Raw genomic sequence first — 230,686 nt, 5'->3', positions numbered from 1 at the left:
TTACAAGTAGTTCCGGCTTTTGGAATCCAGGTGGCTCCAGTAGTATTAATACCGGTGTAGGCAGCAAAGCCGCCTGGACCACTTTCCAGTGAACTTACTAGTGGAAGTGAAAGTTCTCCCGCTGCATCCGAAGTGGAAATCAACGCTCCAGTGTGATAGCTATAATACTGTAGATTTGGGCGCAGAACCCAGTTGGTAGTTAGATTACGTCCTCCAGCCTCATCCATAATCAAGGCTTTATAATCTGAGGCCGATCCTACCGGAGCAGGGGTAAAAACCGAATAAGAAGCCTGGCAAATAGCATCTGCTCCTGTGATCCCACCCATTGCCCCAGACGTCGGACTTGAATAGTAAATATAGCACCCGCCAGTCGTTGAACAATTTGCCGTCGGGGTACTAGTCGGAATACCGGGAGTAGGACTGCTAGGATTTCCTGTGGCCAACAGACCGACTATCAACGAGTTCTCATTCGAATTCTTTTCTTGGGTTTCCAACAAGGCACTTGCAACAGGCCATTGCACGCAGGATACATAAAGTAAGGAAATCATCAGGAATAAAAATCCTGTCTTCAAACGATAAAGGATCAGGGAAAATCCGCTTTTCACCTGATACGTGTAATCCGATTGTCCCATCGCAAAATCACTGTTCATTGTTCGGTAGCCTTTAACTAAGAATTTATACCTCCGTAAAGACTGTTTACGGTCAGAAAATTTCCATATCATTCGATTTCTTTACGAAAACCAACCCTACCTAAACTGCCGATTTGCAAAGACAAGCCTTTAGTTACGTCGTTTAAACTGCGAGGTTCAGCGAATTCATTTAACAAAAAAAATTAGAAATTAAATTTTCTACGCAAAAAGAATTCTGTCCTTTGTTACTGGGTATTTCTCTTAACTGATTGCCGTTTATCTAATGCACGCCAGGCGCGCAAGGGAGTTATTCAAATATTTTATTAACTTCGGTTAACAACGGATTTGTGGGAGCTCCTACTGGAATTCCGGGACAAATCGCGCTTGCGTAAAAATCACTTCTGTGAAAAGAGTGGCCGTACTTCCACCGCGCCGGCCCCCGCCCAGGAAGGGTGGGGACTCTCCAAGTACACCCCGAACGCGAATTATAGTACAGTTTCTGATTCGCCGAGTTCGCGATATGCCGTCAGCAAAGCCTGTTAAAAAGTCTGCGGCCTAGTCTGAGTTAGCTGTCGAATGACAAAAAATGGATCTACACCCGATTAAGGTTCTTTATTAAAAAATTGGCAACCACCGTGAAGTGAGTTGCCAATTTTCTATTGTTGTAAGTTCCCCTTAATAACCTTTGGAAATCAGGCTAGTACGCTTTTACTCAGATGAATGCAGTTTTAGCTCCATCTGCTCGTTATGGAACATCAACAAAGGCTCACCAAATCCTATGCAATTCTTAACACTGAGCATGAGCTTGTTACTCGACTCAGTGAATTGAACTGCTTACTTTTTTTTACCCGCTACATTTGTTAAAAAATAGGCAGGATCGACATAGTATAGGCCATCCTTCGTTTTTGAATAATAGTCAGAACTAAACGAAGGTTTCTCTTTCGTATAAACACCGAAATGCCCATGTATACCAGTTGAAATACCAGTGGTGCCTGTTTTACCAATTTCATCACCTGCCTTAATTTTTGTATCTTTTTGAAATTTTGGATCAATAGCTTCTAAATGGTGGAATACCATAAAATATTCCTTCCCGGCCTGTTTCGTTAAAACTGTTACAGTGTTTCCTGTAACTGGTCCTTTATAATCAAAATCGTCGTACGTAATTGTTGCTCCATTTGGAACATTGCCGGGTATTATTACTTTACCGCCTTCTTTATAGATTCCCGAGTCATGACCATTTATATTAGCTTTCATACCTCCATCTTTAGGAGGATCCACGATTACACCATCTACTGGAAGATACATTGCGGACGCGGAAGCATTATCCATACCATAGTGGAAAGGACTGATCTTTAAGTCTCGTTTTCCGAAAGGGCTATTCGACATTAAAGTTTGGTTATTACGATCGAAAGGATTTACTACTCCCTCAGGTAATTGATAACGAGCTGTAACTGAACGCTCACCATTCTCATTGTAGATCATGTTTATTACACCATTTGTATTTTGATCAATGATGACTGTTTGGCGTTTGGAAAATAGTTCTACATCATCGCCTTTTCTTTTAGGGTCATAACCGAAAGAAGTGGAAATTACTTTTCCATTACTTTCAATTGACTGAGTCATTCCAGTATTTGTTAACCAAATTTTTTCATTACCATCAATGCAACCCTCGACACACTGAAATTCCATTTCACCCGTCTTTTTGTATTTTTTCCCATTTCTTTCAAAAACTTCACTTTTATTCCACTCGTGAATCGTATAACGCCAGCCGAGATATTTGTCATTTTCTATTTTATAACTATCATTATGCACCCACACTCCGGCTTCTCCAACGAAGTAAGTATGGTGCTCGTCTACTTCAAAATTGTAAACGGTTGCCGGCCTTTTCTCCGCATTGATCGAAGTTATCTCGATCGTATCTCCACTTGCAATAAACGTAATATCTCCTACCTTTAAATCTTTAGCCTGCGACCATTCCGAGTTTTCCATTTCGAATTCCTCCGATCTACTTTCAGGCTTGAGACGTCTGAACGGGTGGTTCCAGGTAGTTTTCAAAACAGTCCCATCGGAAAATTCTAATGTATAAATAAGATCTGCTTGCCTATCAAATGTCTGGATGATTGGTCTATAGGAAACCTGACCTGTTCGATCGCTTTTAGAGAGAACCCAATCTCCCTCTTGAATCTCCTCGATCGCTTTCAGTCCGTCTTTCGTATGCACCAAGGTTCCTGCCACAAAGCAAGTTCTCTGATGGAAAACACCTTTTTCATCCACAAACCCTGAACCGAAAGCTACACTGGAACCCATAAAAGAAGATGCCAGGTCTCCAATGAATCCCCCTACTTTCCGGTACCAGAAATCCCTGGAAGCACCAGTATCAATAGCAGCATCGTTTCCGGATGGGTGAGTTAGTTCTCCTTTTTCATCCAATTCTTTGATTTTAGCCTGAAACTTGTCTGGGTCATTTGCATACTCGGCAAGCTTTGGATTCAGAACTATCATAGATTTCTTATATTCTTCGAAAGAGTCAGCAATGATTCTTGCCTTTGCTTCCTTGATCTCGGCATCGTTCAAGCCTTGTAGCTCTTCTAAGTTGTTTATAAATAAGTCTTCCGAACCGGCTCGTACATTCTGCTTTTGGTTAAAGCCTAACTTTCCACCTTTTCCAATACTGAGATTGGAATCAGTTCCTTCAATTGACGTAGATAGCCCCGCTGAGAATCCGTCTTTCGAACTATAATTCAGAGAGCCTTTTACACCGCCGATCTGTCCGCTAAAAGAGGCGCTTGCTCCGCCCTTTCTGGTCACTGATAGATTCAGTTCACCAAAACCTGTATCCTGGGAAAACTTGGCACCGAAGCCGTCTTTATCGCTGTAGGTGACTCGAAGATTGTCGGAACCATAAGAAGCTTGGGCTCCTTTCTCTTTATTCCATCCGATCTCTGCGCTTGTAATTCCACCTAGAGGTCCGTCTCCCAGTGTTTTTCCTGCATACACTCCCAAGCCGTCCTTGCTCGTATAATTAATGCCAGCTTTTCCTATACCGTCTTTAGCCATTCCGATTTTTGCAGTCACTTCGCCCTTGCTTCCTACAACAAGAGACCCTTGGAATCCGTTTGCCTTGTTTCCATTTTTATAATCTATGGATCCAGAAAATCCCTGGCCTTCCATATAATTCAAGCTAAACCCAGCCCCGCTAGCCGTACTGAGAGCAACGTTTGCGCCGAATCCTCCGGCTTCTGTGTAGCTCACTCCTGCGCTGAAATTCCCTACCTTAATTCCTGCGTTCGCACCAAAACCATCTTTATCCGAATAGTTGAGTCCAACTGACCCGATTTCGCCTACGCTGAGTCCGACTCCAGCGCTAAAACCATCCTTATACGAATAACTCATCGTCACACCCGTATAAGTTGCGTAAGCTGATACTGCTCCAGCTGCTGCTCCAAGGATACCACCATCATAGGCTCCCTGCACCGCATTGTAGGCGGCCAGTGCAATCAGTGAAGCTCCTGCCGTAAACGGTGCGGCGACCACGGCCGCGACCGTCGCAACTGTGTTGATTACATCCTTGTTCTCGTGCATGAACTTAGATACTTGCTTGCTGTTTAACGTGCCCAAGGTGGCAACTTCTACAGCACTTCCGACAGCGTTTGCAAAACCATCCCCCTTTAGATCTTCACCTTGTTGTTTTAACTCATCGTACTTTTGTTTAAGTTTGAGAATCGTGTAGAACTGCGCAAAGTGATGGTCTCCAAAGGCACCACCTTCTGTTGGTCCGACTAAATAACCTGAGTTTTTAGCCGCCTCTTCCATTCCACGTTTGCCGCGTTCATCCGCAGCGTTGTACTTCAGTATAGACTCTTGGTCTGTAAAAAGCCTTTGTAGTGCTGCCTGCGCGGATTGCGTGACTCTAGCTGTTGCTTTTGAATCTAATAAGCTAACAGCGATTTCACGATTTGCAGGATTATCCGGATCGTAGACCTTCTTAAAGTCCAAATCCATTTCTTCTTTAGCTAGTTTCACCATGGTCTGCAATTCAAAGGATTGCGGCCCACCTATAGCGGATAGACTGCTGTAGTCGCTCAGATCCCATTCTTTGCCATTGCTGTCCTTTACCTTCGGCAAAGAGGTAGGCGCATTGTATTGAAAAGACATGTAGTTAGGAAGGATTTGAGACTGAGGTTCTCCTGTAGGTCCGACGGTTTGTCTGACCAAAGTGTCCCCCATTGGAATGAATCCATCTTGCATCAATTGTTGAGTAAGTTGTTTTCTTAAGTCTTCGTTTGCGGTCTTAATTGTCTCTGCATAAGTGTTGGGTATCGAGTAAAGGCTATCTAGAGTTTGCAGTACGACCATTTTTTGGGATCTCTGGTCCATCTCCACCCTCATCTGATCAAATTCTTTAACATTAGAATTATCTAATTTATTGGAATGAAGTTGATCTATGAAAAACTGCACATTCTGGTAAGCTCCCTGATTTAGAATTTTCTCATCCAGTTTAGCAGGGGATTCAGAAAGGACAGAGTTCAATATTGAATTCGTGTTTAGATTAATAGCTACACCAATCGGCATGGACGAAGAATAACTATCCACGACACTTTGGATTTGATCATAAGCATCACGAATTATACTTGAATTATCCTGGTTTTTCATTTGTGAGAGGAAGTCTGCCTCCCATCTGGCCTTGTCTCTCAAGGCCTTTTCAATGTTTCGTAAATGTTCTTCCTCCCCAGCCTTTGCACTCTTCTGGAATTCTGTCCTCCAGCTGTCCCAATTTTTGAGAATCACACTGGTCATGTCATTGAATCTTAAGTTACCAGTATCTTGCAGAAACTGTATGTTCTGAACCCACTCTTGCTTTCTATCGTAAAATTCCTTTTCCTTTGATTCCCAGGCCGCTAATTGTGTTTTTCTCTGCTGCTCCTGGTTTAACTCAAAGATTTGGTCTAGTATTTTCCCCTCTCCCATATAGTCAGAAGCAACTGTCCGATACATTTCATATTCTATATTTTGTCCGGAGTTATTGCTAATTTTCTGTATTAAATTTGCGTAAAATTGTTCCCTATCATCCAGAATGTCTCTCTTGTCGGCCTTCTGCCCTCCAGTTCCGACAAACGCTTCCCCAGCAGCATAATATTCATCTCTTTCTACATCATATTGAGAGCGAGCCAGTACTGCCATTGCAGACGCGAATTCGTCTCCCGAAACCATGTATGCTGTCTTGACTCCATCAGAACCGGTTTTTGTAGCCTTTGTAGCAGCCGCTGATGTTCCACCTGGAACATAGCCAGTATTGTTTCTAACGAGTAGTCCGTAGGCGTCGTGAATGAACCGGTCTTGAGCAATCGAATCTCCGTTTTTTCCGGCTATATTATCTAGATTTAGCGGTTCCTTTCCGCCTTTCCACTGTAAGCTGCTCGGTGCCAAGGCGCCGGAACCAGTAATATAATTTACATCTTCTGCTCGAAGGCCAGTGTTTAATCTAAATTGCCCACTGGAGTTTCCGGATCCGAGCATGACTGATCTTAATTGTTCTGCCGAGGAGATATCGGTGTAGTAATTCAATTCCGCCTGAAGATTTTTTAGATTATTTGCCTGTGCTGCGGCGGTAGCTATGGAATTATTTAGTGTATTCTTAACATCCACCCACCTGTCTCTCCTTGCAATCGCCTCGAACCCTATGGCTGGATTTCCCCAGGAAAGCAGTGCGATTACAATGGAAGTGGCAGCCATGGCATCGCGAGTTCTTTGCTCCATCTTGTCGCTATATTCTGCATATGAGTCTGATGTAATTCGGTTCACGGCGTTTTGGATAGCTCGATTGTCATCTTGCCAAATCCAAACTCCGTCGAGCGCGTCCATAGTAGTTTTCATTTGTGATGCTAGCTCACCTCCTCCTCGATGAGCATTCACAAAACTTAATATATCGTGTTCCGGGTATTTGATGGATAAACCTTTTCCATAAGTAGGAGGTGGGCCGCTGGATCCGCGACCGCCATTTATAATATCCCAGGCACCTATCCTACCGTTTACGATTCCCTCAACGATTCCATATTCCTCTCGGAGCAATTTCTCTGAGGATTTATAATCTGATTTATATACATCGATCAGCCCATTTAAGGAGTTTGCATTGATGGAAATTGCAGTTGGTACTAAAAAGGAATTTAATGATCCCTGAAGACTTGCCCTTTGTGCAGCTATTTCCGACTTTAAAGTAGAAATTCGGTCCTTGATGGTTGCTTCGGCCTTGCTGTATCTGAGCGCTCGTTCTGCCCATTCTTCCGTTTGCTGCTTGTTCAATGCAACCTGAGGGTCCGAGCTAAGAGAGGCGAGTGTCGTACGCTTATCCACTCGATTTTGTATTTCTTCGATTTCCTTTATTTTGGCGATTACTTCATTATTCGCGGAATCCAATCGCTCCTTTGCAAGTTCCGTTGGTTTTTTTATCTCGGTAACTGGATCACCTTCACCGGTTTGGTGTTTTGAATAGCTGACCAGAGTCGCAAAATCATATACTGCACTTAAGTTATTCAATGATTGTGTAGAATTTTGTAATGTAGAGTAAGACGCTGTGACTTCTGCCTGCTTACTAGAATAGGAATCTTGGATTCCAGCTACGATATTCTTTTGGTCATTAAAGTTCTTTTGAGCAACTTCAAAATCCTTTAAAGCTTGATTATAGTTATCTTTATAAGTTTGAAGGTCCGTAATTAAAGCGCTTTCTAGAGAGGCTCCCGTTTTTCCTTGGTAAGTCTGGAATATTTGAGTTAGTATTCCGATACTTTTTCCCGCGGTAATAATACTATCTGCAGAAGAATCCATGCTTCCTTTTGCAGATACGATCTCCGCATATGGGTCGTTAAGTGCAGAGCGACCGGGTAAATTATTATCAACGTAGTTTTCAATAATCCCGTACAGGTTGTCCAAGCCCCCCTTAAACGAATAATCCCCTTGGGAATTTTTTGAATAGACCGTGTCCGAAATCTCGTAACCGGAATCCTTAAACTCTTGGAGCGCCTTCCTGATAGAAGGATTTCCTTCTTCTTTAGAAGGATCAAATGACGCGCTATTGTAATTCTCTACGAGACTGAGAAAGTTTCCGAGCCTCTGCTCTGCCTGAAATTCAAGTTCTCTTAGTCTATCCTGTACTTTTTTCTCTTGTGAAGGTTCTAGCTGTCCAGTCGGAGATATGTTTAAATAGCTCAAGTACGATTCTACGATCTGATTCTTTTTGACTACATTGTACGTGAATTCTCGGTTTTTTTCATCTCTGTTAACCTCCACTAAACTTTTCGTAAAATTCAAATCTTCTGAATCTAGTTTTGCCGTTAGAGATTGAAAACCTGACTTGTATTTAAAATTCCGTAAGAACTGGTCGGATTGAAGTCCACTGATTAGATTTTCTGATCCGAAAGGATTGTACAATCCTGCCTTCTGAAGTATCAGTCCTTCTTTTTCCGAATTAGTGATTCCACCCGCAAGTTTGGAACCAACGTAAGAAAAATATTCTTCCTCTGATCCTCCCAAATATCCTGACAAAATCGTTTCCATTCGAACGGCTGAATTTAAAGAACTTACTAAGTTAGATTCGTACTTCTTATTTTTTAGCCAGTTTGTTAATTCTACTAAATCATCTGCTTTTAGATGAATATAGTTTCCACTTTCATAATATGATGAGAGTACATCTCTGGATTTCAATTCTTCCGTTTTTAAGTAATAGGAAGAATTTCTTTCGGAATAATGGTTTAGAAAATCCGAAAGTATTGCAGATTCACCATTTTCAGACCCCACCTTAAGTAGGTATTCATTGAGAACAGTATTTCTATCTATCGGATTCGATTCTAACCGGCTTTCAGAGGATCCTAAAAATGCGAGATAGTTGGAAACAATCGCATATTCCTTGATTTCGGGGGGCAATCCTCCCACGGAAACTAAGTTTCCCTGTGAAATCGTATCCTTAATTTGATCATAAGCATTTGCTAAAGCCTTGGATTTTAGTTCTACTCGGATCTCCGGATCGACTACTGTTAAAATTGCGTCAATACCGGTGCGAATATCCGCATTCTTAATTTTCACTTCATCTGAATATACATTCAAATAATTGCGTACTTCTTCTACTTGAGCATCCGTGAGATTTTTGCCCAAGAAACTGGAGTTCTTTTCTAACTTGGCTCCATTTTGCCCTGGTAATAGATATTTACCTGTTTTGATTTCCTCTACAAAGGAGTCTAGGGAAGTGTTTTCCTGAATTCTGGTTACGAAAGCTTGGGCAAGATTCGATTTGTGTGCTTCCCAGGCATAAGCTTTCAAATTTTCCATCCCTGAGACTATTTCACTGTCCAGAGCAAAACTTTTTCCAGACAGCTTAGTCTTCAGGTCATCGTACTTGAGCAACGAGAACTCTATTTTGTCCATGAGAGTGTAGAGAGGCTGCCCAGATTCTTCTATGTTCTTTAATGTTGTACTAAGTTCTTTGAATATTCCTTGTGCTTCTTTTAGCGATGCTGTATTACTTTTAGCCTCAGTCCACTTAGCCTGAGTCGCTGCTTCCGTACGTTCCTCAATTGGAATTCCTTGAAAGAATTTCAATTGGCCTATTTCATCCGTAAAGGCTCCCGCATTTTCCAAAGCTTCTAATACTGCAGCATTTACCTTCTCTCCTTTGCTCTGCTTTTCCAAAAAGAAGTTGCGCAATTGATTCACGTAGCTGACCAAATTTTCCTGAGAGATTTGATTCTTTTCTCCACCTCCTAGGAAAACCTGAATTCTATCCTCCAATCCGGATCGAAATTCAGAAATTTCTGTGCCTATTTCTTGCTTTGCAATTTGCGCTTTCGATAACGATTCGAATCCAAGTTTCGTAGTATCAAAGATTTTTGCCTGAGTCGAAAGGCCTAAGAATTGATTTTGGAATTCAACTGCTTGGACGGTATTACGAGTAAAAATCGCGTCCGACATGATTAGATTGTCAATCTGCTCTCCTTGAGGCGCAGAATAGTACTGAAAGGAATACACTCCTCTATTGTTAAGATAATCATCTCTGATTCCTTGAGGAAGTATCGGCAGCGAATCATCATTGATCAGAAACTTGTTAGGCAGCCCCAACGAGGATTTCATTTTCGAAAGTACTATTTTTGCATCCTGATAAGCCTGAATCGATTTGGTGGAAATGTCTTCAAAATATACTTTCGTTTCTGAATACTTTTGCTCTAAGTCGGCAAATTTAGTCTGCACATCTTTTAGTTTTGCTAAATATTCAGGAGTGCCGAGCACCAAGCTGCTTAGAGAATTTTGCTGATCTATAAATGCCTGGTTAGCTGCGAGTAGAGATTCTTTTCTCGACTTCCACTCTGAGTGAGCGGATTCAAAGTTTCCGATATAGGATTCTAGTACAGAAAAATCTACTCCAGGGTAGGCTGCCAACGTAAAGTCATTCGGATCTTTTGCATCCTTCAACGCATATAGGTCTTTTATTTCCCCGAAACGAAGCGAGTAAAAGTCCTCCAGGGAACTGGACATCATGCCTCCTAGCGAATCGGAAGCGGAAGGCACTGAGGCCAAGAATTGTTTTAGATTCGTTGCACTATTCAGAATCTGCAATGATCCTTCTTCCCATTCTTCCTTAAGGTTAGAGGCTTCGGAATATACCTTAATAGCGTCCTTCGCGCTAAAGATATTTCCCAATTTATTAAAATCTTCTAAGGACTGCAGAAATTCTGTCTCGGTAATTTTCCCCGCGAGTAATTCATTCAGCAAGTTTTTCCGAAGGGACTCTGCATTTACGTCGTGATCGGTGCTAGTTCCGAGTTGGAATGAATCCTGCAAAAAATCAGAAGCATTCAATCCTGACAGATTACTTACTTTTGTATGAATTTCGTTTAGCAATCCGGTCGCCTTGTTTTCTTGAGTACTAAAATAACGGTCAGTTAGAGCACTAAGCACACCTCCCTGCCTTACCTGATCGGCAAAACCATCTACTCTATTTACTACAGCATCTAATGCTGCTACCTTTGTTGTAGCCTGCTGAAAAAAGAAACTCGCTCCAAAAGAATAATATTCACTTAATTTACGTTTTTCGGATGAACTTTCACTAGTTAGAATCTGATTTCTTTCTACTTCTGTAAACTCATCACCGTCTTCATAAAAAGATCGGATCTCTGCAGCATTGGATTTTTGAGTGTGCAAACTATCTATGAATTGCTCATAGTCGGGAGAAGATAAAGACCTTCCTAAAGAACTGCGATTGGCCCTTACAAAATCTAAGACTAGCTCCATCGCTTGTCTTTCCCGCATAGCCGACTCGCCGATATCTAAAGTCTTGAATCTATCGTCCGAATCTTTCAAAATTTGCAAATAGATAGAATCAATGTTTCTTTTCTCCGCCGGGAGATCTTCTAAATAATCCGTAAGTAGTTCCAGAGCTTTTTCGTTCAGTCTTGCTCCTTCTAAATTTCTGCGGAGCACTGCATTCTTTTGCAGTTCCGCCAAGGATTCAGAACTACCATTCGGGTCTAGCAGGAACTCTAACTCTGACTTTCTGCCTTCATATTCAACCCTAAATCCGTCATACATGGAGATGAGCTCCGAGGAGACTTGCTTTCCTATATCGCTTCTATTTTCTAAGCTAGTCCGAAAAGCTTGGACTGATTGACCGAAATTCGTGAGATTCGTGTTTAGATCGCCAAAAGGTTCTGAAATCCCGGCAAGAATTGGATGCCATTGTTTGAATCCAGAATCGTAAGATAATCGTAAATCTGATATAGATTTTTTCGCGGAAGTTCTTTCGATTCCTGTCAGAGTTGAATCTACCGTTGCGTCACTAATTTGAAAACTATCCAAGAATACTGTATTTAAGTATTCTGTTGTAGTATGAATTTCTTTTATAAAGTCTTGAAACTGTCCGATCGAAATTGCAGATTCTTGCAACTTGGAGGTAAGCGAAAGCATTCTATTAGAATATTCTAATGTTCCTTTTTGGGATTGATTTGAGTTTGCATAATCTATAAACGCAATTCCCGATTTATCGATTTCTTCCAAGCCGGATTGCATACCTGAAATGCTCGAGTCCCAATTAGAGAGTAGATGGTCCAGATACGCAATTCCTTGGTCTAACTTATTGAAATCGATATAAGATGTATCAAAGCTGCCACTTCCATTTAACGAATCCCTAACGGAAACCATCTGATCCAAATACTTTTCCAAATCGGATTTTCTTGCGTCCATCTCGTCGAGTGGAAAAGAACTTGCAGTGGATTTAAGCGCGGAAAATTGGGATGCGAAGCTATTCGTTGAGTCTAATACTGGTTTATCCAGATCTACTAAATTCTTTTGTAATTTTGTTAGGTTGGAGCGAATTTGCACAGACAGATCATTTCCATAAAGAGTAACAAGGTTATTGCCGGACAATAGAGAATCGATTTTTTCGGATAATCCTGCTCCACCGTTTAAGATAGATTCAAGGAGTACTTTATTTTCCTTTAATTTTTCAAATTCTAATATTTTCTTTAGAGTTTCGTTATAAAAGGACTGGGTTCTGAGTGCGTTTTCCCTTTCGTAGGATAATTTGTAGACCTCGGATTCTTGCTGTCTTAAAACTTCTCTTTTCTTATCTAATTCTTCACTCGCCTGAAAAATTTCATATCTTAGTCCGCTATCAGACTTGTTAGATCCTGGATCCGTCCGCAACTCCCCTACTTTACCCAAAAGCTGAGGGTTATTGACTAAAACCTGCATTTTTGTGACGGATTCATAAGCAGCCCTTCTTTCCTCCATGAGAGCCTTGCTTTCTTCTAATTTCTTTCTTCTTTCTTCTAATACCTTATTCGCGTTCTCTAACTGGGATAATATACTTGTGCCAGAAGTGGAGACAGCATTGCTAGTGGTGCTTGATTCCGGAGCCAATCCTGGTGAGGAAGATCCTACATCCCCTCCTCCATTTAGCTCAGCCAGTAATTTTAGATAAGCCGTTTCCTGGGTTTTGAATGCAGTTCTTGCGTTTTCCAGTTCAACTGCTATGCTTTCTATGGTTTTATTTCCTACATTCTGAACCGCGTAATCATAAACCTGCTGAGCTCTGTCCTTCTTTTGCTGCAACAGCTTCAATTCTTCTTTAGAGATTTTAAGCTCTAATTCGGCAGCCGTGTACACGTAGGGATCTGAACCACCGGCGTTTACCAATAAACCTTCGCCGCTGCCGGTCCCGCGCATATCTTGGTCATGCAGTTGATTTTGTGAATTGCTTACTAAGTTGCGAATTCTAGTCTCCAGGCCCGACCAGTATGTTAACTGATTCTGATATTCCGAAATAATGCTAGATCCGTAACCGCTCCCTGGGGCATTCGCTCGATCTAATGCTTCCTTAAAAAATTGCTTGTTGCTAGCAATGGTGGCCAAAGTATCCGCACCACCTACTACAACATTTTCGATCCCACGGACATGCGCTTGCCACTGCCTATTGTTAGTCGAAATTGTTCTGTCTAGTTCCGCCAACGCCTTTTGTTTGTTCTTCTGCAAATCGGACGATGATTTGTCCCAGGCTTCTAAACCTTTCTGAATTTGAGCCTGAACTGTACTAGTCCAGCTTTCCTTTGCTGCAAGAACCTGATTGTATGCGTCAGTCCAACTTTCCTCTCCCGTCTTCCATTCGCGATTTACAGCATCATCATATTTTAATTTTCCCAGAACCAAATCATCAATTGCCTTTTGCCACTGGGCCTGTCCGTCTTGGAGCGCTTTTAAGAACTTAGATTGATAATCATCTCCTTGCACGGAAGTGACGGGAGGAGCTAGGATCGATCCGTCCGGTGGTAGCATTCCGCCATTACTTTCATCAATTTTTCGCTTTGCTCGGTTGATTAGTAATAATGCCAGCTGGGACGGATCCGTTTCTTGCGCGATTCGATTTTCCAAATCTTCGTTTTCGTTCTGTTTTGCAATAAACTGAGCTCTGTAAGAACTTACTAAGGAAGATTCTTCGTAGGAATATTCGGCTTGATAAAATCTCTTGATTTGCAGTAGAGAGGATTCGAAGGATTTTTTTTCCTCCAAACTAGAGAATGCGATCGAGGAGTTTAACGAAGAGACTTTCTGTTCTAAGCTCGTTTCCCAATCGGAACGAAACGCGCCTAAAGCACTGGATGTTCCACTATCAAAGCGTTGCAGCTTCTCTGTTGCATTTTGACCACTTTGAGCGGCTTGTTCTGAAGCTGTAACCGCTTGCAGAATTGCCTCTTTATCAATTCCAAGAATAAGTTCTTCTAAACTCTTCCCGGAGACTTTTGCCTTCCATTCTCCTTTTTTAGTATCGATTTCTCTTTGCAGATCCGTTTCCCATTCTGCAAAGACTACAGATTTTTCCTTTTCTAATGTAAGTTTTAATTCCTCTTTGTTTCCGTCAGCGTTGAGCAACTCCTTTTCGATTTCTCGCTCTGCCTCCGATTCCCAGTCCGCGCGGAGTAACTGTTTTCCTTGGTCAACTGTCTGATTCCAATCAGATTCTGTATTGGAGGAGTCCGCCTTTTTATATTGTCTTTCTAATTTTCCGTCAGATCCATTTTTCCAGATATCACGAAAGAGATTCGGGTCCGCTGCAAGTGGCGATGCCACGATGTCAAACACCATAATAGCGACTAACGCAGTCCTCATGGTTGTATGAATGAAAAACCGAATCGCTTTAAAGGACTTCCTTCTTCTGCGACGCGCCTGGGGGCTTTGGGTTGGTGCCAAAATAGGAATTGTATGAAAGGAGGAAAAGAAGTTCGAAAAAATTGTTAAGGAAGGAAGTTTCATATTGTTTAGCCTCTTAAGTCCGGATCGCTATGAGTTAAGCGAGAATAATAACGTGTTAGTTTTCGATTGGGAGTAATCTCGTTTTGGTGCGAGAAGAAGAATGCAATTCGATCAGTAGACTTTCTGTTGGGTGTAAAACCTACGGTACTAAATAAACCTTTACTCTTAACAGAAACTTCTGTCAGAGTTGGAGAATACCCGGCGAATAGAATTAAAGAGAAAGATAGAGGATCGGAATGCTTCGCATGACCTAGTTCCAAAGGATTTACTTCGAAACCGTAATAGAATCTGAGGTTAGACGATACAATATCCAATCTAATTGCTAAGACTATCGGATCTTCCCAGTCTAGTTCCCAAGAATAAGACTCGGTCCGGTAGACAGCGTCCGCAATGATATCGTTTTGAATTAAATTCCCATTTTTCTTATTTTGATCGAGTTCCAGAACGGGAAAGTATTCAAGAAAAGTCCCAGATTCAAGATTATCCTCAAACTGCTCCCAGGTTGATGTTACTACGGATAGGTCGTTTGTAATTGAATTACGACTAGTATCAGTTTTGAAAGTTTCAAAAAAAGTACAACTTAGATTAACTAAAACAAAACCCGCGAGAATCGAAACAGTTGCGTTCGATACGAGACCAAACAGCAAGGATCTCGCTGTAAAATTGAAGATAGCAGACGCTTTTTTTTCGGATCGACCTTTCACAGAGATATCTCGCAGCTCGCTATGAGCAAAACTGTAAAGAACCTACCATGAATTCAAAGTACAGTCGTCCAAACGGACAACATTGGACGTCGAAGGATTCAATTCTGAATGGTTCGTAAAAAATTATCGATTCGTTTGAAAAACCAAGCAGTCTGCCGAAAGCGATTAGACCGATTGGCTAGGGATTTATCGTACTCGGCTTAACGATAAGATAAAATCTCTCCGCGAGCTTCCACCTCCTCTCTGTGCATTCTCCAGAGGCTTATTCCAGAATAAACCAAGACAAATAAAACCCAGGCTGGAACGGTTTCGAAATAGGGCGAAAAGTTGGGGAGCTCCTACAGAATCCCGGGACAAATCGCGCTTGCGCAAAAATCAGTTCTGTGAAAAGAGTGGCCGTACTTCCACCGCACCGGCCCCCGCCCAGGAAGGGCGGGGACTCTCCGAGTACACCCAAAAACCCGAAACGCGAGCTATACTACAATTTTAGATTCACCCATCTCGCGATAGGCAGTAGGAGTAATCCCAGTCACTTTTCGAAACACTAAGTTAAAAGCGGACTTAGAGTTGAACCCAACAGCAAAGGCAATCGATAAAATGGAACGATCTGGCTCCGAAAGGAGGAGTACCTTAGCTTCTTCGATTCTAAATTTATTTATGTACGACTTAAAATCAGTTCCGATCACTCGATTCAAAAGTTCGGAAAGCTGGTGGCGCTGCAAGTCCATAAGATCGGCAAGTCTGTTAAGCGAAAGGTCTTCGTCAGCAAAGCAGCGGTCTTGAGTCATCAGACTTTCTAGCCTCAATAAAATCTGAGGAATGTCCAAATTGTTTAAGCGGGACTCTTCTCGATCTGGACGAGCAGGCAGTTTCAACCAAACTTGCCACTTGCTATCTCGTTGCATTAGTAGGTAAAAAGTAATTAGGTGAATTTCTAAAAGGATACCGCCGATGTGTTGGATCCAAAGCTTACCGAACCAAAGACCGAAAGATAGTAGTACTACTGTAGGAATTCCGGTAAGCAAAAGGATGAATTGTCTCCGATTATCGAGACCGCCTTGGTACAACCGGCGCAAACTAAAAAAGTAGTAAGCACAAACGGACAAAATGCCGGCTCTAACAATATGGAAATGGATTCCAAAATCGGCATTTTCCCAATTCCAATTCAGCATAATCCGAATCTTCTCCTCAGTAGAGAGCAAATAGATCGGCATAAACGCAGCAATGCAAAGTACTGCCGGAATTAAATGCAGGAAGTCCTTTTTCGATAAGTCCGGCCCTGTACTTATAACTCTAGAATAAAGGTAAAAGGCAGGTCCAAGAAGAAAGAGAGAAGGGGCGTTTACCCAAAGCAAATGAGGTAAATACAGTATAAGTCCGGAATCCGCCAACCCCAGAAACAAATCTTGAACTCCCACCAATAGTAAAACGAAAGAGAACAAAACTTTTGAGGCAGACCTCCCTGGTACAAACAGTATTGAAATTGCCCACAGCCAAAAAGACAGTGAAAGGGAGAGATGTAAAAAGTTTAAGAAATACATTGCTTGGTACTCTTTTAGGGTCGTATCTGCTAGTATCAGATGTCAAGAGCATTCAGCCATACTTCCGATCGAAAATCAGTTGGTTCCTAAAACAAAAAAAGCCCCGAGAAAACTCCCGGGGCTTGTGATCATCCACTCTAGTGTGGGTTTTTCTTTTTTATTTATTTCTTCTTCTTCGGTTTAGCCTTGGTCGTGCCAGGCTTCTTTGCAGGACCCTTTGTAGTTTTTGGTGCTGCCTTCTTCGGCTTTTTCTCGACCTTTGCTTTTGCAGGCTTAGCTTTCGCTTCTTTTTTAGGAGCAGCTTCTTTCTTAGCTGCTGCTTCCTTTCCGCCGGCTTTTTTCTGTTTTTTTGCGTCGATCCACTCTTCTCTCTTATCTCTGATCTCTTTGATAAGAGTAGGTCTATCTTTGCGTTGAGTTAACTCAAGAATTCCTACTTCTGAATTATCGGAAGGACGGTTTACCAGTTTCAAAATCCGAGTATAACCACCGTTAATTTGAGAATAACGTGCAGCGATATCTTCAAAAAGTTTGGTAACGATATTACGATCTTTTACCCTTTTCATGACCTCACGTTTGTTGTGAAGTTTCACTTCAGGTGCGATATCTCCCAAATTTCTCTTTGCACGAGTAATGATTTTTTCTGCATGAGAACGAACTACCTTCAGCTTTGCTTGGGTAGATTCAATTCTCTCATATTTAAAGAGGCTAGTGATCATATTATTGATCAACGCGTCTCTGTGACCTTTCTCGCGATTGAGATGTTTTACTTTATTTCTTTTGTTCATCTTAGAAATCCCTCATTCCAAAGGACAGGCCAAGACCCGCAAGTTTGGATTTGAGTTCAGCAAGACCTTGCTCGCTGTAGTGTTTTGATTTGGACATTTCTTCTTCTGTCCGTTTTACCAAGTCGCCTACGAAGTCGATTTCCAAACTGCGGAGAACGTTGAGTGAGCGAACTGATAATTCCAGTTCTTCCACGTGTTTTCCGAGAGCAGCCTTCAGCTTTTCGTCCGCTTCGTCTAACTCGTCCTCTTCTTCTTCCATTTCTTCTTCGAAATTGATGAATACAGTGAGGTGTTCCTTCAGAATTTTAGCAGCCTGAGCCACTGCATCTTCCGGAGAAATAGAACCGTCGGTCCAAACTTCGAGAGTGAGTTTCTCGTAATCCGAACGCTGAGCAACCCGAGTTTCAGAAACTTCGAAGATCACTTTTTGCACCGGTGAAAAGACTGAATCGATCGGGATAGTTCCCAATACTTCGATATCTTTTTTCTTTTCTTCTGCAGGAACGTATCCTCTTCCCCTCTGGATTTCCAAATCTAAGATTAGATTTGCATCCTCGTTCAGAGTCGCGATATGCAGATCCGGATTCATGATTTCAATAGAAGAATCTACCGCCAAATCTCCAGCGCGGAAATATCCTGCGCCTTTGAGTTCCAGGTGGATGACTTTGCTTTGATCCTTATCTTCCGGTTCGTATTTAATACGTACTTGCTTTAGGTTGAGAATGATACGAGTCACATCCTCAGCCACTCCCTCGATATAGGAGAATTCGTGGTTTACACCTTCGATACGGATGGCGGAAATTCCGGCACCTTCGATCGAAGACATAAGAGTTCTACGTAGAGAATTTCCAATCGTGGTTCCGAATCCACGCTCGAACGGCTCCGCAACGAACTTTCCATAATTCGGAGTGTTCGTTTCAGTAGTGAATTCGATTTTCTTGGGACGTTTGAATCCTTTGAGTAAACTTTTAAGAGACAATTTGAAACCCTTCTTGCGTAAATTTTACTTGGAGTAGAGCTCCACGATCACTTGTTCCTTGACCGGGATATCCACGTGGTGACGTTCCGGAAGTGAAAGAACTTCTCCGGAAAATTTCGTGTAATCAGCAGAAACCCAAGATGGAACAGTCTGCATAGATTGCGCCATTTGGATGTTTTGCGTGATAAACCCAGAAGAATGGAACTTAGGACGGATCTCTATCTTATCGCCGATACTCAAACGGTAAGATGGAATATCCACCCTCTCCCCGTTGACTAGAATATGACGGTGAGCGATAAAGTTCCTAGCTTGGCGTCTGGTCACTGCAAAGCCCAAGCGATAGACCACATTGTCCAATCTTCTTTCCAGAAGTTGGAGTAGAATCTCGCCGGTAACTCCGTGCAGGTGAGTCGCTTCTTCATAATAACGTCTGAACTGTTTTTCAAGAACTCCGTAGGCTCTTTTCAGCTTTTGCTTCTCGCGTAGCTGAGCTCCATACTCGGAAACTTTCGCTTTCCTTTTTGGAGGCATGCCCGGAGGCCCTTTTTTATGGAACTTATCTTTATTAAAAGAATAGCTGGATTTGAGGTAAAGGTTGATACCTTCCCTCCTCATGAGTTTTACAACTGGTCCTCTGTATCTTGCCATTGCGCTTACACCCTTCTTCTTTTGCGAGGACGACAACCGTTATGAGGCAGAGGAGTTACGTCCTTGATCATCTTAATTGAAAGACCGCGAGCAACAAGAGAACGAATTGCTGATTCACGACCAATCCCAGGTCCTGCTACCAGAACATCCACCTCGGTTAATCCTGCCGCATCGATTGCCTTTTCAGCCGCATTTCCCGCAGCAATCTGAGCTGCATAAGGAGTAGATTTTTTGGATCCGCGAAAACCCATAGCTCCGGCGGTAGACCATGCCAAAGTGTTTCCGGCTAGGTCGGTAATCGTCACAATCGTGTTATTGAAGGAAGCGGTGATATATACTTTACCGCGAGGAACAACCTTCTTTTCCTTCTTCTTAACTTTCTTATCTTTTGGTTTTTTCTTTTCCTCAGCCATGATTACTTAGTCACCTTTTTCTTATTGGCCACGGTCTTTTTCACACCTTTACGAGTACGCGCATTTGTGCGAGTTCTCTGGCCGCGAACCGGCAGACCTCTTCTGTGACGAAGTCCACGATAACATCCGATATCCATTAACCTTTTTATGTTCAGCTGGTTTTCGGAGCGAAGATCACCTTCGACCTTGATGCTTTCTTCGATCACTTTTCTGATCGCAGCTTCTTGAGAGTCCGAAAGATCTTTTACTCTGACGGACTGGTCAACACCAGCTTTGGCCAATACTTTCCGAGAAGTAGATGGACCGATCCCAAAAATATAGGTCAGCCCTACTACGATTCTTTTATCCCTTGGTAAATCTATCCCTGCGATACGAGCCATTGTTATGCTTGCCTTTGCTTATGTTTCGGGTTAGTGCAGATTACTCTGATCACTCCCTTTCTACGGATAATCTTGCAGCTTGTGCAGATTTTTTTTACGGATGTTCTTACTTTCATAATTCAGTCCTACTACTTCTTACGGTATGTAATTCTACCTTTTGTTAAATCATAAGGGGAAAGTTCCACAGTGACCTTATCCCCAGGTAGAATTCTAATATAGTGCATTCTCATCTTTCCGGAAATATGAGCGAGCACCTTGTGCCCGTTCTCAAGCTCAACGCGGAACATAGCGTTCGGCAACGGCTCTAAAACCGTACCATCCACGGTGATTGCTTCTTCCTTAGCCAAAGTTAGCTAGCTCCTTCTCAATGAGTTTCGTGACTTGCTCCAAGTTCCCTACTCCGTTCACCCGAGAGAGCTTTCCCTTTGCTGAATAATAATCCAGAAGAGGGAGGGTTTTCTTATTATAGGTTTCTAAGCGGCTCTTGATCGTAGCTTCGTTATCATCGGAACGACCTTCGATTTCTGCCCTTTTCAATAACCTTTGTAGCAATTCATTGTCCGGTACTTCTAAGTTAATCGCTTTCTTAATCTCTTTTCCAGTAGATTTCAAAAGGTCATCCAAAGCTTCCGCTTGCTGTACTGTTCTAGGGAATCCATCCAGCAAGAAGCCGCTTTTGCAATCCGGCTCAGCAATTCTGTCCTTAATAATTCCAATTACCACGGAATCCGGTACTAAATCACCGGCATCCATATATCTCTTAGCTTCTAGGCCCATCTGAGTGCCATTTTTTACCGCTTCGCGTAGGATATCCCCTGTGGAAACTTGAGGAATCTGAAGAGAATCGCAAAGAATCTTAGCTTGGGTGCCTTTTCCAGCCCCCGGGGGTCCCATGAAAATAATCGTTTTCATAAGATTAAGCCCTACCCTTAATCTTTGATTTTTTCAAGAAACCGTCATAGTTTCTCATTAACAATTGAGATTCTAGTTGTTTCAGAGTTTCTAATGCAACCCCTACCATGATCAAGAGAGAGGTTCCACCAAAAGTATAAACTAAAGAACCGCCACCTGAATTGGTTCCCAGATCCAGAAAACGAATAATTACATACGGAGCCAATGCAAGTCCCGCTAAGAAAATGGCCCCAGGCAAAGTAATTCTGTTTAATACTTTCTCGATATATTCTTTGGTATGAGAACCAGGGCGAATTCCCGGCACAAATCCATTATACTTTCTTAAATTCTCAGCCAGCTCGGCTGGGTTGAACTGAATCGCAGTATAGAAATATGCAAAGAATACGATCAACCCGACATAGATGAAGAAGTAGACACTAGCGTGATACCAAATTTGGGAGAAAGGATTGAGATAATCCAAAAGAACTGCCCAACCTGCCCACTCAGGAATCTCAACGATTTGACTAATAATCGTTTGAGGAAAAAGTAATAAAGAAGAAGCGAATATGATCGGCATTACGCTCGCACCATTCACTTTGAACGGAATGCTCTGGCTCTTTGCCTGAACCATTCTGCGACCTACCATTTGCTTTCCATATTGCAAAGGTACTTTTCTCACTCCTTGGGTCAAAAGAACAGTAAGAGAGATAAGCAGAATGAAGAGTAATAAAAGTATGATAATGTTCAAACCGTCTACGAAACTTTCGGTAAACAGTTGATATACGGAACTAGGTAGACGACCCACGATTCCGGCAAAAATCAAAAGAGAAATTCCGTTTCCAATTCCTCTCTCGGTGATTTGCTCACCTAACCAAATCAGCAACACTGTTCCAGTTGTGATAGAAAGCATTGCGATTAAAAAGAACCAGGACTCTACCGAAGAATGAATTAATCCTGGGTGAAGCGCAGCTTTTTGGTCCGCACCATAAGACCATTGTTGAGCAAGACGAATCACCGCTAACGATTGGATGCCACAAAGAATAATCGTTCCATACTTTGTGTATTGTCCGATTTTCTTACGGCCTTCTTCTCCTTCTTTTTGCAACTTCTGCAAGGAAGGCACGAGCACCATTACCAACTGCATGATAATGGAAGAAGAAATATAAGGCATGATTCCAAGAGCGAAAATAGAGAAGTTGAGAAGTGCTCCTCCTGCGAACATGTCGAACATTCCGACAAGTCCTTCCGATGCATTCGCATCCGCAGCAATTGCAGAAACAACTTTTGGATCGATTCCCGGAATCGTAATGTGAGTACCCAAACGGAACAATAAGAGCATACTGAGGGTAAAGAACACTTTATTCCTCAGTTCCGGGATCTTAAAGATATTTGCAATCGATGTTAGCATAGATGCTCTTTTATAATTCCTTTCCCATTTTTTGAAGGAATTCCTTCCTTCTGGAACACGACGGGACTCTATCTTCTAGAGTCCCACCCTTGCCGAACGGATATTCACCGGTAATGAAGGCAATCTCAACAATTACGCTTCCTTAGAAGCCAATTCTGAGCGAAGCTTTACCGAACCACCGGCCTTTTCTATTTTTTCCCGAGCGGTTTTAGAAACGCGATCGGCTACAATATGAATTGCTTTTTTGATTTCGCCGGTACCGAGAATCTTGAAAGGAGTGCCTTCCTTGTCCAAAATCTTCGATTGAACCATAATTTTGGCATCTATGTTCCCGGTCAAACCGCTTTTCTCAAGGTCTCTCAGGTTCACAGGGAAGAAATCCTTGTGAAAAATTGAAGTAAATCCTCGTTTCGGAAGTCTACGGTGAATCGGCATTTGACCACCTTCGAATCCTCTACGAACCGTATTTCTTGCGTACTGACCTTTGGATCCTCTACCACCGGTTTTTCCGGTTTTCGAACCGATACCACGACCAAGGCGTTTTTTGGCCTTTGTCGATCCCGCCGGAACCGGAATCGTATTTTCAGCGGCTTTGTTCTCTCCGCTTTTGCGAAGCTTTCCAAATGCCTGGGCAGTTTTAATTCTTTCCTTGCTCATCTTAAACTTTCCTGATTAGGCCTTTTCTACCTTCACTAGGTGCTGCACATCGTTGATCATCCCCTGAATTTGAGGGGTTAACTTATGCTTGCGCTGCTGACCAGTTTTGCGAAGTCCAAGCGCTTCCAACGTAAGCTTTTGGCCTTTCTTAACTCCGATGCTGCTCTTTACTTGAGTTACGATTACATTTTCCACTGTAGTTTTCCTCAGTCTTTACCAAAGAGTTTCGCAAGCGAAATTCCGCGTTTGCGAGCTGCAATCACCGGAGTTTCCAACTGTTGGATTGCATCCAAAGTAGCTTTTACAATATTCACTGGATTAGAAGATCCCCAAGACTTAGTTAGTACGTCTTGGATTCCTGCTTTTTCCACTACGGAACGCACGGAACCTCCTGCGATAATTCCAGTTCCAGCAGTAGCAGGCTTCAGAATCACGCGAGCAGATTTAAACTGCCCAGTAACTTCATGCGGAATCGTGTGACCACGAAACTGAATTTTCACCAGGTTTTTCTTTGCAGATTCGATAGATTTGCGAATTGCATCTGGAACCTCGTTTGCTTTTCCGAATCCGATTCCCACTTTTCCTTTTAGATCTCCGACTACAGTCAGTGCGTTAAAGGAGAAACGGCGTCCGCCCTTTACTACCTTTGCAACACGATCGATCTTTACGACCTTTTCGGAAAATTCCTTCGCTTCTTGTTCTTGCTCGTATGCCATAAATTAGAACTCCAGACCGGCTTCTCTTGCCGCTTCCGCAAAAGCTGCAATTCTTCCGTGATAGATCATGCCGGAACGATCCAGCATTACTTGTTTGATTCCTTTTTGGGTTCCTCTCTGTCCGATCGCCTTGCCCAAAGCCTTTGCTGCTTCGACGTCTTTGCGGCTTTTGCTCACACCAGGAAAATCTTTCTCCAAAGTGGTTGCCGAAGCGACAGTGATTCCTTTGGAATCGTCAATGATTTGGCACGATAAATACCGATTGGATTTCGTAAAAACCAAACGAGGACGATCTCCAAATTGGCGTAGCTTGAACCGAGAGCGCTCCGCTCTTCTATGCCTGGCTGCGACTTTTTTCAGTTTGTTAATCATGGCCTTTTACTTCTTACCGGTTTTTCCGGCCTTTCTCTTGATGAATTCTTCAGTGTACTTGATCCCTTTTCCTTTGTAAGGTTCAGGGGGTTTTTTAGAACGAATGTCTGCTGCGACCTGTCCGACGAGCTGCTTATCGATGCCGAAGATTTTGATTTTTACTTGTTCGTTCACATCGATCTTGATCCCTTTCGGAGATTTATAAACAACTTCGTGTGAAAAACCAAGGTTCATTACCAGATCTTCACCGCGCTTTTGTGCACGATAACCGACTCCGTTAATCTCTAAATTCTTCTCCCAGCCTTGGGTGACTCCTCTTACGCAATTCAACAATAGCGCGCGAGTCAATCCGTGAAGAGCGATCGTATCTTTCTCTTCGCTGGATCTCTCTAATTTTACGACTCCGTTTTCGGATTTCAGCGCGATTCCCTGGAAAATAGGGGTCTGCAGTTCTCCTAGAGGACCTTTTACGCGAATCTTATCGTTCTCAAGTTTCACTTCCACTTTGTCGGGAAGTTTGATTTCTGCTTTTCCAATCCTGGACATAGCTGTTCGGTTCTTACAATCTCTGCCAAATTAGGAGAGTTTGCAAATCACCTCGCCTCCTACCCTAAGTTTCCGAGCTTTTTTGCCGGTCATGATTCCTCTGGAAGTAGAGAGGATCATAGTTCCGATATTATTCTTATACGGACGGATTTCTTCGCTCTTAAGATAGACGCGGCGGCCAGGTTTAGATACCCGGACGAGTTCGCGAATCACAGGACGTTTTGTTCCGTCATATTTTAGAGATACCTTATAGTCTTCAAAGCTTCCGTTTTGAACTGGCTCGTATCCTTGAATGTATCCTTCTTCTTTCATCAATTCCAAGATAGAGCGTTTGATTTTGCTCCCTGGAATTACGCAACTTTCGTGCTTTGCGCGTCCGGCATTCCGGATGCGAGTAAGCATATCACCGATTGGATCTGATAAACTCATTACTCTCTCCTTCTTACCAAGATGCTTTTACTACGCCAGGAACTTGAGCTTGGCTCGCGAGTTTCCGGAAGCAAATTCTGCACATATCAAATCTTCTGAGGTAACCGCGAGGGCGACCGCAAAGGGGACAACGATTGTGAACCCTTACTTTGAATTTCTTTTTTCTCTTGTGCCTTTCGATCAGCGAGGTCTTAGCCATAACTGCAGGGTTCTCCTTATCTCAGGTTCCGGAACGGCATACCGAAAGCAGCGAGGAGACTGTGCGCTTCTCCGTCGTTACCGGTATTCGTTACGAAGGTCATGTTCATTCCGTAGATCGTATTGATCTTATCCACTTTGATCTCCGGAAAGATCAGCTGTTCTTTGATGCTAAAGTTATAGTTTCCGCGGCCATCGAACCCTTTTTCGGAAACTCCTTTGAAGTCACGTACCCTTGGGAGCGCGACATTCACAAGTCTGTCCAGGAACTCATACATGTAGTTCCCACGTAGAGTCACGGTCGCACCTAAGCTCATTCCTTCGCGAATTTTGAATCCAGCGATGGACTTCTTTGCTTTTGTTTTTACAGGACGCTGACCGGTGATCAGTGCAATTTCTTCTACGGCTGCTTCAAGAGCCTTAGGGTTGGTATGAGCTTCTCCCATACCAACGTTCAGAACAATTTTTTCCAAACGCGGCACTTGCATTACGGACTTAAAATTGTACTGCTTTTGGAGATTCGGAACGATTTCCTTTGCGTATTTCTCTTTCAGTCTTGCTGCCATGACTTAAATCTCTTTCCCGTCCGGTTTTGAAACTCGGACTTTCTTGCCTTTTACTTCTTGGTATCCCAGGCGAACTCCCTTTTTCTTTTTGGAGTCGTAGAACATTACGTTAGAAATATGCATTGGTGCTTCTACTTCTACAGTACCGCCCTGAGGGTTCTCTTGGGTAGGTCTCAAAAAGCGCTTCCGCTTATTCAGTCCCTCTACCACTACGCGGTCTCTTTTTTTATCGATTACTAGAATCTTTCCGCGCTTTCCCTTTTCTTTTCCTGCGATAATTACGACTTCGTCGTCTTTCTTTAAACGAACGGTCTTGAACTTAGTATATTCGGATCCCCGATACGTAAGCTTTGACATCTTAGAGAACCTCCGGAGCAAGGGAGATAATCTTCGCGTATTTTTTGTCTCTTAGCTCACGAGCCACTGGCCCAAAAATACGAGTCCCTTTAGGATTGCCTTTATCGTCAATGATCGCTACTGCGTTATCATCAAAACGAATGTACGAACCGTCGCCACGACGGATTTCTTTTTTGGTGCGAACTACAACTGCTCTTTGCACCGCTTTGTTGTGGACCTTTTTCCCCGTGGAGTCTTTGAGTCCATAAGCCGGTTGAGCGTCTTTGACAGCGACGATGATCTCGTCACCTACAGATGCGTACCGCTTTTTGGAGCCACCCAGGACTTTGATACACATAACTTTCTTAATCCCGGAGTTATCGGCTACTTGGAGGATGGTTTCCTGCTGGATCATCTTACTTTGCCTTTTCTACTATCTTAAACAGACGATGACGTTTTTCACGAGAAAGTGGACGCGTCTCAATCGCGAGAATTCTATCTCCGACTTGGCATTCATTTTTCTCATCGTGCACTTTTACTTTTACAGTTTGGCGAACGATCTTCTTGAATTTAGGGTGAGTCTTACGAGCCTCTACGAGCATCACTAAGGTTTTATCCATAGCAGTGCTCACCACCCGACCCTCTGTTAAGAGAGATTTTTTTGCGGACTTCTGTGCAGTTTCCATAATCAGTTCCTAGCCTTCCCCGATTTCTTTGCTGCAGCGTTTACCTTTGCGAGATTCTGGCTTTTGCGAGTTTTGCGAGAAAAGCGAGCTTGCTTCTTTTCTCCAGGGTTAGCCGCGAGCTCTCTTTCCTTACGAATCGTAAGCAGCTTCGCGATTTTCTTTTTTGTAACAGTGATAATCTTAGGGTTCTCTAATGAACGAGCCACTCCATATTGAAAGCGAGCAGTACGCAATACCTTGCGAGCTTCTTCCAATTGAACTAAGATTTCAGCGTCTTTCAGTTCGTGTAGTTTTACTTTTTTCATAGTATGTCCCTCTTCACGAATTCAGTTTGGACAGGCAGTTTGTATGCTGCAAGATCCAACGCTTTCTTAGCGGTCGCTTCATCGATACCACTCATTTCGAAAAGAATACGTCCAGGGCGAATCTCAGCGATCCAGAACTCAGGGTTTCCTTTTCCTTTACCCATCCTGGTTTCAGCAGGCTTCTTAGTAATCGGAAGATGAGGGAAAATCCGAATCCATAGCTTGCCACCTCTTTTAACCTGACGGTTGATAGTGATCCTTGCTGCTTCGATCTGACGCGCAGTCAAACGCCCGGAAGTTACAGCCTTCAGGCCGAATTCTCCGAAGGACACTTTGGAGCCACGTTCATCGGTTCCTTTCAGGCGGCCCCTTTGTCTTTTCCTAAACTTTACACGTTTCGGTGATAACATCGTTCGTTTCCTTTCAACTGATCGCTAACGATTAGTTGGTCCTTCTCTTAACAGCGTATTTATCCTCTTCGGACTCTTCTTTGCTTTGGATATAATCTCCGGTGTAAGTCCAGACTTTCACTCCGATTTGGCCGTAAGTGGTCTTAGCTTCCCGGAATCCGAGATCGATTTTTGCACGCAATGTATGAAGAGGAATTCTTCCTTCTTTATAGTTCTCACGGCGAGCCATATCAGCTCCGTTCAAGCGGCCGGAGATCATGATTTTGATTCCTTCCGCTCCACCGCGCATTGCACGACGAAGCTCTTGCTTCATCACTCTCCGGAAAGGTTGACGCTCTTCGATTTGAATCGCGATAGATTCAGCAATGCACTGAGCTACAGTTTCCGGTTTTTTCACCTCGATAATATTGAGGTTGAGCGGTTTTTCGCTCATTGTTTTGATCACTTTCTTTACTGCTTCGATATTCGCGCCGTTTTTACCGATCACGATACCTGGTTTTGCAGTATGCAAGTTTACATTGATCTTCTCAGGAAAACGCTCTACGACTACTTTTACTACACCAGCTTCCTTAAAACGATTCTGCAAGAAGCGACGAATACGGATGTCTTCGTGTAGATTTTTTCTATAATCCTGTTGGGAGAACCAAATAGAGTCCCACCCGCGAGTGATTCCGATCCTAAGTCCGATTGGGTTTACTTTCTGTCCCATGATTTCCCCTATTAATCCGAGATCACCACAGTTACGTGGCTAGTTCTCTTACGGATCCTGGCGGCACGGCCGCGAGCACGAGGACGAAATCTTTTTAGAATCGGTCCTTCATCCACGAGGATCTTTTTGATATACATCTTTGCAGTATCTACAGCTTCGCTCTTTACCTGTGCATTCGCAGAGGCGGAACGGATCAACTTGTAGATAGGCTCTATCGCTCTTTTGTTTGTATATTTCAGAATATCTAATGCTTCCGCTACCTCATACCCGCGGATTTCATCCGCAACGAGTCTGAGTTTGCGAGGAGACATTCTGACGTATCTTGCTACAGCGACTGCTTCCATTACTTCTTACCGACCTTTTTGTCAGCATTTGCATGTCCCCGATATGTACGGGTCGGTGCAAATTCCCCGAGCTTGTGTCCGATCATATTGTCGTTCACATAAACAGGGATGAATTTGTTCCCATTGTGAACCATTACAGTATGCCCGATCATGTCTGGGAAAATAGTGCTTCTGCGAGACCAGGTCTTGAACGGTTTTTTCTGATTTTCGGAGTTCATCTTGGTGATCTTTTTCATCAAGTGATCATCGATGAACGGGCCTTTCTTTAATGATCTAGCCATTCGAATTTACCTACCTGCTCCTATTCCCTTTTCTTTTCTGGATGATGAACTTATCGCTAGGCTTAGCTTTGCGACGAGTTTTATAACCCTTGGTGGGAATACCCCAAGGAGTAACTGGGTGGCGACCACCGGAAGTACGACCTTCACCACCACCATGCGGGTGATCAACAGGGTTCATCACAACCCCGCGGACTTTCGGTCTGCGACCTAACCAACGAGAGCGACCTGCTTTCCCGATAGAAACAAGGTTATGATCCTTGTTACTGCAAATCCCTATGGTTGCGTAACAGTTCTGGTGAACCTTACGAACTTCGGAGCTCGGCAATTTCAGGAGAATGTATTCTCCGTCTCTACCAGCGATGGTAGCAAAAGAACCAGCAGTACGAGCGATTTGTCCGCCTCTTCCGATTTTCAATTCCACGTTATGCACGTTTGTGCCTGGAGGAATTTTTCCCAGAGGAAGTGCGTTCCCTGCTTTAATTTCAGCGATGTCTCCAGATAGAACTACATCACCTACTTTTACCCCATCCGGATTTAGAATATAAGCATATTCTCCATCCTTGTAGCAAATGAGCGATATGAATGCAGATCTGTAAGGATCGTATTCAACAGATTTCACAGTAGCTGGAATTCCGGTTTTACGACGCTTAAAGTCTATAATGCGATATTTGCGTTTTACTCTTCCGCCTTTGCGACGTACGGAAATTTTTCCGCCATCTCCACGGCCTGCTTTGTAGTTCAAAGAGATCGTTAGAGGCTTAAACGGCTCGCTTTCCGTAATCTCTGCAAAGTCCAATACAGACTTAAAACGAGTCGCGGAAGTAACGGGTTTAAATTTCTTAATTCCCATTTTCTATGCTTCCTTTCCGAAGTCGATGCTAGCACCGTCACGGAAGGTTACGATAGCTTTCTTCCAATGAGCTTTCGGTGCGGGCATATGACGGAATCTTTTGATCTTTCCGCGGTAAACTTGGATATTCACAGAAGAAGGGACCACATTGTAGATCTTTCTAAATGCTTCCTTCACCAGAGTTTTATTTGCTCTTGGGTGAATTTCTACCGAGTATTTCACGGTTCTTTTTCCGGCCTTTTCGCCGATCGTTTCTAAGTCCTGAGACTTTTCGGTGATAATTGGAGAAATAATTACTTCGTGAAGATTCATTTGCTGCTCTCTCCATAGTGCTTCAGCATCTCGCCTAAAGCGCCTTCTGTAATTACTATATTCCGATTGTATAATATATCTCTGCAGGAAATACGTTTTGAATTAATGTATTTCACAGTAGGAATATTGCGAACCGACTTCTTCAGGAACACGTTCTCGCCATCGACCAACAAGCCGATCGTTCCAGTGTTTCTGAGTCCGATATTTTTGAATAAAGTGTCGAACGCTTTGGTGCTGTATTCTTTCGGATCGAGGTTTTCGATTACCTTGATAGAAGCACCTTGTGCTTTCTTATTCAAAATAGAAAGAACTGCACGGCGCTTTACTTTCGGAGATACTTTATAAGAATAATCCCTTTTTTTCGGTCCGTGGACAGTTCCACCACCCACCCATTGCGGAGCGCGAATGGATCCTTGGCGAGCGCGGCCGGTTCCTTTTTGGGACCATGGCTTTTTACCGCCCCCAGATACTTCCGCTCTGGTTTTTGTGGAATGATTTCCTGACCGCAAGTTTGCGTTTTCCGCCTTAATTGCGTCGTAAATTGCACCGCTGCTGTATTTTGATTCGAATAATGCAGCAGGTAACTCGATTTCCGAGACCAACTTACCTTCTTTGGAGAACTTCTGTGCTTTCATGACTCTACCGGATCTTTAAATCTTCTCGATCGTGACAATCGTGTTTGCAGTGCCGGGAACCGAGCCGCTAACAAAAACCAAATTGTCCGCTTCGTGAATACGAACTACTTTCAGGTTACGAACAGAAACCACATCGTGCCCAGTTCTACCTGGGAGCTTGCGTCCCTTAAAAACACGACCTGGTGTCGTGTTGGATCCCATGGAACCCGGATGTCTGTGAAAACGAGAACCGTGAGCACCTGGACCACCGTGGTGTCCATAACGCTTGATCACGCCCTGAAACCCTTTCCCTTTGCTAACTCCAGTCACCTTAACGGTATCCGAAACAGCAAATACGTCCTGGATCTTGAGAACGGAACCAGGAGTAGGTTGGTCTCCAAAATTGCGGAATTCCTTCAACACTCTCTTCGCACCCAGCTTGGCTCTTTCCAAATGTACTTTTTGGGCCTTGGACAAATGTTTCTCTTTTTCGTCCTGAAAGGCTAATTGAACCGCTTCGTATCCGTCGTTTTCGACGGACTTTAGCTGGGAAACTGCGCAGGGGCCAATTTCCAAGACGGTTACAGGTATAATATTTCCCTGTTCGTCGAAAATTTGGGACATCCCTATTTTTTTACCGATTAATCCCTTTGCCATTGGCTTTTTCCTTAGGATTTGATATCCACAGACACACCTGCCGGCAATTGCAACTTCATCAGTGCTTCGACTGTGTCTTCGTTAGTGTCGAGGATATCGATTAGCCGTTTGTGAGTTTTCATCTCAAACTGCTCTCTTGATTTTTTATTTACGTGAGGCGAACGGAGCACTGTATAGATTTCCTTCTTCGTAGGAAGAGGGATTGGACCGGAGACGGTAGCTCCGGTCCTCTTGGCAGTGGCTACGATCTCGTAAGTTGATTGGTCGATCAATTTATGGTCGAACGCCTTTAGCTTTACTCTGATCTTTTGGCCAGCCATTTTCCTACTCTTACTCGACGATCTCTGCCACGACGCCGGAACCAATGGTCTTTCCGCCTTCGCGAATTGCGAATTTGAGACCTTTGTCCATTGCGATCGGGTGGATCAATTCGATAGACATTGTCACGTTATCACCAGGCATCACCATTTCCATACCGCTAGGAAGGTTACAAACGCCGGTAATATCGGTAGTTCTAAAATAGAACTGTGGACGGTAGTTGTTAAAGAACGGAGTGTGACGTCCGCCTTCGTCTTTGGTAAGAACGTAAACTTCCGCGCTAAACTTTTTGTGAGGAGTGATTGAACCCGGTTTCGCGAGAACTTGTCCGCGCTCAATATCTTCCTTCTTGGTTCCACGGAGTAGAGCACCAATGTTGTCTCCAGCTTCTGCTGCATCGAGTAGCTTGCGGAACATTTCAATTCCAGTAACAACAGTTTTGGTGGTAGGACGGATTCCCACGATTTCCACTTCGTCGTTGATTTTGAGAGTTCCTTGTTCCACACGACCAGTAGCAACAGTTCCACGACCAGTGATCGAGAACACGTCTTCTACAGGCATTAGGAAAGGCTTATCAATGATACGTTTTGGAGTTGGAACATAGGTGTCCAAAGCTTCCATCAATTTGATGATTGCTTTAGTTCCGAGTTCAGACTCGTCGCCTTCGAGAGCTTTCAGAGCTGATCCGTAAACGATTGGAGTATCGTCTCCAGGGAAGTTGTACTTGTTTAACAAGTCACGAACGTCCATTTCAACCATTTGAATCATTTCTTCACGCTCATCGTTTGCAAGCATGTCCGCTTTGTTGATGAATACGATAATGTATGGAACGCCAACCTGACGAGCGAGCAAGATGTGCTCTTTCGTTTGAGGCATTGGTCCGTCAGTCGCTGATACAACCAGAATCGCAGCATCCATCTGAGCTGCTCCGGTGATCATGTTTTTAACATAGTCAGCGTGACCTGGACAATCCACGTGCGCATAGTGACGGTTAGCTGTCTCATACTCTTGGTGAGACGTAGCAATCGTGATTCCACGTGCTTTTTCCTCAGGCGCGTTATCGATCTGATCGTATGCAACTGCTTTGTTTTTACCGCCTACTACTTTTGCGAGAGTTGTGGTAATAGCTGCAGTTAGGGTAGTCTTCCCGTGGTCTACGTGTCCGATCGTACCGACGTTTAAGTGAGGTTTGGACCTGTCGAATTTCTCCTTAGCCATAGTGCTTTTAAACTCCTTACTTTGTTAACGAACCCTCACGGGACTCATTTAATGTAATACAGAATGGTGATCAAAGTCGAAAAGGGTGTCCAAAGATAGGACGCCCCTTCCCTGTGCCATATTTCTAAGCACGCCGCTAAAGCCAAGCAAGTTTCGAGAGGCCGCGCTTGCCTGGATCAAGGACCTTCCTTCCGACACGGTAACTACTTTACGAATCTTTGATTCCCTTTTTGCCAAGCTAGCTAATACATCACCGAGATAAATCTCTGGTAAAAGAATCTCCAGCATGGTAAGAGGACCGATCAGTTCGGTGTGACCCGGAATTATGTCCTTTAAGCCTTTGATAACCGCTACCTTAATCAAAGCAGAGAGCTCGAAAGCAGATTCAGAAACTCCTAATGGAGATTTGTAATCTTCAACGACAAGATTGAGACCGAGGATTTCATCCCCTTCTCTTCCTCTTGCGGTCACTTCAAAAAAAGCCGAAGTGATCGCCTCCTCTACTGACTCAGGTAGTTTAATTTTAAACCGCACTCCCTTGGAGAAGCTGTTGGAGCTTTCCAAGGACGCGAGCACCTGACCGCTCGAGATCTTTTGATCGAACGCGGTATGCTGAAATGCGACCTGTTCGACCAATTTTTTCCAAAGCTCGAAGCTTGCAACCTTGATTCCACTAGTTTGAAAGTTTTTTGTAAAAAACTGTTTTAGCCTGCTCAAAGCCACTTCTAAGTGTAGCTCACCCATCCCTGAGAGACGAAATTGACCGGTTTCTGGCAGGATTACGGTCTCTATTCCTTCATCCACCCATTTGAGCTGCTGCAAAGCTTCCCATAAGGAATCCCGATCTTCTGATCTTTCTGGTTCGAGTACGATCTGGAATTGCTTTCGCACAGGGAGGAGAAGGTTCCCGAGCCCCTTCGCAGATTCTGATTTAGGGTCTTTCCAGAGAATTTGCCCAGGGGGAGCAAGTTCTAGAGAAGTGGTGCCGAGGAGCTCCCCTTCTTCTCCCGAACTGACTTCTTCGTAATCTCTTGCGGAAACTTTATACAGGGTGGCCAGCTTTGCTTTTTGGCCTAAATAGCATACTTCCTGTCCCTTTTTGAGGTGAGTTCTGGCTTGAAAATGAATCAGTTTGCCTAGTTCAGGATGGATCTCGTGCTTAAATACTACCGCGAGTGCTTCTTTAGGCAGTACGCTTAATTTCGGTTTTCCCGGAGCCAAGAGGTGAAGGATTTGCAGGAGCTCCTTCACGCCGGTTCCTTTTAGAGCAGAGCCGCCGAGCACAGGAAAGATCTTCCCTTGCCAAAAACCTGTGATCAAACCTTCCAGAGCAATAGCATGCAATTTGCGCGGATCCACTAAGTATTTTTCCGAGAGAACAGGATCCCATTCCAAAAATCGAATTAACTCGGATTCGGTTGCAAGATTGGAGAGAATCGGATAAGTTCCATCTTCTTTAAACAAGAGTTCCGGTTCCGCACCGAGGGCGGTTTCCAAATCAACAAGCGGAGATAGAACTTCCGAGTCTGCCTTGTCTAGTTTATTCAAAAAAAATAATATTGGTTTTTCGGCCTTTCGGAGAGCTTCTACGTTTTGAAACGTCTGGGACTTTAAACCTTCGTATGCGTCGATCAGCACGAGCCCAAAATCGACAACTAATAGAGAAGCATTTGACTGCGTTTGAAAATCCAAATGCCCGGGGTTATCCACGAATTGCAAATGCAGGACTGGTTTGTCTTCGTTGGGCCAAGGAATCCGTGCGACAGTGGATTGAATGGAAATCCCTCTTTCAATTTCTTCGGGAAGGTAATCGGATTCAGTAGTTCCTTCTTCGATCGTGCCTGGTGCAGAGATTCTATTTGTTTCGAATAGAATCCTTTCGAGCAGAGTCGTTTTGCCCGCATCGATATGGGCAAAGATCCCTGGGTTTAAAGTTGGCAAAGACTTTTTCTGCATTGGACTTCAAGTGATTCTGCTTTTGAGGATAGCAAGTAAAGAAGGTTCGCTTGCGAAAGCGGGCTTAACAATGGATTCCTGGAACTCCCCCATAGTCAATTTGTTTATTTAGGTAAAATGAATTCTCAGGTTGTTTCATTCTCCGATTTAAGGAAGGTTTTCCAGCTTAGGAATATTTGCTTGATGATTTTAGTGAAAGGACCAACGTCCTCACGATTTTTACAGGATAACTGAATGGAGAATATATTACCTCGATCCTTCTACACAGTTGAGATTTTTATCGGACCTGGATCAGCCAGGATGAGCTATCTTTTTGTATTGGATAAGAAAGCAGACGTGATTCATTCGATTCATTCCTTCCTGAGTAATCCAGTACTGGGCGCGAATTATCTTTTACTATTTTACGGTTGTGACATTATTGTACAAACGTATCAAAACGGAATCCGTACTCAGAAAATTGATGCGCGCCCTTATATTCGAATGAAGATCGAGGACTTCGACGAAATAGGATTTACAGAGGAGGAACTATGCCCTTCCGTAAATTGCAACTTCCACAAAAAATGGGAAGAAGATCTAAAGCTTCGCAGAACAGACGCGCAGGGAAATGTCGAATGGATTCTAGTCGACGAGCTACCGGACTCAGAACACTGGAAAGTTCAATATTCTACTGATTTTGAGAAAATCCCGATCGAATCGTTGACTGGGACTATCGCTCGAGAAAGCGAATTTGTGTTAGTCGACGATCACTATGCACAATTTGAAATTCCATATAAACTAGGATCTTATGAAAATGAATGGCGCATCTGGAACCCGCACTTTCATAGGGAAGATCCGTTCGATTTCGAGCACGTTCCCGATGACCAACTAGAAGTACTTCAAAATGAGGCTTACAAGAAATCGTACAGTATTTATCTTAAGGATGAAATCGACGATATGGATGATCCTTTGCAACTTAACAACAAAGCATTCCGTATGATTAGAACAAACCTGGAAGTGGCTTTGTACGCAATCCAGAAAGCACTATCCATTGATGAAAACAATGAACTTGCTTATCACACGAAAGCAGAAATCCTAGTCGCGATGGAGTTGTTTAACGAGTCACTGGAAAGCATTGAACGCTCGATTGAGTTAAAGCCCAGTGAAGTCAAGTTGGAGTACAAAAAAACGATACTCTCCTTAATGCAAAGTTCCTAACCGTCAGAGAGATTTCGCTGTGTTACTGCGCCTATGGAAGTTTTTGAAGAACTTCCTCATTGAAAATAGAGATCCTTCAGCGAATTCTCTATTCTTCTCCTTTCTGGACTCTCTTTTCCCGAGAATCGTGCTGAATTCTTCTCTTGGACACTTCGAATTCCACAACCTTCCTGAATTCAGGAAATTGATCCAGAGCTTTCAAGAAATCGGCCTTGAACAATGTGTAAGTCTCGCACGTGGTTCTTGTTCGAATGGTGGCGGACCTTGGCTCTTCGGTCACTAGGGCAAGTTCGCCAAAAAATTGACCCTCGTGCAAAGAAACAAGCACAGACTCTTCGTTTTCAGAAAGTACATCTACGCTGCCTTGACTTAATATGTAGAGATGGTGAGCTACGTCTCCTTTGTGAAATATGATATCCCCTGGAAGAAACATGACTGGCTTCAATGCGAATACTAGATTTGTAACTAATTGAGGATTCGCTCCTCTTAAAAAAGGAACTCTTTCTAACAATTCTTTATGGAGATGGATCTTGATTTCTCTCTGCACCGAATTAGGGAGATCGCTAAGTAGTTTGTTCTCATCTTCCACCCAACCCCGTTCAATTCGATACATGTAAAAATCTCTGACCTTCCTTCGCAAATCAAAAGGAATTCCATGCGATCTCAGAAAGGAATCGACTTGGGCCATTCTCTTTTGCTGCTCCGCTTTAACCATATCCAAATTACTTAATATAGTAGCGATATTACCGATAACGGTAGCATAAACACCGACTCCCAAAATCATTACAATCATCGCGTAAATTCTCTGTGTAGTATTCGAAGCGGTGATATCTCCATATCCTACAGTTGCCAAAGTGGTCACTGTCCAATAAAGAGCTTTTATATAATCGTCAAAGCCCGTCTTGGTCGGTTCAAGTTGATCCAAATATAGCCAGCCGACAGCGCACCAGTGTGCGACTACTCCGACCCAAAATCCGAAAAGCACAAGTCGAAGGATGCCGGGCGCGGGCTTTAGGGCTATATTCAATCTATGTAATATTCCTGCAATACGAAGCGCTTTAACGATTCTCGTAATTCCTAAGACCAAATACAGATGAGGATGTTCGGATTGTTGGAGTCCAAATGCCAGTTGAGTAACAAACTCAAAGGGGAAAGCCGCGGTAAGGTCCAACGCGAACCATGTACGAAAATACTTAATAATTGCGGATTTTTTTTCCCACTTCCAAGATTGATGTTTTTCGCTGTAAGTGAAAAAGTTCCAGAAAATATCGCAGAAGAAAATAAAATCTACGATAAAGTAAAGCGAAGCAATTACCAGGCCTTGCTCATAAGAAATCACAATCCGCAGCGGTGCTTCTACGGATGCATAAAGAATACAAACAAAAACAAGTATATCCCAAAAAATCCGCGCTTTCGTAACATTTCCAAACATGACTATATCCGAATTTCGCTATAGTCTAAGGATGGAATTTCACTTGGATAGCGAAAATTAAATGGCTCCGTTAGGGAACAAAGATATTAAATAAGGAGATGATTCATTATTCCTAAGGAGAAGCTATTGTAGGACCTCCTACAATTCTTAAAAGAAAAACAGACTTGCTAGAAAGGTGAATTTGTGAAAAGAGGTGCGGTACTTCCACCGAACCGGCCCCCGCCCAGGAAGGGCGGGGCTCTTCCTGGAAAATCAACAACAAGCTTCCCAAGGGACCATAAAATTCAAATTACACTCTCGATTGTCCGAAAAAGAGAGCTGTGAGCTCGCAGATTATCTCCTGCGACGCGAAAGTAAATCCAAGTCTCAGTTCGAATTATTCGTCAATCCGATAGGTATATCGAACTCCATCAAAAGTTATCGTGTATTTCTGGCCTGCAAAGAAAGGAAACGGAACTGAACAAGTAGCGTCAATATCATCATGAAACTTGTAATTCGTGATATCAGTAGACGGATTCACGACATCTTCCGGCGCCGCCGCCGGAAAGCATTCGTATTCGCTCAGTTCATTTGTCTTTAACAAATAATTGGGCTTTAAAGCCGTTGCGCAAGAAGCATCAGTTGACGCGTGCAGTGTAAATCGAACTCCTTCCTGCTCTGTGTTCAAGATCCGAATCGCAGCCTGACCAGGGCAAGGAGTTCCTACGAGCGCCGTACCTACCGCTAGCGCTACCTGAGTATTGGTAAAATCCTCCGGTTCTTTTTTATCAAATAAATATGTACATTGGCTCGTAAAGGCCAGTAAGATAAGTAAGAGTGCTTTCTTTCCCATATCTTTTCTATCGGGAAAAAGCCAAAATCTTGTAAGTATTTCTCCGAATTTCCCAGTAGGCCCTTTTGGAAAGGCCCCACCCTTTTTTGGGTGGGGGCCGGCGCGGTGGAAGTACGGCCACCCTTTTCACAGAACTGATTTTTGCACAAGCCGAATTAGTCCCGTGATTCCTGTAGGAGCTCCTACAAGAAAGGCCAGAAGTTATCCAAACTCTAGTAAAAAGCAGACACTTAAAAGAGTTGTTTAAATGAAAAAATTGCATTCAAAAAATGTGGATTAAAAAATGCGATGGAAAGAAATTTCCTGCACCTAGTTCTAACAGAGTTGTGCGTTGAATTTTTCAGAAAAGAAGTTCAGGGCCGACAGGAGAAAGTATGTTTCGGATCATTTCAATACTAGTTTTGGTGGCCCTCGTAGGATTTAACTCCTGCTCCAAAAAAGATGAATCAAAAGACAACGCAGACAAGCAAATTCAAGGCTTTGCTTCCGAGCTTGATCAGGATAAGGCAAGTGCCGCTGCTCCAATGGAAGAAAAGGAAAGATCTAAGAAGCAAATCTCCGACGAAATGAATGCAAAGTCCGGAGGAAAAACTGCTGACGCAGAGGATGGTAACTTTGTGACGGACGCTTTTAAAGAAGGAAGCTCATCGGAGAAACCATTTTTCCATCCTCAGTTTAGTGCTCTCAAGAATGCAAGATTACTCGAGTATACTTTATCTCTTTCCTTGGAAACAAAAAACTTTTCGATTTCCCGAGCCGCCTTACTGGACATTACGGCAAAGCGAGGATTTATAAAGTCGTCTTCTGGCAGTTATGCGGATGCCCGGCCCTACATGAATGCTGAACTTTATGTTCGATCATCTGAGCTTTATGATACATTAAAAGAACTTGATAGAATTGGGATTTTACTTTCTGAATCCGTCCAGGCAATCGATCATACCGAAGATTTTGCCCAACAGGAAATCCAAATTAAGAGGGAAGCGATCCGAATTGCTAGGAGAGAGCGCTTAGTTTCTCATTCTTCGTCAAGGAGCGTTGCTGAATTAGAATCTATGTTAGGAGAAAGCGAGGACAGTTCCGATCAAGCAGCTTTCGAAAAATGGAAAATACTAGATAGAATTAAATGGGCAAAAGTAACGGTCTATTTAACTGGACCAGCATTGCCAGCAACAGTGCATGTTCCAAAGTTTGGAGATGCATTCACCGATCTGTTCAATGGTGCACTGTACTTAGTTTATATTTCTATTTACTTACTTCCATTCGCTGCAATTGGCGGGGTCGCAGCCTACCTTTTCTTAAGATGGAGACGTAAAGCATAACGCCAATTTATTTATCGGGCACTGAGATAACTTAAACACGCAAAGACGATTGCATCGCTAATCCCACATATGCCGATGCAATCGCATCCCATGAATCGTCGTGTCCGGTAAGCTCTTCTAAGCCTAATAACAATTTTAGAGCCGATTTTACATCTTTCTTATCTGCAGCTCCACTTCCGGTTGTGCCCTTTTTGATTTGCGAGGCAGTAGGTTCCAAAATTGGAACAGAGTGTTCACCTAAAGTAAGCAGTATTACGCCTCTAGACTCATAAACTCTTGCGGCAGTAGTTCGATTCTTCGCAAAGAAAAGCTCTTCAACCGAGGCAATTTTTGGACAAAATTCATCGAGTATTGCATCCAGCTGTCGCCTAATCTGGATTAGGTTGATTGGACTTTTGGTCTTCGGAGGAACCTCTATAGTTCCGTACGTAAGCACACTGATTATAGAATTCTTTTTTTCTAATACAGCGTATCCGATCCGATGAGATCCAGGGTCTATTCCAATTACCCTCATTTATTTACCTAAAACCGCAGGAACTCCTCAAGATCGAAATTCTCTGACCAGTGAAAATCAGCCGTATTCTTTTTCTAAAGTTTCGGAAAGCTCGAAGTTAGAATTGACACTTTGTACGTCTTCGTGTCCTTCCAAGTTATCGATCAGCTTCATTACTTTATCGGCTGTGTCTTTATCACCGACTTCAGTGGTCACCAAAGCCACATACCGAACTTCTGATTCGTCGGCCTTTATTCCTTTATCATTCAGCGCGGTTTGAACTGCTTCATAATCTTCGGTGGCAGTCGTCACTCTAAACACGTCGCCTTCATTCAGTACATCTTCTGCTCCGGCACTTACAGCGATGTCTATCAGCTCCTCTTCAGAAATTTGATCTGCTGGAATTACGATGACACCTTTTCTTTCAAAAAGGCGACTTACACTTCCGGTGGTTGCCAAAGAACCGCCTAACTTCGTTAATATGCTCTTAATTTCTGGAGTTGTTCTGGATTTCTTATCGGTGAGAGCGTCGACCATGATCGCGATGCCGCCAGGTGCAAAGCACTCATACAGGCACTCTTCATAGATAACTCCTTCCAGTTCTCCTGTCCCCTTCTTAATTGCCCTCTCTATATTATCCTTAGGCATGTTGACAGACTTGGCTTTTAGTACTGCAAATCGAAGTCTAGGGTTTCCTTCCAGATCTCCTCCGCCCATTCTAGCCGCGACGGTAATTTCCTTAACCACCTTCGTGAAAATTGCCCCCCGCTTAGAATCTATAGCGTCTTTTTTTCTTTTTATTGTAGCCCACTTACTATGTCCGGACATAGAATGCTTCCCCTCTCATCAAATCTGGCAGTTATTCTTATTTTTGGAATTTAGAGATCGATAAACGGGAACGATCCCGTTTTTTCAAAAAAACCGCATTTTGTGAGGATGTCTATCCTTTTATAGTTTAGCGCAAAACCCCAATTTAAGCAGGAATTTTTATTAGAATGGAAACTCTTGCAAAAATTGGATTCGTATGGTTTTGTAATTATTGTGAAAGAATCTTCTATCGACTCAGATTCCAAAGAACCATCAGAGGCATCGACTGGTTCATATAAACTTTCTTTTTTTCAAAAGATAATCTTAAGGGGAATCACCATCATTCTGCTCGTGCAATTCTTCGCGGTTTGTGACGATGAATCCAGGCAGGAAAAAAAGGAAATCATCCTAGATCTTTTCGATCAGCTGCAGTCTGAATTGTTATCCGAATTGCAAGACTCGATCCGCAAAAACGGACCAGCTGCCTCCATAAACATATGCAAAACTCTTTCTCCCAAAAAAGAGAAGGAGCTATCTGCAAAGTATCCAGGCTTGAGCATCCGTAGGATATCCGACAAAAACAGAAATCCTTCTCATGCACCGAACGAGTGGGAGGCGAAAACTTTGGAGGAATGGAAATCTTGGATTCGGACTGGTAAACCACCTTTTACTGTCTTTGAATCAAATTCTTCTGAGATGCGAGCGATGAAGCCTATCATAATTGCGAGTGAAACTTGTCTTAAATGCCACGGTCCCAAGGACAAGATGGACGCTAACGTCCGTCGAGAGCTCGAGAAGAATTACCCGAATGACAAGGCCTTTGGTTATTCTGTCGGGGAGTTGAGAGGCGCGTTTTCCGCTACTTGGAAGAGATTCTAACGTGGAAAACAATAACCCCGGGATTTCTCCCGGGGGGTGGTGAAATGATGAGATGAATGTTTAATTTGATTGCAGTGCCTAACTACTAATCTTTCGCCAAAATTATAAAGTACACCTATATACAGGTCAAAGAATCTGGGACTAACGGTAAGTTTTGAGTGTTAGCTAACAAAAAAATCGATTAATTTGAAGCAAAACATTTTTAATAACGCCTGATTTATATAAAACAATCGTTCGTCCCGATTTACATGCATTTTGTCCCTGAAGGATTGACTATTCCGTAAGTATTGAATATTGTCTCCGCTATATGCGAATCTTAATTGTTGAGGACGACCCACTAACAGCGCACTGTTTGGAAATTTTGTCCAAGGAATCGCTAGGAGGTAAAATTCAATCTATTAAAAGTTTAGGAACTCTTTTAGCGGCCGAATGCTATTTAGAGGAAAATCCTGTAGATTTAGTTTTTCTTGATATTAACTTGCAAGGAAAGACTGGATTCAGGCTTCTAGAGAGTTCGGTTCGAAATTCCTTCCAAACGGTAGTCGTTTCTTCAGAAAGAGATAATGCGGTCAGGGCCTTTGATTATTCTGCGCTCGACTTCTTACCAAAACCGATTACTAGAGATAGATTTCAAACAGCGATCGACAAATTTTTATCAGTTCCTCAAGCGGCGTTTGTTCCCAGGGCAATTCCATTAAAAAAAGATGAGGGAATAGATTTGATTGAACCAGATAAAATATTGTATGCGCGTTCCGAACGAAACTATGCGCAGCTTTTTACGAAAGACGGCAAGGTAGAAAGAATTCGGAAAACTCTCGATCAATTACACAGAGAACTAGAAAGCCACGGATTTTATAGACCACACAGAAGTTATCTTGTTAGACTCAACGAAGTAAAGAAGATACTGTTTAAAGGACCTTCCTCCTATAAACTCTTACTTCCCGGTGATCATAGTGTCCCTGTTAGTCGTTCTCAAGCATCAAAACTATTATCAATATTTAAAAACCAGGATGGAAAAGTTTTGGGTCCTCCATGAATTCTTTTCTACCTACTCTGCGCAACAGAGTTCGTAAGTTTGTAAAACTTCTAAACAGACACCTCCAGTTAAAAAAGGAACTTAGAGGGAATGCCGAATTTATTCTTTCGGCATATTACGAAGTTAATGAAATTCTAATATTTATTTTTCCGTTTCTTGCTATTGCGATGGTACCATTTACTATCATCGATATACTTAGTTACTACAGTCATCATGATAATTCTGCAATCATACTGTTCGACGCGTGCTTCATTGCGGGCTGTATTCTATTTACATTTCTGTTAAACTTTCCTTCCATTAGGCCGAGCGATTTGAATCGAAGAAAAGTACTGGTAACTTCTGCTACGATTTTCCTTACTTTTTGTGCGACCACAATCAATGTTCTGCTTTTAAAATTCGGTTCGGATGTCTCTATCTTTGCATTTACACAGTTAGGCGTTGCGGTTTTATTTAGGTATCCTGACAAAACTAAAACTTTCATCTATATACTTAATTACGGTTTTTTTATATACTTTCTGCATTCCCTAGATCCAAAACCATGGTTCTTGCTTCAAAATATCACTTTTATTTTTGTGGTGACTCTACTTTTCGATCAGATAAGTTTTCTGACTAAAGTAAGTTCCTTCCACAAGCAGCAATCGATTCGCGAACTAAATCGAAGACTGGTTTTAGAGTCCGTAAAAAAATCAGAAATACTTCGGATTGCTATACACGATCTAAAAAGTCCGGTTACTGGAATCTTAAGTCTTGTCGGTCTATATACGAAGGAGCCGCCCGGGGCAGATGAAAAATCTTCAACCAATAACAAAAGCGAGCCGCCAGAAGTATTGGATCATATCGAGCAAACAGCTCGAAGAATATTAGATTCCATTGAAGAAGTGCTCTATCTGTCAACCTCGGAAGAAACTGTTCCAAGAAAAAGACAGCTTCAGCAAATTCAACCGGTCGAGTTACTTCGGACAGTCACCGCAAATTTAGGCTTCTCCATTCAAACAAAAAATATAGAAATCGTAGATGAGCTGCCCCGTTCGCAATTCAGCTTTTCCACTCACCCGCAAATCTTATACCGCGTTTTCGATAATTTACTTACGAACGCCGTAAAATTCTCCCCCCATGGATCGACGATTTTGCTCCATGGGGAAATATTAGAAAATCATAAAGGAAAAATACTTAAAATAAATATAGAAGATTCCGGTCCGGGTTTTCGACCAGAAGACCAAGAAGGTATATTTAGAGAGTTCTCCGTACTCTCTGCAAAACCGACCGGAATCGAATCATCCACTGGTGTAGGCTTATCCTTAGCGAAAAAGCTTTTAGATAGAATGTGCGTAAAAATTCAGTTGGGCAATTCAACTCGCCTAGGAGGGGCAAATGTCAGCCTAGAATTCGAGCAATATTAAGCGAAAAGTTAAGTGATGATTACGGAGGAAATAAAATGAATCAAGTGAAGAGAACCGTAATCTTGCTCGCAATTGCAGCCCTAGGAATAGGAGGTGCGAACTGTGCGCAAGAAAACGAAGGAAATGAGAAGGATTTGGCTCTACTACAGGGGATAGTGACTTCTCCTGGAGCAGAAAAAGAGATCCCAACTAATGCTGATTTGAAAACTGCCAAAAACCAGAACGTTCTGGATGATATTACGTCAGTGGTCTACGGATCGTACGACGTGATTTACATTCCAGGTGCGGTTTGTGGCAACGGAACTCCCTACAAGATTTTCGTGGATCGTGCGGACGGGTTCTTCGAGTGGTTAGCAGGCTATTCTAGTCGACTACTGGTTTATCTAGAGCCAGGTGGAGCTTGCTGGGATTACGATAGTTGCACGGGAAAAACCGGCATTCGTGGTGCTGCGAACCCGAATGGTGTCCCAGACAACCATATGAACTTCGGAGATTTTATCGATCCGAATAAACCTGGTGGAAGTCCGAACGCGCTAATCTCGCCGATCATACTTCGCAACAATCCTTCTGGCTGGAATGTCCGCACATCTAACTGGAATAAGGTATTTGTTCCTTATTGCACAGGTGACGTTTACGCCGGAAACAAAGTTAGTGTTTACAATGACCCAACTGGTCAAAATCCTCCGATCACCTACCGCCACGTAGGTGCTAAAAACATGGAGTTAGTGATCGATTGGCTAAAAGCAAACTTTAACAATCCTAAAGAGATGCTAGTATCCGGATGTAGTGCTGGGGGAACAGGGTCATTGGTGAATTACCACTTCATCAGAAAAGCCTTAAATCCAACAAAAAGCTATTTGTTAAACGACTCGGGTCCGATTTTCCCTGCGCCTGGTTCAGGAAATCATTGGCCTTTACACCAAAAAATCAAAGAAGCTTGGAACACTGATTATTTGGTAAATAAGGCACAGCCCGATGTTCCTAGCTTTGACTTACACGCGGATTTTGGAAAGATCAATGAAGCTTTAGCTAGCAAATATCCTAATGATAAGTTGGCAATCACTCTATTCAGAAGAGATGCTAACTATTCAATCTATTCTTATGCTCGATTCTTTGGATTGGATGAAAATAATCCCGCAGACAAAGAATATATAATTTCTACATTGTGGGCGCAAGATATAGAAAAGTTAAAAGCTCAGTATGATAAGTATCCAAACTTACAGTACTTCATTCCATACTACAGAAGTATCAATGAAAGCCACTGTACGTCGATCGTCGAATTCACTGGAACAGAGATCGGACATACCGGAATCACTCTCGGAAACTTTATCAACGATATGCTCCTTGGAAATTCTACATTCAGTAGCTATTTCGAAGGAATTAATCCTGATGATGCAAACGTAACAGATTTCTGGTTTGCCTTGGTAAACCTGCTCTTAAAATAATTGGGCAAAGGGGCGGTTTGCAGCCGCCCCTTTTTAGAATATTATATCTTTGCGAATTACCTTTTGATCATTTCTAAAACTGACCCGCATCTCTCGAGTCTTAATATTATCTAATTCGAATTATCAGTTTGGGATTTCAGGCGGATTCTTCATTCGGTAAAGGAAGATACCTAGACCAAATAACAGCCATCACCGTTCCAGCGAAATACATCCAGAGACTGAATACTGCAGCCGGTAATGCAACTCTGTCTCCAAAGAAATCGACTGCTAATGTCATTCCAAGAGTTGTATTTTGGATCGCGACTTCAATGGAAATAGTCCTGCTTTGACGTTCTGGAATGCGCATCAACTTTGGAATAAAGTAACCCAGCACAAAACCAAGAATGTTGTGAAGAATCACCGCACCGCCGACTAACAAAAGCATATTGAGAAATTCTGATCTGTTTTTGAAAATGATGAATCCTACTACGAAAACTAGGAAAGATACTGAAAATATTTTATAAGGTTTTTCTATCGCGCGGGCGATATCGGGATACCGGTGGTTTACAGTCATACCAATTCCGATAGGCACAGCTATAACTGCGACCACTAGTTTAAGCATTTCTAAAAAGGAAACTTCAAGAGGCTTGCCAGAACCTCCTGTCGAAGCGTCCAGCAAAGAACCAAAAGAAGTAACAATCATAGGAGTAAGCAGTGGACAAAGCAAAGTGGAGAGTGAGGTAATTACAACAGCAAGCGCAACGTCACCTTTTGCCCAATAGTTTATCAAATTGGAAGTAGTTCCACTCGGGCAGGATCCGACGATAATAACGCCTAAAGCCAATTCATAATCTAGACCCAGAATCAGTATTACTATATAAGCCGCAATTGGCATAATGACAAAGTGCCCTATGCTACCGACCAGAACTTGCACCGGCGTAACCACTATCCGTTTAAAATCGGAAACGGCTAGGCTTAATCCCATACCGAGCATAACAATCGCGAGCAACGCGGGAAGAAGCGTCTTTTCAACTACGCCAAATTGCATTAATAACTCTCCAAAACATTTCAAATGTTCTATTAAAACAAGCACTGGCTTTGGTTCCAAAGCCAAACTGAAAGCCACACAGGGATAGAGTATGCATCAGATTCGAAAAGCTTTTTTTACACCTAGTCCGGCTAGACTTTAAGCCGAAATGTGACCTCGGGAACCCGCGGATCATAAACGAGTCCGATTTACTTCCGATTCCAAAGTATCCCATATTGTTTGACATAAAACTATAGTTTTTTGCAGGGTGGACTGAGATGGCGGACTTAACGCGCAAAAAAGGAATCAACAATGACTCTAACTAGAAATATCCCCTTACTCAAATTTATTAAAAAATGGGATGTATTTTCTCTCAATCGTTCCGTTAAAAAAAATTGGCCCGTCTACTGGGCGTTAGGTGCTAGAATAAAAAACACTTCAAACGATAGGCGAAAATTCGAGGTTTTACTGCCTTTTAATTCAAAAACAAGAGGGTATTTCGGAACACATTTTGGTGGTGCTCTGTTCGCCTTTGTGGATCCCATCCATGTATTTGCGATTTCTCTAAACCTGGGCAGTGACTATATGGTATGGGACACTTCCTCCGAGATAAAATTTCTGAAGGCAGCTTCTGAAGACGTAGTTGCAGAAATAAAAATAAATCAAAAAGAAATCAACACCATTAAGGAACAATGTAGATTAAACAAGAAAAGTACAAGAGATTACAGGATTGATATCAAAACTGTCTCCGGAAAGTTAGTCGCCACAGTTTTCAAATCAGTGTACATTCGAATTAAGAATCCAAACTTAGAAAGAAAAATGCGGAGTACATAAAATACTCCGCACCGATTTCGATCAGTTCGCCAAGAGCTCTGAGTATGAACCTATGCCTTCACCAGTTTGAACGCTCAGAAAATCAACTGCTTCCTTTATTACAGCTGAATCTCGAAGAATGAAAAGATGGCCGAGACCTTGTGTAGAAATCATCTTGGCTCCTTCCCAATTCATAGCAATTCTATTCCCAAATTCCCAAGGAATCTCCAAATCGTCGAGATCGTGGACAACGAGAAGTTTGGAGTGTAGTGACTTTCCAATTTCGGCTATATCAAGAGTATCCATATTTCTTTTGATGCTCTTCTCAATTTTATTACGCATATCGTCTCGAGCCTTAGCAGACAGCCCCAGCTGAGTGCAGAAAAAGCTGCGAAGTTCCTCGATAGTAGCCGGAGGCGCGATGTAAACGGCCCTTTCTACCCTTACCCCCATCTCCTGCGCAATAGTAGCGACCGCACCACCGAAAGAGTGGGTGATTATTCCATACGGATTTCCTAATATTTCAGAAAGCTTATATAAGGCATCGGCAGAGCGGATCGCATTGCAATACTTCCCTTCTGAGTACCCATGACCAGGCATGTCATATGAAGCTACTGAAAAACCACTCTCGAGAAGAGGATTTACAAATCTAGTAAGACTGCCGCTGTGGGAATTCCAACCATGAACTAAGTAGACCAGAGGCCCCGAATTCTTCCAATACCAAGCCTTTAGATGTAACGGGCCTTGTCCGAAAGAAATTTCTTTTGCTTTTGATAGAACCTCCTGCTCCTTTCGAGAAGGAAGCGACCTTTTCGGCGTAAAGAAAAGATTGGTTGCGACACTGCCCGCGTGCTCCGGTCTTCTCAACATAAACTCAAACTTGCTTTCTGCAGAATAAATTTTAGCACGATCGTTCGTGCTTTTTTCTGATGCCATTTTGTTCTCCTGTTTCATTCTTCGTACTCGTGTACCTTAATTAATGATGATGGGTGGTTTTGCCCTTCTCTCTTGCTCTATCCATCAAAGAGCCAAAGGCTAAACTGGAACGCTTTTTCGATTTAGAATCCTTTAGGAATCTGTAATATAACTGAAAAGATAAAATAATTCCGTATAACTCTTGGATAAAATTATCCGCTTGTATATCTTCGCGCAAGTCTCCGGCTTTTATCGCTTCCGAAACGAATTTGCTCAGAGTTCTGATCCAGTCTTCCTGGATTTTTAGCAAAGTTTCTCGAACGATTCCGGGTTTATCATCGTATTCCGCAAAGCTTGGCAAAAAAATACAGCCACCGGGCAACGGACCGGAAGCGATCCAATCCATCCAATGTTCAAACATTACTACAATTCTTTCCGCCCCCGGTTTTACCTTAAGTGCGGGATAAATTACATGCCTCCGGAACAGTTCGGAGCCCGCCTGAAGCACATTTATTTGCAAAGATTCCTTGGATTGAAATCTGCCAAAAAGTCCGCTTTTGGACATACCTAGTTCATCTGCGAGACTGCCGATGGTCAGACCTTCCAATCCGATGGTCGAGGCAACCCGAAGTGCCCTGCCTAAAATCAAAGTCTTTGTATCGTCCCCCTTGCTCATAGATAAATAATACGAACGATCGTGCTTTTTGTCAAGAGGCAATAGGAAAAAAAATGAAGCGGCAAATTAAGTTCAGTAAAAGTGTATAAGAACTGAGTTAAAAGCCGGGGAAGACTGTAGGAGCTCCTACAAAGATTTCACTGCCATATTTACTTGATTTTTATAACTAATTATGCGAAGCGTGTGATCGCTCGGCGCAAAGGCGGGTACCACCCACCGGCCCCCACCCTAAAAAGGGCGGGGCCCTGAAAAAAACCCCTCTCCAACTGCTTTAACTAGGCTCCAAGCGCCCAGCGAGTTCTTTCAGATTGTGATGAATTGTTGCGGAGTGTCCGAAAAAAAACTTAGAAAGAAACCGGAAAATCGGATTCTTCACCCTTCCCTTTTCTTTCAGTCTTATCCGTGTTTTGCGAGGTCCTAGCTTTTGAAGTTCATACTCCCATTCTCCCTGGTATGGAAGTCCTTCTGTTAAGATTCGAATTACGATGCGATTTGGTCTGGATTCTTCCGCAATCATATAGCGAACATGATTCCCATGAGAATCTTTTTCTAACCATACTGTGTCGCTCTCTTTCAGAACGGAACGAACTCCAGATTTCCAGCGAGGATACTCTTCCGGGTTTCGGAGTTCTGCATAAACTTGTTCTATGCTTGCTTCGACTTCTTTTTCTGCTTCTGCTTCGTGACTCTCCGGTAATACCATTCCGATTACTAGCATGACTAGCATTGCGCCTAAAAAAGTAATGGATGTAACCAATAACCAGAACATAGGAAATGGAATCTAAGAGGCTAACTATGAATTGAAGTTGCTCAGCTACAACGATTTTTAGCGGTAACGCAAAAAATTGAATGATTCATCGCTAGATATTTCACGAATCACGTAACGTTCAATCGTCTACTTTTGCCTTCCAAAGATATATCGAATAGGTCGCACTTACAGATGCGATCGCTAGATACAATGCAGCGAGCCAGAATTCTTTCCGAAAGAGATATCCGGTTCCGAATAAAAGCGCATATAAAGAGAGACTGGAGATAAGCCAAATTCGAACGCGAATATAAAAGTCCCTTCTAAAAGTCTCACCTCCCCATTTTCCCCAAAAACCATAAGGCTTCGCCCTTTTTACGAAGGACTCTAAAATAGGATCTGAAACAGGTGAAGTAAGGTAGGTAACGATAAGACTGACTATGACACTTCCAATCGCTGTCCAAAAAAGTAAGTATTCAGATCTTACCTCCGGAAAGCTAGGATAGAGAATGAGAGAAAGCAATAAGGCTGTCCCCATTCCAGATAATTCAGTCCAAGCGTTTGCTCTCCACCAAATCCATCGAAGTATTTGAGGCAGACCCATTCCGGATGCTAATGCAAGAAAAAATTTCCAAGCGGATTCGATCGAATTCATTTGAGTTGCAACTAACACGGATATAATGGCCATTAATATTACAGCAATTCGACTAGCCCGAACCATTTGTTTGTCGTTTGCATTTGGCTTTAAAAAACGAAGATACAAATCATTTACTAGATAACTAGCGCCCCAGTTTATATGTGTATCCGCAGTCGACATGAAGGCGGCCATTAAACTTGCAAACACCAAACCGAGAAGGCCAGAAGGAAGTATTACTTTCATCAAGACTGGATAAGCCATCTCTCGATCCGTCTGAACAAGTTTTCCTTCGGGAAAAAATAAATCAGCTTGAGCCAACGGAAACACGACTAAACAAACCAGTCCGGTAAAAACCCAGGGCCAGGTTCTTAGTACAAAATTTGCGAAGTTAAACCAAAGAGATCCTAACTCCGCCTGTCTTGGATTTGATGCAGTATGTAATCTTTGAGCTAGGTATCCAGTGCCATCGGAATAATATTGGATCCACCATTGGATTCCTATGAAAACCAAAAATACTTTTAAAGGAAGTTGGTGAGCCCCTTCTCCAAAAGAAGGCCAAAAGGATAGGATCTCCTCGGATCTACCAGGATATATATTTGCTAATTTGGAGAACAACCCATCCAATCCACCTACATGGAGAACAGCATAGATCGCGAATACAATCGCGCCGCCCATCCCTAAAGCGAACTGGAATAGATCAGTAAGAATCACACCTTGGATTCCACCCAAACTACTGTAGCCGACTACTACTGTTAGGAGCACCAACACTGTGATGGTATTATTCAGATTATCGAATACTAGAAAAGAAGGCCAAATCGTCTCGACTGCACCGTACAGACCACTCCCTAATAGAACCTTCCAATCCAAAAATGGTTGAGTGATCTTGGACATTGCTTTAAACACCCAACCTAGAATGATCGAATTAAAAAGAAGGCTTAGAAAGAAAGCCTTAGCCGCACGCAGTATGACTGCACTATTTCCGGAATAACGTAGCTCGGTTAATTCTACATCCGTAAGTACTTCTACCCTTCTCCAGAGAGAGGCAAAGAATACGGTCATGGTCATGTATCCGAGTGCCCAGCTCCACCACAACCAATTGCCACTGACTCCATCGTTCGCGACAACTCCCGTGATCACTAAAGGAGTGTCCGCAGCAAAAGTGGTCGCTACCATAGAGGTTCCGAGCCACCACCAAGGCAGCTTTCTGTCGGCTACAAAATAGGAACTCAGGCTTTTTCCGGCTTTGGACGAAAGCGCAACACCGGTCGCAAATGCAAATACTAAATAGATTATGATGAGTATCCAATCGAGAGTCGAGAAAATGGCCGCCCCCTTTTCTCCAGCACTGAGGAGAGTTACAGGTGATTTTCAATAGATCAAATATAAGTTCTGGAAAACAAGGATTCTTTGGTTTCTAAAAATCGATTTCTCTTGATCCTCTCCCTCGCCGCGAAAAACTGGCACCGAGACTATGGCAAATATCATCGTTCAAAAGTTTGGAGGCACCTCTGTTGGAACTCCCGAACGAATCATGAATGTTGCAAAGCGAATCAAACGCTATCACGACCAAGGAGACCGTGTTGTGGTCGTGGTTTCTGCAATGGGTCATTCCACAGATGAACTGATCGAGCTCGCCGAACAAATAACAAAGAATCCTCCCAAAAGAGAAATGGATATGCTCCTTTCTACTGGAGAACAAGTATCGGTATCCTTACTCGCAATGGCTTTATGGGAAATCGGAACTCCTGCGCAATCATTCACAGGCTCCCAAGTAAAGATGATTACAGACGGCAATTTTTCGAACGCGAAAATTGAAACCGTAGACCGCTCTAAAATCGATGGAGCCTTGGACCAAGGAAAAGTTGTGATTGTCGCAGGCTTTCAGGGAATCGATAAGGAAGGAAATATCACTACTTTAGGTAGAGGTGGCTCAGACACTTCTGCTGTAGCGCTAGCCGCGGTCTTGGGTGCGAAGGAATGCGAAATCTATACCGACGTCGACGGTGTTTATACAGCGGATCCAAGAGTCGTAAAACAAGCTCAGAAACATACACAAATTACTTATGAAGAAATGCTGGAACTTGCTAGCCTAGGCGCCGGAGTTCTACATTCAAGAAGCGTAGAACTTGGAATGAACTATGACGTGGTCATCCATGTTCGCTCCAGTTTTAACGACAATCCAGGAACCCTGGTCGTGAGCGAGGATAAGATTATGGAAAAATTAAAAGTAAGCGGTGTAACTGCTAAGAATGATCAGGCTCGAATCACAATCGCGAATGTTCCAGATAAACCTGGTTTGGCGGCTCATCTATTTGGAGAATTGAGTTCAAGAGACATTATGGTGGATGTAATCGTTCAATCTTCACCATACAACGGAAGAAATACCATATCCTTTACAATTGCAAAGAAAGATCTTGGTGCAGCGATCCCGATTTTGGAATCTTTTGCTAAATCAGAAAGCGCGGAAAAACCCGAAATCAACGAAAGCATTTCCATCGTATCCGCAGTGGGAGTCGGGATGAAATCTCACGTCGGGGTGGCCGCAAAAATGTTTCAGTCACTCGCAGAATCCGGTATAAATATAGAAATGATATCCACTTCGGAAATTAAGATTTCTTGTGTGATTCCAAGGGAGCACGCAGAAACCGCCGTGAATCGGATCCACGAGGCTTTCCAGCTTTCGAAAAACAGTTGAAGGCCTAGTAAGAGATTAAAAGCTCTTACCGTGCTCGCATCCGTTCGGTCCATCTCCGATAAACTTTTGCCACTATCAGTGAAAGGCATTTGCATTTTCGCATTAGGCATTTCGCTTTCCACCTCGATCCAAAGCGCGGATTCACTCAACAGAATTCTTGCGACCGTTGGTAATCAGTCCATTTCGGAACAGGACTATGAAGACGCCCAAGACAAGTATCATAAACTGCAAAGATTTTTAAAGGGAGAAGATCCTCGCAAATCGATTCGTACAAGAATCATCGACTTCCTAATTGATCGAGCTATTGTCGATGCAATCGCAGAAGAAGAATCAATTCAGGTAAACGAAAAAAGAGTAGAAGGTGAAATCGAGAAAAGGATGGAGCTCCTCGGAGTTACCAACAGAAAGCAATTCGAAAAGACAATGGAGAATAATTCCGGCATGCCTTTCGATTTGTGGATCACCGAACTTCCTTATCAGATCAAAAAGGGTCAACTCTTGCAATATAAGATCGCGATTCCTCCGCCCTCTGAAAAGGAAATTCGTTCTTGGTACAATATAAATAAGGATAAGGTCGGATTCGAAATTCGATACAGAGTGATAGCAATCACTCCAAACGATGATTCAATTTCAGAAGAAAGCCGCGTACATAAAGAAGTGACCGAATTGCGAAAGACCTTAAGCGCAGATCCGAACTCTTTTGCCTTAATAGCGGGATCGGCTCGTAATGATGCCACCTTGAGAGCAAGAAAAGGAATCGTAGAATGGATCTCTTCCTTTGAACTCTACAAGTACAGCAGGGCGACGGCCACTGCAGCAGCACCGATTCCTGCCGGATCCATTTCGGAGGTATATCGGGACGAACGAAAAAGATACTGCATTCTCAAGGTAGAAGGAAAAAGGCCCACTCCGATAGAAAACGTAAGAGCCGGAATCCAGAACTTATTATCTAGGGAAAGGGAAGAAGAAAACTTCCAAAAATGGGTAAGAGAGCAAAGAGGTGTTGTGCCGATTCAAATCTTTGACGATGCTTATAAGAAGGAAAATAAGATTCCGGACGCACAGGAATCTTTTCAGATCGACTAATCGAGCATCCGACTGGAAGAAATTCTTAAGATGAAGTATCCACCGCAAGCTATCGCATACTATTTTTCTGATGCACATAAAAAGCAATTCGCAGCAATTGCGGAGAGCGAGTTACTTTTTCTATTTAAGGAAAACTTAAAGCGTTCGAGTCAAGTTGTTACTGGTGTTCCAATTTATTCCAACGATTTGTCCCTTACGGGCGATCTGATTCAGAAAATCACCTCAGCCTCAAAAGAATTCGGATACTCCTCTTTCCAGCTCGCAGAATCGGAAAGCGAATTAGATTTTTTTCGGAAAATTGCGTCCAAATTACCGCCTTCCAAGACAGGGGATACAGACTGGGACGAAGTAAGCATTGTAGTATTCGATGGCATATTCCCGTTGCTCGACATTTCCTGTACGAAATCCATTTTAGAAAGACATGACAAATTTCTTTCGCAATATTCTTATTCGGAAAATCTCCCGCCTGGAATCGTTCCGAGAATACTAACTCGAGAATTTATCGTAAGTCTGCCTTCTCAGTACGCAGGAACGACTCACGACTTTCTCTCCAAAAATATCAACCACTATGATACGGAAATCTTCTACCAAGCTCCAGATTTGCGTCAATGGAGATTAGATTTCAGCCTATCAAGCCACCGATCTTTTCGCCTATCGCAAGACTTACTGAAGGAGAAAGATTCTTTAGTATATTCTGATATTCTACCACTCTTACTAAGCAAACCATCACTTTTTCGCTCGGCACCGAGTTATCTAGAAATAGAGGTTTTCAAAGGATGCGAGTATGAATGTATTTTCTGCCCTAGGCAATTTGCTGACAGGAAAAATGACGGAACCTCACTCAAGCCTGAAACTTTAAGCCGATTGCTCGACCAAATGGATTCTGCGTTTCGATCCGAATTCTCGATTTGTTTTGGAGGATTAGGAGAACCACTGCTACATCCGAACTTAGACAAACTGATCAAGATCACACTTGATTCTCCGTTCTTAAAAGAATTTTATCTTGAGACAGCGTTGTACGGGAATATCGATACTTTAACAAAAGCTTTTGCAGGAAGATCTGAATCAGATTTTAGAAAGACGAATATTATCGTAAACCTAACCACTCGAAACCCAAAAACGTATGCAAGGCTTTACGGAAAGGACAATCTTAGCGAAATACTTACGAACCTGGAAAAGCTCTCTTCCGTTCTGCCAAAATCATCTATTCACCTGCAGTTCATCAAAATGAAAGAGATCGAAGAGGAACTCGACCAGTGGTACGAAATCGCTCAAAAAGAAGGCTATGGAATTATATTACAAAAACATAATTCTTATGCCGGAAGGATGCAGGACAAAAGAGCCGCGGATTTAACTCCTGTGGTCCGCGAATTTTGCTGGCACCTTGCTAGAGATATCTATATGACTAGCGAAGGAGAAATATCCGTATGCAAGCAGCTACCCGGCGGAAAAGATAAAAAAGAAATACTTGGAAATATAAACGCTGAATCTTTAGCATCCGTCTGGGCCAAAGGACAAAATTCGTTTTCGAATTCTGCTAACGGAAAGCACGAGGCCATACCCGCACCTTGCCTATCCTGCGATGAGTGGTACACATTTAACGCTTAAGAATCTCTATGCCTTTATACAGGCAAGGACGGGATCAACCAGACTCCCTTGGAAAGTTCTAAGGGAACTCCCGAATTCATCGGGTATCACTCTTCTAGATCATATCCATTCGCGAGTAAGTAGGGTAATCCCTTCTTCCAGAATCGTTTACTTGATTCCTGATGGAGATTCGGAACTTCAAGATTTTCTTCTTAAGAAAAAGCGAAACGTTTACCAAGGACCGTTGGAAGACGTTCGCCTTCGCTACATTCGTGCCGCTGAAAGATTCGGAGCGGACGCGATTCTTCGCCTAACAGGAGATAATCCTTTCTACGACGTCCCTCATCTTGAACTTTTAGTTCAATCTTTCGCTTTAGGAACATCGGACTTATCCTATTTCCAAGGATTACCTCTAGGAACAGGAGGAGAAATCTTTAGAACCTCGGCGCTTGTCTGGGAACCTAAAACCGGATTGGAGGAGAGACACCAAGAACATGTAAGCCTTCATATCAAAGAGTCACCGGATCAATTCAAGATCCTCTCTCTTCCGAATCTGATCCCACAACAATATAATTCGAAGTCGATATCGGAACTTCGCCTTACGATAGATACGGAGCAGGACTTTGATACGATTTCAAAGATTTTGACTGGTCCAGCGGTCAGAGCTCCGAGAGATAAAAACGGGATACCTTTATTCGATATTAATGATTTGTTAAATTGGCTGCAATCTTCTCCCAGGGTTTTCGAAGGAAACCGAGAAATAGAGCAAATTCGATTCAAGTGGAATCCTACTAAGATTCGTCCAAAAGGAACCGCAGGAATACTGGCTGCACCCGCAAAAGATTTCGGTAGCGGTCATGAATCTAGAATGAAATTACTCTACTCACTTCTACCCGATCGAAACTGGAAACCCATCTGGTTAGAAAGTTTTCCTGAGGATGGTGAAGTCGATCTACTGATCGTGGATTACCGTGATATTTCGATAAAAAATCAGTATTTAGAAACAAAGGTCTTAGTATTAGATCATTTCGGATCGGAGAGAAATCTTTATCAATACCATGATTTGCTCCCGCACCCTAAAAATGAAGCCAACTTTGATTGGGACAATGTTCTGCTCCCTCCGATTGTCACGAGTAAAGCTCTTCAAGCACTGGAGGAGACTCCAGAAAATTATTCTATTTTTTGTTATGCCGGGAATATAGAACAGAAGATGTGTCGAGAACTTGATCAAGCCCTTTTGTCAACTTCTCCGACAGGAAAAATTCTTCGTATCGGAGGAGCAGATCCTATCCCTGAGACCGTAGGTACGATTGTTCACTATAAAAGAATTTCAAATTTAGAATTTTATGAATCTTTAAAGCATTCGAATCATTTTTTCGGATACTTCGGACAATCTCTTTTAGAAGCAATGTATTTAAAAAAGTCTGTCGCGACATTTTCCATTTCATCTGCACATCACGTGCTTTCAGATTGGATGCAAAAAACTGTCGGAGTTCCCTATTTCACTCACCAAGGCAAAATCCAATTCTCGACCGGAACCAAAAAACCAGGCCCCGAGGGTTATCGAATTCTTTTAGAGCGAATCGATCGTTTTAGCAGTCTCTGAATTTTTGGAATTTCGTCTGACTTACGTTCTCAGGACGCCAAAGTTTCATTTCAGAACTAGTTGAGAGTTTTCACAAAGTTGCAGTTTTTTTTGAGCACCAAAATTATTTTTTCGGAATTCGAAAAATGGGGAGGATTCATCTGTAATATAATTCACATAGATGAAAATTCGTTTTCTAAAAACTGACACTCGGATGGATGAGATGACCTGTTACCTTGAGGACGGCTCTCTAGTATCTTATCCTCTTCCTAGACAAGGAATCTTACCTCACGACCTTATCTACTTGCTTGTGGAAACTCTTCTGGGATGGGAGGATGGATTCTTCGGAAGTCTTGCCCGAAAGGAAGACATGATATACCAAATCGGCCAAAAAGGTGGGGTTGTTTCAGAGCAAAATATTCATACTCTTCAAATCGAAGCTCTTGTAGAGTCATTCAAGGCAGAATTGTGGATGGGCGGACATGAAAGCCCATATTTTGCGGAGTCGCTGGTGATGGCGTGCAATGCACGAGGAGTTCCTACACCGATGATTGCAAAATCCGAACTGGAAAAAATGAGACTTAAATTTGCAGAAACCGGAATTCTCTGGGACAGACTGAGTGCGAGTGAATATATCGATTTCGAATATTCTCCATACGTCTCGATCCCAGACTGAAGCCAAAAGTAGGATCTTTTACATCCCTACCCCGCTACAGAGAAATTTTCTTATAAAAAATTCTAAAACTCTTCTGAAATCACATTTGCTCAAACTGTCCCATTCAGTTCTTTAATCCCACTGGAGAAGGAATGAAACCTTCATTTGCTGTAAACTCGTAGGAGCTCCTACAATTTCCCAGGTAAACTAAGTCACTTGCCAAAATCCCGAATTTCTGATAGTGGCTTTTTCAGAACCCCGCTAGTTGCCATCCTCCAATCCCCCACCCAAAAGTAGGGTGGGCCCCCGCATTTTTCCCAAAAAACCTTGACTCTTAAAAATATTCACCCAAACTTGGACCGACGGTCGGTATAGACCGACGGTCGGTTTGAGTCTGGAGAAAATTATGGGAAACACAAAGATTTCAACAAAAGCCAGAATCTTAGAAGAATCCAGAAAGCTATTCTTCGCAAAAGGTTACGAAACTACCTCGATCCAAGACATTCTTAGTGCTCTTGATATTGCAAAAGGTACGTTCTATCATCATTTTCAGTCCAAAGAGGAGCTCCTCGAAGAGATCGCAGTAAAATTCGCGCAAGAAGCGAACAGCATGATGGTCGCCGAAATAAGAAACCTCGGAACTTCCGTGACTGGTTTAGAGAAAATTCGGAAAGCGTTGATCGTCGCTCACAACTGGAAAAAAGGAAAAGCCGGAGAAATCCGATTTCTACTCGAGTCACTTTTTTCTCCCGCAAATTTACAGCTCAGGGATAAAATTCGGAGGAAGTCTGTAGACCTTTGTTATCCGATATTCGTGCAATTGTTAAGCGAAGGCCAAGAAGACGGCTCGCTAAAGAGCACGATGAGAAGCGACCACTTGACTTCGATTATCTTTGATCTTTCGGACGCCTTAGGGGAAAGAATTGCCTTCTTTTTATTAGGGAAGGGAGACGATACGAAAGAGCAGATTTACGAAATGATGCTCTCTTATCATAGAACTATCGAAGGATTGTTAGGCTGTCCGAACGGTGGGCTAGATTACTTTAATGAAAGTGAATGGGCAGAACTCGTGAATCTGTTCAAAAATGTGCCTGTTGTTGAAATTATACAGCACGAAAATTTAGTAGCCGTTACAGCATAAGAAAAATAGAATAAACCCTTACTCTTTCACCCAAAGAATGCATGATTAGTTCTTGGACGAAAGAGTAGGAGGGCAATATAATGCAATTGCAAGACAGTAGTTTCACTTTGCAATTTTGGTTTGAATTTGCTAGCACTTATTCTTACTTAAGCGCGGGTAGAATCGAAGCTCTCTGCAAAAAAGAAAATATCCGAATCGAAAGAAAGCCGTTTCTACTGGGTCCAATTTTTAAGGACCAGGGATTATCGGATTCGCCTTTCAACATATTTCCAGTAAAAGGAAAATACATGTGGAGGGATCTGGAAAGAAGAACCAAAAAATACGGACTACCCTTTCAAAAACCAGATATATTTCCTCAAAACGGCCTTAAGGCTGCGCGAATCACAATCGCATATTTTGACCAACCATGGATTTCCGATTTTATATTAGAAACTTATAAAGTTCAATTTTCAAAGAAGAAGGACATCTCTGAAAGATCTGTGCTCGAAGAAATCCTACGATCTATCGGACAAGTTCCTGAGGAAGTTTTTTTGAAATCGGAATCCGACGAAAACAAAAACCTGCTTCGAAAAAATACTGAAGAAGCTGTCTCTTTAGGAATCTTCGGCGCTCCTAGTTTTATCTCCAATGGAGAGCTATTTTGGGGAGATGATCGTTTGGAAGATGCGATCGAATATCTGAAACGTCCTCAGCCAGTCCAGGCTTAAGCCCAGATCGGACAACCGATAATTCTTTCTCAATAAAAGTTACATAAGAGCATAGATTCTGGGATTGCCTGTTGTTGCAGCGGCAAGATTTTCACTGCCAAAATCTACTTTGAATTTCAACTGCTTTATTATTGTTTTGAGTTCAGTTGGAGTCAATGAACGCATACTGAAACTTTAAGACCGGCTCAAGTTTGTGCAAACCAAGCTTGACCTCCCCCTCCTTCGATAAAATCTATCCGTTACAACGGCTATGAAGAAGCAAATCAGCGATCGATACGAACCCACCAGCGTCGAACCCAAGTGGATTGCTCAATGGGAGAAGCGAAATAGCTTCGTGCCGGATCCGGCTTTCAAGGAATCTTTTTCCATTGTGCTTCCTCCACCAAATGTCACCGGAAGTTTGCACATAGGCCACGCACTGAATCATACCATTCAAGACATCATCACCCGCATCGAACGAAAAAAGGGTAAGTCCACTCTCTGGCTGCCGGGAATGGATCACGCTGGTATCGCTACTCAAGTAGTCGTAGAAAGGGAATTGGCCAAAGAAGGGAAAAAGCGGACAGACTTTACTCGTGAAGAATTCGAAGCCCAAGTCTGGAAGTGGAAAGAACTTTCAGGCGGAATGATTCTTAACCAGCAGAAACTTTTGGGGGAATCCGCGGACTGGTCCAGAGAAAGGTTCACGTTTGATGAGGGACTTTCCAAGGCGGTTGCTAAGGTATTCAAATCCCTCTATGACGAAGGACTGATTTACCGTGGAGAGCGCATCATCAACTGGTGCCCTAAAACTCTTACGGCGATCTCTGACTTAGAAGTAGAACACAGAGAAGTAAAAGGGAAATTATATCATATAAGATATCCGGTCGTTGGCAAAAAGGGAGAATACTTTGTAGTCGCCACTACTCGCCCGGAAACAATGTTTGGAGACGTTGCAGTTGCTGCAAATCCGAACGATAAGCGTTATAAAAATCTAATAGATGTAAAGTTAGAGTTACCTCTGACGAACAGAACAATTCCTCTCTTATTCGACACTTTCGTAGATCAGGAATTTGGATCCGGCTTGGTCAAGATTACTCCCGCGCATGATCCGAATGACTTCGAAGCAGGTCAAAGATTAGGATTAAAACCTTTGCTAGTCATGAATCCGGACGCTACTCTAAACGAACAAGCTGGCAAGTATGCCGGACTAGAAAGATTCGTAGCGCGTAAGAAAATCCTGGAAGATCTGGAAGCAGCAGGCCTGATAGAAAAGGTAGAAGAGCACACTCACTCGGTTGGTCACAACTCAAGAGGCGGAGCCATTATCGAACCTTACTTATCCACACAATGGTTCTGCAAAATGAAGCCTTTAGCAGAATTGGCCATGGAAGCGGTTCGATCCGGAGAAACTGAATTTGTACCAAAGCTCTGGGAAAAGACTTTCTTCGAATGGATGAATAATATCAGAGACTGGTGTGTTTCGAGGCAACTTTGGTGGGGACATAGAATTCCAGCCTATCACTGTCAGGATTGTAAACATATTACAGTTTCAGAAAGTAAAATCGAGACTTGTCCAAAATGCGGTTCGAAAAAAGTAGAACAGGACCCGGATGTTTTGGACACATGGTTCTCCTCTCAGCTCTGGCCTTTTTCCACGATGGGCTGGCCGGAAAAAACAGAGGATCTTCAGAAATATTATCCGACGAGTGTACTTGTTACCGGATTCGATATCATTTTCTTCTGGGTCGCAAGAATGATAATGATGGGAAAAAAGTTCACAGGCAAATCCCCATTTAAGAAAGTTCTAATACACGGATTGGTAAGAGACAAAGAAGGAAAAAAATTCTCGAAATCTATCGGGAATGTCATCGATCCATTGGATATGATGAATAAATACGGAACCGATTCATTTCGGTTCTTTTTGGCTGCGACGCTTCCAGAAGCAAAAGACATTTTGTTCGACGAAAGTAGACTGGACGGATATCGCTCCTTTTGTAATAAAATCTGGAACTCCAGTAGATTCATCTTAATGAACTTGGATGAATCCTTCACTCGTGTAAACATAGAGCCGGAATATAAGCATAAACTAGAGCCGATGGATCGATGGATTTTGCAGAAATTCAACGACGCCCTTCGAAAGTATGAAAAGGCTTACTCGAAGTTTCTTTTCTTCGAGATGGCTTCAGAAATCTACGAGTTTGTCTGGGGCAATTTCTGCGATTGGTACATCGAACTTGTCAAACCTAGAATCTACGGAAAACTCGGGCCTGAGTCTAAGGCAGTCGCAGAACAAGTGTTAGTTGATGTTTTGATCAAGGCAATGGGCCTACTACACCCGTTCATGCCTTTTCTCACTGAAGAAATCTTTGAAGCGTTTAGCGATGGAGACTATCTAATCAAAACACCGTTTCCTGTAGAATACTCGATAACTCCAGAGGATGACGGAGTCGCAAAAACGAACATCCTGCAGGAAGCAGTCACCCAAATCCGTGTGCAGAGAGCAGAGAATGGAGTGCCGCTCGATAAGAAATGTCAAGTCGTATTAAAATCTTCTAATGCACTTGTCGAAAACTCTGTACGCGAAAACGAAGTTTCTATTTTGCAGTTAGCGCGACTTGATTCCATAAAAGTAGATCCGAATTACCAGGTACAAAAGACTGACTCTGTTGGAGCTTTTCGATTTGGACAAGTTATACTTCCTTTGGCAGGAATGATAGACTTTGAAAAAGAGAAGGCACGCTTAGAGAAGGATTTACAGAAAGCCCTACAAGAAGAGGAAAAACTATCCGGCAAACTTTCGAATGAAAACTTTTTGGCAAAAGCCAATCCGGATGTGATCGAAAAGGAAAAGGAAAAACTCCGTATCCTCGAAGAAAAAATCAGTGTCATCAAAAAAGGCATCGAGAAGCTTTCCTAAACTATGTCTCGTATACTCTTAATCGGCTCAGGCGGTAGAGAAAGCGCTATCGCCTACAAGTTACGCCAGTCTCCCAGACTGACCTCTCTTCATGTATTTCCGGGAAACGGTGGCTTTCCGGAAAATGAGGTGCTTCCTCCGGATTCCTTCCAATTGAAAGACAAAGAGTCCGTTCAAAAGTTTGCTCTCCAGAACCAATATGATTTGGTTATCGTCGGACCTGAAGATCCTTTGGTGGACGGAGTCACCGATTGGCTCGCCGAAATTGGAATTCCTGTCTTCGGTCCCTCCGCATATTGTGCTCAGGTAGAAGGATCTAAAGACTTTGCAAAATCTCTAATGAAGGAAGCAAAGGTTCCGACTGCCAAGTACGAAACTTTCGCCGATTATCAATCCGCACTGAACTATGTGAAGGGCGAAGGAGCTCCTATCGTAGTCAAAGCTGATGGACTAGCAGCAGGAAAAGGTGTGACTGTTTGCTTTTCTGTACAAGACGCAGAGCAAGCGCTTAAGGAAATTTTTTTAGATCAAAAATTCGGAGTGAGCGGAGCCAAGGTCGTGATCGAAGAATTTATGGATGGCCAAGAAGCTTCGATCTTCGCAATCAGCGACGGAGAAAGATATATAACTCTTCCGGCTGCCCAGGACCACAAAAGAGCGTATGACGGAGACAAAGGTCCCAATACCGGAGGAATGGGTGCCTATTGCCCCGCTCCGATTGCTACAGAAAGTGTATTAGAAAAAGTGAATACATTAATCTTCGATCCTATGTTCAGATTGTTTCGAGAGAAGGGTTATCCTTATAAAGGGCTTCTTTATGCTGGGTTGATGATCTCCAAAGAAGGAGAACCTAGAGTAGTAGAGTTCAATTGCAGATTCGGAGATCCAGAAACGCAATGCGTATTAAGCATGTTAGACGGAGATTTACTGGAAATTTGTCAGGCGGCTGCAAAAGGTAACTTATCCGATGTCGAGTACGACATTCTGTCAGGAGCCTCTACAGTTGTCGTTTTAGCCGCAGAAGGATATCCTGAATCTTACGCAAAGAATATTCCTCTAGAAATTCCGGAAACTGGGACGAAAGATATTTTAGTTTTTCATGCCGGGACAACAAAAAAGGATGGAAAGCTCGTTTCATCCGGTGGAAGAATTCTAGGAATTTCTTCCCGTGGGAAAGATCTACTTGATTCGGTGAATAAGGTTTATTCTTACTTAAACAAACTTCACATCCCACAAACTTTTTACCGTAAGGACATTGCTAAGAAGGCTCTTTAATTTATGCCCTTTTTAATTTCTGGTAATATTGATTTAGTTGAAAGAAGTAGTCTTCGCAAATTAGAAATCTACTTAGGGATTATTTTATCTACGCACCAATATCCCCTCGAACAATATAACTTAATCCGTTCTGCGTTGAAGAGCCGCTTAGATTCAGAAAATCTAATTCGAAGAATGAGCAGGAGAGAACTTCTTTCCTTCATCTATATCCTCACCCAATTCGGCGATGTAGTACAGATAGAAACTCCGGACGAATATCTAGATGTAGATTCCGTTCCGATTGTTCTAGAATGGCAAAAGGGACATTTCATGATCCCTTACGAGATACTAGATTTTTTAGCTCAATCCAGAATGTTCCGGAATCAGAATTATCTATTCGCGCTCATTCCTGGACTTCCCGCAAAGGAAAAGAAAGCTTGGATCGAGTGGATAGGCTCCGGATTTGGGAGAACATTTCCGAGAGAAATCAATCATGAACTTTATTTCCAATGTAGACATCTCCAAAAGCCTTTTCAAGGAAAGAGCTTAGTCCAGGACGAGGTGATTTCCATCGAGCAGCTCTGGGCTCCGGGCAAAAACGAAATCGTAGACTGGTTTTACCGAGAAATTACTCCGTTTTATACCTCGATGAGGGAGCTCCAACGAGTAGAAAGAGATCCATTTCTGCTTCACGTTTTGGATCTGATTCGCTCCGGAAAACTTGTCCTGAAACGCACCCCGGAGGAATTTGGTAAGAAGGAGAAGTTCGAGCTGGTATCTACAGTCGAAGGTAATACTCCCCAACTCCGAGATACAGTTTTCAGTTGGGAAGTAGAACGGGAAGCCAAAGAAGATTTCCTCTTTCGATAAGATTTATTTTCCGCTCTTAACTAGTTTCACCTCCCCCTAATATCTTTTTACGATCTAAATGGAAATCAAGAACGCCAAGGAACTAAAACGTTTATCCAAAGAACTTCAGGAAAACTTTCAGAACAGATGGAAGTCGCTGAACTTAGACAAGGACCAGGACCAGTTAAAATCCTTGGTCGAAAAATCCGAAGATCCTGACCTCTGGGATAATCCAGATCAGGCACGCTCCGTAAGCCAAAAGAAAAACGAATTAGAGAAAAAGCTCCAACCTTGGTTCAATATTCGACAAGACGTTTTGGATTTTCCGGATTTAGTAGAACTAACCTTTGACGAAAAAGGAGAATCAGGTTCGGAAGAATTAAGTTCGGAATACGGTCGACTGAAAGAAGAATTTGAGCGCCTGGAACTTTTGGGCGCACTCAACGAACCTGAAGATTTAAAACCGGCATTTTTGAATATCCATCCCGGCGCGGGAGGGACCGAAAGCCAGGATTGGGCCGATATGCTACTTCGAATGTACATGAAATACTTCGATAAAAAGGGATATCAATATAGCTTAGTGGACTATCAAGAAGGGGATGGTGCCGGGATTAAGAACGCCACCTTACATGTAGTAGGTGATTTTGCTTACGGATTCTTAAAATGTGAAAACGGAGTCCATCGCTTGGTTCGAATTTCTCCCTTCGATGCAAATAAACGAAGACATACTTCTTTTGTATCTGTCCATGTAAGCCCGGAACTAGATGACGATATAGATATTAAGATAGAAGAAAAAGACATTCGAGTCGACGTGTATCGATCTTCAGGAGCCGGCGGACAGCACGTGAACACGACCGACTCGGCAGTTCGGATTACTCACATGCCTTCTGGAATCGTAGTCGCTTGCCAAAACGAGAGATCTCAGATTAAGAACCGGGATACAGCCTTTAAAATGCTTCGTGCTAGATTATACGAGCTGGAACAAGAAAGGCTAAAAGATGACTTGGAGAAGAAATCCGGAGAAAAGAAAGACATCGCTTGGGGAAATCAAATTAGGTCCTACGTCTTTCACCCGTACAATCTAGTCAAAGACCACCGCACTGATTTTGAAACCGGAAACGTGCAAGCCGTAATGGATGGAGAGATAGAACCGTTTATCATGGCCTATCTGAAAACTTTATAATTCACTTAGTTAAAAAAAACGGCTTCGTTAACCGAAGCCTTTTGAAATACTTCATAGTGATTGAGGATGGACCCTCAAATTACCCTAATTGACGACCTTCGTGGAATCGAACTTTTACCAAGATTGTCGCTCGCTCCAGATTATCACTCCCCTCTAAAAAGAAAGTACTAACCGGATTTTGCTCTCAAAGTTCATTACGTAAATCCATTTCTTTATTCCAAAATTCGGACAAATATACAAAACAACAAATAAACATAAAATACCCAGTCAGTATATTAATATTATTCAATATACAATGCATCCAAAGATCAATCATGTAAATCTGCAAGACGGACCTCTAAGGATAACAGAAATAGACGACATATTTATTTACACGAACAGCATTATTTTTGGAACAAAATGCAATTGGCTTTTTGCAAAACTAAAACTCGCTAGTAAAAAAATTGAACCTCCTTCTTTTTAAATAGAAATTCATTCCTTGTGAAAGAGGAATCATTACAGATGGGAAAGAATCAAACAGATACTGTTAATTTTTTATTGCATCTGCTCATCTTATAGACTAAATCGATCGAAGCCAAAATTCACTTAGGCTTTCGAAGAGATAAAAAGCGCAAATACAGTGATGAATCGAATATTCAAAATTCTTACTAGTCAAAAAGTTTCAAGGAGCATCCAAGATGTTACCCCGCATGATTCAGTTACAATTACTGTGTTTGGTTTTTGCACTTTTTTTTACAAGTTGTCTTTCGGATTCTCCGCAACCTACGTTACGCGTGCTTAAAGCACTCGGGATAGACATCAGCCCAGATCCTGGAACTGCGAGCTCGACACAACCACCTCCTGATCCGGGCCCTGGTCCTGGAGGTCCTCCTCCGCCGCCGCCCCCACCACCTCCACCAACTCCAGTTGTATATACAATTACGATTACTCCTTCCATCTCTTCCATCATGGCAGGAAACACTTCTCAACTGCGCGCTGATTTGTATGGGGATGGAATTTTCTTAAGGGATGTCACAGAAGAAGCAACTTGGTCTTCTACGGATACTTCTGTGCTTACTGTTTCCGATGCTACCGGTACAAAAGGATTAGTTACTGCGGTAACACAGGGTTCGGCGTCTATTGAGGCTTCTCTTCCTTCACCTGTATCGACTTCGCAAAGCATGGCATTGTCGATCGACCCGATTCCGGATACGACTGCACCTACATTAGTAACAATTAATATTGGCTCGGGACAACTGAATCCGTCGAACATATCTATTGAATTTATTTTTAGTGAACCGATGAACACGAGTTCTCTTCCAAATCTGCAATTCGAGGTGGAAGAAGGAGGCGGGTTGTACACTGCAATGAGTCGTCCCCACGGAAATTACCAATGGACCAACTCGACTACGCTTAAATACGATTCATTATCTATATTCCCCGAATTTGGTGCTTTCAAGTGGAGCATAGCAGCTGGTCAGGCTGCGGATCTCGCTGGAAACGTCACAGCAAACTCTAATGCAGGTTCGTTTGCAACCGGAGAAATGACCTTGAATCTTCTGGCATTCGAAACGTACCAAGAAGCTTGTTGGAATTCCTCCGGATCTTCTGTTGCTTGCGCCGGAACCGGTCAAGACGCGGCGTTTTTATCTTTAGCGTTGAACATGGATAATCCTGCGATATTAGGTGGTTATAGTTTAAATCCAGTAACAGTAGACCACAACACGAACCTTACATGGACGACCTGTTCTATCGGACAGGTTTGGAGTTCAGGCTCAGGAAATTGCAGGGGAACCGGCGCCTCCCCGCTTTACGGCGCAATCACCTATAACTGGAGTCAGTCAATCAATCAGTGTATTGCATTGAACTTACTCAACTCCTCGAACGGATATGCAGGCAAAAAGGGTTGGAGACTTCCTACGATCAAGGAACTGCAAAGCATCGTCGAACTGAATGGAACAGATGGGAATCAACCAGTAGACTCCGCCAAATTCCCTGACAATCTCCGGGGAGAACAATATTGGACTTCAACAACTCGAGTAACTAATTCGTTGAAAGGTTTCAAGATTCATTTCAGCGCTGGAAAAACCCAGTACAACGACAAGACAAATCTCTACTATGCAAGGTGTGTAACTTCCCAATGAAAAGATACTATAGCCTCAAAGGTTCCTTTCTCTCGATTCTTCTAGCGATTTCGATCACCATTCTTGCCAGAGGAATCCTAGCGATCGGTCCGTTCACGGTAGATTTCGACGGACCTGGATCAGGAACAGTGCTCGATGCAAGCACTGGCTTGATCTGGACACGCTGCAGCGGTGGGCAAGCAGCTGCAGACTGCTCCGGGACAAGTATTCAATTTTCTTGGAGTGGAGCATTAAATTACTGTAATACAATTACTACTGCTTCCAGATCTTGGCGACTCCCAAACATGAATGAATTGCTATCGTTAATGACTTACAAGCAAATGAGTCCTGCTACAGACTCCACAGTTTTCCTAAATATCCCTGCAGACGGACTGTTTTGGTCCTCTTCTTCGCATGTTCAATCTTCCAATAAAAATCAGGCCATGATTGTAGAGTTTATGGATGGAGGATCCGATAGCGACACAAAGACGAATAGTCATCACGTGCGCTGTGTAAGCGGACCTTAAATTCAAACACCGAATTCAATTCGAATGATGAAAGGAAACCTATGCTAGAATTACATCAGAAAGAAAATCAGAGCCCGAAAGGAAAACAACCGAGACGATTCGAAAAATACGGATCGATCAGAATGAAGATTCTGCTCATCTATTCGATCTTTTCCCTAGCGAACCTGCTTTTTTTCTCGATCATTATTGTCGAGAATCAGCTGGATCTGCTGATCGACAATTTTTCCTTAAAAAGCGGCAAGCTCGGAGAAATTCTTGGGAACGATCTTAAAAAAATAAATCTGGTTCTTCCAGAGAATTTCGAAGAATCATCCGTGGTTCCGGAGGATATTAAGAGAATTCTAAAACTAAACGGAGTAGATTCCTTTCATCTATTTGGAAAAGAAGGAATCCTAGCCTCGGTCAATTCTTCCATGGAGAGTGACGGAAAAGAAGCCAACGAAATCAATAAAAAAATTCAAGAGATCGAAGTCGCACCCACTAGTAGCTCGTACTACACCCTGCAATCAGAAAAAGGCGGAATCACTCGATTTTTAATCCCGCTCGCACTCGAATCAGGTCATTACATTTACTTCCAATTAGGTTACTTTTCTTTATTAGATTCTTTGAATAGCATTGTATTTCAGCTAGCGCTTGCATTAGGCTGGGGAGTTCTTTTCCACTTTTTATTCGGGCTTTATCTAAACAGAAAGATTTTTAAACGAATTTCTTCTTTAGAGGAGGCTAGCGGTAAAATGGCGGAAGGCGCACTCGCTACTCGCGTAACTTTTTATCAGGAGATCCCGGACGAATTACATAGAATGGGGGTTTCGTTTAACGATATGGCCGAAAAAATCGAAAACTCGGTCGCGAACTTAATGAAACTCAATAAGCAAATCCAAAGGGAACTAGAAATAGGAAAGCAAGTCCAAGAGTTACTGCTTCCAACCAAAAACGTACTTTCGGACTATTCTCCGGAAATCTATTACCGTCCGATGAGGGAAGTAAGCGGAGATATTTACAACTTCTTCGCTTTTGACAAGAAGTATAAGGGAGTCTTCTTGGCGGACGCTACCGGACATGGGATCTCTGCGGCGTTGGTCACTTCCATCATACAAATGTCTCTGAATACGATCACAAAGGACACCGCAAACCCGGGCAAAATCGTAAATCACATCAGTAACAATTTGTTTTCCATCCTACGAGCCTCCTTTTTTGCTTCAGGAATTTTTGTTCTATTTGATTGTAATGATAAATTATATTTCTGTAATGCAGGTCATAATCCTCCGATTTTGCTCCGTAAAGATTCTAAAAAAATAATACTGATGGAATCTACTGCTGCTTTACTCGGAATCGGCTCAGAAGCCGCATCTTCTGTCCGAAGCATTAAGGTAAATCCGGGTGACAGAATCCTATTGTATACCGACGGGATAGTGGAAGGAAAGGATTCTGCGGGAAATATGTTCAGCTTGGAAAGATTAGAAAGCCTACTTTCCCAGGGCGATTCCCTTTCCTTGTATGAACTTCGGGAAAACATCCAGAAAGATTTCGACTCTTTTTGCAAAGAAATAAAGGACGACTGCACTTTCATTTTACTGGAAGTACCCAATGGCAATTAAGTTTAAGATACTAATTCCTTCTCTATTCATTTTGCTTGGCTTTTTACTGACTGCAATTTATGAGCAAAAAATCGCACAGTTAAATTGGAGTGTAGGAAAAAATCAACTCTTCAAGTACGAATTCTCTTCCGAATTGTTGAAAAAAAGAATCATCGCGCAATCTAATGAAAACTCAGATTTATCTTCTGAAATTAGAGTAAATTTAGAAGAGGCGAATTTATTTTCGAATAACGGAATCATTCCGACCTATCGACCAACTTATATTCAAGTGATAGGAACTACTTTAGTAAATGGAGTAAGGTTTCTCACTCTAAAACGACCGTTGGAGGAAAATATTCACAACGGCTTTCTCCAAAAAATTCAAAACGCATTCTATTACGAAAGAACAATGAGATGTGACAAAGCAAAGGATTACTACGAATCCATACTCTCAGAGCATTCCGATTTTGTTAGAGAGGCGAACGATATTGCCTTTGTTAGACTTCATTACGGTTACTGCCTTTTTGTTACCGGTGACTTAGAAAAAGCACTGGAGAATTTCCGGATCGTAAAAGAAGTCAGACCCGGCTCTTCCTTCTCGGAAAGCGCTCACGCTATTGAAAAATTGATTGAAGAAGCAAAAGTCGCCAGAGCCACCCAAGAGTCGGAAACTTTTGATAAACGAAGGAAACTCGAGTTACTTTTACGTTCGGGAGATTTTGCTTCCATCATCTCCGAAACAGAAAAAACGGACACGGAAACCCCTGAAGTTCTTTTGATCCGGGCAAAGGCTTTAGAAAAAACTGGAAGATTTTCGGATGCTCTGGGTCAGTACCTATCGCTATCTGCACAAAGGGAAAAACCGAATATTGCTAAAAGTGCAAACGCAAGGTTACTACTGATCGGCCACGTTTTTCTAAAGGATGAAAGAATAATCACTATCGCAGAAAACAACGCGAAAGCATTGGGCGATCAAAAAACTGTCGAAGTAGTCCGATCTGAATCAAAATCGATTTCCGGAAATGGTTTATTAGATCCTTCTTATGCACGTGAATCAAACGACCCTAATATTTCGAAGCAGGACCAAGAAACAGAAAAAGACCAGAAGCCGGAAACTGACTTAGGCCGAAAGGATCTGATTAACAAAGAGTTGGACGCCCAGTTGGCATCTTACTCAGGGATATTGAAGAAGAAGAACTCAGATTCGAATGTTCTAGAATTAGAACTTTCTGATGGAAGACATTTGTTGGCAAAGTTTATCCAACTCGAATCAAATGTGTTTAAAATCAAGACTTCAACTTATGGCATAGATGTTCCGTTTTCCTTGCTCAAATCTATCAGAATCAAGAACGGCGCATCTGGATCAATTCTGATCACTTCCGATTCTAAGAAAGGAGTCGGAACAGAAATCCAACACGTAGGCGAAAGCCTAATCTTAAAAGGACAATCAGGAGAGATGTCTTTCGCAGATAAGTCCATTCGATCGATTCATTTACAATGAGCAAAAATGAGTAGAGTAACCGCAATTATCTCCAGAACTTTTTTCATTAGCATAACGGTTCTCTTGTTCCTATCCAAGAGTATTTACGCGGATGTCATCTATTTGAATGACGGCAGAATATTTTTAGGCAAAGTAAAAGAGTATGGAGAAGAGCATGTTGTAATAGAAAATGATGGCGAACATGAAAAAATCGCCGGCTCGAGCATTACGAATATCGTACTTGGATTCGAGGGTGACTCATTCTGTTACCAAACCCGTTCGGACGATACAGTGATTTGCGAGAAAGAACTTTATGCGTCCGATACATCCGGAAAACTATATTTATCAGAACCAAAAACTGAATCGATAGAGACTCTTAGCTTTGAGGAAATTAGAGAATTCGAAATCAAGCCAAAGGACAGTTTAAATCCATTCAAAAATCTGCAACCTGGCTGGAAGCTTTCGATAAAACTTAAAAACGGTTCTATCTCTACCGGGACGGTTACCTCAATATCAAAGAACAAGTTACTATTCAACGTCTCGAAGAAAACTTATGCAATTACTCGGAATCAGATTCAATCCATCGTGCATCGCAAGGAGGATGAGCCAAAGGTTGGGCCGGATTCGAATCAATATTCTTTCTCGGATTTTATTTTACCAGGAGCCTATCAGTACAGGCGTCGGGATCAATTTCTTGGAATCAGCTACGTTTCATTGCTTACAAGCCTTACAATTGCTGCAGGTTACGAATATTCAAGAGGAAGGCAGGAAAGGAAAAAAGATGAGGAGAGATTGGACCAGCTTCTATTATTCAATCAATCTTTGTTGATGTTGAACTATTCTAATTACGAAACTTACTCAAAGCATTATAACAACAACCATGGACTGCTCGCTGGCATCGCATTTCTATTTTTGGTAAACTCATTAGATATTCTCTTATGGAAGCCGAATCTACCGGTAAAATTATCGTTTTACGTAACCCCGGAGATAGGTAAGTTAGAGAGGCCAAACTCTTCAGGACCCAAGGTCTTCGAGAATCCGTTTGGCCTCTCCCAAATATCATTTTCGCTCAGCCATTCCTTCTGAAGGCGCCCTTCCTCCAAACCCGATCCTAAATCCAGTATAGAAAAGAAAAGATTTACCATGCAACGACATCGGAATATATCAAATTTCGTGCAAGTAGATTCGGCTAACCGGAATCTGGCTTTTTTCGTCATCTTTCAGATACGCCACATGGGATCCGCCGGAAAAGTATTCAATATGAGAAAGATATTCCATATTAATTACAAATTGCTTATGGACCCTTCTGAACCTAGAAATCGGTAGCTTGGACTCTACGTCCTTTAAGGTTCCGATTACTTCGATTTGATCATTAATAGTATGCAAGACCGAATGCTTTGCGTTCGATGAAATGTATACTATATTTGAAAAGGTCACGAAGATATTCCTTTTTACGCCTTTAAAAGTGGTCCCTAAGGTATCCAGAACTATCTGCTTATCTCCAGTCATAGATTTTGCAATCAATGCATGAGCTCGATCCAGTGATATTGCCAATCTATCAGGATTCACAGGTTTCGAAACGTAATCGATGGTGCCATAGTCAAAAGCTTCCTTCGCATAGCTGTCATAACCAGTGACCAAAATTACGTAAGGTGGATTCACTAGATTCTTCAGGATATCGAAGCCCGACATCCCGGGAAGTTCCACATCCATCAACACCAAATCCACCTTACTCCTCATCAGAACATCAAGTCCCTCGGTTCCGTCATCGATCGTAGTAATCGATTCGAACCTTCCATCCCTTTGAAGCTCTGCTTCCAAGAACCTTGATATTTCAGCGTTATCCTCGATAATCACCGCCTTATGTCCGCTCATAGTTTTCTTAACCTCCTACTTGCTTTTAGAAACGACTTCGAAAGAAACTTCAAAGCCCCTTCCATTCCCACTTGCTATACTTATATTCGCCTCAGGATTGTTTCCTTTAATCTTATCAAAAAGATTCCCTAATGTACCGGATAGGTCCGGCGTCAAAACTGAACCTTTACCATTGTCGCGGACTGCTATCTTGATTTTTCCGTTTGCGACTTGTTCTAAGGATATTTCTATCTTAAGGTCAGCGTGTTCTAAAAAGGTATTATGCTTAATGGAATTCTCCACAAGTGTCTGTACGGAAAAAGGAGGAACCTCCCATTCGTCATAACTTATAGAAGAGAGATTCGAGATTCGAATCGAAATACCTCCGCGGTATTTCGATTTTAGTAATTCAATATAATTTAAAGTAAAATCGATCTCTTCCTTCAAAGTGACAAACTTTAATGCGGAGTATCTAAAGAGAAAGCGTAGACTACCTCCCAAAGAATCCAGATAGCTTGTTGCTGCCTCAGAATTACCCTGATCGATCAAAATCCTCAGAGTCATCAGACAATTAAACAGAAAGTGAGGAGCCATTCTAAGTTGGTATCCGTCACTCTGGTTAGATAAATAAGATTCTTTCTTCCTACGAGAGCGAAAAGAGGCGAATATAGAATTTTGGAACGAAGCTTTTCGATTCGGTCCGAGGTAAATCAGAACGAACCCAAGGAGAAACAGAACAAACATCCAAAGATATATATTTATATCTCCGCGAATCACTCCTAGTGTACCGAGCACAAAAACCAAAATGAAACTCGGAATTGCAAAAAACCTACCCTTGATAACTATTACTCCTGGAACCGAAGAACCTAGTTTTCCTATATTCTCCTTTTGCATACGATCGGTCATTTCGAAGATAAAAACCCAGGGATTTCATTCTCTGGACGAGAATCATATTCCTTCCATATTTAGGATTAGAATATAACTTTTCTTTCCAAACTCTGGATTGATCCATTTTTTCATTCCTTATAATCAATTCTTTATTCCGGGTTCATCGCGATGGTTCCGTCGAAAAAAAATAGTATATTTTAAGATTGTAATATTTGTATTTTATTTTTTTAGTAATAAATACTTAACAATAAAAACATTTCATGAGAAATGATTAAAATACTTTATAAAATATTTATTATGAACGCTCGTAATGAACAAAGATTGGAATTAAAAATAAAAGTCAGATACAACTCGAAAACGAAGCGATCTTAAGCAAAAATCTTATGAGGAAAAATGAGAATTACCCATGCTAAATACGATAAGGCCAGACCCAGATGAATTCGAGTTATTGTCTATGCTCTGTGTGGAATCAATCCAATCAGAATTGAGCGAAAACCAGAGCAAAAATGTTCAAAATATTTTCCTGAGGAGACCAGACTTAATCAAGAAGTATGCGAATTATTTAGATTTCTCTAATTTATTCTCAGAATGGAAAGAAGGGTCACTCAAGATCAATTCACCGAGTAGGAGAATATTTCGATTTAATTTTTTTCAGAAATCTCTCCCCTGGACCGCCTTGTTTGCTTCATTTTTAATTACACTGACTATCTTCCTTTATGAAAAAGAAAAAAATATTTCTTTGATAGAATCGACTCGGGGTTTAAACAGAAAGGTAGAAAATCAGAAGAACCAACAATCTGAATTTGCTATTCCTGTCGTCTTGGAACTGAAGGACGGCAGATCCTTTTATGGAAAGCTTTCAAAAGAGGAAAGATCCTTAATCCTTTCGCGAGAGAATTCTACTTTAAAGTTTCGCGAAGGATCAATGCATTCTATTCAGCTTGTTCACGAAGAGCATAATGACTAATCTTTGACTTTTCCTCAAGGCCTTCCAAAAAAATGGAAATAATTGCCTCGAATGCGGATAGATTTGAATGCTTGCTGTTTGCAAGATATGTCGGATTCAGTATCCCATCGACTGTTGCCAATAGTATGTCTACTGCCAATTCAGGATCTATATCAGAACGGATTTGCTTTTTAATTTGTGCTTCCTTGAGCAACCCGGTCATACTCTTAATTCGTTCTCTTCGAAAGTTCTTCATCATTTCGTAAATATCCGGCCTAGCTTTTTCTACATCCTGCGCAAAGGATTTGGACATCTTTGATCCTAAATCGGATACAAAGAACAGTAAAGTTTTGAATCGATCGAAGGGCTCCTTGGTAGTCTCCGAAAGCACTGTATCGAATTTGGCTTTTACCTTCTCACGCATGTACGAAAAAACCGCGTCGATCAATTTTTCCTTGGTTTCGAAATATCTGTATAGGGTTCTCTTACTGATTCCGATATGGCTGGAAATATCGTCCGTATTCGTTTTTGAAAAACCGGAAGATAAAAACAGTAGAAGTGTTCTCTCCAATATTCTTTCTATCATACAATCATCCGAAAACTTTCATATCTATTCACTTTGACGCAATCTTTCCGTCCACCAAATGAACCTTTCTCTTTGTCATGTTTGCAAAATCCTCATCGTGAGTCACAAGAACGATCGTGGCGCCTTCCGTTTTGTTGATGTCTTTTAATATTTCCATAACGATTTTTGCATTGGCCGAATCTAACGCTCCTGTCGGTTCATCGGCAAAGATATACTTTGGATTCATGATCAAAGCTCGTGCAATCGAAACCCTTTGCATTTGACCTCCGGAAAGTTGTGATGGCAGTCGATCCATTCGATCGCCTAGATCAAATCGCTTCAATAATTGCATCGCCTCTTCTCGTTTGTTCTTTTCTGATCCGGCTTTAATTGCTGGCATCAAAACATTTTCCAGTGCGGTAAATTCTGGCAAAAGATAGTGAAACTGAAAGACAAAGCCCATATGTTTGTTTCTAAACGAGTGCAATTCTGATTCCTTGCATTTACTCAGGTTCTTTCCGTCTATCTCGACTGATCCGCGACTCGGATCATCTAAACTACTAGTCACATAAAGCAATGTACTCTTGCCAGAGCCGGATTTGCCCAGCAGAGAAATAAACTCTCCATCCTTGATGCTTAAGTTGATTCCCTTAATAACATCAGTGGCAGGTTTGCCGAAACTCTTCCAGACTTCATTTAGAACGATAGCCACTTCTTAATCTCCACGTATGATTTCAATCGGCGACAGTTTGCTTGCGGAACGGGCCGGAAAAATACTTGCGATAAGAGTCGCAATAAATGCCAACAAAAAGGCTTGCATATAGATGCTCGGCTCGAAGGAAATCACCATCATTCCGGACTTAGTTTGCATCAGAGGGTTTGAGAATGCGACATGCTCTAAACGCCTACAAATCAAATGTCCCAACAGCATTCCGAGCAATCCTCCTGCTACTCCAAGAATCAATCCTTGAATGAGAAAGATTACGAGTATATCTTTGGCTTCGTATCCGATCGATCTAAGTATGGCTATTTCTCTTCTCTTCTGCCCAATAACTATATTTAAAATATTATATATTCCAAATCCGGCAACTAACAGAATAGTACCGACTAAAGCGTACCGAATTGCGTCCTGCATTTTGAAAAGAGATATGAAGGTAGCGTTTACTTCCTCCCAACTCTGGACTTTTACGTCCCCTGCCTTTTCCCACTGCTTGGCTTTTATAGTTGCACTTCTGACGTTTTTGAGTCTTACTGCAATATCACTGATCTTGTTTGGTGTCTGATTCAGAGACTGGACGTCACCTAAATATGCATAGGCGGTTGTATCATCCACAGCCTTGTTTCCCATTTGAAATACTCCAGAAACCCGAAAAGGTACCGGATTCGATTTGCCTGTGCTAAGATACACTGTTTCTGAAGTTCGAGTCCCTAGTAATTGGCGCAAACCTTCACCAATGATGAGCTTGTTTCCGCTCTCATCTATGTCCGAAAAATCTCCGGAGATTATGTTTTCCTTGATTCTAGCTACTTTCGTTTGCTGTTGCGGATAGACCCCCACAATTCTTCCAGCTTCTGCAATCTTTCCCCTTCGAAAAATCACTTTTACTTGAAGCTGAGGAGAACTGGATTCTACTTCTTCGTCCTTGGAGATTTTCGATAGCCATCCTGATTGGTTTTCTATTTGAGCGCTATCTCGTCGACCGGAAGGAGGTAGTGACCAAACTGGAATTTCCTTATTTGAGAATAAAGATTGGTCGAAGTCGTGTTCACTGATGATTTGTACTTTAGAAGAAATTCTTACATGTGCGTCGTTGTTGACCAGCTGATCGACCAAGTATTCGCGCAATCCAAGCATAATTCCGGAGATCACGATATAGGCAGTGGCTCCGAGAACGATTCCGAGTAAGGTTAAAATTGTCTGCCTTTTTCTGGAAGACATTTGCCTTAATGCTATAAAGAACATCTAATTCTCCTCGGATACAAGAACCTGATCTCCTTCCTTTATATCCCCAGAGAGCAATTCCGCATATTCCCCGTTAGATGATCCTATCTGAATCTGTCTATCACTAACCTTTCCCTTTTCTAAGACTCGAATTTTCCCGGACTTTATTCCGCTAATTGGAACCAGTGTAACGTTTTCTTTTAAACTGGTCTCTATCGCTACGTCAGCGGTCATACCAGGCAGAATTTCATCCGGAAAAAAGTCGGATACTATATGGACCTGAAACTGGCCTTCTGCTGGATAAATCGATTTGACTTTTCCCTTGAACATTTTATCGCCTAACGCCTCAAAGCGGATCCTTACCGATTGACCTCTTCTAACTTTTACCGCTCCTTTTTCTTCCAGAGAAACAAGTAGATAGCGTTTTTGCAAATCGGTGACGGTCAGTATTGGCACCTGCGGAACAACAGATTCATTCAATTCAAAAGCGATATTCGTTACTACTCCGTCGATTGGAGAATTCATTCGACCAAAACTATCGAATTCCACCAACGGCGCTCCCCGAGAAACTCGGTCACCTTCTTCTACATAAATTTTTCGTAAAGTAGAAGGTATTGCCACTCTTAGATGATAGACTTGGGAGGAATTGACAGTGGCCAGTCCATAAACTGAATCTATCAAGGAGCCGTTAATCACTTCTACGACTCGTTCTTTAGGTTTTCTTAAAATACTAAATAATGCGAAAAGAAGAACTATAAATATCAGAAGCCCCAAAAGTAGAACTCTTGGTTTTTGTTGAATAAACTGGATTCTCTCTAACAGCATGCTTCTTCTTGTCCTCAAAACCAGCCTGGGCACAAAATCCCGAAGAAGTAAACTATTTTTTTGTCATTCAGTTTACCAGAGGATAAAATTACCAAAAAAATCTGCTATAGCAGATAAAACGCTCTCAATTTTTTATTTTATTAGAAATTATTCTGCAAATTGCTTACGGTATTCCTTCCAAAAATTCTCATTTGGCTCCCAAGGATCCGACTGCATGTGAAACCCGGGCTTTAATCCGAGCAAAAAGTACATCTGTGTATTTGATTTATTTTTCACGGGCAACTTTCCTCTGGATCTAAATCGAAAGAAAGGCTCAGCTAATTTAACCACGTCCTTACTTACATTCACCTTGCCTGGCTCACTTGCGGTCTCTAAGCGACTCGCTAGATTGACTGTATCACCCCATACATCATAAGAAAATTTGCGAGCGCCAATGACTCCAGCGACTAAAGGTCCGCTATGAATTCCGATGCGAACTTGCCAAGTGTGGGACTTTGCAGTCCTGGTTCGACCTGAAATCTTTTCCAAATTTCTTATGATCTTCATCGCCGCGAGGATGCTATCGACCGCGTGTGAACCCCGATAAGAAGGAACACCGCCTGCGCACATGTATGCATCGCCGATCGTTTTCAGTTTTTCTAATCCAAACTGTTCAGTAACGGAATCGAATTCGCGAAAGCAGGCATCGAGTTCCTGCACAAGTTCGTTTGGGGATAGTTTTTCGGCGATCGTTGTGAAACCATAAAAGTCTGTAAACAAAACAGTTGCAGACTTTATTAGTCTAGGGTTAGAAATCCCGTGTCGCTTTAGTTCGTCTGCCGTTTCTTTTGGCAAAATATTCAGTAATAATTGGTCCGCTTTTTCCTTTTCTTCTTTCAATCTCCTTTCGGCTTCCCATGCACTCTTGGACAATTCGTTTCCGAGAAAACTCAACCATATGATTACCAAAAGAATACTAGTAAAATAAAAATAATCTAATAGAAGCCCTTCCAAATGAAGGATTGGTTCAAAGAAATATCGCAATATTTGAGAAAGTGCCATCAAGATAGCGAGAGCGATTTCCACCAAAGCAATCGCGACCTTTCTTTCTGCTGGGAAAATGTAAAAGGGTAAGAAGAAGCTCGCTATAATATATAAATCTAGACCAGCTCCTGTCGGTAATATTCTGGAAATGAGCAGTAACTGTAACCAACCTGCTACTGCAAGTAAAACCGGAGCATAGCGATGCCTATGGGTTGCATTCAGCCAAATTACTCCCGAATAACACGCTATATTCAATCCCCAAAGTATAAACATCCAACCGGGAAACCTTAAGCCAACCGCCGTGAATAAAATATAGTAGATGACTGTGAATATGCTCGTAACGAATACCACCGCATTTGTCGCGACGATATACCTCGGTTCTTCGCCTGGAACAACTCCGATGTTCAGAAGGTTTCGCCAAACAGCTGTTGCGCGCTTGCAGAACTTAGTTATCAATCCGATCCATTTCATTGGCCTTATACTTCGGCCAACTCTAAGATTCCATATTTTTCTTTTACCTTGTTGATCCTTGACTCCATTTCCTTCCAAAGCGTTTCTTTTTGTGGATGGAATGTCGCAAATACACCTTGGCGGATTAAGTCGACAATCTCATCCAAGCTGAAGTCCAAAAATCTCCAGAGTTTAAAATATTCGTATGTTAAATTTACATTAAATATCTCTGGGTCATCTGTGTTGATACAAAGCGGGAGCCCTTGATCATAATAGTACCGAACCGGATGGTTCTGTTCTTTTCTTACATACTTCCCGGTGAACACGTTAGACGTCACACAAATCTCGATCGGTATTTTATTTTCCCGCAGATAGTTTACCAACTCGGGATCTTGGATGGCAGAAGTTCCGTGTCCGATTCTTTCTGCCTTGCAAAGTTCCACGGCTTCCCAGATTGCCCAAGGTCCGTCATCTTCGCCAGAATGCGCGACTACTCTCAAGCCCGCTTCTCTTGCTTTTCGGAAAACATCCGCGTAATCGCGGGCAGGCCCCATCAACTCTGCGCCGCCTAATCCGATTCCGATCACTTCCTTGTGTTTTAGTTTAAGTACGCGATTTAGATTGTTCATCGCATTTTCCGGACCGAAGGATCTCGATACATCGACTAGGATTCTGATTTCAATTCCATCCTTAGCTTTTTCTTCACGGATTCTCTCCACGAGATGATCCACCATCTCTTCAAAATCCAATCCATTTTGGATGAATTTGGAAGGAGCAAAGAAAACTTCTGAATATAGAATATTGTTCGTTCTCATGTATTCCGCAAGGCTTGCGACGAAATACGAAAAGTCATCTGATCCTTTTACTAGACTTTGTATGAAGAAGAATAGTTGGATAAAACCATTCAAATCTTTGAAATTGAATTTAGCTTCGAATTCCTCATCCGAAAGACTGATCCCATTTTTGACCATTAACTGTTTCATGGTCGCTTTGTTTACACAGGCCTCTAGGTGCAGGTGAATTTCCGTCTTGGGAAGTTCGCGAATGAAGCTGATCACATCTTGGTCCTGCAATTTTTGCCGACTAAGATCGGCAGGTTCTAAGAGCGCAGAACCGGTGGATTTTCCGGCCTCGTGTGCCTCGGAATCTCCCAAAAGCCAAGAAGGCGGCGATTCGATTTCTAACTCGAGCAATCGAATTCGTTCGTTTAATAGATTATTTATCTGCTTATCAAAGGAAATTTGAAGTGAAGAAGAATACGGTCTGTCAGCCGGCAGTCGGCTTTTCAACCGATTCAGTTCACTGACGTCACGATCGAGAATTCGAATTCTCTCCAAAATTTCGGTGAAAGTCAAACCCACGGGAGCAGGATAGAGAAATCCTTTCCGGATTTCAATTCCTAAAAAGAAAGTTCCGATTTTCCCCTCATCTTTTCTGAAATTCTTCCGATCCTTGAAAGAGATTCGGAGGATTTTGTCGCATGATTACCGCGAGAAAGACGTTCCTACCTTTTGCACTTCCACTGATTTCAGAAAAAGCGATTGAGGAAGTGGTCTCGGTCCTTAGATCCGGTTGGATCACCTCTGGGCCAAAGGTCAAGGAGTTCGAACAGGAATTCGCGGCCTACACAGGTGCAAAATACGCCATCGCATTAAATTCCGCGACCGCCGGTTTGCATCTAGCTCTTGAATCGATCGGGCTCTGCTCCGAGGATGCTGTCTTTGTACCCGCTGTCACTTTTACGGCGACCGCCGAGGTCGTTTGCTATTTTGGCGCAGAACCGATTCTTACTGATGTCGATCCGACCTCGAATCTAATGACCGCAGAAACATTAAGATCCGCGATCCAGAGAGAGTGCGTATACGCAAAAGGAAATCTGATTCATAAACTTACCGGAAAAACCGTCCGTGCGTTCACGCCGGTTCACCTTGCAGGCGCTATGTGCGATATGGATTCGTTAAATGAAATCGCAAAAGAATTTCATTTATACGTTATTGAAGATTCGGCTCATGCTTTCCCTGCAACCTTAAACGGAAAGAAAGTAGGAACTCACGGAGACTTTACTGTCTTCAGCTTTTATGCGACCAAGGGAATCACGACCGGTGAAGGCGGAATGGTGACGACCAAACACTCTCACTTTGCGGAAAGGATGAGACTGATGAGATTACACGGAGTCAACCGCGAAACCTATGATCGTCCTGGCTGGTATTATGAAGTAGTTTCCCCCGGCTTCAAATATAATATGACCGATATTGCTGCGGCAATTGGAATCGTACAGCTCTCCGAAGCCGAAGAACTTTGGAAAAGAAGAAAGTGGATTGCGGAGAGATATCTTGCTGAATTCTCTGACCTTCCATTTCTGCATCTCCCTTCGCCGATGAAAAATGGTGAGCACTCCTGGCATTTATTTCGAGTAGAAGTGGATAGAGTCACAGACAAGATCGACCGCGACATCCTTTGTGCTGAATTAAAAAAAAGGAATATTGGAACTAGCCTCCACTTTATTCCTCTATACGAACATCCTTTCTATCAAAGATTTGGAATGGATAAAAAGAACTTTCCAAACTCAAATGCAATGTATAGACGCACACTTTCCCTTCCACTCTTTCCCGGAATGTCCGATTCTGACGTTGACGATGTTATCGCCGCTGTCTCCGATATTTTCGAAAACCTATAAAGCGTCCTGAAAAATTACTCAAGAGGGGGTTTTGTTGATCAGGACCCAATAAAACCCTAGCTCGGCAACAGCTTTGGAAAAATGATCGAATTCGACTGGTTTGATCACGTAGCTATTTGCTCCCAGTGAATAACATTTTTGCAAATCAGAATCGTCGTTAGACGAAGTAAGCACGACCACTGAAATCGATTTAGTTCGGTCGTCCGATTTTAGCTTCTGTAACACTTCGGGACCGTTAATCCGAGGAAGATTTAGGTCCAGCAACACAACTTTCGGCAAAGAATTGACGTTTCGATCGGAGTAATTACCCTCGGCAAACAAAAAATCCAAAGCCTCTACTCCATCTTTAACGTGATGAATTTTATTCGCAGTATTATACTTTTTTAATGTTCTTATAGTGAGCTCGGCGTCCCAAGGATCATCTTCTACCAATAGTATTTCTACGTCATTCAGTTGCATCGGAAATATCCTCGTGAGCAGGAAGAGAAAAATAAAATGTGGCTCCATCGTCCACCTTGGCATCAGCCCAGACCTTCCCTCCGTGCCTCCTGACGATAGTATCCACCAAAGCCAAGCCTACCCCTGTGCCTTCAAAACGTTCGCTTCCATGCAGTCTTTGAAATACCCCAAACAGTTTGTCAGCGTATTTCATATCAAAACCCACTCCATTGTCCTTTACATAGTAAATAGGCTCGTCGTCTCCGATTCTACTTCCGACTTCAATGATCGTCTTCGGTTTCATACTCGAGTATTTGAGTGCATTTGACAGAAGATTTGTCCAGACTTGCTGTATCATTGCTCGATCTGCCTTGGCCAATGGAAGAGGTTCCATCCTTAGTTCTATCTCCCTGCCACCTTGCTGTCCGTGCAATTCATCGAATACGTTTCGAACGATTGCCGACATATCGATATCGCTTTTTGATATTGGATTTCTGCCGAGTCTAGAGAAAGTCAAAATGTCATCGATCAATCTGCTCATTTTGAAGGCGCCGCTCTTAATGATTTCGATTAAACGACCTGCCTCTGGATCCAGCTTATCTCCGTAGTCTTCGAATAGTATTTCCGAATAACCTATAATCGCCCGTAAGGGAGCCCTTAGATCATGCGAGACTGAATACGAAAATGCATCTAACCCTTTGTTGAGCGCGGCTAGTTCTTCCGTTCTTTTCTCAAGTTCCCTAGTCCATTTCTGCCTCATTTGCGAGAGTTCAATGTGTGTCTTGACCCGGGCGATCAACTCCCTTGCCGAAAAGGGCTTCAACACATAATCGTCTGCGCCGGCTTGCAGACCTTCGATCGCCGATTCTCCTCCCGCTCTCGCTGACAATAAGATAAGCGGAACATCCATCGTATGTGTATCGTTTCGTACTGCTCGTAGGAGTCCAAATCCATCCAACCTGGGCATCATCACATCGCTAATAATTAAATCAGGTTTTTTTAATAGAATCGATTCCAGAGCGGCATAACCATCAGGAACCGCATCCACTTCATAAATCTTATCTAATAAGCTCGTTATGTATTCCCGAAGATCCGCATTATCATCGGCGACTAGAATACGTAACTTTTTATCCTGTGCTTTCAAGGGCACGCTATCTATCCCGTTGACCTCATGATGCTCGCTTGTCGACGTAGACCATCTCAGAGCCTCCTCCACAAACTGGGTAATTCGTCTTCCTTTCGAATCAGAATGGCTTTTATTTCGTACATTTTCTTTTGGAAGATGTGCAAATCCTCTAGGAATAGAAATCGTAAACGTCGTTCCCTCGTTCACTTTGCTAGTTGCCTCTATAGTTCCTCCATGCAATTTTACAAGTTCATTAACTAACGCCAAGCCTATGCCTGATCCTTCGTGAGTTCTGGACTTGGCTCCGTGAATCCTGTGAAATCTTTCGAACAAATGGGGTAATTCTTCTGCAGGAATTCCCACGCCAGAATCCTTAACCTGGAGAACTGCGTGATTTCCTTTTAATGAAAGAGAAACTCCAATGGAGCCTTCGAAAGTGAATTTGAGCGCATTGGACAAAAGATTCAAGACGATCTTTTCCCACATATCATGATCTATGTAAATTTGTTCCGAAAGCTGAGGACAATCCAGCTCCAACTTGATTCCAGCTTGTTCTATAGCCGATCTAAATGCGCTGGCAAGATCACTTGTAAGCATCGCCAAATCGGTTGCTTGATAGGAAGCGTCAACCCTTCCCGCTTCGATTCTTGAGAAATCCAAAAGTGAATTCACTAGTTTCATCAATCTAAGAGCGTTTCGATAGACCATATGCAATAAATCCGAACTTAAAGTTCTATCGTGTGATCCAAGTGCATCTTCGATGGGCCCGAGCATCAGTGTGAGCGGGGTTCTGAATTCGTGACTGACATTACTAAAGAATGCGGTCTTTGCCTGATCGATCTCGGACAATTTCTCCGCTCTCAGTTTTTCCTGCGCGTAAGCATCCGCTGCAGAAAGTAAGCGGGACACATTTTGAGCGACTAACTTTAAGAAGTCGAAATAGTTATCATCTAACTCTCTTCTTGGGCTGACTCCGAGAATCAAAAACCCAAAAGGTTTTTTCTGATTCGTATTTTCAATCGGTATTACTACAGCAGTATTAGAAGGTTCGGGCCAAGGTCCACCGGGAAGAGGACCGAATTGCTGATTCAGATTTTTTATAACTAGTGAATCTTTAGAATCATAAGCCTCTCGTAAATTCCAAACCTTATCTCTATTTAGATCGATCGACTTGGGAGAAGCCGCGGTTCCGGAAGAAATTCCAGAAACTCCACATAGGTGCGCTTCCTTGGAACTTTCATCCAATAAATATAATATGGAAAATGGTGTGTCCGTCGAATGCTGGCTAAGTAAGTCGACTATAGAATTGCAAATATCGGACAACCTCTGGGAAGTATCCAGCGCACCTAATCCGCGTAAAACGACTAATCTACGCTGGGCAATAATCTGAGAAGTTACTTCGGCGACAGTTTCGAATATTCCACCGACATCCCCGCTTTCGTCGCGAACCGGAGTATACGAAAAAGTAAAATAAGCTTCTTCTAGATATCCGTTTCGTTCGACTGAAAATTGTGAATCCTCTACCCAAACTGCCTCGCCGCTTGAAAAAACGTTTACCATCATCGGGCTGATCAGGTCCCAAATTTCCGACCAGCAATCCGAGGCTTTCTGTCCCAAGGCCTTGGGATGCTTTTCACCCAAAATAATTCTATAACCGTCATTATAAACTTGTGCCCTATGCTCCCCCCAAAATATTACAGCGGGAAACTTGGAATCTAAACACAGCTCAACTAACGTGCGTAAGCTTTGTGGCCATGATTCGCGGCGTCCAAGGGGAGTTTTAGACCAGTCCATCTCCTTTACTAAGTCCCGCATCTTTTCTAAGCTAGGCAAAGGTTTAGGATCAGCCACCCGAGCTTTATCCGAGATTTTCAGTTCCTCTTTCATACGGCCACCTGCATATCCCAGAAAAGCTACACTAATAACACATAAATGACAACTTTTTCCTCGAAGAAGGCTTAAAAAACCGAATGGACTGGCACAGTTTTGGAGCCAGCCCTTTGAAAGCCAGACTTGCTCAGAGGTGCCGGAACCTTAGAAATTAATTACTTAACGACTATATCAGAGAATCTTGATTTTCTTTTTAGCTAGGTAAAGAGCACTAACGCAGAGATGGATCAGTTTTTTCGAATTTAGACCGCAGACTATTCGGAAATTTTGCACCAGGTTTTACTTGCATAATCTCCTGAGAAATATAAGATTTTAGTAGAAAGTGGGCAATTCCTTGGCGCCAAACCCGCGACCTTAAGGAGAATTTGGATAGGAATTGGGAATTTTTTTTGAGGGTTCGTTTCAGATGAAATTTTTCAATTTTATCTATAATTTATTTCGAAACCCAGACAAAGGTCCGCGGCTTAAAAATTCAAACTTTCTTACTAAACTTAATTTAGTTTCGAACATGGATGAGGGACATAGTGAATATTCTAAGTTAGAGCTTCCGTTAAAGCAACTTTTCTATATTATCGAGAAGCTTTCCTTCGGACAACCGCTCAATGAAATCCTGCTGACGATTATCACTGCAATCGAAGAATACAAGCCGGATCTACGAGCGAGCGTCCTTATACTCGACACTGATGGAAAAACTCTGAGACACGGAGCGGCGCCTCGACTGCCTGTCGAATACAACTTGATGGTAGACGGACTCCAGATCGGACCTTCAGCTGGATCTTGCGGAACAGCGGTTTATAGAAAGGAACTTGTTATCGTACAGGATATACAGACGGATCCACTTTGGAGCGACTATGTCGAAATCGCCAAACGCTTTCAACTCGGTGCTTGTTGGTCTCATCCGATCATATCTTCTACTGGGCAAGTTTTAGGCACATTCGCACTCTACTATTCTCAACCGAAGAAACCAACAGAACCAGAATTAATGTTAATCAATTCCTGCGCTTACATCGTTGGAGTTGCAATCGAAAGAAAGCGTAGCGAAGATTCTAGAAATCAGAGTGAAGCAAAATATAGAACTCTGGTGGAACAAGCATCCGATGCAATCTTTCTTATCACGGACGATAATTCTATTGCAGAAGTTAATCTGAGCGGAAGCAAGCTTCTCGGTTATAAAAAAGAGGAACTGTTAGGAAGAAAGTTCTCCGAGCTCTTCTCTTCAGAAAATGCGGAACAACCTGCGATTGAGATGAGTGCGATCTATATTGGGAAGTCCGATTTGTTTGAAAGAAGTTTGATAACAAAAGACTCTCGTATCTTTCCCGCGGAAATCAGTGTCAGTTTTATAAAATTGAACGACCAAACTTACCTGCAAGCAATGGTGCGAGATATCTCTGAACGCAAAAAAGCAGAGCTCGAAATCGTACGATTGAATCAGACTCTTGAAAAGAAAGTCGAAGAAAGAACAAAAGAATTGGAAGCTGCTAACAGAATCCTGAGTACCACCAATGAGAATTTGGTGAAAGCTCTGGAGGACTTGCAAAATCTTCAAGCTCAGATGATGCAGGCCGAGAAGATGGTAGCCCTAGGACAGCTTATATCAGGAATTGCTCATGAAGTAAATACTCCACTTGGCGCGATTCTAGCTTCTAACGAAAATATCGTTTCGCTTAAAGAAAGGAACCTCCTATCTCTACTGGAACAATTTACAAAATTCGACGAATGTGATCGAAAGCTTTGGTCCAATTTTTTTGAACATGGGGCACGAATCCCGAGCTTTGCAAACTATTCCGAGAACAAGCGAAAACGAAAAGAAATCCAAGCAATCTTTGAGCAAAAAGAGTATAAGGACAAAAAAGCCCTCGTAGAAAACCTAATAGACCTGGATCTGCCGATTCAGGATGTAAATTCAGTTTTGGAAAAGAAATCGGTCTCAGATGTGGAAAGGATTGTGCAAAATGCGATCGAATTCTCCGGGATATTTCGGTCTAGCCTGATCATCCAGGAGGCTACCCTTAAAGCAAAAAGAGTTATATCAGCGCTAAAGACATACATTCACCAAGATAGAACCAATGAACCTACTGTGGTGAACATTCCCGAGCAGATCGATACTGTATTAACACTTTATTATAATAGTTCAAAGGAACACGTAAACTTTGTCCAAAATTTCGATCCAGATTCTAAAGTTTGGGGAGTCGCAGACCAACTCTCTCAAATTTGGACAAATTTGATTTCGAACTCCTTACAAGCGATGGATTTCAAAGGAACTGTCACGATCCATACGATCCGACAAGGAGATTCTTTAGTGGTCGAAATCGGAGACAACGGCCCCGGCATCCCGAAAGAAATCCAATCTCAAATCTTTGAGCCTTTTTTTACCACGAAGGAAAGCGGTATGGGCAGCGGTTTGGGACTTAGTATATGCAAAAAGATCGCAGAGGAAAACGGGGGATCGATCAACTTCACCAGCTCTCCCAAAGAAACCAAATTTTCAGTCAAATTACCTTACGCTAACCATCGAAAGTAATTTTCTAAGGCTCCTTAATATTCGAATGAAAGCAGAGAATGTATATTCTAAATTCAGAATATACAAATTCTTAATTTGCAAAAAAAGTGTAGAACAAGAATACCTTAGAAAACAGAACTAGGATACCTGATTCCAGCTCCGATGCCTCTTCGGCTTTATCAAAATCAGTCAATGCAAGAATCCATTCCTCTGCCTCTTCGGCGATCTCAGAATCTTCGAATTTTACAAGGTCGATTTTTTTGTAGCCCGCCTTAGGAATCTCTACACCACAGGTTTCACAAAGATCTTCTAGAATTTCCAGGGATTCTTCGCGAACGATGGTCGAAAATTCCCCCATCTCCTTGGTTTCCATTAAGACGGATTCTCCAAGTTGAAGGATCTCCTCCATTACCCCTTCGCTTCCTTCTTCTTCAGCAGTATCTCTCCAGTTTCGTAAAGATTCTAATAGTGAATCTGTTAGTTCCAAAATCAATTCGGAGATATCCGTTTTTTCCTTTTCGTTTAACGGTTCCGGAAATCCGCGTAACCAAGATTCTTGGACAGCGCTGAGCGCGCCTTCTCCGCTTCCTAAAAAGCGTAAAATTAGAAAGACAAGAGCCCAAGGATTCTCAGGGTGTTTTTTTTCGTTGCAGAACTTTTGAATTGCGCGGAATTCCTTCAAAGAAAATGGCATAGACTTACAAACTAAGAATTAGGAGTCGATTCGACAAGCAGATTGCTTTAGTAAATTCCTTTCATTTTTTTCATAACTAAAAGATTCTATAATTATGGAAAAACTGAAAGTAGCCTTGGTACAATTGAGCAGTGGCCACGATTTAGAATCCAACTTAAATGAAGCGGAAGCCTGGATCAGGAAGGCCGCTTTGCAAGGCAGCCTTCTGGTCGCACTACCTGAGAACTTCTCTTTTTTCGGGCCGGAACATCAAAAAATAGAAAGCGCCGATCTAATCTGCCAATCAACGCGCAGTTTTCTATCCAGGTTATCTGGCGAATTGCGGATTCACCTATTGGGAGGAGGATATCCCACGCCGAACGGACAAGGAAAAGTATTCAATACTGCTTCCATGTATGGCCCGGACGGTTCTGAAATATTCAGATATTATAAAATTCACTTATTCGATACGAATCCTGGAGACGGCATTTCTTACCGCGAATCTTCCACTGTAATCCCCGGGGAACAACTACCTCCCTTATACAATTCTCCTTGGGGACCAATCTCTACCGTGATCTGTTATGATCTTAGGTTTCCGGAAATTTTCAGAGCTTTAGCAAAAAAAGGAGCTGATTTTATTTTTGTGCCCTCCGCATTCACAAGGCTGACTGGAAAAGCGCATTGGGAAGTATTGCTCAGAGCTAGAGCGATCGAGAACTCCTGCTTCATTTTGGCTCCCGCACAAACTGGTGAAAATATACGAGGAAGAGAAACATTCGGGCATTCAATGATCGTTTCCCCCTGGGGAGAAATAATCGCAGAAGCAGGAACTGAGAAAGGACTTATCGTTGCTGATTTAGATTTAGCAGGATTAAAAAGCGCCCGCTCCAAGCTGCCTTCACTAAAACATAGACGTTTCATCGCGGAATGGGAGACAAACTAAAACACCGGCTTAATAAGCTTAATGATTTATTAAAATTTTTGAATATTAAGGTTCGAACCAGATCTCTAAAACGTACCCGTCGGGATCGGCAACATATGCATAAGGACACCCGGGTGCAAATTCACCTTGCTCTAAAATACGTCCACCTGCCGGTTCAACTTGAGCGACCACAGGTTCAAAATCCCGAGGATCAATAAGCCTAAATCCTATGTGTTCCAATCCCCCCATTGTTCCGGATTGGGAATCTCCTTGCAAAAGATCTATGACATCCTTTGCGCCCGGAGTCCTAAATTCAATTCTGTCACTAGTGCTGTAAACTTCTTCAACTCCAAAAAGGCTATGGTAGAAGTGAAACGATTTTCTGAGGTCCTTTACGTTCATAGCCAGATGGGTTAGCCCGTACGTCTTGACCATGATTGAATATTCGCTTTTAATAATGCTTTAGTCAAGTAAATGGCATCAAATAATCCAAAATAATTTCTTGTCCTAATTCACCTCTTAGCATAAACCTTGCAATTTATGATACTGCATCCTTGGCATGAAGCCAGCACCGGGACGAATCCCCCTCACGAAGTAAACGCCCTCGTCGAAATTCCTTCGGGGAGCAAGGCAAAGTTCGAAGTAGATAAGGAGTCAGGACTAATCAAATTGGATCGGGTTCTATTCGCGTCAGCACATTACCCGGCTCATTACGGATTTATTCCACAGACCCTTGGAGATGACAAAGACCCACTCGATATTTTGGTTTTGTGCTCTGAGGATGTTCCTCCATTGTGCCTTGTACCTTCTCGAGTAATAGGCGTTATGCGTATGATCGATCGTGGAGAAGGTGATGAAAAAATCCTAGCAGTGGCCTCGGGAGACAGAAGTTTCGATGGAATCGATCACGTCTCCCAGCTCCCTACTTCTTTTAGAGCAGAACTCACACACTTTTTTTCCGTCTATAAACAATTGGAAAAGAAAGAAGTGCGAGTCGAAGAGCCGGAAGGACCGGATGTTGCAAAAAGTCTAATCCTTAGAGCAATGTCTTTCTATAAGGAAAAATTTCCTAAGTAACTCAGGCAAATCCGGTCCTAGCCAAAGCCTCTTTAGTCAATCGAATCTCTCATTTGCGTAGCAAAAGAAAGACTTTCATCGATCTCTGCTTTTTCTACTACAGGATCGTTAGAAGCGCCAAGTGATTGAGAAAAATCGGTAGTTAAACTTGGCAGAGAAATCTCGGGAAAATCTTTTTTAGATCCATATAATATTCCGCCCAATACTGAATGTAAGAAAATCATGATTTAGTCCCTCTAATTTTTATTTTCTTTTTGGATATTTATTATCTTAACTGAAAACCTTGACGCTTTGACTTTTTGTATTTGCAATTCTACTTACTATTCCAACTTAAACTTTAAGAAACTAGTCCTTCGTTTAACAACTTCTCATAATATTTTCCCCAATGCGGACGAGAACCGTCGATGTCTGTAAAATCATACTTCTCCGATAATTTCCAAGTACTCAGAGCTTGGCCGTTCAGACCCTTGACTTCCGGATCACCAGCAAGACAGGCTACGGCCCTGCCGATATACATCGGGGTCTCTGATTGTAAAAAATGCGGATCCTGTTTTGCGGCATCTCTCCAATTCGATTCCTTTACTTTGAAATAGTCCAACATCGCTTCGGAACGCAAAAAACCAGGAGTCAATGCAAGAACCGTAACCCCGTAAGGTTTTAGTTCCGATGCAAAACATTCTGCCAAATGAATGAGAGAGGACTTTACTAAACTATAATATACGTTTCCTCTAAAACGATAATCCGTTCCGTCGGTAATTTCGATTAATAAGCCGGTTCGGTTTTGGACAAAGAAAGGGAGCGCGAAACGACTTGTAACAAGATGCGAGTCGATGCAATTTCGAACCGCCTTCAGTCCATTGTGCAAATCATGTTCCCAAAACTTTTTTCCCCAGTCTATTAAATGTTCCCCTCCCCAAATGTCGTTTATTAGAACATCCAACCTTCCGGATTGTTCCCCCCGAATTTTCTCAAATAATTCTTTCACTTCGTATTCGTTGGTATGATCGACCCTGACAGGTATTCCTTTTCCTCCGGATCTGGTAACCAATTCGGCAGTTTCCTCTATAGTCTCCGGTCGGTTTAGATCGGACCGACCTTTCGCGGAACTCCTACCTGTCACATAGACCGTAGCTCCTTTCTCACCTAACGCGATCGATATGCCTCTCCCAGCACCTCTCGTCCCACCGGCTACAAGCGCAACTTTTCCCAATAGAGCACCGTCTTTCATAGCAAACATATTATTCTAAATACATGCCAAAACCTGTCATATTTATAAAATTCTTGTATAGATGATTCTTTTTTTGAAGATTTAGATTTTGTCCTCTCTGTGCTGAAATTACAAAAACTGGTTGTTGTTCCTAGTGTTAATGACTACAAAGTTTTTAGCTTTTGCATTCTCGAAAAATTCATGAGAGCTGATAGATTGATTTCCATTCTTCTTCACTTGCAAGCAAAGGGGAGAACAACTTCAAAAGAGTTATCTAAGAAACTCGGAGTCTCCATTCGGACGATTCATAGAGATATGGATGCACTGAGTGTATCTGGAGTTCCGGTATACGCCGAGAGAGGATTAACTGGAGGCTGGACACTTGCGGAGGGATACAGGACAAATCTCACCGGAATGAAAAAGGAAGAAGTCATTTCCTTGCTAGTTCTCAACTCTACTCGAATCATAGACGACCTTGGCAAAAAAAAGGATTTCGAGTCCGCATTCACCAAACTTTTAGCAGCACTTCCACCTGCTTTTCGTAAAGATGCCGAGGTTGCTCGTCAAAGAATCTTAATCGATAGCACAGGCTGGATGCAAGCTCAGGAAGATCTTCCTTCTCTCAAAATTCTACAGGATGCGATCTGGGAAGACAGAAAGTTGAAAATCATTTATGAAAAGGATGAGCAGAGGCGAGAGAGAGAAATAGAACCTCTCGGTTTGGTGGCAAAAGAATTGACTTGGTATTTGGTCGCTAGATCCGCCAAGGAGTATAGAACCTTTCGAGTCTCTAGGATCAAGTCAGCCGTCATTCTTTCTTCCAGATTTGAAAGACCAAAGAAATTCGAGCTAACCTCGTATTGGGAGAATTGGCTCAAAGACTTTCGGACAAGAATTCCGAGTTATCCGGTGACGATTTTATGCAGAGAACAAGCTTTTGCAAAAATCAAGTTTGTTCCATATATTAAAATATTAAAATCATCTGATGTGTCCGAAGGTTGGATAAAAGCAGAAGTCGATCTAGAAACCAAGGAGTGGGCATTGCGATCTTTGCTCATGTTGAGCTCGAACGCAATTATCCTGGAACCGAAAGAATTGAAGGATATCCTCATCGAGAAAGTAAACGAGATCCAAAATCTTTATTCATTGAATTTGGAATCGCTTACTAAATCTCGGGGCAACCGAGATCATAGGTAAAGACAGACCCCTTGGGATCAATTTTCTAATTCTTCTTCTCCTTCTTCTAAGCCTAAATAGAATAAAGTCCAAAGAGTATCGAAAAGTATCTGCATTAAAGAAACGAATCGGTCTTCCGGATCTTCCATTTCCTTATACTCTTCTAGTAGAAAACCCACGAGCGGTTCTAGGATATCCCTTTCTTCCTCGTTTGGAATCTTGTCCAAGGTAGCGACGCTAAAGGTTTCTTCGATCGGGATATCGTAAAGACTTAGTCTTGCATGCAAAATTCTAATGGTCACATTCAACAAATCACTGTCGTTCATTGTCTCAAGGCCCTGATCAGCGAGGCCGCCAAGAATTCCGTTAATAATTTCGTCTGTTAAAGTTTCGCATAGTTCTTCGTTCTCTTCGTTATAAGCTTCCGAAATAGAAACTAACACCGACGTGGCGAGAGAAAGGTAATGGGAAAGCGCCAGATCAAAATTGTTTTCTTCACCCTCGGTCAGTTCCCGAATGAAACCCGAATCCAAATCATCATAGAAAGATTCTGGATCATCCGCTTCGGTCGCAACTGAAGCAAATGTCCTTACGAGCAACCAAAAAGGCGATTTCTCGTGCCCGACTTTTTTGATCTCACGAACATAATCAGAGACCGCGAGTCTCCATGCTTCCGAAGAAAATTGAGCTAATTCCATATTCTACAGAAACTACTCTTTCTACAGCCAGAGTCGAGTCGGAATTCATTTTGGAGAATAGAAACTCTGAAAACTTGATCCCCTACTTTTGCAAAAACTCGTCGTCATAATTTCTCAAGTATGAGATTTATCGTCCTGGGAATGGTGGAATAGTTAGATGCAAGAGATTTACAGTTCGTTCAACGACCCTAGATTCAGGCAAAATACTGAGTCCGGACATTACGAGAGTTGGTTTATTCGCGCAAACCATCCAGCTCTACCTCAAGCATTCTGGATTCGTTATACAATTTTTTGCCCAAAGAATAGGCCAAAAGATGCGATCGGCGAGCTGTGGGCGATTTATTTTGATGGAAAGTCCGGCCAGCATACGGCTGCTAAATCCGAATTTCCAATTCAAGAATGCGAGTTTCGCTCCAGGCCTCTTTTTGCTCGGATTGGCAACTCTAGCATGACCGAATCAGAAGTGATCGGTAACTCCCAAGCAAGACCCGGATCTCCAAAATTCGAATGGAATTTAAAGATAGAGGGTGGAGGCAAACCCCTCCTACTCTTTCCAGAAAACTTGTACGAAGGAGGATTTCCAAAAGCGAAAGTCTTAGTAGGAAGTCCTTCGAGCAGATTTACAGGCAGAATTTCGGTCGATGGGACTGAAATTTCTATCCTGAACTGGCAAGGAAGTCAGAACCACAATTGGGGCCCCAAGCATACAGACCAGTACGCGTGGGGACAAGTCGCCGGATTTGATAGTGATTCGGGTGCGTTCTTGGAGCTAGCAACCGCGCAAATTAAAATCGGTCCTTTTTGGACACCACCTCTTACTCCGATCGTATTTCGATTTAAAGAAAAAGAATATCGATTAAACAAAATTATAGAGTGTTTTGGAAGAGCTGACTATCATTATTTCGAATGGAATTTCAAAGCCAGTACTCCAGATATACTCATCGAAGGAAAAATTCATGCGAATCCATCTGATTTCGTATGCTTAAAATATAATAATCCTCCTGGCGGATGGAAATATTGTTTAAACACAAAAATTGCTCGATCTGAAATTTTAGTTACTTTGAAAGGAGAAACTTCTCCTCAAAGATTGGTTTCGAAGAACTCTGCTGCGTTCGAGATACTTACTTCAGATTCAAAGCACGGATTAATTCCAGCGGTTTAGTATTTTCTGAAAAATCATTTTCGCTGGACAAAACGGGTCTTCTTGGTTTCGATTAATTCCTTATCACAAAAAACCGGGCGATCCATGGTTAACTTTTTTAGAAAATATTTCATTTATTCAATTTTCCCCTTTTTGCTACTTTGCCTTGCAAGCTGTAGACCCAGTTCTTCCGGAAAACTTACAATCGCAGTCGCTGCAAACCTGCAACATACGATCATAGAGATTGAAAAAGAATTCGAGGCAGAGACAAAAATTCCAGTAGATGTCGTTCTGGGATCATCAGGAAAGCTTACCACTCAAATTAAAGAGGGCGCTCCCTATGATGTATTTATTTCCGCGGATATGAATTATCCGGAAAATCTTTTTAAATCAGGATGGAGTGATGCCCCACCTAAACCCTATGCGAGAGGCCTACTCGTTCTGTGGAGCAGGAAAGCGGATTTAAGCAAACAGGACGATTTGAATCTCCTCCTATCTCCGAATATCAAGAAAATAGCAATTGCGAATCCGGAAACTGCTCCTTATGGGAAAGCTGCAGTAGAAGCACTTAAAGAATTAAAAATTTACGATAAAGTAAAACATAAACTTGTGTTCGGCGAAAGCATTTCGCAGACGAACCAGTTCATCATTTCCCAAGCCGCTGATCTTGGAATTACTTCCAAGTCCACTGTGATCGCAGAAGAACTTAGAGGAAAGGAAATGTGGATAGACATTGATCCTGCTTTATATAATGCGATCACTCAAGGAATGATTATCTTGAAACACGGAAAGGAATCTCACCCGGAGGAATCCAGGAAATTCTACGATTTTATTGCTTCGGAAAAATCAAAAGCTATCTTCTTAAAGTACGGCTATCTGTTGGAATAGTTATGAACCGAATCGAGGGAGAGATTATCGAAATCCAAACGGAAGGTCAACTTTCTCTCGTGAAAGTTCAATCCGTTCCTTTTCCAGATGATATCTTTGTCTCAATCGTAATCGATACTTCAGACACTTCAAAATACTTATGGAAGGGAAACCGAGTAGAGATATTGTTTAAAGAAACGGAAGTAATACTCGCACTTTCCAAACCGGATAATGTCAGCGTACAAAACCAATTTGATTGCCGTATTAAGTCCTTGGAAAAAGGAAAGTTATTAAGCAAAGTAAACTTGGACTATTACGGATTCGAACTTCAATCCATAATAACAACTGCAGCGGTAAACCGTTTACAGCTAAAAGAAGGTATGATTCTCGCTGCCTTGGTAAAAACGAACGAAGTAAGCCTAGGAATTTTGTAGAACCTATATACTATTTTACGAGAACCTTTCTCTACTCAACAGCTTCTGCATTATAAAAAGATGATTGATCTGAATCCGATATTTCTGACCCTAAAACTAGCCTTGGTCACAACGACTATTTTGTTCTTTGTCTCTATACCTCTCGCAAACTGGCTCGCTTTTCGAAAAACAAAATTAAAGACTTTCTTAGAAGTCTTAGTCAGTATGCCTTTGGTCCTTCCACCATCCGTTCTCGGATTCTATCTTCTACTGGCTTTCAGTCCCTCAAACGGGATTGGAAAGGTTCTGGAGGAATGGTTTGGGCTTAGACTTGCCTTTTCCTTTTCAGGATTGGTGGTCGCTTCCATAATATTCGGTCTGCCATTCATGGTGCATCCTATTCAATCCGGGCTTTCTGAATTGCCCTCGGTATTAAAGGATGCTTCTTATACTCTGGGAAAGTCAAAGACAGAAACATTGATTAGGGTCCTTTTACCGAATATTAAAACTTCTTTAATTACAGGAATTGCTCTCACTTACGCCCATACGATTGGAGAATTCGGAGTAGTGTTGATGATCGGAGGAAATATTCCGGATGAAACAAGAGTGGCTTCGATTGCAATTTATAATGAAGTCGAAACTTTACATTATCACAATGCTAATATCTACTCTTTGATCTTATTCGGACTTACTTTTTCGATATTGCTTCTGGTCTACTCTCTGAAGCATCGATTCAAACTGGCAAATTAATTTCGATTTACTATGATTCGAATCGACATCTCTAAGCTGCTGACAGAGCCCGGAAGAACAATTTCCATAGAATTGAATATTTCCTTTGAAACCGGAAAGTTCGTCTCTATCTTTGGGCCCTCAGGATCGGGAAAATCTACGATTTTAAAAATGTTAGCAGGACTCATTACGCCAGATCGCGGAGTCGTCGAAGTGAATCAGGAAAAATGGTTTGATAGCGAACAGCAAATTAACCTCAAGCCGCAAAAAAGAGATATTGCTATGGTCTTTCAGGAACCTGCGCATTTTCCAAATATGACGGTCTTAGAAAACCTTCGCTATGCTCTCCGATCATCTTCTGATATTCACTTGGTCGAAGAGATTCTCGGGATTATGGAGTTAGAAGCTTTACGAAATTCCAAACCAAACTCCCTCTCGGGAGGACAGAAACAAAGGCTTGCATTAGCTCGAGCTTTGGTACGAAAACCTAAATTACTTTTGCTAGATGAACCATTATCTGCGATCGATCATAAAATGAGATCCAGACTCCAAGATTATCTATTAGAAGTTCATAGCAAATCCCAATGCAGCACTTTACTAGTAAGTCATGAGTTATCAGAAATTTACAAAATGTCACAGCTTGTATTCAAATTGGAAGACGGTAAAATCGTGGGCATCGGAGATCCACGGAAAATTTTTACGGATTCAAAGATAAGCGGCAAGTTCCAATTTACAGGCGAAGTGCTGTCCATCGATAAAGAAGACATCGTTTACGTAGTTACTGTGTTAATCGGAAACTCCATCGTGAAGGTCATAGCCTTGGAGGAAGAAATTCAAGATCTTTCAATTGGAGACAAGGTATTGGCTTCTTCAAAAGCATTTAATCCGTTGTTAAAGAAAATATAAAGTATCTTGCCTGACATTTGTCAGTTGCGTGATCCGCCAGAACCTCGAATTTCTACTTGCCCCCTTATCCGCATTAAAAATACTGAGTCTTATCCTCATTTTCGCCGGATAATTCTAGGCTACACTGCAAATTCTGCATGAATTTGCCAATTTATGAGGATATTCAGCAGAGAAAATTTTTCTTGACATATATGAGAATGATTCTCATCTGCAGTATTAATTTGCATGGTCCCTTTGGGATCTTGGGAGTCATCCCCACAGTTCAATCATTTTCCTCGGAGTAAGCCTTCAAAAGCTGCTCCGAGGAACTTTTGAAATTTCATTTTTGGAGACGCGAAATGCGGAAAAAATCTAGACTATCAGCGCTTTGCCTAGGAGCAATCTCCGGCTTGGCATGTACGATATTGTCTTGCACACCTGAGAAAAAATCCGATGACAAGACTGTCATCGCTTTAGGACTTTTACCTTCTGCGACTAAAGCCGAAGTCGCCAATCGTTACGTTGCACTAGCATTCGAATCCTATAATAAAAGCTACCAAGATGCGCTTGCGCTTAAGAATGCTGCGGATACATTTGCGACCACTGCAACTCCTTCTGCTAGTGACTTAAATAACTTAAGAAATCTTTGGGTAAAAGCAAGAGCTTCGTACCTTACCACTGAAGCTTTTAGATTTTCTGGCGGCCCGATTGACAATACCACAGTCTTAGGTTGTGGTGCTGGAGTAAATTTTACAGGCTCCGATGAATGCGAAGGCTTGCTTAACGCATGGCCTTTGGATGAAACCGCGGTGGACAACTATATTGGGAACGGTGGAAATTCAACAACCGACTTTGCCCAAATCTTAAGCCTGAACGGAAACGGCACAATCGGCGCTGAGCAAAATCCTGAAAAGGCAATCTTAGTTGGTTGGCATCCGATCGAATATATGCTTTGGGGAACTGATTCCTCTTCTACTGGATCCGGAAATAGAAATGTTTCTGATTTTGCAAACGCAACTGCAAATGGAACAAGAAGGAAGGAGTTCCTACAAAGCATTATCTCAGCTTTGACCGGTCATTTAAAGTTGATTCGCGATAAATGGGAAATCGGATCTCCTACGAGAACTGCTTTTTTGGCTAATCCCGATCAATCCTTAGAAAAAGTATTTCAAGGAATTGGAAAGTTTATTGCTGGTGAATACGGTGGAGAACGCCTAACAGGAACTTTCGGAGGTAGCCAAGAAGAAGAACACTCTTGTTTTAGCGATACTACCAAAGCAGACTTCTATTATGACGCTCAATCTGTACTGAATGTATGGACTGGCAACTATGTACTGGGAAACCAAGCTCCTACTACCAGTGGTCCAGGTTTGTCTGCTCTCTTTGGGCCTATTGGATCTTCGGGAGTAACTTCTGAACTGATCCAAGCGAGAGATGGTTTTTGCATCAATCTTCCCGAACAGACAGCGGATCCAAGCTATACGGCAAGCTGTCCTGCCGGTTCTCTCACTGGGAGATTTGATCAGATCATCCAATCCGGAAACCCTGAGAATTCTATTTTATTAAATCTTCAATTGCTGATAGGCGAAAGAATCAAAAGAGATTTTGTGAACGCGGCAAACGCAATCGGAATATCTGTTACTGATTTCAGTCTTTAACCGAAACAACAAGCGCCTGACTTTTTCGGGCGCTTAAGAAAAGAGAAAATTATGAACTGTGATAAAACCCTAAAAGAAAACGAAAACAACGAGCTTTCAAACGATAATATTAGAAAAAAGGAAAGCTTTTTCCCGAAATCCTTTATTCCGCAAATTGCAATTTCTTGCCTTTTCATCTTGCTGGGATTTGCGGGATGCACCGAAAAACCCAACGATAACAAAGAACTTTATTTGGCTGCGCTTGCGATTTCCAATGCAGATCCAGGAGAAGCTTTTTCCGGAGGAAGAACCACAGTATTCGATGTAACTTCTACTGCCTTCGACTTTCCGGCATCAAACTTAAGAGAAGGCGCATCTATCCATTTTCAAGGTGGAAACGCATTTTTTAACCGAGATTGGGTTCCCGAAGGAAACAGTGCGTCAGCAGGTTTAGGCCCAACTTTCAATACGAACTCCTGTAGAGGATGTCATTCCAAAGATGGAAGAGGAGCTCCTCCGGCTTCTGGTTCTCTGGATAATTCTCCAGGAATTCTAATCAGACTTTCTAAGGTTTCGGCTACCAATCCTACGACTGGTGGGCCAGTCGGTCTGGATGATTATGGGCTGCAGCTAAACCATAAGAGCATTGCGGGAACTCCTGCAGAAGGCTCCGCCACACTTGGTACAAGCGGCACTATCGTAAGGACCTATGCCGACTCAAGCACAGTTACATTAAATATTCCCGATTATACATTTAGTTGGAATTTTACTGCTCCTGCTAGTTACGCATTCTCTCCTAGAACTGCACCGATGATTCCTGGTTTGGGACTTTTGGAAGCGATTCCAGAAGAAACAATTCTTTCTTGGGCAGATCCGAACGATTCCGATGGAGACGGTATTTCAGGAAAAACGAATCTAGTCTGGGATGCAAAGGCTTCCAAAAAAGTCCTCGGGCGCTTTGGCTGGAAAGCAAACGAACCGAGCCTTGCACAGCAAAACCAGGGCGCGTTTTTGGGAGATATCGGGATGACAAGTCCGTTGTTTCCTTTGGACAACTGCCCGGCTTCTCAAAGTGCTTGTATCACCGCATCCGGAGGTACTCATGAACCTGAAATCAATTCCGAAACTGCTGAGGCAGTTATTTTTTATACGAAGTTAGTAGCAGTTCCTGGAAGAAGGAATGTGAATGATGCGGACGTAATAAAAGGCAAAGAAATATTCGGAAATATCGGATGCGCGAATTGCCATAAGCCTTATGTTCAAACAGGATTTGTAGATGGATTTCCAGAATTATCTTTTCAGCATATAAAGCCGTACACGGATCTTTTACTTCACGATATGGGACCGAATTTGGCGGACAATCGACCTGATTTCCAGGCAAGCGGATCAGAATGGAGAACTCCTCCTTTATGGGGACTTGGGTTGATCCAAACAGTGAATGGTCATAACCGTTTAATGCACGACGGAAGGGCGAATGGACCTGAAGAAGCAATTCTTTGGCATGGAGGAGAAGCAGATACTGCAAGAACCAAGTTCCAAGCGCTAACCGCCGACGACCGGCAATCTATTTTAACTTTCCTGAATTCGTTGTGACAAAATGAAAGGCTATCAATCACCCAAATATCCTGTTTTTTCTTTGGCGCAGCTTTTTCTGTCTCTGCTTTGCGCGATTTCTCTTCTAACCTTCTCTTGCAAGACTAAAGGAGAAAACTCATCAGAGATCTTAGCCGCAATTTTTATTTCAGGAGCTTCGACTAGGGAGTTCCTGCAATATTCGGGGGAAAACCTTATATTGCCGACTTTTAGGGAGTTGGACCAAAAGTGCTCTGCTCTCAAAGATGCCGCAGCAAGCTATACCGCGACTCCGGGCGATTCTACCAAGTTTGCTTCTTTAAGACAATCTTGGGCAGAAGCTAGATCTATATTAAAAAAAGCAGAAGTGTTTTATTTCGGACCGGCCGATATTCCGTTTTCCTATTATACGAAAATGGATGCATACGAAAAAGGGGAATCAACTCGCCCAAAAAAAGCAAACATAGACGGAGTTTTAAGTGACTCAGTTACAATTAATGCATCCTATGTGAGATCGCAAGGCACCCTTAAAAGGGGTTTCGGAGCTCTAGAATATTTACTTTTTGATAACGGAAGTGGTTCCTCGAATTCCGGTGATGTTATAACCGCAAATTCAGGGAATTCAAGAAGGACAGATTATATACTAGCCTTGGCTCAAGTCATTCAGGAAGATGCACATTCACTCCGAAACAACTGGGAACCGAATGGCGGAAATTTTTTGGCGTCGTATGTGAACGGAACTGGAATGTTCTTATCTCCGAAAGAAGCTTTGGATACCTATGTGACCAAAGTAGGAAATCTGGTTTTAATGATCGAAGATACAAAGATTGGTTTTCCTGCAGGTCTGAGTATGAGCTCCAACGGAGCCACGAACCCAAATTTAACTGAGTCCATCTATTCTAGAACAGCATATCAGGATTTGTTGGATAATATCAAAGGACTTAGGTTGGCCTATTTTGGAAACCTAGGGGATCCGAATGCGAAATCCCTTGCTTCTTTGGTCCAATCCCAAAGCCCACAACTGAACGATAGCATTCAAACTACCTTAGACAATTTGGAAGCACAACTGACAACAAAGGTGAACGCTTCTGCAGATTTGTACGCGGAAATCAATTCCAACCCTAGCGGACTGATAAAACCGATTTGGGACAATACAAAGATTCTGAGAAACAGTACTGCAGTGGAATTACTCTCAGTTTTGGGAACTCCTGCATTGCCATCAAGCACGGACGGAGATTGAAGAATCCGAAAGTCCGGAACTTTAGTTCAAAATGTCGAAATCGATTTTTACGCTTGCCAATTGGGCCCGGCGAAGATTTGTTAATGACCATGTCAGGTTCTATTCAAGCATTATTAGCATTTACAACTTGGGCGATGTTTTTGGGATCCGCTGTGATCTTATACAGAGTGGCCCAAGTTCTTACCGGAAAAAAGAAATCCAACGAATTCCCAGCGTGGTTGCAACACGGAAGTGACTTTTACTGGAGAGTGAACAGGGCTCATCTGAACTGTTTAGAAAACCTCCCGATCTTTGCTACACTCGTATTCGTAGGAACATTTCTGAATATTACCGATTCACTCTTTGAAACCTTGGGCTGGGTAGTATTCGGCGCCAGGCTAGTGCAAAGTTCTGCCCATTTAAGTGGTGGAGGGGTTTGGCCCGTGAATGTTCGCTTTACTGGTTTCTTAGTACAGTATGTCTCTTTTGCAGGGATGCTATATATCATCTTTGATGGCAAATTGTAAAACTACTTGACCTTTTTGTAAAATAGGTTACGTTCTTTTTCTCCCATGGTCTCCAAGTTCGACTACCTTAGACGTAACCTATATGCAATGGCCGAACTGTGTTTGGAGCAAATCCTTAAGCTAGATGACGCGATCGAACAGGAGAACGCGGATCTAGCTAAGCAGATTATCGAAAGAGACGATCTGATCGATAACTTGGAAAAACAGAACGATAACCTTTCGCAAAATGCGATTTTAGAAGCAATTGCTAACCGAAATTCTTTGGGCATGGACCAAGTGGACGGAGAAGTTGTTTTAAAGAGAGATCCGCTTCGTTTTGCTCTTTCCGCAATCAGAATTACGAGAAGCCTTGAACGAATGGGAGATCAAATCGTAAACTGCGCCACCTGTTACAGACGCGGTTTGCTTCCGAAAGGTTTTTTCCGCCAGGAAGAGATCTTAGATAAAATGCTGTCTAGGGTAGTCACTTTGGTCGGAATGGCGGTAGAATCCTTGGTCGAAGAAAAGAATCGCTTCTACGGATCGGTTCACACTGTAGAAGAAGAACTTAATAATCTTTGTAATTCAGCATTTTTGAAATTCGTAATGGATCCAAGATTAGATAAGAACCAATTTGCGGATCTCTATCGAATTGTGCTCAGCATAGAGAGAGCAGGAGACTATGCAGTCAATATTGCAGAAGAATTGGTGAGGTTGAATACCGGAATGGATATTAGACACCTTTCCGATCCTGTTCAAGTTACAGAAAAAGCAAAATCAGCTTAATAGTATTCTAATATTATGACTAAGGTCTATCACTCTCTTCTAGATAGCTTTCCAGCTCTTCCTTTAGTCCCCCGGGCAGCTGTAGTCCAAAACTTTCAATTCGTTCGTTGTACTTACTAAAAGAAAATCTGTGCCGAGATGTACCCAAATAAGAACGAAGTGCATCGGAACCCCATTCTAAGATTTCTTTGATATACTCATCATTCTCCTCTAGTTTTTCACAATAAGGAATAAAGAGAGGCCTGTTTACGGGACGACCGATGGTTCTATAAAATAGTAGCCTCCTCAAAACTTCGTGATCCTTCAGATTTCCGGATTCCAAAGCTTTCTCGACCATTCTAAGATTGATGCAATCTAGGAATTCCACTTTCAAGTGCTCGTCTTTAAGTCTAACTCGAAGACTCGTTTTAATTTCCTCTGATTCATACAAGAAATTCGGACAATATTCCGGACATTCCTGGTCCTTGTGCAAATCACAATAATGTAATAAAATACAATCTACATCAGAAGAGGGCTCTACAATTCCAAAATTGATCGAACCCAAAATCTCAACTCCCGTTCGAAAGCCTTTGTCTTCGAGCTCTTTCAATGCGATTCGAAAAGCTTGCATTCTCTTCAGCGCTTCTTTCGTATCGTAATTTCGATATTTGCTTTTGAGAGCGATGTACTTTTCGATCAGGTAAGTCATGCTAAAATTTCTCTAAGATACCGGTTCATACCGATTAGAACAGATTCCGGGATTTCGTGTCCACCCGGAAATGCCAACAATTCCCCATCCCAACCGGCTTCCTTTAAGACTCCTTCTAATTTTTTTGCAGCAGGATATCCTAACACCGGGTCCATCCTTCCGTGACTCTGAAAGAATTTGTATCCTGGAGACAATTTTGCTAACCTGGACCACTCTTGTTCATGAATCAAAGTACCCGAAAGAATAAGTAGCCCCTTTGGTTTTTGCTTAGAGTGAAGCATAAGATCCGTCGCCAGCATGGCACCTTGGCTAAATCCACCTAAGATGATTTTTTCCATCGGAATTCCTAAATCTTGAATCATCTGCGCAGCTTTTTCTCTCGCGGATTCCAAGCCATTCGGATAGCGCTCCGAAAAATCTCTGTGACCACCTAACATCATCGCTTTTTGCAAAGCTTCCATATCGATTGGAAACCACGCCCTGCCAGTATAACCGGGCATAATAGGAATTTCTAAATCGCCGTCTGGAAAGAGGAAATTTGTTCCTTTTGGAACGTCGAGATAAGAATGCAAAGGAACTAAGTCATGTGCGTTGGCCCCGTATCCGTGAAAAAGAATAATTGTAGGAAGATCTGGATTCCCTTGAATAGAAACCGCTTTAAAAGGACCTATTTGTTTTAGATCATGATCAGAATACATATGTAAGCAAATTGCAAAAACCTACTTGTACTTGCAAATTGTTTCGCGAGAACTTCGCAAAAGAACGAACAGCGTTTGAATCGTTACTCCTCAAAAAGTATCGTTGAATTTTTCTTGTCGATTAGCGCACTCAATCAAATTCTAAAATAGTAGAGGAAACCGATGAGTAAACAATTCGAAGGCAAAGTCGCTTTAGTAACCGGAGCTGCGTCTCCAAGAGGACTCGGAAGAGCCATTGCTAACACAATCGCTAAAGATGGTGGCTCCGTCGTGGTAGTCGATTTGAACAAAGAGCAAATCGAACAGGCCGCTGCGGAAATCGCTAAAGAATATGGAGTAAAAACTCTTGGATTACCATGTAACGTAACGAAATTGGAAGATTGTGATTCTGTGATAAATTCAGTTAAGGAACAATTCGGAAAACTGGATTTCCTCGTAAATAACGCTGGAGTGTTAAAGGACAACTTGTTCATCCGGATGACAGAACAAGAATACGATTTCGTAATGGACGTAAACGCAAAAGGCGTTTTCCTCATGACCAAGGCAGCTTCGAAACTTTTATTAAAAGCTCCTTCAGGAAGAATCGTGAATATATCCTCGCTTTCAGGTTTAAGTGGTCAGCCAGGTCAGGCCAACTACTCTTCCTCCAAGGCGGCAGTTATCGCGCTTACAAAAGTGGCCGCGAGAGAGTTCTCTGGTAGAGGTGTGCTCGTAAACGCGGTTTGTCCTGGATACGTCCAAACAGACATGACATCTTCTCTCTCCGAAGAAGTTCAGAAAAAGTTAACAGACCCAATGTTCATTCCGTTAAAGCGCCCTGGTACACAGCAAGAAATTGCGAATGTAGTGGAGTTTTATTTATCTGACAAAGCGTCTTACATTACGGGAACTTTTTTGAGAGTGGATGGTGGAGCTGGAATTGGAATGTAACCTATCAGAAAAAGGTCATTTGAGATCTATTTTGTGATGATTATATTATGAAAGAAGCAAATTCGAACCCCACAATTATAGGAACAAAATGTCAAGACTGCGGTTTTCAGATTACAGAAAATGTTCCTCGATGCATCCAGTGCGGTTCAGAGAAGATTCAGAAAATTGAATATGAAGGGTCCGGCACAATCTATACTTACACTGTAGTTCATGTCGGATTCGGCCATATGGCGGCGCGGGCTCCTTACGTACTCGCGCTCGTAGAATTGAGAGAAGGCGTAAAGGCGCTCGGGATTCTTGAAGGATCTGCAAAAGAATCCAAAATCACTGAATCTGTATCTATAGGCTTGGAAGTTCGTTTGCAAAAGATCGATTCTGAAATCGGATATTTCTTTAGACCTGTATAAAATTCCGATTTCGTTTTAGACAATTGCGAAAGAAATTCTCAGACTTAGTTCGAAGACTCTGTTACGACAGAACTAGCGGCCTCATTTTCTATCCTAAAGCAAGAGAAGCAAATGATTCCACTAGCAAGTGCAAGGACAGCACTCATTAAAAAGGGCGCTCCGGGAAAATAAGGATCAGTTCCAGGTTTCGAAAAATAATGAAACAAATTGGTCATGAGTACAGGACCAATGATCGAAGTAATGCTCATAATTCCCGCCATTATCCCTTGTAATTCGCCTTGCTCGTTATGAGGAATATGATTCGAAACATAACCTTGCATTGCAGGAGTTGCGACAAAGCACAGAGCAAAGGGCACCAATAGAGCATACATCATCCAACCTTGTGTAGCTAGTGCAAAGAGGATGCTAATTACGACTCTAGTAAAAATACCTATATATGCCGAATTTTTTTGACCCAACTTTGGAATGATGATCCTAAGTAATCCGCCTTGAACAATAGCCATCGTTATTCCGACCACACCTAACGAGTAGCCGACCATCTCTGAATCCCAAAGAAATTTTTCCATAGTATAATAAGTCCAAGTAGATTCGGAGGATTGATTCGCCAGAAAAATAAGTGCAATAGACAGGAGCAGACCACTGATCGTCTTCGGATATTTACGAACTCGTAATATAACTCCGATCGGATTTGCTCTCTTCCAGTCGAATTTTCGACGACTTTCCTTTGGCAAAGATTCGGGTAGAATAAAATACCCATAGACCCAGTTGACCAAAGAAAGAAATGCAGCTACTAAAAAGGGAACTCTTGGCCCAAACTTGGAAAAAAGGCCTCCTATTACGGGACCGACAATAAAGCCGATTCCAAATACCGCCCCAACCAAACCAAAATTCTGGGATCTCTTTTCTGGAGGACTAATATCCGCAATGTAAGCACCAGCTGCGCTGTAGCTAGCGCCAGTGATTCCAGCGAGAATTCTACCGACAAACAACCACCAGATCGTAGGCGCTAAAGACAAAAATATATAATCAATTCCTAATCCGAATAAAGAGGCGAGAAGGACTGGCCTTCGTCCATACCTATCACTAATTCCTCCGATTATTGGGGCCCAAATAAATTGAGTAAAAGCATAGGCAAAAGTTAACCATCCACCGTACAAGGAAGCATCGCTTAGATCGCCTCCAATAAGTTGCTCTATTAGTTTAGGAACTACCGGGATAATAATCCCAAAACCGGTAAAATCGATTAATAATGTAATCAGAACGAACCAAAGCGCGGACTTCTTTTGGACAGTCATACTTCCTCAAAGCAACACTCAGGGTTTCTTTTTTGTAAAGGCAAAATTATGTAAAAGACTTAATGTACGATTCGCCTAACAGAATATTTCGATGCTTAATGCTCTAGCATCGAAAGAATTCTCTTTGCGTACTTATTTCCAGGATCTAGGTGTTCGACTCGAGAAAGAATCCTTTTGGACAGTATCGGTTTTTGTAGATGGATATAGCAAGTTGCGAGATTCAGCAGATTATTCAAAAAACCGGGTTCACGTAAGGATATTCTTTCAGAAAGTTCGATGGATTGTTTATATCTTTTCGACTTCATATGAATCTTCGAAGCAAAATACATGCTCTCTATATCTTCCGGAAATTCTTGAACCAAACTCTCGAAAATAGACAATGCCGAATCGTACTTTCTAGTTTTATAATACACTCGTGCTAATTCTTTTTGAAAGATTGGAGAAGGAAGTTCTTTTTGGCCCTCTTGATGCGCTTCCAGATATTCGCTCGCGGTCTGCCAATCCCTAGATTTGTTATATTTCATGTAGTTTTCGTCAGGAAAGTCCTCCGAAGAAATCTTTGATAATCTCACTGGATCTCTCAAATAGGAAACCTTTACAATAGTGAGGTCATCAGTCATTTCTCCAAACCGATCTAAGCTTGCCACGACTTCGGATAGCTCCCCTTTCGACTCTTGAATTCTTTGCAAAAATTGAGATTCGTCCTCGTTGATGATACGATAACCTTCAGCGTCCGTGCCCGTTTGAATATCATCTCTCCCATCGGAACCTATAAATAGAGCGTCGCCTTTTTCCAAATAAAAGACCTTCACTTTCATTTTGCTTTTTAACCCCGTAGTTCCGAGTTTGCGTAGAACCAGTTTATCTTCTATGAAACTAGCAATGCCATCTCGATAAAGAATCGTCCAAGGGTGTTCTGCATTCAAATAATAGAATAATCCCGCTTCTATATCCACAAGACCCATCACAACAGAAACTAACATGGAACCGTCGAAGGATTCAAAGATCATTTGTAATTCGTTAAAGCATTCTCTAAGCCATAGCTCAGGAGACAGAGACTGATACATACCAGAGGTTTTCGTCCTAGCAACCAAAGAACGGAATACAACTCCTAGGACTAGAGCTCCACCCGCACCTTGCATGGACTTGCCCATGGCATCCCCGTTGACTACAACGACGAATCTTCTTTTGCGCAATACGATTTCGTCTAACATGATAATGTCGCCGCCGATTTCTTTCTGCCATTGGCGGAACTCGAATTGCTTTTTCTGCCGCGTGTAACCTTCTACCGTAACCGAGTCGTTCCTATAATTTTGATTTGCAAGCGGATCCAAAAGTAACGAGGTCAAGAAATAGTCTCCGTCCTGCTTTACCTTTAGTTCTTGCACTTCGCTTAACGTACTTTGCAACTCCGCAGTTCTTTGTTTTACTTTCTGGTCCAAATCCTTGTTCAACTCTTCGACTTGTTTATGCACTCTTAGGAATTTGTTCGAAAGAATTAGCATGATTCCTAGCTCAAAGGTGAGAAATCCGTATCTAGCCAAACTATAATTTTCTACATACGGTATTACCTTCATCGCTCCGATGATATCTCCGATGCTGGTTGTGATTAGGATCGCAAATCCGATAGAAAGCCTGAGCGCATCTGGGTTTTTATTTCGAATCGCTTTTCCCACAATAAAAACAGTGTAGAATGCAAATACAAGAGCGACTACATGCCAAGTTTTTAATATAATGTTCGGGTATTTTCCGGAGGAAACGGCCACCAGGAAAGAAAAACTCCAGACTATAATCATGTACAACCTGGAGGCTTTACCGATGCTCCCCCGAAAAAAGGTATCCAGGAAGAGAAGAAAGAATAGAGTAGCATTGAAAACGAATATGTATTCTACTTTTCCCTGAATCAAAGGGTCTATATTCAAATCATATATCGAATTGCTTCTCAAATACATATAGACAGAGAGGGCGATAGAAAACATTGCAAACTGCAAGTTATAGCTTTCTTCGGACCTCTTCAGGAAGAGTAACAAGTGATAAATCCCCACAAACAAGTAGAGAAATAGGAGCATTAAGTCTAGCCGCTCCGAAACTATATTAAGATTTCTTGAATGAAGATCAATTGCAGGAGTCGAAGACTCCAGATTGGCAAGCACACTTAGTTCTTGACCCGGATCAGCCGCGACCACAAGCCTAAGTTCGTTGCTTCCTGATTGAATCAAATCGCGAGGAATTATCGCGATTACGTGCCTCTTGCTCCCGTTACTAAGGATATGCTTCTTATCGAAGGATCCACGCTGAGCAATCCGTTTCCCATTGAAATAAATTTCGTAAGCATTTGATAAGAGCGGAAAGTGCACTGAGGGAGAATCCACATTTAGTTGCTGGATTTCTTCAGGCGAAAATTCTATGTTTTTCCGCAAAGTAGCTACTCGATATGCCTCGCTTGAGGCTCCTTGTGGTTCAAAAAAGTTATTAGGAATCGGGAGTGAAGGCAAATCCTTCCACTTTATTCCTTGAGCCTCCTTTTCTATATTTTTTCCGAAAGAGATCTTCCATTGTTTTTCTAGTGGAATCGGAAAGGAATGTAACGCAATTGGAGCAATAAATAGGAAAACAACGATTAGCGTTAAACGAAACATCTGGATCAAGAATCTTATGAAAGATTCCGAAAGTGATTCCAGCGGAACAAACGTAGATATCATGAAAGCAAATTCGTACAAGAGCTAATGCCCTTGCTCTCCTTGAAAAAAGCAAACCTAGAAAAGCACTGAAGGATCAGCTTCGTGAGATTTCTTTTCTATAATCTAGTGTTTGACTCATAGAATGAACAGGGTACATCACTCAAAGGATCAATTTTTTCGATCTCTTCGCACTAAAGAAGCCAATCGATCCGGGTAATCGCTAATAATACCGTCCACTCCTGCCTTTAGCAGGCGCTCCATTTCCAAGGGCTCATTGACAGTCCAAGGGATGACCCGTAAATTGAACGAATGTGCATCCGAAACAAACTGATCGTTCACATATAGGTAGTGAGGTGATATGATGTCGGCCTTTACTCCTCTAGCTGATTCAATGACCTTCTTTCTCAAAGAATCGCCTAACCCCAGTTTTATTTTTGCTCCATCGACGTAACTTAACGTAAAAAGAGCGGAAGTCCTAAGATTCGGCTTCAACTTCTTCGCTAGTTCAATGGAAGGTAGATAAAAAGATTGAATCGTAGTTCGAGTTTCTACTTTAGCATTTTCGATCGCTTGTATTAGTTTGGAAACATGGCTTTCTACGATTTCCGAAGATACTTCTGATTTTTCATCGTTTGGAAATTTTGTTTCAATGTTGAACTGCAACGGAAGCCGACCCTTTCTTTTAGCTTCTTCCTTTGCAACTAAATAGAAAAATTCTTCGATCGTTAATAATTGAGTTCCTGGAACCGTTTGCTGCTCTGAAAACTTAGGATTTTGTTTTGCTCCGCAATCCAAGAGTTTCAAGTCTGCTAAATTCAATTCATACAAAGATACCGATATTATTTCTTGTCCGTCTTTCTTTCTGCATATCTCTGGATTCGTTTCTGAATCATGATGTATTACAATTTTATGATCCTTTGTTAATACTGTATCCAGCTCCAGGGTAGTCATTTCGTATTTAATTGCTTCTTCAAACGCAGGCCAAGTGTTTTCCGGCTTCAAACCTCTAGCGCCTCTGTGTCCTTGCAAATCTACCTTTCCATCAAGAGGAGCATTAACGAGAGAAGGCTTTGAATCACAGGATACAACCAAAACGAGAATCGCGATTGCGACAGGTAAGATGGAAACAAACCGATTCAAATTACCCACTATTTCATTTTGGCTTCTTACTATTTCTTGCATTTTGCACTCGCTTTTGATTTGGATAAAGGCTTCGTAGAATGAAACCATCACAAGCAGGATCGTCTCCCTGTTTTTAGGGAATGTACTCTTTTCTGAGTGAAATTTTTGAGGGCCCCGCCCTGCTTTGGGTGGGGGGCCGGTGGTGGGAAAAACCCCCCAAATTCAATCTAAGCCAAATATCAGAAGATCGCATATCCAGCAAGCCTTTTTGGAGCGTCTCTTTCCTGTAGGAGCTCCTACAAATCTTGCTGGAATTTTACCGAACATGATACTTACTAGTCTTTTCTTGACTATACTATAATTTATTTCGATACCATTTTGATTTTATCTTTTAGCAGACAACTTTTCAAGTTCGGTTTTCAACAAGCCCTCTCCTGCATTTTTCCCGGTTTTATATTTCTTACATTAGGAATTACTAAATATCTAGGTTCTCCGCTTATTCCAAGGTACGATTTCATACTTCTTGTATGCATAATTTTGCAAGTGTTAATGCTCGTCACTAAACTTGAAACAAAGGATGAGCTGAAAGTAATTACTCTTTTTCACTTAATAGGACTGGCATTAGAAATATACAAAACCAAGATGGGATCGTGGGCCTATCCAGAATTCGCCTACTCGAAAGTATTCGGAGTCCCACTTTATAGCGGATTCATGTATGCGAGCGTAGCAAGCTATATATGCCAGGCTTGGAGAAGATTCAATCTTTCCTTAAGTAATTGGCCGCCTTCTCTACTGGCATTCTTATTTTCTCTAGGAGTATATTTAAATTTCTTCTCCCATCATTTTATCCCGGATCTGAGGTGGATATTGATTGCACTCTTATTCATTCTCTTCTTTAAGACCTGGGTTTCTTTTACCGTGAACCACGAGACTTACAGGATGCCGATGACCCTTTCCTTTTTTCTCATCGCTTTCTTTATATGGATCGCAGAAAATATCTCCACATTTCTAGGCGCCTGGAATTATCCAGATCAAATGGGTGGATGGAAGCTAGTTCATCTAGGAAAACTTAGTTCTTGGTTTCTACTAGTGGTGATCAGTATCATTATTGTTGCGCAGCTAAAACATGTGAAGGAAGAGCTATATTCTGACGAGGAAGACTTCGCTGATGACGACTTCTTCCAAGCTTCCTGAGAATGCATTTACTCGGAAATTATTTTCTTAATTCCTGAAATACTTGCTTTAACCCAAGCTTATAATTTGGATAGTCCGGCTTCCATCCTGTTTTCTTAATCTTTGCGTTAGAACTTCTGGCAGACCGAGTTGCAGCTCTCACTGGATCTTTGCCCTTTAGCAAATTCGCTAAGAAGACTGGAGCATGGCCCACTTTTTTTTTGCCAATATAAGCTCCTGCCTCTTGGAAAAAATCATTCATTGTCACCGGGGTATCATCTACTACATGATAAATTTCTCCAATCGTACCCGATTTTAATAAATGGACGATCGCCGAAGAAACATCGTCCACGTGAACTACGTCCCAAAAGTTTTCTCCGTTGCCGGGAATCCGGAACAAACCGATTTTCATATCTTTCATAAGATCTGAAAACCAACCACCTGCCCCGTAGACATGGGACGGTCTTAAGATGATTACAGGAAATTTACTAGAACGAAAAGCTTCTAAAAGTACTTTTTCAGAAGCCTGTTTTGTTTTCCCGTACTCGGTTTCCACATTCAGTGAATCAGTCTCTGTTAGAACCTTGCCTTCGCTTTCTCCGACCACCACCGTGCTCGCAAAAATAAACCTTTTTAAGTTGGGAAGAGTTTTAGCAATTTCAAGCAGCCTATTAGTGCCCTCATGATTTGTTTTCCAAAGCTTTTTAGAACTTCTCTGGGTCGCTATCTCTGCGGCAAGGTGGATGATCGCCTCTATCCCTTCCGCTTTTAAGAAAGGCTGCAACTCTGAAATTGAATCCAAATCTCCAATCACCGGAGTCACGCCCATTTCCTTTAGCTTTTCCGCGGATGATTCTGAACGACAGAGTCCGTAGAGCTTATGCCCACCGACTGTAATGAATTTTCTGATTACTCTTTTGCCTAAAAAGCCGGTTGCACCTGTTACAAAGATTTTCATAAATATGTATTTTGCTAAAATAGCTTCCTTTTCATAGATTCACATGAATCGTATATTCACGTTGTTATACGACTAGGAGTAACACAATTCCAATTTCCAAAGCAAATAAAATTACTAACGATACCTTTGCCTTAAACAAAAACCGCGAAGAACTAGTTTCTAATTTCTTAAAATGCCTAAATGCAAGTATAGTCAGTAAAGCGCATATGGTTCCAGAAAGCGCTGCCATGCTATAGCTTTCAATCCTCTCTGTTTCCCTTTTCAGGATAAAAGCAAGAGAGTAAACAAAAAGCGTCAGCACTATTCCCGAAACAATCATAAAGGCGATTTCTTTAAACCTAAACTCATGTTCTTTCAAGCCTCTGGCTAGTTCTTCCTGAAAATACATTGCGATCGAAGCAAAGATTGCTAAACCCGGGACTAGCAACATCACTGCGAGAAAGATCGGAACTTCCTCCATCAATTCAAATCCTGCACTATAAGAAAGCGCAGTAAGGATGAGCCCAAGCATTCCTAGTAAAGTATTTTTAGTCGGATCCTTTTTGGTTCGAATCCATTTTACAAAAGAAGCCCCGACCAAAAGAGGGCCGAGCAGAAAAAGCAAAAGTACCAGACGGTTCATGCAAAAATGATTAAGACACTCATTAATTCTGTCTCATTTTTTTTCGGACAATACTGTGACAAAAATTCCTATACTTTACAGTGGATTCCGGAAAAATTGGGCACTATAAACAAGGAGTTATTCCATGAAAAAAAGTGCTCTTTTACTGTCCGTATCGACGGTGATCGTGTCCTTGGCTCTAGTTCTGAACTGCGGAGATAAAAACGAATCTTCTTCCGAATCTGCTGCTCCGGCACCTAGTGCTGTAAGCGCGGAATTGAGTCCGGAACTCACTAAGGGAAAAGAAATTTTTATGCAAAACTGCGCTTCCTGTCACGGTGAAAAAGGTGCCGGCGACGGAGCAGCTGCTGCTTCCCTCAATCCAAAACCTAGAAATTATAAAGCTCCGGCTTCTCAGTGGAAAAATGGTCCTACCGAGGCAGGAGTCTTGAAAACATTGAACAACGGTATTGCCGGTACTCCGATGGTAGCTTACAAATTCTTAGGCGACGAAAATCTGAAGCATCTTGCAAAGTACGTAGTTTACTTAAATCAGAATTAATCCTCATTTCGGGTGGGAAGATTCCCACCCGTTCGAAAATTCTCCACTTTTCTTCTGGCACTTTTTTCAGGTAGATTCCAATCTAGTCCTTGTGAACCAACCTACTCCCTGCGGTGAAAACTGCGGAATCCAGCGAACTTCTCCTTTTTCTAGGGAAGTAAAGTCCTACTCAAAGTCCGCTTGGTTTTTGATCCTTTTTGGAATTTCTTCCAAGCCGACTGAAGTCAGATTTCAATGCACAAAATGCGGAAAGTTTTATGACAGACTTTCTCCGGAGGAGCTAGCAAATTACGCTTAGTAATTTTTCTACTCTTGGTTTTCACTGAATCGAGGTTGACTGAGTCTGGTAGACTAGTTCTTAGTGATAAATACGATATATGTCTGATGAATTCAAAATCACAGTCGATTTAGATCCTTCTGTTCCAGTCCTACATATATCTGGTGAAATTACCTCTGAAGCCGATGAAGACATAGTCGGACATTATCATTCCATTCCGGAATCCAGAAGATCTAGAGTTATTTTGAATTTTCAGGGGACCTCCTACATCAATTCTGCAGGTTTAGCGACCTTGATCAGCTTGATTACGAAAGCCTCAGAATCTTCCGCAAAGATCGAATTCGCTGGGTTAAACGACCATTTTAAAAAAGTGATGGATATCGTTGGTTTAACCGACTTTGTATTGATACACAATACTTTACAAGAAGCGTTAGGCTAGTCCAGTAAGCGCCCTTCTAATAAATTTCATCAGCTCCGAAATCACTTCCTCATCTCGCTCAAACGCATCTGAACCGACATAAATCTTCATTCGTTCTCTGTAATATTCGGATGCGTAAGAAAATTGCAGAGTCATAAAGATATTATCCAGGCAAAAGGCGAACAATCTCTCATTTATATCTGAACTGACAACCTTCTCTTTTTTGGCTTCTGCGATTAATTGAGTGTAGAACTGAGCAGATACTGATTCCAACTCCGAAGACAGTTTGCGAATTAGCTCTGAATTCCCCTCGGATGTCATCTCATTGTAAAGTCGGATTATGTCCTGATTCTCTCTAGAATGACGCTGTATAATTCTGAGAATGCTTTCTATTTTTCCAAATAGATCATTCTCCTCGAGTAATACAAAAGCGAGTGTTTTCTCCAGCTGTCCGATCCCGTGATTCACTGCAGCAAGAAAGAATTCTTCCTTTGTTTGAAAGTATTTGTAAAGAGATCCTACGCTTATTCCGGCTTTCGTAGCAATTGTATTGGTATTTGCATTATTGAAGCCTTTGTTTGCAAATTCTGCGATGGCAACAGAAAGGATTCGATTCTGCTTTTCTTCCGAAATACGTTCGAATGGTTCCTGGTAGTATTTTTTTGACATAGGTAGAGCCAATGGATAGAATTCCCTTCTGCTTTGCCCTCCCAAGAAACCTAGGTTTCAACCAAATTCCCGGGGGGAACATTTTCTAGTTGACAGTGAGTGAGCATTCACTCACTGTCAACTAGAATTCGAAGAAAAGAGGAAACGGAACATGGCCACCGGCTTTGCGATCAGCAAATACCCAGATACAAAGAAAGTATACAGTCAGCTAAAGGAACTGATTCAACAGCCGATTCGTTCAATTCGAAAAGAAGAGATGGATCGCTATCTGAATGAATATTTTGAAAAGAAATGCAAAAAATCCAAGGAAATGATCCAAGTTGCCTCTAATTATATCCCGGGCGGGGTTCAGCACAATTTGGCTTTCAACTTTCCCTTTCCGCTCGTATTCACAAAAGCTACTGGACCCTACTTATACGATTTGGACGGAAATAAGTACGTCGACTTTCTCCAAGGTGGAGGTCCTACAGTTTTAGGAAGCAATCCCAAGTCTGTACGGGATAAGGCAAAACAACTTTTAGATTCTACCGGTCCGGTAACCGGCTTGTTCCATGAGTACGAGCTGAAATTAGCCGAAAAAATCGTAGAACATATGCCGTCCGTGCAAATGTTTCGCATGCTCGGATCCGGAACCGAAGCTTGTATGGCTTCGATCCGAGTTGCTAGGCTTGCCACAAAAAAGAAAAACGTGGTCAAAATGGGAGGAGCCTATCACGGCTGGAGCGACCAGCTCGCTTACGGACTCAGAATCCCAGGGACCAGACATTTTGAGGCAAACGGGATTCCGAAGAGCGTATTTAAATATACCCAGGAATTTTATCCCAACGATCTAAACGCATTAGAAAAAGTTTTAAAACGAAATCGTTGGAAAGGTGGAACCGCCGCAGTTCTGATCGAGCCTATAGGACCCGAAAGCGGTACTCGTCCTCTGGATCCGGACTTCAACAAAGGAGTTCGGGAACTCTGCGACAAATTCGGTGCATTACTAATTTTTGATGAAGTAGTCACTGCTTTTAGAATCGGGATGAGCGGCGCACAAGGTTACTTCGGGATCACTCCAGATCTCACAGTTTTTGGAAAAGTCGTGGCCGGAGGATATCCTTCTGCAGGTGGACTCGGAGGAAAAAAAGAATACATGAAGTATTTGGCCGCCGGAATCCAAAGCGGGACCAAAAAGGCATTAATCGGCGGAACCATGGCTGCAAATCCGCTTAGCTCCGCTGCAGGATACTACACTCTCTGCGAAATCGAAAAACAAAAGGCATGTGAAAAAGCAGGGAAAGCCGGAGATCGAATTACCGCAGGTCTAAATAAGCTGATCCAAAAATACGACTTACCTTTTGTTGCTTTCAACCAAGGCTCTATTTGCCACTTGGAAACTGTCGGAACTATGCTTTTAGAAATCGACTTCAAGAAATTTTGGAAGATTAAAAGTACGATCAAAGAAGCTCACCACAGAAAGCATGCAATGGAAGAGATGGGAGCCGCGTACATGGCAGAAGGAATTGTCACGCTCGCAGGTAGCCGTCTTTACACAAGCGCTGCAGATACGGACGCAGTCATTGACGACGCATTAAAAAGATTTGAAAGAGTCTTTCAAAAAGTGGAAGGAGTTACTTCCACCCGCAAGTAAACGGAGGAATGGATATGGATATCGACAAGTCCAAGAAATTAGTTCGAGATACCGGAATCAGACTTTTGAAGGCGGGATTGATCGCTCGCAGCTGGGGAAATATCAGCCAAAGGATAGACCAGGACAACTTCGTGATCACTCCAACAGGAAGGACTTACGAAGATCTCAGACCGGAAGAAATGGTACAAGTAAACCTTCATACTCTGGAGCATGTAGGAAGAATCAAACCTTCCTATGAAAAAGGCTTACACGCGGAAACTTACAAACTTAGATCCGATATTCTCGCGGTAATCCATACGCACCAATTGCAGGCTTCAGTAGTAGCTGCTGCCAGAAGAGATGTTCCGGTATTGAACAAGGAAATGAAAAAGATTATCGGCGGGCCTGTTCTCTGCACCGATTACTCTTTACCTGGAACAAAGAAGCTGATCAAAATGGCAGTGCACGCTCTGGACAAATCCGGAAGCAAGGCAGTTCTTCTCGCAAATCACGGAACTCTTTGCATTGGCAAAGATATGGAAGATGCTTTCCAGGTTGCCCTAGCTTTAGAGAAGGCTTGCCAAGAATTTATTGAGTTGGAATTCTCTAAGATTTCCGGAGCAAAAGATTCTAGCAGAAAATCCATTCGCGCTTGGTATCTGCAAAAATTCGGCCAGGAGGCCATTGCATGAAAAAGCTGGAAAGCCCGCTCGAATTGCAAAAGTTCCTGCCGCAGCTCGTCAAAGAAGGGATTCTCACAAAAAATGGCTGCGCAAGTCTCAGAATCGGAAATACGATTTGGATCACTCCCAAAAAGGCGGATCTGAACAGCCTAGGAAAAAAGACCAAGAACTCTTTGTTAGCACTTCCTTTAGCTCCGAATCAGGTGTTCCCATCGGATATTCCTGGAGAAGCTCACGCTCACCTTGCGTTGTATCTTTCTAGGAACGACGTCAACGTAATCCTGCACTCTACTCAGGAGAATGTACTAACTTGCTCCATGGCCGGTGAAACAGTACGTCCTTTGCTAGACGACATGGCACAAATCGTCGGACCTACTGCTGTCGTGGTAAAGTATGGAGAAGATCCGAGCAGCTTAAAAAGGCTAGTCAAAGGATTTAAGAGAAGAAATGCGGTATTAATCAAGGATGCGGGCGCTCTTTGCGGACATAGCACCTTGGACGACGTGCACGCAGTTTGCCAGGTTTTAGAAAAAGCCTGCAAGGCTTATGTAGAGGCCCGGATCCTCGGCGGTGGTAAGGCGGTTCCCTGGTTCGAAGCTGAGGCAATTCGATTCGTTTATCAAAGAAAGTATTCCAAACAGGCGGAGAAAAATCGCTGAACGGCATTTGCTGATATAAAAGAAATAAGATTATTACTTGAGCGCCATCTATATGGCTATCTTAATGTAGCTTGCTTATTTTCGAATTTGCGCTGTTAATCGATTTAGTCGCATAATATCGGAGGAAAAAAATTATTCATTTGATTTGTTCGTTAAATAAAATTGGAAAATAATTGCGAAAGTTATCATTTTACAGACGCTATTAAGCGAATAACTTAGACCGAATTGAAAACCCCTGATGGAAGATAAGAAAGAGCTACTCACTGACAAGATCGCCGCGACAGGGCCAGTTACTATCAATCGAATTCGATTGGGACTTGTTGTACTATTCCTTGGTTCTCTCGGAGCTTCCTGGGCTCAAAGTTCTCCGGTTCAGAATGCCGCTTATTTGCTCGGGACCGCTACGATGGCGGGATTCGCAATTTATAATATCATTTCTTCCCGTAAGACCGGAAAAATTCCTAGCCATATCGGAAAGATTTCTGTTTCCGCAGATATTATCATTCTCGGAATCGTAATGTTTGTCGCTTCTTGGACGGACAAAGATATGGCATCGGGGGTAATCCGTCAAATCGTACTATATGCGATAAATATGATATTCATCGTGTATTCGGGACTCTTGCTAAATCCGAATTTCGTGATCGGTACGGGGATTCTTGCCGCATTTTGTCAGGCGATCATCATTCTAAATACAATTTTTCGTGGAGTGGAATTCACCGAAGACGAATTAAAAGTCATTTCACCCGGATATGCTTCTATTTCAGAACAAGCTTTAAAATTGGTATTTCTGGTCGTTGTATCCTTTATCACCAGGAGCGTTATCGTTATCTTTCGACTAATCGGTGCCGTCGAGGAAGAATACGCAAACACTTTGGAAGAGAAGGTAAAAGACCGTACAAAAGAAGTCACCCAAAAGATGGAGGAAATCCAAGCCCTCAAAGTCCAGCAAGACGGGGACTACTATCTTACTTCTCTCTTGAGCAAGCCACTCATGACAAACTGGAATACTTCTTTGGAAGTAAGTACATCCTTTTATATCGAGCAGAAGAAAAAGTTCGTCTTTAAGAACAGAGAATCCGAGTTGGGAGGAGATATTTGCATCAGCGGAAACCTCCTTTTCGGTCCCGATAAAGAGCGATGGATCATGTTCCTGAACGGTGATGCAATGGGCAAGTCCATGCAAGGAGCCGGAGGCGCCATCGTGCTCGGGACTGCAATGAATAATATTATGACCAGGTCTGCGAGCAACGGTCGAGTGTTGGAAAAGACTCCTGTAGAATGGATGCAGCAAACATACAAGGAATTAGATAATATTTTCAAGACCTTCGATGGAGTCATGATGGCTTCTATCATATTAGGATTAGTGAATGAAGCCACGGGACAACTTTTCCTACTGAACGCAGAACATCCTTGGGCAGTGATTTACAGAGACGGAAAGTCGTCTTTCTTAACTGATGATTCGGCTTCTCGGAAATTGGGAGCCCCGATCGAAAGCGGGTTCAATATTTTGGAATCTCATCTCATGCCCCGCGATATCGTATTTGTAGGTTCTGATGGTCGGGACGATATCAACATTTCCCAAAACGGTACCGGCAACTGGACGATGAATCAGGACGAAACTCTGTTTCTCAGGATCGTAGAACAGGGAAAAGGCGAACTTGACGAAATCGTTGATAAACTTCACGGAGTAGGAGTGATCACAGACGATCTATCGCTGATCCGAATTGGGTTTAGAGAATCTGTGGATATCGACAGTCCAAAATACTCTGCTGCCCTTAAAAAGTATTCAGACGCAAAGGAACTTTTGAGAAAAAAAGATCCTGAAGCTGCGATAACCGCACTCAAAGAAGCTTGGGACATGGCACCCTCTTTCAAAGAAGCAGCTCGCTTATTGGGTCAAATCTATTACGACAAGAAGGACTACAAAGAAGCTGCAGCTTGGCTGGAAAAGTATCTTACAATTAATCCGAATTCTCATAACCTTTGGTTTTTGACTTCGGTGTGTTACAAGCATTTGAAAGACTATAAAAGATCCATCGAGGCTGCAGAACGAGTTAGAATCTCTCAACCACTGCGCTTAGCCAATTTAGTCAATCTGACGGACAGCTATCGTTTATTAGGGAAATATGATGATGCTCGTACGGTGCTTGAAGTCGCCAGAAAGTTAGACGCCGAGAACCAATCCGTTTGGAGACTGGACGAGATTCTTAAATCAAAAGGCTTTTAAGAACTGAGATTTTAAGGCTTAAAATTCCTAAAATCTTCTAGACATTCGTTCTTAAATATTACTCTAGCATTATCATCAAAAGCGTTCGTAAATGTTCCTAGCCCAGTAGATCCCTCCACAGAGTAGTACATCCCACAAGTGGAATTGGAACAGTGGTGTCCGTTTGCTACATCTTGGTGAGAACTGACCATCGGAACTCCATTGTTCACCATTCCTAGCGCATGTCCTAATTCATGTACAACAGTGATCTGCTCAGCTCTCGGTTTTTGCAATAGAGTAAACGAAGAATTTACCACATCTTTAAAAACGATGGTGACCGGAGTACCGGAAATATTTACTCCGACTACATTCGGATTGGGAGACCCGTTATTATCCAAATAGCCTTTAACAAAAGCCAAGAAAAATCGAGCGTTGGTATAATCCGAAGTTGCAGTTTGATATTTGGCGGCGAGGCTGAGTATCTCTGGGATTGTCCAAGTGGCCTGATTTTCGGGAGTGATTTCTGTCATTTCGGATAATGTAGTCGGAACAAATACCGAGACCGTATAACCTCGATTGGAAAAGGCGGCATTCAAATTATCGATCGTTATCTGCCAATTCGAAACCCCTACTAAAATAGAACTGGTTTCAGGTTCTGCTCCGGTTTCATAATAAACCGAAACGAAAACATTTCTCACAGAAGAAAAATATACACTAGGCTTATCGGGACTTAAGATCTGAAGCAGTGCCGGAAGATTATCCGCAGTGATCAGACCTGAATCATGATTTGCAACACATCCTTCGAATTGTGAAAGGAAAGTGAATAGTAAAATAAAATATTTGAATTTCGTAATGTATCTACTAAACATGAATTCTCTCTAAAATAAAACAGTAATTGGTTATATAGATCCTTTAATAAACAGAGTAAGCTTTGGGCTTACCCCTAGATTGCTACGATTTCTATTCCCTATCAAGCCCAAAAGCAAAAACCAATTGCAAAGGAAGTATATTTCTGAAGGCTTGCTTAGCGTTCGATCGAAAGGAAGGAAAGTCATGGACCAAAAAACAACCGTGCTCACAAAAGTTCATTCTCTTGAAAACGGAAAGATTTTCGAAATTATCATCAACCGACCCGAAGTGCATAACTGCGTGAACGGTGAAACCGCAGACCTACTTTTGCAAGCTTGGAATCGGTTTCGCGAAGACGATGAACTAGTAGTAGCGATCTTACGCGGTTCAGGAGATAAATCATTCTGCGCCGGAGCAGACTTGAATGCGTTAAACACTTTAGTAAACATAAACGCTAGCGACGACGAAATTAGAAGATGGGCACGAAATGGAACCGGTCCAATGGGCGGAACCAGAGTCGTTCAAAGAAAGCCGGTCATCACAATCTCTCAAGGATACACGTATGCGGGAGGCTTAGAATTATTCTGTCACGGCCATATTCGAATCGCAGAAAAACAGGCAATGTTTTCGGTAGCTTGTCGTAGATGGGGAGTTCCTCTCGCAGACGGTGGAACTGTGTATCTTCCCTGGTTGATCGGCCCAGGAGCTGCTTTGCCCTTAATCATTACAGGGCAGAGAATTAGAGCAGACAGAGCACAAGAAATCGGTTTGGTATGGGAAGTTACTCCAAAAGGAAAAGGCTACGAACGCGCCATGAAATACGCAAAGCAGATTTGTTCCATGCCAAGGGATGCGCTCATGGCGGACTTATCTTCTGCGATAGAGGGCTACGGGCGTTCACTCGAAGATGCGTTAGAGATCGAGGCAAAAGGAATTTATCCTGTCTTGAAAAGTAAGAGCATAAAAGAAGGGGTGGAAAAATTCCAAAAGGGAACTCGATTTTGGTTTAGATAAATTGAATGCAATCTTCAATCGCATCGAACTGAATTCGTATGACAAATACGATATTCAGTCAGACACAACAATCGGTGATCGAAGACGATGCAAAATATATTCAAGTGATCGCCGCAGCGGGTTCCGGCAAAACGAGCACCATGGTGGGCGTGGTCGAGCATTCCATCAGGACAGGATTGGAGCCTTCCGAAATATTAGTGCTTACCTTTACCAGGAAAGCCGCCGGAGAAATCAGAGAAAGGATTTTGCGCAGAACCAGATCACCTGAAGTAAAAGTTCATACATTTCACTCCTTCTGCTTCCAGGCTTTGGGAAAATGGCACCCCGAATTCAAAAACAGAAAACCGAATATCGTATCCCCCGAGGAAAAGAATCTTTTCTTTCAAAATTGGTTCAAAAAGGATCCGGGCTTAGTAGGAGGGATCCCCTATGAATTACTTTCCGACTTTCGAAATCTACCTACAGACTTCGACTCAGAATGGAAAGAAGAATTAGAAAAAGATTATATTCTTTATAAAAAAAGAGAAGGAAAGCTCGACTTCGAAGATCTCGTGTCGATTTTTCTAAACGATCTTGAAAATGAAGAGCCTTGGACGGAGGCTTCGAAAACCGAACTGAAGAAAATTCTCGTAGATGAATTTCAGGACACTGATTCCGAACAGCTTCGTTTTCTAAAACAGTTTCAAGATTCCTCCTCGATTCTGGTTGTCGGAGACGATTCCCAAAGCATCTATTCTTTTCGAGGGACGGAAGTAAGATTATTTTTAGATTTTCCTAGATTGTTCTCTCCTTCCAAGTTGCATTTTTTGAATACGAATTATAGATCCCTTCCTAAGATCGTGGAGGTTTCTGCGATTCCGATCTCAAAAAATAAAAGTAAAATACCCAAGGATGTTGTCGCTCATCGTGAAGGCAAGGCAACCGTAGGCAGAATTAGTGTCGAAAGAATACAAGATCTCTTCCCTTTTCTGGAGAGAGCTTATGCAAAGAGCAAAGGCGAACTCCGTATCCTATGCAGGTCCAATCACAGAATCCGAGAATATGAAAGGGCTGGAATTCCGAGTGATCTATTGCTTACTATCCATGCATCCAAAGGATTAGAATTTCATACTATCTTTGTGGATTTATCCGAAGGTTGGAATACTCGATTAAATGCAGATTCTGAATTTATAGAAGAAGAAAGAAGGATACTGTACGTTGCTTTATCTCGGGCAAAGGATCATCTATTTGTAATAGGGAATCGAGGGAAATCCTCTCGTGAAACAGTGGAAGACTTGTTTTATTCTTATTTTAAAAGCTTGGACGAAAAAAAGGCCGGCTCCCCGATTTGAGAGCCGGGGACCGGAGAGCAATTGGATTGGATGGGTGCGATTAGAGTGAGGCTAGGCCCCAAGTTGCAAGTTCGTATCCGCCGGATTGGTCTGGATGGAAATCGCGACGAAAATATCTGAGTGCTGCTTTTGCAATAGGTCCGACAGTCACTCGCATGTAATCGGACGAACCTTTCAGGTCCTCTCTCCATTTAGAAAAAGAGACTTCTTTATCCGTTAGCAAAAACCAATATTGAAGGCCGATTGCATATCCCCAAAATAATAAGGTGGCGATTACGAATCCGAAAACTCTTAGGAAGTAACTTTTGGAAACTGTTTTAAGAACGTCGAATGCCACGGACTTGTGTTCGATTTCCTCGCAAGCATGCCAGAGCAGTAAGCGACGCATGTCACCTTCAGCATATTCATGCAGCCTGTTTTCGATTCCTATCTCTCCCAAAGTGGCGGTATAGTGTTCAAGTGCAGCAGTAACGGAGAGTTTTAACTTTTTGCCAAAAAGTATTTCTGCAAGAGGAAAGAAAATCTTAAATGCAGTAAAATGATAAAAGCGAGCGACTCGATCCACGGGGCGACCTTGTTTGCGAAGTGCATCCCACACTTTCTCGTGCTCTTTTCCGTGTTGTACTTCCTGCCCGATAAAGGCTTTGATCCTTTCTTTCAAAGCAGGATCCTGCACTTGGTCGGCAAAAGCCTTTACACTTTTAATAAAGAACCTTTCTCCTTCTGGAAAAAGGATATGGTATGAATTGACTGCGTGAGTTAGAACGCTATTGCCACTTATATAGTGGGGTGATAAATCCTGGAGTCCTTCAAAGTCCATTTTCCGAACGCTAGGCATGCTCGCATCGAAAGGTTTTACCGATTTTTTCTTCTCTGTTTGTGCAGGCATTTCTCTCTCCTTTCTTATTCTCATTCTCTGTCGAATAAGATACCTTAGAAAGATTCCCTCCTCCTGCTGATCCCAAAAAAACCTAGCTGATTCTGAAATCGGCCAGGAAATCCGAAGTTTTCCAAAAGAAATTGGAGTTCCAACATTTCACAAAACAGAGTTAACTCATCAGCGCATACGATTGCCCGCATATGTGGTCGAAAAGGCTTTACGCGCAAGAAAGGTGACAAATACTGGCCTTGACCGGGGGATTAGCTCAGCTGGTTAGAGCGCTACCTTGACATGGTAGAGGTCACTGGTTCGATCCCAGTATCTCCCAGGTTTTCACCTTTTTCTCGACGCGATTTTTAGATTTTAGGTCAGTAGAACACCGATTACTATGATCGCGATCCCAATAATATTCGCTGTCACACCAATGGTTCCGAGCAAACGGCCCGCGATCGGTTTTTCCTGAAATTCGTCTTTCACAGATTGAAGCCAGTTCACCGTATCTTTCAGAGCTAAGAAAAGAGAAGAGCCCGAGAGCAAATAGGCCGCAAAGTACGCGATTCCCTCCGTCAGATTCGCATAACGAAATGCTACTACAAGTGCCAAAAGCATTGTTCCTTGCATCAAAGGTCCGATATGAGAGGCTTGCAGGTATCTAGAAGGGAACTCAGCTTTCATCCTCGCAAATGCATAAGGAAATCCAAATAGACATCCGTATGCTAAGTTGAGCACGCCGGCGATGATTAGAATTTTTTCAGGTACGAGCATTTGATGATTCTCCGCGGGACAAATAATTTCCCGCAAGAGAATATACTAGAATCCAATTTTGGTCCAATCTTTTCGAAAAGAAGTATAGAGCCTTAATCTCCCAAAAACACTGTGGTTGCCGGTAATTTGAATCCGGTCACTAGTGCCAAATCCTTGCGGATCTGCTCCCTTACCATCGGAATATGTTCTACCAATAAAGCCTGGCGCAACGACATTTCTCCAGCTTTTAGGTCTATCTCACCTAACGCCATAGAGGCGCGATAGCGAACCATAGAAGATTCATCTTTCAGAAAGTCACAAAGTTCGTAGAATCTTTTATCTGCGATTCGATTTATAGAAACGATCGCATTCAACATAGACACTTTTGCAAAAGAATTCTTTTCCTTGTCCAAGGCAGCATTCAATGCAGGAAGCGAATCTTTCTTGTTTTGATTTTTCAAACCATCCGCTGCAGACGCCCTGATATAAAAGTTAGGATGGCCTAATGCGTTTGAGATCGTATCTGCACTGGTTTTATCATAAGGTAGGGATCCTACGCTTCTCAAAAGTTCTCCAACTGCAATCACCATGTTGTATCCGTCTGGAGAACTGAACGTAGGAACTTCGTTCTCCAAGATCTGAGTCTCTAATCTTCTATATTCCTCGAGCATGGGCTGCGCAGTAAATTCCTGTTCCATCGCGCCGAGCGCCTGAGCGATTACGAATTTGAGAGTAGGAAAGTTCTCGTCACTTTTCGGAACCCTCGGATTTCCTTTTAAAGCTTTTAGGAGAGGATGGACAGCTAATTTGCTTCGAACAAACTTTAGATAATCTGCAGCTTGGATGCGTTCCTCCAAGGTGCCAGTTTCTAATCTTCGAACCTGCTCAAAAAAAAGTTGGTCTTGTTTTTCTTGGATTGGTTCTTTTGCAATGATCCCAGTAGAGATCAAAAGTAATAGTAGGATAGCGAAGAGCCTGGTTAAAGCGGACATGAATCCCCCCTTCCCAAAGAGTATCGGCAATTACAAGGTCACCCTTGACCCGGGCAAAAGCCTATTATGGAGAACTAGGATCCTTTTCTCGGACCCGCTCTGCAATTCGCCGAATTTTCTCAGAAAGGTCTTCCACGGCCAATTCCTTTTCGCCGACTTCTTCCAATTCTCGACCCACTTTTTTAAGGTCTTCCTGGATTTGCTCTCGGTTCTCGCTGGCTCGGTGCGCAAGATTGGTAAGTAGGTCTTCTCGATAGCTTTTGACCTCTTCTAATTTCAATTCTCCTAGAGCCACCATGCTCTGCAGAATTCTGTCTAGTTTCTCTCGAGTAAGATAGGCGAGCCCGATACCGCCTAGTACCAGTCTTCCGAATAGGGCGCTCACATTCTTACCGGTTTCTCGAATCAGGGCAGAAAGCATGTAATTCGAGAATTCTTCGTTTCTTTGGCCCAAACTTACCTTTAAAAAGGTTTGGCCTAATATCTTCGGTGTAATATCCCTTCCAGTCATGTTATCAATTACTTTGATCTCATCGCCGGCGATAATCATCTCCGCAACATCCTCTAAAGTAATCGTTTTACTGGTCTCAGGGTCGTACAACCTGCGATTGGCGTATCTTTTTAGAACCTTCATTCGGGTGGGTACCTATTCATTTTGGGGATTTTCCCACAAGACCGCCGCGGCCCTGGACTATGAGGCACTCCGTTTTTCCGAGCGGACTGCCTTTCTAGTTGCCGGTTTTTCGCAACGCACCAATTCTAGGATCGGTTGAAAATCCCTAAGGTCAAGGAAAAAACCCATACGGTTACTTTCTACTTCTTATGAAGCTTTTATCTGATGTTCTGTTACTAAATCGAATTTCTAACGATGAGTTGGAATTCCTACTCGCGTTGATTCGTTGGAAAGGAATCAACGCGGCAGAGTGGGTCAAATCTTCCGGATTTCCGACTGTCCCAAAAGATACTTTAATCTGGAAAAAGGATGCGTCTCCTTCGGACAATCTGATCGTAAAAGATTGGTCCAGAGAATCCACGGTATTAGGAAGATTCGACGTAGAAGAAAAGAATGCCTACTTGAGAGCGGGAGTAACTAGAGTCTACGATCTTAATTTTTATCCTTTGGACGAGTTTCCGTTGCAAGGGATCACAAAACAGATTCATCCAGAAATCTTAATACTTACGAAAGACGAAAATCTTTTCTTTAAATTTCGCTCCTTGCTGAAAGCATGCGGCTCCAATGCACATTGGTGCAAAGACATCATAGGTCTGCCGAACATGCTCAAGGAAACAAAGCCGGGAGTGCTACTACTGGACGCCGAATCTTTCCCCGCGAGAGAACTTTCGGAAAAATTGAGAATGGTTAAAGGAAATCCTCATTTTCCGCTTTGCTTTTGCCTGATCGACTTTGATAGAGAAAATGTCTACCAAGATCTAACAAGGGGACTCAAAGATCTAGCGAAAGCTTTTTTTGAACCAAAGGATCTTTTGATTTTTCTGAGAGATAGACTTCTGCTCTCTGAGCCCTGCAGGGATTCCGAATACCAGGCGATCAATTGGGGAGGAACTCCTCGAAGCATTAGAGATTTCGAATTTTCTAAAATACCCGAATTCCCTGGAGATGTTTTAGGAATCGAGTATTTGAGAAAGATCCACAGGCTCTTTGCTTGGTTCGGAGACGGAGCAGCACGTCGCGAATTCGAGGCTTAGAATCTGCCGTTGTTCTCGTTTCGGCTTTTTCCTAAGCTGAGCCTTCTCTTTCTAGCTGCTCAAAGACTTTTAAGAATAGCTCTGATTCTTGCGCCCCAGAGACTGCATATTTATCATTAAAAATATAAAACGGAACTCCGGTGATTCCGAGGTTTCTGCCCTCTTCTTCTTCAAGCGCGATCTCTTTTAAGAAATTTTGATCGTTCTTTACTTCCGCAAACTCCGCTTCGGAAATCCCGACTTCCTTCAAGCAATCGAGAATCGTTCTTTCATTCGTAAGATCAGATTCTTCGGAAAAAAACTTTCGAAAAAAGACTCCAGCAAGTTCCGATTCTTTCTGATAATTTCGCGCTCTTCGAACCAAAGCATGTAAGAGCAAAGTATTCGGCTGTCTTCCTTCCTCGGAGCCCTTGAATTCCAAGCCTGCAGATTTTGCCACCTCGGCAGTCCTTTTGACGATTGCTTTCACCCTTTCTACGGATCCGAACTTCTTGGCCAAATGCTGTACTCGATCCTCGCCTTCGGTCGGAATATGAGGATTCAATTCAAAGGGTTTCCATTGAATCGTAAATCTGTCACCAGGATGATCTGAGCTCCATATTTGGATCGCATTCTCTAACTTTGTCTTTCCGATATAACACCAGGGACAAACCACATCAGAATAAATCGAGATTTCAGTATTCATTTAAGTAACAATCCGTATTCTTATAAACTAAATTTCGTTTATTCTTAGACAGCCGATTCAATCAGTTGGATAAATTGATTCATAAATGCAAAATGCAGATCATTACCATTCGTGACGAATGTCTGTATCGGAATCCATTTCTTCCAGACCTCGATTTGGAAATGCCTGTTCGTAGAACAAGGCTGCGAATAGATTAAAATCCTCGTCTACAGGAAGATTGTTCTTTTCCCAATATTCATTTCTTCTCTTGATCAAGATTGAGATCGTTTCATCCTCTAACGAAAATTCAGCTTGTCCTCTGTTTAAACGACGCACCATCCAATTAAGGTTATGCAAACAAAATGATCCCAGAATCTCTAATGATGCGATAGTCGGCTCCCGTTTCATTAGTGTTTCCGTATGATACAGCGGAATCCTCAGATTATGTGGGTCTTTCGTTTCCAGGAACTGTTTGTAACCGGCAGAAATCGAATCAAAGAAATGCATTGTGTTCACATAGGAATTTCTGATACGAGCTTCTAGTTCAGGTCGAGTACGGATCACTTCTAAGAGATCGATCAGACTATCTTTTCTTTGTGCTTCCCTTAATATTTCATCTAAAGGAGCCTTGCGAGGTTCTACGTCTATCAAGCGGATAAAAAGATATTTGATTTCGTAAGCAAATCTGGACTCTCTCGGGATATAGTATTCGATCCAGATAGGTTCTTTATAATAATTTTCTAATTCATTGGAAGGAAGGTCCAAAGTCACACTCAGTGACTTAAGCTTTTTCACATCGTCCGTGATTACCTTTTTGCCCTCTACCCTCGTCCTAGATCTTTTGATCTGTTTGAGTTGCGACTTATTTAATAGCGGCTTGGGCTTGTAGCTATCCATCTTTATATCATCGGATTTGCGATGATCCTAATTCAGGGTTGGGAAACGGATTCAGTAGAACCCGGAGAATGACTCCAAAAAAAACGTGCACTAAACAAGCGAAGCGCTAGGCCAAAAGGGCTCATAATCCCAGATTCTGCAAAGCGGACTTTTCCATGGGAATCCAAAATATAGAAAGTAGGATATCCTCCTATCCCCCAATCTCTCAGCAAAATCGGATTTCCTTGGATTACAGGAAATTGTATCTCCTTTTTTTGAAGATATTGATTCAAGAGCGAAGGATTATCTCCTTCTTCCACACTAATAAATGCAAAAGATTCGCGACCTTCGAGTAGAGAAGCATACCATTTTACGAGCGGTAAACTGTTGGAACATACTCCGCACCAGGTCGCCCAAAAATATACGACAGTAGTCTTTCCTTCCAAATTCGCTTTTTGTCCTGAAGGAAAAGAAAATTCCATTCCGTTCAAATCGACGACCGGCTTTGTGTCTAAAGCACGAAACCAAGCAAGAAAGAATGTGGCCGAAAGAAGTAACGCGATTGCTCCGCCATATTTAAAAGCTGTCTTAGTAGAATTTTTCATCTATTCCTTAGACTAAAATCAGTGATGTATAGGCAGAGTTTGTCCTGGTCCAGAATACATTATCCAAATTACGAGCAAGAGCCAAAGGAATCCTGCGATCAAAACTCCCCAATCTGTCAGAATGGCTTTTGTAGGATTGTGACCCATATTTTTAATATAAATAATATAAAGAGACCTGAATATTGCGTACACTACGATCGGTATCGTGTACACCATTTTGTCTGTTCCAAGATTTTCCAAAGTCGTGGGACTGGTTACGTACATGACGTAAGTCACGAGAGTCATCGTTGCGACAATCCCCATCATCAGATCCAAAAAGTTGACCGAGTATTCTTCTAGAATTTTTCTGTGACCTTTCGCACCATCTTCCAGAATAATTAGTTCACCTCTTCTTTTTCCGAATCCCCAATACAGAGCCAGCATGAAAGTGCAAAGAAGCAACCAAGAAGAGAAGCTCACACCAACTACTACTGAACCGGCAATCGCACGAACCACAAATCCGATACTGATACTCATTACATCCAGAATCACCATATGCTTTAAGAAGCGACTGTAGATGACATTGAAGATCAGATAGAAAGTGACTAAGTAAAAGAACTCAGGCTGCAATCGAAACGAAAGGATCAAAGTGGTACTGAGTACGATGGCAGTGAGAAACAATGCCACAGTCGGAGAAATCGCTCCGCTCGCAAGAGGTCTATGCTTCTTTTCCGGATGAAGAGCATCCTCTTTTCGGTCCAGGAAATCGTTGATTACATACTGGCAACTAGCTGTAAAAGAAAATAAAAAGAATGCTGCGAGTGCTCTTTCTACTGATTCAAGATCACCCAGTTTTTTTCCAAAAATAATCCCAGCAAATAGAATGATGTTTTTGATCCATTGGTGGGGTCGAAGTAATATGATGAACTGAACTAGCATTCTCTGTTTCCGGAATTCATTTTTGATCTAGATCGCCAGATTGCGATAAAATCCCTATGTTTCAACGAATTTTGGAGAGTTTTCGTGAAAGTTCGATCGCAAAGTTAACCGACTTGGATTTTTACTCCGTCGTCCTTAGTTCCGAGAGATCCTAGACCAGAATGACCAGTTGCTGCGATGAGAAGAGTAAATACTCCTACTCTCCCCACATACATGATGATCGGAAATGCGAATTTCTCCAGTTCAGACAGATAAGGAGTTAGCCCTAAAGATAGCCCGACCGTACCAAATGCGGACATTACTTCAAAGAATATCGTTTCGATTCCGTGTCTGTGTGCGTTCAACAAGGTGGCGATTAACATAAAGAAAACGATTGTGGTGGTCGCCAAAAAATAAATCCGTGTAGAAATTGCCACCGAGTTCTTAGAGATCTCTTCTCCCATGATAGAAACTTTCGATTGAGGATTGATTACGTTTCTAAGATACATTACGAGCACTACGAATGTAGTAATCTTGATCCCTCCTGTCGCACCTTGAGGACCTCCTCCGACAAACATAAGCGCACACAAGAGCACATAGGTCGGACTACGAATTTCCGAAAGGTCAAATGTGTTAAAGCCTGCAGTTCTAGAAGAGACCGACAAAAAGAAAGAGTTAAAAATCTTATCTATAATTCCGAACTGACCCAACGTATCCGGATTATCCCATTCTACATATAAAAAACCCAGACCGCCTACGTGGACCAAAAAGATCGTACCGTACAAAATGATTTTCATCTGGATACGATTCGCTTCTCCGTGCAAAGCCTGTCGATAAAGCGCCAATCTATCTTCGGCCCAGAAAGAAAGTCGGATTAAAACCAAATAGAGCCAATTCGGTTCTTTTCCTTCCTCTAAAGCGCGGGCCATTAAATACGTTTCCATCGCGACTTCGACTCGGTTCATTACATTGCGAAATGCTTCGAGCAAGGTTTTCTCGATAAATATAATCACTGGAAAGCCAATGCCACCCATAACGATTAGGCCTTCCACAATCACTAGGCAGGTTCTCTCTCTAGACAGAAAGACCAGATCATCCACAATGGAAAATCCAGCATTGTTAAACGCAGAGACGGAAGTGAAGAGACTAAGAAAAAGACGATTTGGATTTCCGGGTAAACCTCTCAAATCATCGGGCATATAGAAATACAGAAGAACGGCCCCGAGCAATTCGAGAGAAATGGAAATGTTCACGATAGAGATCAGGATTCGGCGAACATAATGTCCTTTTTTGCCCTTTTCTCCTCCCTCGTCCGTTTCATGCGAATCGATCGCTTCAAACACAAAGGAAGCAATTTTCGCGCTTCTAGAAAGGCCCTTGACCACCAAAATTCCTACGAGCACTGTGAATGTGATGATTCCGAGTCCACCAATTTGGATCAGAAACATCATGATAATCTGACTCGAAAACATCATTTCGCTGATCGGCACCGTAGATAGCCCAGTTACGCAAATCGCAGAGGCGGCAAGAAAAAGCGAGTCAGCATAGCTCAGTCTACCGAGCTCCGAGGCATAGATTGCGAAGGATCCTAAGGCAATTGCGCCCGCAAACGATAAGCAGAGAATCCTTGCCACAGAGAGCAGCAAAAAGGCTCGTGCAATGCGATTTACATTTCGTTTGATTAGTTTAATCGGATGCATGGGGAAGGGAGGAAATCCCGCCGAAAGGAACTATTTTTTTGAAGCTTGCCGACTGCAAATGAAAAACCGGATTACGGTTTATTGGATCTAAATCTATGAGAAGAAGATGTTTACAAACGAGGCCCAAATCGAAATCTGGTAGAAATTAGGACCCTGAAAAGGGATCCTAGGGCTAATATTTTTTAGGCGCATTCTTTTTAAGAGGAACCCCATGAGCACTGCAGCAGTTCTGGATTTCAAAGCCAGCGAGAAACTCCTTAAAACTAGGAATATAGGGATTTCTGCCCATATCGATTCCGGAAAAACCACTTTAACAGAAAGGATTCTGTTCTATACAAACCGTATCCACGCCATTCACGAAGTGAGAGGTAAAGACGGTGTCGGCGCCAAAATGGACAGTATGGAGCTGGAAAGGGAACGCGGAATTACGATCCAATCCGCAGCTACTTACTGCCAGTGGAAGGACCATACGATCAATATTATTGATACTCCGGGCCACGTCGACTTTACCGTTGAAGTGGAACGCTCTTTAAGAGTATTAGATTCTGCTATCTTAGTCCTTTGCGGAGTCGCGGGAGTGCAATCCCAGTCTATCACTGTGGATCGCCAGATGCGTCGTTACCACGTACCTCGCGTTGCTTTTATCAACAAGTTGGACAGAACCGGAGCGAATCCATTCCGAGTCATTGACCAGCTCCGTGAAAAACTGAAACACAACGCAGTTGCAGTCCAGATTCCAATCGGACTCGAAAACGACTTACTAGGTATTGTTGACCTAGTAACGATGAAGGCATACTATTTCGAAGGCAAAGACGGAATGCAGGTCACGGAAAAAGAAATTCCAGCCGAACTTCTGGACCAAGCTCAGAAAAAACGTGAAGAACTACTGGATGCTGCTTCTATGTTCAGTGACGAACTCACCGAAGCAATGCTCGAAGGAGAACCTACGGTTGAGCAGATCAAAACCGCAATTCGAAACGGTACGATCCAACTCAAGCTTACTCCTGTATTTATGGGCTCAGCATTCAAGAACAAAGGGGTGCAAAAACTTCTAGACGGAGTTTTGGATTACCTTGCTTCTCCAGTCGATGTGACTAACCGCGCGCTGGATATTAACAATAACGAAGACCAAGTCATTCTACCTTCTGATAAGGAAAAGCCACTCGTATGCTTGGCGTTCAAATTGGAAGACGGACGTTACGGTCAGCTCACCTATGTTCGTGTATACCAAGGCAAGCTGCAGAAAGGGATGACCATTTACAATATGTCCAACAACAAAAAGCACAATGTTGGGCGTTTGGTACGTATGCACTCCAATGAAATGGAAGATATCGAATACGCAGAAGCGGGAGATATTATCGCGCTCTTCGGAATCGATTGCGCTTCCGGGGATACTTTCACTGACGGAAAGATCAAGGTCTCCATGGAGTCCATGTTCGTGCCTGCTCCAGTGATCTCTCTCACGATTGAGGCAAAAGAATCTAAGCACTTGAATAACCTTGCTAAGGCTCTCAACCGCTTTACCAAGGAAGATCCTACATTCCAAACTCACGTAGACCAAGAATCTGGCCAGACGATCATCAAAGGAATGGGGGAGCTCCACCTGGAAGTTTACATCGAGCGTATGAAACGCGAGTACGGTGTGGAACTGATTACAGGAGCTCCTCAGGTTGCGTATCGCGAAACGATCACTTCTCGCGCGGAATTTGATTATACCCACAAAAAGCAAACGGGTGGTCAAGGTCAGTTCGGTCGCGTTGCAGGCTTTATGGAACCGATTCCTTTGGAAGAAACCAAAGATTATGAATTCGTGAACCAAGTAGTCGGAGGAGCGATTCCAAGAGAATATATCTCTTCGGTCGATAAAGGTTTCCGTAGTTGTTTAGAGCGCGGTAGCTTGATCGGGTTCCCGATCATCGGAGTACGTTGCGTGATCAATGACGGATCTTACCACGATGTGGACTCTTCCGATATGGCTTTCCAGATCACTGGTCGCTATGCGTTCCGCCAAGGATTCTCTAAAGCAAGTCCTCAGATCTTGGAACCGATCATGAAGGTCGAAGTCGATGGACCTGCAGAATTCCAAGGAGCGATTCTGGCTTCTTTGAACCAAAGACGCGGGATGATTCTGAACACTACTGAGCAAGACGGTTATTGCAAAGTGGAAGCAGAAGTTCCTCTGGCTGACATGTTCGGTTATTCTACTGTGATTCGTTCTTCTACCCAAGGAAAAGCGGAGTTTACGATGGAATTCTCCAGATATGCTCCTGTTCCGAGAAACGTTGCAGAAGAATTGATGAAAAAGTACAAACCACACTCAAAAGAAGAAGATTGATCCTTCGGAAAGTCTTCTTTTGTAGAAAAAGGGAGCCCTTGGCTCCCTTTTCTTTTTTCTTTAACCTGAGTTCTGCCGATATCTAAATCATGCAGCTAGGAGCAGCGATTTCTGTCCCAACTCAACTTGTGCTGTTTGCCCTCCTCATCCCTAGCCTATTGCACCCAATCTCAAAAAAAACTGCTCCTATAATCCACAAAGTCAGATCGGGAGAAACCGCATTCTCGGTTTCTAGAAAATACGGGGTTCATTGGAAAATCCTTTTAGACTGGAACGGCAAAAAGGAGTCCGAAGGATTAAAGGCGGGAGAGATTTTGAAAATCCCGAGAGGAGATCTAACCCAAGAAGAGCAAACTAAGAGTTCCGGCAAATCCCGGAATAAAATTTTAGAACTCTCCAATCATTCGGAAGGGGCGATGGATTTTCAGACAAAGCCGAGATTTTCGGCACCCTTGGTATCTTTGCCCGCAGTTGCTTTGCCTTTTTCTAACCTATCGCACTATCCGAATAAGGGAGTACTCTTCAAGGCTGGGAGATCCCGAAAAGTTAGGTCCATTTCCGATGGAAAGGTCGCCGTGATCGATCAAATGGATGGTTACAGGAAATTTATTATTGTGGAACATAAAAACGGATTCTCTACGGTTTACGCAAACTTGAAGAAGATTTCAGTCAAAGAGGGACAGATCGTTTCGTCAAAAGAATCTGTAGGCGAGCTAGAAGAAGGAAAAGGACTCTACTTCCAGCTAAACCGGGGAGGCAAAGCCCTGGATCCTTTTCAATTTATCGGAAACCATCAATACTAGTACAAGAAAGGTACGATCGATCGCATGGAATGGGAAATCTCAAATGCAAGAGCAGTGACTCCGAAAGGGTTGGTCGAAAATGCATCGATTCGTGTTCAGAAAGATCGAATCGTTTCTGTACGTAAGAATAATAGCGGCGGCCCTGCACCAATCACTATCAAGTTGGAAGGAATGTTCGTTTATCCAGGGTTGATAAACGCCCACGATCATCTACTCGCGTCTTACCTTCCAAGAGTCGGAATGAACAGGCCCTATCTAAATTGGCTGCCTTGGGATAACGATTTAAAGTCTTCCGTTGTATTTGCAGAAAGGCAACAGTTAGAACCGGAACAGCTCTACTATTTAGGATCTTATAAAAATGTGATTAGCGGAGTAACCTCCGTCCAAGACCACGCACCGCATTTTGTGCAGGATCCATTCGTCTCCTCTGTGCCTGTGCGGATATTGAACCGATTCACATTGTCTCACAGTATCTGCTCCTATTCTCTGGGTTGGGGAGAAGGAACCGAAATCGAGTACGCGAATGCGATAAAACGGAATATTCCGTTTATTACGCATATATCCGAAGGATTCGACGAAGAATCGGAAAATGCGCTCAACAAACTGGAATCTCTCGGTTGTTTAGGAGACCACTCCGTCCTGGTTCACGGGATCGCTTTTGACTCGGAAGATATCCGAAAAATTGCAAAAGCAAAGGCCCACGTAATCTGGTGCCCGGAGTCCAATCTCTATACGTTCGGAAAAACGACCGATATTCGGGGATTGCTAAAATCGAACGTAAACGTGAGTCTGGGAACGGATTCGCCCTTGTCTGGCTCGAATAATTTATTAGAAGAGATGAAAATCGCTCGTAAATATTATCAAAAACAGTACGAGGAAGATCTTTCCGCTGAAACCATTTTCAGGATGGTTACGAAAAATCCGGCGGAAGCTTTCCGGATTTCTAAAGATCTGGGCAGTATCGAAGAAGAAAAAATTGCTGATTTGTTGGTTTTATCCTCTGCAAAAGAGGACCCTTATGAAGCTTTACTTTCTGCGGACCTTGATTCCATCCGATTAGTGGTCCGCGATGGCAAACCTGTATATGGTGACGCTTCGTTGAAAGAATTTTTCGACGAAACCGGAGTCTCAGGGCAAGAAATAAGAATATCGGGAATCGATAAATACCTTGCAGGAGATCCCCTAGGGTTGATAGAATCGGTCACCCGTGCCCTGGGTTACAAAAAGGATTTGGCATTTTTTCCCATCGGGTGAGATTTAGAATAGTAGGTAACGGTCTTGGCTGGGCCCATCATTCGTAATTACAAAGGCGGCTCCATCATATACTTCGAAAAGGATCGTTCAGAGGATATCTATGTCCTTCGAAACGGTCGCGTTGTATTGACCTATACCGCAATCGATACCGGGTACGAAGTAAAGGAAGATGTAAGACTCGGAGAATTCTTCGGAGTAAAATCCGCTTTAGGAAAATATCCTAGGGAAGAAACGGCCCAGGTAATCGGCGGCGCGACCGTGCTTGTTTTCAAGCTTCACGAATTCGAAGAGTTTGTCGCAGAGAAAACCCATTTGATTCTAAAGATGATGAAGGTATTCTCAAGCCAACTCCGGCAAGTTCACAAAAAACTCGGAGAAATTTTGGGACAATCCGAAGCAAGAAATCCCGCCTTTGAATTGATGAACGTAGGCGAGGTATTTTACAAAAACAATAACTTGGATCATGCGGCTTACGCATTTACGAAATACTTGGATCATTATCCGACCGGGCCCTATGCCGGACGCGCAACCGAGCTACTCGACTTGACCAAAAAAGGTTCTCCGTATCCGATCAATATGCCTCCATTAGTATACGATGCTGCATCTTCTAGGGCTACACCGGACATGCAGACGATTATGAAACCTGCCGCTGAAAAGAGCAACCTGGCTGCAGGGATGGACAATACGATTACCTCTCTCTATAACCGTGCTCATACTTTCTTGAATGTAGGCAAATTTGAAGAGGCAGCGGCTATTTTTAAAGACTTGATGGTCCGTAGCGACTTCAAATACGACAGCGAGAAAAAATTAGTGGATAACGCTTTGTTCCAAATGGGAGTTTGTTTTCTTAAATTGAACAACCTTGAAACGGCAAGTTCTACCTTCTCCACGTACATCAAAAAACACCCGTCAGGCGAGTCAGTAAAAGAGTCCTTATTCCATTTGGCTGAAATAGCGGAACAACAAGGGGATAGGCAAAGAGCAGGAATGCTATTTGGTAAGGTGGCTCTACTTCCTCCCGAGAGAGATAGTCTTTCCCAAAAATCAAGGCAGAAGGCCAAGGAGTTGAGTTCCTGATGGACCTAATGCTTGAATCCATGTTCTCGAAGTTCGGTAAGACCTTCGAGCCGAACCAAATCATATTCTGCGAAAACGAGCCAGGAAATGACTTCTATCTGATCCAGGCGGGCAAGGTAAAGATTACCAAAACCGTAGGAACTTCGATCAAGACACTGGATATCTTGGAACAAGGGGATATTTTTGGAGAGATGGCGATTCTGGAAGAACAGCCCAGGAGTGCTACTGCTATCGCGATCTCTGAAGTAAAGGTCCTAAATTTTAACCGGGCAAACTTTGAGCTTTTGCTGACCAAGAATCCTACTCTAGCTCTCAAAATTCTTACCATTTTTTCAGTTCGGATTTACGACGCAAAGCGCAGACTTTTGATCCTGTTACTCGATGATATGCAGGGAAAAGTCGCAGATGTTTTCCTAATGCTGTATGAAAAGATGCATATGCATTCCGAATTCAAAGAAGTGGTCCTGAATATAAGTATCGAGGATGTCGCGGATTGGTGCGCACAACCGGTCGGCGAAGTACAAAAAGTGGTCAATCAATTCGCAAAAAGTGGGAAAATCGAGATTTATCCGGACAAAATCGTAATTCACAATATTAACGACTTCCAGAGAATAGTCTCTCAGAAGCGGAAGCCGTCTTAATCCAAAAAATTAAGTTCGACTCAACTTAAATTTGTCCGCTGCAGAATGGTCCCGTAGCTCAGGTGGACAGAGCAGAAGTTTCCTAAACTTTTGGTCGGAGGTTCGAATCCTCTCGGGGCCACCAGTTTTATTCGAATGTCAGACAACCAGGACAATGTCCGAACCTTATTAAAAAAAGCTGAGGACTTCCTCAAAAAAAAGAAAGTGCCGAGTGCAAGATTGGACGCGGAACTTTTACTCGCAGATGTACTCAAAGTGCAGAGAGTAAAGCTCTATGTAGATTTCGAAAGAGTACTTTCGACTCCGGAAAAGGACCAGTACAGGGAAAAGCTCGTAGAAAGATCCAAGTTCAGACCTACAGCCTATATTCTTGGAAAAAAATCCTTTTTTGACTCAGACTTTTACGTAGATGAAAACGTTTTGATCCCGAGACCAGAAACCGAAGAACTAGTCGCTTGGGTATTAGAGGAACATCCTAACAAAGAAGATTCCATTCAAGTACTTGATCTATGTTCGGGTAGCGGTTGTATCGGAATCAGTCTGGCAAAAGCCAGAAAAAACTGGGAGGTTTCTTTTTCCGATCTAGCGGAATCGGCGATAGCGATCACGAACAGAAACGCCAAACAGATATTAGGTGACGAAAGAAAAATCCAAACCTATCTGAGCGATTTATTCGAAAGCATTCCAATCAGTTTTGATAGGATTGTCAGTAATCCACCTTACATACCGGATAAGGAAAAACCGGAAGTTATGGACGATGTAAGATTATACGAACCTCATCTCGCACTTTTTCTAAGTAATTTTGAATCGTTTCATAACAGGCTCCTTACCGAAGCACGCTCTCATTTAAACGAAGGCGGGACACTCTATTTAGAGACTCATCCAAATTGGAGCGCATGGCTCAGGGATCGCGGCATTCAAATCGGCTATTCCAAAGTGATTGTTCGCCAAGACCTTTCCGGCAAGGATCGCTTTTTAAAATTCGTTAAGTAAAAAGAAAGGGCCGGCTTTTCGACCGGCCCAGAGCAGGTTCGACTCGTATATGGGGAAGAAAGAAAAGTAAATCGGGCCCACAACCGCAAGCCCGATGTTCATTCGGAAAAATTTCCAGAATGAACTTTGTTGCTTCTTAAATCGCTGAACTTCCTCTTTCGCCAGTGCGGATACGAATTACATCTTCGAGCGGAAGAATTAGAATCTTACCGTCTCCGATTTTTCCTTCACCGGTTTTTGCAGCTTTAAGAATAGCGTCCACAGTTGGTTTGACGAACTCGTCATTCACTGCGATTTCTAACCTCACTTTACGGAGCAGATTTACTTGATATTCGTGACCGCGGAAAACTTCGGTCTTACCTTTTTGCTGTCCGTAGCCCTGGACGTCGCTTACCGTTAGCCTGTAAATTTCATTCTTAGTCAGCTCGGCTTTGACTTCTTCCAGTTTATGGGGCTGGATAATTGCTACGATTAATTTCATATGCTCTCCTTAACTTTATAAATCAATGTCCATTGATAGGAATTAGAGTATATACCCCTTCTCCCCGTGAATCTCCGAATCCAGACCAGCAATTTCCTTCTCTTCGGTGACTCTAAATCCTATGGTCTTATTAATTACAAAAGCAAGGATTATAGAAACTACAAGAGAATAACCGGCAGTAGCCAGTACACTGATTACTTGAACTAGAATCTGATCTCCGCGAGATGCAACTCCTGCACCCAGAGAAAGTGTAAACACACCGGTTAGGATAGCGCCAATCGCTCCACCTACACCGTGAATTCCAAACGCATCCAAAGAATCGTCGTAGCCAAGTTTACCTTTAAGTAATATTGCTCCGTAACAAACCGGAGAAACGATCAATCCCATATAAATTGATTCTAGAGGCCCTACAAATCCGGACGCCGGAGTAATGACAACCAATCCAGCTACGATACCGGAAGCGGCACCTAAAGCAGTCGCTTTTTTAGTATGAAGATATTCAAGCAACATCCAGGAAACCCCAGCCGCCGCAGGAGCAACTAAAGTTACTACGAATGCACGTGCTGCTAATCCGTTTGTCGCAAGTCCGGAACCGGCATTGAATCCGAACCAACCGAACCAAAGTAGACCAGCACCTAATAATGTGTAGGTTAAGTTGTTTGGAGAGATCAGCGTAGCGCCTTCCCCTTTTCTTTTTCCTACTACGATTGCAGCTGCAAGACCTGCGATCCCGGAAATCAAGTGGACTACTGTTCCACCAGCGAAGTCGAGAGCGCTCATTTTAAATAGCCAGCCGTCAGCATCCCATACCCAGTGTGCCACTGGATCATAGACCAAGGTGGCCCAAGCTAGGATAAATACGATGTATCCGGACAATTTTACTCGCTCAGCAATCGCTCCGGAAATTAGAGCCGGTGTGATTAGTGCGAACATTCCTTGGAATAAGAAGTGGATGTACTTTGGAATTGTTCCTTCCAGAGTATCCAGAGTCACTCCATTCAAAAAAGCTAATTCAAAATCGCCGAAATAAGGTCCGGATCCTGAAAAAGCCAAGCTGTAGCCGATGATTGTCCACTGCAACGTAAGAACCAATATCGCTACGAAGCTGTGCATCATAGTCGATAGGACGTTCTTCACTCTTACAAGACCACCGTAGAACAAAGCCAGTCCCGGTATCATGAAGAATACGAATGTGGAAGCTACGATCATCCAAGCGGTGTCACCTTTATCCAGAGTAGGCGCTGGAGGGGCCGCGGGGGCATCCTGTGACCAAACCAAAGAAGGAATGGCGAGGAGCAGAAGAGGTAAAAACTTTTTAGCCAAGTTCATTAATTCTCATCCCAATGTGTTTTCCCCATGAAATGCAAAAACTGGGCCCAAGCTCGAAAATTTTATAAAAATTTTCAAAAGACGGAAAACGAGACAAAGCTCATTGAATTTGGATGTACATTGAATTTATTTTGGAAATGTACTAAAAGTTAGCTTTGTTTGGACCAAGTTTTCGTGGGGAAAAGTAAACCGGACCCGAATCCGCGACACTTTGCCTAAAAAAAGGGCACCGAATTCTACATTCTGAAGATTGCATACGCCGGCTGGCGGTTTTTCTCCGATAAATCAGAATATAGAGCTAGGCCTAAGGCTTCGCGAGTCCTTGCCGGATCGAGAATTCCGTCATCCCAAAGGCGGGCAGTGGAATATAAGCACGAGGATCTGCGGTCATAATCTTCCAGAATCGGTCTCTTAAAGTTTTCCTGCTCTTTTTCAGAGAGGGTTTTTCCATCCTTCTCTAACTGTTCCATTTTAACAGTAAGCAGCACGTTGGAAGCTTGCTCACCTCCCATTACGGAAATTTTCGCGTTCGGCCACATCCAGAGAAACCTCGGACCGAAAGCTCTTCCGCACATTCCGTAGTTTCCAGCTCCGTAAGACCCTCCGATCACAACCGTATATTTCGGAACCACGGAAGTAGACACTGCGTTTACCATTTTTGCACCGTCTTTCGCGATTCCGGAATTTTCGTATTTCTTTCCTACCATGAACCCGGTGATATTTTGCAAAAACAAAAGAGGAACTCCTCTCTGGTTGCAAAGTTCTATAAAGTGAGTCGCCTTGAGAGAACTCTCCGAAAAAAGAACCCCGTTGTTCGCGACGATACCTACAAGCTTTCCATAAAGGTTTGCAAATCCGGTAACGATTGTTGTTCCATAATATTTTTTGAATTCTTGAAAACGAGAACCATCTACAATTCGAGCAATCACCTCCCTCACATCGTACGGCTTTCGTATATCTTTTTGGATAATTCCGTAAATTTCTTCTGCGGGATAAAGCGGATCCTCGTAGGACAATCTGGGAGATCTTTGGGAAACAGCTCCTCCAAGAGTGGAAACAATATGCCTGGCTATTTCCAATGCGTGAGTATCGTTTTCGGCGTAGTGGTCGGTCACACCGGAAATTCTGCAGTGAACATCCGCGCCTCCCAATTCCTCAGGAGAAACCACTTCCCCGGTAGCCGCCTTCACGAGTGGAGGACCCCCTAGAAAAATCGTACCATTTCCCTTTACAATGACAGATTCATCTGACATCGCTGGGATATAGGCTCCTCCCGCGGTGCAACTACCTAAAACAATGGAGATTTGTGGAATTCCTTCGCGAGAAAGATTCGCCTGGTTAAAAAAGATCCTTCCAAAATGTTCTCGATCCGGAAAAACCTCGTCTTGCATCGGCAAGAATGCTCCGCCCGAGTCTACAAGATAAATGCAAGGCAATCGATTCTCTCTTGCTATTTCTTGGGCCCGAAGATGCTTTTTTACGGTAAGCGGATAGTATGTCCCACCTTTTACTGTCGCGTCATTTGCGACGATCATACAGGGAACTCCAGACACCCTGGCAATTCCTGTAACGATCCCTGCGGAAGGGACGTCATCCGCGTAGGCGCCTTCTCCGGCCAGAGCAGAAAGTTCTAAAAATGCTGTTCCGGAATCTATCAATCCTTCGATTCTTTCTCTTGCAGTTAGCTTCCCTCGGCTTTTATGTCTTTGGATTGCTTTTTCGCCTCCACCAAGCCGAACTTTTCCTAGGAGATCTTGGACGGATTTAACTTTGGAATGAAGATCCTCGTAATTCTCCTTATACTCCGCGGAAGAAGTACGAATCTGTGACTCCAAAAGCTCCATAAGATTCTCCTAATATAGATTTTTTACTTTCTCACTTTTGATTCGTAAAGCACTCGAATCAGTTCAGCTTCTGCCGAGGATAGCTCGCGGTTTCGTCTCGCCATGATTTTTCTAGAATCGCGCAGAAATAGATCCAGAATATAAGGTTCTCCATTCACCCAAGAGAACGGTGGAATGTAACCTTCCGCACGAGAAGAAACTACATTACATCCTATGTCGATTACAGTTCCGGTGTTTAGCATCACTCCGATTCCGATTTTGGAATAATCTCCGATAATGGATCCGAACTTAATGGAACCAGTATTACATTCGATTCCGTCTTCGTGAATTTTGACCACACCGTAGTTGTTTTTTAAGTCGGATGTTGTGGAGAGTGCACCTAGATTTACCCAACTACCTACGATAGAATGGCCCAAAAATCCTTCGTGATGTTTATTAGAAAAATCTTGTATAACAGAATCGCCAACCTCTCCTCCAATCCTGCAAACATGGCCGATTGTAGTGGAACCCGTAATTCTCGCGTTATCGATTTGAGATCCTGGACCGATATAAAGCGGTCCTTCCAAAAAAGAAAAGGAAGTGATTTTTACGTCCTTGTCGATGACCACCGGACCGGAGCTTACATCTATCACCACCCCGGGATAAATCTTTGCAGAACCGTGAACATGTAAGTGCTTTGATTTTCCAACAATGTGAAAATCTCCGGATTTGACCTGCAACTTTCTCATCCATTTTTTCAGGTCCCGGTTGAGTTCTATATCCGATTCGATATTTCTAGCGACTGAATCCAACAGCTTCCAAGGAACATGGTCTTCTGGTTTTACAACTAAGTCCACTTCCGATTCGGATTCATAAGGTTGAACCCGAGGATGCCTTTCTAAAAAAGCATTACGAAAGAAATCGTTCGAATTCTTATAAAAGATTTTTGCGTCTGGATAAGACTCTTTGAGCCTTTGAAGTGGTGTTAGTATACCATCTCGAATTTCAGAGAAGGATCTCAACCTAGTTAAAGCTTTTAATCCTGCAGGAGTCTCGCTTTCATCGATTAAGATTCTCTGGATTCTTGCCATCCTGGTTATTCCACTGTGACCGATTTAGCCAAGTTCCTAGGCTGATCAGGAGGGCAGCCTCTCGCAATTGCAGAGTAGTAGGCAAGTAGCTGCAAGGGAAGTACATTCAAAATCGGGCTGAGGATTTCAGGACAATCTGGAATTTCAAAGCAATAATCAGAAAGCTCTTTTGCTTCTTTATCTCCTTCTGTTACAATAGAGATAATAATTCCGCTCCTTGCCTTGATTTCCTGGATATTAGAAAGCATCTTAGAGTAAATTTCGCCCTTAGTCGCAATACAAACCACTGGAACTTCATCTGTGATAAGAGCAATCGGGCCGTGCTTAAATTCTCCGCCTGCATAACCTGAAGCATGAATATAAGAAACTTCTTTTAATTTCAGGGCGCCTTCTAGTGCGATCGGATGATTGTAAGTTCTCCCTAAAAAGACGAAATCCTTGGTTTTGGTAAAATTCATAACCCATTTTTCCAAAACGCTGGCCTGTTCTAAAATTCTTTCCATCTTATTCGGCAGAAGTCGTATTTCTTCGAGAAAGTATTTGAGTTCTTCGTCGGTCACGATCCACTTCAGTCGAGCCACATAGAGAGAGAACAAAAGTAAATTGATGACTTGAGCGGTGAACGCTTTCGTGCTTGCCACTCCAATTTCAGGACCTGCATCCGTTCTGATAAACGAATCGGATTCTCTAGCAATGGTAGAATTCACATTATTCACCAAAGAAACTACTTTGATAAATTTAGCCTTTGCTTCTAGTAAAGAAGCCAAAGTATCCGCGGTCTCCCCGGACTGAGATATCCCCATAATGAGAGTATCTCCTTCAACGACTGGATTTCTGTATCGAAACTCCGAAGAGGTTTCCGTATCAGTTTGTATCTTCGCGAAATTCTCTAAGTAATGCTTTCCTAGCATTCCTGCATAGTAGCTCGTTCCAGCCGCTTGGATGATGATTCGATTTACCCGCGAAAGAACATCTCTAGAAATCGTAGTCTCCGGAAATGCAATCTCTCCGTTTTCGCCCATCCTAGATTGGATGATTCTTCTGAAAATTCCAGGCTGTTCGTGGATCTCTTTGATCATATAATGTGGGTATCCGCCCTTATCCACATCCTCAAAACGAACTTCTTGCTTTTTGAATTCGATCGTTTTTTCGTTTCCGTCAAAGTCGAAGACTTTACATTCTGTTTTTGTAAAGTACCCCCATTCTTTCGAGTTCACATAATAAACTTCTCTGCAATTTCTTGTAAGCGGAGAAATATCAGATGCAAGGTAGTATTCTTCTCTTCCTTTGCCGACTAGCAAAGGTGCGCCGTCCTGCGCAAAATAAACCCGATCTGGTTCGTTATCAAAAACTACCGAGATTGCCCATTTCCCTTCGATCTTCTTGAATAACTCAATAAATGCTTCTCTATTTGTCTTTTTCTGCCTGCGACTTTCTGCGAGTAAATTAGGAAGTACTTCCGTATCCGTCAGGCTATGGAACACATGACCTTTCTTTTTTAGTTCCTGTTTAATACTTGAATAGTTTTCTATAATTCCATTGTGCACGACTGCTACGGAACCTGCGGAATCCGTATGTGGGTGGGCATTGGTTTGGTTCGGCTCCCCGTGTGTGGCCCACCTTGTATGGCCGATTCCGACATTTCCGCCAACCGGATATTCTTTTAGATAATTTTCTAAGTCTTTGATCTTGCCCTTTTGTTTTCTGACAAGAATTTCGCCTTTATCGAGTACTGCGATACCTGCCGAATCGTATCCTCTGTATTCTAGACTAATAAGCCCCACGATCAAAACTGATTCTACGTTTTTATCTCCGGCATAACCAACAATTCCACACATACTATTAGGAGTTCTCCATGATCCTTCCCGCTTTTTCCACGAGGAGGTTTAGGTCTTTCTTAGTCCTAGCTTCCGCAATCAAGCGGAGGATCGGTTCCGTATTCGAGGGTCTGATATGGACCCAAGAATCTTCTAAAGCCAAACGCAATCCATCTCGTGTATCTTCCTTGGATTCCGGAAAGGCATCCCTAAAACGAGAGTAGACATTTTCTGGCTTTTGTCCTGAAATTTTGTAAGCGACTTTGCGCATGTGAATTTCTGGAAGACCGTCCAGCACAGTATCGAGGTCTTCTCCCCTAAGGGCAAGCAGATTCAGTATATGAGCGACCCCTGACAAGGAATCTCTCCCGAAAGAAGGAATTTCTGGATCGATTACTCCACCATTTCCTTCTCCTCCAAAAACGGATTTCCGAAGAATCATTTCTGAAACAACGTTCGCTTCTCCCACCTTAGAACGGTAAGTCGGAATCGAATATTGCGATGCAGTCCATTCATTAATAAAACTTGTAGATAGATTCACAGTATAAGAGGCTTTCTTCGGAACCTTTTGGCTGTTTAAATAAGAAAGAAAACTGAGTGGAAGAGTATATTCCTCGGAAATCGCTCCTCTTTTTTTGGAGAGAACCACAAGTCTGTCTGCGTCTGGATCCAGGGCAAAACCAATATCTGCCTTGGACGCCTTCATCCGCTTGGAAGTTTGCTTCAGAGCGTCAGGAGTCGGCTCAGGTGGTCTTGGAAAAGTTCCATCCGGTTGGCAATGCAACGGAATGGTTTTGCAACCCAAACTGGCCAAAAGTTCCTGGAGTACAAAACTCCCTCCTCCATTGACTGCATCCAAGAGGACTGTATATTTTTGCTTTCGAATCGACTGTACATCGACCCTCTTCAGCACGGAATCGATATGTGCACGGATCCTGCCCTGCCCTTCTTCGATTTCCGCATTCGGTTTGAACTGGAATGGCTTGTAGGATTCATTTCGAACAATTTCCAAAATTGCTTCTAGATCAGCCGAACCGGTAAAGAATCCTTTGGGGCCGATCAACTTAAAGGCATTCCATACGATTGGATTGTGGGAGGCAGAAATCATGATTCCACCTCCTGCACCGGATTGGTTCACGACTGCCTTTACGGTAGGTGTAGGAACTACTCCAAGCCGGATCACCTTTTTGCCCATTCCTTGCAAGACACCAAGTGCAAGATTTTCTAAATATGCACCGCTGGGCCGGGAATCTCGACCGACAACAACGCTGTTTCCCTTTATCCAGGTTCCAAACGCGCGGAGGGAGTCGTAGATAATATCCGAACTGAATCCTGTGGGAATGATTCCTCGAATTCCGGAGACTGAGACCATCAGGTCCGGGTGCTGGAAGGCTGGTGGTTTATCGTTTAAAGCCATGGTTCCGAATAGAATCGCATGAAAAAAGACTTGGGCGATGACAGGATCGAACTGCCGACATCCTCCTTGTAAGGGAGGCGCTCTCCCAGCTGAGCTAATCGCCCGTTATGATAACGGTCTTAGGCTGTTGCTGCCTGGTTGTTAATGCGTTTCGCCATCCGACTCTTTTTGCGGTCCGCATTTCTAGAGTGAATGAGATTGCTTTTGGCTGCCTTATCAAGGAGGGAAGAATATTCCTTGAATAACGGTTGGACCGACTCTTTTTCGCCGTCCTTAAGTGCCTTTAGGAGCTTTTTGGCTTGGGTCCTAAGGCGGTTCCGGTTTTGCGAATTTGCCGCATTCCTGCGCTTTGTTCTCCGGATATCTTTTTCTGAAGATTTAATATTCGCCAAGGATTAACCTTCCTATCGAGGGATGGACCCAGGTTTTCGTACTGGGCTTGACTGTCAATCTTGAATTTGCAGGAAGTTTGCTCGAAAAGGCAGTTTGGCTAGCAAGGCGCGACTCCGGAGACTGCTTCGTCCGCCCTAGCAATTCTACAATTCAGCTCGAGAAATTGGTCTGCCCGAAGACCAGGGCTTAGTGTCCAACTCTCGGCACGGGAGATCTCTGCGTAGCTGTCAATTGCCCCGATTTCTTGAGCCATTTATTAGAACCTTACTAGACATTGCCACTTGGGTAATAAATTTCAGACTTGATTTTCTTTAGCGTACGTTATCTGTTTCTACATTACACTCTTTTGGAAATTTATTTTTTCGAATCGTGGGAAAGTTTTATCCCGATTTTATAAACAGCGTTGGTTTGCATTTTGTGGTCTCGTCCAATTGTTCATCTCTGATAAAGTGGAATACTGTCTATGATATCTAAAAAAGAACCGGAATACATCCTCGTAGACTCCATCAAGGAAATTGATCCAAATCGAATTTCATTAGCACAACTTGGAAATAAATACATGGATCGTCAGGGGAATCGATTCGCCGTTAGATTCAATAAAGAGAAAAGAAAAGCCGAACTGGTAAGAATCACTCTCCAGAAAATTTCAGATGCTTTACCTAGCCAACCGCACCGGCCAAAAACCTCCGTGAAACACGGCGTACACTTGGACTTGGACAAGCTTTCCAATTTGTTAAAATCAACAAAGCATCCCGCAGCAGAATGGGTGGACTCACTTGCAGAAAAAGTAATTCAGCACAAAGAGGCCATTACTTCCAAAAAGGAAAGTTCAGACAAACCAGGCAACGGCGATGTAGGAACTACTTCAGAAGCGGTTCCGACTTCTCCCCAGGTTAAAACAGCCGCGAACGCTGCCAACTCTCAAGACTTATTCGATTTATCTAAAGTAGACTTAAACATCATGGATAGAAGACCGGCTTCATCCAACACTCAAGCAGAAAGTGATGTCCCCTCGTTTATAGAATCGGATAGCAATCCAGATAACGAAGCCAAATTTATTCAGGATATTGTCAAAGAATTCAATCGGGTTCGTGAAAGAATCGAATCTGTATTGAATAATATCCGAAACTCTAAGGTTTTTGAAGTCACCGGAGATCCTTCGGAAAATAAGAATATCATCGGTAATATGAACCGAGAATACGATATCGAGTTCTTCCAAAAATTTGACAAGGCAGTGAATTATTATAAGGAACTTACTTCTTTTCCGCGATCGATTACTTATTATATTTCAAAATATGAAAGCTCGAGAAGGCAGGAACTGCAATCTAGATCAACCGACCAAGATCGGTTAAGCCTGGTAATTCGCTGGGAAATGCAAGAAATGCTCTCCTCTCTTGCTATAAAACTCAAAAAAATGATCCTCAACACTTTGAATGCACTCAATACCAAGAATGAAAACCATCTGAAGCAAGTTCCTTATAACCAACAGCAAATGTTTCGGGACGCGAGAAGTGCTTTACTTTATTGCTCGGATGATATAACTGCATTAGTGATCTCATTGCAGAAATGGATCGAAAATGACAGATAGGGAAGCCTCAAAATGGCTCTCAGTGACCAAGAAATTAAGTCCGTATTAGAAAAGCTCCGGGGAGAGTACCGAGATGGTGCCAAAAACGCCCCAAAATTATTTGATCTAAAAGCCTTTGAGCAAAGGTATACTCATATTCTCCAACATAGGGGAAATGTAGATCTGTTTCTGAAGGAAGAAGTGGATTTCCTTGAGAAGGTCAAAGCAAAACACCAAGAGCTACTCGAAAAAAGAAACGCTGCAAAAGGCGAAACGATTGGTAAAATTCTGAGTGAACACGAAGAAAAGTTACAAAAGTATCCGAAGATAGATTTTCATCCACTTGCAAGACCTGAGATGAGATATTTTTACGGAGCCATAGTCAACTTTGCGGAGACAGAACTGCCTGTCTTAATCCATATTTTTAGAGGAACGCCGGAGTTTGCCTCTTTCCAAGATGCAGTATCGGTTGTCGAGAGATTAGGTGTCACTCGTAGGGGAATGCCATCCCTCAGAATTTCTGAACATATCAAATCTTTGTTAGATGCAAATGGTAACCAGTCCGCGATGGAGAGAGATACTCAGAATATACTCAAAGAAGTTTCTATCGCATTGGCTGGTCTTGCGAAAAATGCCGTAGACTGTCTCACCAAAAATAGAGTCAGTGAACGTATGACTGTCCAGGTTTCGGACAGGGATTCTCCAAAGGCGGCAGAGGCTTATAAGAATTTGCTTTTCGCGATCGCGCTCGAGAAAATAATTGTCCGAGCGGAAAGTATCGTCCGGGACTTCCGTATGGGCGAGCTTGCCGGATTGGACCGACAATGAAACTCTCCATAGTTATCCCTTGTTACAACGAAAAACAAACCATCAAGAACATTCTGGAAACGGTTCGCAAGGTTCCGATCAAAGACAAAGAAATCATTCTCGTAGATGATTGTTCCGGTGATGGTACCAAGGAACTACTGCAAACCCCCGCCTACAAAAAGCTCGTAGATCAATTAATCTTGCATGATAAAAACCAAGGCAAGGGAGCAGCGCTTCGCACTGGATTTTTGGCGGCGAGAGGCGATATTGTAATCGTTCAGGACGCTGATCTGGAATACGATCCTATGGAAATTCCTACCGTAATCGATCCGATTTACAAGGGTAAGGCGGATGTAGTGTTTGGAAGCAGATTCATGGGAGGTCGTCCTCATCGAGTAGTCTATTACTGGCATAGATTAGGAAATCTTCTGCTAACTACTCTTTCCAACATGTTTACCAATATCAACCTCACCGACATGGAGACTTGCTACAAGGCCTTTCGTAGGGAAGTGATCCAATCCATACAGATTAAGGAAAATCGCTTCGGATTCGAGCCTGAGATTACCGCAAAAGTAGCTAAGATTCCGGGGATTCGGATCTACGAAGTTGGTATTTCCTATTACGGGCGCACTTACGCAGAGGGCAAAAAAATCGGCTGGAGGGATGGATTTCGGGCGATTTACTGCGTGCTTCGCTACAATTTATTTTCCTAATTTTTGAAAGTTTAAACTTTTCATTCTAGAAAATCTAGGCATCTTTGGTAACCGATCCACTTTGGGACCGAACTAAGCTTAGATCACAGGAGAAAAAGCTTTGAACCTCAGGCAATTCTTAACCATTTTCATTAGCGCATTCTTAGTATTAGGCGAACTTTACGCAGGAAATTTCCGCCTAGATAATTCGCACACTTCGATCGGATTTAAAGTAAAACACTTATCGATTTCCAACGTTTCGGGAAACTTTAAGGATTTCGCTGGCAAATTTTCTTTTGAAGAGAAGACTGGAAAACTTTCCGGATTGGAAGTCACAATAGATTCCGGGTCAATCAATACCAACGAACCGGACAGAGACAAGCATCTGCGCAGCAAAGACTTTTTCGACGCTGAAAAGTTTCCCAAGATCTCCTTTAAGGTAGCAGCAGCTTCTATTAGTAAATCAGGTATTTCTAAAGTAGATGGGGAGCTCACGATAAAAGGAGTCACTAAAACGGTGCAACTAGAGGTTACTTATTCCGGTTCCGCAAAAGATCCTTGGGGAAATATCCATCACGCATTCGAAGCCTCTACAAAGATCAACCGAAAAGATTTCGGTCTTACATGGAATAAGACTTTGGAATCCGGTGGTCTTTTGGTTGGAGAAGAAATTCTGATTAGAATCGAAGGTGAAGCGATCCCGGAATAGGCTTTTAAAATGATTAGAACTTAAATCGGTCTTTCAAGTTCCGCTTGAACGGACTCTTTTAGGGTAGGAATTCTTTTAACATTAGTAAATTAAAATTTTGATCCTTTCAATTTAGGAGAATGAAATGAAGCAAACCACAAAAAATTTAATTATCGGAGCAGCAGTTTCCGGCCTATTGGCAACCGGCACTTTTGCAGTTGATAGACCGTCAACCTCAGGGGACGAAAACGCTCAAGGAGAATGCCACGGTATTAACTCCTGCAAAGGAACCGGAGATTGCGGCGGAAAGGGACATTCTTGCGCGGGTAAAAATTCCTGTAAAGGGCAAGGCTGGATGTCTATGACCAAAAAAGAATGCGACGCCAAAAAAGGAACATTTAAAAAATCTTAATATTCGCATTGAATATCTTGAATAAATCCTCCTTGGAGCAAGCGGGAAAAAAAAGTGGAAACCGATTCTGGATTTGGTATTTCACTTTCTATAATCTCTGAAGCTTCGAGGAGGGTCTTCCCTTCTCTTAACAATCTTGCCAATTTAAATTCCCAGCCCGAAATAGATTCGGAACTGATTTCCGAACCTTTTTTCATCATTAATAGAAACTCTGGTTGATTCCATTCAAAGTTAAGTTCAGCAAAAGAATTCGATTTTCTATTCTTCCAAAATGGATAAACGCTGAATTCGTGTTCGCGAAAAATGACCGGCTGCACAAACTCGATTCGCATATCGATTACAGAAGAATCCTTCGGCAAGGATGGACTCCCCAGAAAACTCGATCCCTTCGAGTGAAACAAGTTCCGGAACTCCCACTCAAATTCCGCTAGCACCGGCAAGAACGGAAACTCTGACACCTCTAGTTTCAAAAATAACGAAAAGTCCAGACCGTAATCGGACAAATTGTACGAGGTTGATTTTGTTCTTTTAATATATTTTTCGCAAATGGAGAAAAAAGCCTCATCGCCTAACACGGACCAGACTGTTTCGTAAGTTTCTCCCAGGGATTCTTTCAATCTCACCAAATAACCCGATGAGTAAACTTCTAAGACAGTTTCTAACGAAACATTTTTGGAGGGTTGAATCTTGGCCAAAAAATCCTTCGAGACCGACTGCGAAGTCACTATCTTTGCGAATTCTAATCTAAAATTTTCTTCGTGATTCGCCGGCAATTTCACACAAGGCCTCCTTGCCCCGTCTTAGTATTTCCGTTTTCTAGCAATTTACGAATACTTAAAGCTTCCTTCTCCAAGGTTGCAAAGTTAGGCAGATCGCTATCCCATTCGACCAATACCGGGAGATTGTGAATTTTTGGGGAAAACTGACCCACGAGCTCGCGAACCTCCTGTGAGACGGGCTGTGAATGAGTATCGAATAGAAATTCTCCGGTATCCGTATAGCCCGCCAGGTGAACTTGCATTACAGATTCCCAAGCAATTTGGTTTAAATAGGTGGCTGGGTCGAACCCATGGTTTCTGGAGTTTACAAAAACATTATTAATATCTAATAAAATACCGCAGCCGGCACCCTTGGAAATTTGAGTTAAAAATTCCCACTCTGTCATTTCATCTTCGGTAAACCGGACATAGGTAGAAACATTCTCAAGAAGTATCGGACGCTTCAGAAATTCCTGGATGTATTGAACTCTCTCAATCGCCAACTGCAAAAATCCTTTGGTAAATGGAAACGGAAGTAGATCGTGTAAATACGAACCACCTTGAGAACTCCAGCAAAGATGATCCGAAACAAGAAAAGGCTCTATCCTTTGGATCAATTTTTTCCATCGCTCGAAATATTTCAAATTTGGAAAATCGCCGCCTAACAGCGAAAGAGCCACACCGTGCAGCGCAATCGGAAACCTACTTCGAATTTTTTCCAGGATTTCGATAGGTCTTCCTTCGGTATCCATATAATTTTCGGTGATCGCCTCAAACCAATTCACCTTTACAGAATCGCTCCGTAAGATCTCACTATAATGCTCAGATCTTAAGCCGACACCCAAACCTTTCATGAAGCTATCATAAAGTTCTGCTCGGTGCTGTAACTAACTTGTAGGAGATCCTACTCGAATTTTAAGATGAAATATCAGTTGAAAAAAATGCGAATGCGTGTTAGTAGGGCAACGGCGAGGCCGGGTGGTACCCGCCACCGGCCCCCCACCCACGGAAGGGCGGGGCCCTTCCCAAAAACCCCCAAGAAACAGCGATTCCGGCCTGAATCCTTCTTTGATAGAAAGGAAAGTTTTCGAATCTCAGTAACCGATCTTTCGAACAATTCGAATCATTCGTTATGAAACGAAATCTTTTTATAGCATTGCTTTGGTTAAGCTTCCTCTACTGCACTGGAGCACAGGTCGTGGATCCTGTTTACAAAGCCGACGGAGTAATAGCAATAAAGGGTGCGGATCCAGTTGCTTACTTTAAAGAGAATCGACCCGTGATAGGAGACAAGAATTTTCAGCTGGTTTGGAACGGAGCCAAATGGTATTTCTCCTCTCAAGCGAACCTGACAGCATTTGCAAAACATCCGGAAGATTTTGCTCCACAATACGGAGGATACTGTGCTTATGCGATGAGAGACGGTGAGACCTACGATATTGACCCCAAGGCTTGGGCGATTGTAAACGGAAAACTATATTTAAACTACAATGAAAAAGTAAACGGTTTTTGGAGCCGCGACATTCCGGGTAACATTGCGAAGGCGGACAAGCAATGGAACCTTTTACCTAAGAAAAAATAGCATTATTTTTTCGGAATAATGGTTTCTCGCGCAAGTTTTCATTCTGCGATTGTAGGGATGAAAGGCGGATGGATAGGAATATTCCATTTGTCTAAACTATTAAGCGTAGACCTTTATGAAACCTTCAGCTCGTGCTTCTCAAAAACCAATAATTTTACTCATATTCAGCCTGTTACTGATCTTTCTTTTCGATTGTTCGGCGGATCCAACAGTTTACATGCAAACTGTTCGAGGCTTTCACCAAACAAACGTTAGGCCTGAAATCAACCCGAACGACTCAGGTTCCGAAATAATTGTACGAAATACCGATAAACAGGTGTTATATTACAAAGTGGACTCTGATAGTAACCTGATTGATTTTGAAGATGGGGTCTTTTTTGTACAATTCGATTACGAGAATGAATTCCTAAAATCGATATCCTATTTTGGAAAGCAGGGAGAATTGCAGGGAGTTCTGGAATTCGGAGATACCGCAAGAATGGAATTCGAAATCAAAGATCCGAATCGCTTAAAAACGGACTTTAAGAAAATCGAAGAGCAGGATAAAGTCCAAAAATTCGAAAACAAGACCGTTATTAAGAAGTTCTATAATGCGAAAGGAAATTTCGTTTCCCAGCTGCCGATTACAAGTTCAGAATTTTGGCTGTACAATAAGCGGATTTGGGGAAAACCATAAAGGCAAATCAGCCTGTTCTCATTACGAGAAAATTATATGACGCGATGATCTTTTGCGTCATTTCTAATCCTTCCTTATTTATGTCCGGATGGTATTTCTTAATGAGTTCCTTATACTTCTTCCGAAGTTCCGACTTGCTATAATCTTCCGATAAGCCTAAAAATTCTCTGTGTTTTCGGACTTCACTATCTTCGGATTCAACCCTTGAATGCCTTCTCGAGTGTGATTTTTTCTTCTTCTTATTTTCTTCGTGTCTGAACCTTCCGAAGATTTCGTAGTAAGCTCGGTCCCGATACTCAGAAGTGATTTCCCTTAATAAAAAGACCTTAGTATTTAGAATTCGAAAGAAATAGTTCTTAAGGAAGACATCAGCACCATAATCAGGTAAGATCGATTTTCTCTCCAAAAATTCACTGATTCCGTTGCTTACTAACCTCTCCAAGTTAAACTTATCATCAAAATAGGAATCGAATGCGTCCTCGAACCTTTTTGTAGAAGAGATTAGGAGCAGAAGTAGTTCCCGATCCAATTCATGTTTTTCAAGCTTGGATCTAACGAGCTCCCTGAGATGATCTCGCAACTCTTCCAAATAAGAGTCGTCAAAATAAACGCCTGCTCTAGCAAACTCGTGCTCTAGGCCTTCTAACTTTAGAATTTTTGAAAGTAGTTTTACAAGTAGATCCGCTTGAGTCTCTTTGAATCCTTGCGCGGCCCTCGATGCTTGGTGCACTTCACCTCTAAGCGTATAAAGGATTTTGTAATAATCTTCCCTGCGGATTCCTAAAATCTCAATGATCTTTTCGGACGAAATGAACCACTCGCAATCAGTACAGGAGGATTGAATTTCAAAAAGTATATCTTCTAACGAAGATCTAACTTGTTCAAAACTCCGGACACTCACCGTACTAACCCTTTAATAAAGCCTGCCTTTTTTATCAGACTTGTCCAATCCTTTTCCCAAAACGATATTCTAAATGCTAACTCATGTTTTTTCAAGTGCTGTAGATTCCACCTGCAAACCAGTTGACCAGGTATGTCTAATCGTAGTCTTCGCAAAAACAGATCTTAAAAAAGATTTGATCCGTGCTAGCCCTCCTCAGACTTTTCCCTTTATGCTCCCATTGATCACGGTGCTCGGTTGTTTTTTTCTCTACTTTTTAGGTTATCGTTATTACTCAGGTTATCTTTCAAGATCCATCTTCCAGTTGAAGGATACTCGAGGCGATACACCTGCGCACAAATTCAATGACGGCTTGGATTATTTGCCTACCAAGCCCGCGATTTTGTTCGGCCACCATTATGCTTCCATTGCAGGTTTGGCCCCGATACTTGGCCCTGCAGTCGCGGTGATCTGGGGCTGGCTACCCGCTATGGCCTGGGTAGTTTTAGGCGCAATTTTTATCGGTTGCGTGCACGATTTCGGTGCCCTGGTCGTTTCTGTTCGCAACCAAGGAAAATCGATCGGACAAGTCGCACAAGACCTACTGGGTTCAAGAGCGAGAAGTTTATTTCACGTGATCATCTTCTTCTTGGTATCGTTGGCCATGGGGGTTTTTGTCATAGTTCTGGCTGAAATGTTTTCGGCAGATCCAAAATTGAAGCCTATTCCACAAATACAGACTCAACATTCGGAGCAGACTCAGACCAAGCCTTCGATCAAGGACGATACACATCCTTCCGAAATCCGAATCGAAACACAGGAATCTCCGATCAAGTTGAGGAGCCATTTCCCGGAAGCGGTCCTGCCTACTGTTGCAATCATGTTCTTTGCCATTGCGGTTGGCTATCTACATTATAAAAAAGATATAAATCTAACCCCTCTGACCGTGGTCAGTGTTACATTAACATTGGCTGTTATGGTTCTGGGAATGCGCGAAGACTTTTTGACTTGGACCGGTCTGAATGATTCGAGTAGATCCCCCGGGGTAGTAAGCTGGAAATATTTTCTTTTAGCCTATTCCTTTCTAGCTTCCGTGACTCCGATTTGGCTTTTGCTCCAAAGCCGTGATTATATTAATTCATTTCTTCTTTATTTAGGAATTATCGCGATCTATGTAGGTTTTTTTCTAGGAAGCGTCACGAACCAATTTCCGAGTTTTAATGCGGAGCCGATACGGGCAGAATCGATCGGCCTTGATCTAGTTCCCTTCGTATTTATTACGATCGCTTGCGGCGCGGTTTCGGGTTTTCACGCACTTGTCAGTTCCGGGACCACGGCAAAACAGCTGGATCGAGAAGTTGATTCCAGACCAATCGGCTACGGTGGTATGATGGGGGAATCGCTACTAGGGCTTACATCAGTCGTCGCTTGTACGATCGGATTCGCTTCTGCAGATGAATGGTCCTCTTTCTATAAATCTTGGTCCGGAATTCAAGGCTTGGCCCCACAAGTAGGAGCTTACATTTACGGAACTGGGCGATTCATTTCACAACTAGGATTCAGCGAACAGTTCGCACAAGGGTTCATCGCTTTGATCGTTGTCAGCTTCGCGCTCACATCTCTAGATTCCGCCACAAGACTTCTCAGATACAATATCGATGAAATCGCGGAAAGCACTGGAGTTCCATGGATTATCAAGATTTTTGCAAATCGTTACATCTCTAGTATGATCGCTTGTGCCGCCATTGGATTTTTTGCCTTTTTGGAAATCGAGCAGGATGGAAAAAAGAAAGCGGCAGGCTTGGCACTTTGGAAACTCTTTGGAACTACAAACCAACTATTGGCCGGACTTGCACTGATCGTAGTTACGATCTATCTGCTCTATTCCAAACGAAAAACTATCTATACATTTATTCCGATGGTTTTCGTGTTAGGAGCAACACTCTGGGCAATGGTCGCCAATTTTATCGATTTTCTATACGGAAAATCACCCAACTATCTACTTGCCTCGGTAGGAGGAATTCTTATCCTACTAACTTTATGGCTCTTAGTTGAGGCATTGCTTGCCTGGAGGCGATTTCGAAGTTTATGAAATATTGCAGTGACTGCGGTGCGGAAGTCTCGTTTATCGTTCCAGCGGGCGATACCCTACCCAGATTTGTCTGCAATCAATGTGGAACCATACACTATCAAAATCCGAAAATCATCGTAGGATCTATTCCGATTTGGGAAGGTAAGATTCTACTCTGCAAAAGAGCCATCGAGCCCAGAAAAGGCTTCTGGACTTTGCCTGCTGGCTTTTTGGAAAACAAAGAAACTGTAGAAGAAGGCGCTGCAAGAGAAACGAATGAGGAAGCAAACGCAGAGATAGAAATCCTTAGGCTACATACTGTTTATAGTATCCCTCATATCAGCCAGGTCTATATGTTCTTTCTTGCAAAACTAGTGGGTGGCGAATTTAGTGCGAGCCCAGAATCGGAAGAAGTAAAACTTTTTTTGCCCGACGAAATTCCCTGGGATGAAATCGCTTTCGGCTCGGTTACATACGCTCTCAAAAAATATATCGAAGGTTCGGAAAGCGGCGAGCAGGGAACCCACCTAGGATCTCTGCGAAGAAGTCCAAGACATCATTAGATCAGGAAAAACCGATGCAATTTTTCCTACTACAAATATCCTAGGACTATGCTCCAAAGAAAAAATTCGAAAATAGAATACCGACTTCCGTTTCGCATTTTTCTCATTGCATCCGTCTTTCTTTCTTCCTTCGATATTTTCTCGAACTCAATCATAACTGCAGAAAAGTCTAGTTTTACCCCGAATTTGGATGGAAAGGAAGACGTATTTGTCTTTAAAATCCGCTCGGAGTCCCTTCCTATTCTGCAAGACTGGGAATTGAATCTCAAAAACTCTTTCGGGGAAACTGTAAGAACATTTCATGCCGATAGAAGGCGAAGAAAAAACTTTACCTGGTTTTGGGATGAAAACGAATATGCACCCGAGGAGATAAGAACGCCGGAATATATAGAATGGAACGGAGAGGACGAGGCCGGCAATCTTTTACCTGACGGAATTTATTCTTATCAGTTATTGTTGGTCACCCGTAACAAGGAGAGGATTCTTTCTGAAGAATCTTCGATCTATCTGGATTCAAAATCTCCAAAGGTTGAAGTAACTTGCAGAAATCGTTTATTACTTTTTGGCGATAGATCTTTATCTAAAATAATTTTTCAGCAAAAAGCGACGGCGGAATCGTCTGATATTCTTCTGGGTGAATTTTTGGATAAGGAAGGCAGATCCTTTAAATCGTATACCTGGAAAATTAGAGATCTTCCTTCCAATCTCGTTTGGGATGGCACAGATTCAAATGGAAGACAAGTAGCCCCCGGACTCTACACTTACAGACTGACAGCAAGAGATCCCGCTGGGAACGAATCAGTCCAGAAGGTCGAAAATATCTCTGTTCGAGAAGAAAACGTGGGAGCCGATTTGAATGTGGAAGGGAGCTTATTCCCTTCCGATCCTAGGCTACCCCAAAACAGGCTGAAATTCTTTTCGTACTTATCTCCTAAATTAAAATCCGATTCTTACGAATGGGAAGTGCTGAAGCGAAGCGGCGAGGACGAAAAGGTACTGTATTCGCATCGCTCTTTGGGAGAACCTCCTGCGGAATGGAATTGGGAGCCGAAAACCAACGATGGCAAAGTGTTAAGCGAAGGGGAATATTTCTACCGTCTAACAATCTATAGTCGCTACGATAAGATCGTGACTCATTCCAAAAAATTTACTCTTACCGACGAAAAAGCTAAAATTTCCTACGATCTCGGTCCGGAAGGATTCACTCCGGATGGCAACTGGGAAAAAGATAATCTTGTGATTCGATTGCAGTCCAAAGGATTAGCACTTGCTTCTTGGAAACTAACCCTATTCGAATCCTATGGCGAAAACGAGGTCGAAGAAAGAATTGTAAAAACTTGGGTCGGTGGTTCAGAAATGCCGAGTAACTTGATCTGGTCCGGATCGGACGAACAAGGTCGGAGAATCGGTTCTCTAGCTCCGTTAAAAGTAGTCTTAAACTATAAGGATATTTTCGGAAGAGAAGAAGAAAAGAATTTGGGAGAAATCCGCTCTGGAATCTTGGTCCTGGAGGAGAAAGAAGGTTACCGTATTTCGATTCCGGAGAGAATGCTTGAGGAAAGATGGTGGACCCTTCCCTCCCGACTAAGGTCCTTATTAAAGACTTTTCCTGGATATTTTGTAGAGGTCCAGTACCATACTTCGCACAGAGGAGACGACCAGTTCAATTTGCGATTTTCGGAGGAGAAAGTGATCAAAATTTTTCGTTCGCTTTTGGGCAAAGATCACGAATTCGAGAGATATAGATTTCGGGGCTACGGTGAAACTCTTCCATTAATTCCAGGGAACGGCTCCTACGAAACCGAAAGAAATCAACGATTAGATTTTTTTCTTAGTAACAGAAAATAAATCTGAACGAACGATCTAATAAATGTGTACTACTTTAATCTACAGAGACCCGGAGAAAAATTCCTACGGAATCGGATTCAATCGTGATGAATCGATTCGAAGACTCAAGTCGCTCTCACCTACACTACTCACTTCGGATAAAGGAAAAGCGATCGCACCTGTAGACGGGGACGCAGGAGGTACCTGGATCGGAATCAACTCGTCCGGTGAAATCATCTGCGTTCTAAACTATTACGAAGCTATCCTGAAGCTATTGGAAAATCCATTGAGCCGAGGACAGATTGTTCGCTCGCTTTTGCTAAAAGAAAGAGAGCTCGAATCTTACTCGCCAAAAGAATTGGAAAACTATTATCCATTTAAACTATTTCGAGTCTGTCCAAAGCAGACGACGGCATATATTTGGAATGGAAGCTCGTGCGAGTCCTTTACGGATACTTCTTCTTTAGTAGTTTATGGTAGTTCTTTTACGCTAGGTGAGAGAGCAGAGGTTAGCAGACGAAAAGTTTTTCAGGAAAAATTTTTACCTGCTTCTACTCCGAGTGCAAAAGAATTCATAACTTTGGCAAAAGAATTTTTGTCCTGCCATTTTCCCGAAAAAGGAGCATACTCTCCTTGCATGCATCGAGAGGATGCTCATACTGTTTCTAGAACAATCATCGTAGTAGATCATGATGATGTCTCCTTACTATATAAACCGCTACAACCATGTGAAGACGGGATTGAAGAGGATTTCAATTTCACTTTGACGGAATTTCGGATTTTTCCATGATTGCCTTATGGCAGGAACTACTTCGTTATTCGATGACAAGTATGAATATCGTGATCCTTCTCAGCAGAAAAGAAAAAATGCGAGAGTAAAACTTACGATAGATGGGGATTTCTGTATCAAAGGAAAACCGCAGAGGTTCCCCATTCATATCATAGATATCGGAACTGGTGGAGCTGGCTTAGAAACTCGTTCCTCTGTATTTGAAGGTGATCGCATACAGCTGTTCGCTCTTGTAAATGATAAGAATATGGAGCTCGAAGCTGAAGTAATCAGAGTCTCTGGAAAAAAAGTAAATTGTATTTTTATCAACCTTTCTGACGAAGATAGAAGCGCAATCCAAGATCTTATTCACAAGAAATTCTTCGATAAAGACAAAAAGCCCTTAAACTAAGTAATCACTTTATCAAATACATACTCTACTTCTCTAAAACTAAACAAAAGACATAACCTTCTAATTCAGGAACGAGAAGTTATTCTTCCGTACGAATTCAATTTTACCCCCCAGCAAACCCGAAATTAGGGATATGGAAAAAATGTGGAAGAGTAGAAGAAGTTTTAGACTTACGCACTCTGCGTTATTTGTACTTCTATGTTTCTTAGCAGTTCTTGGAACTCCCACGAATGTTCTCAATGCCGACCTCGACAGCAACAGGGCGACTGCATTATTAAGAGTAGAGCGGGGATTAAAGGAGAATGAATTCCATTTAAAAGCAATTAATAGCAACATGTCCAATTTCGGCACGGAAGAGCAAAGAGCTCTTTATAAAAGATGCATACAACATCACGTCGAAACCTTCACACTGTACTTGCAATTTGATCTACCTCATTCTTACGACGAAATGAGGCAAACACAAAGGTTACTTGTAAGATTGTATTCTGATACCGTAGAAACCTATAAGACCCAAATATTAAGGGAACTGGATTATTTATCCAAATTCGGATTGAGGGGCAAGGATGCTGAGGCAATCCATCATTTGGAAATGGGTTACCGAGAACTCGGAGCCGCGCAGATCAAAAAAACCCTAGCAGACAATTCTAGACCTTATCTACCTGGAATCAAAACTCAGTATTTGTACGAAGCCTTGAAATTGCTAAAGCAGTCGAGAAAATATGTAGTCCTGCTTTCACTAAAATATCTTTCGGACTTTCAGCCCGCCTTGGAATCGAACGAATTCGAGGAAGTTTTCAGCGAAATCAATCGAGCCATGTTTTCTAACGCGGACAAATATTCTAGGATTCATTTCGACAACAATTTCAAGATTTATAACGCGGATAATCTGTACGAAGCTACTTGGGAAACTCCCAAATTGGAAGAATTGGAAAGAGCCTTTGGGGAGATCGACCCAGCCTCGGATCGCGCGAGGAGAAAAGCAAAAAGAAGCGATCTTGGAACCGGAACCGAGTAAATTTCTTTTTCGTATTTTAGAAAACCCGTCTTGACAATACAAGTTTACTAATGTATCCCCATTCCTTGTGCCAGAACTGAGTTGTCCCAATTGCGGCGCCCCCATGCCTTTTCAGAACAAGGCCTCCGTGTATGCGGTCTGTTCCAATTGTAAAACGATATCCTTCAAGAAAGATGTAAATTTAGAAAAGATCGGTGTATCCGGGGAGCTAGCCGACGACAACACGATCCTGCAAATCGGATCGGAAGGCACAATTCGGAATCAGAACTTTAAAGTATTAGGAAGGATACAGCTTCAATTCGATCTAGGCTTTTGGAACGAATGGTACGTTGCCGAAGAAAATGGAAACACCGCTTGGCTTGGAGAAGCGCAAGGGACCTATCTTTATACTAGACTCGAAAAACCTACCAACCCGGCAGCTGTCCCTCAACTGAAAAAGAACGAGAACGCTCTTCCTACAGTCGTGGTTTCTATGAGCGGCCGAGACGAAAGACTACAACCAGGAGATACTTTCGTTTTAAACGAACCCTGGACCTTGAAAGAAATTATGACGGCCACCTGCGTAGGCGGAGAAGGCGAATTACCTCTCGGTTTCGAGACAGGATATACTGCGACTTTACTCGATCTAGCCAACGAAAACGGTAAGTTCGCAACTTTAGATTATTCGGAAGACCCACCTCTCTTTTTCATCGGGGATTCCGTAAAGTTAGAAGATTTACATTTACGTAATTTAAAAAGAGAACCAGATTCTTTTGGAGCAAATTTGGTGCAAGCCCGCTCCTTCCAGTGTTTAGGTTGTGGGGCATCGATCAGTCAGATTAGACCTGATTTTTCCAAATCTGTTGCTTGCGAATATTGTGGTACCGTAATGGATACCGATCGCGAAGAACTCAAAATCATAGATAAGTTCGAAAAAGTTTCCAAGAACGGCATTTATCTTCCGCTGGGGACTGTCGTGAAACTGCCGAATCTTCCAGAATCCAAAGTACTCGGTGTAATGCGAAAGTATACGAGAGATGAAGGAGAAACATATTATTGGACCGATTATCTTTTGCATTTCCCAGGTGGTTACGCGTGGCTGAATGAAAACCGCGGAAACTGGACCTACTTCGAGCCTTTGCTAGGAGTTCCAAAGTGGTCCGCTGGATACAAAAGGACATTCGGAAAGAATACTTTTAAATTTTTTCAGCACTCAGATGCACAAACAGAAACAGCGTTGGGAGAATTTTATTGGAAGGTAAGTTCGGGAGATACAGCTGAGCTGGATGATTTTATCGATCCTCCCTACATGCTTTCCTCCGAGAAAACCGATCGTGAAATATTCTGGTCCAAAGGTACTTTCATACCTTTTGATACTCTAAAAAAAGCAGTGCCTTTAGAAGTTGCTTCAAAACTTCCGAAACCGGAAGGAGTGGGAGTCTGTGAACCCAATCCGTATCGCAATCGATTCAAAAGAAACTTGCTTGTTGCTTCCGTGCTCACCGGAATCTTTTTTGTGCTCCAGGTACATTCCTGTTTTAAAGCGAAGAACGAAGTTGTTTATCAAGGAACTTTTCATTATACCCAAACATCGGCACCCGGGACTGACATAGGAACTCCCAACTTTCGAGATAATTCTTTTGTAACCAATATCTTTGAAATCAAAGGAGATCCTGCAGAGAATGTGGAAATTGAAATCGAGGCGCCTGGTCTAGATAATAAATATCTCTACTTTTCCGCAGCATTAATCAACGTTGATACTGATATCGCTTACGATACCGAAATTGAGACAAGCTATTATCACGGAGTAGAAGACGGCGAATCTTGGTCGGAAGGTTCTCGTTCCGATTCAAAGTCCATGGCAGAGATTCCTCCGGGAAAATATTACTTACGGTTGGAATCGCAGTCAGATTATAGATTTGGTGACGGATCCGATTATCAAGTAAAGATTTTGCGAGATGTTTCCAGCCCAGGTCCATTTTTCTTGTATGGTATTCTGCTTTGGCTACCGTTGATTTATACTTTTTTTAGAAGTTACTCTTTCGAGGAGAAGAGAGCATAACCTGCCTCTAAATCATTTATGTCAGACATTCTCAAAGGTATCATTTATCCACTATTCGCTGCAGGAATCGCCTACGGATTCTATTCAGATTACAGGACAGGTGGGGCTAGCACTAACTACGATGAAATAGAGCAAGTGCCCAAGACAGTTCGAGAAAATCCAGGAGTATATCGATCCCACTACAACTACTTTCTTCATACGTTTAGAGGAAAATAAACTGCAGAGAGCATTACTAGTTTCAGTACTCATCTTATCTTCCTGTGGCTTAGTCTATGAATTACTAGCCGGAACCGTAGCCAGTTACTTACTCGGAGAAACGGTTACCCAATTTTCATTAGTCATCGGAATTTATCTTTTTTCCATGGGAATCGGCAGCTGGCTCTCGAGGTATCTGATCCAAGATTTAGTGGGAAAATTTTTAGAAGTTGAACTCGCGCTCGGACTGTTAGGTGGTTCGAGCGCTGCGATTTTATTTCTGAGCTTCGGTCATACGAAGATATTTCAAATCCCTTTGTTTGTTCTTGTAGTTTGCATCGGAATCCTTGTTGGGATGGAGATACCTCTATTGTTGAGGATTCTACAAAAGAAGCTGGGATTTAGAGATTTAGTTTCAAAGGTGCTGAGCTTGGATTACGCTGGTGCATTGATCGCATCTCTCACTTTTCCGATTTTCTTTGCTCCAAAAATAGGGATGGTCAGAACTTCCTTCTTGTTCGGAATCTTGAATGCGGGAACAGCACTTTGGGGTACATGGATTTTGCCCTTAACCAAAAGGGAAAAATCCCGCTTTCACGCAAAATCGGCAATAGTACTCACGATTCTAACGATAGGATTCGCATTCTCCGATTATCTAACAACTTATAGCGAAGAAAGTCTCTACACGGATGAAATCATACTCACCAAGCAGACGAATTTTCAAAGAATCATTGTCACTCGCTATAAAAACGAGCTTAGGCTTTTTCTAAACGGACACCTTCAGTTCAGCTCCAGAGATGAGTATCGCTACCACGAAGTCTTAGCACATCCCGCATTGCTCGCACATCCCAATCCGAGAAAAGTCTTGGTGCTTGGCGGAGGCGATGGATTAGCAGTTCGTGAAATTCTAAAACATCCAACGGTCCAATCGGTGACTTTAGTGGACTTGGATCCTGAAATGACAAAATTATTTTCGGAACAACCACTTTTAACGCAGATTAATCAGGGGAGTTTAAGCGACCCGAAAGTAAAAATAGAAAACGCGGACGCCTTTTTGTGGTTAGAAGGTTCCACGGATACATTCGATGTAGTCCTAGTGGACTTTCCTGATCCTAGTAACTTTTCCATTGGCAAACTCTATACAACGGCATTCTATAGAATTCTAAAGAGAAGATTGAACTCGTTCTCTGTGGTCGAAATTCAGTCCACTTCGCCCTTGTTCGCCAGACAATCCTTTTGGTGCATTGATGCTACCCTTCGAGAATCCGGCTTCTACACAAAACCTTTACATGTCTATGTTCCGTCCTTCGGGGAATGGGGATTTGTATTGGCCAGCCCGCGAAGAAATCTTACCTATCGAAACGAGATTCCGGAAGGATTAAGATTTTTGAATACTACCGAACTCTTTTCTTTATCGGAATTCCCCTTGGACATGTCGAAGGTGGAAGTAGAATCGAATCATCTAAACAACCAAGCCTTAGTCAGATACTATGATCAGGAGTGGAACAAACTTCTCGATTAGAAGCAGTCCTTCGGGTGCGTACTTTGGGTTTTGCCCCACCCTTCCTGGGCGGGGGGCTGGTGGCGGGTACACAACCGCCCGTATTTCACATTTTAATCTTTCTCGCAAGGTTTTTTTTCTCGCAGTGTGCTTGTAGGAACTCCTATATTCCGCACAAAAGACCCTTTATACTGCTTCAAAAAAATTCGGCGGGACATTTTGCGATAAGAGTCAGGTCAAAATTGATATTGTTGAAATTCTAATAGAGAATTTCACTCAACTAAGAAATACTCAAAAGGAAAATGTGCCAACAATCAAAGGAATAATCATGAAAATAAAATTAACCTTTCCAATCTTTCTCTTCAGTCTCATCCTCGGATTTTTTACTAGTGTATCTGTCTTCGCGCAAAACGAAACTACCGAGACAACGTTGCATGACTTCATGGAAGATTATACCAAGCCGGCCTCCAAGAAGGCTAAAAAAGGCGACAAAGCATCACTGGAAAGAATTCTGAAAGAAGTTCCGAATTTTGCATTAGAAGATCAAAAGACAAAATGGAAGGAAATCACTGACGAGGCTCTAAGTAGCGGGGATCTCGAATCTTCATGCAAAAATTGTCATAAAGAATTTAAAAAGGAATATAAGAAAACCTACCGTAAAAGACCGATTCAGGTCTCGAAGGAACTCATTGCTTACCTGAAAAACCAGAAGTAACGCCGAGCAGGGAGGCTTGCGGATTCATTTCTGGAGCCGGTTGAAAGTCTAACACAACCATCGTTAGATCGTCTTCAAAATGTTTCCGATTTCCCGTAAACTCCCTGAGAGTCTGAAATACAATTTCTGCCAGCATTTCACCAGGTAAGGAGATGTTTTCACCCAATAACTTATAGAATTTTTGAAAACCAAAAATTTCTCCTTTAGGACTTCTTGCTTCGGTGACCCCGTCTGTATAAACGACTAATCGGTCTCCGGGTTCCAAATAAAACTCGGCTACTGAATTCTTCAAATTTGGGTCCATTCCTATGATCCAACCCGGAAGAAAAATTTCCCTGGTTTCGCCCGACACTCTACGAACAATCACAAGTGGAGGATGTCCTGCGTTCGAATAACTCACTCTTCCAGTTTCACCATCTACAAGAACGTATGCGGCAGTAATATAATGTTTCCCATACTTACCATTCAAGGCCCTGTTAATATTCCGAAGCACTTCTGCTGGATCTTCATGATTTCTTACTTCGATAGAAAACGCCAATTTTACCATGGAAGCTATAATTGCTGCTGGAATTCCGTGTCCGGAAACATCTGAAAGAAAGATTCCTAGTTTTCCTTTCCCGACGGCATAAAAGTCGTAAAAATCTCCTCCGACAGAACTAGCGAATTCGCTTCTCACTGATAGTTTTAGATTTGGCACTTCGGGGAGAGTCTCTGGAAGAATCGATTCCTGCAATTCTCTGGCTACTTTTAGTTCCCCCTCTATTTCTGTTAAACGCAATAGATTATCATAATTTTCTAATCTTGCTTGCAAGGAATCCTTTTCGAGAGTTTTAATTCGGTCCGCTAACGCAAAAGAAAGTAGCGTCATTTCGATTCCGGAACCAATCTGTGCGCTCCAGTGAACCATAAATGAGTCAGGTATGATCGAAAGATTGCGCAATGACGTTACGAGAACAGAGACGATCAGCACCGACCAAGCTAACAGAAAATACCTCGCAGGTCGGAATCCTTTTTTTAACCTAGTAACACTCGCGTATACGACTAGAATCGCTGAAATGAACGGATACCATGATACTGCCCTCATCATCGCGGAGTAAGCAGAGGGAAACAAAGAAACACAGAATCCTATAAAAGCAAAACCGGATAAATACAAGAAAGCTTGGTTTTTCCAATTGGCCGCTTCTCTTTCCATATGCAAAAAGGAACGAGTAAACAATAAAGAAAAACACACGGATAAAAATGCAAACCCTACCAAATAATCGTTCCAACTCTGAGGAGTCGACTCAGTCAAATATTGTGCACCTACTCCGGAAACGGCGAGCTGCCATAGAGCGTAAAACAGTAAATAGAATACGTAATAGAAATAGCTGGAGTCCTTTACAACAAATGCAAGAAATCCGTTGTAAATCAGCATGATCCCGATTGCTCCGAAGTAAAGCCCGAGAAGTATATTCTCATATTGAACTCTAGTTAAGAACTCCTTAGGAGTCCAAACTTGGAAATTCAAGATCACAGAACGTCTGCTAGACGCACGAATCAAAAAGTCTTCCTGCGTGTCAGAAGGAGTCTCAATCAGGAAAGATGGATGTAAAAAGGAAGTCCTCACATCCTGTCCGATCTCGACCCAAGACTCCGAATTCTCTATTCGAACTTTCTTATAGAGAACGAGTTCTTCCATCCCAGGATTGTTCAAAAGAAAATACCAGGAAATCGGATTTTCTTGTTTAGGAGACCTCACGGAGAACTTGACCCAAAAAGTTTGATCCGTAAAACTGAATGGTAAGTTTTCCTTTTCCATTCGATTCCACGCATAAGGCTTGTCGGCTACCTTTTCATAAGATTCTCGAGTGCCGGCGTAAAGCAGCATGGAGCGATTCACAGAGACTCCGTCCATGGATTGCATGAGTGAAAATATCGGAACTTCCTCCACCGCAATTAAAGAAGTGCAGGGAAGCAAAAAACCTAGAAGTATCGCGATCAAGGAGCCGCGCATATTCCGGAAAAGAATTACCAATTTTCCCCCTCAGCCGGGGCGGGTCTTAGCTCCGGCCAGGCCACAAATATAGGTGAATTGTTCCCGGGTTACAGGCTGTATGGATAGCCTTCCCCCTTTTTGTAGGAGAACCATTCCTTTCAGTTTCCCGTGGGATTTTAATTCCTCTAACGTAATCGGGCGAGAAAATTTTTCCTTAAATTTCACATTCACCATATACCAGGTCGGTTTTTCGGGGTTGCTCTTTGGATCATGGTATTTGTGTTTTGGATCAAACGCGAAATGATCAGGAAAGCCTTCTTTTGCCACTTCCGCTATTCCGACGATTGCAGTTGGCTTTGTACTACTGTGATAGAACAAAACCAGGTCTTTCTTTTTGACCTGGTCCCTTAAGTAATTCCTTGCCTGATAGTTTCTGACCCCCTCCCAAGGAGCAATCTCCCCTGGGGAGTTATGGAGATCATCTATCGAAAAAGTTTCCGGCTCTGTTTTGAATAACCAGTAGTTCATTCCATTCCAGCTGAATACGCCGGTTTCGCAGAGACGCGAGTCTGTTTTTCCTTTTTAGACTTAGAAGGTCTTTCCGCTTTTTTGCGGGAATCCTCATTGCTCGGATGAACAATCGACATCAGCTCATCATGGCTAATCGTTTCTTTTGCCAATAATGCTTTCGATAAGTTTTCAAATTTGGTGGCATTCTTGCGAACTAGTTCCCTACCTTTGTTCAGACAAGCCTGCACGATATCGCGGATTTCCTTATCTATCATCGCGGCAAATTGCTCGCTGTAAACCTTATGATTGGTAGCCATATCTCTACCTAAGAAAGGATTCTCGTGACCACTGCCATAATTGATGGTTCCCAACTTTTCTGACATTCCCCACTCGCAAACCATTCTACGTGCGATATTGGTAGCTTGCTGGATATCGTTGCTCGAACCTGTGGACGTCATGCCAAACTTGTATTCCTCAGCGATAAAACCACCCATGCAAACGATGATCTGATCGATCCAATAAGCCCTCGTATGAATATGCTTATCTTCTGTAGGAAGAGATTGAGTAAGTCCTAATGCTCTTCCTCTCGGAATAATCGTAACTTTATGAACTGGTTCTGTGTAAGCTAGGAGAGTTCCTAGAATCGCGTGGCCTGCTTCGTGATATGCGATGACCTCTTTTTCCTTTTCGGAGATAAAAAAGGATCTCCTTTCCGGTCCCATCATCACTTTATCTCTAGCTTCTTCCAGCTCATCTTGGGTGACTCTTTTCTTATTCTTGCGAGCAGCTAATAGAGCAGCTTCGTTGATCAAATTCGAAAGATCCGCTCCGGTAAAACCTGGGGTTCCTCTAGCGATGGAATTCAACGAAATATCGCTAGTCAAAGGAACTTTGCGGGAATGCACTTTTAGAATTTCTTCTCTTCCTTTCAAGTCGGGTAGATCTACTACAACTTGGCGGTCAAAGCGACCTGGACGAAGTAAAGCAGGATCCAAAACATCTGCACGGTTCGTAGCCGCCATTACGATCACGCCTTCGTTCTTTTCGAAGCCGTCCATTTCCACCAACATTTGGTTTAGGGTCTGCTCTCTTTCATCATGACCGCCGCCCCAGCCTGCACCACGCAAGCGACCAACCGCGTCGATCTCGTCGATAAAGATGATACAAGGAGAATTTTTCTTTCCTTGGTCAAACAAATCCCTAACTCGGGAAGCTCCTACACCTACGAACATTTCTACGAAATCGGAACCTGAAATGCTGAAGAATGGCACACCTGCTTCGCCGGCAACCGCTCTTGCTAACAAGGTTTTACCCGTTCCCGGAGGTCCTACAAGAAGTACTCCAGTCGGTATCCTTGCACCCATCGCTTGAAACTTCTTAGGGTCTTTTAGAAATTCGATAATTTCTACAAGTTCAGTCTTTGCTTCTTCGCAACCTGCTACATCCGCGAAAGTAACCTTTACTTTCGGATCTACAGTCATCTTTGCTTTTGATTTTCCAAAAGAAAAGGCTTTGTTGCCGGTGGATTGAATCTGACGCATTACAAAGAAATAAAATATAAAGAATCCAAATAATCCTAAAACTAATACAGAGCTAATCATTCCCCAAGCTCTGTTTTCTTCCGCAGATCTAACTTCGAATTCTACATTAGAACGACGTAATGAAGAAAGTAATTCTTTATCGACCGGAGCTACAACTGTCCGAAACCGTACAGGTTCTTTTGCCGAAGAGTCCGCAGGTAAAAAGCAACCTTGGACCACATCTCGTTCCATCACGAGTTTCTCGCATCCTGGTTTGGATGAATCGCGAACTAATTTTCCAATTGGTCTCGAACCGTCATTCGGTTCTACCATGTTCAAAAATTGGGAAAATGTAATATCTTTAGGAGAATGATCCGTCATGAATTTTTCTATATCAGTGCGGAAAATTCCCAAAATGAATATTATGATAATAAGAAAGAACAAAAATCTGAGACTTTTATTGCTATTGTTCATAAATTGCTCCTAACCCCCTGGCCGATTTAAATTCGGCAAGCGTGCCACTTTAGGACGGGAGACGACCCAAAGTGCACCGGAATTCCTTCCAATTCCGATACTCCTAAGAAACCAGAACCGGAGGAAAGGTTCCCCCATATCAGGATCTCTCCTTTTGCCGAAAAGGCAAGGATAAATAGAAGTTCGGAAGGTTCTGAAATCTAATTTCCAGAACGCAGTCCAAAAAGAATTTCAGGTGCCATAAGTTCAGAATAGCAAAAAGAAATTCGAAAAACCTTGGACTTTAGAATCTATATTTTTCGATTACGTCTTCGATATCACCGAGACTGATCGATCGAATAGCTGCCTCGGCATCATTAATAATTTGGATTAAACTAAGATTTTCCAGCGGCTGGAAGTCTTCTTTCAAAAAACCATCCCGATTGGTCTCGTCAAATTCTCCGTTTCCAATTCCTATTCGAATTCGAATAAAGTTGGGCGAACGCAATGATTGAACGATGGATTTTACTCCTGGGTGATCCGAACCGTTAGGAGTTCCTTTATCTACTACGATTTTTCCGAGAGACAAGGTCCAATCCTCATGGATCACCAAAATATCTTGGACCTGAATTTTCAGAAACGACGCGATATAAAGTACTGATTCACCGGACAAATCGCTGAACGTCTGGGGCTTAAGAAGAACAACTTCTTCGCCTTCGAAATCTCCTCTGCCAATCAGAGATTTTTTCTTTTTCGTCTTAATCTCGACGTTAATATTGTTCGCGATTACGTCTAGAATTTTGAAGCCGATATTTGCGCGGTTATTGTTATACTTGTCTCCAGGATTTCCTAGTCCGACGATTAGCTTCATAGTTTCCCGTATTCCGTGGGATTAGACCTAAAACGGATCCGGGTTATTTCCCGGATTTTTTAGCGCCAGCTGGAGCGTTCGCGTCTTTAGCTTCTGCTCTTTCCTGAGCCAAGAGTGCTTTCGTTTTCAGTACTGCAGCAACGATCGGATCCCCGTTTACGAGAATTTCCCAGCTTGCAGGAACTTTCAAATCGCTCACTTTGATCGAATCGCCTACATCTAAATCAGACACGTCGATCTCAAGACTTTCCACCAGATCTTCTGGAACGGTTTTTACTCGCAATTCATGGATTAGGTGATCAAACTGACCGCCCAATTTGGATCCCTTTGCAGTTCCTTGGACGTGAATACCGATTCTGGTAACAATCTTCTTACCAGGTTCAACTTTGTAGAAATCTACGTGACGAATTCTGCTCAACTCTGGAAATCTTTGGATTTCCTTTACGAATACCCTAAGATTGCCAACTCCTTCGAAATCTAAATCGATCAAAGTAGACTGACGGATTCCTGAATGAACCAGCCTTTCCAACTCCTTTTCATTCACTGCTCCGGAAGTTGCCTGTCCTTGTCCGATAATGTTCACGGGCACCATTCCGGACATACGAAGACGATTGTTTATATTCTTACCGGTTTCTGTCCTTTTCTTTACAGCTATTTTATGGCTCATGGCTCAACCCCTTTTAGATAAATAAATCGCTGACTGATTGGTTTGTAGAAATCCTTTGGATCGCCGCAGCAAACAACGGTGCAACCGACAAGGATTTTAGTTTCGTAATTTTCTTACGCTCTGGAATAGAGATCGTATTCGAAAGAACTACTTCTTGGAACGGAGTAGAATTCAATCGATCCACTGCTTCACCCGACAATACTCCGTGTGTAGCAGCACAATAGACACTTTTAGCTCCATTTTTCAAAAGAGCGTCTGCCGCCTTACAAATAGTTCCGGCAGTGTCGATCATGTCATCTAGCAGAATACAATTTTTACCTTCGATTTCTCCGATCACGTTCATGACTTCGGATACGTTCGCTTTCGGTCTTCTCTTATCAATAATCGCTAAGGTCGCGTTCACTTTCTTTCCAAAAGAACGAGCGCGCTCTGCTCCCCCTGAATCCGGAGATACGATTACTAAGTCTTCGATTTTCTTGCTTAAGATATATTCTACTAAAACTGGATTAAAATGTAAATTATCTACGGGAACTTTAAAAAAGCCCTGAATTTGGTCAGCGTGCAGATCCATCGTGATCATTCGAGTTGGTCCCAAAACTTCGATTAAGTCTGCGACCACTCTTGCGGAAATCGGAACCCTTGGTTCCACCTTTCTGTCCTGGCGACCGTATCCGTAGTAAGGCATAACGACGGAGATACTCTTGGCAGAAGCACGACGAAGTGCGTCCATGATCAAAAGCAATTCCATCAAATGATCGTTCGCTGGCTCAGAAGTAGACTGGATAATGAATACGTCTCTTCCTCTTACGTTTTCTTCTATCTTTACAGCGATTTCTCCGTCGGAGAATTTGCGAAGATTGATCTTGCCAGGAGAAATTCCAAGCTCCTTACAAATCTCTTCTGCGATGATTCTATTCGAAGATCCTGAAAAAACGGCTAGATCACTCATTTTGCGGCAACCTCTCCGTTTATTAAGATTTCGGTTAACAATTCTAGATCATCCGGAGAATTGACTCCTTGGCCTTCGAGATGATTTTTCAGAACCATTGCTCCAAGTTTCTTCCCTTCTTTCTTGTACAAGCTGACTAGATCTGGAAGATAATATTCTCCTTGCGCATTGGAATTTCCTATTTTGCGCAATGAATCAAAGAGTCCTTCGGAACTAAACACGTAAGTACCGGAGTTGATCTCGTTGATTTTCCTCTGCTCGGGACTTGCGTCCTTTTCTTCAACGATTGCGATTACTTGGCCGTTTTCATCCCTAACGATTCGGCCATATCCAGTTGGATTTGCTAATTTAGCAGAAAGTAATGTAGCAGCAAAACCTTCTCCTAAGTGAGTCGATATAAGCTTGCTAAATGTTTCTCCTGAGATCATCGGAACATCACCGCAGGCGACTAAAATAGGACCCTGATGGTCTTTGATTAAAGATTCAGAACTTAAAACTGCGTGGGCTGTGCCTAACTGTTCGGTCTGTTCCGCAAAGTGAATCCCGGAAATTCCCTCGCAAAGAGCTTGCACTTCTTCTTTTTTATAACCGACCACGACCACGATCTTACGAATCCCGGCTTGTTTCAAATGTTCGATTACGTGCAGCAGTAAGGCTTTACCGTTTAGAGGAACCGCTACTTTTGGCTGGTCCGTCTTCATGCGGGTTCCCTTACCCGCAGCAAGAACTACGGCGACAGTTTCCTTTGAGGTATTCATTCAGTAGTATTCCGTGGAATCAAACAGTGGCTGGGCCGCTAGGATTCGAACCTAGGAAATGGCGGTACCAAAAACCGCTGCCTTACCACTTGGCGACGGCCCAGTTTCGTTTCTTAAAAATTAAAGCTAATAAACGAAAGGCCGGGAAATTCTGCCTGCATTTTGCATAACAATTCATCCCGGATTTCTAATCCTTGAACCAATCCGTAGATACATGATCCAGATCCGGTCATTGAGGAAAAGCTTGCTCCGTTTGCCAAAAACCTCTCCGCCAGCCTTCCGAGTTCCGGATAGGTATGGAAGGCAATAGGCTCGAAGTCGTTCACGAGCTTCCCTTCCAAAGCCGCCCAATTTCCCTCTTTTAAGGCAAACTCGACATCTCTGGAGAGAGATTTCCAGTTTTTCGAGGGTGGGTCGGCTTGTAAAGGCTTTTTCAAGCGTGAGTACATCTCAGCAGTGGAGAGCACTTGCGGCGTGAGCGCGAGTATTCCCTGTCCAGGATGAATTTCTATATCTTGTAGGATCTCCCCTCTTCCGGACACAAGAGCGTGTCCCTCGTGAAGGAAAAATGGAACATCCGAGCCGACTTCTGCCGCAAGTTGCATCAGTCCATCCGATGTAAAATCGGAACGGAATCCGAAATAAAAGGAGAGGAGCGCCGCGGCGTTTGTGGATCCGCCTCCTAATCCGCCCGCAGGAGGAATCCGTTTCACAATTCGAACTCTGACTCCAGGAAGTTCGTGATAAGATCCTCGGATCTTAGAGAATGCTTTGTACAGTATGTTTTTTTTTAGGTCTCCTCTTTCGGAGACTTCCTCATACAGTCGACGTTTTTCTAGAATGATTTCGTTTTCGGATAGCAGCTCGAATTTACCGGGATCCAAAGCTTCCATCTTGATATCGTCTCCCCAATCCGTTCGCAAAAAAATGCTTCGGATTTCGTGATATCCATCCGGTCTCTTGTAAGGGATCTCTAACCCAAGATTGATTTTCGCAGGTGAAAGCAAGGTAACTCCGATTTCAAGCGTTTGTTGTCGCTGGTCAACCGATTCTTTCGAATCGAGAAACATTCAATTTTCTTAATTTGCTTCTTCTTCCATTAAGGTTTGCCAAGTTTCAGATAGCCTGTTTCTAAGTGAAATCGGGCTTTTGACAATCACGCTAGGTCCGAATCCTTTTAAAACGGATACAAACCATTCTTCGTTTCTAATTTTGGCTTTAGAAAGGAAGTATCTAGTGCCTTCGAACACTCTGGATTCGGATGTCCTTTCCAATCCAAATCTTTTGTGTAAATTGAAATAAGATTCTCCTGTGTGAAAAATCTCTGCCTTGCTAGCATCGCCGGACGGAGATTTTAGGAAATCCTTCATATAATGGATGGCTGCGGTTTTTTCAGAGTCCGGTATGTTTACACAAGACTCATCGCTTTCTTTTAAACTGAGTATCGCATCGAGCCGAAAGGTCCTTGGAGCCTTTCTGAAATGGCAGTAACCTATTAAATAATCATCTTGGAAGTGAAAAATAGCCCATGGGTCAACTTTTCTAGAAATCGCATTCTTTTCGCCTTGGGCCTGGTATTCCATCTGCAAGGATTTGCGATCCAAAATAGCTTTGGATAAAATTTGATGGATTTGTTTTGTTTCCGGTAAACCAGATACAGGAAGAATCGTATGTATCTTATTTAAGATTTGCTTAAGTACAGGATTTTCTTTCTGAAGTCCTTCACTTTCCAGTTCTTCTAAGATCAATGCTCTAAGCGTTGCCCATTCTCGCACGCTCAAACTGAATCCGTCATCCATCCGCACTGGCAGTCTAATTCCGATCGTCTCTCCATCGTAGTCGATTTCAACCAATTGATCCGGAGAGTATGGATAGGTCCCTACCATATACAACTTTCCGAGTTCCTTTTTGAGAAGGTCGATATTTCGAATTCCGGAATACTTGGAAAGTTCCTCCAAGCTCATTCTGCGATTCTCTTTGAGTAATCGAATCAGCGCCAATTTTGTTTGTATCTTTTTCGTACTCGGATTCATGCCTCTGTCATCGTCATCGATCTAAAAGTAAGGAGCAATCGCAAAAACCAAAAATTCTCGCAAAGTAAGCGGCATTTTCGAATCACTTGACAGGAATTGGAACCTAGGGAGGATCCAATGTTAGAAGGTATGACAATGTACGCTAAAGGCGTTTTTACTCTCCGCAACATCTTGCTGTTCGCAATATTGCCTTTGCATTCGCTGCAGCTATTTGGGCAACAAAGCCCAACTCCGATTACTAGTGCGCCCAAAGAAAAAATGATCTGCGAAAAGATGGATCTTCAAATAGACGGCAGCATCTACAACGACGCATTTTATTGCGAAACGAAAGACGCAGTGTGCTATATGATAGAAGGATTTTCAATGAGCTGCGTCCGTAAAGAACACAGACAAAAATATAAATTAATAAATCCGTAACCAGTGTGATACGAAACGGACACGTTACTTTGAGATAAATTCAATTGCCCTTGGCTTCCAATTGGAAGACCCAACTTGCTCTATCTTAAAGAGACCGACTCAAATCGGTCTCTCTTTTTATGCCTTTGCTTGGATACAATCTGAAGTGCAAATTGCTTCTTGGTGTTTAGAAGTAATTGGAGTGTAGAGTGTTAAACCTTATCTTTTACGATTTTACGAGAGTATAAAAAAAGCGCTCCGTTTGTGGAGCGCTTTCATAAATGTTCCTTCTGAACAGTTCGCTGTTTAAAGGTTACTCGCAGATTCTTGACTTCTTTGAGCTTCCCTTTCCAGTGCCTCAGCTTGCTTGATGAACTTTTTGGATTGAGCGTTGCTTGCTAAGAATTTTCCACCAGTAGAGCGTTTTGCAAGTGCCCTTAATTCTTCAGCACGTTCCCGTTTCTGTTGAGCCAAATTGCGAAGGAAATTTCCCACTGCAAGTTTTTCCTCTTTAGTTACGGCAGCCGAAATCAGAGCCTGCTCGAGGAGTTGATCCTCAGTTTCTTGCGAAATTGCAAAAACGGATGAGCCTGCTAGAAAACCTAATATTACCAAGCAAGATGCAATCTTATTTATATTCATAGAATTGAAACCTCTAATATTTATCTTTGTATTAACTTGTTTTGTTTATGCTTATAATCATTAGATACGGAAAACCGTAAAAGCGAAACAAAAAAATTTTTTTACGGTTCGAAATAGCTTCAGACTTTTATCAACGAAAAGCGCCACTTCGTTTAACATTTTTGTTCATTAGATTTGTCTTAAATAGTTGCCCCAATATAATTTCACTGTCTTGATTCTAACGGAATGTGGATTAAGACAGCTAACTTATCTAACAAGGTAATATTTTGCATAGTCTGCACACAAACTGGCCTTCTAAGTACGCCCAGTTTAGGTGCAGGCATTCTAAAATAGCAACCAAAATGCTTAATCCTTAAGCACACCGGCCGATCCAAAGGGTTATACGAGGGGGAAGGCTTCGGTCTTTTGCCACTTTTGGGTTTTGGATCTATCTGACATAAGTCCGATTTTTTTGCACTTTTTTTCGACAAGTAAAAGGTTTGAATCGATTTCAAGGATAGAATGACCCGAAACTTGAGGATACACAGGAGTACTGGGATGCGATACGTACATGCAATGGTCAGAGTAAAAGATTTACCTTCTGCTATAGATTTCTACTGCAACAAACTAGGATTAAAGGAAAGCAGACGCAAAGATTACAAAGAAGGAAAGTATACGTTAGTCTTCCTTTCGGATGGAACATCCAATGGGCCAGAAATTGAACTCACATATAACTGGGAACAAGAAGAGCCCTATACTTCCGGAAGAAATTTCGGACACCTAGCATTCGAAGTTGATAATATATATGAAGTGTGCGATAGGCTTCAGTCTAAAGGAGTGACTATCAACAGGCCTCCCCGCGATGGAAGAATGGCATTTATCCGTTCTCCGGATCTGATCTCGGTGGAGCTCTTACAAAGAGGACGTGCTTTAGAACCTGCGGAACCCTGGAAAAGTATGTCGAACTTAGGAGAATGGTAAGCTTTAAAGTAAGATAGAATTTTTATCGAGCGAGCTTTTCTCTCAATATTTTGATCGCTTCCTGCTTTTTAACAGAAAGTCTAAGATACTCCGACGCCTCTTTGTGCTCGGGGCTGATCAAAAGAATATTCTCAAGCTGACGAATAGCCTCCTCATACTCTCTTTGATTGTATGAATCTATCGCCGACTTAAGATAATCTCCGATCATAGGCGACTGTCGTGCTCTCAATGATTGAAGAGAAGCGTGCGCCGCGGTATTTGTAGGTAGTGTACGAACAGAGGCGAGGTACATTCGAATTGCTTCGAAGGGATTGCTTGATTCCAGTCCGTTTCCTCTCAATCTTTCCTGCTCACTTTGTCCGAGAAGCGCGGCCTGGTAACCATCGCGAGCTTCTTGGATAGAAGGATTGATTTGCAGAACCTTCTGATACTCTGCTCTAGCTAAGGTGAATACTTTTTGTTCGTAGTATTTCTTTGCTTTTGATAAAAGTTCTTTCGTTTGTGTTCCGGTTTGTCTTTCGACGGTAATCTGTTGGTAAGATAGTGCAGACTGATTTTTAGGATCTTTTTGTAATATATTTTGAAAGATAATCTTTGCGGATTTCAACTTACCGGCATTCAAAAGGTTGACTCCGGTATTGAACAAACCAGAAAGTTTTGCCCTTTCCTGCAAATGGCTTGGCACTGCGATTCCGGATTTTTCTGCGAATTCCTCGTTCAAATGAAAAGAGAATTGGTCCGGGATTTGAATTCCTTCCTTCCTGCATAGGGTCTCTTTGTTTAAAATTCGATTGGCCATCTTTCCGGTCAAAACTCCAATTTCGGAATAGTCCGGACTGATACCGAAGGTCGCGCCGAGTTTTACCAAGGCAGGAAACTCGGTCATCAGGATGATCTTATTTTTTTTGGCAAATTCAGAGATTGATAGAAAGCTTGCCTGAGTCAATAGCGGATCATTCAAAATCATGATTGCATCGGCCTCGCCTTTCACTCGATTTAGCTCGCTTTCCAATGTGGCAAAGGAAGGCAATTTTACTTTTTCGTAACTCAGCCTGTACTTTAAATCGAAATAACTTCCTTCCGAAGCGCCGTATTCCGCAGAGGGGGAAGAATAGAAGCTGTACACTTTTTTGATGTCCGGAGAAAAATCACGTAATGTCCGAAAAAACTCTTCCATCGAAACATCCATACCGATTCCGCAGGCATTAGTTGTTTCTATTTCGAGATTCTTTGGATTTTGTACCATCGAGAACACTAATGGAGTTTTGTGCAGATATTTTGCGGCTACTTGCGTGGCAGGTAATCCAACTGTGATATACACAGGAGGAGAAGAGGATTCTAAATTTCTAAAATAGACTTCTAAACTGTTTTCCTGATCAGAAAGTATATCTAGATACTTTACTTTCAGTTCTGCATCTAATCCGGTCTGTATTCCAAAGAGCGCTTGTTCATAGATGCTGCTATCGGAGGACAATAGAACTTCTATGACTGACGAACTTTTTCTGGACGAGATTGTAGAAGCAATCGAAGCCGAAGAAAATACTACAACTCCAGTGATTATAGTACCTACGATAATAGTAAAAGGTAGAAGAATTTTTTTTAAAGAGGTGTTCATATCCTTTCGAGTCTCACCTTCGAAAACCTTGCTTAAGAAAGCACTCCTTGGTCCATTATATCATTTAGTTTATCCAAATTCTTTTGAGCTGTTTTGAAATCCGGTTTGATCTGGAGCGCCCTCATCCATTGCTCTCTCGCCTTGTCGTAATCGCCGAGATGAAAGTAAACAGAGCCTAAGTTATTACGAGCGTGATAATTTTTGGGAGAGACAGCGATGGACCGGTTGAAGTAACGTATGCATTCTTCCGTTTTTTGAGTAAAATAATAACAATTTGCAAGTCGGAACAGAACCCACGCGTGATCGTCGTCCATTCCCAAAGCCTTGAGATATTCTTGAATCGCTTTTCTGTATTCCTTATTCGAGTAATGCTGATCTGCTCTCAGAATCACGCTTCGCATTTCGGATTCAGAAATTTCAGTTTTCGCTTTGGAATCGATCTCAGATTCCCATGCCTCTTTAATCTTTTTATAAAGTACTAATGCTTCCTTATCATCCGGATAGATTTCTACGGCCTTCTTAATCATAAAGTCCGCCCTTGGCAGAATTCCGGACTCCAAGTATATTTCGGCGAGGTTCTTCAAATTTTTAAGATTGTGAGGCTCCCGCAGGAAGAGCCTTTCGGCTGCGTCTGCTGCCTTATCCCAATCTCCAAGCGCTGCGTGGGACTTAGATAATTGGAATATTGCATCACCATTGGTAGGGTCTAAAGTGACAAGCTCCTCAAAGCAGGCGATTGCTCTTTCGTAATCTTTCTTTGCCAGGAAGGCGACACCGCTTAAGTGGAGCAAGCTCGGAAGATCTTTGAACTTGCTCATGTAATTGTCTATGATCGCAATAACTTCGTCCGTTTTTCCTTTTTCAAGAAGTCTGTAGCCTCTTCGAATCGAGTCCTCTAAATCGGAAGAATAAGGAACAGCGATAGTTTTTTGCGGACCATCAAACTGGATTCGTAATAGAGAAAGATCGTCGATCAGTACACCTTGTTTTCTGGTGATTTCCCTTACGGTCTCGATTTGACCTTCTGCTTTTTCGACGGTTTTTAAAAATAGAGTTTCGTCCTCTTGTACTGTCTCTTCTCCCTCCAAATTTTTCACTAATATATCATCTCTACCGTCCGAGCCGACGAAGACTAAGTCGCCCTGCATCAGCTGAAAAATACGAACTGAAAAATGATCTTCTTGTCCGGGCATTCCCAATTTTCTAAGCGCAAGCTCGTTTTCTAGAAATGACGCCTTTCCATCTCTATAAAGTACGGAAAAAGGATGCTCAGCGTTGATATAGTACATGACTCCTGTTTCATTTTCGATGAGACCCATGCATACAGAGATATACATCGATCCATCAAACGACAAGAATACGTTCTGCAGATCCAAGAACCTTTCCTTTAACCAAGTCTCCGGATAAGAATTTGGATTTCGGGCCAATTTACTCCGGATCAATCCTGCGTTAAAGACGGCTCCGAAGACTAACGCTCCTCCTGCACCTTGGATCGACTTGCCCATCGCATCTCCGTTTATAAATACAGTATATTCTTTATTACGAAGAAATAATGAATCGGTGATGCAAATGTCTCCACCAATCTGCGCTTCCCAATTCCTAAATTTAAATTTCTTTTTCTGATCTATCAAGAAATCGGTATGTACGTTCTGCGATCTGTTATTGTTCGGCTGCAAAGGCTCTAACAAAAGGGAAGTAAGATAATAGTCTCCATCTTGCGCGATCTTGAGCGCTTGAACTTCTTTCAGCGTTCGATTGAGCTCGTCTGTCCTTTGCTCTACCATATGTTCCAGGTTCTGCGTAAAATCCTGAATCCTTTCGGTCATCTGATTAAATCGATTCGCGAGTTGTCCCAACTCGTCTTTTCCGGTAAGCTCAATTCTGTGATTCAAATTACCAGAACCGATCAGCTTAGCACCTTCCGCCAATTTGCGGATCGGTTTGGAAAACTCAACCGCTGAGTAAAACGCGATCCCTATCCCGATGATAAACAGGATCCCGCCTACTGCAAATATAGTGGCCCGAATCTGATTGACCGGAAGATAAACTTCTTCTTTATCAAATTCGAAAACGGCTGCCCCGACTCTCATGTTTTCGTTTCTTTGGGTAATGAAAATCGGATAGGTGAACTTTAGAACATTTCTGCCGCTCGAATTCTTGCTCTCAATGAGATCCATCGAATGTAAGCCTTTGATGTACTTGAGCTCGTATTCAGGAGCCTTCTTACCTACTCGTCCGTGGTTTTCGTATTCGGCGACATAGTAACCGTCGACATTTACAACGTAGACATCTGTTAAAGAAGAAATCTCATTTTCTTTCAATCTACTTAGTGCGGTTCTTGTCGCGTCGTAGGTCTCGTCTATCAGTAGTTCTTCGGTGGCAAGATTGGAAATATTGTGGGCTAAGTTTCGGCAGACTTCGAAAGTCTTTAGTGTCATAAGATTCTGATTTCTGTATAACACGATAATTGATAGAGGCAGCACGCATATGAGAACCACGCCACCGATCAGTAGAATCATCTTATTTCGTATCCTAAGGTTTCGGTAGAATGTGAAGATGAAGTTTAAAAATCCATTGATTGCAGATACCATTACTTATTCGGGCCACAAAGGTTTATGCCAAATTTCGCTCAGGTCAACTTAAAAACTTTTTCGATTCAATGCAGCACCTGATTATATAATGAAGACGCTCTTATTTCATGCATTTCGATTAATAAAACGATCGTGTTATTAAAATATGGCCCACTCTATCTAAGTTGACTTAAAGAAGTTAATATCTTTGTTAAATAGTACATAAATTACATTAATGAATGTTGATTCATAATCGAATCATAGTCAAAAGGTCTCTGATTCAGTATGAAATAAAAAAATGATTTGTAAAAATGTGATATACGTAGTACACGAACGGCTTTCGAATTCTTGGTCTCCTCAATGAAACGCCATTATACTTTAATTATATTTTTAATTAGTATTTTGTTTTATTCGCCTTTATACCCAAAAGAGGAATCAAACAATTTACTCTTTTTAGGCGGATTCTTACCTTATAAGCATTCTATAGAAAGAGCGACCGAAGATAAGATACTAGGTGTTCTTCAAAAAGACCTTTCTGGCTCAGGATTTACGTACAAAGTATTAGCGGCCTCCACTTGGAAGGAAAATGTTCAAAAAGCGAGCAAGGGAGGGGGCGTTTTTTATATCAGCGGCTTTTACTCTCGTAGCACATTCGGAAATCTTACCCTTTACGGGCAAATTTATGATCCTGAATCCGGAAACCTCATAGATGCCTATTCGGTCACTGACGAGGCCTCCAACTTCAGCCAAATTAGATTGCCGGCAGAAGAGAACAAGATCGACGATTCAGAAGTCATTAAACGGTTTTCCGAAAAGATATTACTTAGAATTCGTTTGAATACTTCTAAAAAGGAAAAGCGTGAAAACATAAACGAATATCTCCTCGCAAGCCCTTTAGGACAAGAATTGAATTTTCCCATCCGGCAAGAAGACCCAAAATCCGCCGGTACAGAAGTTTTCGATTTGATCCAGTCGCAAATTACAACATCTGCAACGAAATTCGAAAGAAGAGCAAACGAAGCTCCAAACCTAGTATCCATCATTAGAGATACGGAGATTAAAGAATACGGTAGGATTTCCCTCAACGACGTCATTTATCAATTACCTGGATTCGCTGCTTCCCAAGACTATGATCGCAGAACAGTTTCTTCGAGGGGGATGTTCGAGGGGTGGAACAACAACCACTTGATGCTACTTATGGATGGTGTTCAGTTTAACGATAATCTCTACGGTAGCGCTTATACCTGGGAAATCACACCACTGAATCTGATAAAATCACTCGAGGTAGTTCGGGGCCCTGGATCCGCTCTTTACGGTTCGAATGCAACAAACGGTGTCATCTCGATCAATACATACTCCGGAAAAGATATCAAAGGAGAGCTCAGGACAAGGGTTCGATATGGTGATTATGGAACCAGAATCTACGATTTCCTAACCGGAAACACGGGAGAATACTTCTCTTACGTACTAAGTGTGAATAGTTACGAAACGAACGGTAACGAATACGAATCGCGGGATGGATCAGGCAGAAGAGATATCTTTGGACAACCAGCTCAGTTCAAGATTAACGACGCCAGAAAAAACGGATACGTATTTGCAAAGATAGAAGGAGAGAAACACCTCAAAGGACTATCCATACAATATCACCAGCAAAATTGGTCTTTCGGAACCGGACACGGATGGTTATGGAGAATTCCGGACTTTCAGGAATCCATGTCGGAAACCAGACAACTTGCTACCATCAAATACACGAATCAAATCACGGATAAACTTTCCCAGGAGTACGTACTTCGATACCAAAGACATGGAATCGAATGGAACACTAGATATGGGGAAAACGGTGCATATGATAACTACTATCCAGCAGGTATTTGGGAATATTTAAACACTTCGGCTCGGGATGTTCTTGGTCGGGCTCAGCTCAGATATTCCTTTGGGAAAGGAGGTAGTTTGTTAGGCGGTGTGGAAGCTGACCAATTTTTGTATGGAGGAGACAAGGACCATAACAGTAACGCGGCGTTAAGCGACGTGGCTGGAGGATATCCTCCGAATCCAGATAACGCAACGAAAAGACTTGGGCCCTGGTTGGAGTGGATTAAAGATATTCCGATCTACAAAGTTGGTGCCTTCGGACAGTTGGTTTCTGGAAAGCTATTTGGTGATCATTTAGAGATCACACTCGGCGTGCGCTACGACGAGATGAGAGCGAACTTTAAAAGTATCGATAAGCCCTATTCGGATGTATTACCTTTTGATTATGAACCAAGGGACCGTTTGACCTTCCGGAGAACAAGCCCCCGGGTAGGTATTGTATACTTCGCGCGGAAAGATCTTACGATCAAGGCAATGGCTGGACGAGCTTTCCGAGAACCTTCGATAACGGAATTATTCGGAGCAAATACTTTCTCGTTAGCATCCAACCCGCGCCATTTGAAACCGGAAATTATCACAACGGGTGAATTGGCTTTAGACTGGTTTGCAAATAAATACATGAACTTCCGGGTAAACGTCTTTCGAACTAAATTCGAAAATCAAATCGCATACAGTATTGCGAACAACAACTTGAGCACGAACATATACTCATTAACCACCGAGGGCTCTGAAGGAGAGCTACTGCTCTCTTACCAAAAGGTTTCAGGGTTCTTAAACTACTCTTATAGCAGAAGATTGGACGAAAAGATTGACGATACGACCGTAGCGCCTAGCAAGAGTCAGGTGACTTGGGCGCCAGCTCATACCGGAAACATCGGAATTCGGTATGAAGGAGATAGTTGGTCCGGAAGTTTTTCCGTGCAAAGACAAGGTAGAGTCTATCGTCGGGAAAGCGACTACGGACAAGTAAATGAATTCACCCAGAAATTCTATGGAGTTCCTTCGGAAGAAGCACTTTATCGAACCAAATCAGTCGACCCATGGGTGCAGGCTAACTTACGTCTGATGTATAAACTCGGATATGGTTGGGAAATCGGTCTTTACGCGAGCAATGTAATGAATTCCGCGCAAACATTACTAAAAAATAATCTTTATCCCTTCGACTATCAACGAGAAGGTAGAAGGGTGTTCCTGGAAATCAGCGGAAAACTTTAAAGTTCCCGGTAAAAATCGCTCAAACGTTTTAGAGAGGAGAGATATAATTCCCGCAATTCAACAGGCTCTATCGATACGAGCGAATTCGGCTCTTTCCAGAGAAACGGAAGTAGTCCCTCTAAATTCCTAGAATTGAATTTGATTTCCAACCCGTTTTCTTCAAAGTGCATTCCGGAAAGAAATAACTTCACTTTCAAAAGCGATTCTTCCCTACAATTCCAGACCACCGATTTAGGATCGTGAACCGGGAATAAGCCCGCATGCACAATTTGATCTTCCCAGGTCTCTCGATTTGCACCTTTTGCCTGGTACAAAAAATCACCCTGTAAAGGTTCCGCCTTTAGAATCTTAGGAAGTATAAACCTTTTTTTGGTTTTGGAAGCTCGGTCCAAACCAAGCAGATAGTAATCCTCCCCTCCTTTTCTCAGAATTCGGATCGGATCCACTTCTATAAAATAAGATTCTTCCGGTACAGTCTTGTAGTATTTCATTTTGATCGGAGTACGATTTCGAAGAGCTTCGAGAACGATAAATGCTACTTCGCCCAAATCTTCCGAGGCTTCTTTAGGTTCCTCAGACAGTTCAGGAAAATAACCCAGATCACCTGCAAATATTTTTTGCGCAGTGGAATAATACTCTAACCTTGGACTCTTTGTATAAGCTTCTAATAAAATTGCAGACATTTCTCTGAGTTCATCCGGAGAAAACCGAAGAGACTTTATAAAGTTGTCCTTTTCCAAAACGTACACAAAGTCTTGTTCGTTTTTCTGAGGATAGTAGCGAATATGAAAACCCAGTTCCTCGAGTTCTTGGATATCTCTGGAAAGTTTTCTTCGGTCCGAATCCTGGTTTTCGTTTTGATAGAATTCGGACATGATCCTCTTTAAAGAGGAGAGGGTCAGTCCTTCCGGATATTGAAAAAAGTTAAATAATAGAGTCAGTATCCTACTCTCGGTAGGATTCATTTCTCTCGGCTCGATTTCTAAATCAAGATCCTTATCTAGCCCTTCTTGTTGGTTCGCCACACATCAGAAATTATGCAATCCGAAAGGCCAGGCAACCAGAAATCCCAAGAAATGCGCGAATGCGTATCGATTTTCCAAATAAAAACCGCTTGAAGGCTAAACTGTTTCTCAGAGAATTTCCCCTCCCCGCATCAGGAAGAAAAGGTACAACTATGGGAAAATTTCTAGGATATATTACACCTCACTTTGTAGGACTCGTTTTAATTTTAGTCGGTTGGTGGACCACGATTATTAATGTGGGAATGTTACGATTCACCGACCAAAGCTATTTTAACCAGTGGACGATTTCTGGATTGGTGCTGATTCTTATTGGCGCGTATTTGCCTGAAATTTGGATTTTTATCTGGAAGAAGGTCCGTCAGGAATAGTGTTTTTCTTGTACATTTTTCGCCTATTTTGTATGCTGCAGAATATGTAGAAGAGGTCTGGCTTGTCTTTCGGGCTAGTGAGTTTTCCTTAGCGCGCGTCTAGCCGTTATAGCAAAACTCGTGAACCTGAAAAAAGTCTAGACATTTTCTAGCAAAGTAGTTCGCAGATAAAAAGGGCTTTTTCTCCAAGTATTTGCTGTTCCGACAGTTCTAGGATAGCCGAAAAAAACCTTTACTAAGTTTGTACGCGAACTACAATGCGACATAATAAAATTATTTGAACGTGGGAATAGGATGAGCGCGGAAACCGAGGTACTTGAAAAAAGCCCGAGGAAAAAAACTGAGATCGAGTTTAATAAACCCACCCTTTCTCGGGAGGACCTGAAAACAGTACTCGAAGCTCTTGTTGAAGATCATCTATCTTCCGGGTCAGTCACCACTCGCTTTGAAAAAGCTTTTTCTTCTACTCTCCGTACCAAATATGTAGTTTCCGCCAACAGCCTGACTGCCGCCTACCATCTAGCATTACTAGCATTAGAAATCCAACCTGGAGATAAGGTAGTTCTTTCCACGAACGCGCCTTTGGCGGCGTTAGACGCAGTCTTCCTAGTCCAGGCAATTCCTTACGTAGTCGATTTAGACAAGCATTCCTTTCACCCAAACATAGAAGCAATCAATCGAGCCGCACAAGATGAAACCGTAAAAGCAATTTTACTCGATCACAGCTTCGGTGCACTTTTAGATTTTTCTAAATATACTCTGAATGGAAAACCTACTGTAGAAGATTTTTCGGAAGCAGTAGGGGCAAGCACCGAGACCTTTACTCCCGGAAAACAAGGATCGATTTCCTTGTGCGGACTTTCCGTAGAGCACCTGATCACCACCGGGAACGGCGCGTTAGTTTGCACAGACTACGATCAAATTCAGAAAAAAATCAGGGCGCGGAAAGAAGGAAGAGAACCTTACGCGAGAAAAGAAGGATTGCCCAGAATGGACTACGATATGATCGACTACCAAGCGGCACTTGGAATCGAGCAGTTGTCCAAGCTCGGAGTCATACTCGAGAGAAAAAGAAAAATCGCCCAAGTCTATCTGCAGTCGATTCAAGGCTCGCAAGTCACTTCGCATTACAACGATCCGAATTCGGACACATTCAACCGATTCGTAATACTTGCTCCGGGAAATTACGAACAAGTGGAGAGATACTTTCGCTCTCTTCATATCGGAACAAAACGTTCGGTCGTCGAACCAATCCACCACATTCTAGATTTGCCGAATGCGGATTATCCGAACGGAGAGAGATTGTTCCAAAGAGGACACTGCATCCCTGTTTACCCTAACCTAACCAAAGATAATATACAAAGAATCTCTCAAGCGATTCGTAGAATCTACTGATTTTACTTAGAGAAGGGTTAGACCGAAGTCGATCCTCTCTGTCGAATTTCCTAAAACTTTTCCGATATTTCTTTTCGAAAAATTGCGAAGTACTGGAAATGGAATGATAAGCTAGTAAAGTTATCTAGCCTTAAGTTTCCGCATGAATTTCGACTCGTGCTTTGGGAGGCCAAATGAATATCGCGCTGCTCTCCATTAAACGTCCAATCTTTATCACAAGCTTAGTGATTCTGATGCTGATCACAGGAATATTCTCATTATTTAAAATGGGAGTCGACCTATTCCCGGACGTAAACATCCCCGTCGTTTCAGTAACGACAATTTATCCTGGCGCAGGTCCGGAAGAGATAGAAGAACTGATTTCGAAGCCCTTAGAAGAAGAGTTATCTTCTATTTCGGGTCTGAAAAAGATCACTTCGTTTAACCAAGAAAGCGTCTCCATCGTAATGGGACAATTCACTCTGGATACAGACATCAAATATGCAGAGCAACAATTCAGAGATAAAACTGCATTAGTTCGCCCTAAATTACCTGACGGTATCAAAGAACCTAAGGTCGTCAGATTCGATCCTGCAGACCAGCCAATCGTCAGACTTGCAGTATTTGCTGATTTAGGTCAGGCAAAATTATATGACCTGGCAAAAGAAACAGTAAAAGGAAAACTCGAGCAGATTCCAGGCGTGGGCGCTGTAAGACTTGTAGGTGGAACCAGAAGAGAAATTCAGATCGAACTGGATCGTAACAAGCTGGTCGCTTATCAAATGCCTGTGGTAGTCATCGCGAATCGATTGAAATCCGCTGGCTTGAACGTCCCGGTTGGTAAACACGAAACCGGAACCAAGGAAACTTCCTACCGGACATTAGGAAGGTATGAATCTATATCACAAATTGAGAATACTCTTGTTTCCTTCGGTGGAGATGTCGGCAATTCAGTCCTGATCAAGGAACTCGGAAGTGTCAGGGATGGCACTGAGGACGAGAACACGTTAGGCTTCCTTTGGGCCCCTAAAAATTATGTGGAGGAAGTGGAAGAAGTCGGTTTCTTCATCAATCCGTTTAAATGGGTCTACCAAAAAGGAAAGCGCCTCGCACGCTTCTTTTCTCGCCAAAAAGAGGAGCCGATCGAGAGAGAGTTAAAACCGGCTTTATTCGTTGATGTGTACAAACAATCAGGTGCGAATACCGTTGCTGTCGCCGACGAGGTCTTGAGAAGGATTGATAAGTTGAATGCGGAGATTTCTCCTTTAGCAGGAAAACCTAAAATTCGACTGATCCGGGATGGATCCAAATGGATCCGTTACAACGTTGAGGACGTTACGGAAGCAATCGTGATCGGGATCTTATTGGCGGTTATCACTGTTTACTTCTTCCTAGGAAATCTAAGGTCGACGATCATCACCGGACTTGCGCTTCCAAACTCTTTGCTCGGTGCATTTGTCATCATGTGGGTGATGGGATTTACGATCAATGTGATGACACTACTCGCGCTCTCGCTCGCAGTAGGTTTGTTAGTCGATGATGCGATCGTGGTCCGGGAAAATATTTTCAGGAAATTGGAAGAAGGCGCGAGCGTTCTAGAAGCTTCCGAAAAAGGAACCATGGAAGTAGCTCTGGCTGTCATCGGTACCTCTTTGACCGTAATTGCGGTATTCTTCCCGGTTGGGTTCCTTTCCGGAATCGTAGGCCAGTTCTTTAAGCAATTCGGATTAACCGTAGTCTTCGCGATGCTAATCTCATTGTTTGACGGTTTGTTCGTTGCGCCTATGCTTTCGGCTTACTTCGCCGGAAAACTGGATCACGGGGAGAGAAACTGGGCCGTCAAAACCTTCGACGAATTCCAGAACTGGCTCGAAAGAGTCTATGGCAAACTTATGCGATTTGCCGTGGTCTGGCCTGGAAACCTGATTACAGTCCTAGCTACCTTTCTCATCTTCTTTCTATCACTCGTTAGTGTGAAGTTTGTAAATAAGACATTCCTTCCAGCAAATGACCAAGGAGAATTCATGGTCACACTGGACCTTCCACCCGGCACTAGCTTACAGGGGACGAAGGAGGTCGTAGATAAAGTTTTACTGGATCTGGAAAAAGTTCCGGAGATGGATAAGATTGCTGTTACGATAGGAAAACCGGATGGAGGAGAACCTAACACATCCATACTCAGTATCGCTTTGGTATCTTCTAAAAAAAGAAGCCGTCATACGACCGATGTAAAAGAAGAAATTCGTAATATGCTAAAAGCGTATGCCTACGCCAGACCAGCGGTTTCGGATTATTCCGCTGTCGGTGGAGGAGTGCAATATCCATTTCAGTTAGTGCTCAAAGGTGAAAACTTGGCCGAAGTGCACGAATATTCCAAAAAAGTGATAGAGAAACTGAAGTCGGATCCAAAACTTTCGAAACACTTGGCAGACATAGATTCCGATTACAGAGAAGGTAAGCCCGAATATCAGATCGTTCTAGACAATGCTAGAATGCAGTTGGTAGGGGTGCTTCCTGGAGTGGCGGGCTCCGAGCTCAGATACCATATCGCCGGCGACACGGTCAGCAAGTATTACGATAGAGGAATCGAGTACGAAGTAAGGATGAGATTGAGACCAGACCAAAGGAACCTCAGAGACTCCTATGCCCTGACCAAGGTACCGAATATTGCAAACCGATTGATTCCACTGAATGCGATCAGTTCCGGAAAAGAAACTTTAGGACCGTCTAGAATCAACCGGATCGATAGAGCAAGAGCTATCGTGATCAATGCAAACCTGGCACCGGGAGGCGCGATCGGAACCGCGATGGAAGATACGATCAAGTTGCTTTCTACCGATCTGCAACCTCCACAAGGAGTTCGATATAATTTCCAAGGACAGTCCGAAGATTTGAAGGAACTAATTGTAAATATAGGCATAGCATTTGGCCTTGCGTTGATCTTTATTTATTTGGTTCTATCTTCCTTGTATGAGTCGTTCATTACTCCGATTACGATTCTGTTCGCGATTCCACCTGCAATTTCCGGAGCATTCTTCGCGTTACTACTCACTGGAGAAATGCTAAACATATTCTCCATGATCGGATTGATCCTTCTCATGGGTCTTGTGGCGAAGAACTCGATCTTGTTAGTGGATTATGCGATGCAGGCGATGAGAGAAAAGGGCCTGTCCAGATCCGAAGCAATTTACGAAGCGGGATTGATCCGGCTTCGACCAATTTTGATGACTTCGATCGCGATGATTATGGGCACGATCCCGATCGCTTTAGGTTTAGGAGAGGCTGCAAAATCCAGGACCGCCATGGGGATTGCGATAATCGGAGGGTTGATCCTTTCCACTCTTGTAACTCTCATCGTGGTTCCTGCAATTTTTGGTGGAATTGACTGGATTCGAGAATGGCTAGAAAGCAAATTCCGTCCGGATATGTCGGCTACGATTTCCCACACTCCCGGAACTAGCGCGCAAGCCGGTTCGCATTCTTCTAAAGTGCATTCACCCGCGACAGTTCAAACTTCTTCTTTGAAAGAATGGGCCGACGAAGTAAGAAACGAGGCTTTTCCAAACGGAAGGAAAACAAAGAGCGGAGCGAAAAAGAAGAAAGTCTGAGAGCTTTGAGCGGTCTTGAGTTTTAGTAAAGCCGGAATTGGCATAGCTAAGCTCGCGACTAGAAAAGCAAGAGACGAGAATCAAGCATTCCCGAAGAGCGAAGCCAGGAAGGCGGAGCGTTCCGGAGCTCAGCACAGGATGTGCTGGCGAAGGACGAGGGATGCTGTTCTCGTCTCTAATTTGATCTGATTATTGCCCGTTTCCGGCTTTGTCTTGGCGCGTTTCGTTATAGTGTTAGGCGCTTTCAGCGAAAGGACGTCTGTTCTGGGTAAAATTGAGAAGCCAGAATAAAGATAAAGATACTGACTGCAATCCCGATCGAAGCGAGCAGAACATCCTTTCCGACTTTGCGGAAAGTTTCCAAGTACGGAAGGTCTCGATAAGTCAAAAAGTTTAATATGATTTCTCTGCCCGCTAGCATTCCTAGAAATACCCATGTAGTCGACATAGGCATATTACTCAGCTTTTGAAAGAATATTAGAATGCATGCATATACTATATCTACAATTGTAGCGGCCTTGGACCATTGAATGTCCGATTTCTCTGTCACGATTTCCTGGATCGTTCCACCGTTTGTATAAAGAATAATTCCAAGTGCGAAAAACAATATAACTACTGCAACCGAGAGTTCTATTCCGCCTAGCTGCCTGGGAAGATAGACAACTATATTGGCCGCGTCCTGGGCCAACCACGCGCCCCACAAAAACAAGGTGGAGAACCATTGCAAGATCGCCCATCTGCGTTCTGTTCTAGGATCCGGAGTATGATCTTCCATGTACTCTTTTGGATCGAGTTTCACCAAAATTCCCCAGACTACCAAAGCTGTTATGAAGGCGATAACGTAACCCAGGAAAGACTTTGTGAGCATCTTTTCGATATTCTGACCACCAAACAGTCCTAAGATGAGAAAAGTAGTGGATACTGGAGATTTCAGTCTCGTGATAACAACAAGGATAATTGGCGCAATCAACTGCAGCAGGTTGAAATTCTCGACTTCGGGAAACGAATCCAGTCGATTAAAATGAACCTCGTACCCCGGTTGGTGAGTCCTGCCAGGCAAAAGCCAAGCGATCGCAAAAATCACAGCGAGCAATCCGCCTAGTGCCAAAAGCTTAGGGGCCCAGTGCACCGATTTCTTACTTTCGATGAAAGTTCCGACTGTTTGTACTGCGTCGTTTCCGGCCACGGAAAATGCTGAAATAGTAAATGCAAACCATCCTAGGTAATAGGATGGAATTCCGTAAAAATAGCCTAACACCATCGTGAGCGTAGCCAAAACTACGATACTGTAGAATCGAATCTGGTCTCGAAAAGAAGGATGCTGAAAATCTGTTTGCTTCATTGAAAAGCACAAGGCCTATCCCTTGCAGGTCCTGCGAACCAAAGGACAAAATTCCTTTGTAGGAATAGAAAACCGGAACCGGATCGCCAGGTCAAGGTCGATCCAACTCCGGATTTGGATAAAGGCGCCATTCGAAAATGTTTCTCCGATGGCGAAATTTTAGCGCAGAACTCTACTCTAGGTAGTGTTTGCTGTATCTTGCTTCGATATCCTTGATATCAAACAAAATGAAGAAGTCTATAGTTTTGAACACGCTGTCGAGCGCAGGAGTTCCGCACATCAAAGATCCTGCACGGATATATCCTTTGATCAGAGAGGGAATTCTTTTTGAAACTTCTTTCATATCGCCCGCTTCGTAATTCGGATTGAAACCCGGAATTTCGTAACCCGGTAGAGGTTTTACGTCAAACTCTCCAGTGAGAAGTGCGTTTTTGTCCTTTAGAAAAGCGTAAACTTCGTTAGCTGCTTGAGTATCAGTATTATGAACGGAACCGCAACCGAAAAGGTAACGAACTCCTTTTTTCTTCATGTACTCTCCAAGTCCAGCCCAGAGCAAGCTAATCACCGAACCATCGCGATATTCAGGATGAACGCAACTGCGACCAATTTCTGCAGGTTCTTCTTTTAGTTCATATATTTTTGTGATATCAAATTCATTGTCGGAATAGAATCCGAGATTTGCCTTAGCAACTTCTCTTCTCAAAATTCTGTAAGTTCCAACAATCATATCGTCTCTGTTCTGATCGATTACGATCAGGTGATCGCAGAATAGATCGTATTCATCTCTGTCTTTTCTGGTAGCTGCAGATTGTGGCAAACCCTCGCCTAATTCGAGATTAAAAACATCGTAGCGAAGTGCTAGAGTTCTTTCGATCTCGAGCTGATTTTCAGCAATCTTTACTTGAAGCTTACGTTCGGTCTTTAATGTATTACGAGCACTTGAACCCATTTCAGTATTCTCTTCCTTGGTATTAGGATAGTTCTATCAATGCCTTTAATCGGTTACATCTCGATTACGTTGGAAAGAAATTCCGGTGACTCTCCGGATTCAATTTGGTCTTTTTATCCGACCATTCTATGCTGCGCAGTCAATTTTTGGACATAACTGGAAAGCAATTCTTTCCCCTTTGGGTCGAAAGATACGAACTGTACCCCGAAATATCCTTGTGCTTCCCTGGATTTTCCCAAGTGCCGGATCTTGCCTTTTGCTTTGAAAGGTTTATATCCTGGAAGTGAAACGAGAATTTGTATTTCTGAATTTAAATCACAGCCTTCGAATCCATGGGGAACTCTCACTGCAATTCCACCCATGCTAATATCCTGAGCGACCAAAATATCTAAAAAGCCGTTACCCATCAGCTGAATCTGAACTGGTTGGGCAGGAAAGGGTACCACACGAACTTGCTGTCTTTTATCCCGATTCATTCCATCTCCCCCTGCGATAAAACGGTGCAATACTACACTACAATCTATGAGACGGTAGAAAAAAATGTCTTCTTTTAGGAAAAAAATGCTGTTTGAGGGGAATGTACGGAACTTTACATCTACAAGCCTAGGTCTTCTTCTGCCCCTGGGATTAGGCTAAATTTTAGGCCTTCTAGAGCCTTTTGCACTTTCTTTTGGAATTTCCTATTGAATACAAAAGGCGAAAGAGTCTTTTCCAAAAAGAAGATCATCTCCACGGGCTTCCATTCTATGATCCCGAGCTTGTGATCTTGAATCTTTTGATGGTAGAGTAGTGTAGAAATAGCGCGAATGGAATGTTTCGGAAAATCTCTTCGCAAAGCGCGGAACAATGCTTTTGCTCTAGGCTCCAGGAAATGAAATTTTCTAGAGAATAGAACAGCATCATGAAAATACTCAGGTCTGACTACGGCTCCATTCAACCTAAGCGAGATGATCAGAAATCCTATGAAATCCGAAACTTCCTGATAGATACCTAAGCCGGGAACATCCTGCCCTGGATAGAGTCTTTCTTCTTTAGAATTTTTTAATTTAGGGTGTCGGGTCTGAAGCCAATTTACTACTAAGTATTTTTCTTTGAAAAAGTAATCATTGATTTCAATTCTATATTCTTGGATGCTCAATCGGATATGAATCAGCACCTCCCCCTCGCAAGTAACAAGTACTCTCTGGTAAAGGTCGTCTGTACCGAAGATTTCTAATTGCGAAGCAGCATAACCTTTTTTATCAAGTTCGGCTTTTACGCCTGTGACTTCTAAAAGCTCCCAGATTTTTTCTTTGGAAAGAGACTGAAAAAGAACTCCTGAATCCCGTTGGTCTGCATCTATCGCCGCACAGAGAAAGTCATCGTAAACAAAATCAAAAAAGCGTGGATTATTATGGGCTAATCTCGGCATGGGCTCGCATTTCTTTCATGCTTTTCCAAATTCCCTTTTTTTCAAGGATTAATTTGGAGGCAGAACCTTACGAAACTTTCCGAGAATCTTAAGTTGCCCGAAATGGAGTTTAGGATTTCACCGACTTGCGAAAATGAAAGTAAGCTTTTATCACCTCGTCCGGTGCTTCCGTTTGCGGGTAATGACCGATGCCCGGAATTTCGTACACAAGTGCTTCAGGTCTGAATTGTTTTAATCTGTCCACAACATGTTTTCCGCTGACAGGATCCATCAATCCGTCGGCAAAAGCAAATGGCACTGGACAATCGAGGATCGCTCCGACCCAACGTTCTCTAAAAAATTTTCTTTCTCGCATATAACGTATCAACTTATGATAAATCGCGCTACCTCCTCCATTGTTGATGCATTCCCAAAATCCATCTAGCTCTTCATGACTTGGTTTTGAGTTTGGACCGAACACGGCCGAAAAACTTACCATGAAATTACGCTTATTTATGAATTTGGTAAATAGAAAACCAAGTGGACTGTTCAAGAGCTTTTGCACTGGTCGGGGTCTGTGGGTTTCCGGAAAGATTCCACCATTGAGAAAAAATGCAGATTTAATCTCCGGACCTCCGATTCTTTGTCCGGCCAGCTTTTCTCTAAACCGAGCCAATAATTCTTGAGCGACTGTATCCCCCAAATCATGCGCAAGAATATGCACTTGTTTGATATTTAACTCGTCTAACAGAGCCTCTACCTGGTCCGCATATTCGAAGATGGAATAATGCCCACCTTTCGGTTTATCAGAAAATCCGAATCCTATATAATCCGGAGCGATCACATGATACTTGGATATTAACTTTTCCCATACATCCTTCCAATCCCAAGATGAAGTGGGAAATCCGTGCAAAAGCAAAAGAGCCTGACCATCTCCTCCTTCTCGGTAGAAAATTTTTTTGTGCTTCCATTCAAAAAAAGATCCGGATGCTTTCCACGCGAGAGGATGAGTTTTCCAAGAGGTATGCGCCATACAAGTGTGAGAGAATACAACTTCGGCCTCACAATTCAACTGAAATTCGTTTTCAGTTCAATTTACGGAAGAAAGTAATCTGTTCAAAAACTGCTTTCTCTGATTCCCTTCAGGAAATTTTCCGAATCCGCCTTTTATATTATCTCGAAGATGTTGCACCTTTGATGTCGCAGGCAAAACGCAGGTCACCGCCGGATGAGAAATTAGATATTTCAGAAAAGCTTGGGCAAATGTCTCGCAGTCCCATTCCTTAAAATAGTCCGGAAGTTTTTTTCCTTTTACCAAATTGAATAGCTCCCCTTCTTCAAAGGGACGGTTGACCAAAACTGCGATTCCGCTTTCCTGAGCAAAAGGCAATATTCTGTCCTCTGCATTTCTAGTGAGAATCGAGTATGGAATCTGTATAAAATCCGGTTTTAGCCTCAGAGCAACTCTTTCCATTTCGGAAAATGCGGCTGTAGTAAAATGGGTCAACCCTATGTATCGAATCCGACCTGCTTCTTTGAGTGACTTCAAAGTAGGAATATGCGCATCAGTATCAAGTAAATTATGAATTTGGAATAGATCGATTTTTTGGGCCTTCATTTTTCGAAAAGATTCTTCGATTTGCTTTTTGCCTGATTCCTCCCCCCTGGTCCAAACCTTAGTCGCGAGAAAAAGTTTATTTCGTTGGTCCGCATCCAGCTTTTCCGAAAGGAGGCCGACTATTTCTTCCGCTCTGCCATACATCGGTGAAGAATCCAAAACTTTTCCCCCGAAGCGCAGAAACTCAGAAATGACTTCGTTTAACGGCGCCAAAGCTCCTGGGCTGCTGGCCACATCGAAGGTCTGCCAAGTCCCAAGTCCGATAACTGGGATCGGCTCATTTGTCCGAGGAATATTTCTATGGAGCATGGTCTTTCCTGCGAGATAAGATTTCTCCTGGGAGTATAAAATCGACGTACGACAGACTTCGGACGCTAATCCGGAACCTAAAATAATTTTGGAACAGAGCCCCAAAAAATCGGATCTGGAATATTTTTTCAAAGAATCAAAATGTCCAAAATTAGATCCCATAGATTCCGAAATCTTATTTAGAAAGTCGCTAGATCTCTAGTGAGCTTCCTCCCAATTTATCCCATACTTCCCTTCTACTTTGACAGGAACATCTAGAGGCATCGCATTTTCCATGATTCGTTTTGCACTCTCTCTAAATACTTCCTTTTCAACTTTGGGTACTTCGAAAACGAGCTCGTCGTGCACTTGTAGCAAAAGTCGGGATTCCCAAGATTTCTTTTGTATTTCATTATGAATCTGAATCATCGCGATCTTAATCATGTCTGCACATGTCCCTTGAATAGGAGTATTGATCGCGACCCTTTTCGCTGCTTCCTTTGCTGCCCGATGAGAAGAATTGATATCTGGCACTGGGCGTCTTCTCCCCTTCATAGTTTCCACATATCCGTTCTTTTCACAGAACGCAATCGTTTCATCCATATAATTTTGCACACCTGGATACTGGGAAAGATACCTATCGATAAAGGCCTTTGCTTCTTCCCGCGAAATCCTCAAATTTCGGCTCAGTCCGTAAGGAGTAACTCCATATATTACGGAAAAGTTAACTACCTTCGCCTTATCTCTCATTTCGGGGGTCACATTCGATTCCGAAACCCCATACAATCCCGAAGCTGTTCTTTTGTGAATATCAATCCCGGTTTTGTACGCATCAATCATGGCCGGATCTTTTGAAATATGCGCCATGATTCGGAGTTCGATTTGAGAATAATCCAAACTCAAAAGTTCCGAATCTTTTTTACCGGCGATAAATCCCTTACGGATCAATCGTCCTTCTTTTTCGCGAATCGGAATATTCTGCAAATTCGGATCAGTAGACGAAAGTCTTCCGGTAGCGGCGATGGTCTGGTTATAACTCGTATGAATCCTTCCATCTTTCGGTGAAGCCATAGTCGGCAAAGTATCCACATACGTTGAGATCAATTTCGTGTATTTACGATAATCTAACAATTTCTCGACGATCGGATGCTCGCCTAACAACTCTTCTAAGACTTCGTGGTCGGTGGAGTATCCTGTCTGAGTTTTCTTGACAACTCTCAGCTGCAATTCTTCAAAGAGTATCTTCTGCAATTCTTTCGTGGAAGATATATTGAAATCTCTTCCAGCAAGTTTGTGGATCTGTCGTTCTAGATCCTTTATTTCCCGTTGAAAGTCTTTGGAAAGTTCAGCAAAATATTTTGCGTCGATTGCAATACCCGTCTTTTCCATCGAAACAAGAGTATCGACTAACGGTAATTCGATGTCCTTAAGAATCGGCTCTACTCCGGATTGCTTTAAGGATTTTCGCAAAACATTATAAAGTCGAAGAGTAATGTCCGCGTCTTCCGCCGCATATTCTGCGACCTTATCTAAATCCACTTCCCAAAGGTTCTTTTTGTTTTTACCAGAACCTACGAGATCGGTGTACTGAATCGTATCATAATTTAGTAATTCCTTGGCCATATCGTCCATATTGTGCCTGCGGCCTTCCGGCTGGATCACGTAGGATGCGAGCATGGTATCGAACACCACATTTTCTACGGTAAACCCATGGTTCTGCAATACGATGATGTCGTACTTGATATTCTGTCCTACCTTCGGTACAGATTTTTCCGCAAATACGGGACCTAAGATTTCTCTGACTTGATCCAAAGGCAACAATCGATCGCTGAATAATCCTTGCGTATGAGTCACAGGAATATAGAAGCCTGTCCCTTCTTGGTTGGATAAGGAAATCCCGAGCAACTCTGCATCGAAGGGATACTGGGAAGTCGTTTCGGTATCGATTGCAAGGATCGGGGATTTTTTCCAGGCGCGGGCGAGCTTTGCGAGCTCCTCTATACTTTCGATTCTCTTGTAATTTCCTTTCTCGGCGGACTTCTTTGTTTCCTCGCCGGAAGATTCCGGTTCATCCGCCAGTGGCTCTTTTCCGGCTGATTTTGCCAAATCCCTAGATAGAACGTTGTACCCTTGAGACTTGAAATATCGGATCGCTTCATCCGAAGTATATTCAGGAATCTTTAAGTCATCCTCTCCGATTCCAAGATTCAAATCTCTCTCGATTGTAGCTAATTTTTTGGATAGATATGCGTTTTCTTTGTGCTCGATGAGTTTTGTTTTGAGAGAAGGATTCTTAATTTTTTCTATATTCTTATATATTCCGTCTAGATTTTTATACTCTTGAATTAATTTCGAGGCACCTTTCTCGCCTATCCCTTTGACACCAGGTATATTGTCCGAAGTATCGCCTACGATTCCCATATAGTCGGTAATCTGTTTTACATCTACACCGAGTTCTTCCTTTACCCAGTTCGAATCTATCTCCACGAACTCTGTGACACCTTTTTTGCCGCGAAGCATCTTTATGTTTTTCTTTTCGAGGAGTTGGTATAAATCTTTGTCCCCTGAAAAAATCAGAATCTCTTTCGCAGTGGGCTTATAGTTTTCGCATAGAGTTCCTATAATGTCGTCGGCCTCGTGTCCATCCAGTCTCAGGACTTTGAATCCGATCTTACTCAAAGTTTCCATAATATCATGGAGCTGAGGTCGTAGATCCTCGGGCATAGGTTTGCGAGTTGCCTTATATTCCGCAAAAGTTCCAGCTCGGTGCAAAGGAGTGCCAGGATCAAAAGTCATTGCTACGTGCGTGGGTGTATAATCGTTAAAGAGCTTAAAGAGCATCTTAAAGAATCCGAAGAACGCACCGCTTGGCTTTCCTGTCTTTGAATTTCGAAGATTGGATGCTGCAAACGCGTAGTAGGCTCTAAAAGCAAACGCATGTCCGTCTATGATCAGTAATTTTTTCACGCGACACCTTCCTCTTTAAGACCCCGAGAATATAGGGTCTCACCGATTAGGCTAAAATAAACTAATTCTGTTTTATTTAACGTATTCTTAATAGAGAATTTTTTTACGGACTCCTTATTGAACGTGCCCATTGATTTTCTTAATTTAATAGCTCCGATCAGTTTCGTAAAGGATTCTGACAAAGAGCGAAAATCCCCGATTTCGGATAGAAATGCACCTTCACCTTCAGCAAGCATCTCCGAAATTCCGCCTCCTTTTGTGGCAACTATAGGAAGTCCTACAGCCATCGCATCCAAAACCGCTGTACCCAATCCTTCTTCCTTGGAAGTTAAAGTAAAAATATCGATTAAAGACAGAAGTTCAGGTACATCTTTTCTAAACCCGGTGAATATTACCTTTTCCTGAAGTCCTTTTTCCTTAACGAGGTTTTCTAGCTGACCTCTTAAATTCCCCTCTCCCACAATCAAAAGTTTGTATTTAAGATCCGCATCTAACAGCGAGATGGAGCGAATCAAGGTCCTTTGATCTTTGTGGTCCACCAACGCCGCAATATTTCCGATGACTACTTCGTTCTTACCGATCTTAAATTCTTTTCGAAGATGATTCGTGTCCGAAATTCTTTTGGTCGCTCCAAGATCGATTCCGCTATAGACGGTGATCACTTTTGCAGGATCGACACCGTCCCTAATCAGAATCTCCCGGATTTTCTTGGAGACTGCCAGGAACAAATCAACTCTGTTAGAAGTGTACTTCCATTTGCTAAATAGATTCTTGCGAATTCCGAAATCGACTCTGCGAGAAACGATCAACTTAACATTCGGAAGTTTTGCCTTGGCCATCCAGGCGATGGAATGCGCTTTTGCAGTATGCGCGTGGATCAATCGAATTCCATTTTTTTGAACCAGAGTTCTGATGGTTCGGATCGAACCCCAATCTAGCTCGCTCTTTAAAGGAATGGCAATAGTATCCAGTCCGGCGGAAATCGCTTTCTGCTCAATCGCAGAGCCAGGTTTGCAAGCAATGAGCTGTCTTATTTTCTTTTTTTTTAAACCTTCCGCCAAGAGAAGCAGCTGCCTCTCTCCACCTCTCCATCCGGTTTCAGTATCAATATGCAAGATCACGCGTCTACATTCACGCGAATCGGTTTATTTCGCAAGGAGTTAGGAATCTTCCTCACCTGAAAAAATCCTGGACAATTCGACTTTGCATTAGCGAAAATTCATTCACTTTAACAGAGGAGGTCCTACAGAATGTGCGAACTCTTGGGAATGACGGCAAATGTTCCTACGGATATCTGTTTTAGCATAACTGGATTGATCCAGAGAGGAGGAAAAACCGGTCCGCATAAAGATGGTTGGGGAATCGCTTTTTACGAAGGAGCCGGTTGTAGAATTTTCCATGATCCCCAAGCTAGCGTGGACTCCAAACTGGCGGAATGGATCCGAACCTTTCCGATCAAAAGCAAACTGGTCCTCTCTCATATACGCAAAGCGAATCGAGGAAAGGTTGAACTTAAAAATACTCATCCCTTTTCGCGAGAACTTTGGGGGAGTTACTGGACCTTTGCGCACAACGGTCAGTTGAAAGGAATCAAGAAAGAGCCGTTAGGTGATTTTTTCCCGGTCGGAACCACGGATAGTGAGTACGCTTTTTGTTGGCTGCTTTCTAAGCTGAAAGCTAAGTTTCGAAATAGACCAAAGGATGAAAGTTTTTTGAGAAAAGAAATTCAAAAGCTACTTACCTCCTTGAATCAAAGAGGAGTTTGCAATGTTCTAATGGCCGATTCAAAGCATCTTTACGTATTTTGTTCTACAAAACTTTCATTCATTACGCGTCGTTCACCTTTTGGAAAGGCAAGACTTCTCGACGCAGATATGACAATAGATTTTAGCGAGCATACTACACCCAACGATCTTGTCACGGTCTTGGCAACCCGACCTCTAACAGAGAATGAAACTTGGACACAATTGTTTCCTGGCGAATTTCAGGTCTGGAAAGAAGGCGCACTAATGTATCAAGCTCAATCGGAAGCAAAGTCTCTAACGTCAAATAAGAACCCCAGAAAAGAAAAGCGGAAATAAATCAGGGCGAAGAACCTTGCTCATTTCCGCTCATAACTAACTATGAACTGTTTAATGAATCAGTAAAATAGTATATTATTAACTCAAGGACTAGGATTCTCTGACTCTTCCAAAACGGACCAAGCTCCCGTGACTTTGTTCAACTTGTAGCGATACACTAATTGTTTTCCGCAAGTACTTACACTTTTTTGAAAATGCTTTGTTCTGAGAGCTGTTCCATTCAGTTTCAACTCAAAGTCCAAAGCAGCAGCGCCGCAGTTTCCGTTCGTTAGCTCCACTTTCAGTTCATGTTCGCTTCCGGCACCCATGGAACTATTCACATTGATCTCCGGACCATCATATATCCCTGAATCTGGATTCGAGGTAAAGAATTGAACCCCGTCCAAAGAAAGTGCTACGCTATCATTTACTGCACCCAGCTTAGCAGTAAAATCTTGCGGGTTTTCGTTATAGGTAGCCTCGCAATCTCTCTGATCGTACACGGTCGTGTAACTCATTTTGGCGACCGATCTATCTTTCAAATAGTTCAATGTATAAGCGATCGGAACTCCGGGATTGCTAGCGGAATAATTCGCAGCCTCCGGATTCGATAAAAAGTTTCGAATTGCGTTGTACATGCTTCCCGGAGAAGAAGAATCAGCACTTTTGATCGGCTCCAAGGCCAGTCCTGCATTTCCTCCTCTGACAAAATAAGCGATTCTGGTATTGTCCAAAACCTGTTCATGCGTCACACTCACTTGTCCTCCGATTGGAGGCACCGGAGATAGCGCCGCAAGAACGCCCGGATCCCAAGCGACTTCAAGTGCGGTCTTTACCTGCAATGCAGTGTAATCGGATTCCAATAGAAAATAAACTACTCTACCAAAACTGACTTTGGACACATAAAGCGGCGGATTATCCTGCGAGATTTGTCCTTCCGGATCGGCAAACAGTTCTCCATCACGAAATACTGATGTAGATTTTTCCGGATCTTCGAAATTTACATCGTAAAACTTCTGAGTAAACTTCATCAGAATGTAGTTCTTCTTCACTCTATTGTCGATCCCCAAACTTGTCTTTAGAGCTATATTAGAAAATCTTGTATCTAGACCGAGATTAAACAGAAGATGACTTTCATCGTAAACCTGTTGTACGGTAAAGGACGCGTCGGCAGCAGTTCCAGCCACTTCGGAAGATAGTATATCCTCGATAGCTTGCTTAATATTGGAAGGAGAGACCACATCCAATTTTTTGCTGTAGGAAGAAAAAGGAGAAAGCTTTAAGCCACTCAGATAAATTTTACCGCCCGATCTAGGAAGAGTAACAGGAGTGTATGCACCCTTTTCCAAATATTTTCCCTGCAATAGCGCCCCCGGATAAAGCACTTCTATCCCTTGACTCAGAATCGCTCGATCTGACAAATTCCTAATTTCGGAAGCTCCCCATTTGGTCGTAGTGCACGAATAGCTTCCAATTTTGTTATCGGGAACCGGAATTGAACTAGGAAACGGAGTCACTTTCTCCGTAACCGGATCCGACAGTGCGGTCGTATAGGAATTTTCTGTATAAAGTTCCCTAGTTTGTCCGATCTTAATTCCTCCCGGTCCTTCGTTTGTCGGACCCGACGCGATCGACAAAAGGGAAAGCAACGAATCTATATTATCTTTTTGAGAATTACATCCAAGACCTGCTGTGATTGCCGCAAAAAGAATGAACCTCAGAATTAAACTGCTTTTACTAATAAACACTTTCCGTCTAACCTCTTCTCTTACTTTTTCATTTTAGAATATGCTCATACAAAGGTCATCTGCAGAAGGTTAGCAAGAAAGAATCGTTTAGAGGAAGAGTTTTACGCGCGTCTTCGCCTTACAAGGAAAGTCGAAATAAGCGGATTACAAACAGTATATAAGAATAATCTTTCGAAAAAATAAGAGGCTCAGTGAATGAATCCCAAAGCAAATCCGCCGGCTGCAAAGCCTAACATCGTATTGCCTGCATCAATGATTAACACCGTTAGCGGCTTCGTTTCCTTGTCCCAAAGATTTCTAGAAAAATCTTCTAGTGTTAGAAAAGAAAAAGAAAGCAGAACAGAAAAAGCAGTCGAGGACAGAGGATTACGTATTTCTAATATTCCAATAAGCCATTCCAGAACGGTAAACTGGATTAGCGAAATCACAAAGAATACGATGTACGAATAAACATCATTATATTTGTTGAAGTTGGGGTGAACGAGACCTTGTAATCTCATCCAATATTGACCTATAAAGGAGTACCAGACCCAATTCACGGAAAAAGATGTCAGAGCCGCAAGTAAAACAGCAAATGGCCTAATACCGTAAAATTCTACAAACACTGTTCTGAGTTTCCCTTTAGGTGCCTAATTGTAGACCGAATGGAAGATTCGGTCATTTACATTTTGTAAAACTGCTTGGCAATTCTCTAACAAAATTCAAATTTCAGCTATCAAGGAAATTTCTCCCTTAAGTATGAAGTTTGAATTTATGGATCGCTTTAACATCATTCTGATTTTACTGATTTTTTTCCTCGCTCCGATCTCCGCTCAATCAAACAACTCGGAATCCGAAATCAATTCTTTAGTAAGCTCCCTGGACTTGTGTAAGAACTGCATATTTATCCGGAATGGATCGGAACATTCTTTAGAGGAAGCAAAAGCTCATATGCTGCGCAAATATGAGGCTACCAAAAATCGGATCAATACAGCTGAAGAATTTATCCAACATATCGGGAGCAAATCTTCTATTTCGGGAAAACCCTACCTGATTCGAACAGCAAAGGGAGAGGAAATCAAATCCGAGGTTTGGCTAACGACTCAATTGCAAAAACTTCGGACAGGCTCGCAAAAACCTGGAAGCAATTCCAAACCCACCGGTAAAAACTAAAAGTTCCTTTGCGAATGCTCGCGCTCGCTTAATTTCTTTTCCGCAAAGATTCTAGAATGATAGGCGACACGTCGATCTTATTTGTAGAATGCGAAATCGTGTTCGTAGTGACCAGATCAAAGACTCCTGCGTTTAATATCTCCTGATAAGAATCCCCAGCAAAAATACCGTGGACAGCTATGCAAATCGGGGGTTTCAATCCCAGTAATTTCAGTCCTTTTATAGTTTCGATAAGAGTTTTTCCGGAAGAAACGATGTCGTCGATTAATATCGGTTGTTCTCCGGAGTATTTGCTTTTATCCGGAAGACTGACTTTTACATCTAAGTCTCCCATCCGGATTTTTTCCAAAATAATATAAGGAATTCGATCAGGCTGTGCTACGGAGCTTACCCATTGAGAGCTTTCTGCGTCAGGACCGATTAATATTGGATTGCTGACATTTTTGTGAATCCAGTCCGAAATCAAAGGAGTGCAGTGTAGCGCCTTACCGGGTACAGAATAAATTTCAGAAAGTGAATTTCTTCTGTGCAAATGCGGGTCTATCGTAATGATCTCGTCGATAAAATCAGATAAAAATTTTCCGATATATTCGGAACTGACAGCTTCTCCAGGATGAAATCTTTTGTCCTGGCGCATGTAGGCTAAATAAGGAGCCACTAACACTAATTTGGTGGATCCTAAATCTTTCAGCACTGAACAAAGAAAAAAGAGCCAAATTAACTTTTCATCTGGATGGTCCAGGGAGCAGACTACGATTGCCTCCTTTCCCTTTACATCGGAAAGAACCCTTACGTAAGTCTCGCCGTCAGGAAATCTTCTGGATTCGATCTCTCCGATTTCGCAATTTAAGCCTTCGGATATTTTCCTCGCGAATTCTATGTCTTTTGGAAATGCAAAAACTATTGAGTTCATCTTTCCCAATCAATTAGGCCATCAACCGAGTTTAAGTATTCTTTTGCGTATTCCAATTCTCCAGAAGATTCTGCAAATACGCTAAATAGGACTTCCCCTTTCTCGATCTTTTTTCCCACCGGTGCAAAAAAAGATAATCCGGCGGACGGTGATTCCGGAGCACCGGCGAGCTTTGCTATTCTGGATAATTTACGATTGTCTAATGTTTTTACGACGCCGCTCACTTCGGAAATCTGATCATGTCTAAATTTTGCAAACTTAGGCTCTTTAAAAGCACCTTGAGCATTGCAAATCGCTACGAACTTTTCTTCTGCTTGGCCTGAATCCAAAATTCTGACTGCTTCGGTTCTGCTCGACTCTTCGTTCCATTTTCCAGTGAGCTGCATTAGAGAACTTGCAATTTCCAAGGACCTTTCTCTTAAATCCTGAGGAGCTCCTTTTTCTCTCCTAAGAACGGAGAGCACGTCGAATGCTTCCAGAGCCGGTCCGATTCCGACACCGATCGGCTGAGTTCCGTCGGAAATAAGTACTTTTACTTTTAGTCCTATACTTTGCGCAACCGCTTGGAAAAGAGATGCCAGATATTCTGCATCTTTAGCATTTCGAACCTTTGCAGTAGGTCCTACGGGCATGTCGATCAATACGTGACTTGAACCTGCCGCAGCTTTTTTAGAAAGTACAGAGGCAATCATCTGCCCGATACTGTCTACATCCAAAGCCCTCTCCACTGAGATTAAAATATCATCTGCGGGACTCAAGTCGACCGCGCCACCCCAAGCAAGACATCCGTTTTCTTTTTCCACCACTTTTCTCAGTGCTTGCAGATCCAAATCCACATTTGTAATCGTTTGCATCATGTCCGCGGTTCCCGCCGGAGATGTAATCGCCTTAGATGAAGTCTTTGGAATTGTCAAGCCGGCAGATGCCAAAATGCTCACCACAATCGGAGTCGTTCGATTGCCGGGCAGTCCACCTACGCAATGTTTATCGAGAATGAGCCGATCCTTTCCCCAATCGAGTTTCAGACCGGTGGAGACCATGGCCTTGGTTAATCCTATAATTTCTGGAAGTTTTAAATTGTCGCCAGCGCAAGCGGTAATGAAGGCAGCTATCTCAATATTCGAGTATTTGCCCGCGACGATATCGCTTACGATTTCCATGTACTCGGATTCCTTTAACTCATTCCTGTACATTTTTGCGCGAACCAGGCGAAGGGAATCGACCGGCTCCAAGTGTCGGATCGATATACGTTCTCCTTCCGAAACCCCGAGGCGTCTTAAAGCTTCTATAGACAAGCCCACTTCATTTATTTTTAAAATTCCCGATTTGACTACATTCAAAGTAGCGACAATGCTTTTTCCGTTGTGGCTCACGATTAGTCTAGTTAAAGCCTTGAAGCCTTCTGACCTACAAATAGCACAATCAGAACGCATAAATACGATGTTTTCCCTGTAGGTTCCGATTCCGATATCTTTGACTCTTAAGTGATGATCCTGGAGTTCCATTCTATTTTTTTGATCTCTCTATCTGTAACTAAGAGATTCTAAATTTTAAGCGAATTCTGTCAGTAACATAAAAGTAACCCAGTATTCATCAAAGGGTTACAAACGAACGATAAAAATCAATCATGCGGCCCGAACTGTACTGCCAAAATTTTATCAATCCGTCGCCAAAGCGGATCTTAGTAGTTACTGAGACCTTTCCGCCCGAAATCAACGGAGTTTCAAAATCCCTCTATCGAATGGTATCCGACCAATTGGAAAGAGGAAATGAAATCATTTTAGTCAGACCTCGTCAAAATAGCGCAGATATGGCTTTGGCAAGCGGAAATTATAGAGAAGTTTTAGTAAGAGGGGCAAACATTCCATTTTACGAAGGCTTAAAGTTCGGATTTCCAGAGAAAAGATTACTCCGTAGGTTAATAAGTTTAGAAAAACCTGATTTAGTGCATGTCGTTACCGAAGGACCTCTCGGCTGGTCCGCAGTCAGGGCAGCAAATCATCTAAAAATACCGGTCATAAGCGATTTCAGAACGAATTTTCATTCTTATACGAAATACTACAAATTGGGCCTTGCAGGTAGATTCGTGCAAACTTATCTGCGCGGGTTACACAATAAAACTCATGCCACACTCGCTCCTACCGGACAAATCGTCTCTCAACTCACCGAGTTAGGTTACAAAAATGTAATGTTGGTCTCTCGGGGAATTGATACGGATCTCTTTCATCCAGCCAAGAGAAATCATGACTTGCGAAAAGAATGGGGGATAGGAGAACAAGATTTGGCGGTAGTCTACGTAGGCAGATTGGCCCCAGAAAAGAATCTTGATCTCTTAATCAGATCCTTTCGAAAAATAAAACTACAAAACGACCGAGCAAAACTGATTTTGATCGGAGATGGGCCACTCAAAACTAGGCTATCAGAAGCAAATCCTGACTTTATATTTGCTGGAATGAAATCAGGAAACGAATTAGCAAAACATTATGCTAGCGGAGATCTTTTTCTTTTCCCTAGTGTGACAGAAACTTTCGGCAATGTGGTAATGGAGGCGATGGCTTCGGGGTTACCGATTGTCGCTTATGACTATGCGGCAGCAAAGCAACATTTAGAGAATGGAAAGTCAGCCTTTCTTCCGAATTTCGAAAACGAAGAAAAATTCATCGAGTATTCTGTACTATTGGCCGCGAACAGAACTCTTTCAAAGAAATTTCGGTCCAGCGCAAGAAAGGCCGCAGAAATCTGCACCTGGGATTGCGTTGCCGAATCCTTGGAAGATATCTACGAACAATTCTCCGCAAAACAAAAAAGAAAGGTGAAGAGCAAAAAGGCGAATCCAGCAAAGCTAAAGGTTGCTTTTCAAAAGGCATGACCTTCACACTAAGAATTTTCTGAACGGATAATTTTTTGCTTGTACTTTCTTTGCAGTTCCTATAATGACCAGCATTCCAAAGCAAAGGAGTAGAAGCGCATGCTGAAGTTCCCCGGACCTAGCTTTGAATATCGGGTAAACGCTCGCCACTACCAAAATCCGCGAAAGATTCTTCCTTCCTTTAAGATTCCAAACAAAATCTCCTTCTCTAGAAACAAGAGAATCCGGGCACGGAACCGGGAAAAAAAGCAGACCATTTCTCCCTAGCTCTTGTAAGGTGCTTTTTATGGAAAGCATCGAAGCAAAAACCATAAGCTTATGGGTTATGGCATTCGCGTATACGTTTGCAGGAATCTTGCATTTTGTTATCCCGAAATTCTATTTAAGAATCATGCCTCCCTGGATTCCATACCACAAGCTGATGGTACAACTGAGTGGAGTTGCAGAGATTGTCCTCGGATTAGGACTGCTGTATCAACCACTCAAAATATATGCCGCTTGGGGAGTAGTGCTCTTACTCATCGCGATTTTTCCCGCGAATATCTATCACTTTCAATCTAGGACAAGAAAAGACCCGCCGACCTGGGCTTTAATCCTAAGACTACCGATTCAAATCTTATTGATCTGGTGGGCCTGGACTCATACGTATTAAAATGAATGGAGCAAACGGATTTCTATTCGCCTTTTTGTTCGGATTGATCGCAGCTGTAGGAAACGCGATCTTTGCGTTTGGTCAGAAAAAATCGGAGAACGGTGAAAATCCTTTCTTATTTCTTTCTCTTACGGTTGTCACTTGCCTTTTCATACTTCTGTTGAGTACTCTGTTTTTTCCAAAGGACGAAATTCTATCGTACATCAAAAGGAACCTAAAGTGGTCATTGATTAGTGGAATCGGTTTATCGATCACTTATCTCGGATTTTATTTGTTATACTCCAGATTCGGAGCCTCCTACTACATCCTCTACGCAGTTCTTAGCGTTTTGACCACTTCCTTTTTACTCGGAATCATCGTGCTAAAGGAAAACTTCAACATTTATTACGGACTATCCGTAATCTCTTCCTTCATAACGATTTTCTTATATTATTTAGGAAAAAAAGGGCAGTAAAAATACAGCGAAATTTACTCGCTGTATTTCTTTAATTCTTCCAAACCAGGAAGATTTGCCAAATCCGGAACGATTACGATTTCGATGCGACGATTCGCCGCACGGTTCTCCTGGCTATTATTAGGAACTGCTGGCCTACTGGAACCCATAGACGCCGCGCTAATCCTCTCCTCAGGCATTCCAGTTTTTACCATCGTATGAAGAACGTTAAGTGCTCTAGCCGAGGCAAGCTCCCAGTTCGTATAACCTTTCATTCCTGTAGGAATATCGTCTGTATGACCCTCTACCTGAAATCTTCTCCCTTGCAACGAAGCTAGAATTCCGGTAACCTCTTTGATAGCATCGACTCCCTTTGGAGAAAGGCTAGCGGAACCAAGTGGGAACAGAATATCGGAGGATAAGACGACTACCATTCTGCCGTCTACAATACGTATTTTTAATTTGCCGGCATCGATCATACTCTTAAAGCTCGCGAGCAAAGTTTTGTATTCCTCCACACGCTTTTGCGCTTCTTCGTGCATTTTCTTCATTTCGTCCATCGACCGGAGAAGACCCGCCTTATCGCTTTCTAAAAGTTCCAAGTCCCTCGCCTTCTTATCGTAAGCTGTTTGTAACTCGTCGTATTTAGATTGCGACACGCAAAATTGAGAAATTAACGCGAAGAAAAGAATACTAATTAGCGAAATGATTCTGGTTTTCATGTTCCATCCTTTTATCTATCATCACCCACTGTGAATTTGTCGTACCTAGATGTATCGTTCGACCTCGCAAAAACCTAAGTGGATTCCGTTGAAATATTTCAGAACTTTCGGAAAAAATATGGCCGGAATCCGTTTACAAGTTTAAGCTATTCACAATATATGAATCCCTTTCTATTAGAACAGTCTAAGGCTGCCTTTTTTCCCACCCTTGCACTTGTAGTCCTTTTTTTATCCTCTCCGCTCAGACCCCAAACTACCCCGGCGGGAACTCCAGTGAATCCGAAAGAATCTCTTACAGGAGCTCCTACACTTCGCTATTACATAGATGAAGTGAAAGCAACGCTCAAGGACAGAGGGTATACAGTAGATAAAAAATCTCAATTTACAGGATCCGTATTCAAAGGAAATTCCGTGATCTTTAAGTTGCAGTTTCCTGCGGGAACTGACAGGGAAATCGTACGCAAACTTGGAATCGGGTTAGCACATGGATCTGCAGAACAGTCCGTCATGGTGCAAATCTTCTTATCCAATGCAGAAGATAAGAAACTCAGCCCATTATTTACCGGATTCGTTGAGCCAAGTTTCGTTTATGAATGGGATGCAAGATTCGGCGAAAATCATTTCTTGGTTGAGATACGCTTGGAAGAGTCCGAATCCAACGTTGCCAACTTTGAATTATTGTTTGGAAGCCAACTATACAAGCGTACGTCAAAGTTTGGTACCTCCTCCAGTTCAAGAAACGAGAATTCACCTGCCTCTCCTACGAAGGAATCTGACAATAAAAACCAAACACCCGGGACAAACGACATTCGAAACTACTTCGAAGTGTTTAAAAAGGAGTTCTAAAGACATAAATCTCTCAGGAATGAAACAAATTATTACTTAAAATTTTTTCTTTCCTCTCCAAAAGGAACAGTGTTCTTTTCCGAATTGCGAAAAACCATACCCCATGGTAAGTTAGATAAAATAATATAAGTCAGATATAAATGTCTGCCTTTAGTCGGTATCGCGTTTAATAAACGATACAAATAAATAAAGCGATGTCGGCAAGAATCCTCGCAAAAGAGGTTTGGATCGGTGAGAAAAAAGGACGGTAGCCCAGTCTACCCCACAAATGGTAATTTCAGGAATTCCAGAGAGCGTATTTTAGAAGGCGCTGCGATAGCCTTTGCGCGGAAAGGATTCCATGGCACATCTCTGAGAGAGATAAGTAGAGAATGCGGCTTGGAACAACCAAGCATCTATCATCACTTTCACTCCAAAGAGAATTTGTTTCGTAAAGCGTTGGTAGCAACCCACTTGATGATTCTAAACGATATTCGAAGTAGAATCGAAAAGGAACAAGGGTTGAGAGAGGAGATCGTTTCAGTGTTTAAAGCGATTTCTAATATTGCCAGACAGTTTCCAGATAGAGCAAGACTGCCCTTTAGTTTAGTCTACTCTGCCCCGGAAAATCTAGTCTTGGAATATACGAACCATTATGGCGCTCAGTATCGAAAGCTATTAGAGGCTTCTTTCGAAAGAAACCCTCCCGCAAAGAATCCGGAATTGAAGCTATCACTGCTTGTTGACCTGCTTCATAGTTTGATTCTATCGGTTTCTTCTGAAAAATTTTTTGAAGATCGGGTGAACGGAATCGAAGAGAGAGTAGATTTCATTCTTTCCTCAGACGAAACAGATTAAGCCTTTGAATCTCTCGAAGGATTTCCTACAAAATCCTTCGAGATTCCGATTTTAAGGACAATCATTCAGCTTATTTCAAGGAACTTTGAAGTAGAATCCTGAGTTGTACACTCTGCCCCCTTGTGTTTTTTTCTCGAAAGCTCGGTATACCGTAGTTTTCTTGGCGCATGAGCACACCCGAAATTGTACCTATCGGCCAACTTCCTCCTTTGGGAGTGGTCCCTAAAAAAATGCACGCTCAGGTTGTTAGGCCTGAGCGATTCGGCGACCCAATCCATTCCATTAAACATGAAGAAATAGAAGTACCTGAAATCGGTCCAGACGAGGTACTCGTTGCAGTCATGGCTGCAGGTGTAAATTATAACAATGTCTGGGCGGCGTTAGGTTATCCTGTCAATGTAATCGCTGCCAGAAATAAAAAAGGTGAACCGGAACAGTTTCACATCGGCGGTTCCGACGCATCCGGAATCGTTTATAAGATCGGATCCGACGTTAAGAACGTAAAAGTCGGAGACGAGGTAGTCGTACATTGCGGAATGTGGGATCGAAATGATCCTTGGATAAAGGCCGGAAATGATCCGATGTTTGCTCCTTCTCAAATCATCTGGGCTTACGAATCAAACTGGGGATCCTTTGCGCAATTTTGTAAAGTGCAGGACCATCAGTGCCTGCCTCGTCCTCAGCATTTAACTTGGGAAGAATCCGCGGCATACATGTTGGTTGCTGCTACTGCTTATAGAATGCTTCACCATTGGAAACCAAACGATGTAAAACCAGGTGATGTGGTTCTTATTTGGGGTGGCGCCGGCGGATTGGGTGCAATGGCAATTCAAATCGTTAAGGCTGCAGGCGGAATTCCGATCGCAGTTGTTTCATCTGACGATAAAATCGATTTCTGTAAGAAACTTGGAGCTGCAGGCGTTATTAACAGAAATCATTTTAAACACTGGGGAGCCTTGACCTCGGATATCAATAAAGCCGAAGTATTTACAGAATGGACAAAGAGTGCCAGAGAATTCGGAAAAGCGGTTTGGGATATTGCAGGAAAAGGAAACAACCCCAAAATCGTATTTGAGCATCCTGGAGAATCTACACTTCCTACTTCTGTATTCATCTGCGAAACAGGCGGGATGGTTGTGATTTGCGCTGGAACTACCGGTTATAATGCAACTGCGGATCTGCGCTACTTGTGGATGCGCCAGAAAAGACTGCAAGGATCTCACTTCGCGAACGATGAGAATTGCAGAGACTTGAACCAATTAGTCATCGATAAAAAAGTAGATCCAGCACTGGCTCATACATTCAAGTTTGATGAAACTGCACAAGCACATCAGCTTATGAAAGAAAACAAGCACCCTGCCGGAAATATGAGTATTTTGGTAGGGGCAGACAAACCTGGACTCGGAAGAAAAGGGTAAAGATTAAAATCGAATTCGGTACTTCTCGACTACTTTATAAAAAGAGAAAGTATCGAATTCGAATTCATTCAAAATGAAAGCAGTCCAACTCTCTAGTTTCGGAATGCAAAATCTGGAATTGTCCGATCTTCCTCATCCGGGCAAACCAGGAGCCGGTGAAGTTTTAGTTCGATTCCGGGCCGCTTCTTTAAATTACCGGGACTATCTCGTGGTCACCGGGCAGTACAATCCTAAATTCCCTTTACCTCTGATTCCTTGCAGTGACGGTGCGGGAGAAATCGTGGAACTTGGATCGGATGTGACCGAGTTTTCCGTTGGTGATAAAGTAAACGCGACATTCGCACCTTACTGGATCGAAGGAAAAGCAAGCAAGCACGAACTCAGAACGACTCTAGGCGGACCCTTAGCAGGCACCTTAAGAGAATACGCAATCCTTCCTAAATCCGGTGTCGTTGCTATGCCTGCCCATTTAAGTTTTGAAGAAGCCGCAACTTTACCTTGCGCGGCACTTACTGCATGGTCCTCTTTGTTTGTTGAAAATCGAATCCAAACACATGAAGATATTTTAATACAAGGAACTGGAGGAGTTTCTCTATTTGCACTTCAGTTCGCAAAGATGGTAAGAGCCACAGTGTACATCACTTCATCCTCCGAAGAAAAACTAGAAAGAGCAAAATCACTTGGCGCGGATTATACGATTAACTATCGTACTCATCCGAACTGGGGTGAAAAAATTCGAGAGCTAACAAACGGCCTCGGAGTAGCACACGTAATGGAAGTCGGAGGAGCAGGAACTTTTGAACAGTCCGTAAAGGCAGTGCAATTATTCGGAACAATTCATTTGATCGGAATTCTGGCTGGTTCCACGAAAGACTTGAACTTGCTTCCCATCGTAATGAACCAGATCAAGGTACAAGGAATTGTCGTTGGATCTAGGAATTCCTTTATTGAAATGAATCAAGCAATAGAAAACAGTAGAATCAAACCTGTCATAGACCGAACCTATCCGCTCCAAGATTTCAAGGAAGCATTGAGCTATCTGAAAGACGGAAAACATTTCGGGAAGATCGTAATCACGATCTAAATTTCCCTTTTAACATCCGATGCTCTAATTACTTTCAATATTCTTTATATACTAATTGGAACTTCTATCTCGCTCCTATTGTAGGAGCTCCTACGAGCGAACGCCGATTTTTATTGCTTGAAAAAATTCCATTTTTATGCGATCGGCCGGTGTACCACCGCTGCCGCTCCGGCCCCCACCCAACCAAGGGTGGGGCTTTCCACTAAAAAGTACGACCTATGAGGAACGAAAGCTCGAAAACGAAGGGCGAAACATGGCTTTTTAGATAACAACCGTTGTGTTATAATCGTTTATTTCGTCTAGATTCTGTGTGAAATAGATCTTTTTCTCTATTCTTTCCTTGACGACTTTTCCTATCAGCGTTAGTTATGTGCGGTCCGGTCACCGACCGAGCGTTGGCTATAAAAAGACCAGGCCGACGGGGGATCAGACGTAATTTGAGAATTTAAAAGAGAATTGAGGTAACTTAAAAATGCGCATGCTAAAAATGTTCATCTTAGCTTCCGTCGTAACTACTTTTCCACTCCTGGCATCTGGTGGTGGAACTTCATCAAAACCATTGTCCGGAATGTATCCAGTCATCTTGTCCCACGGTACATTTGGATGGGGAAGCGAAACCGATGGACCAATCGGATCACTTAGTTACTGGGGAGGAATGGATGAGTATCTGCGTTCACAAGGTGCTGTCGTATATGCACCTACCAAAACTCCAGCCGAATCCAACGAGTATAGAGGAAAAGAATTAAGCGACAAGATAACCGTTTTTATGGCAGCAAACGGTTACTCGAAAGTCCATATCCTGGGTCATTCACAGGGGGGATTGGACGCACGGTTTGCCATAGCTAATTTAGGACTTTCTAATAAAGTCGTCAGCCTAACGACACTTAACTCCCCTCACCGAGGAACTCCAGTAGCAGATGTAATCAAAGCCGTAATTCCAGATTGGCTAAAGCCGTCCGTTGCAATCGTGCTGAATACTCTATTGAAGTATCTCTACGGGGACGAAATGCAAGTATTAGGAGCTCTGAAGTCCTTGACCACGGAAGGGATGGCCACTTTTAACTCTTACACTCCAAACTCAGCTTCCGTAAAATATTATTCCTACGGCTCCCATATCATAATTCCGGATCTGATCCAGCACCCCTTCATGGGATTGATCTATCCGATTTGCGCTGCGGGCGGTCTGTTCAATGGACAAGGGGCCTCGAATGATGGTTTGGTACCTGTAACCTCACATCCTTGGGGAACCTGGAAAGGAGGACCTAGTTACGGACTGTTGACCACTGGACTCGATCATTTCCAAGTTTCAGATACATTCAATACTGGCGATATGTGGTTCGACGTAAAAGGCTATTATCTGCAACTTGCAAACAATATGAAGGATGCACAGGAAAACTAGGAATTACGTAATGCGAAATCGAGACTTCGGTTTGCAAAAAATTCAGTAATTTATTTCCAACCTTGCTGCATCACCGGGATTTCTACTCAGAAATCCCGGTTTTTTTTCGAATGAATCTAAACAGTATACACAAAAGCACACATCACTCAAGTGATAGCGTAATTTATTCTATTTGATATGAAACCATTTTCTATATATAACATATATAATTTATAAGTGGTTTTTTTCGAACGAATTATCTTGACACTCAACTATTCGTTGTTAACTTATATTTTGCTCGGTTGTTTATCGAGCGATACACAGAAAAAGCGAATAAGCCCTAAGCGAAACTCACAACAGACAAAAGAGAATAGTGAAGAGAAAAGAGGTAACTCAAATGCGTAAAATAGGCCTGTTTTTACTGGTCCTGATATTTTTTGGAGGTTCGTTATTTGCATCTGGTGGAGGATCTTCCTCCAAACCATTAGCTGGAACATACCCTATCGTTCTGTCCCACGGTCTTTTCGGCTGGGGAACTGACTCAAGTGGAGTGATCAGTTTGATCAACTATTGGGGTGGAATGGACACTTACTTGCAGTCCCAAGGAGCTACTGTGTATGCTCCGACAAAAACTGCTGCCCAGTCCAACGAAACCAGGGGACTCCAACTAAGGGATAAGATCAATGTGTATATGGCTGCCAATGGATTTACCAAAGTCCATATTCTTGGCCACTCTCAAGGTGGACTGGATAGCCGGTACGCAATTTCTAACTTAGGACTTTCCACAAAAGTATCAACTTTAACAACATTGAACTCGCCGCACTACGGATCACCGATTGCGGATTTGGTCAAAGCTGTTATTCCAAACTGGTTAAAACCGTTCGTTTCTTCCGTACTCGCAGTTTTAGTAAAACTAGTTTACGGCGGTGGACAGCAAGATGCTTTGGCAGCCTTGGGTTCACTAACGACTGATGGGATGGCTGTGTTTAATAGCCACAACCCTAACAAATCTGGTGTGAAGTATTATTCCTACGGTTCTTACATCACGATCCCGGATTTGATACAACACCCTTTGATGGGAATTCTTCATCCAGCTTGCGCAGCTGGTGGTTTGTTTAACGGCCAAGGAGCGACTAACGATGGTTTAGTTCCCTATTCTTCATTGAAATGGGGTACTTTCAAAGGTGGACCTTCTTATGGAATCCTGACAACTGGAATTGACCACTTACAAGCTTCAAACACGCTTGGATCGGGCAAAACCTGGTATGACGTTGAAGGGTACTTCCTACAAATGGCCCAAAACATGAAGGCAAATCAGTAATATTCGTCTACCGACGGATAGATGGAACCGAGGTCTTCGAAAGGGATCTCGGTTTTTTTATATCTAACCCACCTTACCCTCTCCAAATTTTATACTTGGTTTTCCTGTTCCAAAAGGAAAAATTAATTTATGAGGCAACTTCCACAGTTTGCGATTTTAGGCTCCGGTAGTATCGGCACTTTAATCGGAGCGCATTTAGCTAACGCGGGTTACCCGGTCATCTTTGTAGGTAGAGAAAGATTCCAAAAAGAAATAGAACTATTCGGACTAAGCATCTCGGATCTAAAAGGCAGGACCTTCGCGATCGCACCCAATCAAGTTAGATACGTTACAGATGTCAAAGACACGAAAGGATCCGATATTTTTTTAGTGACAGTGAAAAGCAAGGATACTGAAGAAATTGGAGATTCTTTATCAAAGCTTCTTCATTCAGATTCGCCTAATCAAAGTTCAATTGTAGTCAGCTTTCAAAACGGGATTAGAAATAAAGAGATTTTGCAAAAACATCTGCAGCATATGCCTGATAGAGTTCTGGCGGGGATGGTGCCCTTCAACGTTGTGAGTAAAGGAAAAGGACAATATCATCGTGGAACCAGCGGTAATCTGTTGGTCGAAAATAACAAATACGGAAGAGAGATCGCAAAACATCTAAATGCTGCTCAACTGGGAGCAGGTACTAACTCAAACATGAATGGAGTTCTCTGGGGAAAACTTCTATTCAATTTGAATAATAGCCTGAATGCACTTTCCGGAATCCCACTAAGACAAGAATTGAGCGAAAAAGGATTTCGAATGATCTTTGCTGAAATGATATCAGAGGGTTTGAGAGTCTTAAAGCATGCAGGTATTCGCCCGGCTCGAGCTGGCAAATTGATACCAACCCTGGCTCCTTTTGTATTAAACTTACCCGACTGGTTGTTTTTCCGCGTCGCTTCCGGAATGGTTAAAATTGATCCAGAAGCAAGATCTTCTATGTGGGAGGATCTAATCCAGGGTCGTTCCACTGAGATCCGAAATTTAAACGGAGAAATACTTGATTTAGCAAAAACATTAGGCGTAGAAGCACCGATCAATGCAACGGTAGTCCAATTGATCGAAGAAGCGGAACAAAATCCCAAGTCCTTAAATTACAGTGCGGACGAACTGAAACGAAAGATAGGTCTAAATTAAACTTAACTTACAAAAGAGCTGAGTAGAATTTTCCAGCGAGGACTCTCGCATTCATTTCCCTTCGCTTGGTTTTGCGTTCTTATTTCGTTTAAACGGAAATCCGTCAAAGAGACCCACATCTTTTCGCACATGTTTTGCTTCCCATTCAGAAAGCGATAATCCCTCTTTTGCAGCGACTCTGGTTCGATAAGCGTTTAACAGGCGATATGTGATCGGATAGCCTATGATTGCAGAAGGAATTCCTAATAGAAAGCCTCCCGTAAACATTGGTAAGCCCATTTGATCCAAAAGAAACAAGGACCAATGCTTCAGTCCCGCAAAAAAATCCATAGATTGGGAATCTTCCAAAACACCCCAAAGCAAATCGAAGCTGATTTCCACTACGGGAACACCGATCGCAACTAACGCCACTTTTCCCACAAAGTAGAACAGATAATAGAAGAAAGGCATCGTTACTGGGTTCGTAATCCAGATCATCGCGATTGCGATAGGAAGGTAAAAACGTATTTTAATGATTCTTAATATGACCCAAGTAATGAACCCTAAATACATCTGGATTCCGATCAATGGGGTCAAGGACCAAAATAGTCCAATAGAAGTACCAAGACTCACTTCCGTCACCGGGGAGTGGGTTTCCTGAAAAGGTAAAATAATTTGGCGGTGGATAATTCGACCGATCGCAATAAGGAATTTCATGAATATGGTTACCGGTTATTGCGGGGAGGACGCTGATTTTGCATATTTTTCCCAGGCTTTTCTATACTCTTCTTTTGCAGGAAAAAGTTCAAAGGCCTTTTTAGCTGATTCTGCGGCTGCTTTAGCATTTTTCTCTGATTCAAACTGAATCTTTCCTAATAAAAAGTATGTCTCTGCTTTAAAAATAGAATCACGAAAGTGAGTCTTCAAACCTTGCTCTAAAAAGAATTTCGCACTAGTTCTATCGCCTTCCATTAAAGTTGCTACAGCCAAACCATAGTAAGCTGACCCGTCCTGCTTTGCCTCAAGAGATTTGCGATATTCAAAAGCAGCTTCTTTTTTTCTATTTTGCCGAAGATATAAATTACCTAAGTCAGACCGAAGGATCGATATCGCTTCCAGATCTTTGGCCTCGGTCGCAGAGGCTAAAGCTTCACGAAAATTTTTTTCGGCTTCCGGATAGGTTTTCCCCTGAGATTCGATCAGTCCAAGTCCTCGGGAACAATCATATGCACTTGGATTTTCCTTCAAACACCCGCTGAACTCTACGCGAGCAAGGTCGTCCTCTTTTCTCAAATAGTGAATCCAACCCCTTAAATACCGAATCTGATCCGTCTTTCCGGATTTTTCAGCGCTCTGCTTCGCCTTTTCTATAGAATCTGCTATATGAGAAGAATCTAATAAATCTCTGATTTCTAATATTGGAGGTTCTTCCTTATTCCCGCAGGATAAGAAGAGAAGTGTCGCAGAAGCAAAAGAGATAATTTGAAAGCTGCTGTAATTTCTTTTCACTTTAAGCAATCGTTCTCCGAGAGGTAAGTTAGGCATCGATTCATTCGATTCGCTTTCTATTAAAACGAATCACTTTGCATCCTATTTGGAAGAGTATTTCATAACGTTTCTCTGACAATCCAGATTCAATTATCTTCACTTCGGTATAACTAGAGCTGGAGCCATTTTTTTCACTACATCCCTTCCTTCTTGCACAGCTTCTTTGGCCCGGTGGAATTCCATTAGACCAATATAACGCAACCTTGGTGCCAATAAAACATCTGGTGGATCTCCAGCCATTCTACTTCTAGTGATTCTGATTTGCATAATATTAATGCTTTTAGAAACGACTTCCACAATGCCTGGCTTCTCGTCGGTTTCCTGCTGAAGATTTTCCCCTAAGTCTTTTCCCCAAAACTTGGCGGTCCAACTTCTCCACCTAGAAACAGAATCCTGAGTCTCTTCTTTTTTCTCCTCGGCCTCCTCCCTTTTTTCCAAAAGATCTTGGTTCAGATCCACTGCGATCACAAAGTCCGCCCCCATTGCTCTACAAAGCGAAACTGGAACCGGATTTACAAGACCACCGTCCACTAACCATCTTTTGTCTTTTGACACTGGAGTAAAAATCCCAGGCAATGAAATCGATGCCCGCACCGCTTCAAAAACTGAGCCTTCTCTCAACCAAATTTCAATTCCAGTATCCAAATCCGCTGCAACTGCCGCGTACGGAAGTTTAAGATTCTGAATTTGAGCATCTCGAAATTCTTGGTCAAAAAAATCGAAAAGCTTCTTTCCTCGAATCAATCCGCCTCCAAAAGACCAGTCCATAAATCCGAGGATATCCCTCCATTCAAGTGATTCGACCCAGTCCTCTAACGCATTTAGTTTGCCCGCGGCATGGAATGCTCCTACGAGTGCTCCGATGGAGGTACCACAGATAATATCCGGAAAAATACCCATCGCTTCCAGCTCTCGAATAACTCCGATATGTGACCAGCCACGCGCCGAACCGCTCCCTAGTGCGAGACCAATTTTTCTTCGATGATTGCTCAAATTTATTTCCTCAATTTCTAAAAAATAAGAAAATCACGTTCATTTTCATAGAATTTTTCCTTCTAATATAGATTGCTTAAATCCTTGGAACAGGGGGAAATCCTTAGTTTTCGTCTTTTTTGATCCGGTATTTTAACTTTTGGTCATTTCCCTTAATAACGATAGAAAATAATTATTTTCCATCCCTTGAGGGACCAGCCGCTATGTTAGGCGATGGAAAGATTGACGCCTTAGGGAAATGCCACAAAGGATGGTATAAAGCACCTAACAAAGATGCATACGTCCAAATATTTATTCTTTTTGCTTGGGCCTGTGGGATTCTTAATATTCCTATTGACGATTACGCCCTGGCATAAAGAGGACCATCTTCGAGCTTATCACGGCATCCTAGATCTTCGTGGAATTCACGACCCGAATTCAGGACCAATCGATATCTCTGGAGAATGGGAATTTTTTTGGGGGCAAGAAGCGGGCAAGACTCTCGAATCCTATTCTAGATATTTGACCGTTCCGGGCGCTTGGAACCGAGAGACCGAAGTGCATTCCGAATTTCCAAAAATCGGATATGGAACCTATCGCGTTCGAATCTTGTTGCCCGATGTTTGGGTAGGAAAAGTTATTACTACCGGCTTAGGCGCTGTCTTCACTTCTTATCGATTCTACCTGAATGGACATATATTAGGAGAATCTGGAATTCCATCTACCACGATCGACAACACTCTCTCTCGTGTCCAACCAAGGTCCTTTTCTTTTGTCCCTGACTCAAACGAAATCGTTATAGAGATCTTTGTCGCAAACAATTATGCAAGGCAAGGAGGTATTACAGCTCCAGTCAGAATCGGACCTTCCGAAACAATGCAAGGACTTAGAACGCGGCAAATCTTTTCTGATATTTTCGCCTTTTCCAGTCTGCTTGTAATGGGATTGTACCATATTTCCCTCTACTTGTATCTCCGTTCTAGCAAGGCCCCGCTTTATTTCGGAATCATGAGTTTGGCAGTAAGCCTCAGGACACTTGTAACAAATTCAAGATTACTAATGGAGTTTTTTCCAACTATGCCATACAGTGTGATCCAAAAGGCGGACCACCTTTCATTGGCAGTAAGTGTTCCTTTCTTTATCCTATTTTTCCAAACGACTTTTAAACACTATGTACCCCAGAATTTTGTTCGAGCGGCGATTCTAATATCGATCGTCTGGGGAGTTCCTACAATTTTTGGATCCTTAGGCTTCAATAGTGCAAAATTAACATATTACCATTCCTTTCTCGGATTGAGTATGTTATACATACTTTATATTGCGTACAGAATCGATTTCGAAAAAGAAAGGAATTCCATTTACATTCTATACGGATCCGGGGTCCTCTTTTTAGGAATCGGTATAGATCTCTACTACACGTATGTTCTCAAGGTATCCTCTACTCAGTTGTCTCACTTTGCATTAGTATTTTTCGTCTTTTTGCAATCCCTAGTGATCGCTTCAGATCGTTCTTCCAAATATAAAGAAGCTAAAGAGCTTTCTGTAAATCTACAGACCATCAACTTGGAACTTTTTGAAATGAAGGAGAAGCTGGTTCAAAAAGTAGAAGAGAGGACAAGGGCATTAAACGATACTCTGCAACAAATCAATCGGGAATTAGAAATTGCTCAGAATGTACAGCGCAAGATCCTTACTCCGCCCGATAGAACTATCAAAGGAATTCGATTCGAATACATTTACAAGCCGCTGGAAAAAGTCGGAGGAGACTTTTTGGATATCTCCGAAGTAAAGCCGGGGAGAGTTAGAGTGTTGTTAGCTGACGCGGTAGGCCACGGGGTTCAAGCTAGCTTGATGACTATGGCTTTGAAGACCGAATATGAAGAACTCAAAAAATTAGAGTGCCCCACTTTTGTTCTTAAAGAATTAAACGGTCGTTTTTTAAGAAAATTTGATACTCTCGAAAGTATCTTCCCTTGCTTCGTGGCAGACCTTTACTTGGACAAACAGGAAATCTTGTATGCTTCTGCGGGTCATCCCGAGCAAATCCTTCTTTCTCCAGATGGAAAGTATCAGCTACTTCATAAAACCGGACCTATATTAGGTTTGTTTGATGAGTTAGAGATTCAATATACTACGCTTCCGTTCACGCCTGGAAGTAGGCTTTTATTATTCTCCGATGGATTGATCGAAAATCGAAGAAAAGAGAACCGCTACAGCACCGTAGACTCCATCGCCGTCAAATCTTCCGAGTTCAAGAGCAATGATCTGCAGCAGTTGCTGGCAGAGCTCCTCTTAATGGAAGAAAAATCCAGAGGTGATGAACAAAGATACGACGATATTACGATTATTGCAATTGAATCGACTAAGGCGATCGATTCACACATTAGGATTGCGTAATATCATTTATTATTACGCACAGGATTTTTAAAAAGAAAAGGCTCCCTTCCGAGAGCCTTTTCATCAATCTAGTTCGAATCTAAATGCTGATTAGCAGGATACGACTAGTTCTCCCGAGGCTTTTACTTCTCCAGTGGAATCCGAGGCTTCTACGGAGACTACGACTAGCTTTTCTCCGTTTTCTTCTTTCTTACGTTTTATTTTGCCGGTACAAACAAGCTTCTGACCTGGCTTGGTCATATTTTTGAAAGTAACGCCGAATTCCTTGATCTGCTTTTGGTCCGCCCAAGAAGTGCAAAGTCTTCCGATCTGCGCCATCACATACATTCCGTGCGCAATGGTTCCATCCAATCCGGTCTTGCGCGCAAAATCCGGATCATTGTGAATCGGATTAAAATCGCCTGAGGCGCCCGCATAACGGACTAAATTCGCATGAGTCACTGCTTCGGTGTGAAGCGGAGGAAGTTCCTGCCCAACTTCAATTTTATTGAAATCGATTTTATTCATTTTTATCCTCCTTATTGTTCCGGTTTACGAATGAAGATTGCCATTTCTGCTTCGATCACCGGTTCTCCCTTTGCATTACTGAGGGTAGTTTTAAAAGTCATCGTATCCATTTTTCCAACGGTTACATTCACACACTCTCCCTGAGAAGATACTCTACCCGGATACAATGTGTTAACATACGTATATTTTTCTTTTAAGTGAAGGATTCTTGAAATATCCACGCCCATGTTTTCCATATCTTTCCAGATTTTTGGATATCCCCAAAATTGGATCACTGTTGGGAAAGTTGGAGGAGCTGGAGTATCCTCGTATCCGGCTTTCTTTGCAGCCTCTACGTCAAAATAGATCGGATTAGTTTCGCCGATTGCTTGGCAAAACTCTCGGATTTTTCCTCTCTCCACATCAAATTCATAACGATCAAGCTTAGTGCCGATTAGGTCTTTTGAAATGCCTTTTTCTGCCATAATCATTTCCTATTTGGAATTGTCCTTTCAAACGAACGAAGGACTCAGTACGGTTTCTCATTTTTATTAAGGGAAGTAGGAGGTCCATCGGTTTTTCAGAACAAGAAAGTTTGGGCTTCCCAATGTTTGTCCCTAATACCGTTCAGTCCTGAGACTTTCGAGTTGTAAATAGAATTCATTCCAAAAATCTGTATTTATCCCTTATGACAGCATTATCAAGATCCAGGCTGCCCTATGTCCTATTCTGTCTTGGGATTTTACTGACTGTTCATTGCAGGATGTTGTTTTCAAAACCTGTACCGAATTCCGAAAAGCTACTTCCAGTTTGGGATGGCTTGAGGGCTTTAGGAAAATCAGAGTCAGTTTGCAACGGTGATCCGAATCAGGAGATTCAGAATCTAAGATATTATTGGAAAAAGAATCCCGGTCGATATTCCAACTTAATCGGAAAAGAACGTTGGAGGAATGTACAGTTAACAGTTTATAAAGATCCGGAAACGTATCTGAACGATTCGCGAGACAGTCTGTTTCTATTTCAAAATGGAGACTGCAATTTATCCTCTGAATTTCTGAAACCGGAAACCTCTCTTTCGAGTGAAAATGCTATTTTATCTTTTTCTACTACTTTACTTTCCACAAGAGGAGAAAACGCACTTTCCAGCGGATTATTAGAGATCTCGATCGAAGACGAGACAATCTTTCGACAAACAATTTCTGGAAATGGAATATTATGGAAAGATTTAGAAGCCCCACTTTCTCCTAAATCGATTGCTATCCTGAATTCGGGAAAGAATCCTAAGTGGAAAATCCGATGGACGCCGGATCAACCCGGTATGTATCTTTTTTTAGGACATCCAATTTTATTTTCCGCAGTTGCAAACCCGGACTCTTGGGGAGAGCAGAATAATCTTGTACTGATTGTTGTGGATGCGCTAAGACCGGATAGGCTGGGATTCGGCGGATCGAAGGTTCATACAAGTCCGAATATAGATCGATTAGCATCCGAATCTATAAATTTCTCACAAGCATTTGCAAATGGAAATTGGACTAAGCCTTCAATGCTTTCTTTCTTTACTTCGCAAATTGCTTCGGAGCTTGGACTTGGAAACGCTTGGTTCTATTCGAGCAACTTGCACCGAAAAGTTTTTTATTCGAAGAATCCTTTAACTCTATCCAATCATTTAAGGGAAAACGGATTTTTGACAGCGAGTCTAATGAATAATGTTTTTCTATTAGATTACACTGGTGTTGGAGTAGATGTCGGTTTTCATAAACTATTTCAGCCTGGAAAAGATAGATTTGATACTGAACTAATTCTATCTGAATCCATCCGGTTTTTGGATGAAAATAGAAACAGAAGATTCTTTTTACATATCAATATTAACACTCCGCATTATCCTTATCTGCCCGGAAAAGCTTATCTCGAAAGACTGAAAAAAGAAACTCCATTAGAAATTTGGAATACTTTTGACCCTCAAGTTCAAAAGTATATGGCCGAGATCCTCTATACGGACGAAGTAATCGGAAAGATCCTGAACAAATTAAAAGATTCGGGCATGGATGAAAATACTTGGGTCGTCTTGGTATCCGATCACGGAGAACTTCAAGAGCCTGAACATTATTACCATCATCACTTTGTAGCAGAAAATTTGCATGCACACGGTGAGACACATTACGAAGAAGAACTCAAGGTGCCTTGGTTGATCCGTCCGCCATATAACAAGAGACATTCGATCAAGAAGTTTAAATTCGAGGATCAGGTTTCCTTGCTATCGCTATTTCCCACGCTTGCAGGAGCCCTCGGACTGCCTTGTCCGGATACTAAATGCGAAGGTTTTGATTATTCTAAGAAAATGTTTGGAGAAGACGGACCAGAGACAGAAGAGGTGATTTATTCTGAAGGAAGATTCTCCGAATCAATTCGAACCAAAGATTATAAACTGATTCGGAGATATCCTGGTTACGATAGCGTAAGATTCACTCCTACAGGCATTTCTCATCCTATGCCCGAAGAGTTGTACGACTTAAAATCGGATCCGAACGAAAGCCACAACCTTGCTCCTGAAAGAAATTCTCTCTTAGATCAAGCAAGAGCAACGTTGTCCGAACATAGCCTAAAAAAGAACACTTTCCACTTAAGACTTCCTTCTTGTACCGATGCATGCACAAGAGTAGTTGATCTTTCCGTCAAAGGAGGCATCTACAGACTACTCAGCGATCAACCATATCAGATACTAAGCATAGACTCGAAAAAAATCCGGGCAAAATTCGAACAGGCCTCGAACCACGAAGTTCTTTTTCAAGTGCAGACAGTAGAACCATTGCTACAGTTTCAGCTTTCTATTCTAAAAAATGGAACAAGGGAAGATTATAAATCCGGAAAATGGGGATTATCTTCAGCCGCGAATCTTTACGAGGTTTCGCCAGAGTATATAGCAAATTATCGCGAACCTTATGAGTTTCGCAGTTCTAAAATCCCGTATTTATACAACGACGCAGGACTTGCCGGAAACAATGAATCTTCTGAGCAGGCTGCTCTAGGTGCTGAAGTTCGCAAAGTGCTCGAGAGTTGGGGATATATCCACCAATGAACGGCAACTTTATACTGCTCTAAAATTGGTCTTTTAACAGAAATTATTTCTTTCCTTTCTACTCGAGAAGTAGTCAAATCCTATGCTCATGGAAAGCGCTCTGACAAAACAGCAATTCTTAAAGTATTTCCCATTGCCAAAATCCTTTGAAGACGAAGGAATTTATATAGATCGCTTTTGGACCTATGAATATAACGCTCCCCCCGAAGCTTTTTTCCCGTACATTCAGGATTCTTCCCGCCTCAATCGTAACCTAGGACACCTACCGGTGGACTATGAAGAAATTAACGGCGAGCTGTTCGGTTCTCAGGGTGAAGGCAAATTTAGGGAAAAGTTTAAGGAGACTCGTTGGGAATGGAGAAGACCTTACTGGGCAAGCAGATTGAGGGAGTTCCTCCCCGAAGCACCCTTCCAAAAACTAGGACTCATTACGATTTACTTTCAAGGAGTCGATGCTCATAGAACTAGAGCGTACGTCTTTTTGGCCCACCTAATCAAAAGTAAGCTAGGGGAAAAAGTAATTAACGCGTATCTGGAACCCTTTGAAGCTAAGTACAAAGAAGTGCTCGGAATCGTGGCAAATCGTTCCAAAGAATCTGCCCCGTTGTCCTTGGTTCTTCCGGAAGAAAAACCTGAGTTTTCGGACCAGGCAGTTGAAATTTTCGAAACCACAAGAAAGCATCTTTTGCATAAAGGCTTCGATTCGGACGAAGTAAATATTTTTTTAGATACATTAAAGAATTCTGAAATATCTGAGTTAGTCCGAATCCGTCCAATTCGGTTTGCAAAGCGCTCTCATATCTCCTTGTCAAAATCTTTGGCGATGTTTCTACATTCAGTCAGATCGGGATTGCTTTCCTTATTTTGCGTCCGGGCTCATAGTTTCTAATATCGGTACTTTCCATGCAATTTATTGCAGAACTATTC

The 230,686-nt window shown here is 42.5% G+C and carries 215 protein-coding genes, 4 tRNA genes and 1 pseudogene (1 of these 220 cut by a window edge); 98 read left to right on the top strand and 122 right to left on the bottom strand.

All coding sequences use genetic code 11. The features are described from left to right. The 36 genes from CH373_RS11610 to CH373_RS11435 all read right to left on the bottom strand — a co-directional run. Positions 1-650, bottom strand: the 5' portion of a protein-coding gene (locus tag CH373_RS11610; RefSeq protein ID WP_165778820.1) for a DUF1554 domain-containing protein. It extends 133 nt beyond the left edge of the window; only the first 650 of its 783 coding nucleotides appear in the window; it begins with the start codon at positions 648-650; the stop codon falls past the left edge of the window. 813 nt (positions 651-1,463) lie between these two features. Next, complete coding sequence (locus CH373_RS11605) at positions 1,464-14,417, bottom strand: polymorphic toxin-type HINT domain-containing protein (protein WP_100714411.1); 12,954 nt, start codon at positions 14,415-14,417, stop codon at positions 1,464-1,466. A 5-nt stretch (positions 14,418-14,422) separates the two neighbouring features. Further along, positions 14,423-15,121, bottom strand: a complete 699-nt coding sequence (locus CH373_RS11600) for a hypothetical protein (protein WP_100714412.1) — start codon at positions 15,119-15,121, stop codon at positions 14,423-14,425. 473 nt (positions 15,122-15,594) lie between these two features. Beyond that, positions 15,595-16,524: a helix-turn-helix domain-containing protein gene (locus CH373_RS11595; protein ID WP_165778819.1), complete on the bottom strand. Its 930-nt coding sequence runs from the start codon at positions 16,522-16,524 to the stop codon at positions 15,595-15,597. 299 nt (positions 16,525-16,823) lie between these two features. Then, positions 16,824-17,450 (bottom strand): 50S ribosomal protein L17, encoded by a 627-nt coding sequence (rplQ, locus tag CH373_RS11590; RefSeq protein WP_100714414.1) that lies wholly within the window; start codon positions 17,448-17,450, stop codon positions 16,824-16,826. A 1-nt stretch (position 17,451) separates the two neighbouring features. After that, a complete protein-coding gene (locus CH373_RS11585) occupies positions 17,452-18,429 on the bottom strand; it encodes a DNA-directed RNA polymerase subunit alpha (protein WP_100714415.1) in 978 nt (325 codons plus the stop codon). 24 nt (positions 18,430-18,453) lie between these two features. Further along, positions 18,454-19,077: a 30S ribosomal protein S4 gene (rpsD, locus tag CH373_RS11580; RefSeq protein WP_100714416.1), complete on the bottom strand. Its 624-nt coding sequence runs from the start codon at positions 19,075-19,077 to the stop codon at positions 18,454-18,456. Positions 19,078-19,082: 5 nt separating this feature from the next. Beyond that, positions 19,083-19,490, bottom strand: a complete 408-nt coding sequence (gene rpsK / locus CH373_RS11575; RefSeq protein WP_100714417.1) for a 30S ribosomal protein S11 — start codon at positions 19,488-19,490, stop codon at positions 19,083-19,085. Positions 19,491-19,492: 2 nt separating this feature from the next. Continuing rightward, positions 19,493-19,870 (bottom strand): 30S ribosomal protein S13, encoded by a 378-nt coding sequence (rpsM, locus tag CH373_RS11570; protein WP_100714418.1) that lies wholly within the window; start codon positions 19,868-19,870, stop codon positions 19,493-19,495. A 2-nt stretch (positions 19,871-19,872) separates the two neighbouring features. Continuing rightward, on the bottom strand, positions 19,873-19,986 hold the full coding sequence (rpmJ, locus tag CH373_RS11565) for a 50S ribosomal protein L36 (RefSeq protein ID WP_010414512.1): 114 nt from the start codon (positions 19,984-19,986) through the stop codon (positions 19,873-19,875). Between the two features lie 12 nt (positions 19,987-19,998). Further along, complete coding sequence (infA, locus tag CH373_RS11560; RefSeq protein ID WP_010414515.1) at positions 19,999-20,217, bottom strand: translation initiation factor IF-1; 219 nt, start codon at positions 20,215-20,217, stop codon at positions 19,999-20,001. Continuing rightward, positions 20,210-20,782 (bottom strand): adenylate kinase, encoded by a 573-nt coding sequence (locus CH373_RS11555; protein WP_100714419.1) that lies wholly within the window; start codon positions 20,780-20,782, stop codon positions 20,210-20,212. Before CH373_RS11555 ends, infA begins: the two co-directional genes overlap by 8 nt. 4 nt (positions 20,783-20,786) lie before the next feature. Continuing rightward, positions 20,787-22,169, bottom strand: a complete 1,383-nt coding sequence (secY, locus tag CH373_RS11550) for a preprotein translocase subunit SecY (protein WP_100714420.1) — start codon at positions 22,167-22,169, stop codon at positions 20,787-20,789. Positions 22,170-22,301: 132 nt separating this feature from the next. After that, on the bottom strand, positions 22,302-22,826 hold the full coding sequence (gene rplO / locus CH373_RS11545; RefSeq protein ID WP_100714421.1) for a 50S ribosomal protein L15: 525 nt from the start codon (positions 22,824-22,826) through the stop codon (positions 22,302-22,304). Between the two features lie 15 nt (positions 22,827-22,841). Then, positions 22,842-23,021: a 50S ribosomal protein L30 gene (rpmD, locus tag CH373_RS11540; protein ID WP_100714422.1), complete on the bottom strand. Its 180-nt coding sequence runs from the start codon at positions 23,019-23,021 to the stop codon at positions 22,842-22,844. Positions 23,022-23,032: 11 nt separating this feature from the next. Then, positions 23,033-23,542, bottom strand: coding sequence for a 30S ribosomal protein S5 (gene rpsE, locus CH373_RS11535; protein ID WP_100714423.1), 510 nt, complete (start codon positions 23,540-23,542; stop codon positions 23,033-23,035). Between the two features lie 3 nt (positions 23,543-23,545). Further along, on the bottom strand, positions 23,546-23,914 hold the full coding sequence (gene rplR / locus CH373_RS11530; protein ID WP_100714424.1) for a 50S ribosomal protein L18: 369 nt from the start codon (positions 23,912-23,914) through the stop codon (positions 23,546-23,548). Positions 23,915-23,920: 6 nt separating this feature from the next. After that, positions 23,921-24,460 (bottom strand): 50S ribosomal protein L6, encoded by a 540-nt coding sequence (gene rplF / locus CH373_RS11525; RefSeq protein WP_100714425.1) that lies wholly within the window; start codon positions 24,458-24,460, stop codon positions 23,921-23,923. Between the two features lie 30 nt (positions 24,461-24,490). Next, positions 24,491-24,889: a 30S ribosomal protein S8 gene (rpsH, locus tag CH373_RS11520; protein ID WP_100714426.1), complete on the bottom strand. Its 399-nt coding sequence runs from the start codon at positions 24,887-24,889 to the stop codon at positions 24,491-24,493. Positions 24,890-24,902: 13 nt separating this feature from the next. Beyond that, positions 24,903-25,088, bottom strand: a complete 186-nt coding sequence (locus CH373_RS11515) for a type Z 30S ribosomal protein S14 (RefSeq protein WP_100714427.1) — start codon at positions 25,086-25,088, stop codon at positions 24,903-24,905. A gap of 16 nt (positions 25,089-25,104) precedes the next feature. Next, positions 25,105-25,653 (bottom strand): 50S ribosomal protein L5, encoded by a 549-nt coding sequence (gene rplE / locus CH373_RS11510; protein ID WP_100714428.1) that lies wholly within the window; start codon positions 25,651-25,653, stop codon positions 25,105-25,107. Positions 25,654-25,656: 3 nt separating this feature from the next. Continuing rightward, a complete protein-coding gene (gene rplX / locus CH373_RS11505; RefSeq protein WP_100714429.1) occupies positions 25,657-26,010 on the bottom strand; it encodes a 50S ribosomal protein L24 in 354 nt (117 codons plus the stop codon). A gap of 1 nt (position 26,011) precedes the next feature. After that, positions 26,012-26,404, bottom strand: coding sequence for a 50S ribosomal protein L14 (gene rplN, locus CH373_RS11500; RefSeq protein ID WP_100714430.1), 393 nt, complete (start codon positions 26,402-26,404; stop codon positions 26,012-26,014). 1 nt (position 26,405) lies between these two features. Then, positions 26,406-26,675, bottom strand: coding sequence for a 30S ribosomal protein S17 (gene rpsQ, locus CH373_RS11495; RefSeq protein WP_100714431.1), 270 nt, complete (start codon positions 26,673-26,675; stop codon positions 26,406-26,408). Positions 26,676-26,677: 2 nt separating this feature from the next. Continuing rightward, positions 26,678-26,980: a 50S ribosomal protein L29 gene (gene rpmC / locus CH373_RS11490; protein ID WP_100714432.1), complete on the bottom strand. Its 303-nt coding sequence runs from the start codon at positions 26,978-26,980 to the stop codon at positions 26,678-26,680. After that, the gene (gene rplP / locus CH373_RS11485; RefSeq protein ID WP_100714433.1) at positions 26,977-27,390 is read right to left on the bottom strand and encodes a 50S ribosomal protein L16; all 414 of its coding nucleotides are present in this window, start codon (positions 27,388-27,390) and stop codon (positions 26,977-26,979) included. The genes rpmC and rplP overlap by 4 nt, the downstream gene beginning before the upstream one ends. A gap of 31 nt (positions 27,391-27,421) precedes the next feature. Further along, complete coding sequence (gene rpsC, locus CH373_RS11480; protein ID WP_100714434.1) at positions 27,422-28,099, bottom strand: 30S ribosomal protein S3; 678 nt, start codon at positions 28,097-28,099, stop codon at positions 27,422-27,424. An 11-nt stretch (positions 28,100-28,110) separates the two neighbouring features. After that, a complete protein-coding gene (rplV, locus tag CH373_RS11475) occupies positions 28,111-28,443 on the bottom strand; it encodes a 50S ribosomal protein L22 (RefSeq protein WP_100714435.1) in 333 nt (110 codons plus the stop codon). Next, positions 28,443-28,724 (bottom strand): 30S ribosomal protein S19, encoded by a 282-nt coding sequence (gene rpsS, locus CH373_RS11470; protein ID WP_100714436.1) that lies wholly within the window; start codon positions 28,722-28,724, stop codon positions 28,443-28,445. The genes rplV and rpsS overlap by 1 nt, the downstream gene beginning before the upstream one ends. A gap of 10 nt (positions 28,725-28,734) precedes the next feature. Continuing rightward, positions 28,735-29,574: a 50S ribosomal protein L2 gene (gene rplB, locus CH373_RS11465; protein WP_100714437.1), complete on the bottom strand. Its 840-nt coding sequence runs from the start codon at positions 29,572-29,574 to the stop codon at positions 28,735-28,737. 3 nt (positions 29,575-29,577) lie between these two features. Next, complete coding sequence (locus CH373_RS11460; protein WP_100714438.1) at positions 29,578-29,886, bottom strand: 50S ribosomal protein L23; 309 nt, start codon at positions 29,884-29,886, stop codon at positions 29,578-29,580. Further along, positions 29,883-30,521, bottom strand: coding sequence for a 50S ribosomal protein L4 (rplD, locus tag CH373_RS11455; RefSeq protein WP_100714439.1), 639 nt, complete (start codon positions 30,519-30,521; stop codon positions 29,883-29,885). Before rplD ends, CH373_RS11460 begins: the two co-directional genes overlap by 4 nt. Positions 30,522-30,536: 15 nt before the next feature. Further along, positions 30,537-31,157, bottom strand: a complete 621-nt coding sequence (gene rplC, locus CH373_RS11450; RefSeq protein WP_100714440.1) for a 50S ribosomal protein L3 — start codon at positions 31,155-31,157, stop codon at positions 30,537-30,539. Between the two features lie 11 nt (positions 31,158-31,168). Next, entirely contained in the window at positions 31,169-31,477 is a 309-nt protein-coding gene (gene rpsJ, locus CH373_RS11445) for a 30S ribosomal protein S10 (protein ID WP_008593919.1), read from the bottom strand. Between the two features lie 10 nt (positions 31,478-31,487). After that, the gene (tuf, locus tag CH373_RS11440) at positions 31,488-32,693 is read right to left on the bottom strand and encodes an elongation factor Tu (RefSeq protein ID WP_100714441.1); all 1,206 of its coding nucleotides are present in this window, start codon (positions 32,691-32,693) and stop codon (positions 31,488-31,490) included. Between the two features lie 48 nt (positions 32,694-32,741). After that, entirely contained in the window at positions 32,742-34,634 is a 1,893-nt protein-coding gene (locus CH373_RS11435) for an elongation factor G-like protein (protein ID WP_165778818.1), read from the bottom strand. 249 nt (positions 34,635-34,883) lie between these two features. On the opposite strand from CH373_RS11435, the gene CH373_RS11430 reads away from it, so the two are divergent. After that, positions 34,884-35,843, top strand: coding sequence for a hypothetical protein (locus tag CH373_RS11430; RefSeq protein ID WP_100714443.1), 960 nt, complete (start codon positions 34,884-34,886; stop codon positions 35,841-35,843). Positions 35,844-35,931: 88 nt separating this feature from the next. On the opposite strand, the gene CH373_RS11425 is transcribed toward CH373_RS11430, so the two are convergent. Further along, positions 35,932-37,275, bottom strand: coding sequence for a cyclic nucleotide-binding domain-containing protein (locus tag CH373_RS11425; protein ID WP_100714444.1), 1,344 nt, complete (start codon positions 37,273-37,275; stop codon positions 35,932-35,934). A gap of 376 nt (positions 37,276-37,651) precedes the next feature. Further along, a complete protein-coding gene (locus CH373_RS11420) occupies positions 37,652-38,107 on the bottom strand; it encodes a hypothetical protein (protein WP_100714445.1) in 456 nt (151 codons plus the stop codon). Positions 38,108-38,481: 374 nt separating this feature from the next. On the opposite strand from CH373_RS11420, the gene CH373_RS11415 reads away from it, so the two are divergent. Beyond that, positions 38,482-39,426, top strand: a complete 945-nt coding sequence (locus CH373_RS11415; RefSeq protein ID WP_100714446.1) for a DUF4349 domain-containing protein — start codon at positions 38,482-38,484, stop codon at positions 39,424-39,426. A 31-nt stretch (positions 39,427-39,457) separates the two neighbouring features. Here CH373_RS11415 and CH373_RS11410 read toward each other — a convergent pair whose 3' ends face one another. Continuing rightward, positions 39,458-39,940 (bottom strand): crossover junction endodeoxyribonuclease RuvC, encoded by a 483-nt coding sequence (locus tag CH373_RS11410; RefSeq protein ID WP_100714447.1) that lies wholly within the window; start codon positions 39,938-39,940, stop codon positions 39,458-39,460. A 57-nt stretch (positions 39,941-39,997) separates the two neighbouring features. Further along, positions 39,998-40,747: a YebC/PmpR family DNA-binding transcriptional regulator gene (locus CH373_RS11405; protein ID WP_100714448.1), complete on the bottom strand. Its 750-nt coding sequence runs from the start codon at positions 40,745-40,747 to the stop codon at positions 39,998-40,000. A gap of 177 nt (positions 40,748-40,924) precedes the next feature. Here CH373_RS11405 and CH373_RS11400 point away from each other — a divergent pair, with 177 nt between their 5' ends. The 4 genes from CH373_RS11400 (at position 40,925) to CH373_RS11385 (ending at position 45,486) form a co-directional block, all read left to right on the top strand. Then, positions 40,925-41,605 (top strand): Tll0287-like domain-containing protein, encoded by a 681-nt coding sequence (locus CH373_RS11400; protein ID WP_243393367.1) that lies wholly within the window; start codon positions 40,925-40,927, stop codon positions 41,603-41,605. Between the two features lie 307 nt (positions 41,606-41,912). Continuing rightward, positions 41,913-42,641 carry a LytR/AlgR family response regulator transcription factor gene (locus CH373_RS11395; RefSeq protein ID WP_100714449.1) on the top strand — a complete coding sequence of 243 codons (729 nt, stop codon included), beginning with the start codon at positions 41,913-41,915 and terminating at the stop codon, positions 42,639-42,641. Beyond that, positions 42,638-44,041 carry a sensor histidine kinase gene (locus tag CH373_RS11390; protein WP_100714450.1) on the top strand — a complete coding sequence of 468 codons (1,404 nt, stop codon included), beginning with the start codon at positions 42,638-42,640 and terminating at the stop codon, positions 44,039-44,041. The genes CH373_RS11395 and CH373_RS11390 overlap by 4 nt, the downstream gene beginning before the upstream one ends. Positions 44,042-44,076: 35 nt before the next feature. Beyond that, complete coding sequence (locus tag CH373_RS11385; RefSeq protein WP_100714451.1) at positions 44,077-45,486, top strand: pectin acetylesterase-family hydrolase; 1,410 nt, start codon at positions 44,077-44,079, stop codon at positions 45,484-45,486. Between the two features lie 136 nt (positions 45,487-45,622). Here the strand turns inward: CH373_RS11385 and CH373_RS11380 are convergent, their stop codons facing one another. After that, positions 45,623-46,513 carry a bile acid:sodium symporter family protein gene (locus tag CH373_RS11380; protein ID WP_100714452.1) on the bottom strand — a complete coding sequence of 297 codons (891 nt, stop codon included), beginning with the start codon at positions 46,511-46,513 and terminating at the stop codon, positions 45,623-45,625. 291 nt (positions 46,514-46,804) lie between these two features. Here CH373_RS11380 and CH373_RS11375 point away from each other — a divergent pair, with 291 nt between their 5' ends. Further along, complete coding sequence (locus tag CH373_RS11375) at positions 46,805-47,326, top strand: PaaI family thioesterase (protein ID WP_100714453.1); 522 nt, start codon at positions 46,805-46,807, stop codon at positions 47,324-47,326. A gap of 21 nt (positions 47,327-47,347) precedes the next feature. Here CH373_RS11375 and CH373_RS11370 read toward each other — a convergent pair whose 3' ends face one another. The 4 genes from CH373_RS11370 to CH373_RS11355 all read right to left on the bottom strand — a co-directional run bounded on the left by CH373_RS11370 (position 47,348) and on the right by CH373_RS11355 (position 51,601). After that, positions 47,348-48,241 (bottom strand): alpha/beta hydrolase, encoded by an 894-nt coding sequence (locus CH373_RS11370; RefSeq protein WP_165778817.1) that lies wholly within the window; start codon positions 48,239-48,241, stop codon positions 47,348-47,350. A gap of 40 nt (positions 48,242-48,281) precedes the next feature. Beyond that, a complete protein-coding gene (locus tag CH373_RS11365) occupies positions 48,282-48,896 on the bottom strand; it encodes a TetR/AcrR family transcriptional regulator (RefSeq protein WP_100714455.1) in 615 nt (204 codons plus the stop codon). A gap of 271 nt (positions 48,897-49,167) precedes the next feature. Further along, the gene (locus CH373_RS11360; protein ID WP_100714456.1) at positions 49,168-49,665 is read right to left on the bottom strand and encodes an LIC10604 family protein; all 498 of its coding nucleotides are present in this window, start codon (positions 49,663-49,665) and stop codon (positions 49,168-49,170) included. 118 nt (positions 49,666-49,783) lie between these two features. After that, positions 49,784-51,601 carry a sodium:solute symporter family protein gene (locus tag CH373_RS11355; protein WP_100714457.1) on the bottom strand — a complete coding sequence of 606 codons (1,818 nt, stop codon included), beginning with the start codon at positions 51,599-51,601 and terminating at the stop codon, positions 49,784-49,786. A gap of 148 nt (positions 51,602-51,749) precedes the next feature. Between CH373_RS11355 and CH373_RS11350 the strand changes: the two genes are divergently transcribed. The 16 genes from CH373_RS11350 (at position 51,750) to CH373_RS11275 (ending at position 72,691) form a co-directional block, all read left to right on the top strand. After that, on the top strand, positions 51,750-52,973 hold the full coding sequence (locus tag CH373_RS11350) for an aspartate kinase (protein WP_100714458.1): 1,224 nt from the start codon (positions 51,750-51,752) through the stop codon (positions 52,971-52,973). A 78-nt stretch (positions 52,974-53,051) separates the two neighbouring features. Beyond that, positions 53,052-54,059: a putative peptidyl-prolyl cis-trans isomerase gene (locus CH373_RS11345; RefSeq protein WP_243393370.1), complete on the top strand. Its 1,008-nt coding sequence runs from the start codon at positions 53,052-53,054 to the stop codon at positions 54,057-54,059. 30 nt (positions 54,060-54,089) lie between these two features. After that, positions 54,090-55,667, top strand: coding sequence for a spiro-SPASM protein (locus CH373_RS11340; RefSeq protein ID WP_100714459.1), 1,578 nt, complete (start codon positions 54,090-54,092; stop codon positions 55,665-55,667). Further along, positions 55,642-57,252: a cytidylyltransferase domain-containing protein gene (locus CH373_RS11335; RefSeq protein WP_100714460.1), complete on the top strand. Its 1,611-nt coding sequence runs from the start codon at positions 55,642-55,644 to the stop codon at positions 57,250-57,252. The genes CH373_RS11340 and CH373_RS11335 overlap by 26 nt, the downstream gene beginning before the upstream one ends. A 202-nt stretch (positions 57,253-57,454) precedes the next feature. Continuing rightward, positions 57,455-57,907 (top strand): hypothetical protein, encoded by a 453-nt coding sequence (locus CH373_RS11330; RefSeq protein ID WP_125170014.1) that lies wholly within the window; start codon positions 57,455-57,457, stop codon positions 57,905-57,907. A 385-nt stretch (positions 57,908-58,292) separates the two neighbouring features. Continuing rightward, positions 58,293-59,027, top strand: a complete 735-nt coding sequence (locus CH373_RS11325) for a TetR/AcrR family transcriptional regulator (protein ID WP_100714462.1) — start codon at positions 58,293-58,295, stop codon at positions 59,025-59,027. 80 nt (positions 59,028-59,107) lie between these two features. Further along, complete coding sequence (locus tag CH373_RS11320) at positions 59,108-59,734, top strand: 2-hydroxychromene-2-carboxylate isomerase (protein ID WP_100714463.1); 627 nt, start codon at positions 59,108-59,110, stop codon at positions 59,732-59,734. Positions 59,735-59,984: 250 nt separating this feature from the next. After that, a complete protein-coding gene (locus tag CH373_RS11315) occupies positions 59,985-62,633 on the top strand; it encodes a valine--tRNA ligase (RefSeq protein ID WP_100714464.1) in 2,649 nt (882 codons plus the stop codon). Between the two features lie 3 nt (positions 62,634-62,636). Further along, positions 62,637-63,908, top strand: a complete 1,272-nt coding sequence (purD, locus tag CH373_RS11310; protein WP_100714465.1) for a phosphoribosylamine--glycine ligase — start codon at positions 62,637-62,639, stop codon at positions 63,906-63,908. A 3-nt stretch (positions 63,909-63,911) separates the two neighbouring features. Then, entirely contained in the window at positions 63,912-64,757 is an 846-nt protein-coding gene (locus tag CH373_RS11305; RefSeq protein WP_100714466.1) for a hypothetical protein, read from the top strand. 58 nt (positions 64,758-64,815) lie between these two features. Further along, entirely contained in the window at positions 64,816-65,919 is a 1,104-nt protein-coding gene (gene prfB / locus CH373_RS11300; RefSeq protein WP_100714467.1) for a peptide chain release factor 2, read from the top strand. Positions 65,920-66,596: 677 nt separating this feature from the next. Next, the gene (locus CH373_RS11295; protein ID WP_100734094.1) at positions 66,597-68,042 is read left to right on the top strand and encodes an Lcl domain-containing protein; all 1,446 of its coding nucleotides are present in this window, start codon (positions 66,597-66,599) and stop codon (positions 68,040-68,042) included. Next, positions 68,039-68,548 (top strand): Lcl C-terminal domain-containing protein, encoded by a 510-nt coding sequence (locus tag CH373_RS11290; RefSeq protein ID WP_100713691.1) that lies wholly within the window; start codon positions 68,039-68,041, stop codon positions 68,546-68,548. Before CH373_RS11295 ends, CH373_RS11290 begins: the two co-directional genes overlap by 4 nt. 41 nt (positions 68,549-68,589) lie before the next feature. Next, positions 68,590-70,146, top strand: a complete 1,557-nt coding sequence (locus CH373_RS11285) for a SpoIIE family protein phosphatase (protein WP_100713692.1) — start codon at positions 68,590-68,592, stop codon at positions 70,144-70,146. Then, positions 70,136-71,626, top strand: a complete 1,491-nt coding sequence (locus tag CH373_RS11280; protein ID WP_100713693.1) for a tetratricopeptide repeat protein — start codon at positions 70,136-70,138, stop codon at positions 71,624-71,626. Before CH373_RS11285 ends, CH373_RS11280 begins: the two co-directional genes overlap by 11 nt. Before the next feature lie 6 nt (positions 71,627-71,632). Beyond that, the gene (locus tag CH373_RS11275) at positions 71,633-72,691 is read left to right on the top strand and encodes an LB_137 family protein (RefSeq protein ID WP_100713694.1); all 1,059 of its coding nucleotides are present in this window, start codon (positions 71,633-71,635) and stop codon (positions 72,689-72,691) included. A 78-nt stretch (positions 72,692-72,769) separates the two neighbouring features. On the opposite strand, the gene CH373_RS11270 is transcribed toward CH373_RS11275, so the two are convergent. Both CH373_RS11270 and CH373_RS11265 read right to left on the bottom strand, forming a co-directional pair. After that, a complete protein-coding gene (locus tag CH373_RS11270) occupies positions 72,770-73,480 on the bottom strand; it encodes a LytR/AlgR family response regulator transcription factor (protein WP_100713695.1) in 711 nt (236 codons plus the stop codon). 15 nt (positions 73,481-73,495) lie between these two features. Then, positions 73,496-74,365, bottom strand: a complete 870-nt coding sequence (locus tag CH373_RS11265) for a sensor histidine kinase (protein WP_100713696.1) — start codon at positions 74,363-74,365, stop codon at positions 73,496-73,498. A gap of 388 nt (positions 74,366-74,753) precedes the next feature. Here CH373_RS11265 and CH373_RS11260 point away from each other — a divergent pair, with 388 nt between their 5' ends. Continuing rightward, positions 74,754-75,314, top strand: a complete 561-nt coding sequence (locus CH373_RS11260) for a hypothetical protein (protein WP_100713697.1) — start codon at positions 74,754-74,756, stop codon at positions 75,312-75,314. Here CH373_RS11260 and CH373_RS11255 read toward each other — a convergent pair. The 6 genes from CH373_RS11255 to add all read right to left on the bottom strand — a co-directional run bounded on the left by CH373_RS11255 (position 75,280) and on the right by add (position 81,459). Further along, complete coding sequence (locus CH373_RS11255) at positions 75,280-75,879, bottom strand: TetR/AcrR family transcriptional regulator (RefSeq protein ID WP_100713698.1); 600 nt, start codon at positions 75,877-75,879, stop codon at positions 75,280-75,282. The two genes, CH373_RS11260 and CH373_RS11255, sit on opposite strands and share 35 nt — an antisense overlap. Positions 75,880-75,907: 28 nt before the next feature. After that, positions 75,908-76,570, bottom strand: a complete 663-nt coding sequence (locus CH373_RS11250) for an ABC transporter ATP-binding protein (RefSeq protein ID WP_100713699.1) — start codon at positions 76,568-76,570, stop codon at positions 75,908-75,910. Between the two features lie 3 nt (positions 76,571-76,573). Next, positions 76,574-77,821, bottom strand: a complete 1,248-nt coding sequence (locus CH373_RS11245) for an ABC transporter permease (protein ID WP_100713700.1) — start codon at positions 77,819-77,821, stop codon at positions 76,574-76,576. Beyond that, complete coding sequence (locus tag CH373_RS11240) at positions 77,822-78,625, bottom strand: efflux RND transporter periplasmic adaptor subunit (protein ID WP_100713701.1); 804 nt, start codon at positions 78,623-78,625, stop codon at positions 77,822-77,824. It abuts the gene before it with no gap. Between the two features lie 147 nt (positions 78,626-78,772). Further along, positions 78,773-80,119, bottom strand: coding sequence for an adenylate/guanylate cyclase domain-containing protein (locus CH373_RS11235; protein WP_100713702.1), 1,347 nt, complete (start codon positions 80,117-80,119; stop codon positions 78,773-78,775). Between the two features lie 5 nt (positions 80,120-80,124). Further along, a complete protein-coding gene (add, locus tag CH373_RS11230) occupies positions 80,125-81,459 on the bottom strand; it encodes an adenosine deaminase (RefSeq protein ID WP_100713703.1) in 1,335 nt (444 codons plus the stop codon). Positions 81,460-81,578: 119 nt separating this feature from the next. On the opposite strand from add, the gene CH373_RS11225 reads away from it, so the two are divergent. Next, positions 81,579-82,775 carry a DegT/DnrJ/EryC1/StrS family aminotransferase gene (locus CH373_RS11225; RefSeq protein WP_100713704.1) on the top strand — a complete coding sequence of 399 codons (1,197 nt, stop codon included), beginning with the start codon at positions 81,579-81,581 and terminating at the stop codon, positions 82,773-82,775. Between the two features lie 18 nt (positions 82,776-82,793). Here the strand turns inward: CH373_RS11225 and CH373_RS11220 are convergent, their stop codons facing one another. Next, positions 82,794-83,234, bottom strand: coding sequence for a response regulator (locus CH373_RS11220; protein WP_100713705.1), 441 nt, complete (start codon positions 83,232-83,234; stop codon positions 82,794-82,796). Continuing rightward, the gene (locus CH373_RS11215) at positions 83,221-86,226 is read right to left on the bottom strand and encodes an ATP-binding protein (protein ID WP_100713706.1); all 3,006 of its coding nucleotides are present in this window, start codon (positions 86,224-86,226) and stop codon (positions 83,221-83,223) included. Before CH373_RS11215 ends, CH373_RS11220 begins: the two co-directional genes overlap by 14 nt. A 511-nt stretch (positions 86,227-86,737) precedes the next feature. Between CH373_RS11215 and CH373_RS11210 the strand changes: the two genes are divergently transcribed. Next, the gene (locus CH373_RS11210) at positions 86,738-88,753 is read left to right on the top strand and encodes a GAF domain-containing sensor histidine kinase (RefSeq protein WP_207761466.1); all 2,016 of its coding nucleotides are present in this window, start codon (positions 86,738-86,740) and stop codon (positions 88,751-88,753) included. Positions 88,754-88,823: 70 nt separating this feature from the next. Here CH373_RS11210 and CH373_RS11205 read toward each other — a convergent pair whose 3' ends face one another. Further along, positions 88,824-89,426 carry a hypothetical protein gene (locus CH373_RS11205; RefSeq protein WP_100713708.1) on the bottom strand — a complete coding sequence of 201 codons (603 nt, stop codon included), beginning with the start codon at positions 89,424-89,426 and terminating at the stop codon, positions 88,824-88,826. Between the two features lie 94 nt (positions 89,427-89,520). Here CH373_RS11205 and CH373_RS11200 point away from each other — a divergent pair, with 94 nt between their 5' ends. Beyond that, positions 89,521-90,348 (top strand): carbon-nitrogen hydrolase family protein, encoded by an 828-nt coding sequence (locus CH373_RS11200; protein WP_100713709.1) that lies wholly within the window; start codon positions 89,521-89,523, stop codon positions 90,346-90,348. Between the two features lie 45 nt (positions 90,349-90,393). On the opposite strand, the gene CH373_RS11195 is transcribed toward CH373_RS11200, so the two are convergent. Further along, complete coding sequence (locus CH373_RS11195; RefSeq protein WP_100713710.1) at positions 90,394-90,762, bottom strand: VOC family protein; 369 nt, start codon at positions 90,760-90,762, stop codon at positions 90,394-90,396. Positions 90,763-90,870: 108 nt separating this feature from the next. On the opposite strand from CH373_RS11195, the gene CH373_RS11190 reads away from it, so the two are divergent. Then, on the top strand, positions 90,871-91,404 hold the full coding sequence (locus CH373_RS11190; protein ID WP_207761467.1) for an inorganic diphosphatase: 534 nt from the start codon (positions 90,871-90,873) through the stop codon (positions 91,402-91,404). Between the two features lie 32 nt (positions 91,405-91,436). Here CH373_RS11190 and CH373_RS11185 read toward each other — a convergent pair whose 3' ends face one another. Further along, positions 91,437-91,628 carry a hypothetical protein gene (locus CH373_RS11185; RefSeq protein WP_100713712.1) on the bottom strand — a complete coding sequence of 64 codons (192 nt, stop codon included), beginning with the start codon at positions 91,626-91,628 and terminating at the stop codon, positions 91,437-91,439. Between the two features lie 113 nt (positions 91,629-91,741). Then, positions 91,742-92,632, bottom strand: coding sequence for an SDR family oxidoreductase (locus tag CH373_RS11180; protein WP_100713827.1), 891 nt, complete (start codon positions 92,630-92,632; stop codon positions 91,742-91,744). Between the two features lie 180 nt (positions 92,633-92,812). Here CH373_RS11180 and CH373_RS11175 point away from each other — a divergent pair, with 180 nt between their 5' ends. After that, positions 92,813-93,808 (top strand): helix-turn-helix transcriptional regulator, encoded by a 996-nt coding sequence (locus CH373_RS11175; protein ID WP_100713713.1) that lies wholly within the window; start codon positions 92,813-92,815, stop codon positions 93,806-93,808. A gap of 17 nt (positions 93,809-93,825) precedes the next feature. On the opposite strand, the gene CH373_RS11170 is transcribed toward CH373_RS11175, so the two are convergent. Beyond that, on the bottom strand, positions 93,826-94,485 hold the full coding sequence (locus CH373_RS11170) for a hypothetical protein (protein ID WP_100713714.1): 660 nt from the start codon (positions 94,483-94,485) through the stop codon (positions 93,826-93,828). A gap of 157 nt (positions 94,486-94,642) precedes the next feature. Here CH373_RS11170 and CH373_RS11165 point away from each other — a divergent pair, with 157 nt between their 5' ends. The 10 genes and pseudogenes from CH373_RS11165 to CH373_RS11120 all read left to right on the top strand — a co-directional run bounded on the left by CH373_RS11165 (position 94,643) and on the right by CH373_RS11120 (position 104,240). Continuing rightward, positions 94,643-95,647, top strand: coding sequence for a hypothetical protein (locus CH373_RS11165; protein WP_100713715.1), 1,005 nt, complete (start codon positions 94,643-94,645; stop codon positions 95,645-95,647). An 84-nt stretch (positions 95,648-95,731) separates the two neighbouring features. Continuing rightward, on the top strand, positions 95,732-96,514 hold the full coding sequence (gene modA, locus CH373_RS11160) for a molybdate ABC transporter substrate-binding protein (RefSeq protein ID WP_100713716.1): 783 nt from the start codon (positions 95,732-95,734) through the stop codon (positions 96,512-96,514). Positions 96,515-96,516: 2 nt separating this feature from the next. Beyond that, the gene (locus CH373_RS11155; protein ID WP_100713717.1) at positions 96,517-96,927 is read left to right on the top strand and encodes a TOBE domain-containing protein; all 411 of its coding nucleotides are present in this window, start codon (positions 96,517-96,519) and stop codon (positions 96,925-96,927) included. Between the two features lie 60 nt (positions 96,928-96,987). After that, a complete protein-coding gene (modB, locus tag CH373_RS11150; protein ID WP_100713718.1) occupies positions 96,988-97,656 on the top strand; it encodes a molybdate ABC transporter permease subunit in 669 nt (222 codons plus the stop codon). 12 nt (positions 97,657-97,668) lie between these two features. Then, positions 97,669-98,541, top strand: coding sequence for an ATP-binding cassette domain-containing protein (locus CH373_RS11145; protein ID WP_100713719.1), 873 nt, complete (start codon positions 97,669-97,671; stop codon positions 98,539-98,541). A gap of 338 nt (positions 98,542-98,879) precedes the next feature. Then, a complete protein-coding gene (locus CH373_RS11140; RefSeq protein WP_100713720.1) occupies positions 98,880-100,178 on the top strand; it encodes an imelysin family protein in 1,299 nt (432 codons plus the stop codon). A 165-nt stretch (positions 100,179-100,343) separates the two neighbouring features. Then, positions 100,344-101,750: pseudogene (locus CH373_RS11135) on the top strand (di-heme oxidoreductase family protein); the annotation flags it as partial. Positions 101,751-101,949: 199 nt separating this feature from the next. After that, positions 101,950-102,969: an imelysin family protein gene (locus tag CH373_RS11130; protein WP_243393365.1), complete on the top strand. Its 1,020-nt coding sequence runs from the start codon at positions 101,950-101,952 to the stop codon at positions 102,967-102,969. Between the two features lie 89 nt (positions 102,970-103,058). Continuing rightward, on the top strand, positions 103,059-103,475 hold the full coding sequence (locus CH373_RS11125; protein ID WP_100713828.1) for an MAPEG family protein: 417 nt from the start codon (positions 103,059-103,061) through the stop codon (positions 103,473-103,475). Positions 103,476-103,520: 45 nt separating this feature from the next. Then, entirely contained in the window at positions 103,521-104,240 is a 720-nt protein-coding gene (locus CH373_RS11120) for a phosphate signaling complex PhoU family protein (protein WP_100713723.1), read from the top strand. 19 nt (positions 104,241-104,259) lie between these two features. On the opposite strand, the gene CH373_RS11115 is transcribed toward CH373_RS11120, so the two are convergent. Beyond that, positions 104,260-104,928, bottom strand: coding sequence for a hypothetical protein (locus CH373_RS11115; RefSeq protein ID WP_100713724.1), 669 nt, complete (start codon positions 104,926-104,928; stop codon positions 104,260-104,262). Beyond that, on the bottom strand, positions 104,925-105,626 hold the full coding sequence (locus tag CH373_RS11110; RefSeq protein ID WP_100713725.1) for an alpha/beta hydrolase: 702 nt from the start codon (positions 105,624-105,626) through the stop codon (positions 104,925-104,927). The genes CH373_RS11115 and CH373_RS11110 overlap by 4 nt, the downstream gene beginning before the upstream one ends. Before the next feature lie 162 nt (positions 105,627-105,788). Here CH373_RS11110 and CH373_RS11105 point away from each other — a divergent pair, with 162 nt between their 5' ends. Together CH373_RS11105 and CH373_RS11100 are read left to right on the top strand one after the other, a co-directional pair. Continuing rightward, complete coding sequence (locus CH373_RS11105; RefSeq protein ID WP_100713726.1) at positions 105,789-106,556, top strand: glucose 1-dehydrogenase; 768 nt, start codon at positions 105,789-105,791, stop codon at positions 106,554-106,556. 47 nt (positions 106,557-106,603) lie between these two features. Continuing rightward, on the top strand, positions 106,604-106,963 hold the full coding sequence (locus CH373_RS11100; RefSeq protein ID WP_100713727.1) for a Zn-ribbon domain-containing OB-fold protein: 360 nt from the start codon (positions 106,604-106,606) through the stop codon (positions 106,961-106,963). 44 nt (positions 106,964-107,007) lie between these two features. On the opposite strand, the gene CH373_RS11095 is transcribed toward CH373_RS11100, so the two are convergent. From CH373_RS11095 to CH373_RS11085, 3 genes are all read right to left on the bottom strand, one after another. Continuing rightward, complete coding sequence (locus CH373_RS11095; RefSeq protein ID WP_100713728.1) at positions 107,008-108,258, bottom strand: TCR/Tet family MFS transporter; 1,251 nt, start codon at positions 108,256-108,258, stop codon at positions 107,008-107,010. Positions 108,259-108,353: 95 nt separating this feature from the next. Next, positions 108,354-110,897, bottom strand: coding sequence for a SpoIIE family protein phosphatase (locus CH373_RS11090; RefSeq protein WP_100713829.1), 2,544 nt, complete (start codon positions 110,895-110,897; stop codon positions 108,354-108,356). Between the two features lie 210 nt (positions 110,898-111,107). Continuing rightward, a complete protein-coding gene (locus tag CH373_RS11085) occupies positions 111,108-112,112 on the bottom strand; it encodes a glycerophosphodiester phosphodiesterase family protein (protein ID WP_423789777.1) in 1,005 nt (334 codons plus the stop codon). Between the two features lie 327 nt (positions 112,113-112,439). Here CH373_RS11085 and CH373_RS11080 point away from each other — a divergent pair, with 327 nt between their 5' ends. After that, entirely contained in the window at positions 112,440-113,255 is an 816-nt protein-coding gene (locus tag CH373_RS11080; protein WP_243393364.1) for a DUF817 domain-containing protein, read from the top strand. A 19-nt stretch (positions 113,256-113,274) separates the two neighbouring features. Here the strand turns inward: CH373_RS11080 and CH373_RS11075 are convergent, their stop codons facing one another. After that, a complete protein-coding gene (locus CH373_RS11075) occupies positions 113,275-114,192 on the bottom strand; it encodes an NAD-dependent epimerase/dehydratase family protein (protein ID WP_100713729.1) in 918 nt (305 codons plus the stop codon). A 64-nt stretch (positions 114,193-114,256) separates the two neighbouring features. Beyond that, complete coding sequence (locus CH373_RS11070) at positions 114,257-114,814, bottom strand: hypothetical protein (protein WP_100713730.1); 558 nt, start codon at positions 114,812-114,814, stop codon at positions 114,257-114,259. Positions 114,815-114,938: 124 nt separating this feature from the next. Here CH373_RS11070 and CH373_RS11065 point away from each other — a divergent pair, with 124 nt between their 5' ends. From CH373_RS11065 to CH373_RS11055, 3 genes are all read left to right on the top strand, one after another. Beyond that, entirely contained in the window at positions 114,939-115,355 is a 417-nt protein-coding gene (locus CH373_RS11065; RefSeq protein WP_100713731.1) for a c-type cytochrome, read from the top strand. A 91-nt stretch (positions 115,356-115,446) separates the two neighbouring features. Further along, positions 115,447-115,653 carry a hypothetical protein gene (locus tag CH373_RS11060; protein WP_100713732.1) on the top strand — a complete coding sequence of 69 codons (207 nt, stop codon included), beginning with the start codon at positions 115,447-115,449 and terminating at the stop codon, positions 115,651-115,653. A gap of 79 nt (positions 115,654-115,732) precedes the next feature. Continuing rightward, entirely contained in the window at positions 115,733-116,071 is a 339-nt protein-coding gene (locus CH373_RS11055; protein WP_100713733.1) for an STAS domain-containing protein, read from the top strand. Here the strand turns inward: CH373_RS11055 and CH373_RS11050 are convergent. Beyond that, positions 116,063-116,719 carry a TetR/AcrR family transcriptional regulator gene (locus tag CH373_RS11050; RefSeq protein WP_100713734.1) on the bottom strand — a complete coding sequence of 219 codons (657 nt, stop codon included), beginning with the start codon at positions 116,717-116,719 and terminating at the stop codon, positions 116,063-116,065. The genes CH373_RS11055 and CH373_RS11050 overlap by 9 nt on opposite strands. 151 nt (positions 116,720-116,870) lie before the next feature. Between CH373_RS11050 and CH373_RS11045 the strand changes: the two genes are divergently transcribed. The 4 genes from CH373_RS11045 (at position 116,871) to CH373_RS11030 (ending at position 121,900) form a co-directional block, all read left to right on the top strand. After that, positions 116,871-118,352: an aspartate aminotransferase family protein gene (locus CH373_RS11045; RefSeq protein WP_100713735.1), complete on the top strand. Its 1,482-nt coding sequence runs from the start codon at positions 116,871-116,873 to the stop codon at positions 118,350-118,352. 14 nt (positions 118,353-118,366) lie between these two features. Continuing rightward, a complete protein-coding gene (locus CH373_RS11040) occupies positions 118,367-119,023 on the top strand; it encodes a class II aldolase/adducin family protein (RefSeq protein WP_100713736.1) in 657 nt (218 codons plus the stop codon). Further along, positions 119,020-119,673, top strand: a complete 654-nt coding sequence (locus CH373_RS11035; RefSeq protein WP_100713737.1) for a class II aldolase/adducin family protein — start codon at positions 119,020-119,022, stop codon at positions 119,671-119,673. Before CH373_RS11040 ends, CH373_RS11035 begins: the two co-directional genes overlap by 4 nt. A 238-nt stretch (positions 119,674-119,911) precedes the next feature. Continuing rightward, a complete protein-coding gene (locus CH373_RS11030) occupies positions 119,912-121,900 on the top strand; it encodes a SpoIIE family protein phosphatase (protein ID WP_100713738.1) in 1,989 nt (662 codons plus the stop codon). Between the two features lie 11 nt (positions 121,901-121,911). On the opposite strand, the gene CH373_RS11025 is transcribed toward CH373_RS11030, so the two are convergent. Continuing rightward, positions 121,912-122,748 (bottom strand): hypothetical protein, encoded by an 837-nt coding sequence (locus tag CH373_RS11025; RefSeq protein WP_100713739.1) that lies wholly within the window; start codon positions 122,746-122,748, stop codon positions 121,912-121,914. Positions 122,749-122,932: 184 nt separating this feature from the next. Here CH373_RS11025 and CH373_RS11020 point away from each other — a divergent pair, with 184 nt between their 5' ends. Both CH373_RS11020 and CH373_RS11015 read left to right on the top strand, forming a co-directional pair. Continuing rightward, positions 122,933-123,742 carry an enoyl-CoA hydratase-related protein gene (locus CH373_RS11020; RefSeq protein ID WP_100713832.1) on the top strand — a complete coding sequence of 270 codons (810 nt, stop codon included), beginning with the start codon at positions 122,933-122,935 and terminating at the stop codon, positions 123,740-123,742. 38 nt (positions 123,743-123,780) lie between these two features. After that, entirely contained in the window at positions 123,781-125,073 is a 1,293-nt protein-coding gene (locus CH373_RS11015; RefSeq protein WP_100713740.1) for a UvrD-helicase domain-containing protein, read from the top strand. 40 nt (positions 125,074-125,113) lie between these two features. Here the strand turns inward: CH373_RS11015 and CH373_RS11010 are convergent, their stop codons facing one another. After that, on the bottom strand, positions 125,114-125,962 hold the full coding sequence (locus CH373_RS11010; RefSeq protein ID WP_100713833.1) for a metal-dependent hydrolase: 849 nt from the start codon (positions 125,960-125,962) through the stop codon (positions 125,114-125,116). 245 nt (positions 125,963-126,207) lie between these two features. On the opposite strand from CH373_RS11010, the gene CH373_RS11005 reads away from it, so the two are divergent. After that, positions 126,208-126,281 (top strand) — tRNA-Val (locus CH373_RS11005). 35 nt (positions 126,282-126,316) lie between these two features. Here the strand turns inward: CH373_RS11005 and CH373_RS11000 are convergent. The 3 genes from CH373_RS11000 to CH373_RS10990 all read right to left on the bottom strand — a co-directional run bounded on the left by CH373_RS11000 (position 126,317) and on the right by CH373_RS10990 (position 128,323). Then, entirely contained in the window at positions 126,317-126,718 is a 402-nt protein-coding gene (locus CH373_RS11000; RefSeq protein WP_100713741.1) for a hypothetical protein, read from the bottom strand. A 92-nt stretch (positions 126,719-126,810) separates the two neighbouring features. Beyond that, positions 126,811-127,689, bottom strand: coding sequence for a HEAT repeat domain-containing protein (locus tag CH373_RS10995; RefSeq protein ID WP_100713742.1), 879 nt, complete (start codon positions 127,687-127,689; stop codon positions 126,811-126,813). A 64-nt stretch (positions 127,690-127,753) separates the two neighbouring features. Beyond that, the gene (locus tag CH373_RS10990) at positions 127,754-128,323 is read right to left on the bottom strand and encodes a polyhydroxyalkanoate synthesis regulator DNA-binding domain-containing protein (protein ID WP_100713743.1); all 570 of its coding nucleotides are present in this window, start codon (positions 128,321-128,323) and stop codon (positions 127,754-127,756) included. A gap of 188 nt (positions 128,324-128,511) precedes the next feature. Between CH373_RS10990 and CH373_RS10985 the strand changes: the two genes are divergently transcribed. Further along, complete coding sequence (locus CH373_RS10985; protein ID WP_100713744.1) at positions 128,512-129,396, top strand: hypothetical protein; 885 nt, start codon at positions 128,512-128,514, stop codon at positions 129,394-129,396. Positions 129,397-129,427: 31 nt separating this feature from the next. Here the strand turns inward: CH373_RS10985 and CH373_RS10980 are convergent, their stop codons facing one another. From CH373_RS10980 to CH373_RS10960, 5 genes are all read right to left on the bottom strand, one after another. Further along, positions 129,428-130,081 (bottom strand): DsbA family oxidoreductase, encoded by a 654-nt coding sequence (locus CH373_RS10980; protein WP_100713745.1) that lies wholly within the window; start codon positions 130,079-130,081, stop codon positions 129,428-129,430. 102 nt (positions 130,082-130,183) lie between these two features. Beyond that, complete coding sequence (locus CH373_RS10975; RefSeq protein ID WP_100713746.1) at positions 130,184-130,957, bottom strand: hypothetical protein; 774 nt, start codon at positions 130,955-130,957, stop codon at positions 130,184-130,186. 32 nt (positions 130,958-130,989) lie between these two features. Further along, the gene (locus tag CH373_RS10970; RefSeq protein ID WP_100713747.1) at positions 130,990-131,541 is read right to left on the bottom strand and encodes a redoxin family protein; all 552 of its coding nucleotides are present in this window, start codon (positions 131,539-131,541) and stop codon (positions 130,990-130,992) included. Positions 131,542-131,559: 18 nt separating this feature from the next. Beyond that, positions 131,560-132,459, bottom strand: coding sequence for a decaprenyl-phosphate phosphoribosyltransferase (locus CH373_RS10965; protein ID WP_100713748.1), 900 nt, complete (start codon positions 132,457-132,459; stop codon positions 131,560-131,562). A gap of 104 nt (positions 132,460-132,563) precedes the next feature. Further along, positions 132,564-134,138, bottom strand: coding sequence for a potassium transporter TrkG (locus CH373_RS10960; protein ID WP_100713749.1), 1,575 nt, complete (start codon positions 134,136-134,138; stop codon positions 132,564-132,566). Between the two features lie 211 nt (positions 134,139-134,349). Here CH373_RS10960 and fusA point away from each other — a divergent pair, with 211 nt between their 5' ends. The 7 genes from fusA to prmC all read left to right on the top strand — a co-directional run bounded on the left by fusA (position 134,350) and on the right by prmC (position 141,241). Next, positions 134,350-136,473 carry an elongation factor G gene (fusA, locus tag CH373_RS10955; protein WP_100713750.1) on the top strand — a complete coding sequence of 708 codons (2,124 nt, stop codon included), beginning with the start codon at positions 134,350-134,352 and terminating at the stop codon, positions 136,471-136,473. 89 nt (positions 136,474-136,562) lie between these two features. Continuing rightward, positions 136,563-137,276: an LIC_10271 family cell wall hydrolase gene (locus CH373_RS10950; RefSeq protein WP_100713751.1), complete on the top strand. Its 714-nt coding sequence runs from the start codon at positions 136,563-136,565 to the stop codon at positions 137,274-137,276. Positions 137,277-137,300: 24 nt separating this feature from the next. Continuing rightward, a complete protein-coding gene (locus CH373_RS10945) occupies positions 137,301-138,530 on the top strand; it encodes an amidohydrolase family protein (RefSeq protein WP_100713752.1) in 1,230 nt (409 codons plus the stop codon). 24 nt (positions 138,531-138,554) lie between these two features. Then, complete coding sequence (locus CH373_RS10940) at positions 138,555-139,607, top strand: tetratricopeptide repeat protein (protein ID WP_100713753.1); 1,053 nt, start codon at positions 138,555-138,557, stop codon at positions 139,605-139,607. After that, the gene (locus CH373_RS10935) at positions 139,607-140,248 is read left to right on the top strand and encodes a Crp/Fnr family transcriptional regulator (RefSeq protein WP_100713754.1); all 642 of its coding nucleotides are present in this window, start codon (positions 139,607-139,609) and stop codon (positions 140,246-140,248) included. The genes CH373_RS10940 and CH373_RS10935 overlap by 1 nt, the downstream gene beginning before the upstream one ends. Before the next feature lie 47 nt (positions 140,249-140,295). Then, positions 140,296-140,372: transfer RNA gene (locus CH373_RS10930), tRNA-Arg, on the top strand. Positions 140,373-140,383: 11 nt separating this feature from the next. Beyond that, positions 140,384-141,241, top strand: coding sequence for a peptide chain release factor N(5)-glutamine methyltransferase (prmC, locus tag CH373_RS10925; RefSeq protein WP_100713834.1), 858 nt, complete (start codon positions 140,384-140,386; stop codon positions 141,239-141,241). A 136-nt stretch (positions 141,242-141,377) separates the two neighbouring features. On the opposite strand, the gene CH373_RS10920 is transcribed toward prmC, so the two are convergent. The 9 genes from CH373_RS10920 to CH373_RS18655 form a co-directional block, all read right to left on the bottom strand. Beyond that, the gene (locus CH373_RS10920) at positions 141,378-141,722 is read right to left on the bottom strand and encodes a P-II family nitrogen regulator (protein WP_100713755.1); all 345 of its coding nucleotides are present in this window, start codon (positions 141,720-141,722) and stop codon (positions 141,378-141,380) included. Between the two features lie 42 nt (positions 141,723-141,764). After that, positions 141,765-143,051 (bottom strand): ammonium transporter, encoded by a 1,287-nt coding sequence (locus CH373_RS10915; RefSeq protein WP_100713756.1) that lies wholly within the window; start codon positions 143,049-143,051, stop codon positions 141,765-141,767. Positions 143,052-143,287: 236 nt separating this feature from the next. After that, positions 143,288-144,895 (bottom strand): carboxyl transferase domain-containing protein, encoded by a 1,608-nt coding sequence (locus CH373_RS10910; RefSeq protein WP_100713757.1) that lies wholly within the window; start codon positions 144,893-144,895, stop codon positions 143,288-143,290. A gap of 23 nt (positions 144,896-144,918) precedes the next feature. Beyond that, positions 144,919-145,965 (bottom strand): GlmU family protein, encoded by a 1,047-nt coding sequence (locus tag CH373_RS10905; RefSeq protein WP_100713758.1) that lies wholly within the window; start codon positions 145,963-145,965, stop codon positions 144,919-144,921. Positions 145,966-145,970: 5 nt separating this feature from the next. Next, positions 145,971-147,803, bottom strand: a complete 1,833-nt coding sequence (glmS, locus tag CH373_RS10900; protein WP_100713759.1) for a glutamine--fructose-6-phosphate transaminase (isomerizing) — start codon at positions 147,801-147,803, stop codon at positions 145,971-145,973. A 4-nt stretch (positions 147,804-147,807) separates the two neighbouring features. Continuing rightward, positions 147,808-149,199 carry a phosphoglucosamine mutase gene (gene glmM / locus CH373_RS10895; RefSeq protein ID WP_100713760.1) on the bottom strand — a complete coding sequence of 464 codons (1,392 nt, stop codon included), beginning with the start codon at positions 149,197-149,199 and terminating at the stop codon, positions 147,808-147,810. Between the two features lie 31 nt (positions 149,200-149,230). Next, positions 149,231-149,303: transfer RNA gene (locus CH373_RS10890), tRNA-Val, on the bottom strand. A 15-nt stretch (positions 149,304-149,318) separates the two neighbouring features. Then, on the bottom strand, positions 149,319-149,591 hold the full coding sequence (gene rpsT / locus CH373_RS10885) for a 30S ribosomal protein S20 (protein ID WP_100713761.1): 273 nt from the start codon (positions 149,589-149,591) through the stop codon (positions 149,319-149,321). Positions 149,592-149,689: 98 nt separating this feature from the next. Then, the gene (locus tag CH373_RS18655) at positions 149,690-149,845 is read right to left on the bottom strand and encodes a hypothetical protein (RefSeq protein ID WP_165778816.1); all 156 of its coding nucleotides are present in this window, start codon (positions 149,843-149,845) and stop codon (positions 149,690-149,692) included. 210 nt (positions 149,846-150,055) lie between these two features. On the opposite strand from CH373_RS18655, the gene CH373_RS10880 reads away from it, so the two are divergent. The 5 genes from CH373_RS10880 (at position 150,056) to bufA2 (ending at position 153,758) form a co-directional block, all read left to right on the top strand. Then, positions 150,056-151,180: an LIC_10450 family protein gene (locus CH373_RS10880; RefSeq protein ID WP_100713762.1), complete on the top strand. Its 1,125-nt coding sequence runs from the start codon at positions 150,056-150,058 to the stop codon at positions 151,178-151,180. A gap of 12 nt (positions 151,181-151,192) precedes the next feature. Continuing rightward, complete coding sequence (locus tag CH373_RS10875; protein WP_100713763.1) at positions 151,193-151,987, top strand: hypothetical protein; 795 nt, start codon at positions 151,193-151,195, stop codon at positions 151,985-151,987. Further along, complete coding sequence (locus CH373_RS10870; RefSeq protein WP_100713764.1) at positions 151,984-152,679, top strand: glycosyltransferase family 2 protein; 696 nt, start codon at positions 151,984-151,986, stop codon at positions 152,677-152,679. Before CH373_RS10875 ends, CH373_RS10870 begins: the two co-directional genes overlap by 4 nt. A 100-nt stretch (positions 152,680-152,779) precedes the next feature. Beyond that, a complete protein-coding gene (locus CH373_RS10865) occupies positions 152,780-153,367 on the top strand; it encodes a YceI family protein (RefSeq protein WP_100713765.1) in 588 nt (195 codons plus the stop codon). Between the two features lie 124 nt (positions 153,368-153,491). After that, positions 153,492-153,758, top strand: coding sequence for a BufA2 family periplasmic bufferin-type metallophore (gene bufA2 / locus CH373_RS10860; RefSeq protein WP_100713766.1), 267 nt, complete (start codon positions 153,492-153,494; stop codon positions 153,756-153,758). On the opposite strand, the gene CH373_RS10855 is transcribed toward bufA2, so the two are convergent. Both CH373_RS10855 and bufB read right to left on the bottom strand, forming a co-directional pair. Beyond that, entirely contained in the window at positions 153,755-154,537 is a 783-nt protein-coding gene (locus CH373_RS10855) for an HvfC/BufC N-terminal domain-containing protein (protein ID WP_100713767.1), read from the bottom strand. The genes bufA2 and CH373_RS10855 overlap by 4 nt on opposite strands. Next, positions 154,534-155,370 carry an MNIO family bufferin maturase gene (gene bufB / locus CH373_RS10850; RefSeq protein ID WP_100713768.1) on the bottom strand — a complete coding sequence of 279 codons (837 nt, stop codon included), beginning with the start codon at positions 155,368-155,370 and terminating at the stop codon, positions 154,534-154,536. Before bufB ends, CH373_RS10855 begins: the two co-directional genes overlap by 4 nt. A gap of 278 nt (positions 155,371-155,648) precedes the next feature. Here bufB and CH373_RS10845 point away from each other — a divergent pair, with 278 nt between their 5' ends. Further along, a complete protein-coding gene (locus CH373_RS10845; protein ID WP_100713769.1) occupies positions 155,649-156,098 on the top strand; it encodes a YHS domain-containing (seleno)protein in 450 nt (149 codons plus the stop codon). 217 nt (positions 156,099-156,315) lie between these two features. After that, a complete protein-coding gene (locus CH373_RS10840) occupies positions 156,316-156,774 on the top strand; it encodes a hypothetical protein (RefSeq protein WP_125169972.1) in 459 nt (152 codons plus the stop codon). 7 nt (positions 156,775-156,781) lie between these two features. On the opposite strand, the gene CH373_RS10835 is transcribed toward CH373_RS10840, so the two are convergent. Further along, positions 156,782-157,675, bottom strand: coding sequence for a DnaJ domain-containing protein (locus CH373_RS10835; protein WP_100713771.1), 894 nt, complete (start codon positions 157,673-157,675; stop codon positions 156,782-156,784). Between the two features lie 211 nt (positions 157,676-157,886). Between CH373_RS10835 and CH373_RS10830 the strand changes: the two genes are divergently transcribed. From CH373_RS10830 to CH373_RS10785, 10 genes are all read left to right on the top strand, one after another. Then, entirely contained in the window at positions 157,887-159,746 is a 1,860-nt protein-coding gene (locus CH373_RS10830) for a carbon starvation CstA family protein (RefSeq protein WP_100713835.1), read from the top strand. After that, positions 159,743-160,288 carry an NUDIX hydrolase gene (locus CH373_RS10825; protein ID WP_100713772.1) on the top strand — a complete coding sequence of 182 codons (546 nt, stop codon included), beginning with the start codon at positions 159,743-159,745 and terminating at the stop codon, positions 160,286-160,288. The genes CH373_RS10830 and CH373_RS10825 overlap by 4 nt, the downstream gene beginning before the upstream one ends. Before the next feature lie 48 nt (positions 160,289-160,336). Next, positions 160,337-162,136 (top strand): fibronectin-binding adhesin Lsa66, encoded by a 1,800-nt coding sequence (lsa66, locus tag CH373_RS10820; protein WP_243393363.1) that lies wholly within the window; start codon positions 160,337-160,339, stop codon positions 162,134-162,136. A gap of 22 nt (positions 162,137-162,158) precedes the next feature. Beyond that, positions 162,159-162,905, top strand: a complete 747-nt coding sequence (locus tag CH373_RS10815) for an NRDE family protein (protein ID WP_100713773.1) — start codon at positions 162,159-162,161, stop codon at positions 162,903-162,905. A 7-nt stretch (positions 162,906-162,912) separates the two neighbouring features. Next, a complete protein-coding gene (locus tag CH373_RS10810; RefSeq protein ID WP_100713774.1) occupies positions 162,913-163,296 on the top strand; it encodes a PilZ domain-containing protein in 384 nt (127 codons plus the stop codon). 142 nt (positions 163,297-163,438) lie between these two features. Then, complete coding sequence (locus CH373_RS10805) at positions 163,439-164,311, top strand: adhesin OmpL37 family surface protein (RefSeq protein WP_100713837.1); 873 nt, start codon at positions 163,439-163,441, stop codon at positions 164,309-164,311. 67 nt (positions 164,312-164,378) lie between these two features. Further along, entirely contained in the window at positions 164,379-166,352 is a 1,974-nt protein-coding gene (locus CH373_RS10800; protein ID WP_100713775.1) for a DUF4178 domain-containing protein, read from the top strand. An 18-nt stretch (positions 166,353-166,370) separates the two neighbouring features. Further along, a complete protein-coding gene (locus CH373_RS10795; RefSeq protein ID WP_100713776.1) occupies positions 166,371-166,568 on the top strand; it encodes a hypothetical protein in 198 nt (65 codons plus the stop codon). Position 166,569: 1 nt separating this feature from the next. Then, positions 166,570-168,069, top strand: coding sequence for a polyamine aminopropyltransferase (locus CH373_RS10790; protein WP_100713777.1), 1,500 nt, complete (start codon positions 166,570-166,572; stop codon positions 168,067-168,069). Between the two features lie 307 nt (positions 168,070-168,376). Next, positions 168,377-168,763, top strand: coding sequence for a hypothetical protein (locus CH373_RS10785; RefSeq protein WP_100713778.1), 387 nt, complete (start codon positions 168,377-168,379; stop codon positions 168,761-168,763). Here the strand turns inward: CH373_RS10785 and CH373_RS10780 are convergent. From CH373_RS10780 to CH373_RS10735, 10 genes are all read right to left on the bottom strand, one after another. Then, a complete protein-coding gene (locus tag CH373_RS10780; protein ID WP_100713779.1) occupies positions 168,735-170,756 on the bottom strand; it encodes a 7TM diverse intracellular signaling domain-containing protein in 2,022 nt (673 codons plus the stop codon). The two genes, CH373_RS10785 and CH373_RS10780, sit on opposite strands and share 29 nt — an antisense overlap. Before the next feature lie 30 nt (positions 170,757-170,786). Then, positions 170,787-171,266 (bottom strand): EVE domain-containing protein, encoded by a 480-nt coding sequence (locus CH373_RS10775; RefSeq protein ID WP_100713780.1) that lies wholly within the window; start codon positions 171,264-171,266, stop codon positions 170,787-170,789. Further along, complete coding sequence (ftsH, locus tag CH373_RS10770) at positions 171,263-173,242, bottom strand: ATP-dependent zinc metalloprotease FtsH (RefSeq protein ID WP_100713781.1); 1,980 nt, start codon at positions 173,240-173,242, stop codon at positions 171,263-171,265. Before ftsH ends, CH373_RS10775 begins: the two co-directional genes overlap by 4 nt. Before the next feature lie 283 nt (positions 173,243-173,525). Next, entirely contained in the window at positions 173,526-174,092 is a 567-nt protein-coding gene (gene pth, locus CH373_RS10765) for an aminoacyl-tRNA hydrolase (protein ID WP_100713782.1), read from the bottom strand. 43 nt (positions 174,093-174,135) lie between these two features. Then, positions 174,136-174,759, bottom strand: coding sequence for a 50S ribosomal protein L25/general stress protein Ctc (locus CH373_RS10760; protein WP_100713783.1), 624 nt, complete (start codon positions 174,757-174,759; stop codon positions 174,136-174,138). A 13-nt stretch (positions 174,760-174,772) separates the two neighbouring features. After that, the gene (locus CH373_RS10755; protein WP_100713784.1) at positions 174,773-175,708 is read right to left on the bottom strand and encodes a ribose-phosphate diphosphokinase; all 936 of its coding nucleotides are present in this window, start codon (positions 175,706-175,708) and stop codon (positions 174,773-174,775) included. Then, entirely contained in the window at positions 175,705-176,466 is a 762-nt protein-coding gene (locus tag CH373_RS10750) for a sugar phosphate nucleotidyltransferase (RefSeq protein ID WP_100713785.1), read from the bottom strand. Before CH373_RS10750 ends, CH373_RS10755 begins: the two co-directional genes overlap by 4 nt. A gap of 27 nt (positions 176,467-176,493) precedes the next feature. Continuing rightward, positions 176,494-176,569: transfer RNA gene (locus CH373_RS10745), tRNA-Gln, on the bottom strand. A 10-nt stretch (positions 176,570-176,579) separates the two neighbouring features. Further along, positions 176,580-177,473, bottom strand: a complete 894-nt coding sequence (locus CH373_RS10740; protein WP_100713838.1) for a 4-(cytidine 5'-diphospho)-2-C-methyl-D-erythritol kinase — start codon at positions 177,471-177,473, stop codon at positions 176,580-176,582. 72 nt (positions 177,474-177,545) lie between these two features. Then, entirely contained in the window at positions 177,546-178,499 is a 954-nt protein-coding gene (locus CH373_RS10735) for a helix-turn-helix transcriptional regulator (RefSeq protein ID WP_100713786.1), read from the bottom strand. A gap of 117 nt (positions 178,500-178,616) precedes the next feature. On the opposite strand from CH373_RS10735, the gene CH373_RS10730 reads away from it, so the two are divergent. Further along, positions 178,617-178,916 (top strand): hypothetical protein, encoded by a 300-nt coding sequence (locus CH373_RS10730; RefSeq protein ID WP_243393361.1) that lies wholly within the window; start codon positions 178,617-178,619, stop codon positions 178,914-178,916. A 285-nt stretch (positions 178,917-179,201) separates the two neighbouring features. Here the strand turns inward: CH373_RS10730 and CH373_RS10725 are convergent, their stop codons facing one another. Next, positions 179,202-179,537: an LIC10421/LIC12816 family protein gene (locus CH373_RS10725; protein WP_100713787.1), complete on the bottom strand. Its 336-nt coding sequence runs from the start codon at positions 179,535-179,537 to the stop codon at positions 179,202-179,204. Between the two features lie 537 nt (positions 179,538-180,074). Between CH373_RS10725 and CH373_RS10720 the strand changes: the two genes are divergently transcribed. Continuing rightward, positions 180,075-180,497: a VOC family protein gene (locus CH373_RS10720; protein ID WP_100713788.1), complete on the top strand. Its 423-nt coding sequence runs from the start codon at positions 180,075-180,077 to the stop codon at positions 180,495-180,497. 22 nt (positions 180,498-180,519) lie between these two features. On the opposite strand, the gene CH373_RS10715 is transcribed toward CH373_RS10720, so the two are convergent. Next, on the bottom strand, positions 180,520-182,112 hold the full coding sequence (locus CH373_RS10715; protein ID WP_100713789.1) for an ABC transporter substrate binding protein: 1,593 nt from the start codon (positions 182,110-182,112) through the stop codon (positions 180,520-180,522). A gap of 32 nt (positions 182,113-182,144) precedes the next feature. Then, positions 182,145-184,631 (bottom strand): tetratricopeptide repeat protein, encoded by a 2,487-nt coding sequence (locus CH373_RS10710; protein ID WP_243393360.1) that lies wholly within the window; start codon positions 184,629-184,631, stop codon positions 182,145-182,147. Positions 184,632-185,042: 411 nt separating this feature from the next. On the opposite strand from CH373_RS10710, the gene CH373_RS10705 reads away from it, so the two are divergent. Further along, positions 185,043-187,769 carry a TonB-dependent receptor plug domain-containing protein gene (locus CH373_RS10705; RefSeq protein WP_100713791.1) on the top strand — a complete coding sequence of 909 codons (2,727 nt, stop codon included), beginning with the start codon at positions 185,043-185,045 and terminating at the stop codon, positions 187,767-187,769. Here the strand turns inward: CH373_RS10705 and CH373_RS10700 are convergent. Then, a complete protein-coding gene (locus CH373_RS10700; protein WP_243393359.1) occupies positions 187,766-188,794 on the bottom strand; it encodes a helix-turn-helix transcriptional regulator in 1,029 nt (342 codons plus the stop codon). The genes CH373_RS10705 and CH373_RS10700 overlap by 4 nt on opposite strands. A 152-nt stretch (positions 188,795-188,946) precedes the next feature. Here CH373_RS10700 and CH373_RS10695 point away from each other — a divergent pair, with 152 nt between their 5' ends. The 3 genes from CH373_RS10695 to CH373_RS10685 all read left to right on the top strand — a co-directional run bounded on the left by CH373_RS10695 (position 188,947) and on the right by CH373_RS10685 (position 194,144). After that, the gene (locus CH373_RS10695) at positions 188,947-189,162 is read left to right on the top strand and encodes a hypothetical protein (RefSeq protein ID WP_100713841.1); all 216 of its coding nucleotides are present in this window, start codon (positions 188,947-188,949) and stop codon (positions 189,160-189,162) included. A 294-nt stretch (positions 189,163-189,456) separates the two neighbouring features. Further along, complete coding sequence (locus CH373_RS10690) at positions 189,457-190,557, top strand: DegT/DnrJ/EryC1/StrS family aminotransferase (protein ID WP_100713792.1); 1,101 nt, start codon at positions 189,457-189,459, stop codon at positions 190,555-190,557. A 173-nt stretch (positions 190,558-190,730) separates the two neighbouring features. After that, positions 190,731-194,144 carry an efflux RND transporter permease subunit gene (locus CH373_RS10685; RefSeq protein WP_100734093.1) on the top strand — a complete coding sequence of 1,138 codons (3,414 nt, stop codon included), beginning with the start codon at positions 190,731-190,733 and terminating at the stop codon, positions 194,142-194,144. Between the two features lie 244 nt (positions 194,145-194,388). Here CH373_RS10685 and CH373_RS10680 read toward each other — a convergent pair whose 3' ends face one another. From CH373_RS10680 to CH373_RS10645, 8 genes are all read right to left on the bottom strand, one after another. Further along, positions 194,389-195,486, bottom strand: coding sequence for a hypothetical protein (locus CH373_RS10680; RefSeq protein WP_100713794.1), 1,098 nt, complete (start codon positions 195,484-195,486; stop codon positions 194,389-194,391). A gap of 172 nt (positions 195,487-195,658) precedes the next feature. After that, entirely contained in the window at positions 195,659-196,435 is a 777-nt protein-coding gene (locus CH373_RS10675) for a GNAT family N-acetyltransferase (protein WP_100713795.1), read from the bottom strand. 113 nt (positions 196,436-196,548) lie between these two features. Beyond that, a complete protein-coding gene (locus CH373_RS10670; RefSeq protein ID WP_100713796.1) occupies positions 196,549-196,911 on the bottom strand; it encodes a PilZ domain-containing protein in 363 nt (120 codons plus the stop codon). A gap of 119 nt (positions 196,912-197,030) precedes the next feature. Next, positions 197,031-197,846 carry a histone deacetylase gene (locus tag CH373_RS10665; RefSeq protein ID WP_100713797.1) on the bottom strand — a complete coding sequence of 272 codons (816 nt, stop codon included), beginning with the start codon at positions 197,844-197,846 and terminating at the stop codon, positions 197,031-197,033. 109 nt (positions 197,847-197,955) lie between these two features. Beyond that, the gene (locus CH373_RS10660; RefSeq protein WP_100713798.1) at positions 197,956-198,858 is read right to left on the bottom strand and encodes an alpha/beta fold hydrolase; all 903 of its coding nucleotides are present in this window, start codon (positions 198,856-198,858) and stop codon (positions 197,956-197,958) included. Positions 198,859-198,915: 57 nt separating this feature from the next. Next, a complete protein-coding gene (locus CH373_RS10655; protein WP_100713799.1) occupies positions 198,916-199,914 on the bottom strand; it encodes an aldo/keto reductase in 999 nt (332 codons plus the stop codon). A gap of 36 nt (positions 199,915-199,950) precedes the next feature. After that, the gene (polA, locus tag CH373_RS10650) at positions 199,951-202,698 is read right to left on the bottom strand and encodes a DNA polymerase I (RefSeq protein WP_100713800.1); all 2,748 of its coding nucleotides are present in this window, start codon (positions 202,696-202,698) and stop codon (positions 199,951-199,953) included. Next, positions 202,695-203,819, bottom strand: coding sequence for a glycosyltransferase (locus CH373_RS10645; protein WP_100713801.1), 1,125 nt, complete (start codon positions 203,817-203,819; stop codon positions 202,695-202,697). The genes polA and CH373_RS10645 overlap by 4 nt, the downstream gene beginning before the upstream one ends. 129 nt (positions 203,820-203,948) lie before the next feature. On the opposite strand from CH373_RS10645, the gene CH373_RS10640 reads away from it, so the two are divergent. After that, positions 203,949-204,779: a class II glutamine amidotransferase gene (locus CH373_RS10640; protein WP_100713802.1), complete on the top strand. Its 831-nt coding sequence runs from the start codon at positions 203,949-203,951 to the stop codon at positions 204,777-204,779. Positions 204,780-204,862: 83 nt separating this feature from the next. Here the strand turns inward: CH373_RS10640 and CH373_RS10635 are convergent, their stop codons facing one another. Continuing rightward, positions 204,863-206,506 carry a thiol-activated cytolysin family protein gene (locus tag CH373_RS10635; RefSeq protein ID WP_100713803.1) on the bottom strand — a complete coding sequence of 548 codons (1,644 nt, stop codon included), beginning with the start codon at positions 206,504-206,506 and terminating at the stop codon, positions 204,863-204,865. A 188-nt stretch (positions 206,507-206,694) separates the two neighbouring features. Continuing rightward, positions 206,695-207,111, bottom strand: coding sequence for a DUF1761 domain-containing protein (locus CH373_RS10630; protein WP_100713804.1), 417 nt, complete (start codon positions 207,109-207,111; stop codon positions 206,695-206,697). Positions 207,112-207,244: 133 nt separating this feature from the next. Between CH373_RS10630 and CH373_RS10625 the strand changes: the two genes are divergently transcribed. Continuing rightward, complete coding sequence (locus CH373_RS10625) at positions 207,245-207,658, top strand: DUF5329 family protein (RefSeq protein WP_243393358.1); 414 nt, start codon at positions 207,245-207,247, stop codon at positions 207,656-207,658. Positions 207,659-207,686: 28 nt separating this feature from the next. Here CH373_RS10625 and CH373_RS10620 read toward each other — a convergent pair whose 3' ends face one another. Both CH373_RS10620 and CH373_RS10615 read right to left on the bottom strand, forming a co-directional pair. Beyond that, positions 207,687-208,571, bottom strand: a complete 885-nt coding sequence (locus tag CH373_RS10620) for a ribose-phosphate pyrophosphokinase (RefSeq protein ID WP_100713805.1) — start codon at positions 208,569-208,571, stop codon at positions 207,687-207,689. Then, a complete protein-coding gene (locus CH373_RS10615) occupies positions 208,568-210,076 on the bottom strand; it encodes a thymidine phosphorylase family protein (protein ID WP_100713806.1) in 1,509 nt (502 codons plus the stop codon). The genes CH373_RS10620 and CH373_RS10615 overlap by 4 nt, the downstream gene beginning before the upstream one ends. A gap of 122 nt (positions 210,077-210,198) precedes the next feature. Here CH373_RS10615 and CH373_RS10610 point away from each other — a divergent pair, with 122 nt between their 5' ends. From CH373_RS10610 to CH373_RS10600, 3 genes are all read left to right on the top strand, one after another. Beyond that, on the top strand, positions 210,199-211,440 hold the full coding sequence (locus tag CH373_RS10610; protein WP_100713807.1) for a glycosyltransferase family 4 protein: 1,242 nt from the start codon (positions 210,199-210,201) through the stop codon (positions 211,438-211,440). A gap of 286 nt (positions 211,441-211,726) precedes the next feature. Further along, positions 211,727-212,092, top strand: coding sequence for a DoxX family protein (locus CH373_RS10605; protein ID WP_100713843.1), 366 nt, complete (start codon positions 211,727-211,729; stop codon positions 212,090-212,092). A 1-nt stretch (position 212,093) separates the two neighbouring features. Then, positions 212,094-212,546, top strand: a complete 453-nt coding sequence (locus CH373_RS10600) for a transporter (RefSeq protein ID WP_100713808.1) — start codon at positions 212,094-212,096, stop codon at positions 212,544-212,546. Between the two features lie 14 nt (positions 212,547-212,560). Here CH373_RS10600 and CH373_RS10595 read toward each other — a convergent pair whose 3' ends face one another. After that, complete coding sequence (locus tag CH373_RS10595) at positions 212,561-213,247, bottom strand: OmpA/MotB family protein (RefSeq protein WP_100713809.1); 687 nt, start codon at positions 213,245-213,247, stop codon at positions 212,561-212,563. A 273-nt stretch (positions 213,248-213,520) separates the two neighbouring features. On the opposite strand from CH373_RS10595, the gene CH373_RS10590 reads away from it, so the two are divergent. From CH373_RS10590 to CH373_RS10560, 7 genes are all read left to right on the top strand, one after another. Next, positions 213,521-214,093: a hypothetical protein gene (locus tag CH373_RS10590; RefSeq protein ID WP_243393357.1), complete on the top strand. Its 573-nt coding sequence runs from the start codon at positions 213,521-213,523 to the stop codon at positions 214,091-214,093. Positions 214,094-214,324: 231 nt separating this feature from the next. After that, positions 214,325-214,930, top strand: a complete 606-nt coding sequence (locus CH373_RS10585; RefSeq protein WP_100713811.1) for a TetR/AcrR family transcriptional regulator — start codon at positions 214,325-214,327, stop codon at positions 214,928-214,930. 167 nt (positions 214,931-215,097) lie between these two features. Further along, positions 215,098-216,348, top strand: coding sequence for a crotonyl-CoA carboxylase/reductase (gene ccrA / locus CH373_RS10580; protein ID WP_100713812.1), 1,251 nt, complete (start codon positions 215,098-215,100; stop codon positions 216,346-216,348). 73 nt (positions 216,349-216,421) lie between these two features. Next, positions 216,422-217,432: a zinc-dependent alcohol dehydrogenase family protein gene (locus CH373_RS10575; RefSeq protein WP_100713813.1), complete on the top strand. Its 1,011-nt coding sequence runs from the start codon at positions 216,422-216,424 to the stop codon at positions 217,430-217,432. Positions 217,433-217,904: 472 nt separating this feature from the next. Further along, the gene (locus tag CH373_RS10570) at positions 217,905-218,831 is read left to right on the top strand and encodes an esterase/lipase family protein (protein WP_100713814.1); all 927 of its coding nucleotides are present in this window, start codon (positions 217,905-217,907) and stop codon (positions 218,829-218,831) included. Between the two features lie 376 nt (positions 218,832-219,207). Continuing rightward, the gene (locus CH373_RS10565; RefSeq protein ID WP_100713844.1) at positions 219,208-220,131 is read left to right on the top strand and encodes an esterase/lipase family protein; all 924 of its coding nucleotides are present in this window, start codon (positions 219,208-219,210) and stop codon (positions 220,129-220,131) included. 129 nt (positions 220,132-220,260) lie between these two features. Beyond that, the gene (locus tag CH373_RS10560) at positions 220,261-221,301 is read left to right on the top strand and encodes a 2-dehydropantoate 2-reductase (RefSeq protein WP_100713815.1); all 1,041 of its coding nucleotides are present in this window, start codon (positions 220,261-220,263) and stop codon (positions 221,299-221,301) included. A 51-nt stretch (positions 221,302-221,352) separates the two neighbouring features. On the opposite strand, the gene CH373_RS10555 is transcribed toward CH373_RS10560, so the two are convergent. The 3 genes from CH373_RS10555 to rssA all read right to left on the bottom strand — a co-directional run bounded on the left by CH373_RS10555 (position 221,353) and on the right by rssA (position 223,821). Next, positions 221,353-221,997 (bottom strand): DUF2062 domain-containing protein, encoded by a 645-nt coding sequence (locus CH373_RS10555; protein ID WP_100713816.1) that lies wholly within the window; start codon positions 221,995-221,997, stop codon positions 221,353-221,355. A gap of 15 nt (positions 221,998-222,012) precedes the next feature. After that, positions 222,013-222,825, bottom strand: a complete 813-nt coding sequence (locus tag CH373_RS10550; RefSeq protein ID WP_125169974.1) for a tetratricopeptide repeat protein — start codon at positions 222,823-222,825, stop codon at positions 222,013-222,015. 99 nt (positions 222,826-222,924) lie between these two features. Continuing rightward, positions 222,925-223,821 carry a patatin-like phospholipase RssA gene (gene rssA / locus CH373_RS10545; RefSeq protein ID WP_100713817.1) on the bottom strand — a complete coding sequence of 299 codons (897 nt, stop codon included), beginning with the start codon at positions 223,819-223,821 and terminating at the stop codon, positions 222,925-222,927. Between the two features lie 273 nt (positions 223,822-224,094). Between rssA and CH373_RS10540 the strand changes: the two genes are divergently transcribed. Further along, entirely contained in the window at positions 224,095-226,197 is a 2,103-nt protein-coding gene (locus CH373_RS10540; RefSeq protein ID WP_100713818.1) for a SpoIIE family protein phosphatase, read from the top strand. 90 nt (positions 226,198-226,287) lie between these two features. Here CH373_RS10540 and CH373_RS10535 read toward each other — a convergent pair whose 3' ends face one another. Then, the gene (locus CH373_RS10535; protein WP_100713819.1) at positions 226,288-226,704 is read right to left on the bottom strand and encodes a MaoC family dehydratase; all 417 of its coding nucleotides are present in this window, start codon (positions 226,702-226,704) and stop codon (positions 226,288-226,290) included. An 11-nt stretch (positions 226,705-226,715) separates the two neighbouring features. Continuing rightward, entirely contained in the window at positions 226,716-227,168 is a 453-nt protein-coding gene (locus CH373_RS10530) for an FAS1-like dehydratase domain-containing protein (RefSeq protein ID WP_100713820.1), read from the bottom strand. A 278-nt stretch (positions 227,169-227,446) separates the two neighbouring features. On the opposite strand from CH373_RS10530, the gene CH373_RS10525 reads away from it, so the two are divergent. Together CH373_RS10525 and CH373_RS10520 are read left to right on the top strand one after the other, a co-directional pair. Next, the gene (locus CH373_RS10525; RefSeq protein ID WP_423789778.1) at positions 227,447-229,759 is read left to right on the top strand and encodes a sulfatase family protein; all 2,313 of its coding nucleotides are present in this window, start codon (positions 227,447-227,449) and stop codon (positions 229,757-229,759) included. Between the two features lie 88 nt (positions 229,760-229,847). After that, positions 229,848-230,648: a hypothetical protein gene (locus CH373_RS10520; protein ID WP_100734092.1), complete on the top strand. Its 801-nt coding sequence runs from the start codon at positions 229,848-229,850 to the stop codon at positions 230,646-230,648. Positions 230,649-230,686 lie beyond the last annotated feature (38 nt).

The sequence above is a fragment of the Leptospira perolatii genome, assembly GCF_002811875.1.
GTDB classification, from domain to species: domain Bacteria; phylum Spirochaetota; class Leptospiria; order Leptospirales; family Leptospiraceae; genus Leptospira_B; species Leptospira_B perolatii.
The sequence above is the reverse complement of the archived record's forward strand: the minus strand, read 5'-3'. Positions and strand labels throughout refer to the sequence as shown.

Bases quoted from the DNA above. Each gene is read 5' to 3' on its own strand.
- CH373_RS11095 (WP_100713728.1), bottom strand. From the start codon at position 108,258: ATGACTGTCCAAAAGAAGTCCGCGCTTTGGTTCGTTCTGATTACATTA.
- pth (WP_100713782.1), bottom strand. From the start codon at position 174,092: ATGAAGCTAATCGTCGGACTAGGAAATCCTGGAGACAAGTATAACAAT.
- modB (WP_100713718.1), top strand. From the start codon at position 96,988: ATGATTGATCTGAATCCGATATTTCTGACCCTAAAACTAGCCTTGGTC.
- ccrA (WP_100713812.1), top strand. From the start codon at position 215,098: ATGAGCACACCCGAAATTGTACCTATCGGCCAACTTCCTCCTTTGGGA.
- rpsQ (WP_100714431.1), bottom strand. From the start codon at position 26,675: ATGGAAACTGCACAGAAGTCCGCAAAAAAATCTCTCTTAACAGAGGGT.
- CH373_RS11200 (WP_100713709.1), top strand. From the start codon at position 89,521: ATGGAAAAACTGAAAGTAGCCTTGGTACAATTGAGCAGTGGCCACGAT.
- CH373_RS10720 (WP_100713788.1), top strand. From the start codon at position 180,075: ATGCGATACGTACATGCAATGGTCAGAGTAAAAGATTTACCTTCTGCT.
- CH373_RS11155 (WP_100713717.1), top strand. From the start codon at position 96,517: ATGAACCGAATCGAGGGAGAGATTATCGAAATCCAAACGGAAGGTCAA.
- CH373_RS11425 (WP_100714444.1), bottom strand. From the start codon at position 37,275: ATGTTTGGAAATGTTACGAAAGCGCGGATTTTTTGGGATATACTTGTT.
- rplR (WP_100714424.1), bottom strand. From the start codon at position 23,914: ATGATTAACAAACTGAAAAAAGTCGCAGCCAGGCATAGAAGAGCGGAG.
- CH373_RS11125 (WP_100713828.1), top strand. From the start codon at position 103,059: ATGTCAGGTTCTATTCAAGCATTATTAGCATTTACAACTTGGGCGATG.
- modA (WP_100713716.1), top strand. From the start codon at position 95,732: ATGGTTAACTTTTTTAGAAAATATTTCATTTATTCAATTTTCCCCTTT.
- CH373_RS11225 (WP_100713704.1), top strand. From the start codon at position 81,579: ATGATTACCGCGAGAAAGACGTTCCTACCTTTTGCACTTCCACTGATT.
- CH373_RS10805 (WP_100713837.1), top strand. From the start codon at position 163,439: ATGTGGAAGAGTAGAAGAAGTTTTAGACTTACGCACTCTGCGTTATTT.
- CH373_RS11040 (WP_100713736.1), top strand. From the start codon at position 118,367: ATGGATATCGACAAGTCCAAGAAATTAGTTCGAGATACCGGAATCAGA.
- CH373_RS11555 (WP_100714419.1), bottom strand. From the start codon at position 20,782: ATGAAAACGATTATTTTCATGGGACCCCCGGGGGCTGGAAAAGGCACC.
- CH373_RS10880 (WP_100713762.1), top strand. From the start codon at position 150,056: ATGATATCTAAAAAAGAACCGGAATACATCCTCGTAGACTCCATCAAG.
- CH373_RS11070 (WP_100713730.1), bottom strand. From the start codon at position 114,814: ATGAACCGTCTGGTACTTTTGCTTTTTCTGCTCGGCCCTCTTTTGGTC.
- rplB (WP_100714437.1), bottom strand. From the start codon at position 29,574: ATGGGAATTAAGAAATTTAAACCCGTTACTTCCGCGACTCGTTTTAAG.
- CH373_RS10730 (WP_243393361.1), top strand. From the start codon at position 178,617: ATGTTAGAAGGTATGACAATGTACGCTAAAGGCGTTTTTACTCTCCGC.
- CH373_RS10920 (WP_100713755.1), bottom strand. From the start codon at position 141,722: ATGAAATTAATCGTAGCAATTATCCAGCCCCATAAACTGGAAGAAGTC.
- CH373_RS10905 (WP_100713758.1), bottom strand. From the start codon at position 145,965: ATGGCAAGAATCCAGAGAATCTTAATCGATGAAAGCGAGACTCCTGCA.
- CH373_RS10710 (WP_243393360.1), bottom strand. From the start codon at position 184,631: ATGATTCTACTGATCGGTGGCGTGGTTCTCATATGCGTGCTGCCTCTA.
- CH373_RS10960 (WP_100713749.1), bottom strand. From the start codon at position 134,138: ATGCATCCGATTAAACTAATCAAACGAAATGTAAATCGCATTGCACGA.
- CH373_RS11245 (WP_100713700.1), bottom strand. From the start codon at position 77,821: ATGTTCTTTATAGCATTAAGGCAAATGTCTTCCAGAAAAAGGCAGACA.
- CH373_RS10540 (WP_100713818.1), top strand. From the start codon at position 224,095: ATGCATACGTCCAAATATTTATTCTTTTTGCTTGGGCCTGTGGGATTC.
- CH373_RS11415 (WP_100714446.1), top strand. From the start codon at position 38,482: ATGTTTCGGATCATTTCAATACTAGTTTTGGTGGCCCTCGTAGGATTT.
- CH373_RS11215 (WP_100713706.1), bottom strand. From the start codon at position 86,226: ATGAAAGAGGAACTGAAAATCTCGGATAAAGCTCGGGTGGCTGATCCT.
- CH373_RS10620 (WP_100713805.1), bottom strand. From the start codon at position 208,571: ATGAACTCAATAGTTTTTGCATTTCCAAAAGACATAGAATTCGCGAGG.
- rpsM (WP_100714418.1), bottom strand. From the start codon at position 19,870: ATGGCTCGTATCGCAGGGATAGATTTACCAAGGGATAAAAGAATCGTA.
- CH373_RS10810 (WP_100713774.1), top strand. From the start codon at position 162,913: ATGGCAGGAACTACTTCGTTATTCGATGACAAGTATGAATATCGTGAT.
- CH373_RS11405 (WP_100714448.1), bottom strand. From the start codon at position 40,747: ATGTCCGGACATAGTAAGTGGGCTACAATAAAAAGAAAAAAAGACGCT.
- CH373_RS11305 (WP_100714466.1), top strand. From the start codon at position 63,912: ATGCCCTTTTTAATTTCTGGTAATATTGATTTAGTTGAAAGAAGTAGT.
- CH373_RS11430 (WP_100714443.1), top strand. From the start codon at position 34,884: ATGGAGAATATATTACCTCGATCCTTCTACACAGTTGAGATTTTTATC.
- CH373_RS10910 (WP_100713757.1), bottom strand. From the start codon at position 144,895: ATGGAGCTTTTGGAGTCACAGATTCGTACTTCTTCCGCGGAGTATAAG.
- CH373_RS10775 (WP_100713780.1), bottom strand. From the start codon at position 171,266: ATGAACTACTGGTTATTCAAAACAGAGCCGGAAACTTTTTCGATAGAT.
- ftsH (WP_100713781.1), bottom strand. From the start codon at position 173,242: ATGAACAATAGCAATAAAAGTCTCAGATTTTTGTTCTTTCTTATTATC.
- rplX (WP_100714429.1), bottom strand. From the start codon at position 26,010: ATGTCAAAGCTTACGTATCGGGGATCCGAATATACTAAGTTCAAGACC.
- CH373_RS10795 (WP_100713776.1), top strand. From the start codon at position 166,371: ATGTCAGACATTCTCAAAGGTATCATTTATCCACTATTCGCTGCAGGA.
- CH373_RS11240 (WP_100713701.1), bottom strand. From the start codon at position 78,625: ATGCTGTTAGAGAGAATCCAGTTTATTCAACAAAAACCAAGAGTTCTA.
- CH373_RS10615 (WP_100713806.1), bottom strand. From the start codon at position 210,076: ATGGAACTCCAGGATCATCACTTAAGAGTCAAAGATATCGGAATCGGA.
- glmM (WP_100713760.1), bottom strand. From the start codon at position 149,199: ATGGCTTTAAACGATAAACCACCAGCCTTCCAGCACCCGGACCTGATG.
- CH373_RS11395 (WP_100714449.1), top strand. From the start codon at position 41,913: ATGCGAATCTTAATTGTTGAGGACGACCCACTAACAGCGCACTGTTTG.
- rplV (WP_100714435.1), bottom strand. From the start codon at position 28,443: ATGGAAGCAGTCGCTGTAGCAAGATACGTCAGAATGTCTCCTCGCAAA.
- CH373_RS11515 (WP_100714427.1), bottom strand. From the start codon at position 25,088: ATGGCTAAGACCTCGCTGATCGAAAGGCACAAGAGAAAAAAGAAATTC.
- CH373_RS10755 (WP_100713784.1), bottom strand. From the start codon at position 175,708: ATGAGTGATCTAGCCGTTTTTTCAGGATCTTCGAATAGAATCATCGCA.
- CH373_RS11285 (WP_100713692.1), top strand. From the start codon at position 68,590: ATGCTAGAATTACATCAGAAAGAAAATCAGAGCCCGAAAGGAAAACAA.
- CH373_RS11330 (WP_125170014.1), top strand. From the start codon at position 57,455: ATGACCTGTTACCTTGAGGACGGCTCTCTAGTATCTTATCCTCTTCCT.
- CH373_RS11175 (WP_100713713.1), top strand. From the start codon at position 92,813: ATGAGAGCTGATAGATTGATTTCCATTCTTCTTCACTTGCAAGCAAAG.
- CH373_RS11170 (WP_100713714.1), bottom strand. From the start codon at position 94,485: ATGGAATTAGCTCAATTTTCTTCGGAAGCATGGAGACTCGCGGTCTCT.
- CH373_RS10625 (WP_243393358.1), top strand. From the start codon at position 207,245: ATGAAGTTTGAATTTATGGATCGCTTTAACATCATTCTGATTTTACTG.
- CH373_RS11030 (WP_100713738.1), top strand. From the start codon at position 119,912: ATGGAAGATAAGAAAGAGCTACTCACTGACAAGATCGCCGCGACAGGG.
- CH373_RS10640 (WP_100713802.1), top strand. From the start codon at position 203,949: ATGTGCGAACTCTTGGGAATGACGGCAAATGTTCCTACGGATATCTGT.
- CH373_RS11025 (WP_100713739.1), bottom strand. From the start codon at position 122,748: ATGTTTAGTAGATACATTACGAAATTCAAATATTTTATTTTACTATTC.
- CH373_RS11065 (WP_100713731.1), top strand. From the start codon at position 114,939: ATGAAAAAAAGTGCTCTTTTACTGTCCGTATCGACGGTGATCGTGTCC.
- CH373_RS10520 (WP_100734092.1), top strand. From the start codon at position 229,848: ATGGAAAGCGCTCTGACAAAACAGCAATTCTTAAAGTATTTCCCATTG.
- CH373_RS11020 (WP_100713832.1), top strand. From the start codon at position 122,933: ATGGACCAAAAAACAACCGTGCTCACAAAAGTTCATTCTCTTGAAAAC.
- CH373_RS10825 (WP_100713772.1), top strand. From the start codon at position 159,743: ATGAAATATTGCAGTGACTGCGGTGCGGAAGTCTCGTTTATCGTTCCA.
- purD (WP_100714465.1), top strand. From the start codon at position 62,637: ATGTCTCGTATACTCTTAATCGGCTCAGGCGGTAGAGAAAGCGCTATC.
- CH373_RS11010 (WP_100713833.1), bottom strand. From the start codon at position 125,962: ATGCCTGCACAAACAGAGAAGAAAAAATCGGTAAAACCTTTCGATGCG.
- CH373_RS11605 (WP_100714411.1), bottom strand. From the start codon at position 14,417: ATGAAACTTCCTTCCTTAACAATTTTTTCGAACTTCTTTTCCTCCTTT.
- CH373_RS10750 (WP_100713785.1), bottom strand. From the start codon at position 176,466: ATGAATACCTCAAAGGAAACTGTCGCCGTAGTTCTTGCTGCGGGTAAG.
- CH373_RS11260 (WP_100713697.1), top strand. From the start codon at position 74,754: ATGCTAAATACGATAAGGCCAGACCCAGATGAATTCGAGTTATTGTCT.
- CH373_RS10595 (WP_100713809.1), bottom strand. From the start codon at position 213,247: ATGAAAACCAGAATCATTTCGCTAATTAGTATTCTTTTCTTCGCGTTA.
- CH373_RS11235 (WP_100713702.1), bottom strand. From the start codon at position 80,119: ATGAAATGGATCGGATTGATAACTAAGTTCTGCAAGCGCGCAACAGCT.
- CH373_RS11000 (WP_100713741.1), bottom strand. From the start codon at position 126,718: ATGCTCGTACCTGAAAAAATTCTAATCATCGCCGGCGTGCTCAACTTA.
- CH373_RS11015 (WP_100713740.1), top strand. From the start codon at position 123,781: ATGACAAATACGATATTCAGTCAGACACAACAATCGGTGATCGAAGAC.
- CH373_RS10995 (WP_100713742.1), bottom strand. From the start codon at position 127,689: ATGTCCGCTTTAACCAGGCTCTTCGCTATCCTACTATTACTTTTGATC.
- CH373_RS11275 (WP_100713694.1), top strand. From the start codon at position 71,633: ATGAGTAGAGTAACCGCAATTATCTCCAGAACTTTTTTCATTAGCATA.
- CH373_RS11315 (WP_100714464.1), top strand. From the start codon at position 59,985: ATGAAGAAGCAAATCAGCGATCGATACGAACCCACCAGCGTCGAACCC.
- CH373_RS10525 (WP_423789778.1), top strand. From the start codon at position 227,447: ATGTTGTTTTCAAAACCTGTACCGAATTCCGAAAAGCTACTTCCAGTT.
- CH373_RS10705 (WP_100713791.1), top strand. From the start codon at position 185,043: ATGAAACGCCATTATACTTTAATTATATTTTTAATTAGTATTTTGTTT.
- CH373_RS11460 (WP_100714438.1), bottom strand. From the start codon at position 29,886: ATGAATCTTCACGAAGTAATTATTTCTCCAATTATCACCGAAAAGTCT.
- CH373_RS10575 (WP_100713813.1), top strand. From the start codon at position 216,422: ATGAAAGCAGTCCAACTCTCTAGTTTCGGAATGCAAAATCTGGAATTG.
- CH373_RS10685 (WP_100734093.1), top strand. From the start codon at position 190,731: ATGAATATCGCGCTGCTCTCCATTAAACGTCCAATCTTTATCACAAGC.
- CH373_RS10560 (WP_100713815.1), top strand. From the start codon at position 220,261: ATGAGGCAACTTCCACAGTTTGCGATTTTAGGCTCCGGTAGTATCGGC.
- CH373_RS11075 (WP_100713729.1), bottom strand. From the start codon at position 114,192: ATGAAAATCTTTGTAACAGGTGCAACCGGCTTTTTAGGCAAAAGAGTA.
- rpsD (WP_100714416.1), bottom strand. From the start codon at position 19,077: ATGGCAAGATACAGAGGACCAGTTGTAAAACTCATGAGGAGGGAAGGT.
- CH373_RS10570 (WP_100713814.1), top strand. From the start codon at position 217,905: ATGCGCATGCTAAAAATGTTCATCTTAGCTTCCGTCGTAACTACTTTT.
- CH373_RS11325 (WP_100714462.1), top strand. From the start codon at position 58,293: ATGGGAAACACAAAGATTTCAACAAAAGCCAGAATCTTAGAAGAATCC.
- rpsE (WP_100714423.1), bottom strand. From the start codon at position 23,542: ATGGCATACGAGCAAGAACAAGAAGCGAAGGAATTTTCCGAAAAGGTC.
- CH373_RS10735 (WP_100713786.1), bottom strand. From the start codon at position 178,499: ATGAATCCGAGTACGAAAAAGATACAAACAAAATTGGCGCTGATTCGA.
- CH373_RS10530 (WP_100713820.1), bottom strand. From the start codon at position 227,168: ATGGCAGAAAAAGGCATTTCAAAAGACCTAATCGGCACTAAGCTTGAT.
- CH373_RS11090 (WP_100713829.1), bottom strand. From the start codon at position 110,897: ATGTTTCGTTTAACGCTAATCGTTGTTTTCCTATTTATTGCTCCAATT.
- CH373_RS10565 (WP_100713844.1), top strand. From the start codon at position 219,208: ATGCGTAAAATAGGCCTGTTTTTACTGGTCCTGATATTTTTTGGAGGT.
- rpsK (WP_100714417.1), bottom strand. From the start codon at position 19,490: ATGGCTGAGGAAAAGAAAAAACCAAAAGATAAGAAAGTTAAGAAGAAG.
- CH373_RS10970 (WP_100713747.1), bottom strand. From the start codon at position 131,541: ATGAAAAATTCTACTAAGACAGCTTTTAAATATGGCGGAGCAATCGCG.
- CH373_RS11360 (WP_100714456.1), bottom strand. From the start codon at position 49,665: ATGTTCTGGTTATTGGTTACATCCATTACTTTTTTAGGCGCAATGCTA.
- rplN (WP_100714430.1), bottom strand. From the start codon at position 26,404: ATGATCCAGCAGGAAACCATCCTCCAAGTAGCCGATAACTCCGGGATT.
- rplP (WP_100714433.1), bottom strand. From the start codon at position 27,390: ATGTTATCACCGAAACGTGTAAAGTTTAGGAAAAGACAAAGGGGCCGC.
- CH373_RS10870 (WP_100713764.1), top strand. From the start codon at position 151,984: ATGAAACTCTCCATAGTTATCCCTTGTTACAACGAAAAACAAACCATC.
- CH373_RS11390 (WP_100714450.1), top strand. From the start codon at position 42,638: ATGAATTCTTTTCTACCTACTCTGCGCAACAGAGTTCGTAAGTTTGTA.
- bufA2 (WP_100713766.1), top strand. From the start codon at position 153,492: ATGAAGCAAACCACAAAAAATTTAATTATCGGAGCAGCAGTTTCCGGC.
- CH373_RS11280 (WP_100713693.1), top strand. From the start codon at position 70,136: ATGGCAATTAAGTTTAAGATACTAATTCCTTCTCTATTCATTTTGCTT.
- CH373_RS10915 (WP_100713756.1), bottom strand. From the start codon at position 143,051: ATGAACTTGGCTAAAAAGTTTTTACCTCTTCTGCTCCTCGCCATTCCT.
- rplQ (WP_100714414.1), bottom strand. From the start codon at position 17,450: ATGAACAAAAGAAATAAAGTAAAACATCTCAATCGCGAGAAAGGTCAC.
- CH373_RS11290 (WP_100713691.1), top strand. From the start codon at position 68,039: ATGAAAAGATACTATAGCCTCAAAGGTTCCTTTCTCTCGATTCTTCTA.
- CH373_RS11180 (WP_100713827.1), bottom strand. From the start codon at position 92,632: ATGAAAGACGGTGCTCTATTGGGAAAAGTTGCGCTTGTAGCCGGTGGG.
- CH373_RS10655 (WP_100713799.1), bottom strand. From the start codon at position 199,914: ATGGGATCTAATTTTGGACATTTTGATTCTTTGAAAAAATATTCCAGA.
- CH373_RS10875 (WP_100713763.1), top strand. From the start codon at position 151,193: ATGGCTCTCAGTGACCAAGAAATTAAGTCCGTATTAGAAAAGCTCCGG.
- fusA (WP_100713750.1), top strand. From the start codon at position 134,350: ATGAGCACTGCAGCAGTTCTGGATTTCAAAGCCAGCGAGAAACTCCTT.
- CH373_RS10785 (WP_100713778.1), top strand. From the start codon at position 168,377: ATGAAAATAAAATTAACCTTTCCAATCTTTCTCTTCAGTCTCATCCTC.
- rpsH (WP_100714426.1), bottom strand. From the start codon at position 24,889: ATGAGTTTATCAGATCCAATCGGTGATATGCTTACTCGCATCCGGAAT.
- CH373_RS11105 (WP_100713726.1), top strand. From the start codon at position 105,789: ATGAGTAAACAATTCGAAGGCAAAGTCGCTTTAGTAACCGGAGCTGCG.
- rplO (WP_100714421.1), bottom strand. From the start codon at position 22,826: ATGAGCAAGGAAAGAATTAAAACTGCCCAGGCATTTGGAAAGCTTCGC.
- CH373_RS11220 (WP_100713705.1), bottom strand. From the start codon at position 83,234: ATGCAACTGAATGACGTAGAAATACTATTGGTAGAAGATGATCCTTGG.
- rpsJ (WP_008593919.1), bottom strand. From the start codon at position 31,477: ATGGCTGGCCAAAAGATCAGAGTAAAGCTAAAGGCGTTCGACCATAAA.
- CH373_RS11185 (WP_100713712.1), bottom strand. From the start codon at position 91,628: ATGATTTTCTTACATTCAGTATTGGGCGGAATATTATATGGATCTAAA.
- CH373_RS11035 (WP_100713737.1), top strand. From the start codon at position 119,020: ATGAAAAAGCTGGAAAGCCCGCTCGAATTGCAAAAGTTCCTGCCGCAG.
- CH373_RS11055 (WP_100713733.1), top strand. From the start codon at position 115,733: ATGTCTGATGAATTCAAAATCACAGTCGATTTAGATCCTTCTGTTCCA.
- CH373_RS10950 (WP_100713751.1), top strand. From the start codon at position 136,563: ATGCAGCTAGGAGCAGCGATTTCTGTCCCAACTCAACTTGTGCTGTTT.
- CH373_RS11370 (WP_165778817.1), bottom strand. From the start codon at position 48,241: ATGGCATCAGAAAAAAGCACGAACGATCGTGCTAAAATTTATTCTGCA.
- CH373_RS10550 (WP_125169974.1), bottom strand. From the start codon at position 222,825: ATGCCTAACTTACCTCTCGGAGAACGATTGCTTAAAGTGAAAAGAAAT.
- prfB (WP_100714467.1), top strand. From the start codon at position 64,816: ATGGAAATCAAGAACGCCAAGGAACTAAAACGTTTATCCAAAGAACTT.
- CH373_RS10535 (WP_100713819.1), bottom strand. From the start codon at position 226,704: ATGAATAAAATCGATTTCAATAAAATTGAAGTTGGGCAGGAACTTCCT.
- CH373_RS10605 (WP_100713843.1), top strand. From the start codon at position 211,727: ATGGAAAGCATCGAAGCAAAAACCATAAGCTTATGGGTTATGGCATTC.
- CH373_RS10690 (WP_100713792.1), top strand. From the start codon at position 189,457: ATGAGCGCGGAAACCGAGGTACTTGAAAAAAGCCCGAGGAAAAAAACT.
- CH373_RS10715 (WP_100713789.1), bottom strand. From the start codon at position 182,112: ATGAACACCTCTTTAAAAAAAATTCTTCTACCTTTTACTATTATCGTA.
- CH373_RS11270 (WP_100713695.1), bottom strand. From the start codon at position 73,480: ATGAGCGGACATAAGGCGGTGATTATCGAGGATAACGCTGAAATATCA.
- CH373_RS11210 (WP_207761466.1), top strand. From the start codon at position 86,738: ATGGATGAGGGACATAGTGAATATTCTAAGTTAGAGCTTCCGTTAAAG.
- CH373_RS10840 (WP_125169972.1), top strand. From the start codon at position 156,316: ATGCAAACTGTTCGAGGCTTTCACCAAACAAACGTTAGGCCTGAAATC.
- rpmC (WP_100714432.1), bottom strand. From the start codon at position 26,980: ATGAAAAAAGTAAAACTACACGAACTGAAAGACGCTGAAATCTTAGTT.
- rplE (WP_100714428.1), bottom strand. From the start codon at position 25,653: ATGGCAGCAAGACTGAAAGAGAAATACGCAAAGGAAATCGTTCCGAAT.
- CH373_RS11050 (WP_100713734.1), bottom strand. From the start codon at position 116,719: ATGTCAAAAAAATACTACCAGGAACCATTCGAACGTATTTCGGAAGAA.
- CH373_RS11205 (WP_100713708.1), bottom strand. From the start codon at position 89,426: ATGCCATTTTCTTTGAAGGAATTCCGCGCAATTCAAAAGTTCTGCAAC.
- CH373_RS10665 (WP_100713797.1), bottom strand. From the start codon at position 197,846: ATGCCGAGATTAGCCCATAATAATCCACGCTTTTTTGATTTTGTTTAC.
- CH373_RS10600 (WP_100713808.1), top strand. From the start codon at position 212,094: ATGAATGGAGCAAACGGATTTCTATTCGCCTTTTTGTTCGGATTGATC.
- CH373_RS10975 (WP_100713746.1), bottom strand. From the start codon at position 130,957: ATGGATAGCTACAAGCCCAAGCCGCTATTAAATAAGTCGCAACTCAAA.
- CH373_RS10760 (WP_100713783.1), bottom strand. From the start codon at position 174,759: ATGAGCCATAAAATAGCTGTAAAGAAAAGGACAGAAACCGGTAAGAAT.
- CH373_RS11255 (WP_100713698.1), bottom strand. From the start codon at position 75,879: ATGATAGAAAGAATATTGGAGAGAACACTTCTACTGTTTTTATCTTCC.
- CH373_RS11365 (WP_100714455.1), bottom strand. From the start codon at position 48,896: ATGAGCAAGGGGGACGATACAAAGACTTTGATTTTAGGCAGGGCACTT.
- CH373_RS10815 (WP_100713773.1), top strand. From the start codon at position 162,159: ATGTGTACTACTTTAATCTACAGAGACCCGGAGAAAAATTCCTACGGA.
- bufB (WP_100713768.1), bottom strand. From the start codon at position 155,370: ATGAAAGGTTTGGGTGTCGGCTTAAGATCTGAGCATTATAGTGAGATC.
- CH373_RS11320 (WP_100714463.1), top strand. From the start codon at position 59,108: ATGCAATTGCAAGACAGTAGTTTCACTTTGCAATTTTGGTTTGAATTT.
- CH373_RS10945 (WP_100713752.1), top strand. From the start codon at position 137,301: ATGGAATGGGAAATCTCAAATGCAAGAGCAGTGACTCCGAAAGGGTTG.
- CH373_RS11335 (WP_100714460.1), top strand. From the start codon at position 55,642: ATGAGTGGTACACATTTAACGCTTAAGAATCTCTATGCCTTTATACAG.
- tuf (WP_100714441.1), bottom strand. From the start codon at position 32,693: ATGGCTAAGGAGAAATTCGACAGGTCCAAACCTCACTTAAACGTCGGT.
- lsa66 (WP_243393363.1), top strand. From the start codon at position 160,337: ATGCTCCAAAGAAAAAATTCGAAAATAGAATACCGACTTCCGTTTCGC.
- CH373_RS11145 (WP_100713719.1), top strand. From the start codon at position 97,669: ATGATTCGAATCGACATCTCTAAGCTGCTGACAGAGCCCGGAAGAACA.
- CH373_RS11045 (WP_100713735.1), top strand. From the start codon at position 116,871: ATGGCCACCGGCTTTGCGATCAGCAAATACCCAGATACAAAGAAAGTA.
- CH373_RS10935 (WP_100713754.1), top strand. From the start codon at position 139,607: ATGGACCTAATGCTTGAATCCATGTTCTCGAAGTTCGGTAAGACCTTC.
- CH373_RS11265 (WP_100713696.1), bottom strand. From the start codon at position 74,365: ATGACCGATCGTATGCAAAAGGAGAATATAGGAAAACTAGGTTCTTCG.
- CH373_RS11375 (WP_100714453.1), top strand. From the start codon at position 46,805: ATGACTCTAACTAGAAATATCCCCTTACTCAAATTTATTAAAAAATGG.
- rplC (WP_100714440.1), bottom strand. From the start codon at position 31,157: ATGGCAAAGGGATTAATCGGTAAAAAAATAGGGATGTCCCAAATTTTC.
- rpsC (WP_100714434.1), bottom strand. From the start codon at position 28,099: ATGGGACAGAAAGTAAACCCAATCGGACTTAGGATCGGAATCACTCGC.
- glmS (WP_100713759.1), bottom strand. From the start codon at position 147,803: ATGTGTGGAATTGTTGGTTATGCCGGAGATAAAAACGTAGAATCAGTT.
- CH373_RS10780 (WP_100713779.1), bottom strand. From the start codon at position 170,756: ATGCGCGGCTCCTTGATCGCGATACTTCTAGGTTTTTTGCTTCCCTGC.
- CH373_RS11140 (WP_100713720.1), top strand. From the start codon at position 98,880: ATGCGGAAAAAATCTAGACTATCAGCGCTTTGCCTAGGAGCAATCTCC.
- CH373_RS11380 (WP_100714452.1), bottom strand. From the start codon at position 46,513: ATGCAATTTGGCGTAGTTGAAAAGACGCTTCTTCCCGCGTTGCTCGCG.
- CH373_RS11100 (WP_100713727.1), top strand. From the start codon at position 106,604: ATGAAAGAAGCAAATTCGAACCCCACAATTATAGGAACAAAATGTCAA.
- CH373_RS11340 (WP_100714459.1), top strand. From the start codon at position 54,090: ATGAAGTATCCACCGCAAGCTATCGCATACTATTTTTCTGATGCACAT.
- CH373_RS10830 (WP_100713835.1), top strand. From the start codon at position 157,887: ATGCTCCCATTGATCACGGTGCTCGGTTGTTTTTTTCTCTACTTTTTA.
- prmC (WP_100713834.1), top strand. From the start codon at position 140,384: ATGTCAGACAACCAGGACAATGTCCGAACCTTATTAAAAAAAGCTGAG.
- CH373_RS10670 (WP_100713796.1), bottom strand. From the start codon at position 196,911: ATGAATCGGGATAAAAGACAGCAAGTTCGTGTGGTACCCTTTCCTGCC.
- CH373_RS10845 (WP_100713769.1), top strand. From the start codon at position 155,649: ATGAAACGAAATCTTTTTATAGCATTGCTTTGGTTAAGCTTCCTCTAC.
- CH373_RS10660 (WP_100713798.1), bottom strand. From the start codon at position 198,858: ATGGCGCATACCTCTTGGAAAACTCATCCTCTCGCGTGGAAAGCATCC.
- CH373_RS10980 (WP_100713745.1), bottom strand. From the start codon at position 130,081: ATGAATACTGAAATCTCGATTTATTCTGATGTGGTTTGTCCCTGGTGT.
- CH373_RS10985 (WP_100713744.1), top strand. From the start codon at position 128,512: ATGAAGCTTTTATCTGATGTTCTGTTACTAAATCGAATTTCTAACGAT.
- CH373_RS11410 (WP_100714447.1), bottom strand. From the start codon at position 39,940: ATGAGGGTAATTGGAATAGACCCTGGATCTCATCGGATCGGATACGCT.
- CH373_RS10695 (WP_100713841.1), top strand. From the start codon at position 188,947: ATGGGAAAATTTCTAGGATATATTACACCTCACTTTGTAGGACTCGTT.
- CH373_RS11350 (WP_100714458.1), top strand. From the start codon at position 51,750: ATGGCAAATATCATCGTTCAAAAGTTTGGAGGCACCTCTGTTGGAACT.
- CH373_RS10680 (WP_100713794.1), bottom strand. From the start codon at position 195,486: ATGAAGCAAACAGATTTTCAGCATCCTTCTTTTCGAGACCAGATTCGA.
- rplF (WP_100714425.1), bottom strand. From the start codon at position 24,460: ATGTCCAGGATTGGAAAAGCAGAAATCAAACTTCCCGACAAAGTGGAA.
- rplD (WP_100714439.1), bottom strand. From the start codon at position 30,521: ATGAAAGCACAGAAGTTCTCCAAAGAAGGTAAGTTGGTCTCGGAAATC.
- CH373_RS11295 (WP_100734094.1), top strand. From the start codon at position 66,597: ATGTTACCCCGCATGATTCAGTTACAATTACTGTGTTTGGTTTTTGCA.
- CH373_RS11385 (WP_100714451.1), top strand. From the start codon at position 44,077: ATGAATCAAGTGAAGAGAACCGTAATCTTGCTCGCAATTGCAGCCCTA.
- CH373_RS11165 (WP_100713715.1), top strand. From the start codon at position 94,643: ATGCAAGAGATTTACAGTTCGTTCAACGACCCTAGATTCAGGCAAAAT.
- CH373_RS11420 (WP_100714445.1), bottom strand. From the start codon at position 38,107: ATGGGAAAGAAAGCACTCTTACTTATCTTACTGGCCTTTACGAGCCAA.
- CH373_RS11120 (WP_100713723.1), top strand. From the start codon at position 103,521: ATGGTCTCCAAGTTCGACTACCTTAGACGTAACCTATATGCAATGGCC.
- secY (WP_100714420.1), bottom strand. From the start codon at position 22,169: ATGCTAACATCGATTGCAAATATCTTTAAGATCCCGGAACTGAGGAAT.
- CH373_RS10990 (WP_100713743.1), bottom strand. From the start codon at position 128,323: ATGAAGGTTCTAAAAAGATACGCCAATCGCAGGTTGTACGACCCTGAG.
- rpsS (WP_100714436.1), bottom strand. From the start codon at position 28,724: ATGGCTAGATCATTAAAGAAAGGCCCGTTCATCGATGATCACTTGATG.
- CH373_RS18655 (WP_165778816.1), bottom strand. From the start codon at position 149,845: ATGGCTCAAGAAATCGGGGCAATTGACAGCTACGCAGAGATCTCCCGT.
- CH373_RS10965 (WP_100713748.1), bottom strand. From the start codon at position 132,459: ATGCTAGTTCAGTTCATCATATTACTTCGACCCCACCAATGGATCAAA.
- CH373_RS11195 (WP_100713710.1), bottom strand. From the start codon at position 90,762: ATGGTCAAGACGTACGGGCTAACCCATCTGGCTATGAACGTAAAGGAC.
- CH373_RS10725 (WP_100713787.1), bottom strand. From the start codon at position 179,537: ATGAATATAAATAAGATTGCATCTTGCTTGGTAATATTAGGTTTTCTA.
- CH373_RS10675 (WP_100713795.1), bottom strand. From the start codon at position 196,435: ATGGGTTCAAGTGCTCGTAATACATTAAAGACCGAACGTAAGCTTCAA.
- rpmJ (WP_010414512.1), bottom strand. From the start codon at position 19,986: ATGAAAGTAAGAACATCCGTAAAAAAAATCTGCACAAGCTGCAAGATT.
- CH373_RS11110 (WP_100713725.1), bottom strand. From the start codon at position 105,626: ATGTATTCTGATCATGATCTAAAACAAATAGGTCCTTTTAAAGCGGTT.
- CH373_RS10555 (WP_100713816.1), bottom strand. From the start codon at position 221,997: ATGAAATTCCTTATTGCGATCGGTCGAATTATCCACCGCCAAATTATT.
- CH373_RS10610 (WP_100713807.1), top strand. From the start codon at position 210,199: ATGCGGCCCGAACTGTACTGCCAAAATTTTATCAATCCGTCGCCAAAG.
- CH373_RS11115 (WP_100713724.1), bottom strand. From the start codon at position 104,928: ATGACTTACCTGATCGAAAAGTACATCGCTCTCAAAAGCAAATATCGA.